The following is a 230,686-nucleotide window of genomic DNA, read 5'->3' as shown; positions in this document are numbered from 1 at the left end:
ACCATCGGGGAACGTTCAGCCTGCTTTGTCGTCTGTGACGGCATTGCGGGCCTGCCGGGCGGCGAGGTGGCCGCTGAGCTGGCCCGCAACAGCATTATTTCCCGCTTTGACGGCGACAAGCACCTGAATGCGCAGCATATTCGTGACTACGTCCAAACGGCGAACCGCACCATCCTCAGCGAACAACAGGCCGTGCAGGACTATCGCCGGATGGGCACCACGCTGGTCAGCCTGTTTATCGACAGGGATTACCGTCTGGCTTACTGGGCGCACGCCGGAGACAGCCGCCTGTACCTGTTTCGCCGCGGCTGGCTGTGGCACGTCACCACCGACCACAGCCTGGTGCAGCAGATGAAAGATGCCGGGCATCAGACCGACGATCTCAACAGCAACCTCCTGTATCTGGCGCTGGGTATTGAGAATGGCGGACCGGAAGCGAGCTACAGCGATGTCGTGCAGGTTGAAGACGGTGATGCGTTTTTACTCTGCACCGACGGTTTCTGGCACGGCGTCAGCGAAGAGCAGATGAAACAGTCGCTGCACATGGTCAATACGCCACAGGAGTGGCTGACCTTGATGAACCAAATCATTCAAAAGAATGCTGAACAGGAGGGCAATGCTCAGGATAACTATACCGCCGTGGCGGTGTGGATGGGCAACCCTCAGGACACCACTTTGCTGCATACGCTCTCTGACGCAGCACAATTTCTTCCCTGCGGAACTGATTAGACACACAAGGATTGATATGAAACTTTGGCTATCGGGTTTGGCTCTTCTGACGGTGGCGACCACCGCACAGGCTGAAAACTTCCGCATCGTGCAGTCTCCTGCGCAGAAGCTGGATATCTGGATCGACAACATTAAAGACAATACGCCGCAAAGCTGGTGTAAGGCGGACGTGGCGCTGCGTATCGTGGCGAACGGCAAGAAAGAGGTTTCGGTGCTGGAAAACTTCGTGCCGCGCCTTGGCTCGCTGCTGGAGCACCAGTGTAGCAAACTGAATACCCTGAACTGGACGCTTAACGATCCGGAAGGCACGACGCTTGCCCGGGGCACAGCGGCTAAAGCGCAGGACTGGGCGCTGGTGGTGAAACAGCAGGAAACGGCGGCGGCAACGACCACCACCACCACCTCAGGCGCGCTGCTACCGCCTGACCAGAATCCGGAGACGCACACCGTGGCGGCAGATCGTACGCCATGGCAGGAGTTCACCCTTCAGGACGGTTGCCACCTGCGCACCTTCTGGGAGGGCGGTTCCTCCGCGCCAGCGCTGTTTATTCCCGATTCCGACACCACTCGCTGCGGTAACGGCAGCTGGCTCAGCGGCCACACCGTGGTGACGCAGAATCGTAACGGGACGCAGAAAGCGATTCCGGTCACCTACATTCACGGCTTCCCGGTGATGGGACTGAACAACGCGGTCGATCCTGAAAAGGCGCTGATCACCTCCGTTAACAAAGAGCGCATGGTCTTCAGCACCCCGAACAGCGACCAGAGCTGGATGATCCTACCGTACGACAGCACCCTGAACGGCTGGAAGAGCAACGGCACGGTGGCGGTGGAAATCACCCGTGAGATCGCCAGCGACGACGCCAGACTCCAGGCGCGTATCGCAGAGGTGAAGAAGATCTGGAGCGCATGGATTACACCGGGCGCGGAGCTGAACGTTGTTCTGATTGACACGCTGCGTCCGCAGCTACGCGATCCGGCTGTGGGCGCCTGGCGCGCGGCGAATTAAGGAGGGGCTATGAATACGCTTTATCAACGTCTGGCGGGTGAGTCGATTAGCGACGCGCTGCTTCGCCTGGAAGCCGAAATCAAAGCTCGTCCGGCGGATGCCGATCTGCGCGCTGCGTTTGTGCAGTTTCTGATCCTCAGCGGCAACTGGGCGCGCGCCCTGACCCAGCTGAAAAGCTGGCTGGCGCTGAAGCCGCAGGCAAAACCAACCGTGACGCTGCTGGAGCAGGCCATTCAGGGTGAACAGCAGCGGGCGCGCGTGTTCGCGGGAGAGGTACGACCGGCAATGCCCGAGGCGCAGTGGCCGTGGCTGACCACGTTAGCCCAGGCGCTGACCGAAAGCGCAGGGCATGCGCAAACGCTGCGCCTGGCGGCACTCGAACAGGCCCCGGCAAGCCGCGGGCAGGTCACGCTGGAGAATGAAGAGAGCCACACCTTTGAATGGCTGATGGACGGCGATGCCCGTCTGGGGCCGGTGTGTGAAACCCTGGTCAATGGCCGTTATTTCTGGGTGCCGTTCTGCGCCATCGACACGATCCGTTTTCAGGCTCCGGCCAGCGTGACCGATCTGGTGTGGCGTCATGCGCTGGTCCGCCTCACGGACGGCACCGAGCAGGTGTGTCAGATCCCGGCGCGCTATCCGTTTGCTGACGGAGCGCCAGACAGCGTTAAGCTGGGGCGCACCACCGAGTGGCTTCCACTCGACGATGACGGCACCCTGTATGAAGGCATGGGGCAGAAAGCCTGGCTGAGTGAGCTAAGCGAAAGCCCGCTGCTCACCCTGAGCCTGGTGACGTTCGCCGCGGATGGCGCGGATGAGTAATCCCGCTGGCGAAGGCGATCTGCTGCGCAGCGGCTGGCAGGCCCGCAGTAGGCAGGAGAAAGTGGGGGCGCGCGACAAAATGCAGCCGTCACTGCTGGATCGCCTGACGGATAACGATCCGGAAAAAAAACGCGAGTCCGCCAACAGTAATCTGATTACCCACGCCGCGCTGCGTCGTAACGTCCTGCGGGATTTACAGTGGTTGTTTAACACCATTAACCACGATGCCTCCAGCGATCTGAGTGGTCTGACGCAGGTGAGCCGTTCTGTCGTTAACTTTGGCGTGGCGCCGCTGGCGGGGAAAAGAATGTCCGATATCGAATGGCACGACATTCAGCGCAAGCTCACCGAAGCGATTATTAACTTTGAACCGCGGATCCTGCCGCAGGGGCTTCAGGTTCGCTGCGTGTCCGATACCTCCTCATTAGATCTGCACAACGTGCTGTCTATCGAAATCAAAGGCCGCCTGTGGTGCGTACCGTATCCGCTGGAGTTTCTCTTTCGCACCGACGTCGATCTTGAGAACGGCCATTTTGAACTGAAGGATGCGGGGTAATTATGGAAAGCAAACTGCTCGAATATTACAACCGTGAACTGGCCTATCTGCGCGAGATGGGCGCGGAGTTCGCCGAACGCTACCCAAAAGTGGCGGGGCGGCTCGGCATGCGCGGCATCGAAGTGGCGGATCCGTACATTGAGCGCCTGATGGAAGGTTTCGCCTTCCTGACCTCCCGCGTGCAGATGAAAATGGACGCCGAATTTCCACGCTTTTCACAGCGTATGCTGGAGATGATTGCGCCAAATTATCTGGCGCCTACGCCGTCGATGGCGATCGCTGAAATTCAGCCCGACAGCAGCCGGGGCGACCTGAGCAAAGGCTTTATTGTGCCGCGCGGCACCATGATGGACAGCCTGGCGCTGAAAAAAACCGGCGTTACGTGCAGCTATACCACGGCGCACGAGGTCAACCTGCTGCCGTTAAAAATTGAGCGGATCGAGCTGGGCGGCGTTCCCGCCGATCTGCCGCTGGCCCAGCTCGGCCTGAGCCAGCGGGGGATCAGCAGCGCCTTACGGATCCGCATTGCCTGCGATGGCCCGCAGCATCTCGGGCATCTGGATTTTGACCGCCTGGAGTTCTTCTTAAGCGGCCCGGACATCGAGGCGCTGAAGCTGCTGGAGCTGGTGATGGAGCACCACGCGGGTATTGTCTGCCAGACGGTCAGCAAGCAGCCCCAGCGCCAGCTGCTGTCGTCTGACGCCCTGCGTCAGGAAGGCTTTGATGCGGATCAGGCGCTGCTCCCGGACGATCTGCGTAACTTCGACGGCTATCGCCTGTTGCAGGAGTACTTTGCGTTCCCGGCGCGTTTTCGCTTCATCAGCCTGAGCGGGCTGGGCAAGCTGATCCAGCGCTGCGAAGACGAAAAAGCGTTTGATATCTTTATTCTGCTCGACAAGAGCGACGATCAGCTGGAGCGCGTGGTGGATGCCAGCCACATGGCGCTGCACTGTACGCCGGTGATCAACCTGTTCCCGAAAGTGGCGGCCCGGCAGAAGCTGAGCGAAAGCCAGCATGAATACCATCTGGTGGTGGATAACATCCGCCCGCTGGATTATGAAATTTATGCTGTGAAAAAAATCTATGCCAGCGCGGATGGTCAGCGGGACGACCAGACGTTTCGTCCGTTCTGGAGTACCTGGAGCCGAGACGCGGGCAACTACGGCGCCTATTTTTCCCTGCGCCGTGAACAGCGCGTCCTCTCTGAACACGCGCTGCGCTACGGCACCCGTACGGGCTATATCGGCTCGGAGGTCTTCGTCTCGCTGGTGGATGCGCAGCACGCGCCGTGGCAGGAGAATTTGCGCTACATTTCCGCCGAGGTGCTGTGTACCAGCCGCGACCTGCCGCTGATGCTCCAGCAGGAGCTTGGGCAGTTTATTATGGCCGACTCCATGCCGGTGAAGGCGTTAACCCTGCGTAAAGGCCCGACGCCGCCGCGTCCGGCGCTGGCGGAAGGGTTCAGTACCTGGCGGCTCATCAGCCAGCTGCAAATGAACTACCTCAGCCTGATGGACAGCGAAAACGAAGAGGGCGCTGCCGCGCTGCGTCAGCTGTTAGGGCTGTACGCTAACCTCGCCGAGACGCCGGTTGCCCGTCAGGTGGATGGCGTTCGTCACTGCGTGCTGGAGTCGGTGCACCGCCGCGTGCCGGAACCCGGCCCGGTGGTGTTCGCCCGCGGGATCGGCATCACCCTGACGGTGGACGAACGCGCCTTTTCCGGTGCCAGCCCGTGGCTTTTCGGCAGCGTGCTGGAACGCCTTTTTGCCCGCCTGGTCTCCATCAACAGCTTTACGGAGTTCACGCTCAAGAGCCAGCAGCGCGGCGAAATCGGCTACTGGGCGCCGCGCATGGGTAAAAGGGCGCTGGTATGAGTGAAGTTGCCCCTGCAACGCTGCGCGTGCATCGCCTGACGCCGCTGCCCGATGCGTTCTGGCGCGGAGTGTGCGAGACGCCGTGGCGCTACGATCTGTTTCAGCTGTTAAGACGTATTGATGCCCAGGGCGGTGAACGTTACCCGCTGGGGCGCGCGCCGCTGCCTAAATTTGAGCCGCTGCGTATTGGTCAGCAGCCTTCAATGGGGTTTGCGCCGTCAACGGTTGCCGAGGTCCGGCAGCGGGAAGAGAACGGACTGCATGAGGTTTCCATTCTGAGCTTCGGCCTGTTTGGTCCTAACGGCCCACTGCCGGTGCACATGACCGAGTATGCCCGCGAGCGTATTCATCATCATCAGGATCACAGCCTCAGCGCGTTTGCCGACCTCTTTCACCACCGCCTGACGCTGCTGTTTTACCGCGCCTGGGCGGACGCGCAGCCTGCCGTTTCACTGGATCGCGACGACAACAGGCGCTTCGAAGGGTATCTTGCATCGCTGATTGGCATGGGTCAGCCCGGCCAGATGTCGAAAGGCAGCCTGAGCCCGCATGCCCGCTTTACTCACGCCGGGCACCTGACCCGCCACGGGCGGGACCCGGAAGGGCTGGAGAAGATCCTGCGCAACTATTTCAACATTCCGGTCAGGTTGGTGGCCAATGTACCGCAGTGGATGCCGCTCTCAACGCGGGAGCAGGCACAGCTGGGTGAGGGGCGTCGCCTGCCGCGCATGGGGGAGTCCGCTTTTCTCGGCATTGCGGTACGTGACGTGCAGCATAAATTTCGTCTTGAGATTGGCCCGTTGAGCGCAGACGAATACAACCGTTTTCTGCCGGGCGAAGGGTGGGTCACCGAGCTACGCGACTGGGTGCGACAGTACGCCGGGGTGGAATTTGAATGGGAAACACGGGTGATCCTGCGCGCCGATGCGGTGCAGGGCGCCACGCTCGGCAGCGCCGGGCGATTAGGGTACAACACCTGGCTGGGCCTTCAGCCTCAGCCTGTTCCGCGTGGCGATCTGGTGTATCGCGCAGAGCGATAATCCTTCCGTATACCGAATCATTGTTAATGGAAACTAACATGTCAGAAATTAGCCGTGCCGTGCTTTTCGGCAAACTGGATACGCTGTTATTTACCTCTCTGGAAAGCGCGACTGCCTTCTGTAAGCTGCGCGGCAACCCGTACGTTGAGCTGGTGCACTGGCTGCATCAGCTGATGCAGCAGCAGGATGGCGATCTGCAACAGGTCATCCGTCACTTCGCCCTTGATGAACAGCAGCTGACGCGCGATATCGTGGCGGTTCTGGATGCCCTGCCGCGTGGCGCGAGTTCCGTCTCTGATCTTTCCGAGCATATCGACAGCGCCGTCGAGCGCGCCTGGGTCTACGGCTCGCTGAAGTTTGGCGTCAGCCGCATCCGCGGCGGCCATTTGTTGATCGGCATACTGAAAACGTGGAATCTGGCTAACGTGCTGAAAAGTATTTCGGCGCAGTTCACCCGTCTTAACGTCGAGGTGCTGATCGAGCAGTTCGACGCTATTTGCGCCAGCAGCAAAGAGAGCCAGCAGGCCGCCGCCGCTGCGGACGCAGCTGCCGGGGCAGTACCGGCTGCGCAGGGCACGCTGGCGCAGTATGGTCAGGATCTGACGGCGCGCGCCCGGGATGGGAAAATTGACCCGGTGGTGGGGCGCGATGAAGAGATCCGCCAGATGGTCGATATTCTGATGCGTCGTCGCCAGAACAACCCCCTGCTGACCGGGGAAGCTGGCGTCGGGAAAACGGCGGTGGTGGAAGGGCTGGCGCTGCGTATCGCTGACGGCGACGTGCCTGAGCCGCTGCAAAACGTTCAGCTGTGGCTGCTGGATATCGGCATGCTTCAGGCCGGAGCGGGCATGAAAGGGGAATTTGAGGCGCGCCTCCAGGCGCTGATTAACGAGGTGCAGTCCAGCGCCACGCCGATTATTCTGTTTATCGATGAGATCCACACCCTGATTGGCGCTGGCGGCCAGCAGGGTACCGGCGATGCCGCTAACCTGCTCAAGCCTGCCCTGGCGCGTGGGCAACTGCGCACCATCGGCGCGACCACCTGGGCGGAATACAAAAAATACATTGAGAAAGATCCGGCGCTGACCCGCCGTTTCCAGACCGTACAGGTTCACGAGCCGGATGAAGCGAAAGCTGTATTGATGCTGCGCAGCACCGTGTCGCCGCTGGAAAATCATCATCAGGTTTTACTCCTCGACGAAGCGGTCAACGCGGCGGTGAAACTGTCGCATCGCTATATTCCTGCGCGTCAGCTGCCGGATAAAGCGGTGGCGCTGCTGGATACCGCCTGCGCGCGCGTGGCCGTCAGCCAGAGCGCGCCGCCTGCCCAGCTGGAAGACTGCCTGCGTCATCTGGCGGCCCTGGACGTGGAGCTGGAGATTGCCGAACGTGAAGCGCGCGTGGGGGCGGGCGATCCGGCGCGCGTGGCGACATTAAGCGCCGAACGTGACGCGTTCGAAACCCAACGCGAGGCCCTGGCTCGTCGCTGGGAAGAAGAGCGCACGCGGGTGCAGGAAATTATCCGTCTGCGTGCCGCACTGTTTGCGGCGAGTGATGAGGATACGGCTGAACTGCGCGGCCAGCTGACAGAACAGCAGCAGGCGCTGAAGACCTTACAGGGTGACGAACCGCTGCTGTTTGCGGCGGTCGATGAAAACGTGGTGGCTGCGGTGGTCTCAGACTGGACCGGGATCCCGCTGGGCCGGATGGTGAAAAATGAGATCGACGCGGTGCTGAACCTGGCTGATACGCTGAACCAGCGGGTTATTGGTCAGCGTCACGGTCTGGATCTGATTGCCCGTCGGGTAAAAACCTCGCGGGCGAAGCTTGACGATCCGAACAAACCGGTCGGCGTATTTATGCTCTGCGGGCCGTCCGGCGTGGGCAAAACCGAAACCGCGCTGGCGCTGGCGGAGTCGCTTTACGGCGGCGAGCAGAACGTCATTACCATCAACATGAGTGAATTCCAGGAAGCGCACACCGTTTCGACGTTAAAAGGTGCGCCTCCGGGCTATGTGGGCTATGGTGAAGGCGGCGTCTTAACCGAGGCCGTGCGCCGCCGTCCCTACAGCGTGGTGCTGCTGGACGAAATTGAAAAAGCGCACCCGGACGTGCACGAGATCTTCTTCCAGGTCTTCGACAAGGGCTGGATGGAGGACGGCGAAGGGCGTCACATTGATTTCCGTAACACCATTATTATTCTGACCTCTAATGTCGGTACCGAGCTGATCGCAGCCATGTGTGCCGACCCGGAACTGATGCCGGATCCTGTCGCGTTAAGCGGCGCCCTGCGCCAGCCGCTGCTGGAGGTGTTCCCACCTGCGCTGCTGGGCCGCCTGCTGGTGGTGCCGTATTACCCTCTGAGCGACGAGATGCTGGGGCAGATTGTGCGTCTTCAGCTCAGGCGCATTCAGCGTCGTCTGGAAGAGAATCACAATATTATTTCTGAATTTGACGACAGCGTGGTCGAACAGATTGTTCAGCGCTGTACCGAGGTTGAGTCGGGCGGGCGTATGGTGGATGCGATTCTGACCAATACGTTGCTGCCTCAGATGAGCCAGATTTTACTTACCGCCAGCCGCAGCGACGAGCAGTACCGACGTCTGCATGTCACCTGCGAGCAGGGCGAGTTCCACTGTCAGTTTGCCGCGTAATAATCATCAAGAGAACTGTAAAAGATGACGGATAATGATAACAATCGGACTGTCCCAAACGCGCTCCCGGTCGGGTACCGTTTCAATGAGTTTGAGATAAAAGAGGTGATTGGCGGCGGCGGATTCGGCATCGTCTATCGCGCCTGGGATCACCAGCTCGAACGCACTATCGCTATCAAAGAGTTTATGCCTTCCTCCCTCGCCGTGCGCGGCGAGGATATGACGCTGGTGCTGCGCAGCGAGCGCTTCGGCAAAGCGTTTTCTGCCGGTCTGAACAGCTTCATCCAGGAAGCCCGCCTGCTGGCGCGCTTTAACCACCCGAACCTGCTGCACGTGCTGCGCTTCTGGGTGCAAAACGACACGGCCTATATGGGGACGCTGTTTTACAGCGGCACCACGCTATCGCGTCTGCGCGAAGAGAAACCGGAGCTGATTAACGAGGCGTGGATCCGCCGCATGCTGCCAATGCTCTTCGGCGCCATCAAAACGATCCACGATGAGGGCTACCTGCACCGCGACATCTCGCTGGATAACATTCAGATTCAGGATAACGGCCTGCCGGTGCTGCTTGATTTCGGATCGGCGCGCCGCACCATCGGTAATCTCTCGGATGAGACGGAAACCATGCTGCGTCCGGGGTTCGCGCCTATCGAGCAGTATACCGACGACAATGAAAGCGAGCAGGGGCCGTGGACGGATATCTACGCGCTCGGCGCCGTATTGCGCACCCTTATCGTCGGCTCTCCGCCGCCGGTCAGCGTGGTGCGTTCGATTCAGGACACTTGCAAACCGCTGGTGGAGCTGATGCCGCAGGGGTATTCCATTCCGCTGCTTCAGGCCATCGACAAGGCGCTGGCGCTGCATATGGAAGACCGTCCGCAATCCATCGAGGAGTTTGCGGCGCTGATCGAGATGCCCGTCGCCGGTATCGACGAGGTGCTGACCGCGAAGAAGACCGGCACGATGCTGGTGCCGGTGGAAGAGGAGACATCTGCTTCCGCGCTGGACTGGCGACGTTACAAGCTTCCGGGGCTGGTGGCCGCGGGCGTGCTGGTTGGGGTGGTTGCCGGTGCGATGCTGTTCGGCGGCGGCAGCCAGGAAACGCCAGCGCAGACGGCGCAAACCCCTGCCGTGAGCCCTCCGGCTGAAACCTCCGCCGCAGCGGAAACCAGACCGGCAACGGCCGACGTGAGCGAGCCGGTAGCGCCACCTGCTACGGCGCAGCAGAGTGCGTCGCCTGTCGACGCCAGCCCGGTCGCGCTGGTCTATATCCGCATGCTTGATGGCGAGACGCTGAAGGTGAATGGCGAGCCGAAAGCGCTGCGTCCGGGGAATAACGGTTACGCATCGCTGAAACTGCCTGCAGGCGAGACCCGCATTGAACTGGAAGGCAATGGAAGAACGCGTACCCAGACGCTGGATATTGCGAAGCCAGGCACCTGGCTGGTGAATCCGTAAGCCTGCGGGTAACAGGACGGAGCGAATGTATAACATCAAGTTTGTCTATCTGTTCCACGAGAACGTCTCGCCAGCGCTGTTTGCGAAAATAATCCGCCCGTCCGTTGCCGGACAGTGGATTATGTCGGTTCCCGACCATTCGCTGCGCTCGCTCTTCACGCGCTACGATCTGCTGCGCACGATCACCGGTGCGAATCCTTATCAGTCCGGGCGCGATACCCGCACGCTGATCGCGCAGGATTTAGAGATGGGCAGAGTGGTTGCCATTGACGAAAGTTTTCGTGACTGGTCATCAGTAACGGAAATTTTTTATATCAACGCCAAAGGGCAACTCCAGGCTGCCTCGCTGGTCGGCCTGGGCTGGTATCCGGTGAGTACGATTGTTGACCGCTACGAAACCATGGTGAGAACGTACGGATCTCGCCCTGCGCCAACGGTACTGCCAAAACAGGTAGTGAAATCTAAAACGGCACAGGTGCCGGATGAACCTACTCCCGGCAAGGACGGTAAAACCTATGCCGGGCAGCTTCAGAATATGACCAAAGCAGAACGCTGGCAGGCGCGTAAGGATCTGATTGCGAAGGGGAGCAATAGCCTTTATCCGGATGCCCAGATCGCCGCGAAACGTCTGGCAGCGAATAATATCGCGGTGGAAAAAGCGAAGCTTGCGGAAAATATTTATAAGACCATGAACCCGCTCGAAACCACACCGGGCGTGCCGGAGGGATGGACAGATATCAGTAATGACGATGCGCTGTTAGGAAAGTTCGGGCTGAACAAATCCATGCTCTTTGACGATGATACGTCCCCCAATTTTCTGGCGCGCGTCTATCAACCGAAGCCGGAAGTGTTTGGTGCAGATATGAACCCCACGCTGGTATTCAGGGGATCGCGCGAGCCTGGTTTCGCCTCTCTGTCTGAGAATGTCTCCTCTCTACTGACCAAAGGGGAACTGGCGCCGGTGGTAAACGGGGCTGACTGGTCGAATAACTTCTCACAGGGCATGGGTATGGCTTCAGATTATTATAAAAAGGCCGTGAGTATCGGTAAGGAGCTGGCAAGGTCAGGGCAGAATATTGATATTGCCGGTCATTCCCTTGGCGGTGGTCTCGCCTCTGCAACCTCTATGGGCAGCGGGAAAGCGGGGTGGACGTTTAACGCCGCCGGCCTCAATGCCGGAACCGTAGAAAAATACGGCGGTAAGATATTAGGCAGTACGGATAATATCCAGGCGTATCGGGTTGAAGGTGAACTGCTGACGAAGATTCAGGAAGTTAACCCCTGGGAAGATCTGAAAACGATGAAAGGGCATGTCCCTTCGTGGATCCTCAAAGAGGAAATCTCTGCGCTGAGCCCTAATGCTGCCGGAATATCCCATGATCTTCCCGGTGGAACCGGAAGCGCGCTGGACCGCCACGGAATTAATCAAGCGATTGATTGCATAGAGCAACAGAAGGATGAGGATATTTCGATAATCGGGAGTCGATTGTGAAAAAAGGGTTGATGGCTTTTGTCGCGTTATGTTTTTTATTCATGATTCAGGGGTGTAAGCAGGATATGGACCTTAATCCACAGGACTACTTCAGCGGCCAGCAGCTTGAACTGGCGAAAGCGATTGAGGAAGGCGACGTCGATGCGGTGAAGACGCTTGCGCCAGACAGCGACCTTAATCAACCAGGAAAGCAGGATATGACCCTGCTTTTCTGGGCCCTTGGCAACGCAATTAATGATAAAAAAACGTCGAGCCATTTAAAGGTGATTACGTTGCTAGTTAAGGATGGCGCAGATCCGCTCCAGCCTCGACCGCAGGGAAAAAGCAGTCCTGCTGAATTTGCCCTAAAGGGAGACAGTGCGGACTGGATCGACGCGATGTTGGACGGTGGCCTCTCACCCAACGTGAAAGATAAGGTTTTCCACGAACCGATCGTCTTCCAGTCGCTTAAAGCGAAAAATACAGAGACGCTGGAAGCCATGCTCGATCGCGGTGCTGACGTCAACTCAACCAACTCACTGGGTAAAACGCTGGTGTTTGATGCGCTGGATAACCAGTCATACGATCATGTCTTGTTGCTGCTCGATCGGGGAGCGGATCCGTCAATTAAGGCCAAAAATGGCTGGTCGATGAGCAATGCGCTCGCGGACGCGCTGAATGGACTTGACCGAGGCAGTGAGCAATACGAGAAATTAAACGAAATAAAAGAGAAGCTCATCCAGAAGGGGGGCGAATGGCCACCTCAGCCCGTTAAGTAATTGCTTAACGGCCATGAACGCCAGAGATAAGGTTTTCGTTTTCTGGGGATGCATGGATGCCCTGGCCGTTGTCTTCTATTGTGCCCAGTCCGTGCGACATGACAGGATCCCTTTTATTTCCGATATACACGCCTTCAGTACGGTTGTGAACACGCTGTCTGCTGGTGGGTATAGCGCTCTGGTTATTCTTTACTTTATTCTCGATTTCTTGTTGTTGGTCTCTTTTATTGCCTCAGCATGGTGCTTCTTCGCCCAGAATTTATACGCGAGAAGACTGGCGCTCTACCAGGAAATACTGCGTCTGGTTGGATTTCGCTACTCAGTTTCCCTTTTTCCCCTGGTGTTAAGTTTCACGGGCGTGATGAATGTCTGGCTAAATGGCTTTTTGTTCTTTTTGTCAGAGTTTCTGAAAATCTATTCCCTGTGGATTTATAAATATGAAGGGGAAAGGCCCCCGGTTAAAGAGTAAGACGGCCAACAACCAGAACATTCACGTTTAAAAAAACCTTGCGTTAAAAATACTCTCAGCATAAACCATTACGGAATAAAGATTATGCTCAACCGAATTACCGTTCAGCTCCCGGTTGAGGGGCTGCTTTTCTGGAAACTCTCCGGCCGCGAGGCGATGTCCGAGTCGTTCGCGCTGACGCTGACCCTGCTCGGCACGGATGCGCGCCTTGACCGCAGCAGGCTGCTGGGTCAGCCGGTCACAGTGACCATCCCCACGCAGAACCTGCTTACCCCCCGCTATATCAACGGCAAGGTGACGCGCGTGGCGGTGAGCGCCGTGGAGCTGACGGGTACCCGCTATGCGGTCTACCAGCTGACGGTGGAGCCGGACCTGTGGCCGATGAAGCGCGACCGTAACCTGCGGATTTTCCAGGGCCAGACGGTACCACAGATTGTCAAAACCCTGCTGGGTGAGCATCAGGTTAACCTTGAAGACAAACTCACCGGCAGCTACCGGGTGTGGGACTATTGCGTGCAGTATCAGGAGTCGAGCCTGGACTTCATCAGCCGCCTGATGGAGCTGGAGGGGATTGCGTATCACTTCAGCCACGAGGCGGACAAGCACACCCTGGTACTGACGGACGCCGCGACGCAGCATCAGCCGTTCAGCGGCTATGAGGTCATTCCTTACCATCAGACGCCGTCCGGCGGCAGTACGGATGAAGAGGGCATCAGCCAGTGGGCGCTGGAGGACAGCGTGACGCCGGGGATTTACAGCCTCGACGACTACGACTTCCGCAAGCCGAACGCGTGGCTGTTCCAGGCGCAGCAGAACCCGGCGTCACCGAAACCGGGAAGCATCGACGTGTACGACTGGCCGGGGCGCTTTGTGGAGACAGGCCATGCGGAGTTCTACGCCCGTATCCGTCAGGAGCGCTGGCAGGTGGAGCATCAGCAGATTCAGGCGACGGCCACGGCGGCGGGCATTGCGCCGGGCCACATCTTTACCCTGACCAACGCGCCATTCTTCAGCGATAACGGCGAGTATCTGGTGACGGCGGCGGGGTATCACTTCGAGGAGAACCGCTACGCCAGCGGCGAAGGTGAAACCATTCACCGCACCGATTTCACCGTTATCCCGGCGTCGGTGTCGTACCGTCCGGCGCAGAGCACGGCGTGGCCGCGGACCTACGGCCCGCAGACGGCGAAAGTCGTGGGGCCGCAGGGGGAGAGTATCTGGACGGACAAATATGGCCGTGTGAAGGTGAAGTTCCACTGGGACCGTCTGGCGAAGGGCGATGACACCAGCTCCTGCTGGGTGCGTGTCTCCAGCGCCTGGGCGGGCCAGGGCTACGGCGGGGTGCAGATCCCGCGCGTGGGCGATGAGGTGGTGGTGGACTTTATCAACGGCGACCCGGACCGTCCGATTATCACCGGCCGCGTGTATAACGAAGCCAGCATGCCGCCGTGGGCGCTGCCGGCTGCGGCAACGCAGATGGGCTTTATGAGCCGTACGAAAGACGGTTCAGTGGACAACGCCAACGCCCTGCGCTTTGAGGACAAGGCGGGAGCAGAGCAGGTGTGGATCCAGGCCGAGCGCAACATGGACACCAGCGTCAAGAATGATGAAACGCACAGCGTTGGCGGCGCGCGCAGCCATTACGTGAAGAAAAATGAGCTGCATCGTGTTGAAGCGAACCAGATCCAGGCCGTGAAAGGCGGAACCGAGATCCTGACGGGAAAAGGCAAGCTGGATGCAGCGGTAGAGCAGTATGTCATTGCTTCCGGGACGAAGCTGCGGCTGGTCTCGGGTGAGAGTGCTATTGAGCTTAACGCTAACGGCAAGATTAACCTGATTGGCAAAGAGTTTAACTTTTTCGTTGAGGGAGATGGGTATATCACCACGGGTGGTAAGCTGCATCTGAATACCTCGGGAACCAAGCCGGGCACAACGGCACCGGGATCGGGGCATAAAGGGGATATTGATGCGGCGGTGCAGGAGAAGTTTTCTCCAAATAAAAGTGCTAAGAATCCGGCTCCCGCAGTTTCAGCGCCAGCAGCATCCAGACCAAAACCAACAACAAAATTTGCAGCAGCTCCACCATTAAAAGGGAGTTACGTTTATCAAAATAATTCCTACAACTCTGATGTGATGCCCTTCAGTGAAGATGTAGTTAAGGAAATCAATAAGTCACCAACGCTTCAGACACAATTAAAAGATCTAAAAGATAAAGGGTGGGCTATCCAGCCGGGAGCCGCAGGAGGGGGGAGTTACGCTGATACTAATAACAAATTGATTGTCATGGACCCTGAACACATGGAGGATACAGCCACAACTGTGCAAACTCTGGCACATGAGGCAGGGCATGCAACTTATCCTGTTGCGGTAGATGCTTCGAGTAAGGAAAACTTCATCAACAGCCAGCTTATGGATGAAGGTGGAGCAACGCTGAATAACATTAAAATACAACGCGAGATCCTTGCAAACGGCGGTATTGATATTGATATAGCGGGAAGTGCCGAAAACCTAAAAGCATATAATTCTGCATATGATAAAATGGTGAGCGGTGAGTTATCTCGCATTGATGCAGCCAAAGCAATAGGAAAAGTGTATGGTAAAGGCGAAATAGCCTCAGGGACTAATTTAAATTATAATGATTACTATGGAGGATTCTATGGAAAGTAGGATGATTAAAGCTACATTCCTCATTGTTCTTCCACTATTTTCAGCATTTACCTATGCAGGGCATAATAAAATGAATCAAGATTCGTTGTGGCAAATGATCAAAGAAATGAAATCAGTGTGGGGTAAACAAGTTGAGGATGTCAGTAAACTGTTTAACCAACCGCTGATTAATAATTCACAGGAGAAGGAAGACCGTTATACTTCAGCTCCCTTTACGTTAACTGATGGCACACGGATCAGCGATGTGGATGTTCGTTTATGGGGAAATGGCGATAACAGCGTATCTTTGATTTCTTTCGTAATTAATCATCCATGTATTACTCTTGAACAAGTCAAATCTCATTTTCCAGATCTGAAATTGTCTAATATCCCTCGCGGAAACACGCCGGGACAATCAGTTGGATATCGCACTCCTACCGATGAACGCGGGCTGGCATGGGCATTTAGCTTTCCAGTTCTGAATCAGGAATGCCTGAGCAGGGTAGTTATGTCACGCTACGAACATTAAGTTGCGAGGCAACTTTACGGGCTGTGAAAGAAGATAATTATCAAACGGCCAATAATATCGCTGCCCCTAAAGTTTTTTCGGAAAAAAAGAAAGTGCTAACGTTGTAATGATCTTGTCCCTCTGAGTCGCTAAGCAGTAATTAATATTGGCTGTATAAACTTTAGCGCTTTTAATCTTATTTTTCTAATGACATCCCGAGTTCACTTATGAAATACACCCTCCAGGAAGGTTCGTTTTCCCTTTTTCCTGCCGCCTGGCAGGATAACAGCATGAACATCATTCGTGATGACGAGAGCGGATTATCCGTGGTGGTCAGCCGCGGCGTTATCCCGGATGGCAGCAATTACGAACAAGAGTTTCACCGCCAGTGGGATGTGCTGCGCCCTCAGATGGGTGAGATCGCCCAGAGCGAATTTCAGCACGTAAAAGCCGGGCCTGACGGAAAAATTAACGGGCTGGAAGTTGAGACCACCTTTGACCGTAACGGCCAGCGCCTGTGGCAAAAACAGCTTGCCGTGCAGACGCCGGACAAACCGGTACTGATGATTTTTACCCTCTCGGCCTTAAAAGCCTTTACGGAAGAGGACGAGGCGCGCTGGAGCGCACTGAAGCAAAGTCTGACGCTAAACGACAACCGGAATGTGTAAGGCATGAGCGATAACAACGCGGCCCGTAAGGGCGACGAGATTATTCACTCCAGCATTTTTGCTGATATAACCAGCATTGTGGCGGAAGGTGCCGCCTATGCGGTGATTGGCGCGGCGGTGGGGGCAGCAGCTACCGTGGCGGCGCCACTGCTGGGAGCCGGGGCGGCAGCCGCAGGCGTGGCGGCGATCGGATCCAGTTGTCTGCTGAGCGGCATTATTGGGGGTGTCCTGGCGAACGTTGCGGGGATCACCGACGATATCAGCAACGCCGCTGAAGGGCTGGGCAACGCGCTTTTCCCGCCGTCGCCTGCGGGTAAGATCACTACCGGTTCCAGCAACGTTCTTACCAATGCGATCCCCGCTGCACGCGCAGCCGGGACCTTGACGCCTGCCGATACTCCTTCCCCTGAGCCGCAGTCTCCGGGCAGCTTTGCCGACTACGCGGGCATGCTGCTTGCCGCTGCCGGACAGTTCGGCAGCGAAATGTGGCAGCCGAGCGTGGCCTCTGCCGCTGCCGGGACCTCGCCGCTGGAAGAAGACAAGGTGGCGTGCGAGAAACACTCCGGGCCGCAGTATCTGGCGGAAGGCTCCAAAAGCGTCTTTATCAACGGGCAGCCCGCGGTGCGTGCGAAAGATCGCACCACCTGCGAAGGCACCGTTTCCGACGACGTCTCCCCGAACGTGATCATCGGCGGCGACACCCTCACGGTTCGCGATATTAAAAGCGGCAAAACGCCGGGCCTGGCGCTGGGGATGATTGCGCTCTCCCTGCTGCGCGGGCGTCCGGGCAAGATCCTGAAAAACATGCCCTGCGCGCTGGCTGCTGCCGGTGGCGGGATGCTGGCCGATATGGCCGTCAACGCCGTGTTCGGCTCCTCGCACCCGGTTCACGCCGCTACCGGTGTGAAGGTGCTGAATGACGACGACGAACTCGATTTCTCGCTGCCGGGGCGCTTCCCGCTGCGCTGGCAGCGCAGCTACAACAGCCTGACCACCCGCGAAGGGCTGTTTGGTCTGGGCTGGGCGACCACCTTTGACAGCTATCTGACGCTGGAAGAAAACAACGCCACCTGGTTCGATGAAACCGGGCGCGAGCTGAGCTTTGAACTGCCGCCGGTCGACCGCGCGTTTTACAGCATCAGCGAAGGCATTATCATCCGCCGCAATGAGAGCGGCGACGTGGCGATTGCCGACGATGACGGCGCGGTGTGGCGTCTGTATAAACCAACCCGGGCGAACTCCTCAATCCTGCGCCTGGCCTCCCTCAGCGACGAATACGGCAACGCACTGCTGACGGCGTGGGATGAACACGGGCGGCTGGTCGGTCTGCACGATGAGCCGCGGGCGATCGACGTCACTCTGCGCTATGAAAATGAACGTTTCCCGCAGCGCGTTACCTCGGCGAGCCATTTCGACGGCAACCAGATATGGCCGCTGATGCAGTGGGGGTACGACGTGCGCGGCCAACTGGCCAGCGCAACGGATGCCTCCGGCGTGGTAACCCGTGAATACCGTTTTAACGATGATGGCCTGATGGTCTGGCACCGTCTGCCGGGCGGTCTGGAGAGTGAATACCGCTGGCAAAAATTCGACCACTGGCGCGTGGTGGAAAACCGCACCAGCACCGGCGACGGCTGTCGCTTTAGCTACGATTTAGCCGCCGGGCTGACGACCGTCGATCACTACGACGGTCAGACGCGAAAGCATTACTGGAACGCGCAAAACCTGATTGTTCGCTACGTTGACGAGCGCGGTGAGAACTGGCGCTACGAGTGGGATGACAACGAACTCCTCACGCGCCGCATCGATCCGCTCGGTAATGCCGTTACCTTCGTCTATGACGACATGGGTAACCGGGTGCAGGAGATCGACGCCGACGGCAATACCCGCACCACCACCTGGCTGGAGCACCGTGCGCTTCCGGCCTCCATCATCGAAGCCGACGGTAGCGCCACCCGTTTCCTGTATGACGAACATCACGGGCTGAAGTGCGTGGTGGATCCGATGGGGCAGACCACGCTGCTTCGTCGGGACGAGTTTGGTCAGGTCGTGGAAGAAGTTGATGCCGCCGGCAACAGCCGCTACCAGGAGTACAACGAGGCCGGGCAGATGGTGCGTGTTACGGACTGTTCGGGCCGTGTGACACAATACCGTTATCATCCGCTGGGCTGGCTGGTGGCTGAGATAAGCGCCGACGGCGAAGAGACGCGTTACCGCTACGACGCCGCAGGGCGTCCGGTACAACTCGATCGCCCGGAAGGCTGGACGGAATCGCTCAAATGGAACGCGCGTGGCCTGCCGGTGAAGCATGCGGGCGCCGACGGGAAAGAGAGCGAGTTCAGATACGACGAGGCAGGGCGCTTAACCGCCACCCGTAATACGCAGGGTGAAGAGGTGCGTCGCCGCTGGGACAGCCGCGGGCGTCTGATTGCCCTGAAAAACGAAAACGGCGAAGCGTATCAGTTCCGCTGGGGTGCGGACTCGCTGCTGCTGGAAGAGGTGGGGCTGGATGGCGTGGCTTCGCAGTATCGCTACGACGCCTGCGGGCGTACTATAGCGCGCACCTTTGCCGCTGGACATCCGGAGGCCATTACCCATGCCTTCGCCTGGAGCGCGAGCGGCCAGCTGGTCGCCCGCACCACGCCGGAAGGGCAGACCCGCTACCATTACACCCCGTCCGGCCTTCTGAGCCGGATTGGGCTGCATCCCGCGCTTTCAGCCGATGCCTGGAGTGCCGAGGCCGAGCAGGAGCTTGTGTTTGAGTATGACGCGCTCGGGCGCGTCACGCGCGAAACGGGCGAGCACGGGGAGCTGGCGTGGGAGTATGACGCGCTGGGTAACCGCACCTCCGTCACGCTGCCCGATGGCCGGGAGCTGAAACAGTTCTACTACGGCAGCGGGCATCTGCTCAGCATCGCGCTTGATAAGCTCTCGGTCTCCGACTTTACCCGCGACGAACTTCACCGTGAAACCAGCCGTACGCAGGGGCTGCTAACCACACGCAGCGAATATGACCGTCTCGGTCGACTGCATCGCCGGGACGTTTTTACCGGCAATGCCCAGCGCCCGTCGCCGCGCCGCTGGTCCCGCCGCTGGGATTACGACTATCGCAATAATCTTGTCCGCGAAGAGCGGGACGATAACCCGTTCAGCTGGTACCGCTGGCAGTACGACAGCGCCGGACGTCTGCTGGTTCAGGACGGCACGCTGCCCGGTCAGGAGCAGTGGCGCTGGGATGCGGCCGGTAACCCGCTTGAGGGGGCTGCTGAGAAAGTCACGCACAACCGTCTGACGCAGCTCAACGGCATTCGCTGGCGCTATGACGTCCACGGACGCACCGTGGAGAAAGATAACGGCCAGACCCGCTGGCACTACCGCTACGACGGCGAGCACCGCCTGACGGAGGTCATCAGCCAGCCGCGGGACCGCAACAGACCGCAGACGCAGGTCAGCTTCCGCTATGACCTACTCGGACGACGCATCAGCAAAACGCGTCGCCAGATGCTGGGCGGCCAGCCAACCGGTAAGCCTGTCATCACGCGGTTTGTCTGGGAAGGGTTCCGCCTGTTGCAGGAAGTGCACGGAGAAGTGCCGCTGACCTACGTCTACAGCGATCAGGACAGCTACGACCCGCTGGCGCGTATTGACGGCGTTGATGCCCCGGAAATCTTCTGGTTCCACTGCCAGCCGAACGGCACGCCGGAGCGGATGACGGATATCGAAGGGCAGGTGCGCTGGGAAGGCGTGAACAGCGCCTGGGGCAAGCTGCTGCGGGAAAGCGAAACGCAGGTATCAGGATATTCTCAGAACCTGCGCATGCAGGGGCAATACCTGGACCGTGAGACAGGGCTGCACTACAATCTGTTCCGGTATTACGACCCAGACTGCGGACGGTTTACGCAGCAGGACCCGATAGGGCTGGCGGGGGGGATAAACCTTTACCAGTATGCGCCGAATGCGCTGGGGTGGGTGGATCCGTGGGGGTTATCGTGCAGAAATAGCTGGAATGATTTCCAGAATAAAACAAAAGGGGTTTTCTCAAGTAGGGCTTGGGCAGCAAAGGCGTATAATTCTTTAAAAGGCACGACGAAGCCCAATCGGCCAAACCCAACGAACTATCTAGACCCTTCTTATGTTAAGCAACATCTTGCTTTATTTAATGATGGTATTTCTAAAATTGCATGGGGAGTGAATAGAGCTGAGATTGGCCCTCCATCTGGTCATTTTGTGATGCCAAAATCAGTTGCTGATAACATTATTAAGAAAGCTGGCGGAGATGTCGGGAAGTTAGAGAAAATGTTAGGATTAGACCCTGGAGATCTTGGCGATTCACCGGTCCGAATAGATATCCTTAAACCTCAAGGGCTTAGGATGCCTTCAGGCAACGAGGGAGGGGCTAATGATTTTTGGGTTCCTGGAGGTAAGACGTCAGGAGGGATCCCTGAAGCCGTAATAGATCAAACGCCTGTCGGTGATGCTTTGATTACACCGATTATAAACAAATAGAGGTACGAAAAATGAGTGAAGTTATTTTTACTGGTTTTGGCATTGACATAATTAAAAGAGATAATGAATATTTTATCCGATATGATGCTGGAACTATTGCTATGATTGATAAAGAGTCGAAAATTACATCCGAAGAAGCATTGAAAGCACAAAGAAGTGAAAGAGATGCTTATGAAGTTATTGTTGCCACTCAGACTAGAGAAGGGAAAAATAAGCCCTTTTTTTCAAAGGATTAATAGTTTTATGCAGGGGGGATATTTTACAGCCAAAAAATCAGGAGTTGTATAATTGATAGCGTTGAAATTGTAGCTTACTATATTCTATAGTTGTAATTAATTAATATTTTAAAATAGTTATTGTTTTATTTTGTACGTAACTATTGTTGTATAGTTAATTTCATTGCTAAACTCGGTGACAAACCGCTCGTTTTTATTTATATAGCATAATTACAACGAATTTTTTACTCAATTAGCATTTGTCAACTTCAGTTATGGGGGCATCCTTGCGTAATAATCGCTATCTTTATGGTCAATCAATCCTCAAAGAGAAGATATGTACATAGCAACAAAAACGATAGAAGAATATGAAAAATAGTCTTTTTTACATAATGAGGCATAGATATAGTCAACATGTTGACCTACTGATTTCACATCGTCAAATATTGCTACGATCACGAGACTATGATGAAAAACTGAGCCAGTGGGGTAAAGGTAATGTATCTCAAGGCGCTGTGATTCATAAAGATTATGTTATTTTTGATCCTTTACCTGAGGACGCATTTGGAGCAAACGTAAATATTAAAATAGAAAATACTTTTAATTTAGATGAAAATGCTCAACGCTGCATTGTAGTGCCATTTTTTATTACAGATAAAAATAAGCTTCAGGTGGCTTCTGCGACAGAGAAATTTGACATAAACATAAATGTAACCAACAAAACGTATTCGCTCTATTATGAGATTTGTGAAGGGGATGAAATTTATTACAATTTCACTCTTGTGCCGGAAAAAGACACTGTCACAGCTAAGTTTTTATTAGACGACCCTTGGGGCGGAAAAAAAGATAATCCACTCAAAGAAGGTGTTTTTTAACGTTAATAATAACTAAATAAGAACGAAAAAAATCCACGCCAAAGCGTGGATTTTTTTAATTCAAAACAAATCAAACATTAAACAAGAAGTTCATCACGTCGCCATCTTTAACGATGTAGTCTTTCCCTTCCGCACGCATCTTGCCAGCTTCTTTCGCGCCTTGCTCACCCTTGTAGGTGATAAAGTCTTCAAACGCGATAGTCTGCGCACGAATGAAGCCCTTCTCGAAGTCGGTGTGGATCTTACCGGCCGCCTGAGGCGCAGTCGCACCCACAGGGATGGTCCACGCACGCACTTCTTTTACGCCAGCGGTGAAGTAGGTTTGCAGGTTCAGCAGCTCATAGCCCGCGCGGATCACGCGGTTCAGGCCCGGCTCTTCCAGACCCAGTTCGGCCATGAACTCTTCACGGTCGGCATCGTCCAGCTCGGCGATATCAGATTCAACGGCCGCGCAAACCGCTACCACCACAGAACCTTCAGCCGCGGCAATTTCACGTACTTTGTCGAGGTACGGGTTGTTCTCGAAACCGTCTTCGTTAACGTTGGCGATGTACATGGTTGGCTTCAGGGTCAGGAAGCTCAGGTATTTGATCGCCGCTTTGTCTTCTTCAGTCAGGTTTTTCAGCGCGCGCAGCATGCCCGCATTTTCCAGCTGTGGCAGACATTTTTCCAGCGCAGCCAGTTCCGCTTTCGCGTCTTTATCGCCGCCTTTGGCTTTCTTCTGCACGCGGTGAATGGCGCGCTCGCAGGTGTCGAGGTCAGAGAGGGCCAGCTCGGTGTTGATGACGTCGATGTCGTCAGCCGGATCCACTTTGTTGTTAACGTGGATGATGTTGTCGTTCTCGAAGCAGCGCACAACGTGGCCGATCGCTTCGGTTTCACGGATGTTGGTCAGGAACTGGTTGCCCAGGCCTTCACCTTTGGATGCGCCTTTTACCAGGCCCGCGATGTCCACGAACTCCATGGTAGTTGGCAGAATGCGCTGCGGCTTCACAATTTCTGCGAGCTGGTCCAGACGCGGATCGGGCATAGGAACAACACCGGTGTTCGGCTCGATGGTACAGAACGGGAAGTTCGCCGCTTCAATACCTGCCTTGGTGAGCGCGTTGAACAGGGTGGATTTGCCCACGTTTGGCAGACCGACGATACCGCATTTGAATCCCATTTCTAAATCACCTTAATATCTTGATAATCAATCCGTTAACGATAACCGATTGAAGAAAAGTAAATAACTACGCCTATTATACACGTAACCCGCGCGACGCGCGGTAAAAAAGCCCCATGGCGCCGATTATTGCGCTTTGAAAGCGTGCAGTCGATTGGTGGCTTTCGTCAGGCCGTCCTGAAGCCAAATCTCGGTGCAGCGGGCCGCTTCGTCCACCGCTTCGTCAATCAACTTCTGCTCAGAAACCGGTGGTTTACCCAGTACGAAACCAACAACTTTGTTTTTATCGCCCGGGTGGCCGATTCCCACGCGCAAACGGTGGAAATTAGGGTTATTACCCAGTTTGCTGATGATGTCTTTAAGGCCGTTGTGGCCGCCATGACCGCCGCCCAGCTTGAACTTCGCCACGCCTGGTGGCAGATCCAGTTCGTCGTGGGCCACCAAGATCTCATCCGGATTGATGCGATAAAATGTTGCCATAGCCGCCACGGCTTTGCCGCTCAGGTTCATAAAGGTGGTTGGCACCAGCAACCGCACGTCAGCACCCGCAAGATTGATGCGTGAGGTATACCCGTAAAACTTGGGTTCTTCACGCAGGGGCGCGCGCAGACGTTCCGCCAGCAGATCAACATACCAGGCGCCGGCGTTATGGCGGGTAGCGGCATACTCTGCGCCCGGATTGGCGAGGCCGACAATCAGTTTAATCGTCACGATTTACTTCCTAATGGGTTCCAGATCTGGCGCGTAGTTTACTGTCTGGCGCGCCGCTTGACAAAGTTCTGCCTGCTGTACACCGAAATGCGAATAATTTCTTCTTTGAACAATTAGAATTTCAAGCTGTTCAATGTCTTATTTGTAAATTTTTGTCCGGGAGTTATCTGTAAATGTGATCATTCACGCAACTCATATAAGTGGCGTTGTCTATACTTTACACACAAGGAGAAGGGGTTTTTCCCCTGACAACCCAAAGTTCCGGAGGTGACATATGAAACGCAAAAACGCTTCAATGCTCGGTAACGTGCTAATGGGGTTGGGACTGTTCGTGATGGTCGCCGGTGTCGGTTATTCAATTTTAAACCAATTACCGCAGCTTGACCTCCCACAATACTTTGCGCATGGCGCGGTGCTGAGTATCTTCCTCGGTGCGGTATTGTGGCTCGCCGGGGCGCGCGTGAGCGGACATGAGGAAGTCTGCGATAAATACTGGTGGGTGCGCCATTACGATAAACGATGCCGCCGCGACCAGCATAAGCACGGCTAGTGCCCCATAAAGAACACCGAAACGACTTCATCTGAAGTCGTTTTTTTTGCATGACGCATTGACCCTCACGTAACGTAAGGCTTCAGAGTGGCGACACTGGCAGAACAAAAGGAGCCGTTATGTTGATTCAGGTGGGTGAACTGGCGAAACGCGCAGGGATCACCGTGCGGACTTTGCATCACTACGAGCAAACAGGGCTGTTGTTACCTTCTGCCAGAAGCGCGGCAGGCTACCGGCTTTACAACCTGGCGGATGTGCAGCGTCTGCATATGATCCAGACGCTGGCAAAAGCCGGGCTGGAGCTTGCCGAAATCAGGGATTTTCTGGAACAGCGTTCGCTGTCATTAGCGGAATTACTCGACGGGCAAATCACTTTGCTGGACAAGCAACTGCGTAGCATCCATACGCTGCGCAACCGGCTGGTGGAATTGCGTACCGGGCTGACCGACGATGCGACGCCGGATCTGGAATCCTGGCTACAGACTCTGGAGTTAATGAATATGTACGATCGCTGGTTTAGCAAAGAAGAGTTGCAGCAACTGCCGTTTGCGGTAGAGAAAGAGGCGCTGGCGGATATCTGGTCGGGTCTGGTGACGGAGGTTAAACACTTGCTGGAACAGAACGTCAGCGTCACGGACGCGCGGGCGACCGATTTGGCTTCACGGTGGATGGAACGCCTGGAACAGGATACCGCAGGCAAACCGGAATTTTTGACCCGTCTGAACGAAATGCACAGCGTGGAGCCGCAGATGCAGGAGCAAACCGGCATTACGCCGGAGATTACGGATTACATCACGCGGGCGTTTGCCGAATCAAAGCTCAGCATCTGGGAGAAATATCTCACTGCCGAAGAGATGGCCTTTACCCGAGCGCACTACTTTGACCGGATGATGGAGTGGCCGCCGCTGGTGGCGAAGCTGCATCAGGCGCAGCGGGATAATCTCAGTCCCGCTTCTGACGATGCGCAAAAGCTGGCAGAAAAGTGGCTGGTTTTATTCCAGTCCTATGCGGGAACAAACCCGCAGACCCAGCAAAAATTTCGTCTTGCCATGCAGCAGGAGCCGCATCTGATGAAAGGCACGTGGTTGACGCCTGCCGTGCTTGAATGGCTCCAGCAGGCGATCGGGGTGATGATGCAAAGACGTATCTCTGCATCAGATGACTCACAGATCCGCTAATGCAGCTTCACGGTTAGGGTAGAATGACAATCGGCCAGGGATCGGCTGCACGCCCGCGCGCGCCATGGTGCGCAGGGGCTGGAATTCGAGGTTACTGATCCGCAGCTCGCAGCCTTCCGGCAGGCGGGCAACAAAGCGCTGGAAGGCATCCAGACCGCCGGCATCCAGCACCGGGACGGCATCCCACTTCAGCACCACAATCCGTTTGCCCGCGATGCGGGACGCCAGATCGCTGAACAAACCTTCCGCCGCGGCGAAGAACAGCGGGCCAATCACGCGCAACACCAGCACATCGTCAGGCACCTCAACGTTAACCGGGGAGAGACGCGTCATCTGCGCGATGCGGCGCATAAACAGCAGCGAGGCCAGCACTATGCCGACGCTGATAGCGATAACCATATCAAACAGCACGGTCAGCGACATGCAGATCAGCATCACGATGATGTCATCTTTCGGCGCACGGCGCAGCAGATTCACCACCTTATGCGCCTCACTCATATTCCAGGCCACCATCAGCAGCAGCGCAGCCATGGCAGAGAGCGGAAGCCATGAAAGCAGTGGGGCAAGGATCAGCAGCGCCATGATCACCAGCAGGGAGTGAATGACCGCGGAAACCGGTGATGTCGCGCCCGCACGTACGTTCGCGGCGGAACGGGCAATCGCAGCCGTAGCCGTAATACCGCCGAAGAACGGTGCAACGATGTTCCCTAAGCCCTGACCGACCAGTTCGCTGTTGGCTTTGTGCTTAGTGCCGGTCATGCCGTCGAGCACGACGGCGCAGAGCAGGGATTCAATCGCGCCCAGCATTGCCATAGAGAACGCGGCAGGCAGCAGAGCGCGAAGGGAATCCCAGCTCAGGGTGAAGCTGGAGCCCGGCATGTCCCACGGCAGAACCAGCTGCGGCAGCAGCTGCGGAATACCGTTACCCTGTGAGCCATCCGCCAGAACATAGTGGAACTGGGAGCCAATGGTGGCGACCTGTCCACCGAGCAGGTTGACGACGCCCATCACCGCGCAGCCCAGCAGCAGAGCGGGGAGATGCCCCGGGAGACGAATGCCTAAGCGAGGCCAGACGATGAGTGTGCCGAGGGTAACGATGCCAATGGCTGCATCGCCCAGGTTGGCCGTCGGCAACGCCATAAACAGCGCGCCCACTTTCTGTAAGTAGTGCTCCGGAACATGGGCCATTTGCAGGCCGAGGAAATCTTTAATCTGCATGGTCCCGATGGTAATCCCAATCCCCGAGGTGAACCCCAGCGTCACGGAAAGGGGAATATATTCAATCAGGCGACCAAAGCGGGCCAGACCGAACAGAATTAAAAAGATGCCGGACATCAGGGTGGCAACCAGCAGGCCTGCCAGACCAAACTGTTGGGAAACCGGGTAGAGGATTACCACAAAGGCGGCAGTTGGGCCGGAGACGCTGAAGCGGGACCCGCCCGTCAGCGCAATCACAATCCCCGCAACGGCTGAGGTGTACAGCCCGTACTGCGGCGCGACGCCGCTACCAATCGCCAGTGCCATCGCCAGCGGGATGGCAATAATCCCGACGGTGATCCCGGCTATCAGGTCACGAACAAAGCGTGACGACGTGTATTTCTCTTTCCAGCAGGCGTCGATGAGGGCGCGAAAGGGCAGAACATGTGAGGAGGTTACGTTTTTCACAATTATCTATCATCCGTGTGCGCATCATCTGTCATATGAATGGCAGGTGAAGGAGGCATAAGTCATACAAATAAATACTATAAACAAAAAAACCCGCCGTAGCGGGTTTTTTGGCCGTGTTCGATCAGTGTTCGAACATTGCAGAGATGGATTCTTCGTTGCTGATACGACGAATCGCTTCGGCCAGCATCCCGGACAGGGTCAACGTACGCACGTTTGGCAGCGCTTTGATCTCGTCACTCAGTGGAATGGTATCGCATACCACAACTTCGTCGATGACGGAGTTACGCAGGTTGTTTACCGCATTGCCGGAGAAGATCGGGTGAGTCGCGTAAGCGAATACGCGTTTCGCACCACGCTCTTTCAGCGCTTCAGCGGCTTTACACAGCGTACCGCCGGTATCGATCATGTCGTCCACCAACACGCAGTCGCGGCCAGCCACGTCACCGATGATGTGCATCACCTGTGAAACGTTAGCACGCGGACGGCGTTTGTCGATGATCGCCATGTCGGTATCGTTCAGCAGCTTCGCGATAGCTCGAGCACGTACCACGCCGCCGATGTCTGGAGAAACCACAATCGGGTTGTCCAGATTCAGTTGCAGCATGTCTTCCAGCAGGATTGGGCTGCCGAAAACGTTATCAACCGGCACGTCGAAGAAGCCCTGGATCTGCTCTGCGTGCAGGTCGACCGTCAGTACGCGGTCAACGCCGACGCTGGACAGGAAGTCTGCGACAACTTTAGCGGTGATTGGCACACGCGCGGAACGGACGCGACGGTCCTGACGTGCATAGCCAAAGTAAGGAATAACAGCAGTGATACGGCCAGCAGAAGCGCGACGCAGCGCGTCGACCATAACAACCAATTCCATCAGGTTGTCGTTCGTTGGAGCACAGGTGGACTGGATGATGAAAATATCACCACCGCGTACATTTTCGTTAATTTGTACGCTGACTTCGCCGTCGCTAAAGCGACCTACAGCGGCGTCGCCGAGGGAAGTGTACAGGCGGTTGGCAATACGTTGTGCTAGTTCCGGGGTGGCGTTACCAGCAAAAAGCTTCATATCAGGCACGAGAAGAACCTCAGGCATGCGTCCAGTGGTGGATAGCGTTCGCCGCAAACTGCGGGGCCTAAGCAAACGCTATCCAGGCGGTGTATTAAAGAGCGCGATGCAACGTCTGGAACAGGGTGACGTTGTCACCGAAACTCAGTCTGCGCCAGAATGGCCTGCTGTAGGGGGGAGGTGTTCATCCCGCGTGCTACAAAACCATGCAGCCAATCCGGCGCTTGCTCAAGCACCTGACGGGCGGCGGATTCGGTGTCAAATTCAGCAAAGACACAGGCCCCTGTACCGGTCAGGCGCGACGGCGCGTATTCTAACAGCCAGGAAAGCACCGCATCAACCTCGCGAAAACGTTTTCTTGCGATATCCTCGCAATCGTTGCTGAATTCACAATTTAATAACGTTTTTATTGACCGTACCGGGGTATTTCTTTTCAGGTCAGGATCTTTAAAGATGACCGGGGTAGGAATGCTCACGCCAGGGTGAACGATCAGATACCATTTTTCCGGCGGATCGACCGGCGTGAGGATTTCGCCCACCCCTTCAGCAAACGCCGCGTGGCCGCGTACAAACACTGGTACATCGGCGCCCAGCGTCAACCCTAACGCTGCCAGCTCGTCCGTTGTCAGACCGCAGCCCCACAGATGGTTAAGCGCCACCAAAACGGTTGCAGCATTTGACGAACCGCCGCCAAGACCGCCGCCCATCGGCAGGCGTTTGTCGATACGGATATCCGCACCGCTTCCCGCTGGCAGACGATCCGACGACGACGCCGTTTTCATCAGCAGGCGGGCAGCGCGCACGATCAGGTTATCGTCATGCGCCACGCCGTCGACTGGCGTCAGCAGGCAAATCTGCCCGTCCTGACGCGGTTCGATTGAGATCGTGTCGCCGTAGTCGACAAACTGAAACAGGGTTTGCAGGGTGTGATAGCCGTCAGCGCGCTGCCCGGTAATGTAGAGAAACAGGTTCAGTTTTGCGGGAGAGGGCCAGTGGGTCATCATTTAACGATCCAGTTATCCATTTTCAGCTTGATACGCTGGCTACCCTGCGTCAGCTCCATATTGGACGGCAGCGATGGTTGCGTCTTGCTGTCATACGCGCTGTACACCACTTTCCAGGTTTTACCGCCCTGGGTGTAGTTAACCTGGCTCAGACGGTATTGGTCATCAAGCGTATAGTCGGTGGCGTCACCCGGCAGGCCAAGGATCCACTGGCGCAGACTATTGAGCGGAATCGGCATCCCGGTCAGTTTGCCAATCATCTCTTCGGCGTCGGTCGCGGTGTAGTGCTGGCCTTTGTTATCGGTGATCTGCGCTTCGCCAGGCTTCGCGTTAAGCTCCAGCTCGGTGCTGCCCAGCGGGTTGAGCAGCAGCAGGCGATAGTTGTCCTGCCCCGTTTGCTGCCAGAAGAAGCGAGCATAAACTTTTTGTTCGTCAGAGAGATATGCAAATGCACCGCGGGTCTGGTACTGGCTTAATTTCAGCACATCCTGCTGGTGCTGACGCCACTGCGGTGAGTCGGGGCTTTTGCCCGGGCCTTTCGGCTGATGAACGGAACAGGCGGTCAGAACCAGGGCCGCCAGAGGCAGCAGGCGAATCATTCGGGTCATAATGATGACAAATCCTTGAGATACGTTGCAGTTATAACTGTTAATGCTAGCGTTGAAGGGTGCCACCGTCTACGTTCAAATTATCTCAAAGCGCGGCGTAAGCTATTACTCCGAAAGGGGGCAGTCTCTTTTATTGATCTCGCGCATCCTGTATGATGCGTCCTGCTAACCTTATTAACGCTGGTACTACTCCCGCTCAACATGACCCTATTAGCACTCGGTATTAACCACAAAACGGCCCCGGTTTCACTGCGAGAACGCGTTACGTTTTCGCCGGATACGCTCGACCTGGCGCTGGATAGCCTGCTTGCACAGCCGATGGTGCAGGGTGGCGTGGTGCTGTCGACGTGCAACCGTACCGAGCTCTATTTAAGCGTGGAAGAGCAGGACAACCTGCACGAGGCGCTGATCCGCTGGCTATGTGACTATCACAACCTCAACGAAGAAGAGCTGCGCAACAGCCTGTACTGGCATCAGGATAACGATGCGGTCAGCCATCTGATGCGTGTGGCCAGCGGTCTGGATTCGCTGGTGCTGGGCGAGCCGCAGATCCTCGGCCAGGTGAAAAAAGCCTTCGCGGATTCCCAGAAAGGGCATCTGAAAGCCAGCGAACTGGAGCGAATGTTCCAGAAGTCATTCTCCGTGGCGAAGCGTGTGCGAACCGAAACCGACATTGGCGCCAGTGCGGTTTCGGTTGCTTTCGCGGCCTGTACTCTTGCCCGTCAAATCTTTGAATCGCTGTCGACCGTCACCGTACTGCTGGTGGGGGCGGGCGAAACCATCGAGCTGGTGGCGCGCCATCTTCGCGAACACAAGGTGAAGAAGATGATCATCGCTAACCGCACCCGCGAACGTGCGCAGGTGCTGGCAGATGAAGTGGGCGCTGAGGTGATTGCGCTGAGCGACATCGATGAACGTCTGAAAGAGGCGGACATTATTATCAGTTCTACCGCCAGCCCGCTGCCGATTATCGGGAAAGGGATGGTCGAGCGTGCGCTGAAATCCCGCCGCAATCAGCCGATGCTGCTGGTGGATATCGCCGTTCCGCGTGATGTCGAACCGGAAGTGGGCAAACTGGCGAACGCCTACCTGTACAGCGTGGATGACCTGCAAAGCATCATTTCGCACAACCTTGCCCAGCGTAAGGCGGCGGCTGTGCAGGCGGAAACCATCGTTGAACAGGAAACCAGCGAATTTATGGCCTGGCTGCGCGCGCAAAGCGTCAGCGAGACCATCCGCGAATACCGCGGTCAGGCGGAGCAGGTGCGTGATGACCTGACGGCCAAAGCGTTAGCGGCCCTTGAACAGGGCGGCGACGCGCAGGCGATTATGCAGGATTTAGCCTGGAAACTGACCAACCGCCTGATCCATGCCCCAACCAAATCTCTTCAGCAGGCTGCCCGTGACGGGGACGATGAACGCCTGACTATTCTGCGCAACAGCCTCGGGCTGGAATAGCGCCCTATACCCATTTTCTAAGACAAGGTGCATTTACGCCTATGAAGCCTTCTATCGTCGCTAAACTGGAAGCTCTGCACGAGCGCCATGAAGAAGTCCAGGCGCTGCTCGGCGATGCCGGGACCATTGCCGACCAGGAACGTTTTCGCGCGCTGTCGCGTGAATACGCGCAGCTAAGTGATGTTTCAAAATGCTTTACCGACTGGCGACAGGTCCAGGAAGATATCGAAACCGCGCAGATGATGCTCGACGATCCTGAAATGCGCGAGATGGCCCAGGAAGAGTTGCAGGACGCTAAAGCACGGTCAGAAGAGATGGAGCAGCAGCTTCAGGTCCTTCTGCTGCCAAAAGATCCGGACGATGAGCGTAACGCTTTTGTGGAAGTCCGCGCCGGTACCGGCGGCGACGAAGCGGCGCTGTTCGCCGGAGATCTGTTCCGTATGTACAGCCGTTATGCGGAATCACGCCGCTGGCGCGTAGAGATCATGAGCGCCAACGAAGGCGAGCATGGCGGCTACAAAGAGGTTATCGCCAAAATCAGCGGCGACGGCGTTTATGGTCGGCTGAAGTTTGAATCCGGTGGTCACCGCGTGCAGCGTGTGCCTGCGACAGAATCTCAGGGACGCATTCACACTTCGGCCTGTACGGTGGCGGTCATGCCCGAGCTGCCGGAAGCGGAACTGCCGGATATCAACCCGGCGGATCTGCGCATCGACACCTTCCGCTCTTCAGGGGCGGGTGGTCAGCACGTTAACACCACCGACTCCGCTATCCGTATTACTCACCTGCCCACCGGGATTGTGGTTGAGTGTCAGGACGAGCGATCCCAGCACAAGAACAAAGCTAAGGCGTTATCCGTGCTGGGTGCCCGTATCCACGCGGCGGAAATGGCGAAACGCCAGCAGGCGGAAGCCTCTACCCGCCGTAACCTGCTGGGCAGCGGCGACCGTAGCGATCGTAACCGCACCTATAACTTCCCGCAGGGGCGCGTAACCGACCACCGCATCAACCTGACGCTCTACCGTCTGGATGAGGCAATGGAAGGCAAGCTCGATATGCTGATTGAGCCTATCGTGCAGGAATACCAGGCCGACCAGCTGGCGGCGCTGTCCGAGCAGGATTAATGGATTTTCAGCGCTGGTTACATGAGGCAGCCCGTGAACTTTCAGAAAGTGAAAGCCCGAAGCGGGACGCCGAAATTCTGCTTGAGCATGTGACGGGTAAAGCCCGCACGTATCTGCTGGCTTTCGGCGAAACCGAACTGACAGCGGAACAGCTATCGCAGCTGGAGGCGCTGCTCGCCCGCCGTAAAACCGGCGAGCCGGTGGCGCATCTGGTTGGCGAGCGCGAGTTCTGGTCACTTCCGCTGTACGTCTCAGCGGCGACGCTGATCCCGCGCCCGGACACAGAGTGTCTGGTGGAGCAGGCGCTGGCGCGGTTACCGGCGCAGTCGTGTCAGATCCTCGATCTGGGTACCGGCACCGGTGCGATTGCGCTGGCGCTTGCCAGCGAGCGGCCGGACTGCACTGTGACGGCGGTAGACGTGATGCCTGATGCGGTCGCCCTCGCGCGGCGCAACGTTGAACGGCTGGGGTTGAACAATGTTTCCGTTCTGCGAAGCAGCTGGTTTGCCGCGCTTGAAAGCCGCACGTTCGAAATGATTGTCAGCAATCCGCCCTACATCGACGAAGACGATCCGCATCTCGCGCAGGGCGACGTGCGTTTCGAACCGTTGACCGCGCTGGTCGCTGCGAATCAGGGACTTGCGGATCTCGATCACATTGTGACAACGTCACGGCAACATTTGCTTCCCGGTGGCTGGCTGCTGGTGGAACATGGGTGGACGCAGGGAGAGGCGGTGCGAGCACTGTTTACGCGTGCCGGATACGCCGCCGTGGAAACCTGCCGGGATTACGGCGGCAATGAACGTCTGACGCTGGGGCAGTGGTCATGAGCCTGTTTGCGCTGCTGATCTCCGTTCATCTGGTTTCCGTTGCCCTGACCATCGGCTTTTTCATTGTCCGCTACTGGTGGCGCTACAGCAATAATCCGCTGATTAACGCCCGCTGGGTACGTATCGCCCCACACGGTATCGACACAGTGCTGTTCCTTTCCGGAGCCGGGTTAATGTGGAAGACCGGCTATCTGCCATTTACTGATAAAGGCCTATGGCTGACTGAAAAGCTGTTTGGCGTTATCATCTACATCGTTTTGGGTTTTATCGCGCTTGGGCGTCATCGTCCGCGCAGCCAGCAGACAGGGTATATCGCTTTTCTGCTGGGTCTGGTGGTGCTGTACATCATCATTAAACTCGCCACCACAAGAATACCGTTACTGGGGTAAGTCATGAGGTCCTTAGCCGATTTCGAATTTAACAAAGTGCCGCTATGCGATGGTATGATCCTGATTTCAGAGATGATCCGCGACGATTTCACATCACAGTACGTTTACGCTGAACTGGAAAATCTGGTCAGCCTGGCGCGCGAAGAGATCAATCAGGCACGTCCGCAAGACTGGCAATTAGAGAAGCTGATTGAGCTTTTCTACGGCGAATGGGGTTTCTGCGACACGCGAGGCGTGTATCGCCTGTCTGACGCACTGTGGCTGGACCAGGTGCTGAAAAATCGACAGGGTAGCGCCGTCGCGTTGGGCGCCATTTTACTGTGGGTTGCGCACCGACTGGATATTCCACTGGTGCCGGTCATTTTCCCCACGCAGATGATTTTGCGGGCGGAGTGGCTGGACGGTGAGATGTGGTTAATCAATCCGTTTAACGGGGACACGCTGGATGAGCATACGCTGGACGTCTGGCTGAAAGGCAACATCAGCCCGATAGCGGAGCTGTTCAATGAAGATCTCGATGAAGCCGATAACGCCGAAGTGATCCGCAAGCTGTTGGATACGCTGAAGTCTGCGCTGATGGAAGAGCGTCAGATGGAGCTGGCCCTGCGCGCAAGCGAAGTGCTGTTGCAGTTCAATCCGGAAGATCCGTACGAAATCCGCGACCGCGGCCTGATTTATGCGCAGCTAGACTGCGAACACGTGGCGCTGAATGATTTGAATTACTTCGTCGAGCAATGTCCGGAAGACCCGATCAGCGAAATGATTCGCGCGCAGATCAACGCGATCGCGCATAAACACATTACACTGCATTAATCTTAATTCCGATTCACACCTGAATAAGGCGATCCTATGAAACAAAAAGTGGTTAGCATTGGTGATATCAACGTGGCAAACGACCTGCCGTTCGTGCTGTTTGGCGGTATGAACGTTCTGGAATCCCGCGATCTCGCTATGCGCATCTGCGAACACTACGTGACCGTGACCCAGAAGCTGGGCATCCCGTACGTGTTTAAAGCCTCTTTTGACAAAGCCAACCGCTCCTCCATTCACTCCTACCGTGGCCCGGGCCTGGAAGAGGGGATGAAGATTTTCCAGGAGCTGAAACAGACGTTTGGCGTGAAAGTGATCACCGACGTGCACGAAGCGTCTCAGGCACAGCCCGTGGCTGATGTGGTAGACGTGATTCAGCTTCCGGCGTTCCTGGCGCGCCAGACTGACCTGGTAGAAGCGATGGCGAAAACCGGTGCCGTGATTAACGTGAAAAAACCGCAGTTCGTGAGCCCTGGCCAGATGGGTAACATCGTCGATAAGTTTATCGAAGGTGGTAACGACCAGGTGATCCTGTGCGACCGTGGTTCAAACTTCGGTTATGACAACCTGGTTGTGGATATGCTGGGCTTCAGCGTAATGAAGAACGTCTCTAACCAGTCTCCGGTGATTTTCGACGTGACCCACTCCCTGCAATGTCGCGACCCGTTTGGCGCCGCGTCTGGCGGGCGTCGTGCGCAGGTGACCGAACTGGCGCGCGCCGGTATGGCAACCGGCCTGGCGGGTCTGTTCATTGAAGCGCACCCGGATCCGGTTAACGCGAAATGCGACGGTCCATCCGCGCTGCCGCTGGATAAGCTGGAGCCATTCCTGAAACAGATTAAAGCGATTGACGATCTGGTGAAGAGCTTCGACGAGCTGGATACCAGCAACTAATAAAAAACCCGCTTCGGCGGGTTTTTCTTTGCCCGGCGGCGCTACGCTTGCGCGGGGCTACGGGTTTCGTAGGCCGGGTAAGCGCAGCGCCACCCGGCAAAAAAATTACGCAAATATCGTCATCAGATACGCAATAAACAGCGCCATATGCGCCGCGCCGTTCAGCACATTGGTGCGGCCGGTGGAGAAGGATATCTGGCACAGCAGCAAGGATGCCACCATCACAATCATCTCTGGTGCACCCAGCGCAAACTGCAATTCATTCCCCGTCATAAAGGCAATAAGCGTTACCACCGGAACGGTAAGGGAGATGGTCGCCAGAACGGAGCCAAAGAACAGATTCATCGCACGCTGCACCTGATTATTGAGCACCGCTTTCAGCGCACCCAGGCCTTCTGGCGACAGGATCAACAGGGCTACCAGGAAACCGGTAAAGGCGACCGGCGCGTTCAGTTCAGTTAACAGCGCCTCCAGCGGGTTCGCATTCATCTTGGTGACCGCAATTACCGCAATCAGATGCACGATCAGCCAAACCGTGTGCCACGCGCTGCTGTGGGCCGACGGCTTACCGTGATGCGGGTCATCATCGTCGCCGTCGTCTTCATGCTCGTAAACAAACAGGCTTTGGTGCGTTTTGGTCTGGATCAGCAAGAACACGCCGTACATTGCCGCGGAAATCAGCGCCACCAGCAGCGCCTGGCCGGTGGTGAAGTTTGCGCCCGGCAATGCCATCGGGAATACCAGCACGATAATCGCCAGCGGGAACAGGGCGATCAGATACTGTTTAATGCCAAAAAGGTTCATGTACTGGGTGGCAAATTTGCGGCCACCTAATAAAAGCGAAAAACCGACCAGGCCGCCGGTAACAATCATAATGATGGAGTAGAGCGTATCGCGCATTAACGTTGGTGCGGCGTCGCCGGTGGCCATTAATGCGGAAATTAGACTGACCTCAAGAATCACAACCGAAAGGCTTAAAATTAATGACCCATACGGCTCTCCAAGACGGTGGGCTAAAACATCCGCATGGCGTACCACGCTAAATGCACTGGTTAAAATACCCACCAGAGCCAGAATATTGATCCCCACAACCACTGGCAATGACTGACTGCTTCCCCAGAAGAGCAGCACAGCCAGTGCCAGAACCGGGAAAATGAGAGAGGTCTCCTTGTGGCGGGTCTTTACCGCCTCGTGTGTTGCTGTCATGTATTTCTCCAACAGTGCAGGTGCTTGTAATTATAGATAGATTTTGAGGGTGTTAAATTAACAGAAAACGGTTAAATACCCTGTATTTTTTACTTAATTTTACCCTTTAATGGGATTTTTCTTCCTGAAGCTTATAATACCTTATTTACACAAAATAATAATTTAATAACAATGGTTTGTGCTATTAAATAGTTCATTTCTTGCTGTCGGCTGGCACCCTGGCGTATCGTCGTCCACACTTATCTTTTAGCCAAAAGAGAGGTTAGCGATGCCATACAAATCGAAAAGCGAATTACCGGATAACGTGCAAAACGTACTGCCTGCCCACGCTCAGGATATCTACAAAGAAGCCTTTAACAGCGCCTGGGATCAGTACAAAGATAAAGAAGATCGCCGGGACGATGCCAGCCGTGAAGAGACGGCGCATAAAGTGGCCTGGGCCGCCGTAAAAAATGACTATGAGAAAGGGGATGATGACAAATGGCACAAAAAGAAATAGCTGCCGAATAATACGCTGCCTCCATTTTGACATTTCAGGCGGTTGAACTGCCGCTGTATTGCATCTGGCCCGCGAATTGCTTATCGTTGCTCAGCTGCTGTTAAAATGAACAGCACAGAATGCCGGGAAGGCGCATTAAAGATGTCGCAAGGAAGCATGCAGTGGCGGAGGTGGAATGTGTTAACGCGTGATTTCTTGATGAAGGCAGATTGTAAGACGGCATTTGGTGCTATTGAGGAATCGCTTCTGTGGTCGGCTGAACAACGTGCGGCGTCGCTTGCGGCAACGCTGGCCTGCCGCCCGGATGATGGCCCGGTCTGGATTTTTGGTTACGGCTCTCTGATGTGGAACCCGGCGCTCGAGTTTGTTGAATCGGCAACCGGAACGCTGCCTGGCTGGCACCGCGCCTTCTGTTTGCGCCTGACCGCCGGACGCGGCAGCGCCTGTCAGCCTGGACGTATGCTTGCACTAAAAGAGGGCGGGCGCACCACGGGCGTGGCATACCGGCTGCCGGATACCACGCTGGAAGATGAGCTGACACTGCTGTGGAAGCGCGAGATGATCACCGGCTGCTATATGCCCAGCTGGTGCAAGCTGGAACTGGACGACGGCCGCACCGTCAACGCGCTGGTGTTCATTATGGATCCGCGCCACCCGCTGTATGAAGCCGACACCCGAACCCAGGTGATTGCCCCGCTGATTGCCGCCGCCAGTGGACCGCTGGGCACTAACGCCCAGTACCTTTTCTCGCTCGATCAGGAGCTGACGCGTCTCGGTATGCAGGACGACTGTCTGAGTGAGCTGGTGGTGAAGGTTAAAGCGCTGCTGGAAGGGAACCCGCTCAGCAATACGCTGCGCCCGGGTTTTGCCTGATAATACGCCCGGCTGGCCGGGCGTTTATGGTTATGCTGCCACGTAACTTACGGAATGTTCGAGCGACTGGCTGTGGCTGTCGATCAGCACATCCCAGGTGCCGGTGTAAGGCACCGTCAGCCAGGCCTTATCATCCTGGACGGTAAGGATATCTGCCTGCGATTGCTTTTGCCCTTTTGTACTCATCAGATGGATGCGGCAACGTTCTGAGCAACGCACCACTACCGTATCCCCGCCAAACAGTTTCAGACTCGTTTTAACTCGTGCCATTTTTTATACCCCGTCGTTTTTGCCCATCCCGAGCGTGATGTTGTTCACAATTTACTCATTGCATAACACCAAAGGGGAAGGTGGGTGATGCTGATTTCGATCAAAAAATGGCGCAACGATTAAACAAAAATGACAAAATTTCTGAAACCTTTCAGCCGACGCGCGTTTTCCCTGCTTAACGCGCGTCCGGGAAAAATTATATGCGGAAATGGCCAGCGGTCTCAGCAAGGTCGCCCGCCTGGCTTTGCAGCGCGCTGGCCGCCGCAGCAGACTGTACAACGAGTTCAGCGTTCTGCTGCACCATGCGATCCAGGTGAGTCACCGCGTGGTTAATTTCATGGATGCCTTTCATCTGCTCGCGGGTGGCAATAGATATTTCACGCATAATGCCAGACACGCTCCCGACGCTGGCGCGGATCTCATCCATGCTGTCGCCCGCAAGGTGCACAAATCGGGAGCCGGTTGCAACGCTTTCGGTAGTGGAGTCAATAAGGGATTTAATCTCTTTCGCCGCCTGAGCGCTGCGGCTGGCCAGATTACGCACTTCCCCCGCAACGACCGCGAACCCACGGCCCTGCTCACCGGCACGAGCCGCTTCGACGGAGGCGTTAAGCGCCAGAATGTTGGTCTGGAAGGCGATGCCGTCAATCACGCTGGTGATATCGCCAATCTTTGCAGAAGCCACTTCGATGGACTGCATGGTGCTGATTGCCTGCGAGACAACTTCGCCGCCGCGCGCTGCGGCCGCAGAGGCCTTACTGGCCTGGTCGTTGGCTTCTTCGGCCGATTCATTCGACTGGGTAACGGAGGCGGTTATCTCTTCCACGGCGCTGGCGGTCTCACGCAGGCTGGACGCGGCCTGCTCGGTTCGTCCGGAGAGATCCTGATTGCCTGCCGCAATCTCCTGCGCGGCGTTTTTCACTGAGGCGCTGGCGTCGCGAAGCTGGACCATCACCACCGAGAGTTTATTGCTGAAGGCGTTAAACGCCTGCGCAATTTGCGCCACTTCGTCATCGCCGCTATCCGGCAGACGCTGGGATAGATCGTTGGTGCCGTTGGCAATGCTGTGCATCGCGTCGCGAATGTCGGACAGGCGCTTAAGCAGGCGGGCTATCAGGAGGTGGACAATGGCGCCGCTCAGAAGCGCCAGAATCACCAGCGAGATTGCCGACGCTTTCAGCAAGGAACGCATGCCGGAGGTAGCGTCGCTGCTGTCGAGGGCGACGACCAGCAGCCAGTTCGTGCCCGGCACGGCTGAGGCTATAAAGGTTTTTTCCTCATCATTCAGCGTCCCGTCGACCGGATTACCGCTCTTCAGCGCCGCAAGGTCGATGCCTTTGATCGTCCCGGTAAACGGCTTCAGCGTCAGGGTTGGCTCGTTGGCGGCAATAACCGTGCCGTCGCTGTTCAGGAGCAACCCGCTGCTGGCAGGCGTTGGGTGGATCCCGCGCACGTTCGCCACCACGCTATCCATGGCGACATCGCCCGCTACCACTGCTTTCAGAGTACCATTCTCCTTCACCGGTACGGCAAACGTCACCACCAGCTTCCCGGTCCCGGCATCAACGTAGGGCGCCGTCACAACCGGGCCATCCGTGCTCACCACCTGCTGATACCAGGGACGAATGGTTGGGTCATAATCCGCCGGGACCCCCGCAGGATCGGAGAATTTCGCCGTCTTGCTGGCGTAGCCTGCGTAGACGTTGGTGAAGCCGCCCGCCTGGGCTAATTGCTTAAACACCGGAACCGGATCGTCAGCCAGCGCGATACTCTGCGCGGAGGCAATCACCGTCATTTTGCTTTTGACCCAGTCGGCAATCGCCATATTGTGGCTGGCGCTGGTGCTGGTCAGTATATCGCGCTGCGACTGCTGATTATCCTGGCGCGTGACCTGAAAGTTGATAATGGTATTAAGAAGAAGGGCGACGACCATACAGCCTGTCGTCGCCGCAATGATGCGGGCGCGAATGGATCTGAACATAAGTGTAATACCTGCTGTGTTGTTTCCATGCCTATCGGCAATGGCGCAGGTAAACTTGATGCTGAAACCGCGTCCATAAGAAAATAATATTTTTAGCGATTTATTATTAAAAAGTTAATACTTTATCAGCGGTAAGAGTCCATTCAGCCAGTTCAACCAGCGTGCCAATTTCCACGCCATCAATCAGGGGCAGCCCGGTAATGCCGCGACCATCGGTACAGGTTTTGCACAGCTTGACCGGAACGTTTTGCGCGGTCAGGATCTCCAGCATGTGTTGTATGTTGTAGCCCTCAGCGGGTTTCTGCCCCTTCAGCGCGGCCGTGACGGCATCGGACATCAAAAAGAGGCGCAGCTCCAGCTCACTCTCCTTATCGCGCAGCGCGATTGCCAGGCGCAGACTGTTAAAAAGGGATTCACTGCCGTAGGCCGCACCGTTGGCGACGATCACAATCTTCTGCATGTTGACTCCTGTTATTTGAAAAGGCACGAATATTGCTTCTCATACCGAAGAATATGTATCGGAGAGAGAAACGATGACGATAGTGGCTGGCAGTTCGCCTGGCGCGACCGAATGGTTCCAGCGTGCAAGAATGCTGCGGGAGGAACAGCTCGGCAGATTAGCGCAGCTGGGCGCACTGGTGAACGGCATCAGTCGACTGGTGCATATGCTACAGTGCGAACGCGGTGCGTCAAATGTCTGGCTCTGCTCGCAGGGTAAATTGTACGGGCCTGAATGCAAGGCCAGCAGGGCTTTGGTGGATGAAAACCTTGCGGCATTGCACCTCCTGTTTAGCGAACCGCTGCCGGGCAGCGCCCTCTGCGAACGTATCGCCAGCGCACTGCACGGCCTTGAAACGCTGACGGTGCTGCGTGATGGCGTTACAGGTCAACGCGTCACCGCGCCGCAGGCGATGGAACACTACAGCCGCATACTGCGTCATCTGCTCAATATCGTACCTCAACTCAGCGACAGCATTGACGATCCGCACATCGCGGGCCGATTTGTGGCCCTTTACAGCCTGATGCAGGGCAAAGAACTTGTGGGACAAGAGCGGGCGTTAGGGGCTATTGGTTTCACCCAGGGATTCTTTGACGATGAAACTCGCCAGCGGCTGGTGGATCGCATTGATGGCCAGCAGGCCTGCTTTGAGGTTTTTATCTCCCATTGCACTCCAGACGTGCAGGAGACGTTTACCCTCAACTGTCAGCCGGGTCTGGAGACTGAAAAACTCAGGCGTGAAGCGTGCACCCGCCAGCCTCCGGCAGATAATGGCGATACCGCTCACAAATGGTTTGCCCTGCAAACCGCGCGTCTTGAACATCTGCGCACGCTGGAGGAGGTGGCCATTGCCGATCTGATGACGGCAGTTGAGGAGCGTCGCTATAGCGAAAACCTGCACATAGACGATGAGTACGACGATATCCTGGCGCGATTTCCGGATAGACCACTGCTGCCGCTGGTGCGCCAGCAGGCGCGTGAAATTGAGCAACTCTCCCGTCAGCTTGCTTCCCTGCGCGACACGCTGGAGGAGCGCAAGACCATCGACAAAGCCAAAAGCGTGCTAATGACGCATCAGAACATGAGCGAGGAGCAGGCGTGGACAGCCCTGCGCAAAATGGCGATGGATAAAAACCAACGCATGGTGGATATCGCCCGTGCGCTCCTTACGGTGAAAAATCTGTGGAATGTACCCCCTGGGGAGTAGTTGCACAGTCAGTGGGCATTTAATGCCTGATTGAGGTGCGTAAAAGAGCGCTCTCCTTGCAGAAACCCCGTAACGCCGGGGTTAAAAAGCTGGCATCACCTTTGCATTAACAGATTAACTATTTTTGACGATGCGCCAACGGCGGTGCATACGTCTTCGGGATAAAGGCGTCCAGCGGTGCTTCAGCACCGTCGGGCGCTTTTTTTTGCCTTTTTTCAGGAGCAATTATGGCGGATTTGTCGAGACGGCGTTTATTGCAGGCCAGCATGCTGGCGAGTGGTGCGATGCTGTTGCCGGGTGTCATGCAGGCCGCATGGGCGGCGGGGTCAGATAAGCCGGAGCAGGATACCGTGCGTATCGGGTTTATCCCCCTGACCGATTGCGCGCCAGTGGTTATCGCGGCCCTGAAAGGGTTCGATAAAAAACACGGCATTACCATTGTACCTACCAAGGAGGCGAGCTGGGCGGCGGTGCGCGACAAGCTGGTGGCGGGGGAGCTGGACGCCGCACACATTCTTTACGGCCTGCTGTACGGACTGGAGCTGGGTATCGCGGGCAAGCCGCAGCAGATGGCGAACCTGATGACTCTCAACCAGAACGGTCAGGCCATTACGCTCTCCAGCGATCTGGCGGAGAAGGGCGTTCGTGATCTCGACGGGCTGAAAAAGCTGATTACACAGCAGGCACCGGGAACCTACACCTTCGCGCATACCTTCCCGACGGGGACACACGCTATGTGGCTCTACTACTGGCTGGCCAGTGCGGGCATTAACCCGTTTGACGACGTGCGCACTGTGGTGGTCCCGCCGCCACAGATGGTGATGAACATGCGCATCGGCAACATGGTCGGGTTCTGCGTCGGCGAGCCGTGGAACGCGCGGGCGATTAACGACCGCATCGGGTTTACCGCCGCCACGTCACAGTCCATCTGGGCCGATCACCCGGAAAAGATCCTCGGCACCCGACGCGACTGGGTGGTGAAAAATCCGCACACCGCACGGGCGCTGGTGAGCGCCGTGATGGAAGCCGCGCGCTGGATCGAGGCGTCAGCGGAAAACAAACGTGAAACCGCGCAGATCCTCTCGCGCCGCGCATGGCTCAACTGCAAGGAACAGTACCTCACCGGACGCATGCTCGGCGAATACGACAACGGGCTCGGTCAGCGCTGGCAGGATGCGCACCCGATCCGTTTCTTCAATGAGGGTGCCGTGAGCTACCCGTATCTCTCCGACGGCATGTGGTTCTTAACCCAGTTCCGCCGCTGGGGTTTGCTCAACGCCGCGCCAGATTATGCGGGCATCGCACAGCGCATTAACCAGACCGCGGTCTGGCAGGATGCCGCGACCGCCGTGGGCGGCATGTCCACACCGTCAGCACCGTATCGCAGCAGTACCCTGATGGACGGCACCGTCTGGAACGGCACCGATCCGGAAGGGTACGCCAACCGCTTCGCCATTCACCGTAAAGGGGCCTGAGTATGCAGCATCTGCAAAATACGCAACCACAAGAGAAGTCAGAGAGCGGGGAAGTGATTGTCCTGCCTCCGCTACAGGTTCGCCGTCGTGCGCCAGCGTTTACGCGTCGGATGAATGAGTTTTTACAGCGCGTCATCCCGGCGCTGCTCGGTCTCGGTCTGCTGGTGGTGCTCTGGCAGCTGGCGGCGATAAACAGTAAAGGTTTCCCGACGCCGCTCAGCACGCTTGATTCGGCCATGACCCTGTTTGCCGATCCGTTTTATCGCGACGGGCCAAATGATATGGGCATTGGCTGGAACGTGCTGGCGTCGTTGCAGCGCGTCGCCATCGGCTTCGGTCTGGCGGCGCTGGCGGGCATTCCGCTGGGCTTTTTGATTGGGCGCTTCACCTTTTTCTCCCGCATGTTCAACCCGCTGATCGCGCTCCTGCGTCCGGTCAGCCCGCTGGCCTGGCTGCCTATCGGCCTGCTGCTGTTCCAGAAAGCGGAGCCCGCGTCGAGCTGGACCATTTTCATCTGCTCCATCTGGCCGATGGTCATTAACACCGCCGAAGGGGTACGCCGTATTCCGCAGGACTACCTCAACGTGGCCCGGGTGCTGCAACTCTCAGAGTGGACCATCATGCGCCGCATTCTTTTCCCCGCCGTGCTGCCTGCGGTGTTGACCGGGGTACGTCTCTCCATTGGCATTGCCTGGCTGGTGATTGTCGCCGCCGAGATGCTCACCGGAGGTTTAGGCATTGGCTTCTGGATCTGGAATGAGTGGAACAACCTCAACGTCGAAAACATTCTCATCGCCATCGTCATCATTGGCGTGGTCGGGTTGCTGCTGGAACAGGGGCTGATGCTGATCGCCCGTCGCTTTAGCTGGCAGGAAAAATAAGGAGTGAAGATGAAACCTTTAATTCAGGTCCAGGCCGTGAGCCAGCGTTTTTCCACCGCCAGCGGCGAGTTTCTGGCACTGCAAAACGTCTCTTTTGATATCCACGAGGGCGAAACCGTCAGTCTGATTGGTCACTCCGGCTGCGGCAAGTCGACCCTGTTAAACCTGATCGCCGGGATCACGCTGCCGACGGAAGGCGGGCTGATTTGCGACAACCGCGAAATCGCCGGACCGGGGCCTGAGCGTGCGGTAGTGTTCCAGAACCATTCGCTGCTGCCGTGGTTAACCTGCTTCGACAACGTGGCGCTGGCGGTGGATCAGGTCTTCCGTCGCACCATGAGTAAGGCCGAGCGCAAAGAGTGGATTGAGCACAATCTCGACCGGGTGCAGATGGGCCACGCGCTGCATAAGCGCCCCGGGGAGATCTCCGGCGGTATGAAGCAGCGCGTCGGTATTGCCCGGGCGCTGGCAATGAAGCCGAAAGTGCTGCTTATGGATGAGCCGTTTGGCGCGCTCGATGCGCTGACGCGTGCCCATCTTCAGGACTCGGTGATGCAGATCCAGCAGGCGCTGAACACCACCATCGTGCTCATCACCCACGATGTGGACGAGGCGGTACTGCTCTCTGACCGCGTACTGATGATGACCAACGGCCCGGCGGCCACCGTGGGTGAGATCCTGCGCGTCGATCTGCCGCGCCCGCGCAACCGGGTGCAGCTGGCGGACGATAGCCGCTATCACCATATGCGCCAGCAGATCCTCCATTTCCTCTACGAAAAACAGCCGAAAGCGGCGTAATGAGGGGGCACGATGCGACTGGTCATTATCGGTAATGGTATGGCGGCAACCCGGCTGATTGCATCGCTCACCGGGCGTGTGCCCGGTCGTTTTGCTATCACCGTCATCGGTGACGAGCCGGAGCAGGCGTACAACCGCATCCAGCTTTCGCCGGTGCTGAGTGGTGAAAAGCAGGCGGAGCACATCTGTCTGCACGATGAAGACTGGTACACGGCACGAGGCGTGACGGTGCTGCGAGGAGAAACGGTGCTCGCAGTAGACGTTAACGCGCGTAAAGTGCGTACCTCTGCTCGCACGCTGGGCTGGGATGCGCTGGTGTTTGCCACCGGGTCTACCCCTGTAGTGCCGCCGATCCACGGCGGCGATGCGCCGCATGTGTTCACCTTTCGCACCCTGGCAGAGACCCGCGCCATCCAGAACCTCTCCGGTCCGGCGGTAGTGCTGGGCGGTGGCGTACTTGGCGTGGAAGCAGCGGCAGCGCTGGCGCGCAACGGTGACAACGTCACGCTTATCCATCGTGGTCCCTGGCTGATGGAACAGCAGCTGGATCAGCAGGCGGGACTGCTGCTTGAAGAGGCGCTGGCGGCGCGGGGCGTTAGCTGTGAACTCGCCTCTGGCATCGCGGCAATTAACGGCAAGAGCGTGACGCTACTCAACGGGCACAGCGTCACCGCCGCGCGCGTGGTGCTGGCCACGGGTGTACAACCCAACGTTGCGCTGGCAAAAGCCAGCGGCATTCACTGCGCGCGCGGCATCGTGGTGGATCACCAGATGCAAACCTCCGTGCCGGATATCTACGCCATCGGCGAGTGCTGTGAAATTGACGGCCAGACATTTGGCCTGGTCGCCCCTTGTCTGGCGCAGGCGGATATTCTCGCCGCGCGGCTGGCCGGGGAGGTCACCGTGCCGTTTACCCGGACCGACAACGGCGTGCGTCTTAAGGTGACCGGCGTGGAGCTGTTCAGCCTCGGACGCGCGACGGCGCAGGCGGACGATGTGGTATGGAGTTCATGGGATCCGCTGACCCGTCACTATCGACGATTACTGATCCATCAGGGGACGCTGGCTGGCGTGCTGCTGCTGGGTGACTGCCGCAGCGCGGCAACCTTTACCGATTTACTGGCAACGGCTGCGCCCGCCCACGCGGACTGGCTGTTCGATCGTTTCACAACGCAACCGCAGGTTGCAGGACAGAACGCTATGACAAAACCTACTCTGGTGGTGGTTGGGCACGGTATGGTCGGCCATCATTTCCTCGAAGACTGCGTTAACCGCAATTTGCATCAGCAGTATCAGATTATTGTTTTTGGCGAAGAGCGCTATGCGGCCTATGACCGCGTGCATCTGTCGGAATATTTTGGCGGACGCAGCGCGGACTCGCTCTCGCTGGTGGCGGGGGAGTTCTTTGCCGATAACGGTATAGAGCTGCGCCTCTCGCAGCAGATCGTCGCTATCGATCGTGATGCACACGTTGTGCGTACCGCCAGCGGCCATGAAACCCACTGGGATAAGCTGGTGCTGGCGACCGGCTCGTACCCGTTCGTACCGCCCGTTCCGGGCAGCGATCTGCCGGGTTGTTTTGTCTACCGCACCCTCGACGATCTGGACAATATTGCGGCCCATGCGGCAGGCTCTCGCCGCGGCGTGGTAATTGGCGGCGGCCTGCTGGGGCTGGAGGCGGCGAATGCGCTTAAGCAGCTAGGGCTGGAAACCCACGTGGTGGAGTTTGCGCCGAACCTGATGGCGGTGCAGCTCGACAGCGACGGTGCGGCAATGCTGCGCAGGAAAATTGAGGCGCTGGGCGTAGGGGTACACACCAGTAAATCGACGACGGAGATTGCCACCGCAGACGACGGGCTGGTGCTGCGTTTTGCCGATGGTGAACAGCTGGAAACGGACATGGTCGTCTTCTCTGCCGGTATTCGTCCGCAGGACGCGCTGGCACGCAGCAGCGGGCTGGCTATTGGCGAGCGCGGCGGGATCTGTATTGACGACGGCTGCCGGACCTCCGATCCGGACGTGCTTGCCATCGGGGAATGCGCGCTGTGGGAGGGGAAAATCTTTGGCCTGGTGGCACCGGGCTACCAGATGGCGCGCGTGGCCGCCGCTGTGCTGGCGGGTGAGGAGAAGCGCTTCACCGGCGCGGATATGAGTACCAAACTCAAGTTGCTGGGTGTGGATGTGGCGTCGTTTGGCGATGCCCACGGGCGCACGCCGGGGGCGCTGAGCTACCAGTGGACGCACGGGCCGCAGCAAATCTATAAAAAAATTGTGGTCAGTCACGACAGCAAAACCCTGCTGGGTGGCGTGCTGGTGGGCGATGCCAGCGAATACGCCACGCTGGTGCAGATGATGCTTAACGGCATCAGTCTGCCAAAAGAGCCGGAAACGCTGATCTTACCCGCGTCGTCAGGCTGCACGCCGAAAGCGCTGGGCGTGGCGGCGCTGCCGGAAAGCGCGCAGATCTGTTCGTGTCATAACGTCAGCAAAGGGGATATCTGCCAGGCGGTAAGCGCGGGCGCAACGGATATCGGCGCCATTAAGCAGTGCACCAAAGCGGCGACCGGCTGCGGAGGCTGTAGCGCGCTGGTGAAGCAGGTGATGGAGTTCCAGCTTGCGGAGCAGGGCGTGGAGGTGAAAAAAGATATCTGTGAGCACTTCCCGTACTCGCGTCAGGAGATATACCACCTGGTGCGCGTCAACCATATCCGGACCTTCGACCAGCTTATCAGCCGTTACGGACAAGGGCACGGCTGTGAGATCTGTAAACCGCTGGTGGGATCAGTGCTGGCCTCCTGCTGGAACGAATACCTGCTGAAACCGGCGCATCTGCCGCTGCAGGACACCAACGACCGCTACTTTGCCAATATTCAGAAGGACGGAACGTATTCCATCGTGCCGCGCATGCCTGCCGGGGAAGTGACGGCCGACGGGCTGATCGCCATCGGCCAGATTGCGAAACGCTATAGCCTTTACAGCAAAATCACCGGCGGACAGCGTATTGACCTGTTTGGCGCCACGCTCGAACAGTTGCCGGAAATCTGGCAGGCGCTGGTGGAGGCCGGATTTGAGACCGGTCATGCGTACGGGAAATCCCTGCGCACGGTGAAATCCTGCGTCGGGTCGACCTGGTGTCGCTATGGCGTGCAGGACTCCACTGGCCTTGCGGTCAAACTGGAGCATCGCTACAAGGGGTTACGTGCGCCGCACAAAATCAAAATGGCGGTCTCCGGCTGTACCCGTGAGTGCGCAGAGGCGCAGAGCAAAGACGTGGGGGTGATTGCCACGGACAAGGGCTGGAACCTTTATCTGTGCGGCAACGGCGGGATGAAGCCGCGCCACGCGGATCTCTTTGCCAGCGATCTGGACGACGAAACGCTGATCCGCACCGTTGACCGTTTCCTGATGTTCTACATTCGCACGGCAGATCGTCTGCAACGCACCAGTACCTGGATGGATAACCTGGAAGGCGGCCTCGACTATCTGCGCGAGGTGATCCTGAACGACAGCCTTGGGATCGCCCACGAGCTGGAGCAGGAGATGGCCCGGGTGGTGGAGACCTATCAGTGCGAATGGCAAACCACCCTCAACGATCCTGATCGCCTGGCGCTGTTCCGCACCGCGGTGAATGTCCCTGCCGCGGCGGAGAGCAAGCGCTGGCAGGAAATTTGCGGCATCAATGATATCCCCGAGCAGGCGGGCATCGGCGCGCGGCTTGGCCGAAAACCGATTGCGCTGTTCCGCTTTGGAACGTCCGTTTATGCCCTGGACGACCTGGAGCCGGGCAGCAGCGCGAACGTGCTTTCGCGCGGCATCCTTGGCGATGCAGCGGGCGAGCCGGTGGTGATTTCCCCGCTTTACAAGCAGCGCATACGTCTGCGCGATGGATGTCAGGTGGAGAACGGCGAACCCGTGGTGCGCGCCTGGCCGGTAAAAATTGAAAACGGCAAGGTTTGGGTTGGAAGCCAAGAGCTGGTGATGCGTGCGGAGGCCTCATGACGGAAACCCGTACAACGTGCCCTTACTGCGGGGTGGGCTGCGGCGTGGTCGCCAGTGTGGAAGATGGCGCGGTAAGCGTTCGTGGGGATGAAACTCATCCGGCGAACTTTGGTCGCCTGTGCGTAAAAGGATCTGCCCTCGGGGAAACGACGGGGTTGCAGGGACGTCTGCTGCGCCCGGTTGTTGACGGCATGGAGGTGGCATGGTCGCAGGCGTTGGGTGAAGCGGGCGAGCGGCTACGGAAGATCATCAACGAATGGGGGCCGCAGGCGGTGGCGTTTTATGCCTCCGGCCAGCTGTTGACCGAGGATTACTATGCGGCCAACAAGCTGATGAAAGGCTTTATCGGGGCGGCGAACATTGATACCAACTCGCGGCTGTGCATGTCGTCGGCGGTGGTGGGCTACAAACGCGCCTTCGGTGAAGACATTGTGCCGTGCAGCTACAAGGACGTGGAAAACAGCGATCTGGTGGTACTCATTGGCTCAAACGCGGCCTGGACGCATCCGGTGCTGTATCAGCGGCTGGTGCAGGCAAAACGCAGCAACCCGCAGATGAAAGTGGTCGTGATCGATCCGCGCAAAACCGCCACCTGCGATGTCGCTGACCTGCATCTGGCGCTTAAGCCCGGCAGCGACGCCGGGCTGTTTGTGGGGTTGCTCAATCTGATTCAGGGGAGCGGCGAGTGGCCGATTCCTCACGTGGCCGCGTTTTGCGATCTGCCTTCAGACGAGATTGGCACCTTCTACGACTGGTTTGTCACTGCGCCACGCGCGATCACGCTCTACACCATGGGGATCAACCAGTCCTCCAGCGGCAGCGACAAGTGTAACGCCATCATTAACGTGCATCTTGCCAGCGGGAAGTTCAACCGTTCGGGCTGCGGCCCGTTTTCGCTGACCGGACAGCCAAACGCCATGGGCGGGCGGGAAGTGGGGGGGCTGGCGAACCAGCTGGCGGCGCACATGAACTTCGAGCCGGACGATCTTTCGCGCGTGGCGCGTTTCTGGGGAACCGAGCGGCTGGCACAAACGCCGGGGCTGATGGCGGTAGAGCTGTTTGACGCGATTGCCCGCGGCGAGGTGAAGGCGGTGTGGATCATGGGCACCAATCCTGCCGTGTCACTTCCCGACAGCCACGCGGTGTGCCAGGCCCTGGCAGCCTGCCCGCTGGTTATAGTATCTGAGGTGATGCATGAGACGGACACCAGCCGGTTTGCTCATATCCGTTTTCCCGCCCTGGGCTGGGGCGAAAAAGACGGAACGGTGACCAATTCCGAGCGGCGTATTTCGCGCCAGCGCGCGTTTCTGCCTGCGCCGGGCGAGGCCAGACCGGACTGGTGGATCATCGCCCGGATCGCAGAGCAGCTCGGTTATGGCGATGCCTTCGCCTGGGAACACCCTCATGAGATATTTTGTGAACATGCGGCGCTGACGGCGTTTGAAAATAACGGCGAACGGGCGCTAAACCTGCGCGAACTGGCGTCGCTGTCGCGAGAGGCGTGGGACGAGCTGGCGCCTTATCAGTGGCATGCCGGTGATTTCCCGCAAAGAAATCTTGTACCGGTTGATCCTTCCTCGCATGGGGCAGGCGTCGACGAATTGTACCCCTTGATACTGAATACCGGGCGGATCCGCGATCAGTGGCACACCATGACGCGCACGGGGTATGTTCCGCGCCTGATGCAGCATATCGATGAGCCTTTTATTGAGATGAACGCAACCGATGCGGCGCGCGCGGGGCTGACTGACGGCCAGCTGGCGCGGATAAGTTCCCCGCGCGGGGTCATGGTTGCCAGAGTACGTATCTCTACCGCACAGCGTGCGGGCGAGCTGTTTGCGCCGATGCACTGGAACGCGCAGTTTGCCCGGCAGGGGAAGGTCAACGCGCTGGTGGAAGGGCGGGTTGATGCCTGGTCCGGCCAGCCGGAGAGTAAACAAACCGCGGTGAGGATCCTGCCCTGGCTACCCGCCTGGCAGGGGGAGCTGTATGCCCGCGAGTTGCCAGCGCTGCCGCCGTCGGTATGCTGGTGGCGTAAAGCCTCACGTCTGACGGTGGCGGGGGAGCAGCCGTTGCTGTCGTGGGTCATGGCGTACGCCAGCGGTCGGGGCTGGCAGTTACAGGTGGCACAGACGGGAGAACGCAGCAGCGTGCTCGCCTGGCATCACGGCGAGCTGATGCTGGGCTACTGGGAGGGCCATACGCTGCCGGCGCTGGCGCATGCGTTTATTGAAGAAGCCTTTGCTGCTGCGCCCGTACAACTTGCTGAACGCCACGCGCTGCTGCACGGACAACGGCCGGGCGAAGATGCCGATCCCGGGCGAATTATCTGTAGCTGCTTTAGCGTGGGTGAAAATACGATACGTAAGGCGATAGCCGGAGGCTGTAATTCTGCCGCAGCGCTGGGCGTGAAGCTGCGTTGCGGTACGAACTGCGGCTCCTGCCTGCCGGAGCTGAAAGGGTTGTTGGGATAATAGTGTAAAGGCGTCAGGTGGCGGCTTCGCACCGGCACGAATTAGTAGGTCGGGTAAGGCGAAGCCGCCACCCGACAATTCTGTTCAGGATATTCCTGAAATTTCTGTTAAGACTGGTTTTCAGGGCTTATGGCGTTAACATAATAAGTGTTTGTTCATAAACACAGGTTCTGATTGACGACGTTGAAGCTTGTATCGTCCCGCATCCGTTTTTTGCTGTTACTCCCCCTTTTTACGGCTGGAGCCGTTCACGGTGCGCCGAAATCCTTCGTGCAGCAGGCGCAAAATCCGTTTGATAACAACGGCGATAGTCTGCCGGATCTCGGTATGGCGCAACCGACTACCGAAGGCGAAAAGCACCTGGCTGAAATGGCAAAGGCCTTCGGTGAAGCCAGTATGATCGATAACGGCCTGACGGCCGGGCAGCAGGCGCGACAGTTCGCGTTTGGCAAGGTGCGGGATGCCGTCAGCGGGGAAGTCAACGAGCAGATTGAATCCTGGCTTTCCCCCTGGGGTAACGCCAATGTCAATGTACTGGTGGATGATGACGGTAACTTTAACGGCAGCAGCGGAAGCTGGTTTATCCCCTGGAGCGACAACACCCGCTATCTGAGCTGGAGCCAGCTTGGCCTGACGCAGCAGACAGACGGGCTGGTGAGCAACGTCGGGATCGGGCAGCGCTGGGTTGCCGGAAACTGGCTTCTGGGCTACAACACCTTTTACGACAACCTGCTGGAAGACAACCTGCAACGTGCCGGACTGGGCGCAGAGGCGTGGGGCGAAAACCTTCGCCTGTCGGCCAATTACTACCAGCCGTTCGCTGGCTGGCAGCCGCGTTCCGACATCCGGGAGCAGCGCATGGCGCGCGGGTACGACGTAACGGCCAAAGCCTGGCTTCCCTGGTTTCATCACCTGAACACCAGCGTCAGCTTTGAACAGTATTTTGGCGATAACGTCGATCTGTTTAACAGCGGTACGGGGTATCACAACCCGGTTGCGGTCAACCTGGGGCTGAACTATACCCCCGTTCCGCTGGTCACCCTGACGGCTGCCCATAAGCAGGGGGAGAGCGGCGTTAGCCAGAATAACCTCGGGCTGAAGCTCAACTATCGCTTTGGCGTGCCGCTGGCGAAACAGCTTTCCGCCGGGGAAGTGGCGGCGACGCGCTCGCTGCGGGGCAGCCGCTATGATTCACCTGAGCGTGATAATCTGCCCGTGATGGAATTCCGTCAGCGTAAAACCCTCTCGGTCTATCTGGCCACGCCGCCGTGGGATCTTAAGCCAGGCGAAACTGTGATGCTGAAGCTGCAAATTCGCAGCACGCACGGTATCCGTCAGATCCACTGGCTGGGTGATACCCAGGCGCTCAGCCTGACCTCACCGGCAAACAGCAACAGCAGCGATGGCTGGAGCATAATCATGCCCGCCTGGAACGACGCGGAAGGGGCGAAAAACGAATGGCGGCTTACGGCCGTGGTGGAAGATAAGGATGGGCAGCGTGTCTCCTCCAATGAGATCACGCTTTCCGTGGTGCAACCGCTCGTCGCAATGCCTGCCGACGATCCACGGTGGAAGTTGCTGCCGGATGAGTAAGTTAAAAAATGCGCTCCTGATGCACCCAGACGGCGGCTTCGACGCGGGATTTTAACTTCATTTTCTTCAGCATGTGTTTGACATGCACTTTGACCGTGCTCTCGGTGATGTCCAGACGGCGGGCGATCATTTTGTTCGGCAGACCCTGAGCAATCAGCTTCAGAATGTCGCGCTCGCGCGGGGTCAACTGGCTGACGTCACGGTCAGACGTTGCGCGGTTCGCACGCAGGCTGGCGGCCAGTACCGGCGTTAACGCTTCACTCAGCACCATCTCGCCTGCGGCAGCCTGTTGCAGCGCCTTGAGCAGATCTTCTGGCTCCATATCTTTCAGCAGATAGCCGTCTGCCCCCCGCTTGAGGGCGGTGACCACGTCTTCTTCATGGTTTGAGACGCTGAAGACCACCACCCGGCCAGAGAGGGATTTCTCCCGCAGCTTGTCGAGGGTTTCCAGGCCATTCATGCCCGGCATGTTGAGATCGAGCAAGATCAAATCAGGATCGAGCGATTCGGCAAGTTCAATACCCTGTTCGCCGTTGCTGGCTTCCCCGACGACGGTGATATCGGGCGCCATGCTGACAAGCTGTTTAACGCCAGTGCGCAGCATCGGATGATCGTCAATCAACAGGATAGATGCCGGTTCCTGATTAGTCATGGTTTTCTCCTTGAGCAGTTATGAGGGGCTTTTCGGGTATAAAGGTGACCACGACTTCGGTGCCACCTGACTCTCCCCGGCGAACCTGGCAATCACCGCGCAGGCTTTGCGCGCGGTCTCGCATGATGATTAAACCATAATGGTTCGTTCGTTCGGCATTTTCCGGCACGCCGCGGCCGTTATCCTGAACCCTGAGCTTCACCTGATTATCCTGGCAGCTGACGGTGACCGTGACGGCCGTCGCCTCGGCATGCTTGAGCACGTTGCTCAGGGCTTCACGGGCAATTTGCAGCACATGGATCGCCTGGTGAGAGGGGACAAAACGCGGTGGCAACTGGTAATCCAGCTTCACCGGGAAGCCCAGCCTGGCACTAAATTCCTGACAGCTGGACTCCAGCGCAGGGCGTAGCCCCGGCTCGGTGAGCTGTAAACGGAAGGTGGTCAGCAGCTCGCGAAGCTGAATCCACGAGGTGTTAAGCTCGTTGCGGATCTGGCTGAGCAGCTGTTTGCTGCTCTCGGGCATGCCTTCGTCCTGCATTTGCAGGCAACTCACCTGCATCTTCATGCAGGAGAGGGACTGGGCGATGGAGTCGTGCAGCTCGCGAGCGATGGTGGCGCGCTCCTCCATCACGATCAGCTGCTGCTGTTTCTCCTGGTGACGGTCGAGCGCCAGCGTGGCCGTGAGCTGCTCTACAAGAGTATCGACCAGCTGCTGCTGGTCGTGGCTCAGATGACGTCCGGCGGGCAGGGTGGCCAGCAAAATACCGTACTGGGTATGGCTGTCCATCAGCCGCCACTTGAGGGTCGTGCCGCTGGTGGTAAGCGGCGGCAAGCCGCGCGGGCAAAGATGACACCCTTTATCGTCGCAGGAGATGTCCGACTGACAGGTAAATTCCTGATGGTTTTCCTCATCTTCAACGTCATAAACCCGTAGCTCAAGATCGTGGAGCAGAGTCAGGTTTTGCAGGCCGTTCAGTACCGGCGAGAGACGCTCGCAAAGCGGTACCTGCATATGCAGGCGACGGTTCGCCTGCCAGAGGAAAGAGAGGATCTCGTTTTTCTGCTCAAGCCCGGCGGTTTTCTCCTGGACGCGTTTTTCCAGTACCGCGTAGCTTTCAGATAGTTCCGCCGACATGGTGTTGAGCGCCTCGCCGAGCATCGCCATTTCGTTGCGCCCGCTGATGTGCGTGCGTTGGGTAAAATCGCGCTGTGTGACGGCGCGGGCCATCGCCAGGAGTTGCTTCCAGGGGTTAAGCAACCGCGCGCGCAGCCAGATAACCGTGAAAATCAGCAGCAAACCCATAAACAGCGCCATTGCGCGGTGAACCATCACTACGCGGTCAATTCGTAACTCTGTGGTGCGATCGAACGAGGAGACGAGATGATCGATGCGTGACACAAACCCGGCGACATCCTGGGCGACCGTTTCCCGGTCTTCCGCCCGCTTTAACCCGGGCTCCAGCTGGGTATGCCAGTAGCCCTGAAGCGCCTTAAGCTGAGATTGCTGGCCGTCACGGATGGCGGCTCTTTCCAGTTCAGGGCTGAATGCGGTACGCTCCATTTCGTCGATAAGCGGTTGGTCAGCCTGCGTCAGCGGCACCGACGCCAGCAGCCGGTAACTCTGCATACGTAGCGAGCCTGCCTCGTTGATGGCATGCGCATTACCCTGCACACCCTGTACCAGCCAGCCAGAAATAGCCATGCCGGTCACACCGATAGCGGTGGACAGCAGAACAATAAGCGCCAGCTGGTTAACCAGCGTCAGCGGAGATAAACATCTTTTTAACATAGAGTTGCCGGGCTCCTGACGTGACCTGATTGCAGGAATGGCGCTATTCTGGTGCATACCCTGGAGTATACCCATACCAATAAAGGATTACCTCTAAATTGCCAGACATGTAACGGTTAGTGGGTGGACGAAGCAGGGATGCGTCAGCACCGTGAAAAACCACACCTTTTTTACGTTTTGCATCTACTCATTAAGAGTGATGGCTTTTTTTTCGCCGCAAAACCTCCCACTTTTCCTTTGATTTATATCAACTTACCGCCGCCCTAAAGCCCTAATGTTTGCAGCATCATTCGAGAATCAGAGGTGTCTATGAGTCACTCTTCCGCTCCCGAAAGGGAAACTGGTGCCGTTATTACAGACTGGCGTCCAGAGGATCCGGCGTTCTGGCAACAGCGCGGCCACCGTATAGCAAGTCGTAATCTGTGGATTTCCGTGCCATGTCTGTTACTGGCGTTTTGCGTCTGGATGTTGTTCAGTGCGGTTGCGGTTAACCTGCCAAAAGTGGGCTTTACCTTTACCACCGATCAGCTGTTTATGTTGACTGCGTTGCCGTCGCTTTCAGGCGCACTGCTGCGCGTTCCTTACGCGTTTATGGTGCCGGTCTTTGGTGGTCGTCGCTGGACGGCTTTCAGTACCGGGATCATGATCGTGCCGTGCGTGTGGCTCGGTTTTGCGGTGCAGGATACCTCTACACCGTTTAGCGTGTTCGTGATTATCTCTCTGCTGTGCGGTTTTGCGGGGGCGAACTTTGCGTCCAGTATGGCAAACATCAGCTTCTTCTTCCCGAAAGCGAAGCAGGGTGGTGCGCTGGGCATTAACGGCGGTCTGGGTAACATGGGCGTGAGCGTGATGCAGCTGATTGCTCCGCTGGCGATCTCGGTCTCCATCTTTGCGGCGTTTGGCGGCGGCGGTGTGACGCAGCCCGACGGTTCAGTGCTGTTCCTGCAAAATGCCTCCTGGATTTGGGTACCGTTCCTGGTGGTCTTTACCCTGGCGGCATGGTTCTTCATGAACGACCTGTCCGCGTCCAAAGCGTCCCTGAGCGAGCAGCTGCCGGTTCTGAAACGTGGCCACCTGTGGGTAATGGCACTGCTGTATCTGGCGACCTTCGGCTCGTTCATCGGTTTCTCCGCAGGCTTTGCCATGCTGTCGAAAACCCAGTTCCCGGACGTACAGATCCTTCAGTTTGCCTTCTTCGGTCCGTTTATTGGCGCGCTGGCACGTTCGCTGGGCGGGATGATCTCCGACCGTCTGGGCGGAACGCGCGTTACGCTGGTGAACTTTGTATTTATGGCCATCTTCTGTGCGCTGCTGTTCCTGACGCTGCCTGCGGGTGGTGAGGGAGGTAACTTCTTTGCCTTCTTCGGCGTCTTCATGGTGCTGTTCCTGACCGCCGGGCTGGGCAGTGCGTCTACTTTCCAGATGATCTCTGTCATCTTCCGCAAGCTGACCATGGACCGCGTGAAAGCGCAGGGCGGGAGCGACGAGCAGGCGATGCGTGAAGCCGCCACCGATACCGCTGCGGCGCTTGGGTTTATCTCTGCGATTGGCGCGATTGGCGGCTTCTTTATTCCAAAAGCGTTCGGTATCTCACTGGATCTGACCGGCTCTCCGGCGGGTGCGATGAAGGTATTCCTCGTCTTCTATATCGCCTGTGTGGTCATCACCTGGCTGGTATATGGCCGTAATACCAAGAAAAACAAGTAAGCTTGATTATCCGTTTGCGCGGCCTGAGTGCCGCGCTTTTTTTAATCGCTTAATAGTTACAACATACTAATAGCGTTTCCCGTTGTCGCACGCAGGTTACGCTGTGATCGCCATCGCTTTACAGGTGTCTCTACCCCTTAATACCTTAGATGTTAAATTTCGCTCCACTTATTGTACGATAAATAAAATATATCCATATAAATCATTAAGTTAAAAAATATTAACAGCTACCGCTTTGGTGGTATTTGATCTAATCCCCCCCTCAGAGACCCCCCTCCGTCTTGATCGTTATCAATTCTCACCATCTTTCATAGCGTTACCTTCGCTGCAAATCAGCAATGTCGATTTAGAGAGCCACAGGCTCCACACAGGAGATACCCGATGAGCAAATTTTTGGACCGGTTTCGCTACTTCAAACAGAAGGGTGAAACTTTTGCCGATGGGCACGGCCAGGTTCTGGATACCAACCGGGACTGGGAAGACGGTTACCGTCAACGCTGGCAGCATGACAAAGTTGTCCGTTCTACCCACGGTGTAAACTGCACTGGCTCATGTAGCTGGAAGATTTTCGTTAAAAACGGTCTGGTGACCTGGGAAATGCAGCAGACCGACTATCCGCGTACCCGTCCGGATATGCCGAACCATGAACCGCGCGGCTGCCCGCGTGGGGCCAGCTACTCCTGGTATCTCTACAGTGCCAACCGTCTGAAATACCCGCTGATGCGTAAACGCCTGATGAAAATGTGGCGTGAAGCGAAAGTGCAGCACAGCGATCCGGTTGATGCCTGGGCATCCATCATCGAGGACGCCGACAAAGCGAAAAGCTTCAAACAGGCGCGTGGTCGCGGTGGTTTCGTTCGTTCTTCCTGGAAAGAGGTGAACGAGCTGATTGCGGCCTCCAACGTCTATACCGTGAAAACTTACGGTCCTGACCGCGTGGCAGGCTTCTCGCCAATCCCGGCAATGTCGATGGTCTCTTACGCCTCCGGCGCGCGCTACCTTTCACTTATCGGCGGTACCTGTCTGAGCTTCTACGACTGGTACTGCGACCTGCCGCCAGCGTCGCCGCAGACCTGGGGCGAACAGACCGACGTGCCGGAGTCCGCTGACTGGTACAACTCCAGCTACATCATCGCCTGGGGCTCTAACGTTCCGCAGACCCGTACCCCTGATGCGCACTTCTTTACCGAAGTACGTTACAAAGGGACCAAAACCGTTGCCGTGACCCCGGACTACGCCGAAATCGCCAAACTGTGCGACCTGTGGCTGGCACCGAAACAGGGTACTGATGCCGCCATGGCGCTGGCGATGGGCCACGTCATGTTGCGTGAATTCCACCTCGACAAGCCAAGCCAGTATTTCACCGATTACGTGCGTCGCTACACCGACATGCCAATGCTGGTGATGCTTGAAGAGCGTGACGGCTATTACGCCGCTGGCCGTATGCTGCGTGCTGCGGATCTTGTGGATGCGCTGGGTCAGGAAAACAACCCGGAGTGGAAAACGGTCGCCTGCAACAGCAACGGCGAGCTGGTGGCGCCAAACGGTTCTATCGGCTTCCGCTGGGGCGAAAAAGGCAAATGGAACCTGGAACAGCGTAACGGCACCACGGGTGAAGAGACAGAACTTCGCCTCAGCATGCTGGGCAGCCAGGACGAAATCGCCGATGTCGGCTTCCCGTACTTTGGTGGTGAAGGTTCCGAGCACTTCAACAAGGTTGAGCTGCAAAACGTTCTGATGCACAAACTGCCGGTTAAGCGCTTGCAACTGGCGGACGGTTCTACCGCTCTGGTCACTACGGTCTACGATCTGACCATGGCGAACTATGGCCTGGAGCGCGGTCTGAACGACGAAAACTGCGCGACCAGCTATGACGACGTGAAGGCTTATACACCAGCCTGGGCGGAGCAGATCACCGGTGTGCCACGCGCCCAAATCACCCGTATCGCCCGCGAATTTGCGGAAAACGCAGACAAAACTCACGGTCGCTCCATGATCATCGTCGGTGCCGGTCTGAACCACTGGTATCACCTCGATATGAACTATCGCGGCCTGATCAACATGCTGATCTTCTGTGGCTGCGTCGGGCAGAGCGGCGGCGGCTGGGCGCACTACGTGGGCCAGGAAAAACTGCGTCCGCAGACCGGCTGGCAGCCGCTGGCGTTTGCCCTTGACTGGCAGCGTCCGGCTCGTCACATGAACAGCACCTCCTACTTCTATAACCACTCCAGCCAGTGGCGCTACGAGACGGTGACCGCGCAGGAGCTGCTGTCGCCGATGGCGGATAAATCCCGCTACAGCGGCCATCTGATTGACTTCAACGTGCGCGCTGAACGCATGGGCTGGCTGCCGTCTGCACCGCAGTTGGGCACTAACCCGCTGCGCATTGCGGAAGCGGCGAAGAAAGCGGGTATGTCACCGGTGGACTACACCGTGAAATCGCTGAAGGATGGCTCAATCCGTTTTGCGGCAGAACAGCCTGAGAACGGCAAAAACCATCCGCGTAACCTGTTCATCTGGCGCTCCAACCTGCTGGGTTCGTCCGGTAAAGGCCATGAGTACATGCTGAAATACCTGCTCGGTACCGAAAACGGTATTCAGGGTAAGGATCTCGGCAAGCAGGGCGGCGTGAAGCCAGAAGAAGTTGAATGGAAAGACAACGGTCTGGACGGCAAGCTGGATCTGGTGGTAACGCTGGACTTCCGTCTGTCCAGTACCTGCCTGTACTCCGATATCGTGCTGCCTACCGCCACCTGGTACGAAAAAGACGACATGAATACGTCGGATATGCATCCGTTTATTCATCCGTTGTCTGCGGCCGTTGACCCGGCGTGGGAATCAAAAAGCGACTGGGAAATCTATAAAGACATCGCGAAGAAATTCTCCGAAGTCTGTGTAGGGCACCTGGGCAAAGAGACCGACGTGGTGACGCTGCCAATCCAGCACGACTCCGCTGCCGAACTGGCGCAGCCGCTTGACGTGAAGGACTGGAAAAAAGGCGAATGCGATCTGATCCCGGGTGTGACCGCGCCGCATATTATTCCGGTTGAACGTGATTACCCGGCAACGTACGAGCGCTTTACCTCTATCGGTCCGCTGATGGAGAAGATCGGTAACGGCGGTAAAGGCATCGCCTGGAACACCCAGAGCGAAATGGACCTGCTGCGCAAGCTCAATTACACCAAAGCAGACGGCCCGGCCAAAGGCCAGCCAATGCTGAACACGGCAATTGATGCAGCGGAAATGATCCTGACCCTGGCACCGGAAACCAATGGCCACGTGGCGGTGAAAGCGTGGGCGGCTCTGAGTGAATTTACCGGCCGTGACCATACGCATCTGGCGAAGAATAAAGAAGAAGAGAAAATCCGCTTCCGCGATATTCAGGCTCAGCCGCGCAAGATTATCTCCAGCCCGACCTGGTCTGGCCTCGAAGATGAACATGTGTCCTATAACGCCGGATACACCAACGTTCACGAGCTGATCCCATGGCGCACGCTCTCTGGCCGTCAGTCTCTGTATCAGGATCACCAGTGGATGCGTGACTTCGGTGAAAGCCTGCTGGTTTACCGGCCGCCAATCGATACCCGCTCCGTGAAAGCGGTGATGGGGGCGAAATCAAACGGTAACCCTGAGAAGGCGCTGAACTTCCTGACGCCGCACCAGAAGTGGGGTATCCACTCCACCTACAGCGACAACCTGCTGATGCTGACGCTGTCACGCGGGGGGCCGATCGTCTGGATGAGCGAAGCGGACGCCAAAGATCTGGGTATCGAAGATAACGACTGGATCGAAGTGTTCAACAGCAACGGTGCCCTGACGGCACGTGCGGTGGTGAGCCAGCGTGTACCAGCCGGGATGACCATGATGTACCACGCGCAGGAACGTATCGTTAACCTGCCGGGTTCAGAGATCACCGAGCAGCGCGGCGGTATTCACAACTCTGTGACCCGTATTACGCCGAAACCGACGCATATGATCGGCGGCTATGCCCAGCTGGCCTACGGCTTTAACTACTACGGCACTGTAGGATCAAACCGCGATGAGTTCGTGGTGGTACGTAAGATGAAGAATATTAACTGGTTAGATGGCGAAGGTAATGACCAGGTACAGGAGAGCGTAAAATGAAAATTCGTTCACAAGTCGGCATGGTGCTGAATCTGGATAAATGCATCGGCTGTCATACCTGCTCAGTCACCTGTAAAAACGTCTGGACCAGCCGTGAAGGTATGGAGTACGCCTGGTTCAACAACGTGGAAAGTAAGCCGGGCACCGGCTTCCCGACCGACTGGGAAAACCAGGAGAAGTGGAAGGGTGGCTGGATCCGTAAAATCAACGGCAAACTGCAACCGCGCATGGGTAACCGTGCGATGCTGCTCGGTAAAATCTTTGCTAACCCGCATCTGCCGGGCATCGACGATTACTACGAGCCGTTTGATTACGACTATCAGAACCTGCACAACGCGCCGGAAAGCAAACACCAGCCGATCGCCCGTCCTCGCTCGCTGATCACCGGTAAGCGCATGGACAAAATTACCAGCGGTCCAAACTGGGAGGAAATTCTGGGCGGCGAGTTCGAAAAACGCGCCAAAGACCAGAACTTCGAGAACATGCAGAAGGCGATGTACGGCCAGTTCGAAAACACTTTCATGATGTATCTGCCGCGCCTGTGCGAACACTGCCTTAACCCGGCGTGCGTGGCGACCTGCCCAAGCGGCGCCATCTACAAGCGTGAAGAAGATGGCATTGTGCTGATCGACCAGGACAAGTGCCGCGGCTGGCGTATGTGCATCACCGGCTGCCCGTACAAAAAAATCTACTTTAACTGGAAGAGCGGTAAGTCTGAGAAGTGTATCTTCTGCTACCCGCGTATCGAAGCCGGTATGCCGACCGTCTGCTCAGAGAGCTGCGTAGGGCGTATCCGCTACCTCGGCGTGCTGCTGTACGACGCGGATGCGATTGAAAATGCCGCAAGCACCGAGAACGAGAAAGATCTGTATCAGCGTCAGCTGGACGTCTTCCTCGATCCGAACGATCCGAAGGTGATCGAGCAGGCGCTGAAAGACGGTATTCCGCAGAGCGTGATTGACGCCGCACAGCAGTCCCCGGTGTACAAAATGGCGATGGACTGGAAGCTGGCGCTGCCGCTGCACCCGGAATACCGCACGTTGCCGATGGTCTGGTACGTGCCGCCGCTGTCTCCGATTCAGTCTGCGGCTGACGCAGGTGAACTGGGCAGCAACGGCATTCTGCCGGACGTGGAAAGCCTGCGTATTCCGGTTCAGTATCTGGCCAACCTGCTCACCGCAGGGGATACCCAGCCGGTGCTGCTGGCGCTGAAACGTATGCTGGCGATGCGTCACTTCAAACGTGCGGAAACCGTTGACGGCGTTAACGATACCCGCGCGCTGGAGGAGGTTGGTCTGACCGAAGCGCAGGCGCAGGAGATGTACCGCTATCTGGCAATCGCTAACTACGAAGATCGTTTCGTGGTGCCGAGCAGCCACCGTGAACTGGCTCGCGAGGCCTTCCCGGAGAAAAGTGGGTGTGGCTTTACCTTTGGCGACGGTTGCCACGGGTCAGACAGCAAATTCAACCTGTTCAACAGCCGCCGCATTGACGCGATGGATGTGACCAGCAAAACGGAGCCGCACCAATGATTGAACTCGTCATTGTTTCGCGTCTGCTCGAGTACCCTGATGCTACGCTTGTGCAGCATCAGCAGGAACTCTTTGATGCACTCGCGTCATCTGAAAACCTGGATAAAGAGGATGCCCAGACGCTGGGCATTTTCCTCCGCGACCTGCTGGCGCGCGATCTTCTTGATGCGCAGGCGGACTACAGCCAGCTGTTTGACCGTGGTCGTGCCACGTCTCTATTGCTGTTCGAACACGTTCACGGTGAATCCCGCGACCGTGGTCAGGCGATGGTGGATCTGATGGCCCAGTACGAGCAGCACGGTTTGCAACTCGACAGCCGCGAGCTGCCGGATCACCTGCCTCTGTACCTGGAATATCTGGCGCAGCTGCCGAAAGAGGAAGCGCTGGGCGGGTTGCAGGACATCGCTCCCATTCTGGCGTTGCTCGGCGCACGTCTCCAGCAACGTGAGAGCAATTATGCAGTCCTGTTCGATCTGCTGGTGAAACTGGCTAACGCCTCGGTTGACAGTCAAAAAGTGGCGGAAAAAATTGCGGATGAAGCCCGTGACGACACCCCACAAGCACTGGATGCCGTCTGGGAAGAAGAACAGGTGAAATTCTTTGCTGACCAGAGCTGTGGCGAATCTGAAATCTCCGCGCATCAACGTCGTTTTGCCGGAGCGGTGGCTCCGCAATATTTGAATATCTCTAACGGAGGACAGCACTAATGCACTTCCTGAATATGTTCTTCTTTGACATTTACCCGTATATCGCGGGCACCGTGTTCCTGGTGGGAAGCTGGCTGCGTTATGACTATGGCCAGTACACCTGGCGTGCTGCCTCCAGCCAGATGCTGGATCGTAAAGGGATGAACCTGGCGTCAAACCTGTTCCACATCGGGATTTTGGGTATTTTTGCCGGTCATTTCCTGGGGATGCTGACGCCGCACTGGATGTACGAAGCGTGGCTGCCGATTGAAGTGAAGCAGAAGATGGCGATGCTCGCCGGTGGCGCCTGCGGCGTGATGACCCTGGTGGGTGGGCTGCTGCTGCTGAAACGCCGTCTGTTCAGCCCACGCGTGCGGGCTACCACGACCGGAGCGGACATCCTGATCCTCTCCCTGCTGATGGTGCAGTGTGCGCTGGGTCTGCTGACCATTCCATTCTCTGCGCAGCATATGGACGGCAGCGAGATGATGAAGCTGGTGGGATGGGCGCAGTCTGTCGTGACCTTCCGCGGTGGTGCCTCTGAGCATCTGGACGGCGTGGCGTTCATCTTCCGCGTTCACCTGGTGCTGGGTATGACCCTGTTTGTGCTGTTCCCGTTCTCTCGCCTGGTGCACATCTGGAGTGCGCCGGTGGAGTACCTGACGCGCAAATATCAGATCGTGCGTGCTCGTCGCTGATTCGCTGTATTGATACAACCCCGCATTTGCGGGGTTTTTTTTGTCCTGGAACCAGGGTTTCGTGCGGATGCCGGGTGGCGGCTGCGCCTTACCCGGCCTACGGAATTCACTATGCTCGGATCGAACCCTGGTCGAAGCTTCTCATCTTTCCCCGCATGGGAGAACCATGGGGCATTGTGCTTTTGGAGAGTGCTAAAGAATCTGGAAGTGATGGTGGTGGGGGAAGGATTCGAACCTTCGAAGTCGATGACGGCAGATTTACAGTCTGCTCCCTTTGGCCGCTCGGGAACCCCACCACGGGGTAATGCTTTTAACTGGCCTGCTTCCTGTTGGAAGCGGGGCGCATCATATCAAATGAGACGCCCCTGTAAAGCATTCCTTTAGGAAAATGAAGCTGTTTGCCTGCTTTTTATCCGTAAAGGCGTAAAGCTAATCAATTCATTTTCCGAGGGATTAAAGAATAATCGTTCTGTTGCCGTACACAAAGACGCGCTGAGCAAGTACCTGATAAAGCGCACGGCTCAGTACGTTCTTCTCAACGTCACGGCCAGCTCGCATCATATCTTCTGCCGTGTAGGTGTGATCCACGTGGATCACGTCCTGCATGATGATTGGGCCTTCGTCCAGATTATCATTCACGTAGTGCGCGGTTGCGCCAATGATCTTCACCCCACGCTCGTATGCCTGGTGGTACGGACGCGCGCCAATAAAGGCTGGCAGGAAGGAGTGGTGGATGTTGATAATTTTGTTCGGGAAGCGCGCCACGAAGGATGGCGTCAGCACGCGCATGTATTTTGCCAGCACCACGTAGTCCGGGTTATGCGCTTCAATCGCAGCAGCCATCAGGTTGTCGTGCTCTTCGCGGGTATGACCTTCATGGCTGACCAGTTCAAACGGAATGTCGAAACGTTCAACCAGCGTACGCAGCGTCTCGTGGTTGCCAATGACGGCGGCAATTTCGACGTCCAGGCCACCGTAGTTGGCTTTCATCAGCAGATCGCCCAGGCAGTGCGCCTCTTTGGTGACCAGAATGACAATGCGGCGACGACCCGCCGGGTTTAGCTCGCGCACCGAGCCTTCCGGCAGGGCGCTGTCCAGATCGGCAAGCAGGGTTGTGTCGTTGAAAATACCTTCCAGCTCGGTACGCATAAAGAAGCGACCGGTACGGTGGTCAACGAACTCGTTGTTCTGCACGATATTCAGTTCATGCTTGTAGCAAATGTTGGTAATTCGTGCGATCAGTCCTTTTTGATCGGGACAGATAGTGCGCAGAACTTTACGTTGTAATGATTGCATCGCCGGGAAATCCTGTTTATGTATTTGCGAAGTCTGAGTTGTCAGGCATTACTGCCGCAACACTTTTTAAATTTTTTTCCTGAACCACAGGGGCAGGGATCGTTACGACCGAATTGCGGACGTGTGCCGTCAATATAATACCATTGCCCGCTGTCCTTTAAGAACCGTGAGCGTTCAATGATGGCGCCGGGTTTGTTTTGTTCGCTAAAGCGGGCAACAAAACTGACATAGCCCTCGTTGGCATCGCGGCCGGGAGCGGCATCAAAGACGGTAAGGCCCAGCCAGACAGTGTTGGCAAATCCGGCTTCAATCTCTTGTCGAAAATCGGCAGCATCGCAGGACGGATGCCAGGTTTTAATCAGGTAGTCTGCGTTTTTGATCACAAAAGCAGTATACCGCGAGCGCATAAGGTGTGACGGGTCTGGTGCAACCTGCTCGCCAGAAAGATATCGCTGGCAACATAGGCTATACTCCAGAGCGCTACCACAGGGGCAGAGTTGAGACACGATTCTCTTCCTGGAACAAAAAATAAGGCGTTAAACGCTTAAGGTAGCAATATGTTAACTGAGCAGGTGCGTTGACGCTATGTCGGGAATCCAGGGGAAGTAAAACAGGGCTAATGAGAAAGGTAAAAATTGGACTGGCGTTGGGTTCAGGTGCAGCCCGGGGTTGGTCACATATTGGCGTTATCAATACCTTAAACCAGATGGGGATTGACGTTGATATTGTTGCAGGATGTTCTATCGGGTCGCTGGTCGGATCCGCGTACGCCTGCGGTAAGCTCCCGCAGCTTGAAAGCTGGGTGCGCTCCTTTAGTTACTGGGATGTACTGCGCCTGATGGATCTCTCCTGGCAGCGTGGCGGCCTGCTGCGCGGCGAACGCGTATTCAATCAGTTTCGTAAGATAATGCCCCTCGCTGACTTCAGCCACTGCCAAATGCCTTTCGGTGCCGTTGCAACCAACCTCAGTACGGGCAGGGAGTTATGGCTCACCGAAGGGGATATTCATCTCGCCGTTCGCGCATCCTGTAGCATGCCTGGGTTAATGGCGCCTGTGCCTCATAATGGCTACTGGCTCGTTGATGGTGGCGTGGTGAATCCTGTCCCCATCTCTCTGACGCGCGCCATGGGGGCAGATATCGTCATTGCAGTGGATTTACAGCACGACGCTCACCTTATGCAGCAGGATTTGATGCCGGTTAATCTTCAGAGCGATGATGCGGAAGAAGAGAAACTTGCCTGGCATGCGCGTTTACGCGGCAGAATAGGGCGCCTGACTGCCCGTCGCACGGTGACCGCGCCGAACGCTATTGAAATCATGACGACCTCCATTCAAATTCTTGAGAATCGCCTGAAGCGAAACCGTATGGCTGGCGATCCTCCGGATATTCTTATTCAGCCCTATTGTCCACAAATCTCTACCCTTGATTTCCACCGGGCTGAGGCCGCCATAGCAGCGGGCTCGTTAGCCGTCGAAAAGAAAATAGATGAACTGTTGCCTTTTGTGCGTACAGCACGTTAAGCACTTTTTTGATTACTTCAGCAAAATCTGACAGGCGATAGTACCAATAGCATGCCACTATTGAGTAACTGTCATCCAGGGGAGGAACCATGACACAGCCATTGGCCGGAAAACATATTTTGATAGTAGAAGACGAGCCCGTTTTCCGATCGCTACTGGATTCGTGGTTATCCTCACTGGGTGCAACCACGTCCCTTGCCGAAGATGGCGTCGAGGCACTGGAAAAAATGGCCAGCATGGCGCCTGATCTGATGATCTGCGATCTCGAGATGCCGCGCATGGACGGATTAATGCTGGTGGAAAACCTGCGTAACGAAGGTTATCAGACACCGATACTGGTGATCTCGGCGACCGAAAATATGGCGGATATTGCTAAGGCGTTGCGTTTGGGTGTGCAGGATATCCTGCTCAAACCGGTTAAAGATTTAAACCGACTGCGTGAAACGGTGTTGGCCTGCCTGTATCCCAATATGTTTAATTCCCGGGTGGAAGAAGAAGAACGTCTTTTCCAGGACTGGGATGCTTTAGTCAGTAATCCGCTCGCGGCCGCGAAGCTGCTTCAGGAACTTCAGCCGCCGGTGCAGCAAAATATCTCTCATTGCAGAGTAAATTATCGCCAGCTGGTAGCGGCTGACCAGCCTGGACTGGTGCTGGATATTGCGCCGCTATCAGATTCCGACCTCGCTTTTTATTGCCTGGATGTTACCCGAGCGGGTGATAACGGCGTTCTGGCGGCCTTATTACTCCGTGCGCTGTTTAATGGATTGCTACAGGAACAATTATCCCATCAAGGGCAACGACTTCCTGAGTTAGGCAGTTTACTAAAACAGGTCAACCAACTTTTTCGCCAGGCCAATTTGCCGGGGCAGTTCCCGCTTCTGGTTGGCTATTATCACAGCGGGTTGAATAACCTTATTCTGGTCTCTGCTGGATTAAATGCCACGCTGAATACCGGCGAACACCATATACAGGTGAGTAACGGTGTGCCGTTGGGAACGTTGGGTAATACTTACCTTAATCAAATTAGCCATCGCTGCACCTCCTGGCAGTGCCAAATTTGGGGTGCCGGTGGGCGGTTACGCTTAATGTTGTCCACGGAGTAAGCAGTCAGATTTTATTTTTCAGATTGCTTTACCTGTGTTTTTGCTGGCAGTGCTACTATCGCTGCAAGTTTCATGCGTATTTGTCTTAATTGATCGGCAACGCGTTCTTTTCAGACCCGTATTAGTGGCTGAGACTGTATACTCAACGCGTTATTCAATGCATAAAAGTTCAAAACTTGAACAGTTCAGGAGAATTTCAATGGCTGCCCTAAATTCGAAAGTCAGAAAGGCCGTTATCCCGGTGGCGGGATTGGGTACCAGGATGTTGCCAGCGACGAAGGCAATCCCAAAAGAGATGCTGCCTCTGGTTGATAAGCCATTAATCCAGTATGTCGTGAATGAGTGTATTGCGGCAGGTATCACCGAAATTGTACTGGTGACGCATTCATCTAAAAACTCTATCGAAAACCATTTCGATACCAGTTTCGAACTCGAAGCAATGCTGGAAAAACGCGTAAAGCGCCAGCTGCTGGAGGAAGTGCAGTCTATTTGCCCTCCACACGTTACCATTATGCAGGTTCGTCAGGGCCTGGCGAAGGGCCTGGGGCACGCAGTATTGTGTGCACATCCGGTAGTGGGTGATGAGCCGGTCGCGGTTATTCTGCCAGACGTGATCCTTGATGAGTATGAGTCCGATCTTTCCCAGGAAAACCTGGCGGAAATGATTAAACGCTTCGACGAAACCGGCAGCAGCCAGATTATGGTTGAGCCAGTCGACGATGTGACTGCTTACGGTGTGGTTGACTGCAAAGGTGTTGCCCTGCAACCTGGTGAAAGCGTACCAATGGTTGGCGTTGTTGAAAAACCTAAAGCGGACGTCGCGCCGTCTAACCTTGCTGTCGTTGGCCGTTACGTACTGAGTGCTGAAATCTGGGCGCTGCTGGCCAAAACGCCTCCGGGTTCGGGCGATGAAATCCAGCTGACGGATGCTATCGATATGCTGATCGAGAAAGAGACCGTGGAAGCCTACCACATGAAAGGTAAGAGCCATGACTGCGGTAATAAGCTCGGTTATATGCAGGCATTCGTCGAATATGGCATTCGCCATAACAGCCTGGGTGAAGAATTTAAAGCCTGGCTCAAAGGTAGCGTGGGTATTAAGTAATAAACTCACGGACCAGTGAACAAGACCGGTGTGGCGATGCCCACCGGTTTTTTTATGCCTGTCGATCCGTAATTGGCTGGAGATTGTCAAGGACGTTAAATAGTGAGCCAGGCAATATGACAGAATGTAAGGAGATGTTTGGGGAATATTATGGGCATAAAAAATCCCGCATTAAGCGGGATTTTTCAGAATCTTTCCAGATTAATCCTTGATCAGGAAGTCATCCAGTTGTTTACCTTGTTCGTCCATAGCTTTCTTGATTACAGCAGGAGTACGACCCTGGCCGGTCCAGGTTTTCTCTTCGCCGTTCTCGTCGATGTAGCTATATTTAGCAGGACGTGCTGCGCGTTTTGCTTTGGTACCGGTTTTAGCCGCAGCCATGCTGTTCAGCAATTCGTTTGGATCGATACCATCGGCAATCAGCATTTCGCGATACTGTTGCAGTTTACGTGTACGTTCTTCGATTTCAGCCGCAGCTGCGCTTTCTTCTTCACGACGTTCGTTAACGACAACTTCTAATTTTTCGAGCATCTCTTCAAGCGTTTCAAGGGTACATTCTCTTGCCTGCGCACGAAGAGTACGGATGTTGTTCAGAATTTTAAGTGCTTCGCTCATTGTAGTAATCTCAAACTTATAATGGGGGTGGGTTTGTTGTCCTAATAATAGAGCGTTAATTTCACTTGTGCAATAGGTTGGAATGTAAGGAATTCAAAAAATACAAAATTAATGACGCTATTATTAATTACGCTAACTTAAATTTCATTGTTTGCTGGGGCGATGAGATATCGTTTCAAACGGCAAAAGCGCGTCATTTGCATGTTTGTTTTGTGACTTTTACCTCAGGAATTATAGTTGCGGTTGATAAATATCAGCCTTTCGTATTACTCCGGCTAAGCGCAGCGAACAGAAGAATAGTTAATAAATAGTGAATTTTAAAGATTGCAGAAGCCACTATAAAAAGAAGTGTTATCTCCGGTGTCGAGCTCGCCTTATTGTCCGTGCTAAAAGCCTTTACTGTCTGTTTTAACGCATTATTTTGCGCTATCAACGAAGAGTTTATTGGTGCAGAACAGCCTGGAGCACGCAGCCCGCCGCTGATGACAATACAAAATATGGTACAATGATCCATCGGGAATATTACACATTGATTAGGGTTCTTCGGCCAATGGCACAACTTTATTTCTACTATTCGGCAATGAATGCAGGGAAATCGACGGCGTTACTGCAATCCTCATACAATTATCAGGAGCGGGGGATGCGTACCGTTGTTTATACCGCCGAAATCGACGATCGCTTTGGGGCAGGGAAGGTAAGCTCAAGAATAGGGCTCTCGTCGCCTGCAAGGCTGTTTAACCCTGAAACGGACCTGCTTGAGGACATTCGTGCCCAGCATGCCTCTAAGCCTGTCCATTGCGTGCTGGTAGATGAAAGCCAGTTCCTGACCCGTGAGCAGGTCCATGCGCTTTCAGAGGTCGTTGATGAGCTGGATATTCCCGTTCTTTGCTATGGATTACGCACTGACTTTCGCGGTGAGTTATTTGCCGGTAGCCAGTATCTGCTCGCCTGGTCGGATAAGCTGGTTGAGCTGAAAACTATCTGCTTTTGTGGCCGCAAGGCAAGTATGGTTCTTCGCCTGGACCAGTCGGGTAAGCCTTATGCTGATGGCGAGCAGGTGGTGATAGGGGGCAATGAACGTTATGTCTCGGTCTGCCGCAAGCATTATAAAGAGGCGCTGGCTGTAGGCTCGCTGACGGCGTTACAGGGCGACAATCGCAAATAAAAAAATGTCTTACGGATCCTCAGATATAAAAAAACCCGCCAGCGGCGGGTTTTTTTCACACTGTCAATCAAGCATTTTTCTTCGCTTTCTTGTCAGCCTTTACAACTGCGGGGATGTCAACTTTTACGGCAGCGACATCGCTTTCAGTGAAGTTACGACCGTAATAGGTATCCAGCAGGATCTGTTTCAGTTCGGAAATCAGTGGGTAGCGCGGGTTAGCACCAGTACACTGGTCATCGAATGCATCTTCAGACAGCTTATCTACGTGAGCGAGGAAGTCAGCTTCCTGAACGCCTGCTTCGCGGATAGATTTAGGAATACCCAGTTCAGCCTTCAGGCTTTCCAGCCATGCCAGCAGTTTCTCGATCTTCGCTGCAGTACGGTCGCCCGGTGCGCTCAGACCCAGGTGGTCTGCGATTTCAGCGTAGCGACGACGAGCTTGCGGACGGTCGTACTGGCTGAATGCAGTCTGCTTGGTTGGGTTGTCGTTGGCGTTATAGCGGATAACGTTGCTGATCAACAGGGCGTTCGCCAGACCGTGAGGAATGTGGAACTGTGAACCCAGCTTGTGCGCCATGGAGTGACAGACACCCAGGAAGGCGTTAGCAAATGCAATGCCCGCGATGGTTGCCGCACTGTGTACACGTTCACGAGCTACAGGGTTTTTCGCACCTTCGTTGTAAGAAGCTGGCAGGTTTTCTTTCAGCAGTTTCAGTGCCTGTAAAGCCTGACCGTCAGAGAACTCAGAAGCCAGTACGGAAACGTAAGCTTCCAGGGCGTGAGTTACCGCATCCAGACCACCGAACGCACACAGTGATTTCGGCATTTCCATGACCAGGTTGGCGTCAACGATAGCCATATCTGGCGTCAGTGCGTAGTCAGCCAGCGGATATTTCTGACCCGTTGCGTCATCAGTCACAACAGCAAATGGCGTCACTTCTGAACCGGTACCGGAAGTGGTGGTGACGGCGATCATTTTCGCTTTCACGCCCATTTTCGGGAACTTGTAGATACGTTTACGGATATCCATAAAGCGCAGCGCCAGTTCTTCGAAGTGGGTTTCCGGATGCTCGTACATGACCCACATAATTTTCGCGGCGTCCATTGGGGAACCGCCACCCAGTGCGATGATCACATCAGGTTTGAAGGAGTTAGCCAGTTCAGCGCCTTTACGTACAACGCTCAGGGTTGGGTCAGCTTCAACTTCAAAGAAGACTTCAGTTTCGACGCCAGACGCTTTCAGAACAGAGGTGATCTGGTCTGCATAGCCATTGTTGAACAGGAAACGGTCAGTCACGATGAGCGCACGTTTGTGGCCATCAGTAATCACTTCGTCCAGCGCGATTGGCAGAGAGCCGCGGCGGAAGTAGATAGATTTCGGAAGTTTGTGCCACAACATGTTTTCAGCTCGCTTAGCAACGGTTTTCTTGTTGATCAGGTGTTTTGGACCAACGTTTTCAGAGATGGAGTTACCACCCCAGGAACCACAACCCAGAGTCAGGGAAGGTGCGAGTTTGAAGTTATACAGGTCACCGATACCACCCTGAGAAGCAGGGGTGTTGATCAGGATACGTGCCGTCTTCATCTTCTGACCGAAGTAAGCAACACGCTCTGGCTGGTTATCCTGGTCGGTGTACAGGCAAGAGGTGTGGCCGATACCGCCCATCGCCACCAGCTTCTCTGCTTTTTCTACCGCGTCATCGAAATCTTTCGCACGGTACATTGCCAGTGTCGGGGACAGTTTTTCGTGAGCAAACGGCTCACTTTCATCAACGACTTTCACTTCACCAATCAGAATCTTGGTGGTAGCAGGGACGCTAAAGCCGGCGAGTTCAGCGATTTTATACGCTGGCTGACCTACGATAGCTGCGTTCAGTGCACCATTTTTCAGAATCACGTCCTGAACGGCTTTCAGTTCTTTACCTTGCAACAGGTAGCCGCCGTGGCTGGCGAAACGTTCACGAACGGCGTCGTATACCGAATCAACCACGACAACAGACTGTTCAGATGCACAGATAACGCCGTTATCGAAGGTTTTCGACATCAGCACAGAGGCAACTGCACGCTTGATATCTGCCGTTTCGTCGATCACAACAGGAGTATTACCTGCGCCTACGCCGATGGCTGGTTTACCGGAGCTGTATGCTGCTTTAACCATACCAGGACCGCCGGTCGCCAGGATTAGGTTAATGTCCGGGTGATGCATCAGGGCATTGGACAGTTCAACAGAAGGTTGGTCGATCCAACCGATCAGATCTTTTGGCGCACCCGCAGCAATGGCAGCCTGAAGCACGATATCCGCTGCTTTGTTGGTGGCGTCTTTCGCACGTGGATGCGGGGAGAAAATGATTGCGTTACGTGTTTTCAGACTGATAAGAGATTTGAAGATGGCGGTAGAGGTTGGGTTAGTGGTTGGAACGATACCGCAAATAATGCCGATGGGTTCAGCGATAGTGATGGTGCCAAAAGTGTCGTCTTCTGACAGCACACCGCAGGTTTTCTCATCTTTATAGGCGTTGTAGATATACTCTGAAGCAAAGTGGTTTTTGATCACTTTATCTTCAACGATACCCATACCGGATTCGGCAACGGCCATTTTAGCGAGAGGGATTCGAGCATCTGCAGCAGCCAGAGCGGCCGCGCGGAAGATTTTATCAACCTGTTCTTGGGTGAAATTGGCATATTCACGCTGGGCTTTTTTCACGCGCTCGACGAGGGCGTTCAGTTCAGCGATATTGGTAACAGCCATAATGCTCTCCTGATAATGTTTAAACTCTTTTAGTAAACCAGCGCTCGATACGTCTGACAGTATAGTCAGAGCCGATCCCACTTGCGTAACACACAGTAAAACAAAGGATTACTCACTGCTTCCGCTCACTAATTTACTAAAAGAGCCTTACCTTAGCATCATACCTTTTTGATAGGTGATCTCCCTGGCGGCGTAATCAAGATTACTCACTTCTGAGTACGAAAATTATGATCAAGATCAATTTTGTCCTAAGCTGATACCTTTCAGCAGGGTTATTTTGTGCTAATTATTCCAGTGTTAAATAATTAAGTAACTATTGGAAGTGGCGCTATCATTGATTATACAAATGTTTAACATCATGAATTGATAACGTTTTAGAACAGATTTCTGGTGAAGTGTGCGGCTAAAAAGCGTATCTTCAGCGCGGATTTATCATTACACGCTGTCTCTCCCTGACCATGCTCAATTGCGGAGCTTAATGTGATTCAAACGCTCTTTGATTTCCCTACATATTTCAAGTTTTTTATTGGCTTGTTTGCCCTGGTCAACCCGGTAGGGATTATCCCTGTCTTCATCAGTATGACCAGTTATCAGACAGCTGCCGCGCGAAATAAAACCAACCTGACGGCAAACCTGTCGGTGGCGATTATCTTGCTTACGTCTCTTTATCTGGGGGATGCCATTCTTCAGGTCTTCGGCATCTCGATTGATTCGTTCCGAATAGCAGGCGGGATCCTGGTGGTGACGATTGCCATGTCGATGATCAGCGGCAAGTTGGGGGAGGATAAACAGAACAAGCAGGAAAAATCAGAGACAGCTATCCGCGAGAGCATCGGCGTGGTGCCACTGGCACTGCCGCTGATGGCGGGCCCGGGGGCAATCAGCTCTACCATTGTATGGGGAACACGCTATCACAGCCTGATGCACCTGATTGGCTTCTCTGTCGCCATTGCCCTGTTCGCACTTTGCTGCTGGGGCGTATTTCGTATGGCGCCATGGCTGGTTCGCTTGCTGGGACAAACGGGCATCAACGTGATTACCCGTATCATGGGTCTGTTGTTAATGGCGTTAGGCATCGAATTTATCGTTACCGGTATAAAAAGTATATTCCCCGGATTAGTACACTGACTTTCGTTTGAAAGAGCGGAGCCAGCGGCTCCGTTTTTTTACGTGAATATCAGCAAATCATATAAATAAAGTTGAAATACGCACCAGCCATAATAAGTTCTACTAATAACCCTCTTTTGTTGATTTTCAAGAGGTTGTTTATTTTCAGTTTGCTTCTCTGCCCATAAATCCTTCAAACGCTCTGTTATTTTACTCACATGATACTCTGGGGCTTGCTGACAGATAACCGAAATGATATTAGTAATTTCGACGCTGACCCAGACGAATGTGCTAAATAATAACCAGATGTTAAATTTTCGTGAAAAATCGTTCGAATTTGTCATGTCATCGCACCAGTCACGAGAGAACTCTACAACTGAATGTATTGTAAGGGTTTTACTTGTTTTTGGCGTGAAAGGTGGTCGGCGGCATAGCTACGCCTGACTCCGTAAAAGAGAAATGCTTAACAAATTTGCAAAATGTATTGGCGAGAGTTGGCACCATTTGGTACTTTCCGGCCTTATATTTTGCGGCATTAAACAAGTTGATGAGAACTATTTTCATATAGACCTCACTTAAGCTTTCCAGCACACCTCACTTACAGGGGAGAGGTGTAAAGAATCGACGCAAGATCGCCGTACGAGCGGTCAGTAATAATGAAGTCGATGATAGCAAGAAGTAAAAAAAGAACCTGACAGCAGCAAAAAAAACTCCTGCGCTGTACAGGCCCCAACAGGGGATTACACAACTGGCGAAGGCCAGTCATAATAATGAGTGGAGTATCAACACAATGTCCATCATCACAAAAAAAAGTCTGGTAGCGGCGGGGATTTTAACTGCGCTAATCGCGGGCAACGCTGCAATGGCTGCGGACGTTCCTGCTGGTGTTCAGCTGGCTGAGAAGCAAACGCTGGTACGTAATAACGGTGCGGAAGTGCAGTCTCTTGATCCGCACAAAATTGAAGGTGTTCCAGAGTCTAACGTTAACCGCGATCTGTTTGAAGGTCTGCTGGTGACTGACGTAGACGGCCACCCGGCTCCGGGCGTGGCGGAAAAATGGGACAACAAAGATTTTAAAGTCTGGACCTTCCATCTGCGTAAAGATGCCAAATGGTCTGACGGTACGCCGGTTACCGCCGAAGATTTCGTCTATAGCTGGCAGCGTCTGGCGGATCCGAATACCGCCTCCCCGTACGCGAGTTACCTCCAGTATGGCCATATCGCCAATATTGATGACATCATCACGGGTAAAAAGCCAGTAACCGACCTGGGCGTAAAAGCCATCGATGCCAACACTTTTGAAGTGACGTTGAGCGAACCTGTTCCGTACTTCTATAAGTTGCTGGTTCACCCGTCCGTTTCTCCGGTACCAAAATCCGCGGTAGAAAAATTTGGTGAAAAATGGACGCAGCCTGCGAATATCGTGACCAACGGTGCATATAAGCTGAAGGACTGGGTCGTTAACGAGCGTATGGTGCTGGAGCGCAACCCGCAGTATTGGGATAATGCCAAGACGGTTATCAATCAGGTCACCTACCTGCCAATCTCTTCTGAGGTAACGGACGTAAACCGCTACCGCAGCGGCGAAATCGACATGACCTATAACAACATGCCGATTGAACTGTTCCAGAAGCTGAAAAAAGAGATCCCGAAAGAAGTGCACGTCGATCCGTATCTGTGCACCTACTATTATGAAATTAACAACCAGAAAGCACCGTTCACCGACGTACGTGTTCGTACCGCACTGAAGCTGGCTCTGGATCGCGACATTATCGTGAATAAAGTGAAGAATCAGGGCGACCTGCCGGCTTACAGCTACACCCCGCCTTACACCGACGGTATGAAGCTGGTTGAACCTGAATGGTTCAAATGGTCCCAGGAAAAACGTAATGAAGAAGCGAAAAAGCTGCTGGCTGAAGCGGGCTATACCGCCGACAAGCCGCTGACGTTTAGTCTGCTGTACAACACCTCCGATCTGCATAAAAAACTGGCTATTGCCGTAGCGTCAATCTGGAAGAAAAATCTCGGCGTGAACGTGAAGCTGGAAAATCAGGAATGGAAAACCTTCCTCGATACGCGCCATCAGGGAACCTTTGACGTGGCACGTGCAGGATGGTGTGCGGACTATAACGAACCGACCTCATTCCTGAACACCATGCTCAGCGACAGTTCGAACAATACCGCACACTATAAGAGCCCGGCGTTTGATAAGCTGATTGGCGATACCCTGAAAGTGGCAGATGACGCCCAGCGCGCCGATCTGTACGCGAAATCAGAACAACAGCTCGATAAAGACTCTGCGATCGTTCCGGTTTACTACTACGTTAACGCCCGCCTGGTGAAACCATGGGTAGGGGGTTATACCGGTAAAGACCCGTTGGATAATATTTCCGTTAAGAATCTTTATATTATCAAGCATTAATGGCAATACGTGGGGCGAGCGAGCTTGCCCCACTGTGTCTATTTTGTAACATTCATCAGGCACACGCCAGAAGGTACGGGCAATGTTGAAATTTATCCTGCGTCGCTGTCTTGAAGCGATTCCAACGTTATTTATTCTAATTACAATTTCCTTCTTTATGATGCGTCTTGCGCCGGGCAGTCCTTTTACCGGTGAACGCACGCTTCCGCCAGAAGTTATGGCCAACATCGAAGCGAAATATCATTTAAACGATCCTATCACCACGCAGTACTTCAACTATCTGAAGCAACTTGCACACGGTGATTTTGGTCCGTCATTCAAATATAAAGACTATTCCGTTAACGACCTGGTGGCGTCCAGCTTCCCGGTATCGGCTAAATTAGGGGCTGCTGCATTTATCCTGGCCGTTGTTCTCGGTGTCACTGCGGGCGTTATCGCCGCACTAAAACAAAATACCCGATGGGATTACGCCGTAATGGGGGTCGCAATGACCGGGGTGGTTATCCCCAGCTTCGTTGTCGCGCCGTTGCTGGTCATGATATTCGCGATAACCCTTAAATGGCTGCCCGGGGGCGGCTGGAATGGCGGGGCGCTGAAGTTCATGATATTGCCGATGGTGGCATTATCTCTGGCCTACATTGCCAGTATCGCCCGTATTACGCGTGGTTCAATGATTGAAGTCCTGCACTCGAACTTTATCCGTACCGCCCGAGCGAAAGGGTTGCCGATGCGCCGGATTATTTTCCGTCACGCTCTCAAGCCTGCACTGTTACCGGTGCTCTCCTATATGGGTCCTGCATTCGTCGGCATTATTACGGGTTCAATGGTGATTGAAACCATTTATGGCCTGCCGGGCATCGGGCAGTTGTTTGTTAACGGGGCGCTTAACCGTGACTATTCGCTGGTGCTGAGCCTGACGATCCTCGTGGGCGCGCTGACCATTCTGTTTAATGCCGTTGTCGATGTGCTGTATGCCGTTATCGATCCGAAAATCCGTTACTAACTGGAGCACGCCATGATGTTGAGTAAGAAAAACAGCGAGGCGCTGGAAAACTTCAGTGAAAAGCTGGAGGTCGAAGGTCGTAGCCTTTGGCAAGACGCCCGCCGTCGTTTTATGCATAACCGTGCCGCCGTTGCCAGCCTGGTCGTGCTGGTGCTTATCGCGCTGTTCGTAACCCTGGCACCAATGCTCTCTCAGTTCACCTATTTCGATACGGACTGGGGCATGATGTCCAGCGCGCCGGATATGGAATCCGGGCACTATTTCGGTACCGACTCCTCCGGGCGTGATTTGCTGGTGCGTGTGGCGATTGGCGGCCGTATCTCCCTGATGGTTGGCATCGCGGCGGCGCTGGTGGCGGTGATCGTCGGCACGCTTTACGGTTCGCTTTCCGGTTACCTCGGCGGGAAAGTGGACTCCGTGATGATGCGTCTGCTAGAAATCCTGAACTCCTTCCCGTTCATGTTCTTCGTCATTCTGCTGGTGACCTTCTTTGGTCAAAATATCCTGCTGATCTTCGTGGCGATCGGGATGGTGTCCTGGCTGGATATGGCGCGTATTGTGCGCGGCCAGACGCTGAGCCTCAAACGTAAGGAGTTTATCGAAGCCGCACAGGTTGGTGGCGTTTCTACCGCCAATATTGTGGTGCGTCATATCGTTCCTAACGTGCTGGGCGTGGTGGTGGTATACGCCTCCCTGCTGGTGCCAAGTATGATCTTGTTTGAATCTTTCCTGAGCTTCCTGGGATTAGGTACGCAAGAGCCGTTGAGTAGCTGGGGCGCTCTGTTAAGTGACGGCGCAAACTCCATGGAAGTGTCACCGTGGTTACTGCTGTATCCGGCGGGCTTCCTGGTCGTCACCCTGTTCTGTTTCAACTTTATCGGCGATGGCCTGCGTGATGCCCTCGACCCGAAAGACCGTTAAGGAGCGCCGTCATGACCATTATTGAAACGGCAACCGCGCCACAGGCGCAACAGCGGACCAGCGCACTGCTGGACGTTAAAGACCTCCGCGTGACGTTTAAAACCCCCGACGGTGATGTGACTGCCGTTAACGATCTCAACTTCGACTTGCGTGCCGGTGAAACGCTGGGCATTGTGGGCGAATCCGGTTCCGGTAAATCCCAGACCGCATTCGCGCTGATGGGCCTGCTGGCGTCAAACGGCGTGATAGGGGGTTCGGCGACGTTTAACGGGAAAGAGATCCTGAATTTGCCGGAACATGAGCTGAACAAACTGCGCGCCGAGCAGATTTCAATGATTTTCCAGGATCCGATGACCTCCCTGAACCCCTATATGCGGGTGGGTGAACAGCTGATGGAAGTGCTGATGCTCCACAAGGGGCTGGGCAAAGCCGAAGCGTTTGAAGAGTCCGTCAAAATGCTGGATGCGGTGAAAATGCCTGAAGCACGCAAGCGCATGCGCATGTATCCGCACGAGTTCTCCGGCGGTATGCGTCAGCGCGTCATGATCGCGATGGCATTGCTTTGCCGGCCAAAACTGCTGATCGCTGATGAACCAACCACCGCCCTTGACGTGACCGTCCAGGCGCAGATCATGACGTTGCTGAACGAGCTGAAGCGTGAGTTCAACACCGCCATCATCATGATCACCCACGATTTAGGCGTCGTTGCCGGGATCTGCGACAAAGTGTTAGTCATGTATGCAGGCCGCACGATGGAATACGGTAATGCCCGCGATGTGTTCTACCAGCCAGCCCACCCGTACTCTATCGGGCTGCTGAATGCCGTACCGCGCCTCGATGCGGAAGGGGAGTCGCTGCTGACTATCCCGGGCAACCCGCCAAACCTGCTGCGTTTGCCAAAAGGCTGCCCGTTCCAGCCACGCTGTCCGCATGCGATGGAAATCTGTAACAGCGCACCGCCGCTGGAAGCGTTTGCCCCAGGCCGTCTACGCGCCTGCTTTAAGCCGCTGGAGGAGCTGGTATGAACGCAATCGACGAAAAAAGAAATGTGCTGCTCGAAATCGCTGACCTGAAGGTCCATTTCGATATCAAAGACGGTAAACAGTGGTTCTGGCAGCCAGCCAAAACCCTGAAAGCGGTGGATGGCGTCACGCTACGCCTGTACGAAGGGGAGACTCTGGGCGTGGTGGGCGAATCCGGCTGCGGCAAGTCGACGTTTGCGCGAGCGATCATCGGCCTGGTGAAAGCCACCGACGGGAAAGTGGCCTGGCTTGGCAAAGATCTGCTGGGGATGAAGCCGGATGAATGGCGCAATGTGCGCAGTGATATCCAGATGATTTTCCAGGATCCTCTGGCGTCCCTGAACCCGCGTATGACCATTGGCGAAATCATTGCCGAGCCGCTGCGCACCTATCATCCGAAGATGCCGCGCCAGGAAGTTCGCGATCGGGTGAAAGCGATGATGCTGAAGGTGGGTCTGTTGCCTAACCTCATCAACCGCTACCCTCACGAGTTTTCCGGCGGTCAGTGCCAGCGTATCGGTATCGCACGCGCGTTGATCCTTGAACCGAAACTGATTATCTGTGATGAGCCGGTTTCGGCGCTGGACGTTTCCATCCAGGCCCAGGTGGTTAACCTGCTACAGAAACTGCAACGGGAAATGGGGCTGTCGCTGATCTTCATCGCCCACGATCTGGCGGTGGTAAAACACATTTCAGACCGTGTGCTGGTCATGTATCTGGGCCACGCCGTGGAACTGGGCACGTATGATGAGGTGTACCATAATCCGCTGCACCCTTATACCAAAGCGCTGATGTCTGCGGTTCCCGTTCCGGATCCCGATCTGGAAAAAAATAAAACCATTCAGCTTCTGGAAGGTGAACTGCCTTCGCCAATCAACCCGCCTTCAGGCTGCGTATTCCGTACGCGATGCCCAATAGCCGGGCCGGAATGTGCAAAAACACGGCCGGTTCTGGAGGGCAGTTTCCGACATGCGGTTTCCTGCCTGAAAGTAGACCCGTTATAATCGCAAGGGCTGACATGATGTCAGCCCTTATTTTTTCGAGGTTAATGTGTCGCGATTATTCACGTCGGCCCGTCAGCGGCTTTATCACCTTTTATTTGATCCAGAAACGGTTTCCGGTCGCCGTTTCGAGGGTCTGTGTGGCTTATTTGCGCTGATTAGCGTCATTATTATCTTTATCGAATCCGGTGCCGGAACGCAGTACCACATGACGTATGAGGAGTGGCATGTTTTTGTCTGGCTGGAATTGATCGTCACGCTGGTGTTTACCGCAGAGTATGTGCTGAGGGTCATTAGCTGGCCAAATCCGGCGAAATACGTTTTCAGCTTCTGGGGATTTATTGATTTAGCCACTATCCTGCCGCTGTATGTCATGTGGCTGTGGCCTGAGATCAGCCTGAATTATGTGTTTGCCTGGCGCGCAATGCGGGCGATTCGTGTGTTACGAATTCTGAAGCTGCTGCGCTTTATGCCGTCGCTGAGGGTTTTTTGGGTCGCCATTGTCAGCGCCCGCCACCAGCTTATTCTCTTCTATTCGTTTATTGCTATCGTGATGATCGTTTTTGGCTCCCTGATGTATTTAATCGAAGGGCCAAAATACGGGTTTACCACGCTTAATGCGTCGGTTTACTGGGCTATCGTCACGGTGACCACCGTGGGCTATGGCGATATTACACCGCATACGCCGCTCGGGCGTATTGTGGCATCGATTCTTATTCTGATCGGTTATTCGGTAATAGCGATACCGACTGGGCTAATTACCACCCATATGAGCAGCGCCTTCCAGAACAGCAAGCAGCAACGCAAATGTCCGAATTGTCAGCAGGGAAATCATGAACCCGGGGCGCGGTTTTGTCACCGCTGTGGAAATGCCTTGCCGGATTAAATAAAAAAGGCTGCGCGGGCAGCCTTTTTTATTATTCGCGCCAGAGAATATGGCACAGCTTATGGTCTTTCTCGCGGCACAGCAGGACGCGGGCAAAGATGTCGTTAATTTCTCCGCCGTCTTCATCTGCCAGGCCAATTACCACCTCAGCGAAGAAGTCCGGGTTGAGATCAAAATCGACGTGTTCGGCCCAGTCTTCAGACGGATCGAACAGCTCAGCACCGCCACGCTCTTCAAATTGCAGGTTGAAAAGAATGACGTCAGCAGGGTCGAGATTATCGACCGCCAGCTCGAGAAAAATATCGTAGGCCTGTTCGAGCGTTTCGTCTTCGGTCAGGCGATTGTTCAGATCCATTTCCATGATGACTACCTGTTAAACATCGTTGGGCACGTTTTACAGCAACGGACTAAAGAAGTAAAACAGTCGTTCGGCAATTCGCTGCCACAGCGGACGTTTCGCCCACAGTCCGGCGTCCAGCAGGCGTGAGCGGGAGATATAATCATCCTGAACCGCCGCCAGATCGCCGCCGAAACCGGCGTCATCAATGACCAGCGTAATTTCAAAATTCAGCCACAGACTGCGCATATCGAGGTTGACGGTACCCACCAGGCTCAGCTCTCCGTCTACCAGCACGCTCTTGGTGTGTAACAGACCGCCTTCGAACTGATAGATTTTAACGCCCGCGGCCAGCAGCTCACTAAAGAACGCGCGACTTGCCCACCCGACCAGCAGCGAATCGTTCTTGCGCGGCATAATAATGCTCACATCCACTCCGCGCTGTGCCGCTGTACAGATGGCGTGCAGAAGGTCGTCGCTGGGGACGAAATAGGGCGTGGTCATGATCAGATATTCCCGCGCTGAGTACGCGGCGGTAAGCAGTGCCTGGTGGATCAGATCTTCCGGGAAGCCAGGACCGGAGGCGATAGTGTGGATAGTGTGCCCGCTGGCTTCCTCAAACGGCATGATATTGCCATCCGGCGGCGGGGGAAGAATGCGTTTACCGGTTTCAATTTCCCAGTCGCACGAATAGACGATGCCCATAGAGGTTGCCACCGGGCCTTCCATGCGAGCCATCAAATCGATCCATTGCCCCACGCCGGAATCCTGTTTAAAGAAGCGGGGGTCGACCATGTTCATGCTGCCGGTGTAGGCGATATAGTTATCGATCAGAACCATTTTCCGGTGCTGACGAAGATCCATGCGGCGCAGAAAGACGCGCATAAGATTCACTTTCAGCGCCTCGACCACCTCGATACCGGCGTTGCGCATCATGCCTGCCCACGGGCTACGGAAAAAGGCCACGCTGCCGGCGGAGTCCAGCATCAGGCGGCAGTGGATACCGCGACGTGCAGCGGCCATCAACGATTCGGCGACCTGGTCCGCCATACCGCCCGGCTGCCAGATATAAAACACCATCTCGATATTATGCCGGGCGAGCTGGATATCACGGATCAGCGCCTGCATCACGTCATCGGAAGAGGTCATCAGTTGCAGCTGATTGCCTTTTACCCCAGCAATGCCCTGGCGGCGTTCGCACAGCTTGAACAAAGATGCGGCCACGCTGCTGTTCTCTTCGGCGAAGATATGCTTGCAGGCTTTAAGGTCGGCAAGCCATTTTGCCGTGGAGGGCCACATGGCACGGGCGCGTTCGGCCCGGCGTTTACCCAGATGAAGTTCACCGAAAGAGAGGTAGGCGATGATGCCCACCAGCGGCAGAATGTAGATAATCAGAAGCCAGGCCATGGCGGAAGGTACCGCTCTGCGTTTCATCAGAATGCGCAACGTCACCCCGGCAATTAACAGCCAGTATCCTAAAATGACCAGCCAACTCACCACGGTGTAGAAGGTTGTCATAAATAAAAAATCCTTTTGAAAGCGTATTGTTATGAGTTTACGCATCAGGATTCATCTGGCAAATAAAAACGGCAGATAAAAGCGCTGGTTTGCCGCCTGCTTAGGCATATAATGGCATCTCTGTTAGAGAAAGAGTTGTAGACATGAAGCGCAGTAGAACTGAAGTAGGGCGCTGGCGCATGTTGCGACAGGTGAGTCGTCGTAAGGCTCGTTGGCTGGAAGCACAATCCCGCCGCAATATGCGTATCCACGCCATCAGAAAATGTGGCCTGAACAGACACCGTAACGCGCTGCTGTTCGCGGTCCAGGATATCTGAAAAGCATGAGGGGCACCGTAAAGGTGCCCATTAAACATCCAGACTATCAATTTTTGCAGTCTCCTTCCGTCTGCTTTCCACGATATACTACGTCCCCATAACGTCATGATATTAAAAGATGAATCCTTATCTCTGGATTTTTATTGCACTTTTGGCGCTGGATGTGCTCAGGGAAGGTTTAGGACTTTCGTCATTTTCCTCATTGGCAGATTATGTTTTTGCATGGGGAATACATTGGCTTTATTAAAGGAAAAAAGGATGAACGTAAAAGTGTTGGCAGCACTCTTCGGGATTGCAGTATTAAGCGGTTGTGCCAGTAGCAAAACCTCACCCGAACGGCACGCGTTTTATTTCGTGTCGCATCAGTCCAGCTTTACTGGCGGCAATTACACCTCCAGCGTGCAGAAAAATTATCACCTGAACGTAGCGCAATTCCGCGAGCTTTATGCCCGGGGCAAAGCTGACCGTGCGGAAGGGCGGTCTCAGGCTGAAGCCAGTGAATACGCGCAAAGCATTCGCGATCAGCTGAAAGAAAATGCGAAGTCGCAGGAATTGTACGCAGGCAACGCGAAGGATAAATGGTCTTCGGACATGGACAGTAAAGACGCCATATTATTTGGTAACGAACTGGCCGCGACTTATCTTGATGGCTATAACGGCGTACAATAGCGCAACTGATTCAGGGGATACCGTAAATACCGGTATCCCCGCTGTTTTTGAGCAAAAGGAGTGAGACGTGTTTGCGGAGTTTGGTGTACTGAATTTCTGGACCTATGTTGTCGGCGCATTTTTTATCGTGCTGGTTCCAGGACCGAACACCTTGTTTGTGCTGAAAACAGGGATTGGCCACGGCGTTAAGAAAGGCTATCTGGCAGCCACCGGTGTGTTTATTGGTGATGCCGTGCTGATGTTTCTGGCCTGGGCGGGCGTTGCCGCGTTGATCCAGACCACTCCGGTATTATTTAATATTGTCCGCTATCTTGGGGCGTTTTATCTGCTGTGGCTCGGCGGAAGAATGCTCTGGTCCGTTATGACACGTCAAAAAAATGCGCACGAAAGTAGCGCCGAACCGGCAAGCGCGATCCTTAAGCGTTCGCTGGTGCTGAGCCTGACGAACCCGAAAGCGATTCTCTTTTACGTATCGTTCTTCGTGCAGTTCATTGATGTCAATGCGAAGAATACCGGCACGTCGTTCCTGATCCTCGCCACAACGCTTGAGCTGATCAGCTTCATGTACATGAGCTTCCTGATTTTCTCAGGCGCGTTTGTCACGCGTTATCTGAAAACCAAAAAGAAACTGGCGAAGCTGGGGAATGGGTTGATAGGCCTGCTGTTTGTTGGATTTGCGGCGAGGCTGGCGACGCTGCACTGAATGAAGAAAAGGCTCCCGAGGGAGCCTTTCATTTCAGAACACTTTTTTATACGGGCGAACTGTGACTTTCTCGTACACGCCGGCTGCGACGTACGGGTCTGCTTCTGCCCAGGCCTGCGCGGCTTCCAGAGATTCAAACTCGGCAATCACCGTGGAGCCGGTAAAACCCGCCGCGCCCGGATCGTTGCTGTCAACGGCAGGCATCGGGCCTGCGGTCAGCAACCGACCTTCATCCTGTAGCAGCTGTAAACGCGCCAGATGGGCAGGGCGAACGGAAAGACGTTTTTCCAGAGAATCAGGTACATCTTCAGCGTAAATCACATAAAGCACGGCATAGCTCCTTAACCGGTAAAAGTGACATTTACGTTATGTGAAAGCACAAATGACTGCAATGTAAAGATAATAACAATGTTAAAACCCTGATCTGGATGCCCCTTTTTTGCCCTCTTATACGCTTAAATTGCGCCAGGACAAAGTGTCTTATTGAATATGATTGCTATTTGCATTTAAAATCGAGGTTCGGTTTTTTAACGTTGATGATTATGACTTCGATGACCCTTGATTTACCTCGCCGCTTTCCATGGCCGACGCTGCTTTCCGTCGTTATTCACGGTGCTGTCGTGGCGGGTCTGCTCTATACCTCGGTTCATCAGGTTATTGAAATGCCAGCGCCAGCGCAGCCAATTTCTGTGACCATGGTATCGCCCGCGGATCTTGAACCGCCGCAGGTTGCGCCGCCGCCGCCACAGCCCGTTGTTGAACCCGAGCCGGAACCCGAGCCGATTCCTGAACCGCCAAAAGAAGCGCCGGTGGTGATCCATAAGCCAGAGCCGAAACCTAAGCCGAAGCCAAAACCCAAGCCGGTCAAAAAGGTGGAAGAGCGTCCGAAACGCGAAGTGCGTCCGGTTGAGCCACGCACCACGCAGCCGGTTGAAAATGCCGCCCCGTCACGTCCGCTGATGAGTAACACCACGACCGCGACAAAACCGACGGTAACGGCGCCAGCGGGCCCGCGCGCGCTGAGCCGTAACCAGCCGCAGTATCCGGCACGTGCTCAGGCGTTACGTATTGAAGGGCGTGTACGGGTAAAATTCGACGTTACGGCTGATGGACGTGTGGATAACGTGGAAATCCTGTCCGCACAGCCGGCGAATATGTTTGAACGCGAAGTTAAATCGGCCATGCGCAGGTGGCGTTATGAAGCCGGTAAACCCGGCAATGGGTTGATTGTAAATATTGTCTTCCGCCTGAACGGCGGGGCACAGATGGAATAAAAGAAGCCTCCGCAAGGAGGCTTTTTTTTACCTGAGGATCAGTTCCGTGGGAGCTGGCGGGGCTTACCGTCGCTATCCACTGCCACGTAGATGAACAGGGCCTCCGTCGCCTTATAGCGCTGACCAATCGGTTCAGAAGAGACTTTTTTCACCCATACTTCAATGTTAATGGAGATAGACGTATTGCCGCGTTTTACGCAGCGTGCGTAACAGCACACCACGTCCCCCACCGCGACAGGGCGCAGGAAGGTCATGCCATCGACCCGGACGGTTACCACGCGCCCGTGTGCAATCTCTTTTGCCAGGATTGCACCGCCCATATCCATCTGCGACATTAACCAGCCGCCAAAAATATCGCCATTGGCATTCGTATCCGCAGGCATTGCCAGTGTGCGTAAAACCAGTTCGCCCTGTGGGGCGTCATTTGTTGTCATTGTTTTTAAACTCGTAACTGAAGACTTCAGGCGGGATGCTACTATGATTTCTGGCTGGAGAGAATAGGGTTAGCGCCCGCAGCGCGGGCGCCAGAAGGTCAGAAGGACATGGTTACGCCAGCGTAATAGGCGCGGCCCGGTTCGTTATAGGTAGATGCACCGTCATTTTCACGGTAAATCTGCTTGTCAAAGATGTTGCTGATGCCGGCATTCAGGCGCAGGTTTTTGGTCAGCTGATAGTTACTGCCGATACCCACGATGGAATACGCGCCGATCTCTCTGTTGGACATCGCATTTTCCTCTTTGCGGATTTCAGCGTTTTCTCTGGGCTTCTGGCGGCCGTACATCGTCCAGCTTACGTTGGCTGAAAGCTTGCTGTTAACCTCCCAGTCCAGCATGGTGTTGACGGTATATTTGGGGATAATCGACAACGGATTACCGGTGTCTTTACTTTCAGACTGAATCATATACGTCGCATTAGTACGCCAGGTTAGCGTGTCGCGAATAACAGGAACGGTGAGGTTGCCTTCCAGCCCTTCAACAACGGCCTTACCGCCGTTCTCCCATTGCAGGATATTTGCGCCGCTGCTTGTCTGCCCCAGCACGTCCGTTCCTGAAACGATCTTGTTTTTGTAATCATTGCGGAACCAGGTAATTCCAGCCTCGTAGCCTTCCAGGGCAAAGGCCAGGCCGATCTCTTTGTTCACGCTGATTTCCGGATCCAGATCCGGGTTACCTAACAGGTAACAGCTTCCTTCGGAAACGTTATTCGGGCAGCCATTACCGCGGGTGGAAAGCAGATAGCCTTCGCTGGATTGATACAAGTTTGGCGCTTTAAATACCCGAGCGATACCCGCTTTAACCTTGAACATGTCACCCAAATCCTGAGAGAGGTTCAGGCTCGGACTCCAGTTGCTGCCAAATTGATTGTGATAATCAAAGCGGAGCCCTGGGATCAGGTTGGTGCCCTGACGCGCTTCAATATTGTCCTCAAGATAGATGCCGGTGAGGTCAGCGCTGTTTTTGCTGTTGCGCTCAGAAGCCGTGCCGGGAACGCCGTTAATCACTTCTCCCGACACATTTGTCGACTGCATTGAGGCCGGATCGTTCAGTTCATCACGGTTCCATTCTGCACCCACGGTTAGCGTCTGTTCGACCAGCCAGAAGAAAGGAATGTTCAGTTCACCCGTTGAACGGTATGATTCCAGCCGGCTGGTATCGTATTTATCGCTATTGATCATCCCTTCAACTTTGCCCGTAGAGCCTTCTTCCAGTCGGGTGTTGTTGGTCTTTTCATAATAAACCCCGAACTTTGACTGACCCCAGTCCCAGATGCCGTTGTGCGTAATGCCATAAGACTGGCGGTACATTCGGTTGGTTTCGTGTCCATACAGGGACGACACCAGACCGTCAGGGCTGACGTTGCTGTTGCTGTATTGAGTATCACCCGCGTAGATATTGCCCTGGCGGCTGTAGCTGTAGTCGAAATCGATAATCTGCTGTGGTGTGAGTTTCCAGGAGAGCAGGGCATTAATGTCCTTGTTACGTACGCCCTCTCGCCCGGCGGCGTAAGAGCCGTTTTGCGCGGTGTTGATGTCCTGAGCATCTGCGTCGGTTTTGTTGATGTTCCCGTACAGGCGCATCGTTAACGCATCGCCCGCGAGGGGGCCGCTCAGATCAAAATTAGCGCGTTTCGTCGCCCCCTCTTTATCATTTTCAGGCTGGTTAGTGTACAGGGAGAGGGAGCCGTGCCAGTCGTTGGACGGGCGTTTGGTAATGATGTTGACGACGCCGCCGGCAGCCCCCGAACCATAGCGGGCGGCAGCTGGTCCCCGGAGCACTTCAATACGCTCAACCATCTCTGGCGGAACCCAGTTGGTGTCCCCGCGGGTGTCGCGCTCCCCGCGCCAGCTGTAGCGCACCGAGTTACGTGACGTCACCGGCACACCGTCAATCAGAATCAGCGTGTTCTCTGGCCCCATACCGCGGATGTCGATCTGACGGTTGTTACCACGACTGCCTGTCGCGCTGTTTCCGGTGAGGTTAACCCCGGGCATTTTGCGAATAATTTCCGAAAGATCGTTAACCGGTGGATCCTTTTCTATGTCCTTTGCCGTGATGATGGAAACCCCCGGCTGTTGCTTTAGGGCCTCTTCAGCGGTTGCCTGAACGACCATTGTTTCACCATCGGCGAGAGGATCTTCCGCTGCGTGCGCGCTCTGGTATAGCGTTGAAAAAATGGCGAGTGTAAGTGTAGCCGGGGCAAATCTTATTATGTTATTCATCAACTCATTTCCATTTGTTAAAAATGCGATGAAGAATATTAATGATAGTGATTCTCATTACAATAAAGCGACAGCAATCTCCATAAAATCTTCATGATTCAGACATTTTCGCAGGAAGATTGCGGAGAAAAGAGAAGGCGGGAAAAGAGGCCAGACCGCGTGACGATCTGGCCAGAAGGATCAGTGCTTGTCATCCTGCGGCATGTGGCGATAAATATAAACGCCGCTGAGCAGGGTGAAGATAAGGGTCAGCGCCGTCAGGCCAAACACCTTGAAGTTGACCCAGATATTCTGCGGCAGCCAGAATGCGATATAGATATTCGCCAGACCACACAGAATAAAAAATAGCGCCCAGGCGATATTCAGACGCCCCCACACAGCCTGCGGCAGCGTCAGTTCTTTCCCCAGCATGCGCTGGATCAGCGGCTTCTTCATCACCCACTGGCTGATGAGCAGCGCGCCCGCAAACAGGCCGTAAATCACTGTGACCTTCCATTTGATAAATTCATCATTGTGGAAGAACAACGTCAGACCACCAAACACCGCCACCATCAGGAAAGTGATGAGCGCCATCTTTTCAACTTTGCGATAGCGAACCCAGCTGTAAATCAGCACCACAGCCGTTGCCACAATCAGCGCCAGCGTGCCGGCATAGATGTCGTACAGCTTATAAAAAGCGAAAAATACGATCAGCGGTAAAAAATCAAGAAACTGCTTCATTCTGCGATCCCGGTTACTGACGAATTAACATGTACAGGCGGAACAAATAGACCAGCAGTACAGCTGAAATCAGATTGCTCAGCGTATTGGCGACAACCGCGCCGACGTTTGGCGTTAATACCGCAAAATTCGGCGCAAACAGCAACAGTAGAGTCTTGGCCAGCAACCAGCTGATAACGGCCGGGGCGACCAGACGCATATTCGCCCACGCGAGCCTTATACTGCTGCGCATGGCGGTGAAAATACCCATTTTGTCTTGCACAACCATTACTGGCGCAAATGAAAGCACGATAGCCAGCAGCACGCCCGGAACGACAACCAACATTATCCCCATCTGGACCAGCAGCGTAGTCAGGAAGATAAGGATAAACAGTTTCGGCAGCACCGGAGCACTGGCCCCGATGGCACGTAACGCGCTGACGCGTTGGCCGGCAGACACCAGCTGGATCATCAGCAACACGCCACCCGCCAGAATGGCGTTGCCGATTAGCCCCGAGAAGGTAGATGCCGCAGATGCACGCAGCAAGATTTGCTGTTGCTCTGGCGTCATATTCTGCACAAGGTCAAATAACCCTGCGCTGCCTGCAAGATGATCCCCCTGGCTCAGCGAGGCAATCTGTTCATCACTGGGTGAGAACGCATGACCCAGCACCACCGTAATAAAGGCGCACAACAACGCGATCAGTAAAAAAGTAACGAACTGATTGCGGAAAAAATTTCCCGTGTCACGGTAGACAGACTTCGCCGTGATAGACATGCACTCTCCTTGAGTATTGCAGGTGTTAATTAGCCGGCAATTGTACACCGGATAACACGCTGGTGGCAGCATCAAGGCTTGTATGGAAAAGCATATCTTTGTAAAGCGGCGGTAATCCATAGCGGGCGCGGGCGCGATTGCATGCCTCATTGACCTGTCCATCCTCTCCCGACATCGCGAAAGTGCGGCACGGGCTGGGGCGATCCGCGTAAATGGAACAGCGGGTGGATACCCCAGGTTCACCTTGCAGTGCCACACAGCGGCTCTGTTTTTGGTTGGTGCCGCGCATGCAACGCAGGAAAGGGGTCAAGGGTTCAGTGAGATCAACCGGAACGGTGCCGCCGCCATCGCTGGCTTCAGCCCAGTAGAAAGAGACTCGAAAATACGCACAACAGGCTCCGCACGTCATGCACGGGTTATGATCACTCATGGCACACCTGCAAAAGTAGAACGCATCAAATCGAATTGTGAGAGCGATAAATTATCCAGCCGCTACAGGAAGCGCAAGAGAGGAAAAACAGAAAATTTTGTAACTATGAAATGCCAAAAATTGACGCGGTAACAACTTATTGCTTTATGAGGCGTCACCAAAAATTAACCTAGATCAATGAATGTTAACTTACTGGTTTTAATGTGATCTGTGTTAGATCACTTATTACTCATTTGTGAGTATATTCTCCTCCGCAATTAAAACCACAACGATGGAGCGGATATGAAAAAATTAGCGGTGGCAGCCCTTATCTTAAGCAGTCTCTCTGGCGGCGCGTACGCGCATGAAGCAGGTGAATTCTTTATTCGTGCCGGTTCGGCAACGGTGCGTCCAACGGAAGGTTCCGACAATGTACTGGGTATGGGCGGGTTTAACGTTAGCAATAACACCCAGTTAGGCCTGACATTCACGTATATGGCTACGGATAACATTGGCGTTGAGCTTCTGGCCGCCACGCCATTCCGTCACCGCGTCGGTTTAGGGCCGACCGGGGACATTGCTACGGTGCACCATTTACCACCAACCCTGATGGCGCAGTGGTACTTCGGCGATTCCAGCAGCAAATTACGCCCTTATATTGGTGCAGGCGTTAACTACACCACCTTCTTTGATGAGAAATTTAACGATACCGGTAAAGAGGCCGGGCTCTCCGATCTCAGCCTGAAAGACTCGTGGGGCATGGCGGGACAGGTTGGTCTGGATTATCTGATTAACCGTGACTGGCTGATCAACGCCTCTGTCTGGTATATGGACATTGATACGGACGTGCGCTTTAAAGCTGGCGGCCAGCAGCAAAGTATCAATACCCGTCTGGATCCGTGGGTATTTATGTTCTCAGCGGGTTATCGTTTCTGACAGAAGATATATCCCCGGTCAGCCGGGGATTGCTGTATGGTGGTTGTTCCACATACCTGGCTGGAGGGGATATCCCCAACATCAAATTTGAATGTCCGGTTTGTGCAGGTAAACAGTTTCAGTTCACGACGTTCAGCCCAGCACATAGCCTACCTCACGGTGCTATCTGTTCCGTTTGCGGAACACGTCTCACCACTCATTCATGCCTGCCGAAACTCAGACGACGACGGTGGCCAAAGCCAGTAAACTAGATAAGGCCTCTGAGAGGCCTTTTTCGATCGTGAAATCACTTCTGAATTAAATAACGAATCGTTGGTCCGTCCTGCTGGATATCCAGCACGGTATAGCCGTGATTTTTGGCATCAAGCGGAATGTTATTGATCGACTGGGGGCAATCGCTCACCACTTCCAGAATTTCACCTTTCTTAAGCTGCGGTAACGCCTCAAGCGTGGCGACGGCCGGGTAAGGGCAAGGTTCACCCACCATATCGAGACGATAATCAGGCACGATCTCTTTCATGCGGCATTCTCCTGAGTTTCAGTTTTGACGGTGGCACGCCGGAAGAAGCGCTTTTCTTGCGCAATAACCAGTAAGAAGGCGATAAGCAGCAGGGCGTAGGTCACCATGAGCCCCCCGAGTGGACCAAAGGTATTCAGCAAATTGACCTTGTCCCAGTTGGTTGCCAGTACTGGAGAGACGTCATCCCAGTAGTACGCCAGGAGGGTTGAGCCAATCACGTTACCCAGACCAACCCACCAGTAATGCACCTGGCCTTCCACGGCGCGATACATCCAGCCAGTTTCGCACCCGCCCGCCAGTACGATGCCAAAACCAAACAGCAGCCCGCCAATGACCGCATTAGGACCGGCCCACATGATTTTCGGCTCAACGCCGAGCTGAACATAGCTAAAGATCCCGATCGCGCTCACGGCCATCCCGGCAATAATGGCTTTCGCCATCATGGTACGTCCGGTGATCCACATATCGCGAAACGCGGAGGTAAAGCAGATCTGCGCGCGTTCAATCAGCAGACCAAAGCCGACGCCGAACAGCATGGCCAGACCGAGTTTGGGCTGATTCATTGCCGTGCAAATCGCCCAGGCAACCATAGCAAAAAAGACCAGCATACCGAGGCGGAAACGACGACGCGCCTGATCGGGTTTTTGCGTTAACGGAGAGGCAGCGCTAACTTTCGTCATTTTCACCGGAATGCGGAACAGCGGCAGCAGGGTGAATTTAGCACCGAAGTAGGAGCCGATGGCGGTGGCGACGGCAAAGAACCAGGCATGCAGCGAGAACTGCGGAATACCGGTAAAGAACGCGGCCAGATTACAGCCCATCGCCAGGCGGGCGCCAAACCCGGCAATGATACCGCCGACCACGGCCTGCATAATGCGGATGCGGCTTTTCGGCATGCGCAACTTAACGTTGTTGGCCCACAGCGCGGCCGCAAAACAGCCGCCGAACATGCCAATGATCATCATCCCGTCGATGCGGGTCAGCGGTGTGCCCTCAAGATGGATCAGTTTGAAGTAGCCCCACTCTTCGGCATGGACGCCTGCCAGCTGTAATAGCTGCCCACCCCAGCGGGTAAACTCGCCCGTAACAGCCCAGAAGGTGCCAGTAATACCGAAATAATAGGTAGAGAGAATGCCTGCCGCGATAACGGCCGGAACAGGTGACCAGAACTTAACCAGGTAAGTCTGTTTGAAGGAATGCCAGGACATGAATAACCTCTGAACTCAGAAGGGTAACGCTAAAAAGAGCCCAGATCATACGCTTACGCGAAAGTTTGAAAAGTCATTCACACCGAAAATATCGACAGGATCAATTTTGACCTGCTTCTTTCAGGAAGAGAGAAGGGAAAACCGCCTGACGCCGGGGCCAGACGGTGTTAACGGTTACGCCTTGTGTGTGGCCGCTTTCATGGATGTGACGAATGCGTGTAACTCAGCCAGCATCTGCTCTGGCTTATCCACATTCTTCTCGATGATTTTCACGATAGCCGAACCGGAAATGGCCCCGGCGGCTTTCGCGTCAATCGCCGCAGTAACCTGATCCGGAGAGGAAATCCCAAAGCCCTGAAGCGGCGGCGCAGCATGGTATTCTGCCAGCTTCTCCACCAGATGATGCAGCGGAAGCGCGGCTTTGTTTTCCGCACCGGTGACGCCCGCACGGGAGAGCAGGTAGGTGTAACCCCGTCCGTAAGAGGCAATCTGGCGCAACAGAGCGTCATCGGCATTCGGTGGACAGATGAAAATCGGCGCGACGTTGTGGCGCATCGCCGCCTGACGGAACGGCGCAGACTCTTCAACGGGCACGTCAGCCACCAGCACGGAGTCAACGCCCACGCGGGCGCACTCTGCGTAAAACGCATCAATACCGCGGCTGAACACCAGGTTGGCGTACATCAGCAGGCCGATCGGAATGGTCGGGTGCTTCTGGCGGATCGCCGCCAGCATTTCGAAGCACTGGCCCGGCGTCACGCCCGCAGCAAACGCGCGAAGCGTCGCGTTCTGGATGGTCGGGCCATCCGCCAGCGGATCGGAGAACGGAATCCCCAATTCCAGCGCGTCGGCACCGGCGTCAATCAGGGTATCGATAATCTTCAGCGACAGCTCCGGACCGGGGTCGCCCAGCGTCACGAAGGGAACGAAAGCGCCTTCCTGGCGGGCTTTCAGTTGTGCAAATGCGTTGTCGTAGCGTTCCATCAGATTTCCCCTCGTGCTTTCAGAATATCGTGAACGGTGAAAATATCTTTGTCACCGCGACCGGAAAGGTTTACCACCAGCAGCTGCTCTTTTTCCGGGTTTTCCTTCATCATTTTCAGCGCGTGTGCCAGCGCGTGGGAAGACTCCAGCGCCGGGATGATCCCTTCATTGCGACACAGCGTTTTGAAGGCCTCCAGCGCTTCGTCATCAGTGATGGAGACATAATCCGCGCGGCCGGTGCTGTTGAGGAACGCGTGCTGCGGCCCTACGGACGGGAAATCCAGCCCGGCTGAAATTGAGTAAGACTCCTCAATCTGCCCTTCATCGGTCTGCATCATCGGGGCCTTCATGCCGAAATAGATCCCCACGCGGCCATGCTTCAGCGGCGCACCGTGCTCACCCGTTTCAATGCCGTGGCCGGCAGGCTCAACGCCAATCAGCCCAACGCTGGTTTCGTCGATAAAATCGGCAAACATGCCGATGGCGTTAGATCCGCCGCCAACGCAGGCGATCACCGCATCCGGCAGGCGACCCTCTTTTTCGAGGATCTGCGCTTTAGTCTCTTCACCGATCATGCGCTGGAATTCACGCACGATGGTCGGGAACGGGTGTGGGCCTGCCGCGGTACCGAGCATATAGTGGGCGGTTTCGTAGCTGCCAGACCAGTCGCGCAGCGCTTCATTACAGGCATCCTTCAGCGTGGCAGAACCGCTGTGCACAGGGATCACTTCCGCCCCCATCAGACGCATACGGAACACGTTAGGCGACTGGCGTTCAACGTCTTTCGCCCCCATATAGATGCGGCACTTCAGGCCGAGCAGGGCGCTGGCGAGGGCAGAGGCCACGCCGTGCTGGCCCGCGCCGGTTTCGGCGATAATTTCGGTTTTACCCATACGTTTGGCGAGCAGAGCCTGGCCAAGCACCTGATTAGTTTTATGCGCGCCGCCGTGCAGCAGATCTTCACGTTTAAGGTAGAGCGTGGTTCTGGTGCCTTCGGTCAGGTTGCGGCATTTGGTCAGTGCCGTCGGACGACCGGCGTAGTTTTTCAGCAGGTCAGTAAACTCCGCCTGAAACGCCGGATCTTTCTGCGCGCTCACGAACGCTTCTTCAAGCTGGCGCAGCGCGGGCATCAGGATTTGTGGGACGTACATCCCACCAAACTCACCAAAATACGGGTTAAGTAATGTCGTCATCTTCTCTTCCTTAATATGCACGCAGAGTTTTAAATACCGATGCCAGCTTGCTGGCGTCTTTTATGCCCGGTTGGGACTCTACGCCTGAATTGAAATCGAGGCCGGCGCAGCCGGTTTTGGCTGCTTCCACACAGTTATCGGGGCTTAATCCCCCCGCCAGCAGGACATTGTCCAGCACTTCGCCACGCAGCAGTGACCAGTCGAAACGCTGCCCCGTGCCGCCCTGGCCGTTGTCGAGCACGTATTTATCAACATGCGTAAGGTTACGCGCGGGCAGTATGGCGCCAACGCTTTGCGCTTTCCAGATCTGAACCTGAGGTGCCAGAACATGTCGCAGAGCATCGATGTATGTCTGATCTTCATCGCCATGTAGCTGAACCGCGCTCAGGGATAACGCGTCCGCTTTCGCCGCAACGTCGTTAATATCCGCATTGCGGAACACGCCCACGTAGCTCAGTGGCGCAGCCGCAATCACCTTGCGCGCCTGTTCTTCATTAACGGCGCGAGGAGAGGACTCAACAAAGATCAGACCACCATAGATTGCGCCCGCCTCATACGCGGCCTGCGCATCCTGTTCACGGGTCAGGCCGCAAACTTTGTTCTCACCCAGCAGCACGCGGCGCACGGCCGCATTAAGATCGTCGTGTTCCATCATCGCGGAACCGATCAGGAAACCGTTGGCAAAGTGGCTGAGTTCGCGCACCTGAGCGTAGCTGTTGATTCCGGATTCGCTGATCACCGTGACGCCCGCACCCAGACGCGGCGCAAGCTGGCGCGTACGGTTGAGGTCAATCGACAGGTCGCGCAGGTCGCGGTTGTTAATGCCGACCACTTTGGCTTCCAGCGCGATGGCGCGCTCCAGCTCCTCTTCGTTGCTCACTTCGGTAAGCACGCCCATATTCAGGCTGTGCGCGACGGCGGAGAGCTGGCGGTACTGTTCGTCATCCAGCACGGAGAGCATCAGCAGGCAGGCATCGGCCTGGTAAAAGCGCGCCAGCCAGATCTGATACGGGTCGATAATAAAGTCTTTGCACAGAATCGGCTGCGGCGCGATGCCGCTGACTACGGGCAGAAAATCGAAGCTGCCCTGGAAATATTTCTCATCCGTCAGCACAGAAATGGCAGACGCATGATGCTTGTAGATACCGGCAATACGCGCCGGGTCGAAATCGTCACGGATCACGCCTTTGGACGGAGACGCTTTTTTACACTCCAGAATAAACGCGGTACGCGCGCCCTGGAGGGCATCATAGAAACGACGGCTGCTGGGAACGACGTCATTCTGAAAACTGGCGAGCGGCTGCTGTTGCTTACGGGCTTCCACCCAGATGGCCTTATCGGCGACGATTTTCGCTAAAACGGTCTGCATTATTTACCCTCTTGCCGCAAGTGCGGTAACGCGATCGTAAGCTGCACCGGAGCGCAGTACGTCCAGAACTTTTTGGGCGTTGGCTTTCAGATCTTCCTCGCCATGTAAACGCATCAGCATGGCTACGTTGGCCGCCACGGCGGCCTCATGGGCGGCCTCACCTTTACCTTGTAATAAGCGCGTGAGAATGTCACGGTTTTCTTCCGGCGTGCCGCCCGCCAGGGCGTCCTGATGGTACGGGGTCAACCCGAAATCAGCGGCCTCAAGCTGATAGTTCAGCACTTCGCCGTTATTCAGTTCGGCCACCAGCGTGGGCGCATGCAGGGAAACTTCATCCATCCCGCCGCTGTGTACCACGGCGGCGCGTTGGTAACCGAGGACGCGCAGCGTCTCCGCAATCGGCAGGACCAGCTCCGGACTGTAAACGCCAATCAGCGCCAGCGGCGGGTGCGCCGGGTTAATGAGTGGACCGAGCACATTAAACAACGTCCGGGTTTTAAGCTGCTGGCGAACGGGCATCGCGTGGCGGAAACCGGTGTGATACTTCGGCGCAAACAGGAAACAGACGCCCAGGTCATCCAGCGCTTCACGGGAACGCTCGGCGTTCATGTCCAGGTTGATACCGAAAGCCGCCAGCAGGTCGGACGATCCGGAACGGCTGGACACGCTGCGGTTGCCGTGCTTCGCCACTTTCAGTCCGCATGCCGCCGCCACAAAGGCGCTGGCGGTCGAAATATTGATGCTGTTGCTGCCGTCGCCACCGGTCCCAACGATATCGGCAAACGGATAATCCGGGCGCGGGAACGGGGCGGCATTTTCCAGCAGCGCGGTTGCCGCACCGGCGATCTCCTGCGGGCTTTCGCCGCGCACTTTCATGCTCACCAGCGCAGCGGCCAGCTGCTCAGGCTTCAGCTCGCCGCGCACGACGGCGGAGAAAAGCTGGTGGCTCTCCTGCTGGCTCAGGGTCTGGGCCTGATACAGTTTTTCCAGAATCGGTTGCAGGGTGTTGGTCTGCTCCAGCTTTTGCAACGCCCAGTTGAGCGTTTGCTCCAGCAGGCGCGCGCCGTTAGACGTCAGGATAGATTCCGGGTGGAACTGCATCCCGCAGACGCGATCCGCATCGTGACGCACCGCCATCACCATCCCTTCAAACGAGGCGTTAATCGTCAGCCCGGCCGGAATATTGCTGCCGACCAGTGAGTGGTAACGCGCCACCGGAAGCGGGTTCGGCAGACCGGCAAACATCGCCTGACCGTCATGTTCAATGCTTGACGCTTTACCATGCAGGATCTCCCCCGCCTGACCCACGTAACCACCGTAGGCTTCGACAATCGCCTGGTGGCCGAGGCAGATGCCGATAATCGGCAGCTTGCCGCGCATACGGGTCAACAGCTCAGGCATACAGCCCGCTTCGCTCGGTGCGCCTGGCCCCGGGGAGAGCATCAGCACCGGGTTTTGCATGGTCGCCAGACGGTCAATCAGCGTCTGGGCCGGAACGTGGTTGCGATAGATAACGACGTTGTGCCCATTCGCACGCAGCTGATCTGCCAGGTTGTAGGTAAAGGAGTCGATATTATCGAGCAGCAGAATGTCAGCCATCAGAAAATCTCCTGTGCATGGTGTGCGGTAGCAATGGCGCGCAGTACCGCGCGCGCTTTACTGCGGGTTTCGTCGGCTTCCGACTGCGGAACAGAATCCAGCACAATCCCGGCCCCGGCCTGGACGGTAGCAATGCCGTCCTCAACGTAGGCGGAGCGAATCACGATGCAGGTATCGAGGTCACCGTGAGCGGTGAAATAGCCCACCGCGCCACCGTAGCTGCCGCGACGGCGGCCTTCAGCTTCGGCAATCAGCTGCATGGCGCGGACTTTCGGCGCGCCGCTCAACGTGCCCATGTTCATGCAGGCGCGGTAGGCGTGCAGGACGTCGAGGTCGTGGCGCAGCTCACCCACCACGCGGGATACCAGATGCATGACGAAGGAGTAGCGGTCGACTTTGGTCAGGTCTGCCACATAGCGGCTGCCCGGCGTACAAATACGCGCCAGGTCGTTACGTGCCAGGTCAACCAGCATCAGGTGTTCGGAGAGCTCTTTGTGGTCGGTACGCATTTCCAGTTCGATGCGGCTGTCGAGATCGCGGTCCAGGGAGCCATCGGCACGACGGCCGCGTGGACGGGTTCCCGCTATCGGGTAGATCTCAATCTGGCGGCTGGTGGCGTCGTACTTGAGGGAGCTTTCCGGTGACGCGCCGAACAGAGTGAAATCATTGTCCTGCATAAAGAACATGTACGGGCTTGGGTTGCTCTTTTTCAGCACATCGTAAGCCGCCAGCGGCGACGGGCAGGGCAGTGAAAAGCGACGGGACGGCACCACCTGGAAAATCTCCCCGGCACGAATCGCTTTTTGCATCTGACGCACCACCGCGCCGTACTGATCGTCGGTCTGACTCACCTCGCAGGTCATCTTTTCAACACGCTGCACCGGGAGCGCGGGCGGTGCTTCTGACATCTGCTGTTGCAGTTGGCCGATGCGCTGCGCGAGGCGATTTTTCTCAGACACAGATGGCGTGAACAGGCTGGCCTGAATGCGGGTGTATTTTTTCTGATGGTCGATCACCAGCAGGGTTTCGGCCAGGTAGAAGCAGTAGTCCGGGCAGCGGTTACCCTGCTCGGTTTCCGGTAAATCTTCAAAGCCAGCAACCAGGTCGTAAGCAAACAGCCCGCCAAAGAACATTGCTTCGCGCTCATCTTCCGGCACAATGACCAGATTTTGCAGCAGGCGGAAGGCGTCGAAAACGGAGAGTGAGCAGAGGCGGGCATCTTCATCCAGCAACTGGCTTACCGGCGGGAAATGCAGAATTCGCAGGTCCGGATGACGCTCATTTTCAATGCCTGAAGGCAGAGCCGCATCCAGCAGCGGCAGCAGCGACGCACCATTCTCGGATAACGCCTTAATAGTGACAGTGTCACCCGCTGCGGTAATGCGCAGCGCGCTGTCAACCAGCAGCAGGCTTTTGAGATCGTCCTTGCTGTCGATATCAGCAGATTCCAGCAGCAGCGTCGCAGGACGTGCACCGCACACCTGATGAAAGAGCGCGGTAGGGTTATGGCGATAGGCCGCCTCGCAGGTCAGCAGTTCGAGGTGGGGTTTGGCTGTTTGCATGTTGTTATTCTCATATTCTGTTCAAAAAAAAGCCCGCTTGGGAGCGGGCCGGGTATCTGTTTGCTTTTCGCAGACGCGTGACACTGCCCGAAGATCAGGAAGTACGCCACCAACCGTGCAGAGCGAAATGTGCTGTCATTTTCAGATACCTTTCTCGTGTGAACTTGCGTACTAGTTAACTAGTTCGATGGCGTGTTGTCAACCCCTGATTTCAGTATTTCGCGGTAAGTCGGTATCATAGGTGCTTCGGATGTCTCCAGACTGTTATGGGAAGTGCTTTGAGCGATACCACCTACGCCGTAATTTATGATTTACACAGCCATACGCAGGCTTCAGATGGCCTGCTGACGCCCGAAGCCCTGGTCCATCGCGCCGTTGAAATGCGTGTCGGCACGCTGGCAATAACCGATCACGACACAACAGACGCCATCCCCGCCGCGCGCGCCGAGATTGCCCGAAGCGGGCTGGCGCTAAATCTGGTGCCCGGGGTCGAGATCTCCACGCTCTGGGAAAACCACGAAATTCATATCGTTGGCCTGAATATTGATACAGAACATCCGGCAATGTGCGCATTTTTGCAAGAACAAAAAGCACGACGCAATCAACGCGCGGAGTTGATAGGCGAACGTCTTGAGAAGGCGCATATCCCCGGTGCGCTGGAAGGTGCGCGCAAGCTGGCGAACGGTGGGGCGGTCACGCGCGGCCATTTCGCCCGTTTTCTGGTTGACGCCGGTAAAGCGACGACCATGGCGAATGTGTTTAAAAAGTATCTGGCCCGCGGGAAAACCGGATACGTTCCTCCCCAGTGGTGTACAATAAAACAAGCTATTGATGTGATTCATCATTCTGGTGGTAAGGCCGTACTGGCCCATCCGGGGCGGTATAATCTTTCTGCTAAATGGCTGAAAAGGCTGCTGGCCCACTTTGCCGAATCCGGCGGTGAGGCGATGGAAGTTGCCCAGTGTCAGCAGGCACCCAATGAGCGTTCGCAGCTCGCGACCTACGCCCGTCAGTTTGGTCTGCTTGGGTCACAGGGTTCAGATTTCCATCAGCCCTGCGCGTGGATTGAACTGGGGCGCAAGCTCTGGTTACCCGCTGGCGTTGAGCCCGTCTGGCAGCTCTGGGAACAGCCACAGCAAATTGAAGAGAGGGAAGTATGAGTCAGTTTTTCTATATCCATCCGGATAACCCACAGCCACGTCTGATTAATCAGGCTGTGGAAATCGTCCGTAAAGGTGGCGTTATTGTCTACCCAACCGATTCTGGCTACGCGCTGGGCTGTAAAATCGAGGATAAAGGGGCGATGGAGCGCATCTGTCGCATCCGCCAGCTGCCGGACGGCCACAACTTCACCCTAATGTGTCGCGATCTCTCTGAGCTGTCGACCTATGCGTATGTCGACAACGTGGCCTTTCGCCTGATCAAAAACAACACGCCGGGTAACTACACCTTCATTCTGAAAGGGACAAAAGAGGTGCCGCGTCGTCTGTTGCAGGAAAAACGTAAAACCATCGGCATGCGCGTGCCGTCGAACCCGATTGCCCAGGCGCTGCTGGAAACCCTCGGCGAGCCGATGCTGTCTACCTCGCTGATGCTGCCGGGCAGTGAGTTTACCGAGTCCGACCCGGAAGAGATCAAAGATCGTCTGGAGAAAGTGGTGGAGCTGATTATTCATGGCGGCTATCTAGGCCAGCAACCTACCACCGTGGTGGATCTCACCGAAGACGCGCCAGAAGTGATTCGTGAAGGCGTGGGCGATGTTAAGCCTTTCTTGTAAGGGTGTAAGCAGATATACTACGCGGCCATCAAAGCAGGGCGTTGCCCTGTTTTTGACCTGATTCGACGCCTGTGAAGGCGACACCTGAGGAAGCTCAATGAGCGAGAAGTTACAGAAAGTGCTGGCGCGTGCCGGCCACGGTTCGCGCCGTGAAATCGAAGCCATTATTGAAGCAGGTCGCGTGAGTGTGGACGGTAAAATCGCCACACTCGGTGACCGCGTTGAAATCGTACCGGGGCTGAAGATCCGCATTGACGGCCATCTTATCTCCGTGAAAGAGTCCGCTGAACAGATCTGCCGCGTGCTGGCTTACTACAAGCCGGAAGGCGAACTGTGTACCCGCAACGATCCGGAAGGCCGCCCGACGGTGTTCGACCGTCTGCCAAAACTGCGTGGCGCCCGCTGGATTGCCGTAGGGCGTCTGGACGTGAATACCTGTGGCCTGCTGCTGTTCACCACCGATGGTGAACTGGCAAACCGCCTGATGCACCCGAGTCGTGAAGTGGAGCGTGAATACGCCGTTCGTGTTTTCGGCCAGGTTGATGAGAACAAACTGCGCGATCTGTCGCGTGGCGTTCAGCTGGAAGACGGCCCAGCGGCGTTCAAAACCATCAAGTTTACCGGTGGTGAAGGCATTAACCAGTGGTACAACGTTACCCTGACAGAGGGACGTAACCGCGAGGTGCGTCGTCTGTGGGAAGCGGTCGGTGTCCAGGTAAGCCGTTTGATTCGTGTCCGCTATGGCGACATCCTGCTGCCGAAAGGCCTGCCACGTGGCGGCTATACCGAGCTGGATCTGACGCAAACTAACTACCTGCGCGATCTGGTTGGCCTGACGCCAGAAACCACATCGAAAGTGGCGGTAGAGAAAGATCGTCGTCGTATGAAGGCGAACCAGATCCGCCGTGCGGTTAAACGTCACAGCCAGGTTAGCAGCAATCGCCGCTCTGGCAGCCGTAATAACAACGGTTAATCTAAAAGCCCGGTGAATATACCGGGCTTTTTTCTTCAGTAATCAATCCCTATTTGCGCTTTGATACCCGCATCGAACGCATGCTTAACCGGACGCAGCTCGCTGATGGTATCGGCCAGCTCCAGAATGTCCCGATGACACCCGCGCCCCGTGACGATCGCCGTCTGGTGTGCAGGGCGGTTCCTGAGGGCCTCCAGCACGGCTTCCAGCGGCAGGTAGTCATAGGCCACCATATAGGTGATCTCATCCAGCAACACCATGTTCAGCGACGGGTCAGAGAGCATTCTTTTGGCATGCTCCCAGACGGCGAGGCAGGCTGCGGTATCTGTTTCCCGGTTCTGGGTATCCCAGGTAAAACCGGTCGCCATCACCTGAAACTCAACGCCATGCGGTTCGAGCAGATTACGCTCGCCGTTGGGCCATTCACCCTTGATAAACTGGATCACGCCCACTTTCTGACCGTGCCCGACTGCGCGGGTGGCGGTCCCAAATGCGGCGGTGGTTTTGCCTTTGCCGTTGCCGGTGAACACGATGAGGATCCCGCGCTCGTCCTGAGCGGCCGCCACGCGTGCATCAACCTGTTCTTTGAGACGCTGCTGGCGCTGCTGATGACGGTCTTCACTCATTGCGATATCCCCGGTTTGCGGCCTGGCTGAGCATCGAATGTCATTCCGGTTTTACGACGGCTGTCGTCACCCATTAGCCACAGGTAAAGAGGCATAATATCGGCCGGGGTTTTAAGCTTTTGCGGATCTTCTGTCGGGAACGCGCTGGCACGCATTTTAGTGCGCGTACCGCCAGGGTTAATACAGTTAACCCGCAGATGGCGGTTTTGATACTCTTCGGCCAGCACCTGCATCATTCCTTCGGTGGCAAATTTTGAGGCGGCGTAAGCCCCCCAGTTCGCACGACCCTGACGCCCCACGCTGGAGGAGGTAAACACCAGCGAACCGGAATCTGAGTTAAGTAATAAAGGAAGCAAGGCCTGGGTCAGGAAAAACGTCCCGTTGACGTTAACCTGCATCACTTGCTGCCAAATCTCCGGATCCTGTTCATCCATCGGGCGCACTTCGCCCAGTAACCCCGCGTTGTGCAGTACGCCGTCCAGACGCGAATAATGCGTACTAATGCGCTGGGCAAGGGCCTGACATGACGCTGACGTACAGGTCAGCAGATCGAGCGTATACCAGGGCGTGGGGGTACCGCCGGCGTTTTCGATTTCACGGGCAACGGCTTTGAGCTTTTCTTCATTACGTCCCAGCAGAATAAGGCTCGCACCGTATTCAGAATAAGTCAGCGCCGCTTCGCGACCAATCCCGTCGCTGGCACCGGTAACCAGAATGATGCGGTTCTGTAGAAGGTTTTTTTGTGGCTGATAATGCACGGTGGCTCCTCAGGCGCATTGGGCGTGACTTGCACCTTTATTTATGACTTTTCGGCTTTATGCCCGAAACCGCGTCAGAATTCAATCAGTCTACAGGACAGAACGCTGGGAAATTAACAATTTGCAAAGATTTAAACCAGAAACGGGGGATTCCTGAAGCCGCCTCGCAGAGCTAATGTCCAGAGCGAGACGCCTGCGCAGGGCTGTTGTACACTGGCGTGAAAGATTCGTGGTTAAATCAAGGTGGAACGCGTGGAATTACTTTCTCAGTATGGGTTGTTTTTGGCCAAAATCGCGACGGTGGTTATTGCTGTCGCGGTGATTGCCGTCCTGATTGTCAACCTGACGCAGCGTAAGCGTCAGCGTGGTGAGTTACGCATTACCCGCCTGAGCGAGCAGTATAAAGAGATGCGGGAAGAGATGTCTCTGGCGCTGCTTGACGATCATCAACAGAAGCTGTGGCTAAAAGCCCAGAAGAAAAAACATAAGCAGGACGCCAAAGCCGCGAAGGCGAAAGCTAAGCTCGCCACGCCACAGGCTGACGCAAAACCGCGCGTCTATGTGCTCGATTTTAAAGGTAGCATGGATGCGCATGAAGTCTCCTCTCTGCGTGAGGAAGTGACCGCGGTGCTGGCCGTGGCGACAGCCCAGGATCAGGTGGTGGTACGCCTTGAAAGCCCGGGCGGCGTAGTGCATGGGTATGGACTGGCGGCTTCGCAGTTACAACGTCTGCGGGATAAACAGATCCCGCTCACCGTGGCGGTAGATAAGGTCGCGGCGAGTGGCGGCTATATGATGGCGTGCGTGGCGGATAAAATCGTCGCAGCACCGTTCTCCATTATCGGCTCGATTGGGGTGGTGGCGCAGATCCCTAACTTCAATCGTTTCCTGAAAAATAAAGAGATCGACATCGAATTGCATACGGCGGGTCAGTACAAACGTACGCTAACGCTGCTCGGCGAAAATACCGAAGAGGGACGGCAGAAGTTCCGGGAAGATCTGAACGAAACCCACCATTTGTTCAAGGATTTCGTGCACCGCATGCGCCCAACGCTGGACATTGAGCAGGTGGCTACGGGCGAACACTGGTACGGCACGCAGGCGCAGGAGAAAGGGCTGGTGGATGAAGTGGGTACCAGCGACGACCTCCTGCTCAACCTGATGGAAGGCCGTGAGCTGGTGGGGGTGCGCTTCACCCGACGTAAGCGCCTGCTTGACCGTTTTACCAATAGTGCGGCAGAAAGCGCGGATCGCCTGCTGCTACGCTGGTTGCAGCGCGGACAAAAGCCGCTGCTGTAAAGAAAAACGCGAGGCAGATGCCTCGCGTTTTCGTTTTAATCGACCAGGTGGTACTTCTCTGAGAGGGTATGCGCCAGGTATTTAAACATGTTAAACACGGCGGTGCTTTTCGGGGTTGGTAACCCTTGTTCATCAAGGAAGTATTCACCGCTGAACACCAGCACGCCATTACGTTGTTCCACGCCAGTCGCTTCAATACCCGCCAGGGTGTCTTCATGGTCGCGAATGAGTTTGTTTGCTTCGATAAGCAGTGAAGCTCGGTCAATGGGTTGGGTCGTATTCTGCATATTCCACTCCTTAAACAGTGACAATAGTCTACGCCTGGGTCGCTTCGGGGGCAAATTTTCCCTGCTATTCGCGGGTATAAGGAACAGGGGCTGGCTGGCGGGATTTGCTTTTGCATGCTAATAAAGTTGCGTAACGAATTTTATCAGGTACAGTGTGCGCTTTCGTCATTCTGGCAACAGAATTGCTTGACATTCGACCGGGAATTCGTCACGAATGAACTTTGATGTGAGAAAAATACCCGAAAACTCAATGACCTGGATGTCGCCATACTGACGTTCGGTAAGACAAAGGGGTTGATATCCCCTGACGACGTCGCAATATCAATGGCTCGTCGTCAGCGGAAGGGAAATCAACGTGCGGCGTATTCCTGGAAGAATTAAATTAGGTAAAGGTGAATATGGGTAAAGCTCTCGTCATCGTTGAGTCCCCGGCAAAAGCCAAAACGATCAATAAATATCTGGGCAATGACTACGTGGTTAAGTCCAGCGTTGGTCACATTCGCGATTTGCCGACAAGTGGCTCAGCCAGCAAAAAGAGCGCAGACTCTACCTCCACCAAAGGGGCTAAAAAGCCTAAAAAGGATGAACGTAGCGCGCTTGTCAACCGCATGGGTGTTAACCCATGGCACAACTGGGATGCACAATACGAAGTGCTGCCAGGCAAAGAAAAAGTCGTTAACGAGCTGAAACAGCTTGCTGAAAAAGCAGACCACATTTATCTCGCAACCGACCTTGACCGCGAAGGGGAGGCCATCGCATGGCACCTGCGGGAAGTGATTGGGGGTGATGACAAACGCTACAGCCGTGTAGTGTTTAACGAAATTACAAAGAATGCGATTCGTCAGGCGTTTGAAAAGCCGGGTGAACTGAATATCGACCGTGTTAACGCTCAGCAGGCGCGTCGCTTTATGGACCGCGTTGTAGGCTACATGGTTTCGCCGTTGCTGTGGAAAAAGGTCGCTCGCGGCCTGTCTGCGGGGCGTGTGCAGTCTGTGGCTGTTCGTCTTGTTGTCGAACGTGAACGCGAGATCAAAGCGTTTGTTCCGGAAGAGTTCTGGGAAGTGGATGCGAATGTCACCACGCCGGGCGGCGATGCGCTGCCGTTGCAGGTGAGCCACCACAACGACAAACCGTTCCGTCCTGAAAATCGCGATCAGACCATGGCCGCCGTAGCGCTGCTGGAAAAAGCGCGTTATCAGGTGCTGGATCGTGAAGACAAACCGACCAGCAGCAAGCCTGGCGCACCGTTTATCACGTCAACGCTTCAGCAGGCGGCAAGTACGCGTCTGGGTTACGGCGTGAAGAAAACCATGATGATGGCCCAGCGTTTGTATGAAGCGGGTTACATCACCTACATGCGTACTGACTCCACCAACCTGAGCCTGGACGCTGTCAGCATGGTGCGTGGCTATATCGAGGACAACTTCGGTAAGAAATACCTGCCGGACAGTCCTAATCAGTACGCCAGCAAAGAGAATTCTCAGGAAGCGCACGAAGCGATCCGTCCTTCTGACGTTTCCGTTCTGGCGGAATCTCTTAAAGATATGGAAGCGGACGCCCAGAAGCTGTATCAGCTGATCTGGCGCCAGTTCGTGGCCTGCCAAATGACGCCAGCGAAATACGACTCCACTACGCTGACCGTTGGCGCGGGTGATTTCCGCCTGAAAGCGCGCGGCCGCATTCTGCGTTTCGACGGCTGGACAAAAGTGATGCCTGCGCTGCGTAAAGGTGATGAAGACAGAACGCTGCCTTCCGTCAACAAAGGCGACGAGCTGTCGCTGGTTGATCTGGTACCGGCCCAGCACTTCACCAAGCCGCCTGCGCGTTTCAGCGAAGCGTCGCTGGTAAAAGAGCTGGAAAAACGCGGCATCGGTCGCCCGTCTACCTATGCATCAATCATTTCGACCATTCAGGATCGTGGATATGTTCGCGTTGAGAACCGTCGATTCTATGCTGAAAAAATGGGTGAGATTGTTACCGACCGTCTGGAAGCTAACTTCCGTGAGTTGATGAACTATGACTTCACCGCGCAGATGGAGGACAGTCTCGATGAGGTTGCCAGCCATAAGGCCGAGTGGAAGAAAGTTCTCGACAGCTTCTTCAGCGATTTTACCAACCAGCTTGAGAAAGCTGAGAAAGATCCTGAAGAAGGCGGCATGCTGCCTAACCAGATGGTACTGACCAGCATCGACTGCCCAACCTGTGGCCGTAAAATGGGGATCCGTACCGCAACCACGGGCGTGTTCCTCGGCTGTTCTGGTTATGCGCTGTCGCCGAAAGAGCGTTGCAAAACCACTATCAACCTCGTGCCGGAGAACGAAGTTCTCAACGTGCTGGAAGGTGACGATGCGGAGACCAACGCACTGCGCGCCAAGCGCCGCTGTAAGAAATGCGGCACGGCGATGGACAGCTACCTGATCGATCCAAAACGTAAACTGCACGTTTGCGGTAATAACCCAACCTGCGACGGTTATGAGATTGAAGAAGGTGAGTTCCGCATTAAGGGCTATGACGGTCCGATCGTTGAGTGTGAGAAATGTGGTTCCGAAATGCACCTGAAAATGGGACGCTTCGGTAAGTACATGGCATGTACCAACGACGACTGTAAAAACACGCGTAAGATCCTGCGTAACGGTGAAGTTGCGCCGCCGAAGGAAGATCCGGTTCCGCTTCCTGAGCTGCCGTGCGAGAAGTCAGACGCGTATTTCGTGCTGCGTGACGGCGCTGCCGGGGTATTCCTGGCGGCCAACACCTTCCCGAAATCGCGCGAAACCCGTGCGCCGCTGGTAGAAGAGCTGTACCGCTTCCGCGACCGTCTGCCGGAGAAACTGCGTTACCTGGCCGATGCGCCACAGCAGGATCCGGAAGGCAACAAAACCGTGGTGCGCTTCAGCCGTAAAACGAAGCAGCAGTACGTGGCGGCAGAGAAAGAGGGTAAAGCGACCGGATGGTCAGCCTTCTTTGTCGACGGGAAATGGGTTGAAGGCAAGAAATAATCTTCCCTTACCGTAACTTACCTGTAAAAGGGCCGGACTTCCGGCCCTTTTTTATTACGTAGTTATTATTTTTTGTTCCGTACTATACAGCCTGGCTATAAATGATATAGTGGTTATAGTTAACCCGTTTCTTATTATCAAATCGTATTAAGCGATTGACGCATGCGCTAAATCGGATGGTCTGGCATGAAATTACAGCAGCTTCGCTATATCGTTGAGGTCGTCAATCATAACCTCAATGTCTCTTCCACCGCAGAAGGTCTTTATACCTCTCAGCCCGGCATCAGTAAGCAGGTGCGTATGCTGGAGGATGAGTTAGGTATTCAGATATTTGCCCGCAGCGGTAAGCACCTGACTCAGGTCACCCCGGCAGGACAGGAAATCATACGCATCGCACGGGAAGTGCTCTCCAAAGTCGACGCCATTAAATCCGTCGCCGGGGAACATACCTGGCCGGATAAAGGCTCTCTGTATATTGCCACCACGCATACACAGGCGCGTTATGCGCTTCCCGGGGTGATCAAAGGCTTCATAGAACGCTATCCCCGCGTTTCCCTGCATATGCATCAGGGCTCACCGACGCAAATCGCAGAGGCCGTGTCTAAAGGCAATGCCGATTTTGCCATCGCGACGGAAGCTCTTCATCTGTACGATGATCTGGTCATGCTCCCGTGCTACCACTGGAACCGCTCTATTGTCGTGACCCCCGATCATCCGCTGGCGGGGAAGGGCGAAGTGACAATCGAAGAGCTGGCGCAATACCCGCTGGTTACCTATACGTTCGGATTTACGGGCCGTTCTGAGCTAGACACCGCCTTTAACCGCGCCGGATTAACGCCACGGATCGTCTTCACTGCAACGGATGCGGACGTCATTAAAACGTACGTGCGTCTGGGTCTGGGCGTAGGCGTTATTGCCAGCATGGCGGTGGATCCTGTATCAGACCCGGATCTTGTGCGCCTGGACGCGCATGATATCTTCAGCCACAGCACCACCAAGATAGGTTTTCGTCGCAGCACGTTCCTTCGCAGCTATATGTATGATTTTATTCAGCGCTTCGCACCGCATTTAACGCGTGACGTGGTCGACACGGCCGTGGCGTTACGCTCCAATGAAGACATCGAAGAGATGTTTAAAGACATCAAACTTCCTGCCAAATAATTACACCCGGTATCTTTCTCTTCTGGAAAGATACCGGTTTCCCCCCTTTAAATCTAAATTAGAATTAACCTCATCTGCGCCTACTGTCATATATCGTCATAACCCATTTGATGAATAGGGTTTTACTGTCGCAAATTTGCGACAAAAGTAGAAACTAATTTACAGGTGTGCAAATTATTCTTTTCAATTATTTATTTCTGGTCAAAAGATTGAATTTTCCCAGGCTCAGATTCGTAAATTCACTGGCTTTTCGGCTAAAGTTTCTTTAGGATTTATCTCATCAGATGATTACTTGTGCCAATTGTTTGGTCTCTAAATGATAAGCGATATCGATTGTATGAGGTTAGCAATGCCGTCAGGAAGTGAAGAACCGCAAAGGGATCCCGCGCTTAAGCGTAAAGCCTGGCTGGCGGTCTTTCTCGGCTCTGCCCTGTTCTGGGTGGTTGTTGCTCTTCTCGTCTGGAAATATTGGGGTTGAATATGGTCATGACGGTGCGTACTGACGCGAGAAAAGAGATGTGTCAGCTTCGTGACAATGCTCACAAAGCGCGTAAGGCGCCAGGAACCAGCGTGCCAGCCTCCTGGCAACTGACGCCACAGCAGCAGGCCTTTATTGATGTGTTCGCAGAAGACGAACCCAAAAAACAATAATTTTGATTTTTGCGTAATGATGCAAATAGTCTGAATAAAGACTGTGCACTTTTGTACTCCTTAATAAATACACATCAGCAATATAGAACGAGGGCAGACCTCGCATCCTTAAATAATTAAAGTCTGGTGTCCCTATGATGAATAACATGACAACCGTAAAATACTGGTCATGGCTCGGCGTATTCTCAGCGTCGATCCTCTTCTGGTGTCAGCTCCTCTGGCTGGCCTTACACTAAATCGTAAAACCTCGCCACGGCGGGGTTTTTTGTTTAATCCCTCGCGTTGGACCATTCCTAAATTTATCAATTTGGGTTGTTATCAAAACGTTACGACATCTTTGTGTTATCTTTAATTACAGCCCTGATGATTGTCAGGACATCCCTGTTTTTAAGGAGGAGCTTATGTCGTTAACCCTACGCGAAGCCAGTAAGGACACATTACAGGCGGAAAATAAAACCTGGCGCTACTACAGCTTACCGCTGGCTGCCAGGACGCTTGGGGACATTTCGCGGTTACCCAAGTCGTTGAAAGTACTACTGGAAAACCTCTTGCGCTGGCAAGATGGCGACTCGGTTACCGAGGAGGATATCCAGGCTCTGGCAGGGTGGCTGAAAAATGCTCACGCAGACAAAGAAATAGCCTACCGCCCGGCCAGGGTATTGATGCAGGATTTCACCGGCGTGCCGGCGGTTGTGGACTTGGCCGCCATGCGTGAAGCTGTTAAGCGTCTCGGGGGCGATACGGCTAAGGTGAACCCGCTCTCACCGGTAGACCTCGTCATCGACCACTCCGTCACCGTCGACCACTTCGGCGACGACGATGCTTTCGGTGAAAACGTCCGTCTGGAGATGGAACGTAACCATGAACGCTATGTCTTCCTCAAATGGGGTCAGCAGGCGTTCAGCCGCTTCAGCGTTGTTCCACCAGGCACCGGCATTTGTCACCAGGTCAACCTGGAATATCTCGGCAAAGCCGTCTGGAGTGAATTGCAGGATAAAGAGTGGGTGGCTTACCCGGATACGCTGGTGGGCACCGATTCACACACGACCATGATTAACGGCCTTGGCGTTCTGGGCTGGGGCGTCGGTGGTATTGAAGCGGAAGCGGCCATGCTCGGCCAGCCGGTATCGATGCTCATTCCCGATGTGGTGGGCTTTAAGCTGACCGGTAAATTGTCCGAAGGCATTACCGCCACGGACCTGGTTCTGACGGTCACCCAGATGCTGCGTAAGCATGGCGTGGTGGGTAAATTCGTTGAATTTTATGGTGATGGTCTGGATTCACTGCCGCTGGCGGACCGGGCCACCATCGCCAACATGGCGCCGGAATATGGTGCGACCTGCGGCTTTTTCCCGATTGATAGCGTTACGCTTGAGTATATGCGCCTCAGTGGTCGCAGCGAGGAGCAGGTGGCGCTCGTAGAGGCCTACACCAAAGCGCAGGGCATGTGGCGTAACCCGGGTGACGAGCCGGTATTTACCAGCACGCTGGAACTGGATATGGGCACCGTTGAGGCAAGCCTCGCAGGGCCGAAACGACCGCAGGACCGCGTCGCCCTGAGCAACGTTCCGAAAGCCTTTGCCGCCAGCAATGAGCTGGAGGTTAACGCCGCGCAAAAAGATCACCGTCCTGTGGACTATGTTCTGAACGGGCATCAGTATCAGCTCCCTGACGGCGCCGTGGTGATCGCCGCTATCACTTCCTGTACCAACACGTCCAACCCGAGTGTGTTAATGGCTGCCGGGCTGCTGGCAAAAAAAGCGGTAGAACTGGGACTCAAGCCACAGCCGTGGGTTAAGGCGTCCCTGGCGCCTGGTTCGAAAGTGGTTTCCGATTACCTGGCGCAGGCCAGACTCACGCCGTACCTCGACGAGCTGGGCTTTAACCTGGTGGGCTACGGCTGTACGACCTGCATCGGTAACTCTGGTCCACTGCCTGAGCCTATTGAAGTGGCGATCAAGCAGGGTGATTTGACCGTTGGCGCGGTACTTTCCGGTAACCGAAACTTTGAGGGGCGTATTCATCCGCTGGTGAAAACCAACTGGCTGGCCTCGCCGCCGTTGGTTGTAGCCTATGCTCTGGCCGGAAACATGAACATTAACCTGGCGACCGATCCGATTGGTCACGATCGCAAAAATGAACCTGTCTATCTGAAAGACATCTGGCCATCATCGCGTGAAATTGCGCGCGCGGTAGAGAAAGTTTCCACCGAGATGTTCCGCAAAGAGTATGCGGAAGTGTTCGAAGGTACAGCGGAATGGAAAGCGATCGACGTGGTGGGTTCCGATACCTATGACTGGCAGGATGATTCCACCTATATTCGCCTGTCGCCCTTCTTCGATGAGATGCTGGCGGAGCCTGCACCGCTGAAAGATATACACGGCGCGCGCATTCTGGCGATGCTGGGCGATTCCGTCACCACTGACCATATCTCACCAGCGGGGAGCATCAAAGCGGACAGTCCGGCAGGTCGGTATCTGCAAAGCCGTGGCGTGGAACGTCGCGATTTTAACTCCTACGGTTCGCGCCGCGGTAACCACGAAGTGATGATGCGCGGGACATTTGCCAACATCCGCATTCGTAATGAAATGGTCCCGGGCGTGGAAGGGGGCATGACGCGCCACCTGCCAGATACAGAGGTCATTTCAATTTATGACGCAGCCATGAAGTATCAGCAGGAGGGTACGCCACTGGCCGTTATTGCCGGTAAAGAGTACGGCTCTGGTTCCAGTCGCGACTGGGCGGCTAAAGGTCCACGTCTGCTCGGGGTTCGCGTGGTGATTGCCGAATCCTTTGAACGTATCCACCGCTCAAACCTGATCGGGATGGGGATCCTGCCGCTGGAGTTCCCGCAGGGCATAACGCGTAAAACGCTGGGTCTGACCGGGGAAGAGCAGATTGATATCAGCGGTCTGCAAAATCTGCAACCGGGTAAAACCGTTCCGGTGAAGTTAACGCGGGCAGATGGTACAACAGAAGTGCTGGATTGTCGGTGTCGAATTGATACGGCAACAGAGCTAACCTATTACCAGAACGACGGCATTTTACATTATGTGATTCGAAAGATGCTGGACTGATAAAACTCGCCCGGCAGAAGTGCCGGGCGTTTTGCGTTTACTCGCTCAGCAGGTGCCCCATCTTTGCAGCTTTGGTATCGAGGTAGTGCGCGTTTTTCGGATTGCGGCCAACAATCAGCGGCACGCGTTCAACGATATTGATGCCCGCTTCAGTGAGGATCTCCACTTTTTTCGGGTTATTGGTCAACAGACGCACTTCGTCCACGCCCAGCAGCTTGAACATATCTGCGCAGAGGGTGAAATCGCGCTCGTCAGCAGCAAAGCCGAGCTGATGGTTTGCTTCGACGGTATCATAGCCCTGATCCTGCAACGCGTAGGCACGGATTTTATTCAGCAGACCGATATTGCGTCCTTCCTGGCGGTGATACAGCAGCACGCCACGTCCTTCCTCTGCGATATGAGAAAGAGCGGCTTCGAGCTGGAAACCGCAGTCACAGCGCAGGCTGAAGAGCGCGTCACCGGTCAGACACTCAGAATGAACGCGGGACAGTACCGGCGTCTGCCCCGAAATGTCACCGTATACCAGGGCGACGTGATCTTGTCCGGTTGCCAGTTCTTCAAAACCCACCATCAGGAAATCGCCCCATGGGGTTGGCAGTTTGGCTTCTGCCACACGTTTAAGCTGCATGTGATTCTCCATACCAGGCTGACACGTTTCGTGCCTTTGCCCCATTTTGCTTTCTGTATTGGACTATTTTGCCACAAGCCCGGCTACTTCACCTAATCACCACCACGCTATACGGACGTTAAACGCACGATCCGACATATCCACCAGAAGGTGGAAATTCAGTTATGATTGTGGTGCTTAGTGAAAAAGGAGAGGACATGCTTTCAATTGCCAGACGCACGGCCGCAGGCGCCGCCGTATTGCTTGTTATACCCCTGATCGTTTGGTTCTCCGGCTGGATGTGGAAGCCCGGACAAAACGAGACGTGGCTGAAAGCCTTATACTGGATAACTGAGACGGTCACCCAGCCCTGGGGGATTATTACGCACGTGCTGCTCTGTGCCTGGTTCCTGTGGTGCCTGCGCTTTCGTCTTCGCGCGGCGCTGGTATTATTTGCCATTCTCGGAGGTGCCATTCTTGTCGGGCAGGGGGTGAAGTCGTGGGTGAAAGATCGCGTGCAGGAACCCCGTCCCTTTGTTATCTGGCTGGAAAAAACGCACCATATTCCGGTAGATGAGTTCTACACTTTAAAGCGTAAGGATCGCGGGGCGTTGGTGAAAGAACAGCTTGCGGAACAGCAGGATATCCCGACATTTTTACGCAAACACTGGCAAAAAGAGACCGGCTTTGCGTTTCCTTCCGGACATACGATGTTTGCTGCCAGCTGGGCGCTACTCGGCGTGGGGCTGCTTTGGCCACGTCGACGTACCCTCACGATTGCGATTTTGCTGGTCTGGGCGACAGGCGTAATGGGCAGCCGGATGCTGCTGGGTATGCACTGGCCGCGTGATTTGGTGGTGGCTACGCTGATTTCGTGGGTACTGGTGACGCTGGCGACCTGGCTTGCACAACGTTTCTGTGGGCCTCTGACGCCACCGCAGGAAGAGAAGGAAGAAATAGCCGAAAGGGAGTCAGGCGGAACCTGAAGCTTGATATTCCGCATTTTGACCATAAATCCATGAAGGGCGCATTACTTTTTCCGTTTCGCGCCCGCCACTAAAATGGTAGCTTATAAGGCTGATTGCAGTGAGTTGAACACGCTTTATACGCTCGAACCACATAACGGGAAGTCATGTGAAATATTTACTCATTTTCTTACTGGTGTTGGCGATTTTTGTCATTTCAGTCACATTGGGCGCGCAAAACGATCAACAGGTAAGTTTCAACTATCTGCTGGCGCAGGGCGAGTACCGGGTGTCGAGCCTGCTGGCTGTGTTATTCGCAGCGGGTTTTGTCATCGGCTGGCTTGTATGCGGCCTGTTCTGGCTTAAGGTTCGTGTTTCTCTTGTTCGCGCTGAACGTAAAATTAAACGACTTGAACATCAACTTACGCCTGCGTCTGACATTCCGGCGAGCTCTGGTGTGCCGGTAGTCAAGGAATAATCGAATATGCTGGAGTTGTTGTTTCTGCTTTTGCCTGTCGCCGCAGCCTATGGCTGGTATATGGGCCGCAGAAGCGCGCAACAAACAAAACAGGATGAAGCAAACCGACTCTCCCGTGACTACGTTGCGGGGGTGAACTTCCTGCTGAGCAATCAGCAGGATAAAGCGGTCGATCTGTTCCTCGACATGCTCAAAGAGGATACCGGCACCGTAGAGGCGCATCTCACCCTGGGAAACCTGTTCCGCTCGCGCGGAGAGGTTGACCGTGCCATCCGTATCCACCAGACCCTGATGGAAAGCGCATCGTTGACCTATGAGCAACGGTTGCTGGCCGTGCAGCAGTTGGGCAGAGATTACATGGCGGCGGGCCTGTACGATCGCGCAGAAGATATGTTCTCTCAGCTGGTGGATGAGACCGATTTCCGTATCGGTGCGCTTCAGCAACTTCTGCAAATCTACCAGGCAACCAGCGACTGGCAAAAAGCGATTGATACCGCCGAACGGCTGGTCAAACTCGGCAAAGATAAACAGCGCGTCGAAATTGCCCATTTTTACTGCGAGCTGGCCCTTCAGCAAATGGGTAGCGATGACATGGATAAGGCCATGGCATTGCTAAAAAAAGGCGCCGCGGCCGATCGCAACAGCGCCCGCATCTCGATAATGATGGGGCGGGTCTTTATGGCTAATGGTGATTACGCCAAAGCCGTGGAAAGCCTGCTTCGCGTTATCGATCAGGACAAAGAGCTGGTCAGCGAAACACTGGAAATGCTGCAAACCTGCTATCAGCAGTTAGGTAAGCAGGACGAGTGGGTTGCATTCCTGCGCCGCTGTGTTGAAGAAAACACCGGTGCCACAGCCGAGCTGATGCTGTCGGATGTCGTCGAAGAGCACGAAGGGAGTGATACCGCCCAGGTATACATTACCCGTCAGTTGCAGCGCCATCCGACGATGCGCGTCTTCCACAAGCTGATGGATTATCATCTTAACGATGCAGAAGAAGGGCGCGCTAAAGAGAGCCTGATGGTGCTGCGAGACATGGTCGGTGAACAGGTGCGGAGCAAGCCGCGCTATCGCTGCCAGAAATGCGGCTTCACCGCCTATTCGCTCTACTGGCATTGCCCTTCCTGCCGGGCCTGGTCTACCATCAAGCCAATTCGTGGTCTGGACGGGCAGTGATTTTTTAAAACACCCTATTTTAGTTACAACATACTAAAGTATGCATTATTTCTTTCAGCACCGTGCGGTCTGTGGTTCAGCAGGAAAAGCATTCGATTCTGTTCATTTACCCCGAGGGCAGGTAGAATGCACGCCGTTTATCTGTTCCGCGCCGCTGCGCGCCCATAGACGAAAAGGGCTGGTCATGACGTCTGTTACTTCCTCCACTTCCCGCGTAGTTACCGATTCTCCTGTAGTTGTTGCTCTGGATTACAATAACCGTGACGCCGCACTGGCCTTTGTTGATGGTATTGATCCCCGGGATTGCCGTCTTAAAGTAGGAAAAGAGATGTTTACGCTGTTCGGTCCGCAAATCGTCCGCGATCTGCACCAGCGTGGTTTCGACGTTTTCCTCGACCTGAAATTCCACGATATTCCGAATACCACTGCCCACGCCGTTGCTGCGGCGGCTGAACTGGGTGTGTGGATGGTTAACGTTCATGCCTCCGGTGGGGCACGTATGATGACGGCTGCGCGCGAAGCGCTGGTGCCGTTTGGCAATGACGCTCCGCTTCTTATCGCCGTCACCGTGCTGACCAGTATGGATGAATCTGACCTTCGTGACCTGGGTGTGACGTTGTCACCTGCCGAACATGCGGAGCGTCTGGCGCGCCTCACACAACAGTGTGGGCTTGATGGCGTGGTCTGTTCAGCTCAGGAGGCGGTTCGCTTCAAATCTGAGTTAGGCCGCGAATTTAAACTGGTGACGCCAGGTATCCGTCCGGCAGGCAGCGAGTCAGGGGATCAGCGACGCATCATGACGCCAGAGCAGGCGCTGAGCGCGGGGGTAGACTATATGGTAATTGGTCGCCCGGTGACGCAATCCGCTCATCCGGCAGAGACTCTGAAAGCGATTAATGCATCACTGAAAAAGGGGGCATAATGCGTGATGCCAACACTCGTCTGGTCTATTCAACAGATACCGGGCGCATTGAAGAGCCAAAAGAGAAAGCTGAACGTCCGAAAGGCGATGGAATCGTACGTATTCAGCGCCAGACCAGTGGCAGAAAAGGGAAAGGCGTTTGCCTTATCACCGGCATTGATCTGGATGATGCAGAGCTGGTAAAGCTCGCCGCTGAGCTTAAAAAGAAGTGCGGATGCGGTGGGGCAGTAAAAGACGGCATAATTGAGATTCAGGGCGATAAGCGGGATTTAATTAAAACGCTCCTGGAAGCCAAAGGTATGAAAGTCAAACTGGCGGGCGGTTAAAATAAATGAGCCACGGACATTGCCGTGGCTCTTTTTTTTACGTGCGTAAGTCAGACCTGAAAATACAAAATATATTATTATACCGGTGAGAGCCGTTATGGTGATTATTTGCCCACCTGGTGACCGATAATACCACCTACGGCAGCACCACCTAATGTACCCAGCGTACTACCATCCGTTAATACTGCACCACCAAGCGCACCAGCACCGGCACCAATCGCGGTGTTACGGTCACGTTTAGACCAGTTAGAGCAAGCGCTCAGAGACATTGCTACAGTGATTGCCAGAACAGCGGCGGCTAATTTTTTGCTGGTAAAGGTCATAATACTTTCTCCTGAATTATCGATTCACGGAAAGGAATGCACTTTAAGTATAGACAATATCCATACTTAAATTCTGTTCCCGTGAAAGCTGGTCGCGCAGGCGTTACATCATCACGCAGGTGATAGTCACTTCCTGTTATATCGCTAATATTAATTTTACGTGTTTAGAACAGTTTCAACAGGTAAAAACTCTTAAAGGAAGGGTCGGAATACTCTCAGAGAAAGGTTTAAGTGCGCCCATTATTCGGGCGCTGCAGGATAATCAGGCCGTTTTTTTCACAATATCGACAGTCAGGCCGTCTTGTTCTAATTGCTGGCGATATTCATCGCGTAAACGCTCATCCGTGATCACACGGCTGAAGCGCGAAGCCGGACCCATCGTATAAGGGTGTACGGCGCCAAACTTAGAGCTATCGGTCAGCACAATCGCTTCACACTCTTTGACGAGTACGGCGTTCACCACGTCTGAACGCATCATGTCGCGACCGGTAAAGCCGGTGTCGGGCTGCCAGCCGTCAATGCCAATGAATGCCTTACTGAAGTGAACCTGCTGAACATACTGACGCGTTAATGGCCCCACCATGCTTTCGCTTTTCTTCTGGTAAATGCCGCCCAGCAGAATGACCTCGCAGCGAGTTTCCTTCAACAGATGGGCGATATAGCTGCTTACGGTAATGATGGTAACGTCTTTTTGATCGGCAAGCGTGCGCGCCAGAAGGGCGTTACTGCTGCCATTTTCAATAAAGACGGTCTCACCGTTATTCACTAAGGATGCAGCAAACTCCGCCAGTTCCCGCTTGAGCGCAAAATTGTTCATCATGCGGGTTTCAACGTCGTCGCTGTCCAGTGGAACGGCATATCCGTGCGCACGCCGCAGGTAGCTCTGTTTTTCCAGAAGATTCAGATCCTGACGAATGGTGACTTCAGAAACGCCGGTAGCTTTAGCGAGATCGACTACGCTTACGCGTCCCTGATCGATCACCATCTGCAAAATGATTTGTTGTCGGGAATTCATAGCATCCATTTAAAAGGCAAGGGCGAAAACGACGTGGTTACACTTCCCACGGGGCTTTTGGTTGAGTGGATTCTGATGCGTTATCAGTGCCGTTCTCAGCCAGCAGTTCAGACTTGAGGATCTCAAGATTACGGATAGCAGAGTGATAATCGCCCGCGACAAGAATATCCAGCACAGTATCAATACGCTGTGCCACGGCTGTTGCATCAATGTTAGACATAAGCTCACCCTGAAGCGAAAAGTTAATATTATCAATGATGCAGAAAATTGATTCAAAAGAGAAGGTAAAAAATGCAATAACCAAAGTTCATAAATGAAAGTGACAAATTTAACCCCCGTATGCTGCGGGTTGTAGGGGTAGATTAGTCTAAAACTGCGCGCAACGCGCTTTTTTATAAGAGGAATTCGACTATGACAGTTATCAACCAGACAACCTGCACATTGTTTACTGATGCTGAACGATTCACTCAACTGGCGGCTTATTATGAGGCCGAACGGCGCACGGTGTGGATGATGTTACGTGCCACGCCACGGCCTTGCTTCAATCATGCGCTGATCGAGGAGATCATGAATCTCTCCTGGCTGGTTCGCCAGTCCGGATATGTCGTTGATTTTTGGGTCACCGGATCGCTGGTCCCTGACATCTACAATACCGGCGGTGATTTACAATTCTTCGTTGAGTGCATCAAAAACAACCGACGCGAAGCGTTACGCGCCTATGCCCGGGCCTGTGTGGACTGCGTTCATGCCGCCTCACGAGGGTTCGATACCGGTGCTGTCACGCTGACGATGGTGGAAGGAAGCGCGTTAGGGGGCGGGTTTGAAGCCGCGCTCGCGCATCATTTCATTCTGGCCCAGCGCGATGCCCGATTAGGCTTTCCGGAAATCGCGTTCAATCTGTTCCCGGGCATGGGCGGTTATTCACTGGTGGCGCGTCGTGCCGGCATGAAAATGGCAGAGGCGCTGATTTATAAAGGTGAGTCGCATACGGCGGAATGGTATGAACAACACGGTCTTGTGGATCTCTTATTCGAGCCGTTACAGAGCTATGTTTCGGTACGGACGTTTATCGACACGCTACAGCCGAAGCTGAACGGCGTAAGGGCCATGCTGCGCGCGCGTACGCGTGTTCTGCCACTTCCGCGAAGCGAGTTGATGGACATTACAGAGGATTGGGTGGATGCCGCCTTCTGCCTTGAACCGAAGGATATCGCCTACATGGAGCGGCTGGTTATGCTGCAAAATCGCCATCAGGCGACGGGCTTACGCAAAGCCAGCTAACGGACATTCCTGGCCTGATAGCGCTTTAGCCATCGCTCGAATGCGGCTGCGGGCATGGGCTTAGCAAAAAGAAAACCCTGCCGTTCGTTGACGCCATTCTTCGTCAGAAAGGCGTCTTCTTTTGCACTCTCTACCCCTTCAGCAATGACCTGCAGATTCAACGCCTGTGCCACGGCGACTATCGCGCGCACGAGCGACTGTGAAATGGACTGCTTATGGATATCCCGGACGAAGGACTGGTCAAGCTTGATGGCGTCGATAGGGAAGCGCGCCAGCTGCGACAGGGAAGAGTACCCCGTACCAAAGTCATCAAGGTGAATTTGCGCCCCCAGGCGGCTAAATTGCTGGATCACTGACAGGGCCAGCTCTTCATTTTCGATGAGACAGCTTTCGGTCAATTCCACGTCAATCGGGCAGTATTCAAAATTCAGGTCTTTCAGCGCCTGCTTCAGGTCACTGAAGATGGTCTGGTCCGCCAGCTGACGGGCGGAAACGTTGACCGCGACGCGCAGGTTGATCCCTTTGTCGCGCCATTTTGCCACCTGGCGCACCACATCGAGCATAACCCAGCGGCCAAGGGGCACTATCAGCCCTGACTCTTCCGCATAGGAGATAAATTCCATCGGCGGGATCAGGCCACGCTCTGGTGACTGCCAGCGCACCAGCGCCTCCAGACTTCTGACTTCGCCGCGCCAGGTCATTTTTGGCTGGTAGTGAATTAACAGCTGATCGTTATCCAGCGCTTTACGCAGGTTGGTATCCAGCCACAGATATTCAAATACGCGCTGGTTCATCTCTGGCGAGAAGACGCAGAATTTACCCCGGCCATTTTCCTTGGCGGTGTACATGGCGGTGTCGGCATTGCGAATGACGCTTTCCCGATCGTTACCGTGCTGGGGCGCAAGCGCGATACCAAGCGAGCAGCCGGTGTAAACCTCAATCAGCCCGATGCGGAAAGGCTGCCGCAGTCGGGTCAGAATGCGCGACGCCATAGCTTCCAGCGCGCCCTGCGAGGTATCGGTGGCCATCACGATAAACTCATCCCCACCCAGGCGCGCCAGGGTTTGTCCGTCGTCCAGGCAACTCAGGATCGCCAGCGCAACGGCCTGTAGCAGCTGGTCGCCAAACATATGCCCATAGGCATCGTTCACTTTTTTAAAGTTATCCAGATCGAGATAAACCACGCCCACCTGCGTTTCACCCCGGGAGGTGATGGCGTCGGAGATCAGCTCATGGATGGCATTTCGGTTAGGCAAACCGGTAATCGTATCCGTATTGGCGAGAACGCGCAGGCGCTCCTGGGCCCGACGCTCTTCCGTGATGTCGGTACCCGAACAGATGAGGAAAATTTCATTTTTCCCGCTGCCGCTGTGAACGAATTTATTTCTGAAGAGAAACAGGCGTTGCCCCTTGCGGGTCTTGATCCAGCGTTCGACTTCGTAGGAGCTGCCGTTACGAAAAAAACCGGTGATGTTGCGTTTTGAGGCCGCGGCTTCGCTGCGGCTCATGAACAGTTTAAACACGTTTTGCCCGATGACTTCCTGTTCCTTCAGGCCCGTATATTCTTCACTTAAACGGTTGAAGCGCTGAATATTCCCGTTCTGGTCGAGGATGACAATTACGGAGTTAGCTTCGGACACCACCTGTTCGGCGAAGGAGAGTCCCTGCGCCAGATCGCGCGCCACGGAAGGCGTGTCGTTCCATGCTGATGCCGTTCCCGCCCACTCATTTTTGTTAATTTTACGACCGACAAGATGGACGGGAACGTCCAAACCATACAAGGGAAGGGTCATGGCAATGCTGGCGGTGATAACGGTGAGCTGGCGAATCAGAGCGGCCTGCTCATCGTCCAGCGCAACCACCTGAACGATGTCAGCGCTTTCACTGGCAGCAAGATGCAGAGCATTGCTGTCTGCTGTTAGTCGCCACCAGGGGCTATGCGTACCCATGTAACGAAACAGCAAATTCTGCTCCAGATCGTCCATCCCGTTTTCTCCCGCGGCTGCTGAGTAGCGCACAAATTATTCATTTGCAGTCGACTATGACGGCTCTTTTTAATGTAGATAATTCTGGCGAAATGTGGCGGTGGGAAACAGAAAAGTGTGAGAAAAAACGATGATTTTGCGAGAGATAATACTGGGGAGAACTCCCGGCCATCCCTGAACGGAACGGCCGGGAGTCTACGGGGTTATCAGGCGACAGGGCGCGCGATAATGCTGCGGGTTTCCATGCGGACTTCAGCGATGTTTACATCAATCACGTCAGTGACTTTGTAAACCGTTTCGCCTTTAATTTGCACCGTCCCGTTTTCCTGGCTACAAACCAGTTCGTCGCGAACGGCATGCAGGAACGGGGCAGGAATAAAGGCAACGGCGCCATTATCCACCAGACGCACGCGCATACCGCCGCGGCTGATGTCAATGATTTCAGCCGGGAAACGGGTGTCAGTCCCTGCCTTATCATTCAGGAAACGCGCGTACAACCAGTCGCCGACATCACGCTCCGCCATACGGTTCAGACGGCGACGCTCTGCCATCTGCAACGTAGTCTCATCCTGTGGCCGGGCAACAGATTCCCCTTTGATGATCGCTTTCAGCAGACGATGGTTAACCATGTCGCCGTACTTACGGATCGGGGAGGTCCAGGTGGCATATGCCTCAAGACCGAGACCGAAGTGCGGGCCTGGCTCCGTGCTGATTTCCGCAAAGGACTGGAAGCGGCGAATGCGGCTGTCAAGGAAACCTGACGGCTGTGCGTCCAGCTCGCGGCGCAGCTTGCAGAAGCCTGGCAGGGTCAGCACCTCTTCCGGATCGACGTGGACGTCATGGGTTTTGAGCAGGGCGGCCAGCGCTTCGGTGTTAGCCGGGTCAAAGCCGGTGTGCACGTTGTAAATGCCAAAGCCTAACTTGTCGCGCAGCACGCGTGCGGCGCAAATGTTGGCGGAGATCATCGCTTCTTCAACGATACGGTTGGCAATACGGCGTGGCTCGGCGACGATGTTGAGCACTTCGCCTTTTTCCCCCAGCACAAAGCGGTAGTCCGGGCGGTCCTTAAATACCAGGGCGTGGGTCTGGCGCCACTCACTGCGGCTCTGGCAGACGCGATGCAGCAGACGAATTTGCGCAGCGATATTATCGGATTCAGGCTTCCAGCTGCCGGTATTTTCCAGCCAGTCGGACACGTTGTCATAAGCCAGTTTGGCTTTGGATTCGATGGTGGCGGCGAAGAATTCGATATCTTCTTCAATGGTACCGTCAGCCGCGATGGTCATGCGGCAGGCCAGTACCTGACGCACTTCATGGGGACGCAGGGAGCAGAGATCGTCGGAAAGCTCGCGCGGCAGCATCGGGATGTTGAAGCCCGGCAGGTAGTTGGTGAACGAACGCACTTTGGCCATTTCGTCCAGCTTGCTGCCTTCGACAATCCATGCGGTAGGGTCGGCGATGGCGACGGTCAGATGCATTTTGCCATCCGCTGCCTCTTCGGCATACAGCGCATCGTCCATATCCTCGGTGCTGGCGCTGTCGATGGTGACAAAGTCCAGCGCTGTCAGATCGCGACGCTCAAGACCTTCGTCCTGCATTTTGGTCGCGACGCCATCCGGCGCTTCTTTTTCGAGGTTGTGGCGCGCCAGCGTCACCCACCATGGGACGAAATGGTCGTCGCCAAAGGTGATGAACTGGGTCAGCTCGGCGTAGAAACCGCGATCGCCTTTTAAAGGATGACGGCGCATTTCGGCAACCGCCCAGTCACCCTCGACAAAGTCATGCTCAACGCCACGCGCAGCGCGGCAAGGGATGGCATCTTTCAGGAGAGGATGATCCGGTACGATAGAAAGACGATCGTCTTTTTTATGCACTTTCCCGACAAAGCGGGTCAGGAAAGGTTCGATCAGTGCTTCCGGCTCGGCAGACTCTCGTTCCTTTTCGGTATGAATAACGGCCGAAATGCGGTCGCCATGCATCACTTTCTTCATCTGAGGAGGCGGAATGAAGTAGCTCTTCTGTCCGTCAACTTCAAGAAAGCCAAAGCCCTTTTCCGTGGCTTTTACGACCCCTTCTGCACGGGGCGTCTGGGAATGTAGTTGCTGTTTAAGCTGCGCTAGCAGCGGGTTGTCCTGAAACATAATGTTCTATTTTCGTAGCCATTGAGCGGCTGACAGTTTTACGCGATTCTCACTGCTACAGCAAGCGCTCTTTAGGTAAAGCGTGTGGTTATTCCTCTTTGCCAAGCGCCACGCGAAGACGGTCCAGCCAGCCATTAAAAGCGCCGTGGGTTAACAGGTTAATTGCCTTGCCCGGTGGGATACCGGCCTCCGTGAGAGGCGTTAACTGGGCGGCGCTAAAACGATCGGGAGACGTAAGCAGCAGCGTATGGGCGGCTGAGAGCGATGCAGATGGCTGGGCTTCGCTTTGTGGGTGGTTAACCAGTATCTCGCCCGTCAGATTCAGCAGCATCGGCTCATGGCAGAGAACCGGCGTGAGCGCTGAAAGCGCAGGTTCGGCCTGCCAGCGTGAGAGCGCCTCAAGTTGAATCGCACTGGCATATTTTAGTTCGACTACGGGCTGTGTGGCTGTCCATCGGGTAAAGCTCAGCGGTAGTGTATGGGGCTGAATGTGGTGTCCCGGTAGCCAGCGTACCGGATGGCCAAGCAGCGCCTGAAACACTGCAACCGCCCGCGCCTGAAAACCAGTAAAGCCGATGATCTGGTTGATAAGCACAATGTCATACGTTGTCAGTCCCACCTCATCAAGCTGAGTTTGCGCTTTATCGTCAATGACGTCCGGAGAGCTCGCCAGCTGGCGGGCATACTGAGTGATTTCTGCAAGGCGTCGATTGCTTTCCCGGGAAGAGTCGGGGCCCGGAAGGGGGGCGAGGAGCGCCGCGTAGTGGTTACAGAGCCGCTGGACGCCACACGCCTGGGAAACCGTCAACGCCGTGCTCAGTCTGTCGTAGGCGCTAAGCGTGTGCAGACGGTTTACGGGAGTATCGAGCGGGAATAAGAGGCGGCACAACGTTCGGGCTGGCGTAAGCCACCCACAACAACTTGCGGCAATGTCGTCAGGCAGGGCTAAATCGAGCAAAAAACGATCGTCGACGTTAGCGGCTTCAGGCACCAGCGGCAGAACGTCCGTCTGCGAATGATTCGACTGGGTTTCGTGATACCAGTGGCCTTTGCCGGAAAAACGGCGTTGTTCCATGGGCGTTCCTTGATCTCAAAATGGCGATCAATATCCTGGCGTAAGGCGGATGAGGGGAAAAATATTGTTAGGTGATAACAAATAGCAGAACGGAATAACGAAGTGCGGGGAGGGGAGAAAACTCTCTTCCCAGGCGGGAAGAGAGTAACAGACTTATTTGATTTCCAGCTCGTTCATGGCAGCGATGTTGAAGCCGCCGTCCACGTGAACCACTTCGCCGGAGATACCTGCGGAAAGGTCAGAGCACAGGAATGCCGCAGAGTTACCCACATCTTCGATGGTAACGGTACGACGAATCGGGGTAACCGCTTCGCAATGTGCCAGCATTTTACGGAAATCTTTGATCCCGGAAGCGGCCAGAGTACGGATTGGACCCGCAGAAATTGCGTTAACACGCACGCCTTCAGGACCCATTGCGTTCGCCATATAGCGCACGTTGGCTTCCAGAGACGCTTTCGCCAGACCCATAACGTTGTAGTTAGGGATAGCGCGTTCTGCGCCCAGGTAGGACAGGGTCAGCAGGGCTGCGCCCGGGTTCAGCATCGCGCGGCAGGATTTTGCCATCGCAACGAAGCTGTAGGAGCTGATGTCATGAGCGATTTTGAAGCCATCACGGGTAACCGCGTTCACGTAGTCGCCGTCCAGCTGATCGCCCGGAGCGAAGCCGATGGAGTGAACGAAACCGTCGAATTTCGGCCATGCTTTTGCCAGTTCAGCAAACATGCCATCAATGCTTTCGTCTTGTGCAACGTCACATTCCAGAACAATGCTGGAACCCAGCTGCGCGGCAAATTCTTCAACACGGCCTTTCAGCTTGTCGTTCTGGTAGGTGAACGCCAGCTCAGCGCCTTCGCGATGCATAGCCTGTGCGATGCCGTATGCGATGGACAGTTTGCTGGCAACGCCAGTTACCAGAATGCGCTTACCGGAAAGAAAACCCATAGCTTTAATCCTTATATTCATTGCTTATTTTGCCTTGTAATTCATAGCGTTACAGGCAGTATTTCAAAATCATTCGAAATTAGCTCGAAATTATAGCCCACTCACAGCCCCTTGTGTCACGATATTTCTCGCTCACGTGCCGTGACTGGGCGCACGAAAGACGTTGAACTGACTCTTTATCAGGCTATTTCGTGTGTATTCCAGCAGTATATCACCAGGTGCTGGGTTCGCCTCATCCAACCAGAGGTTGGCCAGAAGCTTCACGCTAAGACGGCCGGATATTAATTCGCTGGCGAGGGGATTCGGGCAATAACCTTAATTTCAAAATCAAATCCGGCCAGCCAGTTAACGCCGATAGCCGTCCAGTTTGGGTAAGGTGGCTGTGGAAACACCAGTTTCTTCACCTCCATGATGACGGGGAACTGGTTTTCTGGATCGGTATGAAACGTCGTGACATCAATTAGATCGTCAAAAGTGCATCCTGCGGCGGCCAAAGTCGCCTGTAAATTATCGAATGCCAACTGCACCTGAGCGGCGAAATCAGGTTCAGGCGTGCCATCGCTGCGGCTGCCGACCTGACCGGAAACAAATAACAGATCGCCAGAGCGAATAGCAGCCGAATAGCCATGCTCCTCATAAAGGGCATGTCGATTGGCAGGGAAGACAGGATTACGTGGATGCATGGCATTTCCTTTTCTGTCAGAGACGTTGTTGTGGTTACTTAAGAGAAGTAACATACGCAATGTATGTGAAAAAATGTAATTCACATACGCCTCGTATGTCAAATTAAAAATATCGCTTTTATAGGAAGTTCTATGGCTACAAAACGTCGTGCTGAAACAGCTCAGGAAAATCGCGAAAAATTGATTCATGCGGCGCGAAAGGCGTTTGCTGAGAAAGGCTTTGCTGCAGCGTCGATGGATGAACTGACGGCAAGCGTGGGGTTAACGCGCGGTGCGCTGTATCATAATTTCAGAGATAAGAAAGGGTTACTGGCGGCGGTGGTCGCGCAGATAGACAGCGAAATGGCGGGCAACGCGAAAGCCGTTGCAGCGGCCACAGACGATGATTGGGAGCGACTGCTGGCGGAAGGTATCGCCTACATCAACATGGCGCTCGTTCCGGAAGTTCAGCGTATCGTGCTTCTTGACGGTCCGGCCGTTCTGGGCGATCCGGCGCAATGGCCCAGCCAGAACAGCTGTCTTGAGTCGACCCGCCAGACCATCGAAAAATTAATCGAACGCAACGTGCTTAAAAAAATGGATGCGAAAGTCGCAGCCCATCTGTTGAACGGCGTTGCGCTGAATGCTGCCTTGATGATTGCCGCGAGTGATGAGCCGCAGAAGACGCTGCCGCATGCCATTAAGGTGTTTACTCTGCTGGCAAGCGGGTTACGCAACGGCTAACGATCTTTCCGCCACGCATCGGCCGTCAATGCTTCACCAAAGTGTCCGGCAATCAGGCGTTTTGTCAGGTCGTGGAGCGGGGAGGCCAGCACGTCAGCGGTACTGCCGCGCTCAACGACTTCACCCTGGTGCATCACCAGCACCTGATCGCTGATGTGCTTCATCATGCCCAGGTGCTGAGTCACGTAGATATACGAGATCCCCTGCTTTTCCTGTAACTCCAGCATCAGGTTAATGAGCTGCGAACGCATCGACATATCCAGCGACGCCAGCGCTTCGTCGGCGATGATGACCTTCGGGCGCAGGATCAGCGCGCGGGCCAGACCGAGACGCTGTTTTTGGCCCGGGGCCAGCATGTGCGGGTAATAGCTGACATGGTCGGGCAGGAGGCCTACCAGACGCAGGGTTTCGACAATCCGTTTGCGACGCGCTTCCGGCTCCAGGTCGGTATTCAACCGCAGCGGGAAATCCAGGATCTGGGAAATACGCTGGCGCGGGTTGAGGGACGTTGACGGATCCTGAAAAATCATCCGAATGCGCTGGCTGCGGAAAGAGTAGTCACCAAATTCCAGAGGATGATCGTCAATCAGTATTTCACCGCCGCTCGGCTCGACCATACCCGCGAGCATTTTTGCCAGGGTCGATTTGCCCGAGCCGTTTTCACCGATAATCGCCAGCGTCTGCTTTTCGCGCAGCGTAAAGCTCAGGGGTTTAACAGCCTCGACGGTCTGACGGTGAAACAGGCCGGTGCGATAGCGAAAGGTCTTACTCAGGTTACGTACTTCCAGTAAGGTTTCGACCATTTCACTCTCTCTCCATGTTCAGCGGGAAATGACAGGCAAACAGATGATTTTTCGGCCCTGTCAGGCGCGGTGTTTCAATGCATTTACGCTGAGCATACGGGCAACGCGGACCCAGACGGCAGCCAATGGGCAGCGATTCCAGCAGCGGTATCGCGCCAGGCAGAGTATTCAGACGGCTCTTGTGTGGCATTGCGCTGCCGAAATCAGGGATCGCCCTGATCAGCGCCTGCGTGTAGGGATGATGCGGCGTCGTCACCAGGTCTTCACTTGGCGCGGTTTCTACCGTTTGTCCGCAATACATCACGTCAATTTTATCCGCCCACTTGCTCAACATTTGCAGGTCATGGCTGATCAGCAAAATGGTGGTGTTGTTATTCTGGTTCAGACGCGTGAGCAGGCGGAAAATCTGCGCCTGAGTCGTTGGCTCCATCGCGTTCGTCGGTTCGTCCGCAATCAGCAGACGCGGCTGATTGGCCAGGGCGATAGCAATCATCACTTTCTGGCATTCACCGTCGGTCAGTTCGTAGGGGAAACTGCGCATCGCGTCTTTATGGTCTTTGATTCCGACACGGTGCAACAGCTCAATGGCACGGCGTTTACGCCAGCCGAAACGCTGCCACCAGCGGCCTTTATAGGTCCAGCCGGGGATATTCTGCATCAGCTGTTTCCCGACGCGCTCGGACGGATCGAGACAGGATTGCGGCTCCTGAAAAATCATCGAGACGTTATGGCCCACCAGTTTACGGCGTTCGCGCGGGGAGAGACGCAACAGATCGATGTCGTCGAAACGCATACGGTCGGCGGTCACCCGCCAGTTGTCCTTCGCCACGCCGCAAATGGCTTTGGCGATTAGACTCTTACCGGAACCCGATTCGCCCACCAGCCCGCGTATTTCGCCCTCTGCGAGCGTAATACTGATGCGATCCACCGCTTTAACCCAGCCTTCGCCCGTTTTAATTTCGATCGTGAGGTTGCGGATATCAAGTAACGGCATTATTGCACCCCCGCATTGATTGCGCGGCGGATCCCGTCGCCAAGCAGGTTAACGAGCAGAACGCTCACCATGATGGCCGCGCCCGGCAGCATGACCGTCCACGGCGCAACGTAAATCAGCTCCAGCGCATCGCCGAGCATTGCGCCCCATTCCGGGGAGGGGAGCTGTGCGCCCAGGTCCAGGAAGCCCAGCGCTGCGATATCCAGAATCGCCATCGACAGGGCGCGGGTGATCTCCGTCACCAGCCCGGCGGCAATGTTAGGCAGCACGGCAAACCACAAAATATTAAACGTGGTGGCACCGTCCAGACGGGCGGCGACGACATACTCTTTCTCCAGTTCGTCGTGAACCAGGCTGTAAACCGATCGCACCATGCGCGGCAGAATGGCCAGCCAGACGGCGAACATCGCATGTGTGAGGTGCGGCCCCGCGAAGGCCACGACGATAATCGCCAGCAGCAGAGAAGGAATAGAGAGCAAGGTATCAAGAATATGGTTAAGCACGGCAGACCGCAGCCCGTGGGTAGAGCCGGCAAAAATGCCCAGCGCAAGGCCGCATATCGCGGCGGCCAGGGTGACCACGAACGCGCCGCCTACCGTAGGTGCGGCGCCGCTCAGTAAACGACTTAGCACGTCGCGTCCGAGATCATCAGTCCCCAGGAAGAACGAAACCTCCCCGTAACGCGACCACGATGGCGGTAAAAGCTGATAACCAAGGAACTGCTGATCGATGCCATACGGCGCAAACCACGAACCCAAAACACACAGCAACACGAGGCCAATGCAGCCGTAAAAGCCGATCATCGCCGTGGTGTCGCCGTAGAAATTACGCCACACGGTGCGTAGCGCACCAGGCGTGCGCTTTTCGCTGTAGACGTTATCGTAAGGCATACCATTCCTTATGCTTCAACGGGTTGGCCATGGCACCCAAAATATCGGAAACAACGTTAACAATAATAACCAGCGAGCCAATCACCATCACTCCGGCGGAGATCGCAGCGTAATCCTGCTGGCGAATGGCGTTGATCATCCAGCGTCCAAGGCCCGGCCAGCTGAAAACCATCTCGGTGATCATCGCCAGCGTCAGCATGGTTGAGAATTGCAGCCCAAGCCGTGGGATTACCGGCGGCAACGCATTGTGCAGCACATGGCGACGTAGAATCGTCAGGCGAGACAGTCCGCGTGTGGCGGCGGCTTTCACATAGTTTTGATCGAAGACTTCGATAGTGCTGATGCGCATCAGGCGGATCACTTCGGTCGTCGGTGCGACGGCCAGCGTGAGCACTGGCAGCACCATATGGCGCAGGGCGCTCACGATCATTTCGTCGCGCCAGACTGAATCGGAAAGCCAGGCGTCAACGATGGCGAAGCCGCTCACCGTTTGCACGTTATACAGCAGGTCGAAACGGCCAGACACCGGAAGCCAGCCTAACGTCAGTGAGAAGAAGAGGGTAAGCAGCAGCGCCAGCCAGAAAACAGGGATGGAAAAGCCAATTAAGGCAAGCGCGCTGATGAATTTATCCTGCCATTTATTGCGATAAATTCCCGCCAGCATCCCCACCGGGATCCCCACCATGAGGGCAAAGCCAAAGGCGAGTATACACAGCTCCATGGTGGCCGGGAAAACCATCTTCAGCTGCTCAGAGATGAGCTGTCCGTTGATGCTGGACACGCCAAAATCCCAGTGCAACAGGCCGTTAAACCAGAACAGCCAGGCGTCCCAGAGGGATGAGCCCTGAAGCGGGGCGTGCGGCGTAAAGTAGCTAAGGCTAAAGCCGACAAAGGTCAGGAAGAACAGGGTGACCAGCAGTAACAGCAGCCGCCGCAAGGTAAATATAATCATGGTTTTTTCACCTCTTGTTCTTTCTCACGAGTCACGCCCGCGAAGGAGGCGTTACCAAACGGGCTGAGTACCAGCCCTTTTATATCGTAACGGTAGGCCTGAAGGCGCAGGGAAGAGGCAAGCGGCAACACGGGAAGCTCTCTGGCCAGAATATTTTGCGCTTCATCGTAGGCCTCAATGCGTGAAGCAAGCTGTTGAGATGAGAGGGCTTTTTGCAGCACAGCATCAAATTCCCGGTTACACCAGTGCGCGTAGTTGGTCTGGGAGTTGATCGCCGCACAGCTCAGCAGCGGACGGAAGAAGCTGTCCGGGTCGTTACTGTCGGTAGACCAGCCAGCCAGCGTTAAGTCGTGATTCATGTCCATCAGACGCGCCTCCTGGAAACGGCCTTCGACAGGAACGATGATCACCTTCACGCCCACCTGGGCCATATCTGCCTGCAACAGTTCGGCGGTTTTCAGCGGGCTGGGGTTCCACGCCTGAGAGCTGGTGGGTACCCACAGCTGAAGCGTCAGGTTTTCTGCCCCCAGTGCTTTAAGCTGTTCGCGCGCTTTCGCCGGATTATATTCCGTGATCTTCGCCTCGCCGTCATAGGCCCAGGAGGCGCGGGGCAGAATAGAGGCGGCGGTTTCCGCGGTGCCGTAATAAATCGACTGCATCAGACGCTGATTGTTGATCGCTAACGCCAGCGCATGGCGCACGGCCGGATTATTCAGCGGTGGCTTATCGGTGTTAAACGCCAGATAGGCGATGTTCATTCCCGGGCGTAGGGTCAGGCGCAGGCGGGGGTCGTCGCGCAAAATAGTCAACTGGCTGGCCGCAGGCCACGCAAGGACGTCGCACTCACCGGTCAGCAGTTTGGAGAGGCGGCCTGTTCCACCTGAACCCAGATCAACAATAACCTGCGGCATCAGCGGTTTGCCGCGCCAGAAATGATCGTGTCGTTGCAGGCGAATGTATTGTCCGGCGCGGTACTCAGCTAACTGGAAGGGTCCTGTGCCCACAGGCTCACGATCGAGACGTTCCTGACGATCCTTTTTCGTCAGCTGATCCGCGTATTCGGCTGACATGACGGACGCGTAGTGCGTCGCCAGGTGCCAGAGGAATGAGGCGTCCGGGCGCGTCAGGCGAAACTCAACCGTGCGGTTATCCAGCTTACGAACGCTTTTGACCGTGTCCGCGAATTGCAGACTGTCGAAGTAGGGGAAGTTTCCGCCGTTGACGTTATGCCACGGATGGTTGCGGTTAAAGATGCGCTGGAAGGTGAAAACCACGTCATCCGCGTTGAGCTTGCGGGTTGGGGTAAACCACGGGGTGTGCTGAAAAGCCACATCATCGCGTAGACGGAAGCGGTACGTGGCGCCGTTATCAAGCACTTCCCAACTTTCAGCAAGCTCCGGAACCAGCCGATAGGTATAAGGATCGACGTCGAGCAGGCGATCGTAAATCTGTGCGGCCAGCGTATCAACAATCACGCCGCTCCCCGCCTTTTGCGGGTTAAAGGTATCAACTTGCCCGCTGACGCAATAGACGAAACCACTATCACGAATATCAGGAGGCGCAGTACGATCGGGCGCAGCAAAGGCCAGATTGCTGAACAGACCGAGTGCAAACAGGGATGATAAAACCAGGCGCATAGTTTTTAAGGTTTTTAGATTCGATCTGCAAAGTGTATCGCACTTACGCCTGCTTCGTAAAAATGTCTGGGGGTAAGTGCTGATAATGTCAGCGCATTTGATGTTTTTTGAGCAATGCCCTTAACTGATGGTAGGTCAGACCCAGCAGTTCAGCTGCCCGTTTCTGGTTATATTTCGCCTCTTTCAGGCTCCGTTCCAGCAGTTGCTGCTCCTGCTGATGCTGGAACTGGCGTAAATCGAGCGGCAACGCCGGATCATGCTGGCGCGCCGCCGGAGCAAGGGGCTGTTTAACCTCGCGCCGAAACGGATCGAGAATAATGTTGTCCAGTTCGGTCTCGCTGCTGCCATGACGGTAAACAGACCGTTCCACCACGTTTTTCAGTTCACGGATATTCCCCGGCCAGTGGTAACCGAGCAGGGTCTCGGTGGCCTGTTCGCTGAAGCCCGGAAAGAGCGGCAGGCCCAGTTCCCGACACATCTGAATGGCAAATTGATCGGCCAGCAGCATGATATCGCTGCGTCGCTCACGCAGCGGCGGCAACTGGACGACATCGAAAGCCAGCCGGTCCAGCAGGTCGGCGCGGAATTTATCTTCTGCAACCATCGCGGGCAGATCGGCGTTAGTGGCGCACACCAGGCGAACGTTTACCTGAAGCGGCTGACTTCCGCCAACGCGTTCCAGTTCGCCATACTCAATGACGCGCAACAGCTTTTCTTGCACCAGCATTGGCGCGGTCGCCAGCTCGTCGAGAAAGAGCGTTCCGCCGTCGGCACGTTCAAAACGACCGGGGTGCCGTTTTTGTGCGCCAGTAAACGCGCCGGCTTCATGACCGAAAAGCTCCGTGTCGAGCAGATTTTCATTCAGCGCCGCGCAGTTAAGCGAAATAAAAGGCCCGTCCCAGCGGCCAGACAGAAAGTGCAGACGGTTAGCGATAAGTTCTTTACCCGTTCCGCGCTCACCGATAATGAGCACCGGTTTATTCAGCGGCGCCAGGCGCGATACCTGCTCAAGCACTTCCAGGAAGCTGTTTGCCTCGCCAAGCAAATTGTCTTTATATTCAGCCATGATGAAATTAACCACTCCTTAGTGATATTCACCAGGTGAGAATAGCCGCTGGATGGATAAATATCAATGACACCCAGTAAAATCAATAAGATAAAAAGTTGGCATGGGATTTGTATTAACTACTCAGCAGGGCATCGCCCGATAACAGAACTATGAGGATTGAATTATGGGTATTTTTTCTCGTTTTGCCGACATCGTGAACGCCAACATCAACTCGCTGCTGGAGAAAGCAGAAGATCCGCAGAAGCTGGTGCGCCTGATGATTCAGGAGATGGAAGACACGCTGGTTGAAGTACGCTCCACCTCCGCCCGCGCGCTGGCAGAGAAGAAGCAGTTAACGCGTCGTATCGAGCAGGCGACTGCCCAGCTTAACGAGTGGCAGGAAAAAGCTGAACTGGCGCTGCGCAAAGATAAAGAAGATCTGGCCCGCGCTGCGCTGATTGAGAAGCAGAAGCTGACCGACATGGTGGCCACGCTGGAACATGAAGTGACGCTGGTGGATGATACTCTGACGCGTATGAAGAAAGAGATTGGTGAGCTTGAAAATAAACTCAGCGAAACCCGTGCACGTCAACAGGCGCTGGCGCTGCGCCACCAGGCTGCAAGTTCGTCCCGCGACGTGCGTCGCCAGCTGGACAGCGGCAAACTGGATGAAGCGATGGCGCGTTTCGAATCGTTCGAACGTCGTATCGACCACATGGAAGCGGAAGCCGAAAGCCACAGCATCGGTAAGCAGAAAACCCTGGATCAGCAGTTTGCTGACCTGAAAGCCGATGATGAAATTAGCGAGCAGCTGGCGGCGCTGAAAGCCAAAATGAAGCAAGACAACCAATAATAAATCCTGCGGCACCTGAGCGTGCCGCATCGCAAGACAAGGAGTACACATGAGCGCGCTTTTTCTGGCAATACCCCTGACAATTTTCGTGCTGTTTGTTCTGCCCATCTGGTTATGGCTGCACTACAGCAACCGCTCTTCTCGCGGGGAGCTGTCGCAAAGCGAGCAACAGCGGCTGGCGCAGCTCTCTTCTGAGGCAAACAAAATGCGCGAACGTATTCAGGCGCTGGAAGCCATCCTGGATGCGGAACACCCGAACTGGAGGGAGCGTTAATGGCTGGACTAAATCTGAATAAAAAACTGTGGCGCATCCCGCAGCAGGGCATGGTTCGGGGCGTTTGCGCCGGGCTGGCACACTATCTGGATGTCCCGGTAAAACTGGTACGTGTGGTCACCGTATTGTCGATTTTCTTTGGCCTGGCCTTTATTACACTGGTGGCTTACATCATTCTGTCGTTTGTACTTGATCCGATGCCGGAAGGTGAGCTGGATGCGGAAAACACGCCAACCAGCAGCGATCTTCTTAACGCGGTGGATGAACAGCTGAGCGCAGGGGAGAAGCGATTGCGCGAGATGGAACGTTATGTCACCTCCGATACCTTTACGCTGAGAAGTCGTTTCCGTCAGCTTTAAGAGAGAACTTACATGAAACAAAACTGGCAACAGGCCGGTCAGAAGGTAAAACCCGGCCTGAAAATCGCAGGTAAACTGGTTCTGATGACGGCGTTACGTTATGGTCCGGCTGGTGTGGCGGGCTGGGCGATCAAGTCTGTTGCCCGTAAGCCGGTCAGAATGTTGCTGGCGGTCGCCCTGGAGCCGCTGTTACAAAAACTGGCAAAACGCGTTTCACGTCGCTACTTTTCACGCTAATCCCGCTCATATAAGCCCTTTCTCGCGCTGAGAGAGGGCATGAATTCCCCCTCTGCTTTTTCTCTTTCTTTGCGGCAGCTCACATTACTGCATTGCGCTGCTTTGAGAATGCCTTTTTCAGCCCCCAGGTCCGTTGACAGATATTTTTCATGGGAGTAGATTGCCACTCCGTGGGACCGCTACCATGGAAAATAATGTGAACGCAAAAATTAAATACCTTATCAATCATATTTACGGTGAATCATTTTCAGATGCACACCTGGACGTGTTATTAACTAAGCTTCAACTGGCGGCGGTTAATATTACGGAGAAGCGTAAGTCAGGCTGGGATGAAAAAGATGTTGTTCTGATTACCTATGCCGATCAGATCTCCGCGAAAGGGGAGAAAGCATTGCCGGTATTTACCCGGTTCTATAATGAGTGGCTTTCTCGTACTTTTTCTCATGTCCATCTTTTACCTTTCTATCCGTGGTCATCAGATGATGGTTTTTCCGTTATTGATTATCATATCGTTGCACCTGAAACGGGAAACTGGCGCGATGTCGCGGAATTAAAACAGTCAGCCAGCTTAATGTTTGATTTCGTTTGCAATCATATGTCAGCGAAAAGCGAATGGTTTGCTAATTATCTGGCGCAGAAGCCTGGTTATGAAGATTTCTTTATTTCTGTCGACCCGGAAACCGATTTATCCGCGGTGACGCGCCCACGCGCTTTACCGCTGTTGACGCCGTTTACGCTTAATGATGGCAGCGTTCGTCATTTATGGACTACATTCAGCGATGACCAGATCGATCTCAATTTCGCCTCGCCGCAGGTGCTGATTGCAATGGTTGACGTTCTGCTCCATTACCTCATGGAAGGGGCGCGTTATATTCGTCTGGATGCGGTCGGGTTTATGTGGAAAATCCCGGGAACAACCTGCATCCATCTGGAACAAACCCATTGCCTTATCCAGCTGTTCCGCGCCATTACGGACGCCGTGGCACCTGGAACGGTGATCATTACTGAGACAAATGTTCCGCACAAAGACAACATCTCTTACTTCGGTGATGGTGAAAACGAAGCCCAGATGGTCTATCAGTTTTCCTTACCTCCGCTGGTGCTGCATGCCGTTCATCGTCAGGATGTGAAAGCACTTTGCCAATGGGCGGGGTCGCTGGCACTGCCTTCTTCACACACTACATGGTTTAATTTCCTGGCCTCGCATGATGGTATCGGTTTGAATCCGCTGCGCGGCATTCTTCCGGAATCAGAGATCCTCTCGTTGGTCGAAAATCTTCAGCAGGAAGGCGCGCTGGTCAACTGGAAAAATAATCCTGACGGAACGCGAAGCCCTTATGAAATTAATGTCACCTATCTTGATGCGTTAAGTTTACAAGACAGTTCAGATGAGGAACGTATTGCACGGTTCCTCCTCGCGCATGCTGTGTTGTTAAGTTTCCCAGGCGTCCCGGCTGTTTATATTCAGAGCATTCTTGGTTCGCGGAACGATTATGAAGGCGTCGAACGCCTCGGATATAACCGCGCGATTAACCGGAAAAAATACACGGCGGGGCAGCTTGGTAGCGAACTGAATAATAAGAAGAGTATTCGTTATCAAATTTATTCTCGTTTGAGTGAGTTTATCGCTATTCGTCGCGGCGAGAGGGCGTTCCATCCGGATAGTCAGGCTGCTTTCGACGCAGTGGGTAAACAAATTCTTAAAATTATTCGTGTTGCTGAAAATGGCGAGCGAATTACAGCATTATTTAATTTTAGCAATAAAATGCAGACCGTTTATGAACAAACGCTTTCTGGTAAGGAGTTATTATCAGGACAGGATATTAGCGGTACGGAGCTGATCCTCAATCCATGGCAGGTAATGTGGATTAAAGAAAACTAAAAAGGACCCTAAAATGAAAATGCCAAAAATTGTGCTGTTATCAGCACTGGTTTCGTGCGCCCTGTTATCAGGCTGTAAGGACGATAAAGCATCTCAGGTCACCATTGAGTTTATGCACTCGTCGGTAGAACAGGAGCGTCAGGCCGTTATCACGAAATTGATTGAAAAATTCGAACAAGAGAACCCGACTATAACGGTGAAACAGGTACCCGTTGAGGAAGATGCCTATAACACCAAGGTTATTACTCTGGCACGTACCGGTGCGCTACCGGAGGTGATAGAGATCAGTCATGACTACGCCAAAGTCATGGATAAAGAGCAGTTGCTGGATCGTGACGCCATCGGCCGCGCCGTCAAGGCGGTGGGCGAGGAGACATTTTACGACGGTATTTTACGCGTGGTTCGCACGGAAGATGGCAACGCATGGACGGGGGTGCCGGTTAGCGCCTGGCTGTCCGGCGTCTGGTATCACAAAGATGCGCTCGCGGCAGCGGGGATCGAGGAACCGCACAACTGGGAACAACTGCTGAAAGCCAGTCAGGCGCTCAACGATCCGGCGAAAAAACATTACGGCATCGCGCTTCCAACCGCAGAAAGCGTCATGACGGAGCAGGCTTTCTCGCAGTTTGCTTTGTCTGGAGGGGCTAACGTCTTTGATGCAAACGGCAGCGTGAAAATCGATACCCCTGAGATGTCGAAAGCGCTGGAGTTTTATAGGGCGCTGGCCGCGAACACCATGCCGGGCTCGAATGATGTCATGGAGATCAAAGACGCCTTCATGAACGGTTCTGCGCCTATGGCCGTTTACTCTACCTATATCCTGCCCGCGGTCTTCAAAGATGGCAATCCGGCCAACCTGGGGTTCGTGGTCCCGACGGAAAAATCATCAGCCGTGTACGGCATGATCACTTCGTTGACGATCACTACCGGCCAGACCGAAGAGGAAACGCAGGCCGCCGAGAAATTTGTCACCTGGATGGAGCAGGCTCAGAACGCCTCTGATTGGGTCATGATGTCTCCGGGCGCCGCGCTACCGGTCAATAAACTCGTAGTGGGCACAGATTCCTGGAAAAACAACGACGTTATCAAGGCCTTTGGTCAACTGCCTTACGAGCTGATTGCGCAGTTCCCGAACGTCCAGGTGTTTGGTGCCGTGGGCGACAAGAACTTTACCCGCATGGGAGATGTTACCGGGTCCGGCATTATCAGTTCCATGGTGCATAACGTGACGGTGGGACAAAAAGATCTCAGTGCGACGTTAAGCAACAGCCAGAAGAAGCTGACTGACCTGATATCACAACGATAGGAGCGCTTTGCGAAGGGAATTATGAAGACGTTGTTTTCTGGTCGTTCAGATATGCCTTTCGCCATGCTGCTGTTGGCCCCCAGCCTGATTTTGCTGGGGGGCCTGGTGGCCTGGCCAATGATTTCTAACATTGAAATCAGTTTTTTACGTTTACCGCTGAATCCGCGTATTGATGCGGTGTTCGTCGGTCTGGATAACTACATTCGCATCCTGGGCGATGCTGCGTTCTGGCACTCCCTGTGGATGACGTTCTGGTATACGGCGCTGGTGGTGATCGGCAGCACCGGACTGGGGCTGGCCGTAGCGATCTTCTTTAACCGTGAATTCCGCATGCGGAAAACGGCACGTTCACTGGTGATACTGTCCTATGTGACGCCGTCTATTTCACTGGTATTTGCCTGGAAATACATGTTCAACAACGGCTACGGAATTGTGAACTATCTTGGCGTTGATCTGCTGCATCTCTACGATCAGGCGCCGCTGTGGTTCGATAACCCTGGCAGCAGTTTTGTCCTGGTCGTGCTGTTCGCCATCTGGCGTTACTTCCCATACGCCTTTATCTCGTTCCTCGCGATTCTACAGACCATTGATAAATCCTTGTACGAAGCGGCAGAGATGGACGGGGCGAATGCCTGGCAGCGTTTTCGTATCGTGACGTTGCCCGCCATCATGCCGGTGCTGGCCACGGTGGTCACGCTGCGCACCATCTGGATGTTCTACATGTTTGCGGATGTTTATCTGCTCACCACCAAGGTCGACATTCTGGGCGTATATCTCTACAAAACCGCCTTTGCGTTCAATGACCTGGGTAAAGCAGCCGCCATTTCCGTTGTGCTGTTTGTGATCATATTCGCTGTCATTCTGCTGACCAGAAAAAGGGTAAACCTCAATGGCAACAAATAAACGCGTTCTGGGCCGTATCGGTTTTTATCTGGGACTGGCGGTATTCCTGATTATCACGCTGTTTCCGTTTTTTGTGATGCTGATGACATCGTTCAAAAGCGCGAAAGAGGCGATCTCACTGCACCCGACTATCCTGCCGCAGGAGTGGACGTTACAGCACTACATCGACATCTTTAACCCGCTGATTTTCCCGTTTGTGGATTATTTCCGTAACAGCATGGTGGTGTCGCTGACCTCCTCGGTCATTGCGGTGTTTCTCGGTACGCTGGGCGCTTATGCGTTATCCAAACTGCGCTTTAAAGGGCGCACGACGATCAATGCGAGCTTCTACACCGTCTATATGTTCTCCGGGATCCTGCTGGTAGTGCCGCTGTTCAAAATCATCACCGCGCTCGGCATTTATGACACCGAGCTGGCGCTGATCATCACCATGGTGACGCAGACGTTGCCGACTGCGGTCTTTATGCTGCGCAGCTATTTCGACACTATCCCGGATGAGATAGAAGAAGCCGCGATGATGGACGGCCTGAACCGCCTGCAAATCATCTTCCGCATCACCGTGCCGCTGGCGATCTCGGGTCTGGTGTCAGTCTTCGTTTACTGCTTCATGGTGGCGTGGAATGACTACCTGTTCGCCTCCATTTTCCTGTCCAGCGTCAGCAACTTCACGTTGCCGGTGGGGCTGAACACGCTCTTCAGTACGCCAGATTACATCTGGGGTCGCATGATGGCGGCATCGCTGGTGACGGCACTGCCCGTTGTCATTATGTATGCCCTGTCTGAACGTTTTATTAAAAGTGGTTTGACCGCCGGCGGCGTAAAGGGCTGAGGCGGCCGATTTTAACAAGGAGTGAGTCATGAAAAAATTAGTTGCGACAGCGCCTCGTGTAGCGGCGCTGGTGGAATACGAAGATCGTCCTGTTGCAGCACATGAAGTGAAGATTCGTGCCCGTTATGGCGCCCCGAAACACGGCACCGAAGTTGTGGATTTCCGCGCGGCAAGCCCGTTCATTGATGAAGAGTTTAACGCCGAGTGGCAGATGTTTACCCCACGTGAAGAGGGGGCAGCACGCGGCATCGAATTTGGTAAATTCCAGCTGGGAAACATGATCGTCGGCGACATCATCGAATGTGGTGCGGACGTAACGGAATACCAGATCGGCGACAGCGTTTGCTGCTACGGTCCATTGCAGGAAACGGTCATCGTCAACGCGGTGAACAACTATAAGCTGCGCAAAATGCCGCAGGGCGCATCCTGGAAAAACGCTGTTTGTTACGATCCGGCTCAGTTCGCCATGAGCGGCGTGCGTGATGCTAACGTCCGCGTAGGGGATTTCGTTGTAGTTGTCGGGCTGGGCGCTATTGGCCAGATTGCGATTCAGCTGGCGAAAAAAGCTGGCGCGTCAGTGGTTATTGGTGTCGATCCTATTGAACATCGCTGTGAGATCGCCCGCCGTCACGGTGCAGACCACTGCTTGAACCCAATCGGTACCGATGTCGGTCTTGAAATTAAGAAACTGACCGGCAAGCAGGGCGCGGATGTGATCATCGAAACCAGCGGCTTTGCAGATGCGCTGCAATCTGCGCTGCGCGGACTCGCCTACGGCGGCACGATCTCTTACGTGGCTTTCGCCAAACCTTTTGCGGCAGGCTTCAACCTGGGCCGCGAAGCACACTTCAACAACGCGAAGATTGTCTTCTCCCGCGCATGCAGTGAACCCAACCCGGATTATCCACGCTGGAGTCGCAAGCGTATTGAAGAGACCTGCTGGGAATTGCTGATGAACGGTTATCTCAATTGTGAAGATCTGATCGACCCGGTCGTCACCTTCACCACCAGCCCGGAAAGCTACATGAAGTATGTCGATCAGCACCCGGAACTCAGTATCAAAATGGGCGTTACTTTTTAAGCTAAGGACAGCAAATCATGAAAATCGCAACACAAAACCAGGCCTTTTTCCCGACCACTATCATGGAAAAATTCAAATACATCAAAGCGATGGGATTTGATGGCTACGAAATAGATGGCCGGCTGCTGGTTGAACATCTCGACGAAGTGAAAGCCGCTATCAAAGCCACCGGTCTGCCGGTTACGACGGCGTGTGGCGGATACGATGGCTGGATCGGGGATTTCATCGAAGAACGCCGCCTGAACGGTCTCCAGCAGATTGAACGCATTCTGGAAGCGCTGGCAGAAGTGGGCGGCAAAGGGATTATCGTCCCGGCTGCCTGGGGGATGTTTACCTTCCGTCTGCCGCCAATGACTTCGCCACGTAGCCTGGATGGCGATCGCAAAGCGGTCAGCGCTTCCCTGCGCTGGCTGGATGAGGTAGCAGCGCGCACCGGTACTACCGTCTACCTGGAGCCGCTGAACCGCTATCAGGATCATATGATCAACACCCTGGCCGACGCGCGTCGTTACATCGAAGAGAACGGCCTGAAGCACGTGCAGATCATCGGTGATTTCTACCACATGAACATTGAAGAAGACTCACTGACGGAAGCGCTGCATCACAACCGCGACCTGCTGGGTCATGTGCATATTGCTGATAACCACCGCTATCAGCCGGGCAGCGGCAGCCTTGATTTCGCCAGCCTGTTCGGTCAGCTGCGTGCTGATAACTATCAGGGTTATGTGGTGTACGAGTGCCGGGTTCGTGCCGACGATCCGGCTCAAGCCTATCAGGACTCACTCAATTACCTGCGTGAATGCTAAGGATGACGAGCGTGATGAGTGCTTCTACACCTTTGCCTCTGCGCGTCGCCATCATTGGCGCCGGGCAGGTTGCAGACAAAGTGCATGCCTCGTATTACGCCACGCGCAGTGATGTTCAAATGGTGGCTGTCATGGACAGCCGCCTTGAGCAGGCACAGGCGTTCGCGGAACGTTATGCCATTCCAACGGCATGGCAGGACGCTCACGAGATGTTGCAGAAAGTAAAACCGGATGTGGTGAGCATCTGTTCGCCTAACCGATTCCATTTTGAACATGTGATGGCGGCTCTCGAAGCGGGTTGCCATGTGATGTGTGAAAAGCCGCCGGCAATGACGCCGGAACAGGCCGACCAGATGCGCATCGCGGCGCGCAAGGCAGGAAAAGTCCTTGCGTATGATTTTCATCATCGCTTTGCCCTGGACACCCAGCTCCTGCGCGATGCGGTAATGAACGGCACACTCGGTGAAATTTACTTCACTTCCGCGCAGGCGCTGCGTCGCTGCGGTGTGCCGGGGTGGGGCGTTTTCACCAATAAATCGCTCCAGGGTGGCGGGCCGCTTATCGATATCGGCATTCATATGCTGGATGCTGCGATGTACGTGTTGGGCTTCCCGGCTGTGAAGCGGGTAACCGCGCACAGCTTCCAGAGACTGGGGAACCGGAAACACAACGGTCAGTTTGGCGAATGGGATCCTACGCAGTTTACCGTGGAAGATGCCCTGTTTGGCACGATTGAATTCTGCAACGGCGGCGTTCTGCGTCTGGACACCTCCTTTGCGCTTAACATCCGCGAGCAGTCCATCATGAACGTCTCTTTCTGCGGTGAAAATGCAGGCGCAACGCTGTTCCCGGCGCATATCTATAACGACGAAGCCGGTGTTTTAGAAACCCTTTTCCATCGTGAAGAGGCGGACGATCAGCGCCATCTGCGCAGTATGGATGCCTTCGTGCGTCATGTGCTGGGAGAGCACGTTATGATCGCTGACGCAGAACAGGGTCTGGTTATACAACAGCTTGTTGCCGCGCTTTATGAATCAGCAGAAACAGGGGAAAGCGTGACATTATGCTGAACGTGTCTGTATTAAACGATCCGGGCTTTTGTCCTCACAGCCTGAACAAATATGCCTCTGTCATGACATGCGGGAATGGATACATGGGCATTCGCGCTACGCATGAAGAAGATTACACCCAGCAGACCAGAGGCATGTATCTCGCGGGGCTTTATCATTGCGCGGGTCGCAACGAGACTACTGAGCTGGTCAATCTGCCGGATATCACCGGTATTGATGTTGAGCTTGATGGCGTCAATTTCACGCTCCTGTCAGGCGAAATTCTTGAATGGCAGCGCGAGCTGGCCTTTGCTAACGGCGAACTGCATCGCAACGTTGTCTGGCGTGCACCCGACGGGAAACGTTATCGGCTGGAGAGCCGTCGTTTTGTTTCGCTGGACCAGTTGCCCTTAGTGGCAATGCAGTTCTCGATCACACCGCTTGATGGCGACGCTCAGGCCGTGCTGAAAACCGGCATAGATGCGACACAAACGAACAGCGGCAGACAGCATCTGGATGAAATCTCGGTCAGGATCTTTGACCAGCACTACATGCAGGGCGTGTATGAAACGCAGGACCGTGCATCTGAGGTTGTGGTTTCGGCGTATTGCCAGCTCTCGACGAAAAGCGACAGCTGTTTCACCGCCAAAAACCGCCGTCTCAGCGTGCATCATTCGCTGACGATTGCTCGGGGTGACACTGTCACGCTTGAGAAGATCGTCTGGGTGGCTCATCGTAGCGAGAAAGCGCTGTCGCAGGAGTCATTCGCGCGCAACGCGCTGGCCGATCTTAAAGTCTGTGCGGCAAGAGGTTATGAGGCGTTGCTTGAAAGCTCAGCGTATGCCTGGAAAGATGTCTGGCGCGACGCACATGTGGAAGTGACTTCCACAGAGCAACAGGATCAGCTGGCGCTGGATTACGCCGTCTGGCATCTGACGACAATGACGCCTGCTCATGATGAGCGAAGCAGTATTGCGGCGAAAGGGCTGACGGGTGAGGGGTACAAGGGGCACGTCTTCTGGGATACCGAAATTTTCCTGCTGCCGTTCCATCTGTTTACCCGCCCGCAGATTGCCCGCAGCCTGCTACGCTATCGTTGGCTTAATCTGGCAGGCGCACGGGAAAAAGCGCGCCGTAACGGTTGGCCGGGTGCATTGTTCCCGTGGGAAAGTGCGGCCAGCGGACAGGAAGAGACGCCAGAATTCGCGGCAATCAACATCCGCACCGGGGTTCGCCAGAAGGTGGCTTCCGCACTCGCTGAACATCACATCGTGGCTGATATCGCCTGGGCCGTGGTCGCTTACTGGCAGGCAACACACGACGATGCCTTTATGCGGAATGAGGGTCTGACGCTACTGATGGAAACCGCTTCGTTCTGGATGGGACGCGCGACGGAAATCAATGGTCGTCTTGAGATCCATGACGTGATCGGACCGGATGAATACACCGAGCATGTCAACAACAACGCCTACACCAACTATCTGGCCTGGCACAACGTTGCCTGCGCGCGTCAGTTTATGGCGATGTTTGGCCGTGAAGATGCGCGTTTTACGGAGAATGCCGGGAAGTTCCTGGCGCGCCTGTGGCTGCCAGAGGCCGACGCAGACGGTGTGATCCCGCAGGATGATACCTTCATGGCAAAACCTGCCCTCGATCTGAGCCGCTATAAAGCCAAAGCGGGTAAGCAAACCATTCTGCTTGATTACTCTCGCGCGGAAGTGAACGAGATGCAGATCCTGAAGCAGGCCGATGTGGTGATGCTTAACTACCTGCTGCCGGAACGGTTTACGCCGCAGCAATGTGCCGCCAATCTGGCGTTCTACGAGCCACGCACGATTCATGATTCATCCCTGAGTAAAGCCATTCACGGCATTGTGCTCGCACGCTGCGGTGACACCGAGGGGGCGTATGCCTTCTGGCGTGACGGTATCGCCATCGATCTGGGGGACGACCCACACAGCAGTGATGACGGTATTCATGCCGCCGCCACCGGTGCGATCTGGTTGGGCGCTATTCAGGGGTTTGCTGGCCTGCACATTAGCGAAGGGGAGCTGCATCTTGCACCGAAATTGCCTGTTCACTGGCAGAAACTCGCCTTCCCGCTGCGGTGGCGGGACGCAACAATGCACATTACCTGTGAAGATGACCAGTTAACCATTGAGACTACCGCACCTGTCACGTTGACGCTGTGGGGTAAAACGCTGCATGTATCAGGGCGAAAAGTCTGCGCGCATAAGGACTTTCTTGCACCTGTTAATGGGACCGCTACCACGGAGGGGCGCCATGACGCTTAACGCTGTTGTATTCGATCTGGACGGGGTGATCACCGATACCGCGCATCTTCACTTTCTGGCCTGGCGCGCCGTGGCGGAGGAGATTGGTATTACCTTCGATGAAGTATTTAACGAACAGCTGAAGGGAATAAGCCGAATGGACTCCCTCCAGCGTATTCTGAAACATGGCGGGAAAGAGGGGATGTTCAGTGACGAGCAGCGCCTGGCGCTGGCAACGAAAAAAAACGCGCTTTACGTCCAGTCGCTGGCATCACTGACGCAGGATTCGCTGCTCCCGGGTATTCGCGACGTGCTGGCGGATATTCGCGCCGCGAAGGTCAAAATTGGGCTGGCATCCGTATCGCTTAATGCCCCTGGGATTTTGCACGCGTTGGGTATTCATCAGGCTTTCGATTTTTGCGCCGATGCTTCGCGCATTTGCCGCTCAAAGCCGGACCCGGAGATCTTCCTTGCAGCCTGTAAAGGACTGAACGTGCGTCCTGAAGAGGCCATTGGTATCGAAGATGCCGCCGCAGGGGTAGATGCGATCAACGCCGCAGGAATGCTGTCGGTCGGGATTGGGCCTGGCCTGAACCATGCGGGATTACAACTTCATTCAACGCAGGAACTGACCTGGGAACGCCTGACGGCGTTCTGGGCATCCCGGGCGTATTGATAAGGAATTAATAATGGCTCAACTGTCTCTGAAACACATTCAGAAAATCTATGATAACCAGGTCCACGTGGTTAAGGATTTCAATCTCGAGATTGAAGATAAAGAATTTATCGTCTTCGTCGGTCCATCGGGCTGTGGGAAATCCACGACGCTGCGAATGATTGCCGGCCTTGAGGAGATCAGCGCAGGTGAACTGATTATTGACGGGGTTTGTATGAATGATGTTCCCGCCAAGTCCCGTGATATCGCAATGGTCTTCCAGAACTATGCGCTCTATCCGCATATGACGGTCTACGACAACATGGCGTTTGGCCTGAAGATGCAAAAAATAGCACCTTCCATCATCGAAGAACGTGTTAGCTGGGCGGCCCAGATCCTGGGTTTACGCGACTATCTCCAGCGTAAACCTGGTGCATTGTCAGGTGGTCAGCGTCAGCGCGTGGCGTTAGGCAGGGCGATAGTGCGTGAAGCCGGGGTTTTCCTGATGGATGAACCGCTGTCAAACCTTGATGCCAAGCTTCGTGTGCAGATGCGCGCTGAAATCAGCAAGCTGCACCAGAAGCTCAACACCACCATGATTTACGTGACGCACGATCAGACGGAAGCCATGACGATGGCGACCCGTATTGTGATTTTAAAAGACGGCATCATTCAGCAGGTGGGCGCGCCGAAGCAGGTTTACAACGAGCCGGCGAATATGTTCGTTGCAGGCTTTATTGGTTCACCTGCGATGAACTTCATTCGTGGCGCGATCGACGACCGATATTTCGTGACGGAAACGCTGCGTCTGGAGATCCCGGAGGAGAAGCTGGCCGTACTGAATGCGCAAGGTTACCAGCGCAAAGCGGTCGTCTTTGGGATCCGTCCGGAAGACATTCTCACGCTACAGCGCAGCGGTGAAAACATCGCGGCGAAGATCAGCGTCGCTGAGCTGACTGGAGCAGAATTTATGCTTTATGCCAACGTGGGCGGGCATGAACTGGTTGTCCGTGCGGGAGCGGCGGATGATTACGTTGCAGGAGATAATATCGGCATCCAGTTCGATATGAGTAAGTGCCATTTCTTCGATGCTGATACTGAAGCAGCTATTAGATAAGAAAGGTATTCGCCGGAAATGAAAGTTTCCGGTTTTTTTGTATGTTAATTATAAAGGAATATTTTAATGAGTACTCTACTAAGAAGTGCTGCGCTCGTTCTGTGCGCAGGGGTAAGCTGCGCGCAAGCAACAGAGTCAACCAAACAGTGGGAATTTAATATTGGTGCCATGTATGAAATTGAAAACGTCGAAGGTCAGGGCGACGATAAAGATGGATTATATGAACCTTCCGTGTGGTTTAACGCCACGTATGATGCGTGGACAATTTCACTGGCGATGTATCAGGAAGGCCCGGTTGATTACAGCAGCATGACGCGCGGCACCTATTTCGATCGTCCTGAATTTGAATTACGGTATCGCTTCATTGGCACAGAGGATTTTACGCTGGGTCTTACGGGCGGTTTCCGTAATTATGGATATCATTTTAAAGATGAGCACGGTGCGAAAGACGGTAGTGCTAATATGCAGCGTTATAAAATTCAGCCTGACTGGGATGTGAAATTAACAGATGACTGGCGTTTTGGCGGTTGGTTTGCCATGTACCAGTTTGCGAATGACCTGGGAAAAACCGGTTATTCTGACAGCCGCGTCGAAACGGAAACCGGATTTACCTGGACAATAAACGAAACCGTCTCTGCAAAAGTTAACTACTATTTAGAGCGTGGCTTCAATATGGACAGTTCACGTAATAACGGTGAATTCTCCACCCAGGAGATTCGTGCCTACCTGCCTGTTTCATTAGGCCAGACAACGCTTACACCTTACACCCGTCTGGGGCTCGATCGCTGGTCAAACTGGGACTGGCAGGACGATCCAACTCGTGAAGGGCATGACTTCAACCGACTGGGTCTGCTCTATGCTTATGACTTTGCGAATGGCCTTTCAATGACGCTTGAGTATGCCTACGAATGGGAAAATCATGACGAAGGCGAGAGCGACCGCTTCCACTATGCGGGTGTCGGCGTCAATTACGCGTTCTGATGACGTTATACCAGGGGCGTTTGCCCCTGGTTTTTAGCGTAACGAAGCTGCATCTGAAAAATGTGTTTCAACCAATACCTTATGCGGCGCAGGTTTATCCGCAATGCACCTGAACAACAAATCGCAGCTCTCTTCGCCCAGCTTTTTCGTGGGGATATCAAAGCCGCCTGGTGCAGGGGTTAAAATGAGAGATAGCATCGGGTCGCTGTATCCTGCCATTGCGACCTGTTCCGGGATCGCCAGATTTAGCGCATCCGCGGCACGATAAAGACTCAGCAATTTCATGCTGTCAGTCGCAAAAACCGCATCGGGCGGGTTGTCTGAGGAGAGTAGCTGGCAGGCCGCCTGAAGCGCGCTTTCATGGGTATAGCCGCCATCGATAACCCAGGTCGGGTTAATTTCGATGCCGTGTTTCTCAAGGCTGAATTTATAACCCGCCAGGCGATCGATAGAGACGTGATAATCGAGCGGGGCATGCAGGCAGGCAATTTTGGTGCGGCCATGCGTGATAAACGAGTCTGTTAATATGGCGCTGTCGCGGAAATTATCCGTGTCGACAGAATAGATATTCTGGTAATTTCCTTCCACTTTACCAATGACGACCACAGGCACACCGTATTCATCCAGCGTCGAGAAAAACGACTCGTTCGCCGGCGAGCTTAGCATGATGATGCCTTTGATCATCTTCTGCTTTATTTTACCCACGCATTTTTGCAGATCATCTTCACTGCTTTTGGACGTTTGTAAAATAACATCAAAACCTTCTTCTTCTGCTTTTGCCGTTATGGCATGCAGTACATCTGAGAAAAAGGGATTTCCTGCAGTGGTCTTGGTTGAGCGGGTCGAAATAACCATAATGGCGTCGAAGCCAGAAGAGGTGAGTGCGCGGGCAAGTTTATTAGGTTGGTAATTTAACTCATCTATCGCCTTCAACACCTTTTCACGCGCTTCAGGAGAAATATTCGTTTGTTTATTCAGAACGCGTGACACGGTTGATTTCGAAACGCCAGCAACGCGGGCAATATCATAGATGGTGGGTGACATACACCTTACTCACTCCAGACGGACAGCAATTGCGTCCATCTTACTGGAGAGAAAACGGCAATAGCAATAATTAAGAATTGATAATCAACGATCTGCCCCAATTTACTGTATTCTGAAGTGACTTTGTTCAGGGTTCCAGACAATGAAGGACGGCGATGAAGCGACTTAAAAACGAATTCAATTCTCTGGTGAACCGTGGCGTTGATCGCCATCTGCGTCTTGCCGTTACCGGGCTGAGCCGCAGCGGTAAGACGGCATTCATTACGGCGATGGTCAATCAGCTGTTGAACCTGCATGCTGGGGCGCGCCTGCCACTGCTTAGCGCGGTGCGCGAGGAGCGATTGTTAGGCGTAAAACGCGTACCGCAACGTGATTTTGGCATCCCCCGTTTCACCTATGATGAAGGTCTGGCACAGTTATACGGGGAGCCTCCCGCCTGGCCCACCCCGACGCGTGGCGTGAGCGAAATTCGCCTTGCGCTTCGTTTTCGCTCGAATGAATCCCTGATGCGTCACTTTAAAGAAACGTCCACGCTGTATCTTGAAATTGTGGATTATCCGGGAGAATGGCTGCTCGATTTACCGATGCTGGCGCAGGATTACCTGAGCTGGTCCCGACAGATGACCGGTCTGTTGCAGGGGCAGCGGGCAGAGTGGTCGACCAAATGGCGCCAGCTTTGCGAAGGGCTGGATCCGCTGGCGCCGGCGGATGAAAACCGTCTGGCCGTGATAGCCCAGGCCTGGACGGATTACCTGCATCAGTGCAAGCAGGAAGGGCTGCATTTTATTCAGCCTGGCCGTTTTGTTCTGCCGGGAGATCTAGCCGGTGCTCCCGCGCTACAGTTTTTCCCGTGGCCGGACGTTGACCGCATCGGCGAATCGAAGCTGGCACAGGCAGACAAGACCACTAACGCCGGTATGCTCCGCGAGCGATACAATTATTACTGTGAGAAGGTGGTTAAGGGTTTTTATAAAAATCATTTTTTACGCTTTGACCGCCAGATCGTGCTGGTGGACTGCCTGCAACCCCTCAACAGCGGGCCGCAGGCGTTCAATGATATGCGGCTGGCGCTGACGCAGCTGATGCAAAGTTTTCATTATGGCCAGCGTACGCTGTTTCGCCGTTTATTCTCGCCGGTCATCGACAAGCTGCTGTTTGCCGCCACAAAAGCTGATCATGTGACGGTCGATCAGCACGCCAACATGGTATCCCTGCTGCAACAGCTGGTGCAGGATGCCTGGCAGAACGCGGCGTTCGAAGGGATTAGTATGGATTGTCTGGGTCTGGCGTCCGTACAGGCTACGCAGAGTGGGTTGATTGACGTGAATGGCGAGAAAATTCCGGCCCTGCGGGGCAACCGACTCAGCGACGGTGAGCCGCTCACGGTCTATCCGGGCGAAGTTCCCCCACGTCTGCCGGGCCAGGCTTTCTGGCAAAGCCAGGGTTTTCAGTTCGAAGACTTCCGTCCGCAGAGCATGAACGTTGACCAGCCATTGTCGCATATCCGTCTGGATGCCGCGCTGGAGTTTTTAATTGGAGATAAATTGCGATGACGGAACCGTTAAAACCCCGCATTGATTTTACCGGCCAGCTTGAGCAGTCCCCGCATGAGGCGTTTAAAACAGCGCAAACCTTCAGCGGTCCGCAGGCCGACAAATTTGCTCCCGTGCTGGCAGAGGAGCCGTTGGTTGAAGAGGGGCAGGCGGAAGCGGTCGTTGATGCGGCACTGCGCCCGAAACGCAGCCTGTGGCGTAAGATGGTGACCGCCGGGTTAGCCCTTTTTGGTGTGAGCGTAATTGGTCAGGGCGTGCAGTGGGGCGTCAATGCCTGGCAAACCCAGGACTGGGTAGCGCTGGGGGGATGCGCCGCTGGGGCGTTGATCGTTGGTGCGGGCGTCGGCTCGGTCGTGACCGAGTGGCGTCGCCTCTGGCGTCTGCGTCAGCGTGCGCACGAACGCGATGAAGCGCGGGATCTGCTGCACAGCCACGGCACCGGAAAAGGGCGTGCTTTTTGTGAAAAGCTTGCGGCTCAGGCCGGGATAGATCACTCTCACCCGGCGCTTCAGCGCTGGTATGCGGCGATCCACGAAACCCAGAATGACCAGGAAGTGGTCACGCTCTATGCGCACATTGTTCAGCCGGTACTGGATGCGCAGGCTCGTCGTGAGATCAGCCGCTCGGCGGCGGAATCCACCCTGATGATTGCCGTCAGTCCGCTGGCGATGGTGGACATAGCCTTTATCGCCTGGCGCAACCTGCGCCTGATCAACCGCATCGCCAGACTGTATGGCATTGAGCTTGGCTATTACAGCCGACTGCGCCTGTTCAAACTGGTGTTGCTGAATATCGCCTTCGCCGGGGCAAGCGAACTGGTGCGGGAGGTCGGGATGGACTGGATGTCGCAGGATCTTGCGGCGCGTCTCTCTGCCCGGGCGGCGCAGGGGATTGGTGCCGGTCTGCTGACGGCACGCTTAGGAATCAAAGCGATGGAGGTTTGTCGTCCACTCCCCTGGATCGATGGCGATAAGCCGCGGCTGGGGGATTTCCGTCGCGAATTGATTGGTCAGCTTAAAGAGACGCTCAATAAAAAACCTGCTCAGTGAGGTTTCGTTTACTAATCGTGCGGGCTGTCAATATTTGTTGACAGCCACCTTCCCGAATACCGTGATCTGACATATCATTTTACTGTTATTGGCTTAAACGGTGAATTTCCCATGCGTCTGGAAGTCTTTTGTGAGGACCGTCTCGGTCTGACCCGCGAGTTACTCGATCTTCTTGTTTTACGTAGCATTGATTTACGTGGCATAGAGATCGACCCTGTCGGGCGAATTTACCTCAATTTTGCCGAAATTGAATTTAATACCTTCAGTAGCCTGATGGCCGAAATCCGCCGTATCGCTGGCGTTACGGATGTACGCACCATCCCCTGGATGCCATCCGAGCGGGAACACCTTGCGCTGAGCGCACTGCTGGAAGCAATGCCGGAGCCGTTTCTCTCTCTCGATTTGAAAAACAAAGTCGAGCGCGTTAACCAGGCCAGTTGCCAGCTGTTTGCGCAGACTCAGGAAAAGCTTATCGGTCATCACGCCACGCAATTGATCCCAGGTTTTAATTTCCAGCGCTGGCTGGACAGCAACCCGCAAAATACCCATAGCGAGCACGTCGTCATCAATGGACAGAATTTCCTGATGGAGATCACGCCGGTCTACCTGAAAGGGGAAAATGCCGCGCTGGTGCTCACCGGCGCGGTAATCATGCTGCGCTCCACGGTGCGCATGGGACGCCAGTTACAGAACCTTTCCAGCCAGGACGTCGGCGCATTCAGCCAGATTATTGCGGTGAGCCCGAAGATGCGTCACGTGCTCGACCAGGCGCGCAAGCTGGCAAATCTTACGGCACCGCTGCTGATTACCGGGGATACCGGTACGGGGAAAGATCTGCTGGCGCATGCTGTGCACATGGCCAGCCCGCGTGCGGCAAAACCGTATTTGGCGCTGAACTGCGCGTCTATTCCTGAAGATGCGGTGGAAAGTGAACTGTTCGGGCATGCGCCGGAAGGCAAAAAAGGCTTCTTTGAACAGGCGAATGGCGGCTCGGTGTTGCTGGACGAGATTGGTGAAATGTCGCCACGCATGCAGGCGAAACTGCTGCGTTTTCTCAATGACGGTACGTTCCGCCGCGTGGGGGAAGATCATGAAGTGCACGTGGATGTACGCGTCATCTGCGCCACCCAGAAAAACCTGGTGGAGCTGGTGCAGAAAGGAGTATTCCGCGAAGATCTCTACTATCGTCTCAACGTTCTGACGCTCAATATTCCGCCGCTGCGCGATTGCCCGCAGGACATCATGCCGTTGACGGAACTGTTCGTCGCCCGTTTTGCCGACGAGCAGGGCGTGCCGCGTCCGAAGCTCTCTGCCGACCTGGGTACCGTGCTGACGCGTTACGGCTGGCCGGGCAATATTCGTCAGCTAAAAAATGCGGTCTATCGCGCATTAACTCAGCTTGAAGGGTATGAACTGCGTCCTCAGGATATTCTGTTGCCGGATTACGATGCCGGGACGGTCTCGGTAGGCGAAGAGGCAATGGAAGGCTCGCTGGATGACATCACCAGTCGTTTCGAGCGTTCGGTGTTAACGCAGCTTTATCGCAGCTATCCGAGCACGCGCAAGCTGGCTAAACGTCTTGGGGTGTCACATACCGCGATTGCGAATAAGCTGCGCGAGTATGGGTTAAATCAGAAGAAGGGTGACGAATAAATAAAAAAGCCTCTTTGCAGAGGCTTTTTTACGTTTAGGCTTTAAGCGCCTCAAGTGCAGCGGTGTAATCCGGTTCGGTAGTGATTTCGTTAACCAGCTCACTGAAAACAACGTTGTCGTTTTCGTCGATCACCAGCACCGCACGAGCAGCCAGACCTTTCAGCGCGCCTTCGGAAATGGCAACACCGTATTTTTCCAGGAAATCCGGGCTGCGCAGAGTGGAAAGGGTGATGACGTTGCTCAGGCCTTCAGCGCCGCAGAAGCGGGACTGGGCAAACGGCAGGTCAGCAGAAATGCACAGCACCACGGTGTTGTCCATTTCGGTCGCCAGCTGGTTGAATTTACGCACTGATGCAGCACAAACGCCAGTATCGATGCTTGGGAAAATGTTCAGGACTTTACGTTTGCCAGCAAACTGGCTCAGCGTGACGTCAGACAGATCTTTAGCCACCAGAGTAAAAGGCTGTGCTTTGCTGCCAGACTGTGGGATGGAACCTGCAACAGCAACCGGGTTGCCCTGGAAATGAACGAGTTGTGACATAGATATCTTCCTGTTTACAAATAGTTAACGTCGTGGCTAGTGTATGTCATCCACAGTTAGCACGGCAAACCAATTTTCTGCCTTTCCGGCCTGCAAGGAGTCAGTGATGAGAAGCGTTAAGGTCTATGAAGAAGCCTGGCCATTGCACACCCCGTTTGTGATCTCGCGCGGCAGCCGTAATGAGGCCTGCGTGGTCGTGGTTGAATGTGAAGAGGACGGCGTAAAAGGCGTCGGGGAATGTACCCCTTATCCTCGCTACGGAGAAAGCCTGGCGTCAGTCATGGCGCAAATTATGACGGCGGTGCCCGAGTTGCAGGCGGGCCTGACGCGTGAGGCTCTTCAGCAGAGGTTGCCGGCCGGAGCGGCACGTAACGCGATTGACTGCGCACTCTGGAGTCTGGAAGCGGCGAAACAACAAAAACCGCTACCTTCGCTGCTGGACGTTACGCTGCCGCAATCGATCGTCACCGCGCAAACGGTGGTCATCGGTGAACCAGAGCAAATGGCGGCCAGCGCCCAGGCGCTATATGCAACCGGTGCAACCTTATTAAAGGTGAAGCTCGACGATCGTCTGATTAGCGAACGCATGGTCGCCATTCGTGCGGCGGTACCTGATGCCACCCTTATCGTCGATGCGAACGAATCATGGCACAGCGAAGGGCTGGCAGCCCGTTGTCAGCTGCTTGCCGATCTGGGCGTTGCCATGCTGGAGCAGCCCCTCCCGGCAGAAGACGATGCCGCGCTGGCGAATTTTATTCATCCGCTTCCCGTCTGTGCAGACGAAAGCTGTCATACCCGTGAGAGCCTGTCAGCCCTCAAGGGCCGCTACGAGATGGTGAACATCAAGCTGGATAAAACGGGTGGGTTAACCGAGGCCCTGGCACTGGCACAAGATGCCCAGGCGCAAGGCTTTTCCCTGATGCTGGGCTGTATGTTGTGTACGTCCAGAGCGATCGGTGCTGCACTCCCGCTGGTGAACAGCGTGCGTTTTGCCGATCTGGATGGCCCAACCTGGCTGGCGGTTGACGTTTCACCCGCCCTGAGTTTTACCTCCGGCGTACTTCATCTTTGAGGCTGCCAGCGCAGAAGATCTGTCATCGCTCTGAGGTATTTTTCACTCGCTTCATCCGAGGAAATAGGCGGAAACTCTGCGGTGATACAGTGAAGACTGAGGTCCGCGCACCAGCTGCCAAACGACCCGGGCGTTTCATACCCGACGCTGGTTACCAGAGGTAGAGCAAACGCATCCGCCAGCCACTGCCCGAGCGCCGTATGACGAGGATCTTCAATACAGGCGAGGGGATCGTGGAAAGAGACAACCCAGGCCGGGTGGATCTTATGAATAAGCTGACACAGCGCCTGGGTTTCGGGCTCGGAACCCGGTTTTTCTCCCGTAAGCAGGACCACATCTCGTTCCTGCGCCGAACTGTTCCAGCGATACACCGTTTCACCGGCACGCCAGTTTGCTGCCGGAAAGTTCCTGTTAAGGTCAACGCCTCGTGCATTCGCCCGTAATCCAAGCTGGCATCCGTCCGGGTTGACGGTCAAAATCACATGATGTCGTCGTAAATCGGGGGCCAGCGTACGTAGCGCGCACGAAAGCGTCACGATGGACGAGTTTTCATCGCCATGTGTGCCCGCAATGATTAAGCCGCTAGTGCGATCGGGCTCGGGAGCCGGAAACCAGATCAGTGGAGCGCCTAAAAATGAGCGGCCATAATGTTCAGTCCCGGGCGGGAAGGCGCCGCGTTCCGTTCTTGGTCGGGTGGTTGCCATAATAAACCCTGATGATGAAGTCGCTTCTGGCAGTGTTGTGCAAAACCCGCGCTTAATCAAATAGTTTCCGTCTGTGTGTAAAATTGCCTGACATCAACTTTCCTGAGGAAGCATTTGCATTTCTCCGTTTCGAAACAAATAATTACGCATCTGCCTGTTACCTGACATCATTAAGGGGATCGTATGAAGCATCCTGTTTCGCTTCTTTGTACTGCGCTGTGGCTGTGCGGGTTTTCTTCACTTTCATATGCCGCGGAGGTTCCCAGGGGAACGGTGCTGGCGCAAAAGCAGGAGCTGGTTCGACACATTAAAGATGAACCCGCCTCGCTCGATCCGGCAAAAGCGGTGGGTTTACCCGAGATACAGGTGATCCGCGACCTTTATGAAGGGCTGGTGAATCAGAACGAAAAAGGGGAGCTGGTTCCCGGCGTGGCGACGCGCTGGCAGAGCAACGATAACCGTGTCTGGACGTTTACGTTGCGGGATAACGCGAAGTGGTCTGACGGTACCCCGGTGACGGCACAAGATTTTGTCTACAGCTGGCGTCGTCTGGTTGATCCTAAAACTACGTCACCTTTCGCCTGGTTTGCAGCGCTGGCGGGTATTAATAATGCGCAGGCCATTATCGATGGTAAAGCTGCACCGGAAACGCTCGGCGTGACGGCAGTCGATGCTAAAACGCTGCGCGTGCAGCTGGATAAACCGCTGCCATGGTTCAGCAACCTCACGGCTAGCTTTGCGTTCTATCCTGTTCAAAAGGCAAACGTGGAAAGCGGTAAAGAATGGACGCGCCCTGGCGCGCTCATCGGCAACGGTGCGTATGTGCTGAAAGATCGCGTGGTGAATGAAAAACTGGTGGTTGAGCCGAATACTCACTACTGGGATAACGCCAACACGGTGCTTAAAAAAGTCACCTTTGTGCCAATCAACCAGGAGTCCTCAGCGACCAAACGCTACCTGGCGGGCGATATCGATATTACAGAATCGTTTCCGAAAAACATGTACCAGAAGCTGCTTAAAGATATTCCGGGACAGGTTTATACACCGCCACAGCTTGGGACCTATTACTACGCGTTTAACACACAAAAAGGCCCAACTGCGGATGCCCGCGTACGTCTGGCGCTCAGCATGACTATCGACAGACGTATTATGGCTGAAAAAGTCCTGGGAACCGGTGAGAAACCGGCCTGGCATTTCACTCCCGATGTCACTGCCGGTTTTACACCGGAAATCTCGCCATTTGAGCAGATGTCGCAGCAGGAGCTAAATGCTCAGGCGAAAACGTTATTACAGGCGGCAGGCTATGGTCCCCAGCGCCCGCTGAAATTAACGCTGCTGTACAACACGTCTGAAAACCACCAGAAAATCGCCATTGCCGTCGCATCTATGTGGAAGAAAAATCTGGGTGTTGACGTTAAGTTGCAGAATCAGGAATGGAAGACCTACATCGACAGCCGCAATACCGGGAATTTCGACGTGATCCGTGCGTCGTGGGTAGGGGATTACAATGAGCCGTCGACATTCCTGTCGCTGCTGACGTCCTCTCACACCGGCAACATCTCACGGTTCAACGACCCTGCTTACGATAAGATTATTCATCAGGCGACGCTCGAAACCACTGAAAAAGCGCGTAATGCAGACTACAACATGGCCGAGAAGATCCTCGCCGAGAAAGCGCCGATAGCCCCTATTTATCAATACACCAATGGCCGCCTCATTAAGCCCTGGGTTAAAGGGTATCCGATAAATAACCCAGAGGATGTTGCGTACAGTCGTACAATGTATATTGAAAAGCATTAAAAAACAGGAAAGGCGCTTAAGTGGTTTTGGCAAATAGCTATACATCGCTTAAGCGCCTGAACACACGGTTCATGGTACCTACAGGCTAGTTATTATCAAAATTCCTTTCATAAAAAATCATTTATTCTTTTGATGAATGCTTCGAACGACATCTCTTTTCCAGTTTATTGAAAAGCGTGCAAGCATTTATACATCCTCCATGTAATAGCTTAATTCCTGCTATTTAAAACCTGACTTTTGTCCGATATAGGATTTTTCCATATTCAGGAGGTTTATTGAATAAGATGATATGTCTCTGCGATTTTGCAGCTGATGCTTAGATCAGCATTGATATAAATCAATTATTCAACGACAGGTGGCAATGAATTCAATATTCTCTATCAAGGCAGACGTTCCTGCTAATCTATTGTGAATAAATGGTTAATACTTTCTGCGTGCCACTTATATCTGGAATTTATAAATACTAGTGATTAGTGGAAAATTCTTAAGAAAAATCCATATGCAGATCTTTGATCTGAAAAGTTGATCATGAATGGGCTTTTGCTCTAATATGGTTCTGTAAAGACCCGTCACTCACTTAACTCGTATTTCTTGCAAAGAAAGGGACTGCTATGGCCGATTCATTTCAGAATGAGGTGCCCAAGGCACGCATAAATTTAAAACTGGCGCTGCATACAGGCGGCGCGCAGAAGAAAGTTGAACTGCCGCTTAAACTTCTCACTGTCGGTGATTTCAGTAATGGAAAAGAGAATCGTCCATTGTCCGAAAGGAAGAAAATCAACGTCAACAAAAATAACTTTAATAGCGTACTTTCGGAATTTAACCCGGAGGTTAATCTGACGGTGCCTAACACCATGGCTGTCGATGGTTCGGAGGAAAGTATAAAACTGAATTTCTCCGATATTAAGGATTTCGAACCTGAACAGGTTGCCCGCCAGATCCCCCAGCTCCGCGCCATGCTGGCCATGCGTAATTTATTACGCGACCTCAAATCCAATCTTCTTGATAACGCCACTTTCAGAAAAGAACTCGAGAAAATTCTTAAGGACCCGGCGCTGTCTCAGGAATTACGCGACGAAATGAGTGCACTGGCCCCGAAATAAGCGGCATGTGTAATTTAATGGATTAACCGGGAATATGCTGATGTCTGTGAATAGTGAAACCGCCTCCGCGCAGGGGCAGACCATCGTACTGGAAAAAGAGGGCGTTTACGCCTCCCTGTTTGAAAAAATCAACCTGACTCCGGCCTCGAGCCTGGGTGATATCAATGCGTTTCTGGATGATGCCGCGCTTTCTGACGCGCCGGCGGGTGAACGCCTGACGGCGGCGATGCAGGTGTTTATGGACTGCATCCGCAAATCCGGTCAGCCCGTGGAGAAGCTCGACAAAACGCTGATTGACCACCATATCGCCGAACTGGATTTCCAGATTAGCCGTCAGCTGGATGCCGTAATGCATCACCAGGCGTTCCAGAAAGTGGAATCCCTCTGGCGCGGCCTGAAGCAGCTGGTGGACAACACCGACTACCGCCAGAATGTGAAAACCGAGATTCTGGACGTCTCCAAGGACGACCTGCGCCAGGATTTTGAGGATGCACCGGAACTGATCCAGAGCGGCCTCTACTGGCACACCTATACCGCCGAATACGACACCCCGGGCGGCGAGCCGATTGGTTCCGTGATTTCATCCTATGAATTTGACGCCAGTCCGCAGGATGTGGCGCTGCTGCGCAATATCTCGAAAGTGTCTGCCGCCGCACACATGCCGTTTATTGGCTCTGTCGGCCCGAAATTCTTCCTGAAAGACTCTATGGAAGAGGTTGCTGCGATTAAGGATATCGGCAACTACTTCGACCGCGCTGAATACATCAAGTGGAAATCCTTCCGCGATACTGACGACGCCCGCTACATCGGTCTCGTGATGCCGCGCGTGCTGGGGCGTCTGCCGTATGGCCCGGACACCGTACCGGTGCGCAGCTTTAACTACGTTGAGCAGGTGAAAGGCCCGGATCACGAGAAATACCTGTGGACCAGCGCGTCGTTCTCCTTCGCGTCAAACATGGTGAAGAGCTTCATCAATAACGGCTGGTGCGTGCAGATCCGTGGCCCGCAGGCGGGCGGGGCGGTGAAAGATCTGCCTATTCATCTGTACGATTTGGGTACCGGCAACCAGGTGAAAATCCCGTCTGAGGTGATGATCCCGGAGACCCGCGAGTTTGAGTTTGCCAACCTCGGCTTTATTCCGCTCTCGTATTACAAAAACCGCGACTATGCCTGCTTCTTCTCGGCGAACTCCGCGCAGAAACCGGCGCTGTACGACACCGCAGATGCCACGGCCAACAGCCGCATCAACGCCCGTCTGCCATACATCTTCCTGCTGTCGCGTATTGCGCACTATCTGAAGCTCATCCAGCGCGAGAACATCGGCACCACCAAGGACCGCCGTCTGCTGGAGCTGGAGCTGAATACCTGGGTGCGTAGTCTGGTGACGGAAATGACCGATCCGGGCGATGAGTTGCAGGCTTCTCATCCGCTGCGTGACGCGAAGGTGGTGGTGGAAGATATCGAAGACAACCCGGGCTTCTTCCGCGTGAAGCTGTTTGCGGTGCCGCACTTCCAGGTGGAAGGCATGGATGTGAATCTGTCTCTGGTGAGCCAGATGCCGAAAGCGAAAGCGTAACGTAAGGCAGGAAGCATGAAAACGGAACAACCGTTATGGGGCAGGGGCCAGATGGTCTCTCCCCAGCACTTCCAGCAACAGGCCGCGTATGCGGCCTGGTCTGCGGAATGCATCGCCCGGTTAGGCCTCTCCCATCCCTGGGGAGTGATTGAAGCCACTTTCGAACCGGATGCACTGAAACTGGGCCGCCTGCAGGCCCGCCATCTGCACATCCGTTTCCCCGACGGGACGCTTATCGACACGGATAATGCTGACGATCTGCCACCGGTTCTCGCGCTGGAGAGTGAATCAAATGAGGTGGTAGTGATGCTCGCGCTTCCGCTGCTGCGCGCGAATGGTGGCAACTGTCTTAAGCCCGATGAGGTAGCCGGGCGTCCTGTTCGCTATCGCCAGCGTTGGCAGGATATCCGCAATACCTTCGGGGACGATACCCGCCAGATTGCGGTAATGCGTCCTGAGCTGACGCTGCGGTTTGCACATCAGAACAACAGCGATTACCTGACCTGTCCGGTTGCCCGCCTGCAGCAGGATCTGCAGGGGGCGTGGCAGCCTGATGAGACGTTTCTCCCCCCGCTCCTGGCCATCGAGGGCAGCCGCTGGCTGTTAACCCAGCTCGAACAGCTGATGATCCAGCTACGTGTACGCCTGAGCCGACTGATGGCCATGCGACGGGAAAGTAATGAGCGCATGGCAGACTTTGCCGTGGCCGACGTGTCGCTGTTCTGGTTGCTGAATGCCCTCAACAGCGCTGAGCCCGTGCTGGGGCAGTTTCAGCGCCATCCGCAAAGTCCGCCTGAACGCCTGTATCCGGAGCTGGCCCGCCTGGCGGGCAGCCTGCTGACCTTCTCGCTGGAGCACCAGGTGAGTGCGATCCCGGTCTGGCAGCACGAGCAACTGAATAACGTATTTCCGCCGCTGTTTGATTTACTGGGGGACCTTCTGGAAGCCAGTCTGCCATCGCGGGTGGTGGCGATTGAGCTTGAGCACGATGCCCGGCTGCACTTCTGGCAGGCCCGTCTGCATGATCCGCGTCTGCGTGAAGGGGCGGATTACTACCTCTCCGTGCGTTCAATGGTGCCGGTAGCTCAGCTGCAGGAGCAGTTCCCGCGCCAGTGCAAGGTTGGCAGCCCCGATCATGTCAGAAGTATCGTCAATTCATCGCGGGTGGGCGTGCCGCTGACCCCGCTGCGCCATGTGCCGGCAGCCATTCCGTTACGTCTGGAAAATCAGTATTTCAGTCTTGATGTCTCTCATCCTCAGGCCACTGAAATGCTCCAGGGCGGCACCTGCATGTTTTACGTTCCGGGCATGCTCGGCGAGCCTGAACTCGAACTCTTTGCGGTGCTGAGAACATGAGTGAGCGTAAACGCGGCGCTGCCGCGGCCATTGATATTGATGCCCTGCTGCAGGATACCTGGCTGCAGGTGATCAGCCTGCGTCACGGTCCGAAATTTCAGGATGGAGAAGGGCGCACGCTGTGGGAGCGTTGCATTGCTGATGTCGAACGTGTGCAGCGTGAGTTGAAAGCGGGCGAACTTGATGAAGCCAGCTGCCGGCATATTCTCACCGCACAATGTGCGCTGCTGGATGAGGCGGTTAAGAGTCGCGGTGTGGAGGATGATGCCTGCGTGCAGTGGTATGACATTCCCCTGCAGGGGCACTTCCTTGGCACCATGGACGCCGGTGACACGCTGTGCGATCGGATGCGCGATGTGCTGCGTGAACCGGCTCCTGACCACGCTGTCGTGACCTGCTTCCAGCGGGTCATGATGCTCGGGTTCCTCGGCAACTTCCGCTCCCTGAACGATCCTGAGCGGCAGAAACTCATGAATGCACTTAATGAACATGTTGCGCCGTTCAGCTATTCACAACCCCATCCCGTTCTGGCGGAAAGCCATGCCGGACGGGGGATAGGGGGTTGGCTTGCATCATGGCCCATGCGCATTGGCCTGAGTGTGGTGGTGGTCACCGCATTATGGTGGGGACTGGATTGCTGGCTGGATCAGACACTGCTTACCCTGCTGCCGGGAGCCGTGAAATGAGCACTGCACAACAGCGCGGGCTTGCGCTCTGGGCTGCCCTGCTGAGTGCAGTGGTCTGCCTGTGGTTTCTGCCAGCATCCCGGCTGGTTTCCGTTCTCGTCCTGCTGGCGGTACTGGGGCTAATCATGGCGTTCTGGGCTGTCGCCTGCCGTCGCGTGCAGCACGATTTCACCCTGTGTCTGGAGGACCTGCCTGAAACCAGTTATTGCCAGCCCGTGGTACTGGTCTGTGGCGATCTGCCGCTTGCCTGGCCGCATCAGTCACCGGTACTTACTGTCACGCAGGGCTGCTGGATCCGTGTGGAGGATCATCTGGAACTGGAGCAGGCCGCCCGTCAGGTACTGTGGTTGCGCCCCGACTGGGGACGTCAGCTGTCAGTGATGGTCAGTGTTTGTCCGCAGCAGCACCCTGACAGTGAACGCCTTACCAGTCGTTTGCTTGCCCTGCGCTGGCAGATTAGTCGGTTGCGTAAAGCAACCGGCCATTCTGTGCCACTGGTTCTGAATGGACAGGTCGGCAGTGCGATGATGAATGACATGCTCTGGCAGACGGCGATCCTGGGGGAAGGGGTAAAGGTCTGGAGTGGGACTTCAGCGCCTGGCTCAGTTGCTGAATGGGTTAATACTGGCGGAACGCCTGCGATGCATCAACAGGTGCTTATGAACAGCCTGATGAGCTGGTTCCAACAGCACGTCCACGCTGTCCTTATGGATGAAAACCCCGATATTCCTGTCATTGAACCTGTGGCGGTTCTGTGGGGATTGGGCCCGATCCTGGCCGGAAGCATGGCCACCTCTGTCTGGACAGCGTGGTTGTCCCGCCATACTGCGATGCAGCAGGTGTCTGGCTGGCAGCCGGCGGGAACGGACAGTACGGTTATTTCCCTGTTCCCGAATTTTGTCCTCCCTTTACTGCCAGAAGGACGAGGCCTGACACCGCATGGACGAACCTGGCGCGGTGCGCTCGGAATCGTCACGCTGGCGACCATTGCTGCACTGCTCAGCAGTGGCTGGAACAACCGTCAGCTGCTGCAACGCGTTAGCTTCGATATTGTCCGTTACAACAGCATCGCCATGGATGATTACGGTCCTAAAGCCAGCGCCGTACAGGTGCTGCGCGAGGATGCGGCGCTGCTGGATGAGCATGCACGCAATGGTGTACCGGCCCGGCTGGGTCTGGGGCTTTATCGGGGGGAACGTCTGCGAATACCGGTGCTGGAAGCGATCCGCTCATATGTGCCACCACCTCCTCCACCAAAGCCTGTGGAAAAGGTCGCGCCGAAAATCATCCGCCTCGACAGCATGTCGCTGTTCGATACCGGAAAGTGGGCGCTGAAACCCGCCTCAACAAAGCTGCTGGTGAACTCACTGGTGGGCATTAAGGCGAAGCCCGGCTGGCTGATTGTAGTGGCGGGCCATACCGATAGCACCGGGGATGACCAGTCCAACCAGGTCCTGTCGCTGAAGCGTGCGGAGTCCGTGCGCGACTGGATGCGCGATACCGGCGATGTGCCGGAGAGCTGTTTTGCGGTGCAGGGCTACGGTGAAAGCCGACCTGTCGCCACCAACGACACGGCGGAAGGCCGGGCGCTGAACCGCCGTGTCGAAATCAGTCTGGTGCCGCAGGCGAACGCCTGCCAGCTGCCGGGCAACACCCCCGCGTCATCGCAGGATGATGGCGCTGATAACAACTTAACGGAGTAATTAACATGGCAATACCAGTCTATCTGTGGCTGAAGGACGACGGCGGCGCGGACATCAAAGGGTCTGTGGACGTTCAGGATCGTGAAGGCAGCATCGAGGTGGTGGCCCAGGAGCACAACCTGTACATCCCGACCGACAATAATACCGGCAAGCTGACCGGTACCCGTATCCACACCCCGTTCCTGTTCACCAAGGAAATCGACTCCTCCAGCCCGTACCTGTACAAGGCGGTGACCACCGGCCAGACCCTGAAATCTGCGGAATTTAAGTGGTACAGAATCAATGACGCGGGCCAGGAAGTGGAGTACTTCAACACGAAGCTTGAGAACGTGAAGCTGGTGAAAGTGAATCCGAAGATGCACGACATCAAGGATCCGGCGTTCGAGAAGCACAACCACCTCGAGCAGATTGAACTGCGCTACGAAAAAATCACCTGGACCTACAAGGACGGCAACATCATTCATTCCGATTCCTGGAACGAACGCGCCACCGCGTAAGTCGCATGCGGACAGGGCCCTGTCCGCAGTTTTTTGCACAGCGTCTGTATGCACGGATGCTGTGCAAAGAAAAACACAATCTGCCTGCCCGACCTGATGCGCTTTGGGTTCCTGAATAACAGGGAACAGCGACGGGCGGTAGCGTGTCCGGAACTGATAAAGAGAGAGTCTCATGGAAAATCCAGCCATCCTGTTACGCCGTCTTAACCCTTACTGTGCCCGCGCGATGGAAGGGGCCGCTTCCCTGTGCCAGACCCGCGCCCATGCGGAAATCCTGCCCGAGCACTGGTTGCTGAAGCTGCTGGAGCAGGGTGAGGGCGACCTGACGGTGCTGGCGCGGCGCTACGAATGGGATATGGATACGATATGGCAGGATATGCTGGGTTTTCTGGACAGCCTGCCACGTTCGGTGCGCAGCCGTCCGCAGCTGTCGGACAGTGTCCGGGCTCTGATGCAGGAGGCCTGGCTGCACGCCTCGCTGGCGGGGGAAGAGCACATCCGCAGCATTCACCTCCTGATGGCCCTGGTGGACAAACCGGACCTGGTGCGCTGCGACGGCCTGTGGCCGCTGCTGACGCTGGCGCAGAGCCAGCTTGAGCGCCTGCGGGGGCTTCTGGATGCGCAGTCGGATGAACGCCCGGAGGTGCAGCAGGAAGCGGAGCTTACGCAGGGCGATGAGGTGGAGTTTGTCGGCCGTCCGGTGAATGCGGATATAAAAGGAGAGCTGAACCCGGCGTTACAGAATGCGCTGGACAGGTTCACCCTCGACGTCACCGCCCGCGCCCGTGAGGGCAGAATCGACCCGGTCTATGGCCGCGACAATGAAATCCGCCAGATGGTGGACATTCTTTCCCGGCGCCGCAAGAACAACCCGATTCTGGTCGGCGAACCGGGAGTCGGCAAGACCGCGCTCGTGGAAGGACTGGCGCTGCGCATCGCCGAAGGCAATGTGCCGGACGCGCTGAAGCCGGTCTCCGTGCGCACCCTTGACCTCGGCCTGTTACAGGCGGGTGCAGGCGTGAAGGGTGAGTTTGAACAGCGCCTGAAAAACATCATCGACGCGGTGCAGCAGTCACCCCTGCCAGTTCTGCTCTTCATTGACGAGGCGCACACCATTATCGGTGCGGGCAACCAGGCGGGGGGCGCCGATGCGGCCAACCTGCTGAAACCGGCGCTCGCCCGCGGTGAGCTCAGAACCATCGCCGCCACCACCTGGAGTGAGTACAAACAGTACTTTGAGCGCGACGCCGCGCTGGAGCGTCGTTTCCAGATGGTGAAGGTGGACGAACCGGACGACGACACCGCCTGCCTGATGCTGCGCGGTCTCAAGTCACGCTACGCGGAGCATCATGGCGTGCATATTACCGATGAAGCGGTTAAAGCCGCCGTCACGCTCTCCAGACGCTATCTGACCGGACGCCAGCTTCCGGACAAGGCGGTGGATTTGCTGGATACCGCCTCTGCCCGTATCCGTATGAGCCTCGACACTATTCCGGAGCCGCTGACCCGCATGAAGGCGCAGCTCACGGCCCTTGCTATGGAGAAGCAGGCGCTGCTGGAGGATATCGCGGTGGGCAATACCGCCCACGGCGAACGTCTGGCCGCCATCGGAGAGGAAGAAGTCGCCATCATTTTGCAGCTCGACGAACGGGAAACCCGGTACGGCCAGGAGCTGAAACTCACGGAAGAACTGCTTGCCTGCCGCACGGATATCTCCCGTCAGGGAGAGATTGCGGACCTTCAGAGGCAGCTTACTGCCGTGCAGCAGAATACCCCGCTGCTGGGGCTGGATGTGGACGCGCGTACCGTCGCCACCGTTATCGCCGACTGGACGGGCGTACCGCTCTCTTCCCTGATGAAGGACGAGCAGACGGAACTGCTGAGCCTTGAGCACAGTCTGGCGAAACGCGTTGTCGGTCAGGACAGTGCGCTGAATGCCATTGCGCAGCGCCTGCGCGCCAGCAAAACCGGTCTGGCGCCGGAGAACGGCCCGCAGGGCGTGTTCCTGCTGGTTGGTCCGAGCGGCACCGGCAAAACCGAAACCGCCCTGGCGCTGGCCGATGAACTGTTCGGCGGCGAGAAGTCCCTTATCACCATCAACCTCTCGGAATACCAGGAGCCACACACCGTCTCGCAGCTCAAGGGCTCACCTCCGGGCTACGTGGGTTACGGTCAGGGCGGCATTCTGACCGAAGCTGTCCGTAAGCGCCCGTACAGCGTGGTGCTGCTGGATGAAGTGGAAAAGGCGCACCGGGACGTGATGAACCTGTTCTACCAGGTGTTTGACCGGGGCTTCATGCGCGACGGCGAGGGGCGGGAAATCGACTTCCGCAACACGGTGATACTGATGACCTCGAACCTTGGCAGCGACCTTATCATGCAGATGCTGGATGAAAATCCGGTCGCCACCGAAGGCGACCTGCATGAACTGCTGCGTCCTGTCTTGCGGGACCACTTCCAGCCCGCGCTGCTGGCGCGCTTCCAGACGGTGATTTACCGTCAGCTGGCACAGGCAGCGATGCGTACGATTGTCGGCATGAAGCTCGGCCAGGTGAGTCAGCGCCTGGCCCGGCATTACGGCATGAAAACCGCTATAGCAGACAGCCTGTCTGATGCGCTGACCGATGCCTGCCTGCTGCCGGACACCGGGGCGCGCAATATCGACAGCCTGCTGAACCAGCAGATTCTGCCGGTCCTGAGCCAGCAGCTGCTGAGCCAGATGGCGGCGGGAAGGAAGCCGCATACCCTGACGCTTGGCTGGGATGAGGAAGAGGGCATAGTGCTCGAGTTTGACCGGACAGAAGGTGAGCATGCATGAGCAGTAATCTTCCCTTACGATTCAGCCACAGCCATCACCTGCTTTCGGTGAAGGGCTGCGATGCAGGGCTTGATGTGCTGGCTTTTGAGGGCGATGAAGCCCTGAGCACACCGTTCAGCTACCGTACTGAATTCACCAGCGCGGATCATGCCATCAGCAAAGAGATGATGCTGATGAAAGCGGCTTCCCTGACGCTTCAGGCCCCGGTAGACCAGGGTTACGGTATCAAAATACAGCAGCCGGTGCGGGTGATTCAGGGCGTGGTGACCGGTTTTGAACGCCTCAGCACGTCAAAAGATGAAACCCGCTACGCCCTGACGCTTGAGCCGCGTCTGGCGCTGCTCGACCGCTCGCACCAGAACGCGATTTACCAGGACATGTCGGTTCCGCAAATCGTGGAAAAAATCCTGCGCGAACGTCACGGCATGCGCGGCCAGGACTTCCTGTTCTCACTGAGTAAAGAGTATCCACGCCGTGAGCAGGTGATGCAGTACGCTGAGGACGACCTGCACTTTATCACCCGCCTGCTGGGTGAGGTCGGTATATGGTTCCGCTTCACCACCGACACGCGCCTCAGCATTGACGTGGTGGAGTTTTATGACAGCCAGCAGGGGTATGAGAAAGGCCTGACGCTGCCGTCTGTACCGCCATCGGGCCAGCATTCAAAAGGCGTGGATTCAGTCTGGGGAATGGAATGCCATCACAATGTGGTGCAGAAGCAGGTCAGCACCCGGGACTACAACTACCGTCAGGCCACGGAGGACATGAACAACCGGGTTGACGCGACCGGCGGGGATGTCACCACGTACGGTGATGCCTACCACTGGGCGGATAACTACCTGACGCCGGGCAGCGCGTATGACCGCAACCCGGCAGCGGAGTCCGGGGCGTTTTACGCCCGCATCCGTCATGAGCGCTACCTGAATGGCCAGACGCAGACCGTTGCCTTCACCAGCTGCCCGGCCCTTTCACCGGGTATGCGGCTGAAAGTCACCGGCGGGTACGAAGTGGCGGAGGTGTTTACCCAGGGCGTGGTGGTCACGGCGATGCACAGCCATGCCCGGCGTGATGCAGACTTTTGCGTCAGGTTTGACGGCATCCCGGACAGCGCGGATTTTTGCTTTCGCCCGGAACCCGGCAGCCGCCCGGTAATGGCCGGTACCTTACCGGCACGCGTCACCAGCACCACCGAAAATGACACCTACGGGCATATCGACAAGGACGGCCGCTACCGCGTTAACATGCTGTTTGACCGTGAGAACTGGGAGACCGGGTTCGAGAGCCTGTGGGTCCGTCAGTCCCGCCCGTATGCGGGGGACACCTACGGCCTGCACCTGCCGCTTCTGGCGGGCACCGAAGTGGCGATTGGCTTTGAAGACGGCAACCCGGACCGGCCGTACATTGCCGGTGTGCTGCACGACTCGGCGCACGGCGACCACGTCACCATCCGGAACTACAAACGTAACGTCCTGCGCACCCCGGCGAACAACAAAATCCGCCTCGACGACGAGCGCGGGAAAGAGCACATCAAGGTCAGCACGGAGTACGGCGGCAAGAGCCAACTGAACCTCGGCCATCTGGTCGACAGCGAAAAACAACAGCGGGGGGAGGGTTTTGAACTCAGAACCGACAGCTGGGGTGCCATCCGGGCGCAGAAAGGACTATTCATCTCGGCGGACGGGCAGGCGAAAGCGCAAGGACTGCAGCGTGAAATGCAAGCTGCGCTCAAAGAACTTGACGCTGCCAGAGAGGTGACTTCTGGATTACGTCACGCTGCTCAAGCAGCCCAGGCGGAATTAGCCGATCTTGAGAAACAAACAACATTAATGAATCAGACGCTTAGCGATCTTAAGCAGCAAGCATTACTTCTGTCTGCCCCTTCAGGAATTGCGCAGGTCACCCCCGCGAGCGTACAAGTTTCGGCGGGGGAAAATCTAATTGTTACTGCTGGTCAACATGCAGACATTAGCATTGCCAAAAAATTAACTCTGGCGGTGGGCGATATTCTGAGCTTATTTGCACACAAACTGGGAATAAAAATGTATGCCTCGGAGGGCAAAGTAGATATTCAGGCACAGTCGGACGCGCTGAATTTATTTGCTAAAGAAAAGCTTTCGGTCGCCAGTTCAGACAACAGCGTTGTCATATCAGCCAAAAAAGAAATCCTTTTGGTTTGTGGGGGGACATTTATACGGTTAAGTGATGCGGGGGTTGAAGTTGGTACTGGCAAAAACGTCACGTTGAAATGTATTGCGGTTCAACAGCAGTCTGCGGCGACGTTAAATTCAACGCTTTCGCTACCTTCTGGCTGCAAACCTGGGGTAATTTCTGCAGCCCAACAGCAAGGGGCTGTGGTGATGCTTAGCTAATACTTGAGGAAAAAGATGACTACAAAATTAGCCGTTTTAGGTGACAGGACGAGTAATGGGAAAATAATTTCTGCAACTGCGAATTATTTTAGTGATGGAAAACAGGTGGCACAAAATAATGACAAAGCCATCTGTACTGTCTGTAAGGGAACATTTCCCATCCTGGCCACTGCAATTGGTATCGTCAGTAATGGCATACTTCTGGTACAGGATCAGGACCGTGTGCTTTGTCTATGTCCCGGCCATAAAGTGATCGCAGGCTCTAATTTTTTCACTGGCTAAATAAGAATTTTTTATTTACAGGCTTAATTAAAAAAAGGATGTGAATATGGCATGCCAGGGGTTATGCACAACGAAAGGCCTGACAGTACTGCCCGTGCGCTATGCTGTTGTGCCAGAAAATATTAATGCCAGTTTACCGGGATGGGCGAATGATCCGCACATCACAGGGGTAACGCTCGCCAGTAATGAAAAGTACACACTCCGCGCGCTTCGCCAGGGCTACCTTTACGTTTTTTATGAAAAAGGAAAACATGGCATCAATTACTGGCAGTGCTACAGCGTTGCGCCAGACGGCTCACTGTGGCTGCAACAGGTGGCGTCTAATCCTGTACCGGTGGATAAAGCGCTGTGCGAAACGGGCGAGCATATCGCGCAAAACGTCGAGTTCATGAGCATTGAATCCCCGGATAAGTGCGGCAATGTGTGGTTTGCGTTCAGTCAGTATCCGTGGGAGCAGGAAACGCTCGATCGGTATCGCATCAGGCCAGAAGAGCGCAGTGAGAGAATGCAGAAAGTGATGCCTTCGGTGGCGGGAGCTCAGCGCACAAAAACAGGGACCGACGTTAACGGGGTAAGCCTGAATCAGGTACTGGACTATCAGGTGCCTTCTGTTTCTGGTCTTCTGCCTGGTCCGGATGAGGCGAAAGTGGTAAACATCAGCCGTGCATCGTCACTCTGGGATCCGACAGTGGATGATCCCTGGCGGGTCAATAATGATGTGGTGAAACTGCAGTCCAGTCTGTATCCGTGGGCAAAAAACCGCAGTGGCATGGCAGCCGCGACGGTCACGGCCATGGAAAACCGAAGTGAGGGGATGACGCCGTTGCTGCTTCCACTCTGGGATCCGGTGGGGATTGTTCATGAGCTTAACGGCTGGAGCCAGGATGTGCTGGGGCGCCAGGCGCAGTTCCTGCAGGAGCGTGAGCTTGAGTTCGCCACCAAAACAAACCTCGATGCAGTCAGAACGCTGCTGGAAAGCAATGCCGAATCTCTGGAGGACGCGATGCGGAGACGAAGAACTGATGGTCCCATGCTGACAGACGAATATCTGGATTCGCGTCTGCAGGCGCTTGAGAAAAGGTATCAGGGTAAGCCTGATGTGCTGGCACAAATCAGGGCTGATGACAGGTTAGTGAGAAATTGGCATGCGCAGAACGTGACGGCATCATACCCGGAGAGTGTGCTGATGAGTCCACCCGAACCGCTGGCTGCTCACCAGCGACGGGTTGCCGCGATACAGGCTCAGGTCGATAAGGAACTGGCGTTAAATCTGCCTGAACCCTCGCAGGATTTCAGTGGAGTCCGGGCCCGGAGCTGGGCTCCCTATCAGAAAAAGCTCAACGCAACCCGACAGGCGAACTTTGATACCTGCTACACGAGCCTGGTTGATTCGGTTAATGCTATCTTCCAGAAGCGTATCGTCAGCGTGGTGAACTGGCTCAGTGCACCGGTACTGCTGGCAACGCTGGATGATTTCCACTGCGAGGCACAGCGGGCAGGGCTGTTCTACCAGTCAGCGGTGGGGATGTCCATGCACGGGATCAACAGCTGTCCGGCAGGGGCGGCAAAGATAGACGGCTGGTGGAATGAGTACAGCACTAAAAATCGCGGGAATCTGCTGTGGCGGCATGTGGCGGCCAATAACCCGCAGCTAATCAGTGAGCTGGAGCCGTATCTGGCGACGGTGAAAGGGAAAAAGGACGAGGACGTGACGCCTCTGACGGCGACCGCCATGACGGCAGCCCTGATGCAGCAGGTCAGCAATATGAAAAAGCTGGAGGGGTATTACCAGAAATCGATGAACAGTGTCGTGAAGGGGCTGAGGGAAAATGCCAGCAAACTGGAAGTACAGCTCTTCAACACGGATGCGTTTATCGTCACGGTGGGAGACAGGGTAAGCCGAATTCTGCGGGTGGATAAGGCAGGCGAGAAGCTGGCGACCACGGCGTTCAGGCTGATATTTATGATAAGGGCGGGAATACCTTCAGAAAAAGTTCACTCGGTAGTGAATGCGTATCTGAAAGATGCCCCGGTGTTACGTCAGACGGTGCTGGCAGGTATACGGCGCAGCGGACGTTTTATGGCGAGCGGGAATGAAGTCGCCGAGATTAAACAGAGAATGAGCAGCAGGCTGGAAGAGCACTTTGCATCAGAAAAGGGCAAGGCCGAATATCGGCTGGCGGGAATAAACAGTCTGTTGCTGGTGCTGAATGCGATGGATTTTATCTACCTGTGCGGACAGGTATGGGATGAGAAGAAGCCGCTGGCGAGCCTGCTGGCCAGCGGGCTGGCGATGGTGAGTCAGGGGACGTCGGTTATTTTGCCGGCAATAGAAAAAGGTCTGGAAGCGCGTGAGCTTACGGTGGCCTGGGTCAAGGGGGTTGGGGCGGCAGCGGGTGGAACTGCGTCTTTAATTTCGGTGTTTGCTGATGGTGCAAGTACTTACGAAGAGTTGCAAAGCAATCGTTTTTTACTTTCCTCTGTATTGCTTATTAAAACAACAGTTGATGTCCTGGCAGTCACAAAATCAGTCGGTCTTCTGCTGGAACAGTTTAGTCAACCGATAGTTAAAAAAGTAGCTGGGAAAATTACAGGTTTTTTGGCTTGGGAAATTTTAGGGATCCGAATACTTGCAGTACTGATGACCTGGGAAGTGATGGTAGCGATAACTTTGTTACAGGTGGTTGTGACCTGGATATCGGACGATGAGCTTCAGATATGGTGCAGGAAATGTGTATTTGGAACAGCACCGTTCAACCGCAGTGTGGCAGACCAGAATAAAGCCTTGGAAGGGGCGATAAAGGATATTTCATGAATTCAAAAGAGCAGCATCAGATATGCTCCCGTTTTGTTGAGCCAGAAAAATTAGCAGACCTGCGTACAAAGCGAGAGATTGAGATGATGAACGGCAGGCCGTGGACACGTGAGCTTCCGCCGCCGCCGGTATTGCCGCCTTATGGTCCTCTGGAGAAAATATCAGGGAAACTGCAGTCTTTCCGTAGCGAATATCTTCGGGAGTATTTTGATGCAGTTGCCTACCGGACCAGCACGTTGCCGGAGATATCAGATGGCCAGCGCGGAGCTGCCGCCGCTGCAGCGATAGTTGCAGGGAGCCCGGGTGTCGGGGCTGTAATGATGGCTGAAAGCGAGTCTTCGAATGATTCGGCGGAATATGTGCAGGGGATGATTAATGGCCAGCCGTTTCGCGGCTGGGTGGGTGTCACCCGGCTTCAGACTGGCGATGATGTGGACATGATTGTTGAGTGGCAGCATGACCATTATGAGGTCTATGCCATTGCGTTACCGGAAGAGCGGATAGTGTCAGTATGTCCGAAATGTGATATGGGGCATATTGCGCATATGCTGTGGCGCATTAAAAATATGTTCATTCTAATCACCATATTGATGGTGGCTTTTGTTTCTGTATGTGTATTTATCTCTATCTCAAAAGGAAATCCAAATGGTGTCTCTTTATTTGAGAGGTTTTATCTTTTCCTGGTAATGGCTTTTGTGGTGTCCTCTGTAATTTCGGGGTTGATTGCATTCTTTGCATATAAAGCCTGTGCGCCAACACGCTGCAAACTGGCGGAGGAGATATTTCAGTTGCTGGGGATGAGAAGAGTTGCAACAATCAATCTCAATAAAATAACAAAAAAACGTGAGCAACAACTAAAAGATAATGGGAAGTGGTATGAGCCGGGTGATAAAAGTAAACCTGCCTGTCCCAGTGGGAAATTCATTTATTCAGATGAAGGCTGGTTTTACTACTAGACAGAAAAAGACAGTGTTATTTTGGTTACCCCCGACAGGAAACAAGGTAAGCCAGCATGCCCAAGTTTGAAATTTACCTATTCAGGAGAAAATTGTTATCGCTACTGAGAGGGGGAGCGGCTAAATATGAATAAGATAATGATGTTTTATGAAAATCATAAATACAAATTAATTGAAATGTGTTTCTAATATTATTCTGGCAGGGTTGATTATGGATGATAAATTTTTTAACGATATACATGAAGAAATTACCAATGCTGCTTTTGGGAAAAATGGGAAATGTTTTCTGCTGATAGATGCATCTTTAGAACAGTATCATTCAGAACTTTTTTTGCCCGGTATTCTTAGAGAATATAAATCTTATCCTGTTACATTCCGCCAGGAAGAACTTCAGGGGGCTTTACCACTTTACCTTTTCCCTCTTAGTGCCTCCAGCGAGAGAGATGGTCAATTGTTTAAGAATAGTATTTACCATTCATTGAATGAGTTGAAAATAGAAAAACTTGAGTCCGGGGAAGGGCGCAGCGTCTGTGCGTGGATTTCGACGGATTTAACTGGGGAGCAGCTTGCTGAACAGGTCGCTTTGTCCGCCGTACAGTCGATTCAATCAGTTGGTAATATATTACTTCGCTATTACGACCCATCAGTATTTGGTTTGTTAATGAATACGCTAGATAAATGGCAAAAACAACAGCTATTAAGCAATATTAATACATGGTCTTATATTGATGGAGGCGGAATAGCTCAGGTGGTGAATGGTGATGGTAAATGCAAAAAAAAATTAAACTACTCACTTGGATTAACAGAGCAAAATGCATTAGAAATGGGCCGAATTTTAGTTGTTAATTATATTTTGCGAGCATATCGGAAAATGAGAATGCCGCATAAATTTAGTGAGCGTGATGTTATGGGATTATTGCATCCTGCGCTGGATTATTATTATTCAACTTTCTCAACATCCGATAAGGATGTTATTGATTTTGGGCTTGATGTGTTGAGCGCGCAGCGGCTATTTTATCAGGATGAGGTATTTAAGAAGATCTTATTTAGTAATCGCAGTAAAGACCTTCAGTCATACTCAGATATTAAATCCATAATTGACAGTATGGCATGTTAAGAAGTTTTTTCTCTTAAAGAAAATGTGCTGTTAATAATGATGGAGAATGATATGAATTGGCCTGTGCAAATAATCCCTCCAGTCGATAAGATTCCTGGAATTAAATGGAGTAAATGGTTTTTTTCTTTCATAAGTATTTTGTTGATTGTGGTGGTTAGTTGGGTTGGGGCTAAAATTATTTTGCCTGCTGAAGATGATGAGCTTTTGAAATTGCTTACCCTGTTGTTTTTTTCGGTGCCCCTAGCTTTTTCTGTCATAATTTCCGTTAGAATCTATTACCATGGTTTGTGTTTGTCGGCATTCGAAGCAAGAGAGCGCGAAGCAGCATTGGTCAGGAAAGACTGGACTGAATGGGCAAGTAAAAAGTTTTATGTTTCCGCTTATAAACTATTTCTCCCTTCTGCAATATCGCAAACCGATATAGCAATGTCTCATTCGGTTGAAATATATAATAACCAGCGATTGAAACTACGGGGCCATAACGATGATTTATATACTGAAGAACAACTGATTTACGAACTGTTGTCGTCTGTCAGAACAAGGCTGTTACGGTTGAGTGAATCATGTATATTTGATGTTATATTTACCTATGATAGTAATTATATTACTTTCTCAATATTTCAAGAGTGTTGGGCTGCGATCGGGTTTGATGAAAATTGCTTGCGTAATTATTACTGTTGGAGTAGAGCATTAGGACAGGGATTTGATACATTATCCAACATCTCAAAAAATCGGGTGTCAATAATAATATCTGCAAACATTGAAACTTTTGTAAAATACCCCCCTGACTCAACAGAGTTCGCTTCAATATTGCTGGTGACTCATCGAGAACAACTCCCTGAAAAAAACAATAATGGTGTGGCTTTGCGACCAATGGTATGCAACAAAAATCTCACCAAACAAGAGGTCATCCACATGATGACTTACCAGTCAGATATTCTTAAAACGACAAGAGTACTTTTTAGCAATATGAGTGCAGAGGAAGCTTCAGAAGTTTCGGAGATATTAAGACTCTCATCTTTATCTATGAATGTTGAATGGGAGTGTGAGATAATGCATTTAAATTTGATGCTGGGTAATTTAAATGAGCACCATTTTTGGTTGGTGTTTACTCTGGCGCTTTTCATATCAGAAAAAAATAATGAGCCGGTTTTAATGGTCACTGGCGTTGGTGATGAATACCTTTTAAATGTCATTAAGCCATTTGATAATCGCAAGGAGCATTAAATTGAACACCTCGGCAAAATGGAGAGTGATTGGCCTTGTATCCTGTCTCATTATCTTTGGTGTGCTGACTTTTATAGGATGTTACTACTATGGGGATATCTTTGGATGGGTATCCTCAAAAGAAAAAGTGAGCCTTTGGTTCTTATGCATGTTTTTAATTTCTGTGTTCCTGATGTTGATGAACTTCGGTGTGTGGTTCCATCAAAAAGAGTATCGCTTTCAGCATATCGCGGGAGGGAAGTCCGTCACAGCTAATGTTCTTAATAACTATAAAAAGTCCAGTAAAAAGGATCCTGTAAAAGCTCATTTACGCCGACGCTATAGCTTCTTGTGGCAAAACAAGATCCGCCTGCTGTTGATCACCGGCGATGAAGCCGCGATTGAGCAACTGGTACCCGGCCTGCAACAGCAGCAGTGGCTTGAAGGCAACCGCACCGTGCTGATTTATGGCGGCAGCCTGGCATCGGAGCCTGACCGCGAAAAATACACAGCGCTGCGTAAACTACGCCGCGGGCGCCCGCTGGACGGGATTGTCCGTGTACTGCCTGAGTCACTTAATCTGACCCCACAAATCAGTGACAACGATTTACGCGGCCTGGAAAAAATCAGCGAACTGCTGCGTTATTCCGCTCCGGTCTGGCTGTGGCAACTGTGCAGCAGTCACTGGTCGCAGGGTACGCGTCCTGAGCAGGCGGTAGGCGCAAGCTTTCCACCACGCGCAAAAGAAGATGATGTAATCCGCCAGCTGGAACTGATGCTGCCGGCCCTGCGGGCGCAGGGGATGAGTCAGGTCGCGGAAAACAGCAGCCACGACTTCCTGCTGCGCCTGAGCCAGCACCTGAACGACGGTGCTATTGCCCGCTGGGCTCAGCAGTTGCAGCCATGGTTCTTTGTTTCTCAGCAGCGCGTCCCGCTGCGTGGTCTGATGTTCAGCCTGTCGGAGAAGAAACCTGCCGGAATGTCAGCGGGGACAGCCGATGCTGAGAATTATGGATCACAGCGTCATGCCCTGACTCTGCCAGCAACCTGGCAGGGTATTGTTGACGACTGCACCCGCGTACGTGGCCGTCGTGTCGGTATGCCGTGGGAACGAGCGCTGGCCTGGGCACTGATGGCCATCATCAGTGTCTGGGGGGGAGGGATGCTGCTGTCGTTTGCGGTCAACCGCTCACAAATAGTTTCTGTTGCACAGCAGGCTCATGCTCTGGTGGAGCACCCTTCTGTATCGGATTACCAGCTGACGGCCCTGCATGCTTTGCGTAATGATGCCGGTCGCCTGCTGCACCATATTCAGGACGGCGCGCCATGGTATCAGCGCTTTGGTCTTAACCATGATCAGCAGTTGCTTGACGCATTGCTGCCCTGGTACGGGGTGGCGAACAACCGTCTGATACGTGATCCGGCAAATGAAGCGCTTAAGCAGAAGCTCATTGCGCTGGTCAATTCGGCACCCAACAGCGACCAGCGGACACAGATGGCGAAACCAGGTTATGACCAGCTGAAAGCCTGGCTGATGATGTCCCGTCCGGATAAAGCTGATGGTGCATTCTACGCGCAAACCATGAAAACTGTGCAGCCGACGCGTTTAGGTATCTCAGCTGGCCTGTGGCAAAGCCTGTCACCGGATTTGTGGGCCTTCTACATCACCGAACTGCCAGCGCAGCCACAGTGGAAAATCACGCCGGATGCGCAACTGGTCAGCCAGAGCCGCCAGGTGTTGTTGCAGCAGATAGGACGGCGCAACGCGGAAAGTACGCTGTACGAGAACATGCTCAAATCCGTACGTCGTAACTTTGCCGATGTGTCTCTGGAGGACATGACTGGCGGTACCGATGCCCGTCGCCTGTTTACCACCGATGAGGTGGTGCCGGGCATGTTCACCCGTCAGGCCTGGGAGGGAGGGATTCAGCAGGCCATTGAGAAAGCGGCAAACTCCCGCCGCGATGAAATCGACTGGGTACTGAGCGACAGCCGGAAAACCGTTTCCTCAGACCTGTCGCCGGAAGCACTGAAAGCACGTCTGACGGAACGCTACTTCACCGACTTTGCCGGTAGCTGGCTGAGCTTCCTCAACAGCCTGCAACTTAATCCGGCAAACAATATTGCAGACGTCACCGACCAGCTGACGCTGATGAGTGATGTTCGTCAGTCACCGCTGATTGCCCTGATGAACACCCTCGCCTGGCAGGGGCAGACCGGCCAGAAGAGTGAAGGCCTGTCGGACTCCATCATCAAATCGGCTAAAGACCTGGTAGGCGGGAAGGACAAACCGGTAATTGACCAGTCAGCCTCAGGCCCGCAGGGCCCACTGGATGAAACCTTTGGACCGTTGCTGACACTTATGGGTAAAAACAAAGGCAGCAACGTTATGTCGGCTGACAATTCACTGAGCCTGCAAACGTATCTTACCCGTATCACCCGTGTGCGTCTGCGTCTGCAACAGGTCGCCAGCGCCTCTGACCCTCAGGAAATGATGCAGAGCCTGGCGCAGACCGTATTCCAGGGCAAAAGCGTGGACCTGACCGACACCCAGCAGTACGGCAGCCTGATTGCTGCAAGCCTGGGCGAAGAGTGGAGTGGTTTTGGCAGCACCATGTTTGTGCAGCCGCTGACCCAGGCCTGGGAAACTGTGCTTCAGCCATCGGCAGCGAGCCTGAATGACAAATGGAGTCGTTCCGTGGTGGCGAACTGGCATACGGCATTTGACGGACGTTTCCCATTTGCTGTCAGCAAGAGTGATTCCTCTCTGCCAATGCTGGCTGAGTTTGTGCGTAAGGACAGCGGACGCATTGAGCGCTTCCTGACCACGGAACTCGGCGGTGTGCTGCATAAGGAGGGCAGCCAGTGGGTACGGGATAAGGTCAACAGCCAGGGACTGAACTTTAACCCAGCCTTCCTGCGGGCGATTAATCAGCTCAGCCAGCTATCGGATATCTTGTTTACCGACGGCAGTCAGGGCATCAGCTTTGAACTACAGGCGCGTCCGGTACCGCAGGTGGTAGAAACGCAACTAACTATTGATGGACAAAAGCTACACTACTTCAACCAGATGGCAGACTGGCAGAGCTTCCGCTGGCCTGGTGACACCTACAAGCCCGGAACCATGCTGACATGGACCACCGTCAATGCGGGTGCACGTCTGTTTGGTGATTACAGCGGAACCTGGGGCTTTATTCGCTGGCTGGATGAGAGTAAACGAGAGCAGCTTGACCGCAGTCAGTGGATGATGAGTTTTACCGCCCCGGATGGTCGTACCCTACAGTGGGTACTGCGTTCACAACTGGGCAGTGGGCCGCTGGCGTTACTGGCACTGCGGGGCTTCACGCTGCCAGATCAAATATTTAGCGTAGATAGCGCGGCTATGGCGCAGGCGCTGATGACCAATACAGAAAACAGTGACATGGACGGAGTCGAATAATGGACGCTTTGCAGAATCTGGTTGTTGCCTGCCAGGCAGATGAAACCCTGCTGCGACAGCAGGCGCAGTCACATTCCGAAAGCTGGCAGCGCTGGCTTACCCCGATCAGTGAGAACAGTCCTACAGGAGAAGACCCGGGTTATGACGATGATTTCCAGCGTATCCGGGAGGAGGTCAATAAACTTTCCAGTATTGATACCGGGCTGATTTGCCAGCTGGCTGAAAAGGTGTTGAACACTGTGGCCAAAGATGTCCGGGTTGCTACTTACTATTGTTGGGCGCGCTTGCACCAGGACGGTGAAACCGGGTTTGCTGAAGGGCTTGAGCTACTTGCGGGATTACTAACGCGCTATGGAAAGCAGCTTCACCCACAGCGAGAGCGAAGCCGTAAACCAGCACTGGAGTGGCTCGCAGGCTCTCGTCTGCTTGACAGCCTGTTACTATGGCCAGAAGTGGTACGCGACGATGCCCAGCGTACGACCGGTGCGTTGCTTCTCATCCGAGACAGTCTTGAAACTGAGCCTGAAGCGTCACGTCCAGATCTGAATGCCCTGTACAGCGCGCTGGGTTCCCGCCTGATGAAAGCCGGTGGCGTGGATGCGGTAATACCCCAGAACGCCAGCAGTAAAACACGCGCGCAGTGGGCATCTCACGCGGCAGAACAGGACGCGCCAGTGCTGAGCCACATCACGTCAGGTCAGGATTTGCTGGCTCAGGCCCGAACCCTGACGGGATATCTACGTGAGCAACCCGATGGCTGGCTTGCCGCACACCGACTGATGAAAAGTCTGCGTCACGACACGCTGAGAGCGATCCCGGCACCGGATGCCGAAGGGAAAACGCGCATCGAACCGCCGCGGGCTGACCAGCGGGCAATGCTCAAACGGCTGTATTTGCAACAGAGCTGGCTGGAGATACTGGAACAAGCGGACAGCACTTTCTCGCGTGGCGCCAATCATCTCTGGCTGGATTTGCAGTGGTACATCCATCAGGCCCTGATTAAATCAGACCAGGATGTGCTGGCCGATATCATTATCGCTGACCTGAAAGGGCTGCTGCGGCGCCTTCCCGGACTTGAAACGCTGGCCTTCAATGACGGCACACCCTTTGCTGATGAGGTCACGCTGAACTGGATAAACCAGAGCGTGCAGGACGAGATGTCCAACTGGCGGGATGAGCCTGTCAATGCCTTGAGTGAAACTGGCAACGATATTCTGGCCCTTGAACCGGAAGCTTTGGAGAAAGCTGACACGGATGGTCTGGATGCCACACTCCACTGGCTGCAAACGCGCCCGGGCACCGACACCACAAAAGACAAATGGTTGGTGCGTCTGCTGATGGCACGTGTGGCGGAGCAGAAGGGTAAGAATGAGCTGGCTCTGCATCTGCTGGGTGAGCTTGACGGTGCAGCACAGGCCATCACCCTCACGCAATGGACGCCAGCATTGTTGTTTGAAGTGAAATCGCGCCGCCTCAGGCTGCTGCGCATGAAAGCCGCCCGCAGCGAAACCGATAAGTCACGGCTTCAGCCAGAGATGGACCAGCTTCTGGCGGGCCTGATTGCGCTTGACCCGGCAGGCTGTGCGGTGCTTTGCGGGTAAAGCGACTGACATACCTTTAAAACACATTTATTCAGGTTCTTATGGATGATTTAACCCTGCGTTATTACGACGCTGAAATGCGCTACCTGCTGGAAGCCGGCGAAGAATTTGCCCGCGCTCACCCTGAGCAGGCAGCAATGCTCAATCTCGATAAGGCGGGCGCGCGCGACCCGTACGTGGAGCGCCTGTTCGAGGGCTTTGCCTTCCTGATGGGCCGCCTGCGCGAGAAGCTTGACGACGACCTGCCGGAACTGACCGAAGGGCTGGTCAGCCTGTTGTGGCCGCATTACCTGCGCACCATTCCCTCGATGTCGGTGGTGGAGTTCACTCCTGTCTGGCGTGAGATGAAAGAACCGATGCGTATCGCCAGAGGTTTCGAGGTCAATTCGCGGCCGATCGGTGAAAAAGGCACGCGTTGTCGCTACACCACAACTAAAGAGATAACCCTTCAGCCACTGGCGTTGGAGCATGCCCGCCTGTCGACTGATCCTGACGGGCGCTCTGTCATCAGCCTGCGCTTCAGTTGTAGCCATCTTGCTGACTGGAGCCGTGTCGATCTCAGCCAGATCCCGTTCTATTTCAATGCTGACGCACCGCTGGCCTGCGCTATGCATGAAGCTTTTACCATGAATACGGCGCGTCTGTGGCTGCGCATGCCAGGTGACGTAGACAGAAGGCCGATGGACGGATATTTCACCGCACTGGGGTTTGGTGATGATGACAGGCTGTGGCCGAAGGGGGACAGCAGTTTCAGCGGTTACCAGTTGCTGCTGGAGTACTTCACCTTCCGCGAGAAATTTATGTTCATGGGGCTGCGCGGGCTGGAGGCCGTGATCTTTCCTTCTGAGCTTCCTTGGTTTGAAATCGACGTGGTGCTGGCGGAACGCTGGGAGCATGACTTCAGCTTTACCGAAAAGCACCTGCGCCTGAATTGCGTGCCGGTCATTAACCTTTTCCCGCTGGAATCCGATCCGCTGACGCTCAATTCTCTGCAAACCGAATACATGCTGCGCCCGATGCGCGTGCAGGATGGCCATACCGAGATATATACCGTGGATTCGGTGATGTCGTCGAGTCAGCATACCTACGTGCCGTTTTCGAGCTTCCGTCATAAGGGAGGAATGATGCGTCATGAAGCACCGGAATATTACTACCACACCCGCGTGCGCCGCGGTCCGTCCGGCCTGCATAACACCTGGCTCATTCTTGGCGGCGAAGCATTTGATAATCATACCGTCCCGGAAGACGAAAGCCTGTCGCTGACGCTCACCGGCACAAACGGTCAACTGCCACGACGTGCGCTGCAAAGCACCGTGCTTGATACGGTGATGAAAACCACTTCGGTCAGCATTGCCGTGCGCAACCTGTGCGCGCCGACGCTACCTTGTTACCCACCGGCGCAGGACCGTTTCCACTGGCGCGTGCTGAGTCACCTTGGCAGCGGATTTCTGTCGATGATGGATAATGCCGACGTGCTGCGCGGTACCCTGGCGCTGTATGAATGGACCGACAGCGAGATGAACCGTCGCCGCCTGGAAGCCATCATTGACGTGAAGCACAGTGAAACCGAACGCTTTGAGCAGGGCTATCTGGTGCGCGGCGTGCAGATTGAGGTGACCCTGGACAGCCATGGCTTTGCCGGGCGCGGTGACATCTGCCTGTTTGGCGAGATGCTGAGTCGTTTCTTTGCGCTCTACACCGACATTTATCTGTTTAACCGACTGATTATCATCCTGCAACCTACCGGAGAGCGCCTGGAATGGGAAGAGAAGCACAATCGCCGTATTCCCGGCTGAGCCCACGGCTGGAAGCCGACCTGCATCGCATTAACTTTTACCGTTTATGCCAGTTACTGGAGAAGCGTAACCCGGGCAGGCCGCTGATGGGCTCGACCAGTCACCCGGGGGATGATCCGGTACGCTTTGCCCCACATCCGGGGATGGGATTTCCGGCCAGTGAGATGAAAGCCGTGGAATATGATGAGGAGGATGACAGCCGGCCACCACTCATCCGCACGACCTTTATGGGAATGTACGGTGTCGACTCACCCTTGCCGACGGCGTATCTCGATGACATCGCTCAGCGTCGGGAAGGGCATTATGCACTACAGGGTTTTCTGGATATCTTCAGTCATCGCATTCTGACGCAGTTTTACCGTATCTGGCGTAAATACTCTTATCCTGCCACCTTTGAACCCGGTGGTACGGACAGCATCTCGCAGTCACTGCTGGGCCTGGTGGGGCTGGGTATTCCCGGCACAGCAGACCACATTGCCACACCGGTATCCCGTTTTCTGGCTTTGCTGGGTGTCCTACAGCAACCGGGCAAAACGCAGGAGGGGATGCAGGCGCTGGTGACTTTGCTGGCCCCGGAAACCACCGTGAAGGTTAGCCCGTACTGCCTGCGGCCGGTGGAAATTGGTCAGCCACTGGGCTTTTACGGTGATGACGATTTTCTGTTGGACGGCAACACGCCACTGGGTGACGAAGCGATGGATGCGGGTAGCCAACTGCTGGTTGCGCTTAGGACGGATAATGAACAGGAGGCACAGGGCTGGAAGCCGGACGGTCTGCTGTATCAGGACTTTATGTTGATGCTTCGTGTCTGGCTCGGTTGGCGTTTTAAGGCAAAACTCACCCTGACCACCCGGACCCGACTTCTTGCCGTTCCGCCGCTTGGTGAAGGCCCTTTCTGGCTCGGGATGAACGGCGTGCTGGGGGCTGATGAGGGGGAGTTTACAGACGATATCCCACCGACCTTTACGACGGAACTGGGCTATTACACCGGCCTGAAGCCGGCAATATCACAACAAGGAAACCGACGTGTTACGTACAAGTTCAATTAAACATGCGAGCTTGCTGCCTGCTCTGCTGGCATTCAGCCTGACGGGGTGCGGGGTGACGCAGGGCATCACTGATGGCACCAAATCGGCATTTAACTCCATGTTCTACAAAAAAATTAAGATGCTGCACCTGGATTTCACGGCGCGTGAAGCGTTAAACACCGATTCCCGCGAAAATAACTCACTCTCCGAGCCGGTGGTAGTCCGCGTCTATCAACTGAAAGACCGTAAAATCTTCGATAAAACGGTTTACCAGCAACTCCTGAAAGATGGCGAAACCATCCTGAAAGCCGACCTGCTGGCGACCCGAGATGTGGTCGTAAAACCGGGTGGTGATACAAATCTTGATATGCCAATGGAAGAAGAAACGCAGTTTGTCGCGGTAGTCGGCCTGTTTCGTCACCCGGACCTGGACAACAATACCTGGAAGCAGGTTCTAAAACGTGAAGATCTCGATCCGGATAAGCCGCGCATTCTGGAGGCCGGGAATAACCACCTGACGTTACAGCCATTGAAGGATGACTGATGCCAAAGGGACATAATACGCCATCGCTGTATGAAATGCTGAGCGGCAATTTCTCAGGTGGCCTGAACCTCAACCAGGTCAGCGAACAGAATCAGGTGATTTTATCAGTACTCGATAACATGCAGCGCATCCTCAACTGCCGCGCTGGTACGCTGGCTCACCTGCCAGACTACGGCCTGCCGGATATGACAAAAATCCTCCAGGGGATGCCCGGTACCGCCCATCAGCTGATCACCACACTGTCGGCCGTGTTGCTGAAATATGAGCCGCGCCTGAATCGAATTAACGTGGTGATGCAGGAACAGATTCAGGCCGGTGAGCTTCGCTACGCCATTGACGCGGAGCTGAAGGGGGTCGGGTTAGTTCGATATGGTACGGAATTTATGCCGGAGGGCAGGGTATTAATCCGTCATCTGAAACAACAGCAATACCTCGATGCACGAGCCGCCATCTAGTTATTACTCAGGTTAAAACAGTTATGACAATAAATTCTGAACGCCAACTTAAAACCGGCGGGGATCCGCGCACGCTTGCGGATTACGCTGCCTTGCGCGAAGAAATGAACAAGCTCACCCATCCGGCACGCCCGGATGTGAACTGGCAACACGCGGAAACGCTCTGTCTGTCACTGTTCGGGCATAACGGTGTGGAGCTACAAACGGCTGCCTGGTATACGCTCGCCCGTACGCATCTGGCCGGATTGTACGGTATGAATGAGGGGCTTGCGGTACTTGCTGCACTGGTAGCCCGCCAGTGGGGAAACCTCTGGCCACAGCCTGTCCATGCGCGAATCGAAATCCTCAGTGCACTCAGCAAGCGCCTGCAACAGGTGGTACGAACGCTATCGCTGACGTACGCCGACTTAGGGCAGCTGTATCAGTCTGAAGAGCATCTGAACGCTTTGGGGGACGTCTTGCAGCGTCTGGAACTCAAGCATGCTACTCAGCTTGATGCTCTGCGCACGATGATGCAGAACGCAGCAGTGCGTCTGGAAAACAGCGAAAATACGGACATGAGTCTGCACGGTGACGCATTGGGTGCTACGGAAATTCACCTCGTCGAACCGACTGAGCGTAGTAAATGGGTTTATGTGGTTGAGCCCGAGCCGGTGCTGAACGTTGGGGTGGTTAAAGAACCTCCGGTGTCGATGAAACCCTGGAAGCCATTTGCTGCTGGTATGTTGACCATGCTGGTGGCAGCCAGTGTCGTCGCAGGAGGATGGCAGATGTTGCATGCGCCAGATTCGGCACAAGCGCAGCTAGCCGCGGCTCTGGCTCCTCTACCTCAAGGGCTATCTACAGGGCAATTAGAGGCGCTGCAACAAACGTCACCGTCACCGGAACCGGGGATTGGCAGGACACAACAGCTGTTAGCGCAGCTTTTACAGTTGAAACCAGACTGGGCTGTGAGCTTCGGCGACCGTCTGGTGCAGCAGGCGCTGACGCTGTGGCCGGAAGAAGCCAAACCCCTGGCGCAATATTGGCAGAAACAGATGAGTATCGCTGCGCTAGCAGATTTAGATCTGAATGGATGGCATCAGGGTATGGCGCAGTTGCAGCAGTTGACGAACAAGCTGAACGCACTGGATGAACAGAAGGGGAAGTACATGACGGTGAGTGAACTAAAATCAGACGTGTTTGCCATGTCGCAGTCATTTAGCCAAACCCTACCGCTTGAGGAGCAGCTTCGTCTGCTTTCCACTCTACCTGCCGGGCAACCCCGGTCAGCAGCGCAGCAAAACAAGGTCGAACAACATCTTCAGCAGTTGATTGTTAGCTACGCCCTGCTGAAGCACAAAAAAGAACAATAAGACTGGCGAAAAACACGGAGTTAACATGTCAGTAAGAGAGCGTTTTTTTAAGAAAGTGCAGCAGAATAACGTAAATAAACCGATTCATATTAATACTGCTGAAGCCGAAGTCAGGGCTTTTTGTCAGCGGATGGATGATCTTGCGCAACAAATTATTGTTTGGTTTGAGGGTTCTGGTATTGAAGTCCTGTTATCCCAAAAGCATATCACCGATTTGAGTATGGTCTGACCTGCTCCCCGTTGATTAGTACACCCCGATGTTAGTAATGTCTTCATAAGCCACATGAGGACATCCCCATGAAGAAGCGTTTTTCCGACGAACAGATCATCAGTATTCTCCGCGAAGCCGAAGCTGGGGTACCCGCCCGTGAACTCTGCCGCAAGCATGCCATTTCCGATGCCACGTTTTACACCTGGCGTAAGAAGTATGGCGGTATGGAGGTGCCTGAAGTTAAGCGCCTGAAGTCGCTTGAGGAAGAGAACACCAGACTCAAGAAGCTGCTTGCCGAAGCCATGCTGGATAAAGAGGCGCTTCAGGTGGCTCTTGGGCGAAAGTACTGACGACAGACCAGAAGCGGGAAGCCGTGATGTTGATGTGTGATGCGACCGGTCTGTCGCAACGTCGTGCCTGCAGGCTTACAGGTTTATCCCTGTCGACCTGCCGCTATGAGGCTCACCGTCCGGCTGCTGATGCGCATTTATCAGGGCGCATCACTGAGCTGGCACTGGAGCGCAGGCGTTTTGGCTACCGTCGTATTTGGCAGTTGCTGCGCCGTGAAGGGCTTCATGTTAATCATAAGCGCGTGTACCGGCTTTATCACCTCAGTGGCCTGGGCGTAAAACGCAGAAGACGTCGTAAAGGGCTGGCAACAGAACGTCTGCCGCTGCTCCGTCCGGCGGCGCCCAATCTGACCTGGTCGATGGATTTCGTCATGGACGCACTTTCCACCGGTCGCAGGATCAAGTGTCTTACCTGCGTCGATGATTTCACAAAGGAATGCCTGACGGTCACTGTTGCCTTTGGGATTTCAGGCGTTCAGGTCACGCGTATTCTGGACAGCATTGCACTGTTTCGAGGCTATCCGGCGACGATAAGAACTGACCAGGGGCCGGAGTTCACTTGCCGTGCACTGGATCAATGGGCCTTTGAGCATGGTGTTGAGTTGCGCTTAATCCAGCCGGGCAAGCCAACGCAGAACGGATTTATTGAGAGCTTTAACGGACGATTTCGCGATGAATGTTTGAATGAGCACTGGTTCAGCGATATCGTTCATGCCAGGAAAATTATTAATGACTGGCGGCAGGATTATAACGAATGCCGCCCGCACTCCACGCTGAATTATCAGACACCGTCTGAATTTGCAGCGGGCTGGAGAAAGGGTCATTCTGAGAATGAAGATTCCGACGTTACTAACTGAGTGTTGTATCTAATCGTGGGGGCAGGTCAGGTCGGCTACAGCCTCAGTAGCAGTATATGTCGTTATGTCATCACGACTGTCATTCTGCGAAATGGAGATCGCAGCGTCAGCATTATGCCAGAACAGATCATCAGGGGATCAGAGAAGGGGTGTATGACAATGTGCATTAATGCCCCCGGCAGTATATCGGGGGAGAGGATATACCATTTAAGCATGGCGCCTGAAACAGGCTGGTATATTCGTCGCGGACATCAAAGTGTGAAAGAGAATGTCCTCATGACGGAGGACTATTTTTTCCAGTCAGTCGACTGTCTGGCCTGAACGTAAGCCAGCCTGGTGGGAGGTCACGGTAACGTAGTTGATATATATTAACTACGTTAACTTATTAAGCATGACTAAACAATGTTGCCCTACGGTACTCCTTCTTAAATAGGTAAGCGCTAATATTTAAGGGGGGGCGGTAACCAAACTACAAGCTGGATATTTACCGTATATCATGCTTTTTATCTGCCTTAAGCGAAACTGCTCAAATCAAACTGCAAAACAACAAACCAACGACGAACGTGAGGACAAAATACTGTGGCAATGCTATAAACCTTAGAGCCCACAAAAATATAAAGTCGTAGGAAAAACTATGCTAAGAAATATTAGTGTCAGAACCTTCATTGTCTATTTCCTTTTATGTGTGTTTTTGGTAAGTGATGGAGTTATAGCGCTATTTTCAGGGAGTTTTTCGCTTTTTATTGCAGTCATTATCGTACAATGTATCGCCTTAATTTTACTCTGGGCGTATATGACAAAATATCTTGTGACGCCGATCAATACTGTGAAAAAAAGTATTGAAGAAGTGACGTCAGGCAATCTCGGCGTGTCGATCCCTGAATTCGGCAACAACTGTGCCGGACGACTGATCCCGGGCATTAATAGTCTCTCCAGCAACATTGCAACGCTGGTCCGTGAGATCCGCGCCTCCTCGCAAACCGCGATGACCCTGTCAGATCAGCTTTCTTCACGCAGCGCGCAGCTTTCCGTTAAAACAGAACAGCAGTCAGCTTCGCTGGTGCAAACGGCAGCCAGCATGGAAGAGATGGCTGCAAGTACAAAAAATAATGCCGACAATACCCGTTTAGCCAGCGAACAGGCGAATATCGCGACGTTGCAGGCGCGTAAAGGCGGAGAGTTAATGGGGCAGGTCGCGAACAATATGCAATCAATTACCGACTGCGCCCAGCAAATGACAGAGATTATCTCGCTGATTGACGGTATCGCTTTTCAGACCAATATTCTGGCGCTTAACGCCGCCGTTGAAGCGGCAAGGGCGGGCGACCATGGAAAAGGATTTTCAGTGGTCGCTGGTGAGGTCAGAAGCCTGGCGCATCGTAGCGCCGAAGCGGCAAAAAATATTAAGTCATTGATTGAAGTCACCAGCCATAACGTGACGCAGGGCGTTAACGTAGTCTCTGAAGCTGAAAAAAACATGCACGACATCGTTACCGGCTCGGGCAACGTGAGCCGACTGATGGATGAAATTTCCGCCTCAACATCGGAACAAGAAAAAGGGATTTCACAAATCACGCTGGCATTGTCAGAGCTGGAACGCGTAACACAGAGCAATGTGTCGATGGTTGAAGAACTGAACGGTTCGTCAGATGTGTTGCGCAATCAGGTGATTGAACTTCAGACACGAACACGTAATTTCCGTCTGAAGAACGAGTACCAGGCTGATAATGCGTTAATAAGCCGCGAATGGGTGGTGAATTCCTGAGCATATTCAGGATGATGCCTCACATAATTATTGCTTAACCCTCGACGAAAGCTAGACTGACACCGAAAGAGATAAATCGGTGGAGGCGCTGTGGAGAGCATTAAAGGGTCTGAAGTTAACGTACCTGACGCGGTTTTTGCATGGGTACTTGATGGGCGCGGGGGCGCAAGGCCGCTTGAAGATCAGGATCACATCGACAACGAACACCCATGCTGGCTGCACCTCAACTACACGCACCCGGACAGCGCCGAGTGGCTCGCGTCCACGCCGCTATTGCCCAACAACGTTCGGGATGCGCTGGCGGGAGAAAGTCTCAGACCTCGCGTCAGCCGGATGGGTGAGGGGACGTTAATAACACTGCGTTGCATAAACGGCAGTACGGATGAGCGTCCGGATCAGCTGGTGGCAATGCGTGTCTATATGAATGAACGATTGATTGTTTCCACCCGTCAGCGAAAAGTGCTGGCGCTGGATGACGTCATTAACGATCTGAAAGAGGGCACGGGGCCTACGGATTGCGGAAGCTGGCTGGTGGATGTATGTGATGCGCTGACCGATCATGCCAGCGAGTTTATTGAAGAACTCCACGATAAAATCATCGATCTGGAAGACAACCTGCTCGATCAGCAAATTCCCCCACGTGGTTTTCTGGCGTTGTTGCGAAAACAGCTTATTGTTATGCGCCGCTATATGACCCCGCAGCGCGACGTCTATGCGAGACTGGCCAGCGAACGCATGAGCTGGATGAATGACGATCAGCGTCGCAGAATGCAGGATATTGCTGACCGGCTGGGACGTGGTCTGGACGAAATTGATTCGTGTATCGCCAGAACGGCGGTCATGGCGGATGAGATAGCACAGGTAATGCAGGAGTCATTAGCCAGGAGAACCTATACCATGTCGCTGATGGCGATGGTCTTTTTGCCAAGTACGTTCTTAACCGGGTTGTTTGGCGTCAATCTTGGGGGGATCCCCGGCGGTGAATATCACTATGGCTTCACCACGTTTTGCGTCATGTTAGTGGTTTTGATTGGGGGTGTTGCATGGTGGTTGCATCGTAGTAAATGGCTGTAAATTTACGCATTTTCTAATGCTGCGACTGCTTCAAAACGACATTTTAATTGAGCGAAGTCAATAAACTTAGACCATGTTAGGTGCAATATTACTCCCGCAGGTGAATGCAACGTCAAGCGATGGGCGTTGCGCTCCATATTGTCTTACTTCCTTTTTTTGAATTACTGCATAGCACAATTGATTCGTACGACGCCGACTTCATAGTCGGCTTTTTTTTGTCTCCTGTTTATCTGCGTCTACCCTTTAGGGGTAAGCACCCAAATCTGGAGGAAAAGATGAGTATGCTACTTGCCCTGCAACGCCTGAACACATGGCAGTCCGATCCGGTGCCCACCGATCCGACCCCAATTCCCGATCCCATCCCGCGTCCGCAGCCGATGCCGGATCCGCCACCGGACGAAGAACCGATTAAATTGTCGCATCGTTAGCGGAGATCTGCGAGGATACGCGCCATCTGACTGCAATCATTACCATGAGAGTATATTGTGACCGCTTTTTCCACGCTGAACGTTCTGCCTGAAGCCCAACTGACTAACCTGAATGAGTTGGGCTACCTCACTATGACCCCTGTCCAGGCCGCCGCGCTGCCAGCTATCCTTGAAGGCCGGGACGTGCGCGTGCAGGCGAAAACCGGTAGTGGAAAAACGGCTGCATTTGGACTCGGCCTGTTGCAGCATATTGATGCAACCCTGTTTCAGACCCAGTCCCTGATACTCTGCCCGACGCGCGAGCTGGCCGACCAGGTCGCGGGTGAGTTGCGTCGTCTGGCGCGTTTTTTGCCTAACACTAAAATTTTAACGCTCTGCGGCGGGCAACCGTTCGGTGCGCAGCGCGATTCCCTTCAGCACGCCCCGCATATCATTGTGGCAACGCCGGGCCGTCTGCTCGATCACCTGCAAAAAGGCACCGTTTCACTCGATGCACTGCAAACGCTGGTGATGGATGAAGCTGACCGCATGCTGGATATGGGCTTCAGCGATGCGATTGACGAAGTGATTCGCTTTGCGCCAGCCACGCGTCAGACGCTGCTTTTTTCTGCCACCTGGCCAGAGGCGATTGCGGCGATCAGCGGGCGCGTGCAGAAGAACCCGCTGACCATTGAAATCGATACTGTCGATGCATTGCCAGCGATTGAGCAGCAGTTCTTCGAGACGTCGCAGCAGGGCAAAATTCCACTGCTGCAAAAATTGCTTAGCCAACACCAGCCAGCGTCCTGCGTGGTGTTCTGTAATACCAAAAAAGATTGTCAGGCGGTGTGCGATGCCCTGAATGATGCCGGACAGAGCGCATTATCGCTGCATGGCGATCTGGAGCAGCGCGATCGCGATCAGACGCTGGTGCGTTTCGCTAACGGCAGCGCTCGCGTGCTGGTTGCAACGGATGTGGCGGCTCGTGGCCTGGATATTAAATCGCTTGAACTGGTGGTGAATTTCGAACTGGCATGGGATCCGGAAGTGCATGTCCACCGCATCGGGCGTACCGCGCGTGCGGGTAACAGCGGTCTCGCGATCAGCTTCTGCGCGCCTGAAGAGGCGCAGCGCGCTAATATTCTTGCGGAAATGCTGCAACTGAAACTCAACTGGGTGAATGCCCCCGGTAATATCGGCATCGCTCCGCTGGCGGCGGAAATGGCCACCCTGTGCATCGACGGCGGAAAAAAAGCCAAAATGCGTCCCGGTGACGTTCTGGGGGCGTTAACAGGGGATATCGGTCTCGACGGGGCAGATATTGGCAAGATCACGGTCCATCCTGCACATGTCTATGTAGCGGTTCGCCAGTCGGTTGCGCATAAGGCCTGGAAACAGTTGCAGGGCGGGAAGATTAAAGGGAAAACCTGCCGCGTTCGGCTGCTGAAGTAAGGGAAAAAAGCGTCTCAGAAGCACTGTCTGAGACGCAGTCAGGTTATTTCACTTCCACCACGTTCAGGCGCAGTTCATCGAATTGCGCATCCTCTTCCTCTGGCTGCCAGCCAGCAGGCTGCATCGAGATCTCTTCGCGGTCAAACGCCAGATCCCCGCCGTTCACCACCTCTGAACCGTGGTTAATCCCTTTGAAATCGAACAGTTCAACATCGGCGAGGTGCGAAGGCACCACGTTCTGCATGGCGCTGAACATGGTTTCAATGCGACCCGGATAGCGTTTATCCCAGTCACGCAGCATGTCGCCAATGACCTGACGTTGCAGGTTCGGCTGTGAGCCGCACAGATTGCACGGAATGATAGGGAAGGCTTTGGCCTGAGAGAAACGCTCAATGTCTTTCTCGCGACAGTAGGCGAGTGGGCGGATCACGATGTGTTTGCCGTCGTCACTCATCAGCTTCGGTGGCATTCCCTTCATTTTGCCGCCGTAAAACATATTCAGAAACAGTGTTTGAAGAATGTCGTCCCGGTGATGACCAAGCGCAATCTTAGTGGCGCCCAGTTCGGTTGCGGTGCGGTACAGAATGCCGCGACGCAAACGTGAGCAAAGCGAGCAGGTCGTTTTGCCCTCCGGGATCTTCTCTTTAACAATGCCGTAGGTATTCTCTTCTACGATTTTGTACTCAACGCCCAGGTTCTCAAGGTACTCCGGCAGGATATGCTCCGGGAATCCTGGCTGTTTCTGATCGAGGTTAACCGCGACCAGGGAAAAGTTCACCGGTGCGCTTTGCTGTAGATTGCGCAGGATCTCCAGCATGGTGTAGCTGTCTTTACCGCCCGACAGGCAGACCATGATGCGATCGCCTTCTTCAATCATGTTGAAGTCTGCAATGGCTTCGCCCACGTTACGGCGCAGTCGCTTTTGCAGTTTATTCAGGTTGTACTGTTCTTTCTTGTTAATCTCTTGATTTTGTTGCATCTATTCGTTACTCAGATCTCAAATGGGGCACAGGGTGAGAAAACGATTTCAAAGCGTCAGCTTCGTGTTCATCTCTTCTATCCATGTAGCATAGATTTCATACACCATCTGCGCATTTACGTGCCCCATCTGGTTAGCGATAAAAGACGGGTTTGCGGCTACCGGTAAAAACCAGCATGCGAAAGTGTGTCGTGTATGGTACGGATTGCAGCGCCGAATGCCAGCACGATTTACAAATGAGCCCCTCAAAGAAGTTTGGTTAAGACTAACGGGTTGTCTACACTTACAGCTTACGCAGTAAAAACGGAGGTGAAAATGTCCGACCGTCCCGTTAATGGTGACCATCCTGATTATAATCCCAGCCCGGATAACCCGGAAAAGGATGGAAGAAAACCGAAAGATGATCCTGGCTCAGCGCCTGAATCAGGCGATAAAGATCCAGAGTAATGACCAGCCGCCTTTACGAAGGCGGTTTTAAAACCCATTACGGCCTCGCTATGCGCAACGCTATTCACGATATTCCGATACCCGCTCAGAACCCCCTGTTTTGCCGGACGAGAAGGTGAGATAAAGCACCGATCTCATCCCCGCGTTCCAGCACGTTTTACAGTTCTCCTGCTACGCTTTTGAGGGGGACAAGGGAGCGCTTCTATGAAAAATAAAGACGAACAGACAGGATTAGTTGGGCTGGCGATTGGTGCCGCCGTTATCGGGCTGGTTTCAGCGCAGAAGATCATCAACCGTGAAAGTATTGTCGATGAGCTGGTGAGGCTCGGCAGGCAGAAGGGGGATGGTGTCGAAGATGAGGTCTTTTTAAAAGCGGCTGAGTTAGTGAGAAAAGGGGTATAAGCGATGGCTGAAATTCGTCATGCACAGTGTCATTGTGGGGCGGTGAAATTTACTGTTGAGCTGACGGACGGCCTGAATACCGCACGGCGATGTAGCTGCTCGTTTTGCAGGATGCGCGGGGCAGTAGTGGTTTCCGCGCCGTTGACGGGTATTAAGGTGACGCAGGGCGCGGACACGCTCACAGAGTACCGTTTCAACACCGGCACGGCGCGCCATTTCTTCTGCTCGGTTTGCGGTATTTACACGTTCCATCAACGACGTTCCAATCCCAATGAATATGGTGTGAATGTCGCCTGTCTGGAAAATGTTACGCCATTCGACTTCCCGGAAGTGGCGGTAATGGATGGGATAAATCACCCTATGGATGGCGACAGCGGGGTAATTGGCTATCTCTCTTTTCGCAAAGAACAGGCGAAACAGAGATAAAATTAGCCCGCAGATCGCTGCGGGCTAACGGGATTAGAACTGGTAAACCAGACCTAACGCTACGATGTCATCCGTACCGATGCCATTGTTTTTGTAGAATGAATCATCTTCATCCAGCAGGTTGATTTTATAATCAACATAGGTGGACATGTTTTTGTTGAAATAGTAGGTAGCACCGACGTCAGCGTATTTCACCAGGTCTTTATCGTCCTGTCCATTGCCCAGATCTTTACCTTTGGACTGTAAATAGGAAACAGCCGGACGAAGGCCGAAGTCAAACTGATATTGTGCGGTCACTTCAAAGTTCTGGGTTTTATTTGCAACCGCATCTGCATTGTCGCCGTACGGCGTCATATTGCGGGTTTCGGAATACATTGCAGCCAGGTAAATGTTGTTGGCATCGTATTTGAGGCCTGCGGTCCATGCATCCGCAGTATCACCGCCCGCAGTAGTGTAATTTACCTGATCGTTAGTACGGTCAGATGAAGCATATGCCGCGCCTGCGCTGAAGCCCATGCCGAAATCGTAGGTTGCGGAGATACCGTAACCGTCACCATTTTCATGACGTGTATCACGACCGTTGTTGGTCCCTTCATTGGTAGAGCAGAAATTCTCATCGCAGTTATTACCTTCATTATTACCCTGATACTGCACCGCGAAGTTCAGACCCTGCACCAGACCAAAGAAGTCGGTGTTACGGTAGGTCGCCACGCCGTTTGCACGACCGGTCATAAAGTTATCGGCATAAGTATAAGAGTCGCCACCAAATTCTGGCAGCATATCGGTCCAGCCTTCTACGTCGTACAGGACGCCATAGTTACGGCCGTAATCGAAGGATCCGTAGTCGCCTACCTTCACACCCGCGAAGGCCAGACGCGTCCAGGACTGATTGTCAGAGCCTTCGGTGTTGTTTGCCTGAATGTTGTATTCCCACTGCGCGTAACCGGTCATCATGTCGTTGATTTGGGTTTCACCTTTGAAACCCAGACGCATATAGGTTTGGTCGCCATCTTTTGACGCATCGTCAGAGAAATAATGCAGACCATCTACTTTGCCATACAGATCCAGTTTATTGCCGTCTTTATTATAAATTTCAGCTGCGTGAGCGGCTCCAGCCATTAACAAAGCGGGGATCATCAGTGCCAGTACTTTTCTTTGCATTTTGATTATTCCTTTGCAGTTATTTTTTTATTGCTTAGTGAACTTTCCGGGCTGGAAAGCTGTCCCATGCTAAATCACACAGAGGGCTGATGAATAAAATATAATTGTTACGGGTTGAGTAAAATCTAAAGCAAATGATGCGTTTGAAATAACAATTGATGCCGTGAATTAATCGTTATAATCGATACAAAATAAAAATTATTAATTAAGTGGTAAAGAAGGTATTCTCCATGGCGTTATATGCCTTTAAGATTTTTTCATCCATAATTCACGTGAATATTGTTCAGAACGTTGAGGCAATTTTCACCGAACTTCTGGATTAGCCCGGTGCACGTGCATCGGGCTTTTTTATGGCAAAAAAATGCCCGGACAAGCCGGGCATAACGGTTATTCGCTGGTTGATTTTTCCGCTTTCCCCGCCAGCTGTGCAAGGAAGTCATAACGCTTCTGAAGATCCGCTGCCGCGTCCCTCCATAGCTGCTCTGCTACTTCTGGTTGTTGAGCGTTCAGCCTGCGGAAACGCTGCTCCTGAAGTAAGGTTTCGGCAAGGGCGTCTGAAGGCGGACGGGAATCCAGCGCCAGCGGTAATTTTCCTTCATCGGCACGGCGCGGGTCAAAGCGGTACAGCGGCCAGAAGCCGGTTGCGGTAAGCTGACGCATCTGGTCGTGGCTAAGCGCCAGATCGTAGCCATGCTCCTCACACGGGCTATAGGCGATGATCAGCGACGGGCCAGGATACGCTTCCGCTTCCTGAATGGCTTTCACCGTCTGGTTAAGCTGCGCGCCCAGCGAAATCTGAGCGACGTAGACGTGTCCATACATCATCATGCTGACGCCCAAATCTTTACGCGCCTTACGTTTGCCATGCTCACCAAATTTCGTGACCGCACCCAGTGGCGTTGCTTTCGAGGCCTGTCCGCCGGTGTTGGAATAACACTGAGTATCAAGCACCAGAATGTTAACGTTTTCGGTGAGGCTCAGGACGTGATCAAGACCACCGAAACCAATATCGTAGGCCCATCCGTCGCCACCGATCAGCCAGATAGATTTTTCAACCAGCGCGTCAGCATCGGTCAGCAGTTGTTCAGCCCCTTCAACACCCTGAAGCGCGTGGCGCAGTTCAGCAACCTGTGCGCGACGAACGTCAGGCGTGGCCTCCGCATGCAGGGCGTCATTCAGCTCTGCCGGGATTTTATCGGCAAACTGTTCCAGCAGACGCATTACGCGGGCGCGGTGCTGATCGACCGTCAGGCGGAATCCCAGACCAAATTCTGCGTTATCCTCAAATAACGAGTTTGCCCAAGCCGGGCCGCGGCCATACGCGTCGGTGGTATAAGGCGTGGACGGCAAGTTCCCCCCATAGATTGACGAGCAGCCCGTCGCGTTGGCAATCAGCATCCGGTCGCCGTAAAGCTGGGTAAGCAGTTTGATGTACGGCGTTTCACCGCATCCGGAACACGCCCCGGAGTACTCGAAGAGGGGGGTGATGAGCTGCGAGGTACGAATGTCAATACGTTCCAGCTTGTTGCGATCGATTTCGGGCAGGTCGAGGAAGAAGTCATAATTCACTTTCTCTTCTTCAACATGTTCCAGACGCGACATCATATTAATGGCTTTGATTGAGGGATCCTGACGATCTTTCGCCGGGCACACCTCGACGCACAGGTTACAGCCGGTACAGTCCTCTGGTGCCACCTGAAGAACATATTTCTGGCCACGCATATCACGGGATTTTACATCCAGCGAGTGCAGACTTTCCGGTGCGTCCGCCATCGCTTCTGGCGACACCACTTTGGCGCGAATGGCCGAGTGCGGGCAGGCCGCCACGCAGTGGTTGCACTGGGTGCACAGCTCTTCTTTCCAGATAGGGATCGCTTCGGCAATGTTGCGTTTTTCCCAGCGGGTCGTGCCCATCGGCCAGGTGCCATCAGGCGGAAGCGCAGAGACGGGAAGAGTGTCGCCCAACCCGGCAAGCATCGCCGCCGTAACGGTTTTGACGAAATCCGGGGCAGCGTCAGACACCACTGGCGGCCGGTTCGGGCTGCTGGTATTGACCGGCTGCAACGGCACCTCGAACAGCGACTCGCGGGCCAGCGCCAGCGCCTGCCAGTTGCGCTCAACCAGCTCCTGACCTTTGCTGCTGTAGCTTTTGGCTATCGCCCCCTGGAGCTCCATCAGCGCGCTGTCGCCCGGCAGAATATTGGTCAGGTGGAAGAACGCCATCTGCATAACCGTATTGATACGCGCGGCCAGGCCGCACTCGCGGGCGATCTTCGCGGCGTTAATGACATACAGGCGCGCCTGTTTCTGGTTTAGCACCGCCTGGACTTCCTGGGGCAGTCGTGCCCAGACCTCATCGGTGCTATACGGAGTGTTGATCAGGAAAATACCGCCGGGCTTCAGGCGCTCGGCCATCTGGTATTTATCGATAAACTGGAGCTGATGACAGCCAACAAAATCCGCCTGAGAAATCAGGTATGCCGAGCGGATTGGATGTTCGCTGACGCGCAGGTGCGAGACGGTCAACCCGCCCGCTTTTTTGGAATCGTAGACGAAATACCCTTGCGCATACCACGGCGTGGAGTTACCGATAATTTTGATGTTGTTCTTGGTCGCCGAGACGCTGCCGTCGCTGCCCAGACCGTAGAACAGCGCTTCCAGTTTCGCATTCGAGGGCAGGGTGTTTTCCGGCAAAGGGAGAGAAAGGTTAGTCACGTCATCATAAATGCCGACCGTAAAGCGCGGCTTCGGTTTTGCCTCGCGCAGTTCAGCAAATACGGCCAGGACGCACTCCGGCCCGAACTCTTTGGAAGACAAACCATAACGCCCGCCAATGACGCGCGGCAGCGTTTCGCGTTCACCGTGATTAAACGCCTCAGCCAGAGCGGTCATAACATCAAGGTAAAGGGGTTCAGCCTGCGCGCCAGGCTCTTTGGTGCGGTCAAGTACCGCCACGGCACGCGCGCTTTCCGGCAGGGCAGCGAGCAGATGTTTCGCAGAGAATGGACGGTAGAGGCGAACTTTTAGTACGCCAACTTTTTCACCACGCGTAAGAAGCTCATCGACCACCTCTTCACAGGTGCCGATGGCGGAGCCCATCAGGACGATCACGCGCTCGGCCTGCGGATGACCGTAATATTCAAATGGCTTATATGCGCGACCCGTCGCAGCGGCAAAATCGTCCATCGCCTGTTCGACGTGCTCATATACCGCGTTGTACCACGGGTTTGTCGCCTCGCGGGACTGGAAATAGGTATCCGGGTTGGCAGAGGTACCCCGGATCACCGGATGTTCCGGATTGAGGGCCCGAGCGCGATGGGCATCAATGTCAGCCTGCGGCAGCAGGTTCAGTATGGTGTCATCCGGCAGCGGAACGATTTTATTGATCTCGTGAGAGGTGCGAAAACCATCGAAGAAATGAATAAATGGCACTCGACTTTTCAGCGTGGCGATATGCGAAATCAGCGCGAAGTCCTGTGCTTCCTGCACGCTGCTGGCGCAGAGCATAGCGCAGCCGGTCTGACGCACGGCCATCACGTCTGAGTGGTCGCCAAAAATAGAGAGCGCGTGTGTGGCTACAGTACGTGCGGCGACGTGCAGGACAAACGGCGTTAATTGTCCTGCCAGCTTGTAAAGCGTGGGGATCATCAACAGCAGCCCCTGAGACGAGGTGAACGAGGTCGACAGGGCACCGGTCTGCAACGCACCATGCACGGTGGCAATGGCGCCGGCTTCGGACTGCATCTCAACAACCCGCGGGACATCGCCCCAGACGTTTTTAACCCCATTACCAGCCCAGGCGTCAGCCTGTTCAGCCATCGTGGAGCTTGGGGTGATGGGGTAGATGGCGATAACTTCGCTGGTGCGAAACGCAACAGACGCGACTGCACCATTGCCGTCAATAGTTTGCATAGGACAACACCCTTACATTGCGCAAAAATGAAGGGCCTGTAAAACGATGACAGACCCTGAATATTATCTGTGTATTTTAGCAAAGCTCAGGTTTTACGATTTTCGCTTTTGTGTCCTTGGGATGCGCTGTATCAATGACTGGATGGCTATTCGCGATAAAAAATTGCGAGAAATTGTTACCAGAGCGCATAAATACGCACATCCACTCTCGACGATGCGGCGCGTGATGCCTATTATGCATAGGTTTCGCTTTAACTATGGGGAGGAAGGTATGCGTTCTGCATTTTGGGTCGGATGTGCCGCGTTACTGTTGTCGGCATGCAGCAATGAACCTGTACAGCAGGCGACAGCGGCACACGTTACGCCAGGTATGCGAGCGGCTATGTCCAGTTCAGGCCAGGCCAACTGCGCAATGATCGGAGGGTCACTCTCCGTTGCCCGTCAGCTCGACGGCTCCGCTATCGGCATGTGCGCGTTGCCAAACGGCAAACGCTGTAGTGAGCAGTCGCTTGCCGTAGGATCGTGCGGAAGTTACTGAGTTATTCAACTCGCTTAAACATTAAAGACTTATTGGCTGTCGCCAGCGTTAACTGGTCTTCGGTCAGGTCTACCTGAGCGCCTGTGCGTAGCATATCGGCGAGGGTCTGATCCAGTTCATTAAGCTGCGGCTCGGTGCAGAGTTTCCGCGTCATTGCCAGCGTTTTGACCGTCAACTCTCCTTCGGACAATTTTCCCTGGCCGTTGAAGCCGTTGCACATTGTGCCGGAGACGGCAATGTTGTTAATCAGGCTGATACTGGGCTGCGCGCTGAACCGAATTTCAGGCTGCGTTTTCAGGCCCTTAACCGCTTTGCCATCAACGTTTTCCAGCACGAAACGGTGATTCTCTAACTGATCGGTCTGAACGGAGGCTTTACCGGGATTAACGCATCCAGCCAGTGCGAGGCTGATTAAACTTACTGCCGCGAGCTTTTTCATTTTTCTTCTCAAACTATCAATGCTGTAAATATTTTTTCAGTGTAACCATACCCTCCAGGGTGTTAATGGGGTTTATCTGAAAGTGCGAGATAAGGACCGGGCGGCAACGCACCCGGTGAGTGTATTAGTGCGATTTAAATCCGGCTGCGGCCATCAGCATTTTAAAGAGCATACTTACGCAGGCCAGTGCCAGGACGCTGCCGCCCCAGATGATGGCAAGCCACATCAAACGTTTCCATACTGGTTGTTGCATCAGTGATAACCCTCCCCATGCTGTACTTTTCCGCGAAAAACGTAATAACTCCAGAAGGTGTAGACCAGAATCACAGGAATGATCAACAGTGCGCCCACCAGCATGAAGCCCTGGCTTTGGGCTGGCGCAGCGGCCTGCCAGAGGGTAATGTCCGGCGGGATGATATGCGGCCAGATGCTGATCCCAAGCCCGCTAAAGCCAAGAAAAACCAGCCCTAACGTCATGATAAACGGCAGAGTATGGCTCGCAGGATCGTTCAGGCAGCGCCACTGGCACAGACTCAGGATCGCAACCAGCGCAGGAACGGGCAGCAGATAAAACAGATTCGGCAGCGTAAACCAGCGCGCAGCAATGGCTGGTTGGGCGAGAGGGGTCCATATACTGATTACCGCAATGAATACCTGAAGCAGGAGCAGAAGCACTTTCGATACCTGACGCATCCGCTGTTGCAGGGCATTTTCACTTTTCATTACCAGCCACGTTGATCCTAACAGTGCGTAAGCCACCACAAGACCCGCACCGCAGAAAAGATTGAACGCGGTAAACCAGTCAAACGGACCACCGCTGTAAGCGCGACCGGTGACGCTGAATCCGTGGATGACCGCGCCGACGGTGATGCCCTGGCTGAAGGCCGCCACAATTGACCCGCCAATAAAAGCCTTATCCCAGAACGGGCGGTGCGCCGGAGTCGCTTTGAAGCGAAATTCGAAGGCGACGCCACGAAATATAAGCCCGATCAGCATTATTGTCAGTGGAATGGTTAGCGCGTCGATGATCACCGCATAGGCGAGAGGAAAGGCGCCAAACAGGGCCGCACCGCCAAGCACCAGCCAGGTTTCGTTGCCGTCCCAGACGGGAGCCACGCTGTTGACCATTACGTCGCGATCGTCCGCATTCGGCGTTACCGGAAACAGTATGCCTATCCCCAGATCAAAACCGTCCATCACGATATACATCAACGTGGCGAAAACGATAATCACGAACCAGATAATGGAAAGATCGATACCCATTACGGTTACTCCTTGAATTCAGTGGTGACGGCAGAAAGCGGACGAGCAGGGCGGCCATCGGATTCAGACGCGAAGGATTCATAAGGCTGCGGCCCTTTTTTAATCAGACGCACCATATAGCTGTAACCCACGCCGAACACCGCGGTATAAACCATGAAGAAGGCCAGCAAGCTGATGCTCATGTGCAGATCGCCATGTGCGGAAACCGCATCCTTCGTACGCTGTAGCCCATAGACGACCCAGGGCTGGCGGCCGACCTCCGTTGTTACCCATCCGGCGAGGATCGCGATCAGCCCGGACGGCCCCATCAGCAGGGCAAACCACAGGAAGGAACGTGAGGTGTAGAGGCGCTGTTTGTAACGCAGCCAGACCGCCACCATGCCCAGGAAGAGCATCAACATCCCTAAACCGGCCATGATTCGGAAAGACCAAAAGACAATGGTGGCGTTCGGGCGATCGTCTTTTGGGAACTCCTTCAATGCCGGAACCTGTTTATCGAAACTGTGGGTCAGGATAAGGCTGCCGAGAGCGGGAATTTCAAGGCTAAAACGGGTCCGTTCCTGATCCATATCCGGCCAGCCAAACAGCAGCAGTGGAGTAGGCTCACCCGGCGAATTCTCCCAGTGGCCTTCAATGGCGGCTATTTTCGCGGGCTGGTGTTTTAAGGTATTAAGCCCGTGCATATCACCCACCAGTGCCTGAACAGGGGCTACGATCAACGTCATCCACAACGCCATGGAGAACATGGTGCGAATGGCAGGCGTGTTGTTTCCGCGCAGCAAATGCCAGGCCGCGGAGGCTCCGACAAACAGTGCACTGCTGAGAAATGCCGCTATCGACATGTGCAGCAGGCGGTAAGGGAAGGAGGGGTTAAACACCACGGCAAACCAGTCCACCGGAACGACCTGACCGTTGATGATTTCATACCCTTGCGGTGTATGCATCCAGCTGTTTGACGAGAGGATCCAGAACGTAGACATGAGGGTCCCCAGTGCCACCATGCAGGTCGAAAAGAAGTGCAGCCCCGGCCCGACCTTATTCCAGCCAAACAACATTACTCCGAGAAACCCCGCCTCAAGGAAGAACGCGGTAAGCACTTCATAGGTCAGCAGAGGGCCGGTAATGCTGCCCGCAAACTGCGAAAACCCGCTCCAGTTGGTGCCAAACTGATAAGCCATCACCAGGCCGGAGACCACGCCCATCCCAAAGTTGACGGCGAAGATCTTCGACCAGAAATGGTACAGCGAACGCCAGACGGGGTTTTTTGTTTTCAGCCACAGCCCTTCCAGCACGGCGAGATAGCTCGCCAGGCCAATGGTTATCGCCGGAAAAATAATATGAAAGGATACGGTAAAGGCGAACTGTATTCGCGCAAGATGAAACGCATCGAAACCAAACATGCAAAACTCCGCAGTGCAAAAAATTCGATGCCATTCTAAGCTTTGCCAGGTCTGGGTTGCAGAGACAGACCGATGTTATTTATCTATAACAGTTTTCTTGACGGTCTATGTGAAACTTGTATCGGGCGGTAATATTACCGCCCATGTTAACGCTCACTTTCGTAACGCCCAAAGGTAGATCAATACGGCGTTAAGCAGAAAGGAAAAAATAAAAAGTAATAATGTGTAGCTTTCACTCCATTCAAGTTCAGTTACAAATCCAAAATGTCTGGTGTAGAGGTGATAAAGTAAAACATCCGGCATGATGTAGCATACCAGCGAATAAATAATGAAAAGCATCAATGTTTCGACCACCCACGTAAGGGCATGTTTTCTTGCATTCATCAATATACCTGTATGGTGCCAAGTGCATTTAATCCAGCAGCGACTTTTATTGTGCCGGACGCCAGTAGTCCATGCATTAATATTCTGAAGTGAGCATGGTTTGGTAATGTGATGCATCCATTACTAATACCGGACTGTCCCGCAGGGTGTAGACGAAAAGATCCTCGCTCAACTCTGTTGATAAAGGTTGTATCGTCAATGTGATTATCATGACGATAAAGAGCAAACCAAAAATCACGGTTCGATCCGCTTTCAAACTCTTTGATAACATCATGCCAGTGGGTAGCTAACCCACCTCGAGGACGTGTAACGATATAATAGAGTCCGGGTGGTAATGGCCCTACCTCAGGCGTTGAAACGGCATCAGGATTGTTTCTGTTGTGACCTGAGTTTCCTGAATATGCGGGGAAAAAACCCAGGCCAGGACAGCTCAGCGTTGAAAGTTGTCCCCCGTTTAAATGAAAAGTACATCGAATCATCTGTCTTTCCATTCATCAGAGAAGAGAATATTCCCGTCGCAATGCTTCCAGGTAATCTTTTCGTAGCGAAGTGCGATACTTTCGAGATGGTTATGTTTTTCAGTCGCGGGATTTTTTATATCATGCATGAGTGGGCAGATAGAGACAACTTTCACGTTCTCCAGTAGCATGTTGAAGTATTCGACCTCCTGGCCTGCATTATTGATATAATACCACTTAAACTCAGCGCTTTTTAAGGTTTGTCCTTTTGCTACTGCTTTGTACAAATAGGGGCTTGAGCTGTCGAACTCTTTTTCAAAATTAAGTGGGCTATGAATACGGGTACCTGTGATCTTACCGGTCATGTTGTCGGTAGGGAGATACAGGCCGTGCCCAAAACTCAAAATTTCGATACTTCCCTCACGATTTACAACGTCGACAGAGCCCTTAATATTCGCGCCACCGTCATCTTTTAGCCAGAGGTATGCTGGAATTGCCATCCTATAGTTCCTTTTTTCTGAGTGAATCTGAAAAGTTAATACCTCTGTTGAACCAACCAGATAGGCATAAAATGCCATATAAAACAATTATATTTCAATGTGTTATATGTTGGTGCTTCGAAATCGGTTTCTTGAATAATCAATGAAGCTGTAGACAATCTTGAATAAAAAATTTCTTTTTATGATTTTTACGCATTAAACAGCTTGCTTTGTCGCCAGCAACATGCGTTAATGGATTTCTGGTTTTGAATCCAAATAAATATCTGACGTAGTTTTATAAAGCAGTTCTCATCACGTTGTGCCTCTCCGCAGCCTCTCTTGGGTCTTTATCTACATTCCGATTAGTTTTGTATCGAACCAACTTTTGCCTGATCGGCTCATGAGTAATTTACGTTTTTACGTTTACAGGAGAATCCTATGACTTCTTATATCCATTTCCGCTGCCCATGCTGTCATGGCTCGCAGTACCGCACCTCAGCTTTTGATGTGTCTGACAAAAATCCGTTCGGCGCAAAATGCATTTTCTGCAAATCGTCGATGATCACGCTCGACCACCTGGCCGCAGCGCGTTCTGCTCAGAATCACATTACTGAGTACCGCAAGTAATCTACCGCGTTTCCCATAACAGTTAGCAAATTCTTCTCTTTTTCTCCTGCTGATATACACTGTCAGCAATAAGGAGAATCTGATGAAAAAATACCAGCGTCTGGCGCAACAAATTATCTCGCAGATTGAGCTTGGCGTATGGTTGCCGGGCGATAAGCTGCCTTCTCTGCGAGAGCAGGTGGCAAGCAGCGGCATGAGTTTCATGACCGTGGGCCACGCGTATCAGATGCTGGAAAGTCAGGGGCGCATTGTTGCCAGACCGCAGTCAGGCTATTACGTTGCCGCCCGTCCGACCACACACCAGCCAGCACCGCCCGCGCAGGTGATGCGCGATGAAGTAGTTGACATCAACACCTATATCTTCGACGTGCTACAGGCCAGCCGCGACCCCTCCGTTGTTCCTTTTGCCTCGGCATTTCCCGATCCGCGCCTGTTCCCGCTTCAGCAACTCAACCGCTCGCTGGCTAATGTCAGTAAAACGGCCACGGCCATGAGCGTGATTGAAAACCTGCCGCCGGGTAACGTCGACTTACGTCATGCCATTGCCCGTCGCTACGCTCAGCAGGGGATGAATATCTCCCCGGATGAAATTGTGATCACCGCGGGCGCGCTCGAAGCACTCAACCTTAGTTTGCAGGCTGTCACTGAACCAGGTGACTGGGTTATCGTTGAAAACCCCTGTTTTTATGGCGCACTCCAGGCACTTGAACGTCTGAAACTGAAAGCGCTGTCGGTTGCTACTGACGTGCGTGAGGGCATCGATCTCAGTGCCCTTGAGCAGGCGTTAAATGATTATCCGGTGAAAGCCTGCTGGCTGATGACCAACAGTCAGAACCCGCTCGGCTTCACGCTGAGTGCAGAGAAGAAAGCTCAGCTGGTGGCCTTATTAACCCGGCATAACGTCACGCTGATTGAAGACGATGTTTACAGCGAACTCTACTTTGGCCGCGAAAAGCCGCTTCCGGCAAAGGCCTGGGATAAGCAGGATATGACGTTGCACTGCTCCTCATTCTCCAAGTGTCTGGTGGCCGGTTTCCGTATTGGCTGGGTGGCGGCGGGAAAACATGCGCGCCGTATTCAGCAGTTACAGCTGATGAGTACGTTATCCACCAGCTCCCCCATGCAGCTGGCGCTGGTGGATTACCTGGCGACCAAACGTTACGACGCCCACCTTCGTCGCCTGCGGCGCACGCTTGCTGAACGCAAACAGCAGGCCTGGCAATCGCTTTTGCGCCATATGCCTGCTGGCGTCAAAATCCATCATAACGACAGCGGCTACTTTTTATGGCTGGAACTGCCTGAACAGCTGGATGCGGGGCAGTTGAGTGAAAAGGCATTAATTCATCAAATCAGCATTGCGCCCGGCAAAATGTTTTCCACCTCCAATATCTGGACACCGTTTTTCCGTTTCAATACCTCATGGGGATGGGGCGAGCGGGAGGAGCAGGCGGTCGTCCAGCTGGCGGCGTTAATTCGCGAAATGATGCTGCCCCCAGTCACACCTTGATGAAAATTCCTGAAGCGACATGATGCGCGGTCTACCTTTAGTAAGGGAGTGCGGATTGGTGACGTGACGTTGTCACTCATCGACCCGCCAGAACGTGTGCTGACAGCGAAAACTATGTCGATTTCAACAGGACGATGCTATGCAAAATCAACTGCTGATTAATGGTGAACTGGTGACCGGCGAGGGTGAGAAGCAGGCGGTTTACAATCCTGCCACGGGTGAAGTATTGCTGGAGATTGCTGAAGCGTCGGCAGCACAGGTGGACGCTGCCGTCCAGGCTGCCGATCGCGCGTTCACTGAGTGGGGGCAAACGACGCCCAAAACGCGCGCCGAAAGTTTGTTGAAACTGGCTGATGTGATAGAAGCCAACGCTGACGCGTTCGCACAACTGGAGTCGCTAAATTGCGGGAAACCGCTGCACTGTGTCCAGGGAGATGAGATCCCGGCCGTGGTCGATGTGTTTCGCTTCTTTGCCGGGGCCGCCCGCTGCCTGAATGGGCTGGCTGCTGGAGAATACCTCGAAGGACATACCTCGATGATCCGCCGCGACCCGGTTGGCGTTGTCGCCTCTATCGCGCCCTGGAACTATCCTCTGATGATGGCGGCGTGGAAGCTGGCGCCCGCGCTGGCGGCGGGAAACTGCGTCGTCATCAAGCCATCTGAAATCACCCCGTTGACGGCGCTGAAGCTGGCGGAACTGGCGAAAGATATCTTCCCGCCAGGCGTGCTCAACGTGCTTTTTGGTCGCGGCAAAACCGTAGGAGATCCGCTGACCGGGCATGAAAAAGTCCGTATGGTTTCTCTCACCGGCTCTATTGCTACCGGAGAACATATTATCGGGCATACCGCATCTTCAGTTAAACGTACCCATATGGAATTGGGCGGAAAAGCGCCGGTCATTGTCTTTGACGATGCAGATTTGGATGCCGTGGTTGAAGGCGTGCGTACGTTTGGTTTCTACAATGCTGGTCAGGATTGTACCGCAGCTTGTCGTATCTATGCCCAGAAGGGGATTTACCCCGCGCTGGTCGAAAAGCTGGGCGCAGCCGTTGCCAGCCTGAAAATGGGCGCGCCGGACGATGCTTCAACCGAGCTGGGCCCGCTCAGCTCCGCAGCGCATCTTTCCCGCGTTTGTGCTGCCGTGGACGAAGCCAAAACCCTTGGACATATCCGCGTCGTCACCGGTGGCAGTAAAAAAGAGGGGGCAGGATATTACTTCCAGCCAACGCTGCTGGCCGGGGCGAAGCAGGAAGATGCGATCGTCCAGCGAGAAGTGTTTGGCCCGGTGGTCAGCGTGACAGAATTTGAGGATGAAGCGCAGGTGCTGAGCTGGGCTAACGATTCGCAATACGGCCTGGCCTCGTCCGTCTGGACAAAAGACGTCGGACGCGCCCATCGACTCAGCGCACGGTTGCAGTATGGCTGCACCTGGGTCAATACCCATTTTATGCTGGTGAGCGAAATGCCGCACGGCGGAATGAAATTATCCGGTTACGGCAAAGATATGTCGGTCTACGGACTTGAGGATTACACGGTAGTCCGACATGTGATGATCAAACACTAAACCCTCATGCCCGGCGCAGTGCCGGGCGATTCAGCTTACCAGCCACATACCTCGTGTTCATTTTCCGTATCGTAGGCGCGAACGGTATTCACCAGATCCTTCACGACATCTGCCGCGACGTCCGGGATCAGCAGCTCCATTGGCGCTTCTGTTTCATAATCCACCGACACGCCGTTGCTGTTGTTGGTGACGGTCACGGTATAGGTAGCCTTACCCATTATTTACTCCTTATGCGTGTTGACCACTTTACCGATACCCGCACCGCTGAGCGTGACGGCAGGATCCGCGAAAAAGTCGATATTAAAATACGTGTCGTCAGTCAGTAGCTCAATGCGGTGCCATTTTTGCGGTGGCGAGATGCCAAAAGAACCGGCCTCAATGATCACTTCCAGATCGGGTTCGGTGGCATCGCCATCGGCAAAGCCAAAGTAACGCACCGCACCCTGCATGACGGACAACCGACCGTACACGCCGGCTTTGGTGTTGTGATGGGTAAAAAGCGCTTTTGGGGCGCTCTCTTTATTCCAGAACGGCGTCGAGCGGGTATGAACAAAGTTTTCAGGAATACGTAACATAATAGTTTCCTTCATGTTGTCGGACGCTTAAAGGGACTTAAGCACCTCAGGTTCAACAAAGAATTCAATATTGAACAAGGTATCGTCGGTCATCACCTCAATGTGGTGCCATCTCTCTGGCGGGAAAACGCCGAAACGACCCGCTTCAATGACGAGCTCGCTGTCAGGCTCAGGTGTAAATTCATCAGCATAGCCCAGATAACGCACTGCGCCACGCATCACCGACAGGCGAGGGTAAACGCCCGGACGCGTGCCCGTATCCAGGTGACGTTTAAAAATGCCGGCTGGGGCCGTTTCTTTGTTCCAGAAAGGCGTGGAACGGGTGTGAATGCAACTCTGCGGAATGCGTAGCATGTTTCCTCCCTTAAAAGCCTGCTGTTATTAGACTGCTTTCTGAGGGGATGGATTTATCAAAAAGTGCATTTAATTTGCATGTTATCAATAATAACCGTTTTGCTTTACCCGGCGTTGTTACACAAGGTACTCAGTTGTTATTATCATTAATAATTAAGTGGTTATTGTGTAACGAAAAAACTTGATCTGTGTCAACATATGACGCATATTGCGTGCGGTTATTTTTCGGCTCAGGTAAACAGAATGACGTTGTATCAAAAGATGTTGGTTTTCTACGCAATCATGGCCTCCATCTGCGCATTAATTACCTGGTTCCTGTCTAAAGATCGTAAACGTATTCGCCTGTTGAGCGCATTCCTGGTGGGATCTACCTGGCCGATGAGCTTTCCTGTTGCCCTGTTAATCTCTCTTTTCTGAAGCACGCTTCAAGAATCGGCATCCAGACATAGCATTCCATACATTGAGGCTGTATAAATATACAGTCCGTCATACATGGAGTGCTTATGAACAGTTTATATTCACAGCAAGCAGGCTGCAAGGTGCGCTGGCAGTATCTTCCCGGTTTCGGTGACCCGGTTGTGTTTATCCACGGGTTGGGCTGTGCATCGTCGTATGAATATCCTCGTATTGTCTGTGATACCCGTTTCGGGGGGCGCAGAGCCATTCTGATCGATCTTCCCGGTAGCGGTTACAGTGACAAACCTGACAACTACCGTTATCGCACAAGTGAACAGGCGCAGGTGGTGGTTGAACTGTTAGACCATCTCGGCCTGGATAGTCTTTGGCTCTATGGTCATAGCATGGGGGGGAGTATCGCGATCGAAACGGCAACGCTGCTAAAGTCACGCGTTAAAGGCCTGATAGTGTCTGAACCCAATTTTCATGCGGGTGGCGGGATGTTCAGCCGGGCAATTGTGGCCCAAACGGAACAACATTTTCTGGAACAGGGCTATGATGACATGCTGCGGGCGGAAACGACGGCGTGGTCTGGAAGCCTTCAAAGCAATGCCCCCTGGGCCGTCTGGCGCGGCGCAACGAGCCTGGTCAAGGGCGTTAAACCCGACTGGGAACACCTGTTTTTGTCATTGAGCTGCCCGGTCATGTTAGTTTTTGGTGAGTGGTCCCTGCCTGATGAAGATTTTAATCGCCTGCAACAAAAAGGCGTTGCTGTAAAAATTATCCCTGATGCGGGCCATTCAATGTCCTGGGAAAACCCGTCAGCGTTGGCTCAGGCTTTGTCTGGCTTCATAAACGGATCATGAAGGGGTAGCCCGCATTGCTGCGGGCTGCAATGATTAAGACAGCAAGGCAGACAAGGCTTTCCGCGCAGCAGGCTTAATGTCATACGGGCACTGATAATCCACATTCTCAATCGCGCGGGTGTAGAGCGCAACCAGCCAGTCATAAACATAGGCTGTCGCCGCATGAACAGGCTGCTCGCCAAGTCGGGTAAGACGGGGTGAAGCATTGCTCACAACTGGCGTCACAAAAATTGGCTGACCTTTGCGGATCCGGCTTGCAGGCCGTTCAGAAACGGGCGTCAGTTCATAGCCAAGCCAACTAATGAAATTGCCTGTCGCGGCATGCAGCTGCGCAGCACTGCTTTTATCTGTTTCTGCAATGCGTTGCAGTTGCAGCGGCAGATCCAGCCGGTAGCTGGTAACGATTAACACATCCGCAATCTGCTGTAATACCTCTGGGTCCAGGCCCAGACGGGCGGCGGCCGCGTCGTTGCGACTCCACTGACGAAGATGGTTAACCCACACGTTATGGGCCAGTCGCGCCTTGTCTTTGGTCTGCAACGTGCCTGGATATTCCGGCGTCTCTTCCGCAAACAGATCGATAACGTCGTTAAACAGGCCGTTGACCTTTTCCTCACGGGGCTGGTGAACCGTCAGCAGCGTCTCAAACGCGTTTAACGGCGGCAGAAGCCCCTCAAGCAGTTCACCATGACGAGCGGCGCTGCCTTGCAGCGTTCGGACCATTTTTTCGGCCTCTGCCCGCCCTGTGCCTGGCTCCTGAGTGAGTGGGGCGACGTATGCGCGCATCAGCGTGGTCAGAGACTGTTGCAACAGCCTTTTCAGCGCGTGGAGACGCTTCTGGCGCTGTGCTGGAAGGGTAGCCTGCGACAGCCATTCAATTACCCGCTGCATGCTGTGGGTATCGAGCGCCTGGAGCGTGCCCCAGCGCAGACCCGGCTGGCCCAGCAACTGTTGCACCGCTTCGTCCAGATTCTGCTTGGTGGTAAACCGCGCATCGTGAGGGGTAATGGCCCAGACCAGGCCCGGCAACGCGGACTCTTCCACCGGCTGCGTCTCTTTGACCCAGTTTTGCAGGAGTCTGGCCGTTTTTGCCGTCTGCTGGTGGTGGGCCGTCGCATTGCAGATAACCAGGACATCAGGCTGTATGTGCTGACGATAATGCTCCAGCAACCACAGGCATTTTGCCTGCGTCATCAGCGGCGTGTTTTCCTCAGAAATGGCCGGAATATCAATAATATCTACGTTATCCAGAACGCAGTTTTCAACGGGCAGCACCACTTCGCGGGTCAGGCAGGCCAGCACATCGACGGGCAGGCTAATGGCATTAAGCAACTCGCCGTTATTTACCGGATGAAGCAATGTTTCCTGCGCTTCCGGCACGGTAAAGGCCCCGTGAGTAAGGAAACCTTCACACGGCAGACCAAAACTGTCCACCAGCAGACTCAACGGCGCCGCAAGCGCGCTGGCATGGCTGGTTTGATGCAGCACCTGGGCGAGTTTAAGCCACTGCTGGGTTAACTCCTGCTGCTCACCCCACAGCAGAGACCAGACGCTGGCGCGGGTGCTGAGATCAAGCGACGGAACCAGCAGGGCAAACTGGTGCCACAGGGCATCATCAATATGCTGCTTAGCGCCGGGTACTACGGTTTGCCAGAACCGGGCAACGGTCGCGACTTCCTGCGCCGTTATTCCCGGCACGCTGTGCGGCTGACGCAGCGTACGCCACTTCTCAAGCCGGGCTTCAATCACCGATTTATCCACCGCGCGGATCTGCGGATCCAACGTGGTGCGGGCGATAAACAGCTGTACCAGCTCGGCCTCCGTTACCAGGCTCAGGCGCAGGGGAAACGCGTCGTCTGCGGCCTCGCGGGTCGCTCTGGTGAAACGCACGGCCATATTGGTCGGCGCATGCCCGGGGTTAATATGCGAGAAGTAATCAAACGTGCGTTGACCCGGCGTAACGTTCAGCCGTTCGTCGCCGCTGCCGCACAGGGAGGCCAGCAGATGCGCTTTCGCGGCCTGCGAGTGGCCGTATAAGCCGATGCTGCCCTGGCAGACAAGGGCACGTTCGAGGGCCTCTTCACGCGCGCGCGCGGCGTTAAGGCGGGCAAGCAGGGCGTCAGCTTCGTTATCCAGCATCGGGGCGTGCTGTCGCGTCTCGTTGATCCACCCGATTAAGGCCTGAGTGGTGGCAGTCGTCGCAGTCATTTGAGGTATACGCTCCCGCTGTCGATCCAGTAGTGGCTGCCGCTGTGTCGGCGATCGGCCAGAGTATTCAGTTTAAATGTCAGGGCGTCCGGCGGCACTGGCGTGCCGTCCTGTAGCCAGGCATCACTCAGCTCGAAAGATTCCGGCCCCTCCTGCTTATTGCCGCCACGCAGCTTCAGGCGCACGTTCAGTACGCCGTCGCCCGCAATGGCTTTCGCCAGCTCGGCAGAGTTGATGCTCAGGGTATAGAGCGGCGTCGCGGGCCAGCGGGCATTGGCCAGTTGCCGGAAGCCGAGCGTAACGTTGCCGCGCAGCGGGAAGTGCAGACGGGCGTCCAGTTTCGCGCCGGGTTTATCGAGGTCGATATCGTGATACCAGACGTTCTCGTCCCGCAGGGTATTGATGGTGTTATCCAGCACGCCCAGATAGCGCACCGTAGAGTACGCGCCAATATCTGCTGCTTTAAAGTTAAAGCGCGGCAGACGAAGATCCAGCGCCAGACTACAGAGCATCGCACCCACGGCGGCGGTGGATTTCGGGTTGCCGATCCGTCCTTGCTGGCTGAACGGATACCATTCATGAACCTGGTATTTATCCAGCCAGACGATGCGGTTGACGGGCACCGGTTGCAGGTGGCGAATCAAGGCCTGAACGCCTGGCAGACAGCCCGGCCGTCCCGTGATCAGCAGAATATCGCAGCTGTAGTGAGAGATCGCCTCACATACCGCATGCAGCGGGGCGGCAAGCGTGAACTGACCCGCCAGCATCGCGTCCTGCATCTCGCGGAAACTGACGTGCAGCGGGACGCTGAACAGATCAAAGTGTTCTGAGCCGGCAGGCAACGCATGGTCGATCGCCTGCTGGAGATAGTTCATCACGTTGCGGGTCGGTTTTTGCGCAAGCAGATCGCCAAAGGTGGCATGCAGCCCGGCCAGCGGATCGTCAACATCGCTCGATTCCCACGCCGCCAGGATCGCGTGGCCGATCGGCATAAAGAGCTGAAGTGCCGTCTGCTGGCGCAGGACCGCCTGGGTATCGATCCGCCCGGAGTCGCCGAACAGGGATGCCATCAGCTGGGAGGCATCGGCAATGCCGGATTTCTGAAGCTGGGTTTGCAGGGCGGGCAGAACGTAGCGCTGGATCACGTCCAGCAGTGTGTCGTCGCCAGCGACCTTGAACCCTTCGCGGAACAGCAGTTGCGGGGTGATTTTGACGTTATTACCGGTACCATCGTCTAGCTGATAGTGCGTGATGGCCATATCCGTCGTGCCGCCGCCGATATCAATCGAGGCCACGCGCAGAGCGCGCCCCGGCTGGACGCCAGGCTCAGGCGCGCGATCCGGACGGGCAAGGGAGGCGAAAAAGGCCTCGGTCTGGCCACCGAAGTGGGAAATGGCTTCGTTATACAGCCACACCAGCTGGCCGCAGCTGGCCTCGTCCCACTCCATCTGGATCTCAGGGACCGGCACCACGCTTTTTTCCTGCTGCTTGCGGCTGGCAAAATCTTCATCCTGCGGGTGCCAGCCCATCGCTTTCCAGACGATGGCGATGGCTTCGAACATGCGGCGACGGAAAATCTCGCGCTCCTGTTTCGGCATTGCCGAAGGCAGGGTGAGGATCAGCGTCCGCAGCTGGCGGGGAGAGGCCGGGAAGCCGAGCCGCAGGCGGGTGGCTACGCTGTTAATCTGGCCAAGCGCCTGAGCCAGCAGCTCGCAGAGCATGTGCGTCATCAGGGTGCTGCGGCTGTACTGCGGCGAGAACACCGGCAGGCGCTCATCCTGCGGCAGCGTAAAGAGCGGTTCCCCGTCGTCGTTCATCAGGTTCATCAGCGGAAACGCGGTTGCCAGCGGTTCGCGCTGAGTTTTGCTGTTCATCTGGCTAAAACGCCAGTCCTGCACCACCGGCGTCTCGTCCCACAGATAGCGACGCGGGCTGGAGATACCGCTGTTGCCTTCCGTGCCTAGACGCTGCATCGCCAGCTTACGCGCTTCATCACCCACGCGGACAATGGATGGCCAGACGAACGCATCCTCCCGGCCGCTTTCCACCGAGAAGTGCTGCTTGCCAAAACGCGCTTCGGAAAATTCAAGACGGCTGGTAAAAAGCGGCTCATTCAGGAACTGCGGCTCACTCAGGGAACGCACCTGGAGTTCAGCTGTCTGGCGCAGGCCGTCGTTGGCATCACCATGATCTTCAATAATCACGCCGCAGGTGTGGGTGTTGCCTACGTCAAGGATCAGATCGACAGGAATAGCAGGGGTGCTCAGGGTATGGGTGACAAACTTCACTTCCGGCACGGTGAGTTGTTCACCGAGCATGGAGAGCAGGTTGAGCCAGTGCGCCTGATATTCAAAGCTGCGCATGGCCTGATGCAGCTCGCGCTCGGCGCGTTTTTCAACCCCGTCAGCATATTGTGTGAAGGCTTCACGCAGCCAGCCGTCAATCCAGGTCTGGTCGAGGAAACTCTCAACCTCACTGTCGCGCCAGGCGAGGGCGAAACGCGTGCCGTTAAGAATGTCGTTTTCAACCGGCGACAGGGCAGACGTCGCATGCTCCGCAATCTGGCTGTCGAGCGCGACGGTGACCCGGTGCGTATTGCCTGCCGCGTCGGGCGTGGACAGCTTCCGTACCTGGACGCGCGCCCAGTTATCCGGGCCATCAACAAACGTCCGCGGCGGGTTAAAGCGCAGGAAAGGGAGCGGCAGCCAGACACCGTCCAGCACGGTCAGGGAGTCATGCAGTGGAATGGTGCTTTCAGGCTTGACCACTTCCGGCTTCCCGCCATCGGTGGCAGGCAGCGTGTACCGGCCGTTGACCAGGTCAAAATCCAGGCGCAGCAGCGGGCCATTTGCCGTTTTACGCACGAAACGCCCGTTGCTGGCGGTGTCCTGCGGAGTCAGGCCAAAATCGAGAAACTGTACGCCGCTGTTAGCAATCAGCGTCACGCTCTGTTTATAGTCGCAAAGATTAACCAGCATAGGATCAGACACCTGCTTTCTTGAACGTCAGAGGAACGACGGTGTTGGCATCGTAACGTGCGGTGCATTCCGCCACGTCGCTGGCACCTGCCTTACAGGTCACTTCCGGCATCGGATAGCGTGAACCGTCGGTGCAACGAGCGTTTCCGCGCGTTTTGATCAACAGCTCGCCGTTGCTGTGTAATCCGGAAAAGACGTCTACCCGGCAGACAATGTTGTCGCCATGCACGACCCGGGCGAAACCTTTATTGTTCTGGATCTGGTAGCGCAGAGACGGCGGTTTGCCGGTGAGCGGATCCTGCACATCGAGAAACGCGCGCCAGGTGCCGTTCAGGAAGCGCGTTAACCCCGCTTTGACCTGGTTTGCCTCCATCACCATCGCATCTTTCGGGATAGCGGTAATGACCACCGGTTCGGCTGCCGGGGCAGGCGTCTTCACCTTCGGCTCTACCACTTCTGCCTGGTGCAGCGGGAGTTTCAGCTCAAGCGGCTCAACCGTCTTCACGGGGGCCGGAGCAATGGCGACAGGTGCTGGCGCTGGTGAGGTAACTGGCGCTGCGGTCGGGGCCTGTTTTGGCCAGAGCAGCGGCGTGGCAATGGCTGCAATAATGACGGCGGCAACCGGCAGCAACCACAGGGGGGAGCGACGTTTTTTCTGCACCACCGCTGGTGCGGGCTCTGACGGCACGGTGTTCATGCGCACCGGCTCTGGCGTATACAGCTCATTTTCGGTGATACGCACGGTAGCCACAGGCGTGATAAGCGGCGCGTCGGCCTGCTCGAAGGTCACCACCGGGGCCGGTTCTGGCTCAGGTTCAGGTTCAGGTTCGTTAATCATCACGGGTTCAGGTTCAGGGACCAACGATTCGCGCAGGCAGTCCAGCACGTCGTCGCGCGCGTTTTCGTTAAGATTGACGAAACCCCAGAAGCAGATCACCGGTTTGCCATCCACCAGGAAAACAAAGTTTTCACCGGGAAACTGGAACGCTTTAGAGAGCAGAGATCCAAACAGTTGCTGCGCCGTTTTCGGTGACTGAAGGCATTTTTTACTCAGCGACTCCATGCTGGCGAGCGTGTTTTCCAGATAGCGCAGGGCGCGAAAACGATCGTCTTCATCCGCCGCCTTCCAGCTGGAGACGGTTCCCTCAACCGGGGAGTACCAGTCAACGCGATCGCCGCCTTCATTGACCTGTGGAATGGCCAGGCAATCGACGATAGCCTGCTGTTTGCGCAACCGAAGCGCTTCGCGGATTTGCAGCGCTGATTCAAAAACGGCCTGTCCGCCGCCGCCAACGGCCTGAAAATCATCCAGATTACCGCTGCGTAAAAGTGTTTTTGCCACGATTTGGTCCTGTAGACTTCTTCACGCCATTACTTTAGCGAATCAGGTAAGCAAGCAAACGGCGGAGGAGACGACAAAAGGGACGATTTCTTGCGGCATTGATCGTAACGGTTGTGCTTGACGAATAATGGACCTTAAGGCAAATCGGTTTCTGCGGGCTGATGCTAAAACCAGCGAAATGTACGGCTTTAGAATAACCTGATAGTGATTCGTTATTTGTCAGGCCAAAACGTCTGTGCTGTTATTACTGTTCACTATAATAAAACCGAAAGGGTAATAACCATGTTTACAGGGAAAACCGTGCTCGCCCTCGCGCTGAGCGCGCTGCTACCGGCAAGCGCCGCATGGGCGGCAAACAAAGACACCATTATCTACTGCTCCGAGGCGTCGCCGGAGTCGTTTAACCCGCAGATCGCCAGCTCTGGCCCCTCGTTTGTTGCCAGCTCGCAAACGCTGTATAACCGTCTGATTAACTTCGACCCGGTAAAAAACACGCCGGTGCCTTCTCTTGCGGAGTCGTGGACCATTTCGCCAGACGGCAAAACATACACGTTTACCCTGCGTAAAGGGGTGAAATTCAACAGCAATAAATACTTCAAACCGACCCGTGATTTTAACGCTGATGACGTTATTTTCTCCGTTATGCGTCAGAAAGACCCTAAGCATCCCTATCACAATGTTTCCCAGGGTAATTACGAATACTTTAATGACGTGGGTCTCGACAAGCTCATTCAGGATGTGAAAAAGATCGACGATTATCACGTTCAGTTCACGCTGAGCGAACCCAACGCGGCTTTCCTGGCCGACTGGGGAATGGACTTCGCCTCGATCCTCTCTGCCGAGTACGCGGACGCGATGCTGAAAAAGGGCACGCCTGAAAATGTGGACACCTGGCCAATCGGCACCGGGCCGTATGTGCTTCAGCAGTACAAGGTGGATTCGCTGATCCGCTACGTCGCCAATCCGAACTACTGGGACGGTGAGGTGCCGACCAAACACCTGATCTTCTCCATCACGCCAAACGTTGAGACGCGTCTGGCGAAGCTGCAAACGAACGAGTGTCAGATCATTCCTGCGCCGTCGCCGGTGCAGTTTGAAGCGATCAAGAAAAACAAAGACCTGACGCTGCACTCGGTGGATGCGCTGAACGTGGGGTACCTGGCGTTCAACACGGAGAAAAAACCGTTTGATAACGTGCTGGTGCGCCAGGCTCTGAATTACGCGACGGACAAAAAGGCCATTGTGAACGCGGTCTTTATGGGGTCTGGTACGGTCGCTAAATCGCCGATCCCGCCGAACATGCTCGGCTTTAACAAAGATCTGAAGGATTACGGCTACGATCCGGAAAAAGCAAAAGCGCTGCTGAAGCAGGCGGGTCTGGAGAAAGGCGCGGAAGTGACCCTCTGGTCCATGCCGGTTCAGCGTCCGTACAACCCGAACTCCCGACGCATTGCAGAGATGATCCAGGCTGACTGGGCGAAGGTGGGCGTGAAGGCGAAAATCGTCTCTTACGAGTGGGGGGAATATCTCTCCGGCATGCGCAAAGGCGAGCATGATTCCGCGCTGTTCGGCTGGATGTCTGATAACGGCGATCCGGACAACTTCGCCGATGTGCTGCTGGGTTGTAACAGCATCAAAACCGGATCTAACGCCGCGCGCTGGTGTGATAAGGGGTATGATGAGCTGGTGCAAAAGGCCAAACTGACCAGCAACCCGGACGAACGTGCGAAGCTGTATGGCCAGGCACAGGAGATTTTCTACCAGCAGGCACCGTGGATTGCGTTAGCTAACGGTAAAACGTTCTACGCGACCCGCAGCAATGTGACCGGGTACAGCGTAAGCCTGATGGGCAGCGATTTCTCGAAAGCGAAGCTGAACTGATCGTATTTTGCCGGGTGGCGGCTATGCCTTACCCGGTCTACGGGTGTCAAATGTAGGCCCGGTAAGCGTAGCGCCACCGGGCACGTGAAAAGGAGTGACAATGTCACATTTAAATGATGTTATCGCCCGCGTCGATGCCACCATCGAAGAGAGCGTAATTACTCACATGAACGAACTGCTGATCGAATTAAGCGATGATGCAGAGCTCAGCCGTGAAGATCGCTATACCCAGCAGCAGCGTCTGCGCACCGCGATTGCGCATCATGGTAAGCAGCATAAAGAAGAGGCGGAGGCACGCCATGCCCACCTCACCCAGGGCGGGACTATCCTGTAAGGGTTAAAACTGGCGCCGCGCCACCAGCCAGGCACCGACCACCAGCATCACTGCGCCGCAGACCGGGCCAACCAGCGCGCGCAGGGGAACGCCGTTGCTCTTGAGGATGTCCATCACCAGGCCGCCAATCAGCTGGCTTGCCACCAGGACGGCAATGGTCGTTGCCGCGCCCACATTCTGATAGCCGCTAATACTGGCAAAGACAAAAAAAGACCCCAGCAGGCCGGGGATCAACGTCCACCAGCGCACCGTTGACGCCAGTTCGTTAAACCCCGCCAGGCCATTTTTCACCAGCAAGATGCTGACAAACAGCACAATCCCCACCAGCGAGTTCAGCAGCATGGCGATAAGAATGGTGGAGGAAGATTGCGTAATGCGCACCATCAGGGTGTTTTGCACCACCAGCCCAATCCCGGCGGCTACCAGAAACGCTAACGTCAACGATTGATTCATGGCAGAGCATCCGGATCGCTGCGCTCATCAAGCTGGAGCTGCATAAAGGTTAAGTCCAGCCAGCGACCGAATTTGGTTCCCACCTGCGGCATATTGCCGGTGGTAATAAAGCCAAGGGTTTCGTGCAGATGAATTGACGCCTGGTTCTGCGCCTCAATACCGGCAACCATCACGTGTTTACCGATCTGGCGGGCTTCCTTGATTAACTCCGTCATCAGCAGCCGGCCAATGCCTTTGCCCTGATGTTCGGGATGAACGTACACCGAGTGCTCCACCGTGTGGCGAAATCCGTCGAACGCTCTCCAGTCGCCAAATGAGGCGTATCCCGTCACCACTCCGTCTTCTTCACTGACCAGCACTGGATAACCCGACAGAGTACGCGCCTCAAACCATGCGATACGGTTATCGGTGTCGACAGTTTTATCATTCCAGATGGCGGCGGTGTGCAGCACCGCATGGTTATAAATTTCACCGATAGCGGCACAATCTTCTTTGCAGGCATGACGAACAATCATGGGTAACCTCTGGCTGTGTTGTTCACTATAGTAGTACGATTTACTCACAATATTACACAGTTCTTATATTGCATCGCTACGACAAAATCCCTATTTTTTTGTCACAAAACTGCCCCGAAAAACCATCCGTACACTATAGTATGACGTCATGAATACAATGACAGACAATATGAATCAACGCATTAGCGCCCGCATACGCCTTGAACGCGAGTCGCGGGGCTGGTCATTAAGCGAACTGGCCGAACGGGCAGGTATCTCACGCGCCATGATCCATAAGATTGAACGGGGTGACAGTAGCCCAACGGCGACGCTGCTTGCGCGGTTATCCGGTGCCTTCGGTATTAGCATGTCTACGCTTATTGCGCGCGCGGAAATGCAGGAGGGCAAACTGTTACGTCTGGCGAACCAGCCCGTCTGGCGCGATCCGCAAACCCACTATTTGCGTCGCCATGTGTCGCCGCGCAGCGATATGCCTATCGACCTCGTCCAGGTGGAGCTACCCGCAGGTAGCGATGTGCCGATGCCCGCCTCCTCTTATGCGCTGGCACGACAGCTGATTTGGTTGCAGGCAGGTGAACTGGTCTTTCTGGAGGGGGATACTCGCCATGAAATGAAGGCCGGAGATTGTCTGGAACTCGGGCCGCCGAACGACTGCCGGTTTATCAACGAAACGGATGAATCGTGCCTTTATCTGGTCGTGCGGCTTAATCAGTCCGGCTCATAATGCACAGGCGATCCGCAGGATAACGTGCCAGACTTGAATGACATTTTCAGCAGTAAGGAGCGATGAATGAGTCAATCTACTACGCAAAACCGACGCTGGGTACTGGCTTCCCGTCCACACGGCGCGCCGGTTGCCGACAATTTCCGCCTGGAAGAGCAGCCGATCCCCGCGCCCGCAGAGGGGCAGGTGTTATTACGCACCGTATGGCTCTCGCTTGATCCGTACATGCGAGGCCGTATGAGCGATGCGCCATCCTATTCACCTCCGGTCGAGATTGGCGCGGTGATGGTGGGCGGCACGGTAAGCCGCGTCGAGACCTCCCGTCATCCGGATTATAAAGAGGGTGAATGGGTTCTGGGTTACAGCGGCTGGCAGGAGTATGAACTATCCGACGGGCAGGGGCTGGTTAAGTTGGGTGAAAACCCGTCGCATCCTTCATGGGCACTCGGCGTGCTGGGGATGCCGGGCTTCACCGCGTATATGGGGCTGCTCGATATCGGCCAGCCTCAGGCAGGGGAAACCCTTGTCGTGGCGGCGGCCACGGGGCCGGTCGGCGCAACGGTGGGGCAGATCGGTAAAATCAAAGGATGCCGGGTCATCGGCGTGGCTGGCGGGGAGGAGAAATGCCGTCATGCGGTCGACGTGCTCGGTTTCGATGCCTGTCTGGATCACCATGCGGATGATTTTGACGAACAACTGGCTAAAGCCTGCCCGCAGGGCATTGATGTGTATTACGAAAACGTCGGCGGTAAAGTCTTTGACGCCGTGCTGCCGCTCTTGAATACCTCCGCGCGCGTGCCGGTTTGCGGACTGGTCAGCGGCTACAATGCGACCAACCTGCCGGAGGGTCCGGACCGCTTACCGCTACTGATGGGGACCATCCTGAAAAAACGCATCCGTATGCAGGGTTTTATTATCGCGCAGGACTATGGTCATCGTATTGACGAGTTCCAGCAGGAAATGGGCCGCTGGGTGCAGGAAGGCAAAATTCACTATCGCGAGCAGGTTACGGAAGGGCTGGACGCGGCGCCGGACGCCCTGATTGGCCTGCTTGAGGGGAAAAACTTCGGCAAGGTTGTGATCCGCGTGGCGGCCGACTAAACAGAGCATCGGTTATGGCGGGCAGTGTCCGCCATAATTATTTGTGAAGATACGATATATTGTCTTTAATTAATCCATAAGCTTTGCGCGCCTCGGCCCAGCTGAGCCAGAAGTGAAAAATGCAATATTATTTGAACGATTTTAATATTACGCGCGCCCCTCATACCAGGCATGACGATACAGGATATATCTAACCGGCGATGTTTTTTTAAACAGACGCTGAAAATGGCATTTTGTTTGGCTACGGGAATTAAACATGCTTGATTTGGAACATATGGAAAAAGCACAAAGAATCAGTCTGACTTTGCAAGTAGAGAACAGTTTAAAGGGAGCATTAATTACGGGCTCATTAAAACCTGGGGCTCGACTCGTTACAAAAGAGATTGCGGATAAATTGGGCACCAGTATCACACCGGTGCGCGAAGCCCTGCTGCGCCTGGTGTCGGCGGGGGCATTACAGGCCACGCCAGCGCAGGCGTTTTTGGTGCCAGAAGTGACGCTGGAACGCTATAACGAAATTAACGCCATCAGAAAGCAGCTTGAACCGATGGCCGTTGCGGCGGCGTGCCAGAATATGACCGAGACCAAACTGGATGCGTTACGCGCGCTGTCAGATAACTTCAGTGCCGCCATGCATCAGGGCGATGTACAGAAAGCGATCCATGCCAACCGCGTGTTCCGGTTCACGCTCTATCAGTATGCCGAGATGCCGACCCTTCACTCGCTGATTGAGCAGCTCTGGGTACGGATTGGTCCGTGCATTCACTATCTGCATGAAGAGTTAAGCGAGGTTCCCGCAGCGACCTATCATTATGACGATCTGCTTTCTGCGCTTGAGCAAAGGGATGTGACGGCCAGCCGGGAAGCGATCGACAAAGCCATTGATGAAGCCAATATTCTTCTGCAACGGCAATACTACAGTTAAGGATCCCTCTGGCGCACTTATTTGTTTATTTGTATCAAACGTCCTTGATAATATTCCCGGCGCATCAGGCAACCGGGAATGATGTTATTTTGCTTATTTTTTTACCGGCAACGTGCGCTGCCGGAGAATGGTTTACTCAAAACGATAAGAGACCGACAGGCCCACGCCATAGTTACGACCAGGGGCAGGTTCGTAATAGCGGTTGTAGCCAGCGTTAACAATCTCTGAACCGGCGTACTCTTTATCGAACAGGTTATCGACGCGACCAAAGACGTCCATTCCCCATTTGCCGTAGTTGAGTTTATAGCCGGTATTCAGGCCCACTACGGTATAAGAGGGCGCTTTAGCGGTGTTGGTATCGTTGGCCATGACATCGCTCATGTAGCGGGCATCTGCCCCTGCGTACCAGCCTTCCTCAGGCTCCCAGCCAAACGACACATATCCCATGTTACGGGCGATCCCCGGCATCCGGTTGCCGCTACAGTCTGCATTGCTACAGACGTTGGTGCGGTAGGTGGCATCAAGATAGGTCCACGCCATCTTCAGCTTCCAGTTCTCGGCAAACTGCTGGTCGAGCGCAATTTCCACACCCTGACGGCGCGTTTTCCCCGCGTTTTTATAAGTCGTGCGACCATCCTTGCTTTCGTCCACCACGATCTCATTGTCGGTATCCGTGCGGAACAGCGCCGCCGTCAGGATGCCATTGCCGATGCGGGTTTTGCTGCCAATCTCATAGGTGTTGTTGGTGGACGGTTGCAGGTTCATATTGAGGCCACCTTTGCCATCAGAACGGTAGGAAAGTTCGTTGATGGTCGGCGTCTCAAATCCCCGTCCTGCCGCGGCATACAGGTTCCATGCGTCGGTCACGGCGTATTTCACCGCACCTGCCGGGAGCCATTTGTGGTAGCTGGCGTCGCCGCTGTCATCACCGTTTTGCGGGGTAATGTAACGATCGTTGGAGTCAAACCAGACGGAGCTATAACGTACGCCCGCCTCTAAGGACAGTTTTTGCGTTAGCTGCCACTGGGTTTGCAGGTAGGGATCCAGGTTCCACATCAGATTGCGTTCGTCACGGCGTTTATTACCCTTCACGCCATAATCTGGCACGCCGTTGCCCATCACGAAGTTCTCATACCCGCGACGATTTTCGCTCATGTTTTCGTAGTTCAACCCGGTGGTAAATGTCACCGGAACCAGCAGTTCGCCGCGGTGGGTCCAGCGCGTATCAATACCCTGATAGTGACGCTGCATATCAATCACACCGCCCGAATGCGCAGGATTCTCGCGCTGAGTGGACGCCGGAATGGACTGGTACTGAGTCATTTCACGCTCACCGGCATACATCATCACGCTGAGGTCGTCCTGTTCGCTCAGCTGACGGTCGTAGCGGATCCCGGCCTGGGTCTGCTTAATGGTCTTACGCGTGTTGTACTGATCGCCACGTGGTGACTGGCGCGGGTTATTCTGCCACTCCTGATAGCTCAGTCCGCCCGGATCGTTGGCTTTCATGTCCACGCTGTTAAAAATCAGCGTCAGCTTGCTGACATCATCAATGCGCACGCCCAGTTTCGCGTTGGCGAGGTTTTTGCGCGCGCCGCTGTGGTCGCGATAGCCATGGGTGGTAAAACGGGTAGTGGATACGGCGTAATCCACATCGCCCGCCTGAGTACCATCACCCACCGCCCCGGTGGCCTTCATACCGTAACGCCAGGTGCCGTAGCTGCCGTAATAGCTGCTGGCTTCAATGGTGGCTGGCTGTTGTCCGGTCTGGGTGTTGATGTTGATCACGCCGCCGGAGGCATTACCGTACAGGGCAGAGAAGGGGCCGCGCAGCACGTCGACGCTCTCTATGCTGTTGAGGTCAATGTTTGATGTCTGCCCCTGGCCATCGGGCATGGTTGCCGGAATGCCGTCCACGTACATTCGGATCCCGCGTACGCCGAAGGTTGAGCGTGCGCCGAATCCGCGAACGGAAAGTTGCAGATCCTGAGCATAGTTCTGGCGGTTCTGGATTTGCAGGCCAGGTACGCTCCCAAGGGATTCAGAAAGGTTGATGCGCGGTGTGGCATGTCGCATATCCTCGCCGCTCACCACGCTGACTGCGGCCGGGGTGTCCAGTTCTGAGACGGTTTGCGGCGTGGCGCTGACGATCAGGGTCTGTTCATCCGCGGCCATCGCACTCAGCGGGCCAAAAATGACGGGAACGAACAACAGGGGTAGTGATGCCTTATGGGCAGTAATAATTTTCATGGAGTAAGCCGGTTAAGAAAAATTTCGAACCAAATCAACTGGAACCTGTGTATATATGTTAAATCCTTTGTAAATGTTATGAAAACTATAACCGCACATTTCGTGAATGTAAGGTTTTGCAGGAAAGAAAGACTCCACATTCAACTCATTAATGATTACTATTCTCATTAAAATAACGGCAAAGCGATGACTTTGCCCGCCGGAAGCGATGTCAGCGGTAAATCTCCTCATTTAAAAAGGAATTGTTATGTCTTTACGTCATCTGTGCTCGCCGCGCCTGCGTGGGTCTCTGCTGTTGGGCTCTTTACTGTTTGCCGGTACGTTCCAGGTTCATGCCGCTGAAGAGATGCTGCGCAAAGCGGTCGGCAAGGGCGCGTATGAAATGGCCGTCAGCCAGCAGGAAAACGCGCTGTGGGTTGCGACGTCACAAAGTCGCAAAACCGATAAGGGCGGCGTGGTCTATCGTCTGGATCCGGTCACGCTGGAAGTGACGCAGGCGATTCATAACGATCTCAAGCCGTTTGGCGCCACGATCGATAACGCCACCCAGACGCTGTGGTTCGGTAACACCGTCAACAGCGCCGTGACGGCGATTGACGCCAAAACGAGCGAGGTGAAAGGGCGCCTGGTGCTGGACGATCGCAAACGTAGCGACACGGTGAAGCCGCTTCAGCCGCGCCAGCTGGTGGCCGATGACACGACCAATACGGTATACATTACCGGCATCGGCAAGGAGAGCGTGATCTGGGTTGTTGATGGCGCAACGCTGAAGCTGAAGGACACCATCACGAACACCGGCACGTTCAGCACCGGACTGGCGCTGGATGCGAAGGCAAAACGCCTGTATACCACCAATGCGGACGGTGAGCTGGTGACCATTGATACCGCGACCAACAAAATCCTCAGCCGTAAGAAAGTACAGGAAGACGGAAAAGAGCACTTCTACCTGAACCTGAGCCTGGACACTGCCGGCCAGCGTGCGTTTGTGACGGATTCAAAACAGCCAGAAGTGCTGGTGGTGAATTTGAAAGATGGCAGCGTAATGCAGAAAATCGCCGCGCCAGAATCGCTGGCCGTGCTGTTTAACCCGGCGCGTAACGAAGCCTATGTGACGCACCGCGAGGCGGGCAAGGTGAGCGTGATTGACGCCAAAACTTACAAAGTGACCAAAACCTTCGATACGCCGGTTTACCCGAACAGCCTGGCGCTGTCTGCGGACGGTAAAACGCTGTACGTGACGGTGAAACAGAAGTCTACCCGTCAGCAGGAAGCCACTCAGCCTGATGATGTGATTCGTATCGCGCTTTAAGGTGGGAATTGCCCGGTGGCGCTGCGCTTACCGGGCCTGGAAAACAATGAAATGCAGGCCGGGTAAGGCGTAGCCGCCACCCGGCTTTTTTATTAACGCGACGTCTCTTCCACCAGCGGACCATCCTGTTTGTCATCTCCAGGATGAACCGGGGCGGTACTGTGGATTTCATTCACGCGTTTACGCACGCCAAACCAGCCAGCAATCAACAGCACCGCCAGCAGCGGGATTGTGGCGATGGTGTAAGTACCGTTCGGGTAGTCGAAGGCCATCAGCACCAGCACACTCAACAAGAACAGCAGGGTAAGCCAGGAGGTCACCGGCGCGCCCGGCAGCTTGAAGCTGACGTCAGCCGCTTTCCCTTCTTTAATTGCTTTGCGCAGACGCATCTGACACACCACGATAAAGGCCCAGGAGGCGATGATGCCCAGCGCAGCGACGTTCAGCACGATCTCAAACACCTGAGACGGCACGAGATAGTTCAGGAACACGCCAAAGATATACACCACCAGCGTAGCCAGAATACCCGCGTAAGGCACCTGCTGCTTGCTCATCTTCGACATAAACTTCGGCGCAGAGCCCCCCATCGACATGGAGCGCAGGATACGGCCCGTCGAATAGAGCCCGGAGTTCAGGCTGGAGAGCGCGGCAGTCAGTACCACGATGTTCATGATGCTGCCCACGTACGGCACGCCCAGCTTAGAGAAGAAGGTCACAAACGGACTTTGCCCCGCCTGGTATGCATTCCACGGCAGCAGCAGTACCAGCAATACCACGGAGCCCACATAGAACAGACCGATACGCCAGATCACGCTGTTGATGGCTTTTGGCACCATCGTCTGTGGATCTTTACATTCACCTGCCGCCGTACCGACCAGTTCGATGGAGGCAAAGGCGAACACCACACCCTGAACCAGAACCAGCGCTGGCAGCAGGCCGTGCGGGAAGAAACCACCGTTATCGGTAATCAGGTGGAAGCCGGTGGCGTTGCCGTCCAGCGGTTTACCGGTGCCGAGGAATACGGTCCCGACCACCAGGAAGATCACAATGGCCAGCACCTTCACCAGCGCGAACCAGAACTCCATCTCGGCGAACCATTTCACGCCGATCATGTTCATGGTCCCGACGATTGCCAGCGCCCCGAGGGCGAACACCCACTGCGGCACATCGCCAAACGCGCCCCAGTAGTGCATGTACAGCGCAACGGCGGTGATATCGACGATACCGGTCATTGCCCAGTTAACGAAGTACATCCAGCCCGCGACATACGCGGCCTTTTCACCGAGAAATTCACGGGCGTAAGAGACAAAGCTGCCGCTGGAAGGGCGGTGGAGCACCAGCTCGCCGAGGGCGCGAAGAATGAAGAAAGAGAAGATACCGCACACCAGATAGACCAGGGCGAGAGCGGGGCCAGCCATTTGCAGACGTGCGCCTGCACCTAAAAAAAGACCTGTACCGATAGCGCCGCCGATGGCGATCATCTGCACCTGACGGTTGCCCATCGCCTTGTGATAGCCCTCTTCATGAGAGTTCAACCAGCGACGTTTAGCAGCATGATGATCGGCTGCGCTTTTATTGCTTGTTTTCATTGAGTTACCTGTTTGCCTGTCTGAACCATTAACGTGATAGTCCTGCCTGGCAGAAGCCGAAACAAACGATTGCTTCTGCGCAGACACATGCTGCCTTTCCAGTCATT

205 protein-coding genes, 1 tRNA gene, 3 pseudogenes and 1 other annotated feature (1 of these 210 running past the window's edge) are annotated in these 230,686 nt (G+C 54.7%); of the genes and pseudogenes, 135 read left to right on the top strand and 74 right to left on the bottom strand.

Annotated elements, in window-relative coordinates; all coding sequences use genetic code 11:
- The 17 genes from ACQG03_RS12595 to comJ form a co-directional block, all read left to right on the top strand.
- On the top strand, window positions 1-729 hold the 3' portion of the coding sequence (locus ACQG03_RS12595; protein WP_003859969.1) for a PP2C family protein-serine/threonine phosphatase. Its footprint begins 69 nt before the window's first position; only the last 729 of its 798 coding nucleotides appear in the window; its start codon lies beyond the left edge, outside the window; it ends in the stop codon at window positions 727-729.
- A 16-nt stretch (window positions 730-745) separates the two neighbouring features.
- Entirely contained in the window at window positions 746-1,738 is a 993-nt protein-coding gene (locus tag ACQG03_RS12590) for a hypothetical protein (RefSeq protein WP_045621074.1), read from the top strand.
- A 9-nt stretch (window positions 1,739-1,747) separates the two neighbouring features.
- Window positions 1,748-2,560 carry a type VI secretion system accessory protein TagJ gene (locus ACQG03_RS12585; protein WP_048966900.1) on the top strand — a complete coding sequence of 271 codons (813 nt, stop codon included), beginning with the start codon at window positions 1,748-1,750 and terminating at the stop codon, window positions 2,558-2,560.
- Window positions 2,553-3,116: a type VI secretion system baseplate subunit TssE gene (gene tssE, locus ACQG03_RS12580; protein WP_015570336.1), complete on the top strand. Its 564-nt coding sequence runs from the start codon at window positions 2,553-2,555 to the stop codon at window positions 3,114-3,116. Before ACQG03_RS12585 ends, tssE (ACQG03_RS12580) begins: the two co-directional genes overlap by 8 nt.
- A 2-nt stretch (window positions 3,117-3,118) precedes the next feature.
- Window positions 3,119-4,990 (top strand): type VI secretion system baseplate subunit TssF, encoded by a 1,872-nt coding sequence (gene tssF, locus ACQG03_RS12575; RefSeq protein WP_063162955.1) that lies wholly within the window; start codon window positions 3,119-3,121, stop codon window positions 4,988-4,990.
- Window positions 4,987-6,030, top strand: a complete 1,044-nt coding sequence (gene tssG / locus ACQG03_RS12570) for a type VI secretion system baseplate subunit TssG (RefSeq protein WP_063151978.1) — start codon at window positions 4,987-4,989, stop codon at window positions 6,028-6,030. Before tssF (ACQG03_RS12575) ends, tssG (ACQG03_RS12570) begins: the two co-directional genes overlap by 4 nt.
- 38 nt (window positions 6,031-6,068) lie before the next feature.
- Window positions 6,069-8,684 (top strand): type VI secretion system ATPase TssH, encoded by a 2,616-nt coding sequence (tssH, locus tag ACQG03_RS12565; RefSeq protein ID WP_063162956.1) that lies wholly within the window; start codon window positions 6,069-6,071, stop codon window positions 8,682-8,684.
- A 24-nt stretch (window positions 8,685-8,708) separates the two neighbouring features.
- Complete coding sequence (locus tag ACQG03_RS12560; protein WP_023306450.1) at window positions 8,709-10,142, top strand: serine/threonine protein kinase; 1,434 nt, start codon at window positions 8,709-8,711, stop codon at window positions 10,140-10,142.
- Window positions 10,143-10,167: 25 nt separating this feature from the next.
- Window positions 10,168-11,634: a hypothetical protein gene (locus tag ACQG03_RS12555; protein WP_063162957.1), complete on the top strand. Its 1,467-nt coding sequence runs from the start codon at window positions 10,168-10,170 to the stop codon at window positions 11,632-11,634.
- Window positions 11,631-12,392 carry an ankyrin repeat domain-containing protein gene (locus ACQG03_RS12550; protein WP_074148339.1) on the top strand — a complete coding sequence of 254 codons (762 nt, stop codon included), beginning with the start codon at window positions 11,631-11,633 and terminating at the stop codon, window positions 12,390-12,392. Before ACQG03_RS12555 ends, ACQG03_RS12550 begins: the two co-directional genes overlap by 4 nt.
- 13 nt (window positions 12,393-12,405) lie before the next feature.
- Window positions 12,406-12,861: a hypothetical protein gene (locus ACQG03_RS12545; protein WP_063162958.1), complete on the top strand. Its 456-nt coding sequence runs from the start codon at window positions 12,406-12,408 to the stop codon at window positions 12,859-12,861.
- Between the two features lie 84 nt (window positions 12,862-12,945).
- Complete coding sequence (locus ACQG03_RS12540; RefSeq protein ID WP_063162959.1) at window positions 12,946-15,528, top strand: type VI secretion system Vgr family protein; 2,583 nt, start codon at window positions 12,946-12,948, stop codon at window positions 15,526-15,528.
- A gap of 1 nt (window position 15,529) precedes the next feature.
- Window positions 15,530-16,036, top strand: coding sequence for a hypothetical protein (locus ACQG03_RS12535; RefSeq protein WP_237765587.1), 507 nt, complete (start codon window positions 15,530-15,532; stop codon window positions 16,034-16,036).
- A gap of 206 nt (window positions 16,037-16,242) precedes the next feature.
- On the top strand, window positions 16,243-16,683 hold the full coding sequence (locus ACQG03_RS12530; RefSeq protein WP_045308288.1) for a DcrB-related protein: 441 nt from the start codon (window positions 16,243-16,245) through the stop codon (window positions 16,681-16,683).
- A gap of 3 nt (window positions 16,684-16,686) precedes the next feature.
- The gene (locus ACQG03_RS12525; protein ID WP_063162961.1) at window positions 16,687-21,189 is read left to right on the top strand and encodes an RHS repeat-associated core domain-containing protein; all 4,503 of its coding nucleotides are present in this window, start codon (window positions 16,687-16,689) and stop codon (window positions 21,187-21,189) included.
- Window positions 21,190-21,200: 11 nt separating this feature from the next.
- Window positions 21,201-21,425, top strand: coding sequence for a hypothetical protein (locus ACQG03_RS12520; protein WP_023330151.1), 225 nt, complete (start codon window positions 21,201-21,203; stop codon window positions 21,423-21,425).
- A 347-nt stretch (window positions 21,426-21,772) separates the two neighbouring features.
- Window positions 21,773-22,279, top strand: a complete 507-nt coding sequence (gene comJ, locus ACQG03_RS12515) for a competence protein ComJ (protein ID WP_223861993.1) — start codon at window positions 21,773-21,775, stop codon at window positions 22,277-22,279.
- A 70-nt stretch (window positions 22,280-22,349) separates the two neighbouring features.
- Here comJ and ychF read toward each other — a convergent pair whose 3' ends face one another.
- Window positions 22,350-23,444 carry a redox-regulated ATPase YchF gene (ychF, locus tag ACQG03_RS12510; protein ID WP_010432886.1) on the bottom strand — a complete coding sequence of 365 codons (1,095 nt, stop codon included), beginning with the start codon at window positions 23,442-23,444 and terminating at the stop codon, window positions 22,350-22,352.
- Window positions 23,445-23,570: 126 nt separating this feature from the next.
- On the bottom strand, window positions 23,571-24,155 hold the full coding sequence (gene pth / locus ACQG03_RS12505; RefSeq protein WP_006810922.1) for an aminoacyl-tRNA hydrolase: 585 nt from the start codon (window positions 24,153-24,155) through the stop codon (window positions 23,571-23,573).
- A gap of 274 nt (window positions 24,156-24,429) precedes the next feature.
- On the opposite strand from pth, the gene ychH reads away from it, so the two are divergent.
- Together ychH and ACQG03_RS12495 are read left to right on the top strand one after the other, a co-directional pair.
- Window positions 24,430-24,705, top strand: coding sequence for a stress-induced protein YchH (gene ychH, locus ACQG03_RS12500; RefSeq protein WP_022648382.1), 276 nt, complete (start codon window positions 24,430-24,432; stop codon window positions 24,703-24,705).
- 119 nt (window positions 24,706-24,824) lie between these two features.
- Entirely contained in the window at window positions 24,825-25,883 is a 1,059-nt protein-coding gene (locus ACQG03_RS12495; RefSeq protein WP_063162962.1) for a MerR family transcriptional regulator, read from the top strand.
- On the opposite strand, the gene dauA is transcribed toward ACQG03_RS12495, so the two are convergent.
- The 4 genes from dauA to lolB form a co-directional block, all read right to left on the bottom strand.
- Window positions 25,869-27,548, bottom strand: a complete 1,680-nt coding sequence (gene dauA, locus ACQG03_RS12490) for a C4-dicarboxylic acid transporter DauA (protein ID WP_045308283.1) — start codon at window positions 27,546-27,548, stop codon at window positions 25,869-25,871. The two genes, ACQG03_RS12495 and dauA, sit on opposite strands and share 15 nt — an antisense overlap.
- Window positions 27,549-27,672: 124 nt before the next feature.
- The gene (prs, locus tag ACQG03_RS12485) at window positions 27,673-28,620 is read right to left on the bottom strand and encodes a ribose-phosphate diphosphokinase (protein ID WP_003856663.1); all 948 of its coding nucleotides are present in this window, start codon (window positions 28,618-28,620) and stop codon (window positions 27,673-27,675) included.
- 125 nt (window positions 28,621-28,745) lie between these two features.
- The gene (gene ispE / locus ACQG03_RS12480; protein WP_023300294.1) at window positions 28,746-29,615 is read right to left on the bottom strand and encodes a 4-(cytidine 5'-diphospho)-2-C-methyl-D-erythritol kinase; all 870 of its coding nucleotides are present in this window, start codon (window positions 29,613-29,615) and stop codon (window positions 28,746-28,748) included.
- Window positions 29,612-30,223, bottom strand: coding sequence for a lipoprotein insertase outer membrane protein LolB (lolB, locus tag ACQG03_RS12475; protein ID WP_003856665.1), 612 nt, complete (start codon window positions 30,221-30,223; stop codon window positions 29,612-29,614). Before lolB ends, ispE begins: the two co-directional genes overlap by 4 nt.
- Before the next feature lie 201 nt (window positions 30,224-30,424).
- Between lolB and hemA the strand changes: the two genes are divergently transcribed.
- The 6 genes from hemA to kdsA are packed head-to-tail and all read left to right on the top strand — an operon-like array spanning window position 30,425 to window position 35,728.
- Complete coding sequence (gene hemA, locus ACQG03_RS12470; RefSeq protein ID WP_003856666.1) at window positions 30,425-31,681, top strand: glutamyl-tRNA reductase; 1,257 nt, start codon at window positions 30,425-30,427, stop codon at window positions 31,679-31,681.
- Window positions 31,682-31,722: 41 nt separating this feature from the next.
- Window positions 31,723-32,805, top strand: a complete 1,083-nt coding sequence (gene prfA / locus ACQG03_RS12465; RefSeq protein ID WP_003856667.1) for a peptide chain release factor 1 — start codon at window positions 31,723-31,725, stop codon at window positions 32,803-32,805.
- The gene (gene prmC / locus ACQG03_RS12460; RefSeq protein ID WP_063162963.1) at window positions 32,805-33,635 is read left to right on the top strand and encodes a peptide chain release factor N(5)-glutamine methyltransferase; all 831 of its coding nucleotides are present in this window, start codon (window positions 32,805-32,807) and stop codon (window positions 33,633-33,635) included. Before prfA ends, prmC begins: the two co-directional genes overlap by 1 nt.
- Complete coding sequence (gene sirB2, locus ACQG03_RS12455) at window positions 33,632-34,024, top strand: invasion regulator SirB2 (RefSeq protein ID WP_063162964.1); 393 nt, start codon at window positions 33,632-33,634, stop codon at window positions 34,022-34,024. The genes prmC and sirB2 overlap by 4 nt, the downstream gene beginning before the upstream one ends.
- A 3-nt stretch (window positions 34,025-34,027) precedes the next feature.
- Entirely contained in the window at window positions 34,028-34,837 is an 810-nt protein-coding gene (gene sirB1 / locus ACQG03_RS12450; RefSeq protein ID WP_022648376.1) for an invasion regulator SirB1, read from the top strand.
- 36 nt (window positions 34,838-34,873) lie between these two features.
- Window positions 34,874-35,728, top strand: coding sequence for a 3-deoxy-8-phosphooctulonate synthase (gene kdsA / locus ACQG03_RS12445; protein ID WP_022648375.1), 855 nt, complete (start codon window positions 34,874-34,876; stop codon window positions 35,726-35,728).
- Between the two features lie 105 nt (window positions 35,729-35,833).
- Here the strand turns inward: kdsA and chaA are convergent, their stop codons facing one another.
- Window positions 35,834-36,934: a sodium-potassium/proton antiporter ChaA gene (chaA, locus tag ACQG03_RS12440; RefSeq protein ID WP_003856672.1), complete on the bottom strand. Its 1,101-nt coding sequence runs from the start codon at window positions 36,932-36,934 to the stop codon at window positions 35,834-35,836.
- Window positions 36,935-37,202: 268 nt separating this feature from the next.
- Here chaA and chaB point away from each other — a divergent pair, with 268 nt between their 5' ends.
- Complete coding sequence (gene chaB, locus ACQG03_RS12435; RefSeq protein WP_003856674.1) at window positions 37,203-37,433, top strand: putative cation transport regulator ChaB; 231 nt, start codon at window positions 37,203-37,205, stop codon at window positions 37,431-37,433.
- A gap of 177 nt (window positions 37,434-37,610) precedes the next feature.
- The gene (locus ACQG03_RS12430) at window positions 37,611-38,306 is read left to right on the top strand and encodes a gamma-glutamylcyclotransferase (RefSeq protein ID WP_017384255.1); all 696 of its coding nucleotides are present in this window, start codon (window positions 37,611-37,613) and stop codon (window positions 38,304-38,306) included.
- A 30-nt stretch (window positions 38,307-38,336) separates the two neighbouring features.
- Here ACQG03_RS12430 and ACQG03_RS12425 read toward each other — a convergent pair whose 3' ends face one another.
- The 3 genes from ACQG03_RS12425 to ACQG03_RS12415 form a co-directional block, all read right to left on the bottom strand.
- Window positions 38,337-38,576 (bottom strand): hypothetical protein, encoded by a 240-nt coding sequence (locus ACQG03_RS12425; protein WP_015570352.1) that lies wholly within the window; start codon window positions 38,574-38,576, stop codon window positions 38,337-38,339.
- Window positions 38,577-38,772: 196 nt separating this feature from the next.
- Window positions 38,773-40,557 carry a methyl-accepting chemotaxis protein gene (locus ACQG03_RS12420; protein WP_023306429.1) on the bottom strand — a complete coding sequence of 595 codons (1,785 nt, stop codon included), beginning with the start codon at window positions 40,555-40,557 and terminating at the stop codon, window positions 38,773-38,775.
- Window positions 40,558-40,663: 106 nt separating this feature from the next.
- Complete coding sequence (locus tag ACQG03_RS12415; RefSeq protein WP_023300288.1) at window positions 40,664-41,017, bottom strand: DsrE/DsrF/TusD sulfur relay family protein; 354 nt, start codon at window positions 41,015-41,017, stop codon at window positions 40,664-40,666.
- Between the two features lie 73 nt (window positions 41,018-41,090).
- Between ACQG03_RS12415 and nasR the strand changes: the two genes are divergently transcribed.
- The 7 genes from nasR (at window position 41,091) to ACQG03_RS12380 (ending at window position 53,483) form a co-directional block, all read left to right on the top strand.
- Window positions 41,091-42,263 (top strand): nitrate regulatory protein NasR, encoded by a 1,173-nt coding sequence (nasR, locus tag ACQG03_RS12410; RefSeq protein ID WP_063162965.1) that lies wholly within the window; start codon window positions 41,091-41,093, stop codon window positions 42,261-42,263.
- Between the two features lie 227 nt (window positions 42,264-42,490).
- Complete coding sequence (locus ACQG03_RS12405; protein ID WP_063162966.1) at window positions 42,491-43,738, top strand: CmpA/NrtA family ABC transporter substrate-binding protein; 1,248 nt, start codon at window positions 42,491-42,493, stop codon at window positions 43,736-43,738.
- Window positions 43,739-43,740: 2 nt separating this feature from the next.
- Window positions 43,741-44,619 (top strand): nitrate ABC transporter permease, encoded by an 879-nt coding sequence (gene ntrB, locus ACQG03_RS12400; RefSeq protein WP_022648369.1) that lies wholly within the window; start codon window positions 43,741-43,743, stop codon window positions 44,617-44,619.
- A gap of 9 nt (window positions 44,620-44,628) precedes the next feature.
- Entirely contained in the window at window positions 44,629-45,417 is a 789-nt protein-coding gene (locus tag ACQG03_RS12395) for an ABC transporter ATP-binding protein (protein WP_042715167.1), read from the top strand.
- Window positions 45,418-45,429: 12 nt separating this feature from the next.
- Complete coding sequence (nirB, locus tag ACQG03_RS12390; RefSeq protein ID WP_074148340.1) at window positions 45,430-49,416, top strand: nitrite reductase large subunit NirB; 3,987 nt, start codon at window positions 45,430-45,432, stop codon at window positions 49,414-49,416.
- Complete coding sequence (locus ACQG03_RS12385) at window positions 49,413-51,890, top strand: nitrate reductase (RefSeq protein ID WP_063162967.1); 2,478 nt, start codon at window positions 49,413-49,415, stop codon at window positions 51,888-51,890. Before nirB ends, ACQG03_RS12385 begins: the two co-directional genes overlap by 4 nt.
- 174 nt (window positions 51,891-52,064) lie before the next feature.
- The gene (locus ACQG03_RS12380; RefSeq protein WP_063162968.1) at window positions 52,065-53,483 is read left to right on the top strand and encodes a YchO/YchP family invasin; all 1,419 of its coding nucleotides are present in this window, start codon (window positions 52,065-52,067) and stop codon (window positions 53,481-53,483) included.
- 1 nt (window position 53,484) lies between these two features.
- Here the strand turns inward: ACQG03_RS12380 and narL are convergent, their stop codons facing one another.
- Window positions 53,485-54,135 carry a two-component system response regulator NarL gene (gene narL, locus ACQG03_RS12375; RefSeq protein ID WP_003856701.1) on the bottom strand — a complete coding sequence of 217 codons (651 nt, stop codon included), beginning with the start codon at window positions 54,133-54,135 and terminating at the stop codon, window positions 53,485-53,487.
- The gene (narX, locus tag ACQG03_RS12370; RefSeq protein WP_022648364.1) at window positions 54,128-55,924 is read right to left on the bottom strand and encodes a nitrate/nitrite two-component system sensor histidine kinase NarX; all 1,797 of its coding nucleotides are present in this window, start codon (window positions 55,922-55,924) and stop codon (window positions 54,128-54,130) included. The genes narL and narX overlap by 8 nt, the downstream gene beginning before the upstream one ends.
- Before the next feature lie 309 nt (window positions 55,925-56,233).
- Between narX and ACQG03_RS12365 the strand changes: the two genes are divergently transcribed.
- From ACQG03_RS12365 to narI, 5 genes are all read left to right on the top strand, one after another.
- On the top strand, window positions 56,234-57,631 hold the full coding sequence (locus ACQG03_RS12365; protein WP_063162969.1) for a NarK family nitrate/nitrite MFS transporter: 1,398 nt from the start codon (window positions 56,234-56,236) through the stop codon (window positions 57,629-57,631).
- 381 nt (window positions 57,632-58,012) lie between these two features.
- Complete coding sequence (locus ACQG03_RS12360) at window positions 58,013-61,756, top strand: nitrate reductase subunit alpha (protein ID WP_023300281.1); 3,744 nt, start codon at window positions 58,013-58,015, stop codon at window positions 61,754-61,756.
- On the top strand, window positions 61,753-63,288 hold the full coding sequence (gene narH, locus ACQG03_RS12355) for a nitrate reductase subunit beta (RefSeq protein ID WP_032624103.1): 1,536 nt from the start codon (window positions 61,753-61,755) through the stop codon (window positions 63,286-63,288). Before ACQG03_RS12360 ends, narH begins: the two co-directional genes overlap by 4 nt.
- Window positions 63,285-63,995 (top strand): nitrate reductase molybdenum cofactor assembly chaperone, encoded by a 711-nt coding sequence (gene narJ / locus ACQG03_RS12350; RefSeq protein ID WP_063152563.1) that lies wholly within the window; start codon window positions 63,285-63,287, stop codon window positions 63,993-63,995. The genes narH and narJ overlap by 4 nt, the downstream gene beginning before the upstream one ends.
- Window positions 63,995-64,672, top strand: a complete 678-nt coding sequence (narI, locus tag ACQG03_RS12345) for a respiratory nitrate reductase subunit gamma (protein ID WP_022648359.1) — start codon at window positions 63,995-63,997, stop codon at window positions 64,670-64,672. Before narJ ends, narI begins: the two co-directional genes overlap by 1 nt.
- Before the next feature lie 211 nt (window positions 64,673-64,883).
- Here the strand turns inward: narI and ACQG03_RS12340 are convergent.
- From ACQG03_RS12340 to ACQG03_RS12330, 3 genes are all read right to left on the bottom strand, one after another.
- Window positions 64,884-64,968, bottom strand: a tRNA-Tyr gene (locus ACQG03_RS12340).
- Between the two features lie 157 nt (window positions 64,969-65,125).
- Window positions 65,126-65,968, bottom strand: a complete 843-nt coding sequence (purU, locus tag ACQG03_RS12335; protein ID WP_003856715.1) for a formyltetrahydrofolate deformylase — start codon at window positions 65,966-65,968, stop codon at window positions 65,126-65,128.
- A 41-nt stretch (window positions 65,969-66,009) separates the two neighbouring features.
- Complete coding sequence (locus ACQG03_RS12330) at window positions 66,010-66,474, bottom strand: YchJ family protein (RefSeq protein WP_022648358.1); 465 nt, start codon at window positions 66,472-66,474, stop codon at window positions 66,010-66,012.
- A 113-nt stretch (window positions 66,475-66,587) separates the two neighbouring features.
- On the opposite strand from ACQG03_RS12330, the gene rssA reads away from it, so the two are divergent.
- The 3 genes from rssA (at window position 66,588) to galU (ending at window position 69,698) form a co-directional block, all read left to right on the top strand.
- On the top strand, window positions 66,588-67,490 hold the full coding sequence (gene rssA / locus ACQG03_RS12325) for a patatin-like phospholipase RssA (RefSeq protein WP_022648357.1): 903 nt from the start codon (window positions 66,588-66,590) through the stop codon (window positions 67,488-67,490).
- An 89-nt stretch (window positions 67,491-67,579) separates the two neighbouring features.
- Complete coding sequence (gene rssB, locus ACQG03_RS12320) at window positions 67,580-68,593, top strand: two-component system response regulator RssB (protein ID WP_003856721.1); 1,014 nt, start codon at window positions 67,580-67,582, stop codon at window positions 68,591-68,593.
- 199 nt (window positions 68,594-68,792) lie between these two features.
- Window positions 68,793-69,698, top strand: coding sequence for a UTP--glucose-1-phosphate uridylyltransferase GalU (gene galU, locus ACQG03_RS12315; protein WP_063162970.1), 906 nt, complete (start codon window positions 68,793-68,795; stop codon window positions 69,696-69,698).
- Window positions 69,699-69,899: 201 nt separating this feature from the next.
- Here galU and hns read toward each other — a convergent pair whose 3' ends face one another.
- Window positions 69,900-70,313 carry a histone-like nucleoid-structuring protein H-NS gene (gene hns, locus ACQG03_RS12310; RefSeq protein WP_003856724.1) on the bottom strand — a complete coding sequence of 138 codons (414 nt, stop codon included), beginning with the start codon at window positions 70,311-70,313 and terminating at the stop codon, window positions 69,900-69,902.
- Between the two features lie 550 nt (window positions 70,314-70,863).
- Here hns and tdk point away from each other — a divergent pair.
- Window positions 70,864-71,478, top strand: coding sequence for a thymidine kinase (tdk, locus tag ACQG03_RS12305; protein ID WP_032622434.1), 615 nt, complete (start codon window positions 70,864-70,866; stop codon window positions 71,476-71,478).
- 67 nt (window positions 71,479-71,545) lie between these two features.
- On the opposite strand, the gene adhE is transcribed toward tdk, so the two are convergent.
- Window positions 71,546-74,227, bottom strand: coding sequence for a bifunctional acetaldehyde-CoA/alcohol dehydrogenase (gene adhE, locus ACQG03_RS12300; protein WP_022648353.1), 2,682 nt, complete (start codon window positions 74,225-74,227; stop codon window positions 71,546-71,548).
- 480 nt (window positions 74,228-74,707) lie between these two features.
- On the opposite strand from adhE, the gene ACQG03_RS12295 reads away from it, so the two are divergent.
- From ACQG03_RS12295 to ACQG03_RS12265, 7 genes are all read left to right on the top strand, one after another.
- Window positions 74,708-75,355: a YchE family NAAT transporter gene (locus ACQG03_RS12295; protein ID WP_017384236.1), complete on the top strand. Its 648-nt coding sequence runs from the start codon at window positions 74,708-74,710 to the stop codon at window positions 75,353-75,355.
- 769 nt (window positions 75,356-76,124) lie between these two features.
- A complete protein-coding gene (oppA, locus tag ACQG03_RS12290; protein ID WP_023300277.1) occupies window positions 76,125-77,756 on the top strand; it encodes an oligopeptide ABC transporter substrate-binding protein OppA in 1,632 nt (543 codons plus the stop codon).
- Between the two features lie 82 nt (window positions 77,757-77,838).
- Window positions 77,839-78,759 (top strand): oligopeptide ABC transporter permease OppB, encoded by a 921-nt coding sequence (gene oppB / locus ACQG03_RS12285; protein WP_003856738.1) that lies wholly within the window; start codon window positions 77,839-77,841, stop codon window positions 78,757-78,759.
- A 12-nt stretch (window positions 78,760-78,771) separates the two neighbouring features.
- Window positions 78,772-79,680, top strand: a complete 909-nt coding sequence (oppC, locus tag ACQG03_RS12280) for an oligopeptide ABC transporter permease OppC (RefSeq protein ID WP_003856740.1) — start codon at window positions 78,772-78,774, stop codon at window positions 79,678-79,680.
- A gap of 11 nt (window positions 79,681-79,691) precedes the next feature.
- A complete protein-coding gene (locus ACQG03_RS12275) occupies window positions 79,692-80,705 on the top strand; it encodes an ABC transporter ATP-binding protein (RefSeq protein ID WP_017384234.1) in 1,014 nt (337 codons plus the stop codon).
- Window positions 80,702-81,706: a murein tripeptide/oligopeptide ABC transporter ATP-binding protein OppF gene (oppF, locus tag ACQG03_RS12270; protein ID WP_022648351.1), complete on the top strand. Its 1,005-nt coding sequence runs from the start codon at window positions 80,702-80,704 to the stop codon at window positions 81,704-81,706. The genes ACQG03_RS12275 and oppF overlap by 4 nt, the downstream gene beginning before the upstream one ends.
- A gap of 46 nt (window positions 81,707-81,752) precedes the next feature.
- Window positions 81,753-82,589, top strand: a complete 837-nt coding sequence (locus ACQG03_RS12265; RefSeq protein ID WP_022648350.1) for an ion transporter — start codon at window positions 81,753-81,755, stop codon at window positions 82,587-82,589.
- 31 nt (window positions 82,590-82,620) lie between these two features.
- On the opposite strand, the gene ACQG03_RS12260 is transcribed toward ACQG03_RS12265, so the two are convergent.
- Window positions 82,621-82,950 carry an HI1450 family dsDNA-mimic protein gene (locus tag ACQG03_RS12260; protein ID WP_006810881.1) on the bottom strand — a complete coding sequence of 110 codons (330 nt, stop codon included), beginning with the start codon at window positions 82,948-82,950 and terminating at the stop codon, window positions 82,621-82,623.
- Between the two features lie 33 nt (window positions 82,951-82,983).
- Window positions 82,984-84,444, bottom strand: coding sequence for a cardiolipin synthase (gene cls / locus ACQG03_RS12255; protein WP_063162971.1), 1,461 nt, complete (start codon window positions 84,442-84,444; stop codon window positions 82,984-82,986).
- A gap of 143 nt (window positions 84,445-84,587) precedes the next feature.
- On the opposite strand from cls, the gene ACQG03_RS12250 reads away from it, so the two are divergent.
- From ACQG03_RS12250 to leuE, 4 genes are all read left to right on the top strand, one after another.
- Entirely contained in the window at window positions 84,588-84,761 is a 174-nt protein-coding gene (locus ACQG03_RS12250; protein ID WP_017384232.1) for a YciY family protein, read from the top strand.
- 118 nt (window positions 84,762-84,879) lie between these two features.
- Entirely contained in the window at window positions 84,880-85,008 is a 129-nt protein-coding gene (locus tag ACQG03_RS12245) for a KPN_01571 family protein (protein ID WP_400168871.1), read from the top strand.
- A gap of 11 nt (window positions 85,009-85,019) precedes the next feature.
- Entirely contained in the window at window positions 85,020-85,430 is a 411-nt protein-coding gene (locus ACQG03_RS12240) for an Exc2 family lipoprotein (protein ID WP_063162972.1), read from the top strand.
- 67 nt (window positions 85,431-85,497) lie between these two features.
- Window positions 85,498-86,133, top strand: a complete 636-nt coding sequence (gene leuE, locus ACQG03_RS12235) for a leucine efflux protein LeuE (protein WP_063162973.1) — start codon at window positions 85,498-85,500, stop codon at window positions 86,131-86,133.
- A gap of 33 nt (window positions 86,134-86,166) precedes the next feature.
- Here the strand turns inward: leuE and ACQG03_RS12230 are convergent, their stop codons facing one another.
- A complete protein-coding gene (locus ACQG03_RS12230; RefSeq protein WP_003856755.1) occupies window positions 86,167-86,463 on the bottom strand; it encodes a YciI family protein in 297 nt (98 codons plus the stop codon).
- Window positions 86,464-86,684: 221 nt separating this feature from the next.
- Here ACQG03_RS12230 and tonB point away from each other — a divergent pair, with 221 nt between their 5' ends.
- The gene (gene tonB / locus ACQG03_RS12225; RefSeq protein WP_032622462.1) at window positions 86,685-87,407 is read left to right on the top strand and encodes a TonB system transport protein TonB; all 723 of its coding nucleotides are present in this window, start codon (window positions 86,685-86,687) and stop codon (window positions 87,405-87,407) included.
- 38 nt (window positions 87,408-87,445) lie between these two features.
- On the opposite strand, the gene yciA is transcribed toward tonB, so the two are convergent.
- The 5 genes from yciA to ACQG03_RS12200 form a co-directional block, all read right to left on the bottom strand.
- The gene (gene yciA / locus ACQG03_RS12220) at window positions 87,446-87,841 is read right to left on the bottom strand and encodes an acyl-CoA thioester hydrolase YciA (protein WP_032624113.1); all 396 of its coding nucleotides are present in this window, start codon (window positions 87,839-87,841) and stop codon (window positions 87,446-87,448) included.
- A 98-nt stretch (window positions 87,842-87,939) separates the two neighbouring features.
- A complete protein-coding gene (locus tag ACQG03_RS12215) occupies window positions 87,940-90,126 on the bottom strand; it encodes a TonB-dependent siderophore receptor (RefSeq protein ID WP_063162974.1) in 2,187 nt (728 codons plus the stop codon).
- 180 nt (window positions 90,127-90,306) lie between these two features.
- Window positions 90,307-90,846, bottom strand: a complete 540-nt coding sequence (locus tag ACQG03_RS12210; RefSeq protein WP_003856762.1) for a septation protein A — start codon at window positions 90,844-90,846, stop codon at window positions 90,307-90,309.
- Window positions 90,847-90,859: 13 nt separating this feature from the next.
- Window positions 90,860-91,603 carry a YciC family protein gene (locus ACQG03_RS12205; RefSeq protein WP_023300270.1) on the bottom strand — a complete coding sequence of 248 codons (744 nt, stop codon included), beginning with the start codon at window positions 91,601-91,603 and terminating at the stop codon, window positions 90,860-90,862.
- A 25-nt stretch (window positions 91,604-91,628) separates the two neighbouring features.
- Complete coding sequence (locus ACQG03_RS12200; protein ID WP_017384228.1) at window positions 91,629-92,033, bottom strand: YkgJ family cysteine cluster protein; 405 nt, start codon at window positions 92,031-92,033, stop codon at window positions 91,629-91,631.
- Window positions 92,034-92,315: 282 nt separating this feature from the next.
- Between ACQG03_RS12200 and ompW the strand changes: the two genes are divergently transcribed.
- Entirely contained in the window at window positions 92,316-92,948 is a 633-nt protein-coding gene (gene ompW / locus ACQG03_RS12195) for an outer membrane protein OmpW (protein WP_023306411.1), read from the top strand.
- Window positions 92,949-93,234: 286 nt separating this feature from the next.
- On the opposite strand, the gene yedF is transcribed toward ompW, so the two are convergent.
- From yedF to trpL, 8 genes are all read right to left on the bottom strand, one after another.
- Window positions 93,235-93,468 carry a sulfurtransferase-like selenium metabolism protein YedF gene (gene yedF / locus ACQG03_RS12190; RefSeq protein WP_003856774.1) on the bottom strand — a complete coding sequence of 78 codons (234 nt, stop codon included), beginning with the start codon at window positions 93,466-93,468 and terminating at the stop codon, window positions 93,235-93,237.
- Window positions 93,465-94,676 carry a selenium metabolism membrane protein YedE/FdhT gene (gene yedE, locus ACQG03_RS12185; protein ID WP_063162975.1) on the bottom strand — a complete coding sequence of 404 codons (1,212 nt, stop codon included), beginning with the start codon at window positions 94,674-94,676 and terminating at the stop codon, window positions 93,465-93,467. Before yedE ends, yedF begins: the two co-directional genes overlap by 4 nt.
- 174 nt (window positions 94,677-94,850) lie before the next feature.
- Window positions 94,851-95,660 (bottom strand): tryptophan synthase subunit alpha, encoded by an 810-nt coding sequence (gene trpA / locus ACQG03_RS12180; RefSeq protein ID WP_063162976.1) that lies wholly within the window; start codon window positions 95,658-95,660, stop codon window positions 94,851-94,853.
- A complete protein-coding gene (gene trpB / locus ACQG03_RS12175; RefSeq protein ID WP_022648334.1) occupies window positions 95,660-96,853 on the bottom strand; it encodes a tryptophan synthase subunit beta in 1,194 nt (397 codons plus the stop codon). The genes trpA and trpB overlap by 1 nt, the downstream gene beginning before the upstream one ends.
- A 10-nt stretch (window positions 96,854-96,863) precedes the next feature.
- A complete protein-coding gene (gene trpCF / locus ACQG03_RS12170) occupies window positions 96,864-98,222 on the bottom strand; it encodes a bifunctional indole-3-glycerol-phosphate synthase TrpC/phosphoribosylanthranilate isomerase TrpF (RefSeq protein ID WP_032624116.1) in 1,359 nt (452 codons plus the stop codon).
- A 3-nt stretch (window positions 98,223-98,225) separates the two neighbouring features.
- A complete protein-coding gene (gene trpD / locus ACQG03_RS12165; RefSeq protein ID WP_022648332.1) occupies window positions 98,226-99,821 on the bottom strand; it encodes a bifunctional anthranilate synthase glutamate amidotransferase component TrpG/anthranilate phosphoribosyltransferase TrpD in 1,596 nt (531 codons plus the stop codon).
- Window positions 99,821-101,383, bottom strand: coding sequence for an anthranilate synthase component 1 (locus ACQG03_RS12160; RefSeq protein ID WP_063162977.1), 1,563 nt, complete (start codon window positions 101,381-101,383; stop codon window positions 99,821-99,823). Before ACQG03_RS12160 ends, trpD begins: the two co-directional genes overlap by 1 nt.
- Before the next feature lie 23 nt (window positions 101,384-101,406).
- Window positions 101,407-101,501 (bottom strand) — a sequence feature (Trp leader region).
- Window positions 101,478-101,522: a trp operon leader peptide gene (gene trpL, locus ACQG03_RS12155; RefSeq protein WP_071524153.1), complete on the bottom strand. Its 45-nt coding sequence runs from the start codon at window positions 101,520-101,522 to the stop codon at window positions 101,478-101,480. (Overlaps the previous feature by 24 nt.)
- Window positions 101,523-101,661: 139 nt before the next feature.
- Between trpL and rnm the strand changes: the two genes are divergently transcribed.
- From rnm to rluB, 3 genes are all read left to right on the top strand, one after another.
- On the top strand, window positions 101,662-102,543 hold the full coding sequence (rnm, locus tag ACQG03_RS12150; RefSeq protein WP_032622438.1) for an RNase RNM: 882 nt from the start codon (window positions 101,662-101,664) through the stop codon (window positions 102,541-102,543).
- Window positions 102,540-103,160, top strand: coding sequence for an L-threonylcarbamoyladenylate synthase (locus ACQG03_RS12145; RefSeq protein WP_003856793.1), 621 nt, complete (start codon window positions 102,540-102,542; stop codon window positions 103,158-103,160). Before rnm ends, ACQG03_RS12145 begins: the two co-directional genes overlap by 4 nt.
- Before the next feature lie 97 nt (window positions 103,161-103,257).
- Complete coding sequence (gene rluB / locus ACQG03_RS12140) at window positions 103,258-104,133, top strand: 23S rRNA pseudouridine(2605) synthase RluB (RefSeq protein ID WP_003856794.1); 876 nt, start codon at window positions 103,258-103,260, stop codon at window positions 104,131-104,133.
- Between the two features lie 35 nt (window positions 104,134-104,168).
- Here rluB and cobO read toward each other — a convergent pair whose 3' ends face one another.
- Entirely contained in the window at window positions 104,169-104,759 is a 591-nt protein-coding gene (gene cobO, locus ACQG03_RS12135) for a cob(I)yrinic acid a,c-diamide adenosyltransferase (RefSeq protein ID WP_023300262.1), read from the bottom strand.
- The gene (locus tag ACQG03_RS12130; protein WP_022648324.1) at window positions 104,756-105,517 is read right to left on the bottom strand and encodes a YciK family oxidoreductase; all 762 of its coding nucleotides are present in this window, start codon (window positions 105,515-105,517) and stop codon (window positions 104,756-104,758) included. Before ACQG03_RS12130 ends, cobO begins: the two co-directional genes overlap by 4 nt.
- Window positions 105,518-105,769: 252 nt before the next feature.
- On the opposite strand from ACQG03_RS12130, the gene sohB reads away from it, so the two are divergent.
- On the top strand, window positions 105,770-106,816 hold the full coding sequence (sohB, locus tag ACQG03_RS12125; RefSeq protein WP_032624125.1) for a protease SohB: 1,047 nt from the start codon (window positions 105,770-105,772) through the stop codon (window positions 106,814-106,816).
- Window positions 106,817-106,851: 35 nt separating this feature from the next.
- Here sohB and ACQG03_RS12120 read toward each other — a convergent pair whose 3' ends face one another.
- The gene (locus ACQG03_RS12120) at window positions 106,852-107,103 is read right to left on the bottom strand and encodes a YciN family protein (protein ID WP_003856804.1); all 252 of its coding nucleotides are present in this window, start codon (window positions 107,101-107,103) and stop codon (window positions 106,852-106,854) included.
- Window positions 107,104-107,501: 398 nt separating this feature from the next.
- Between ACQG03_RS12120 and topA the strand changes: the two genes are divergently transcribed.
- The 6 genes from topA (at window position 107,502) to acnA (ending at window position 114,988) form a co-directional block, all read left to right on the top strand.
- A complete protein-coding gene (gene topA, locus ACQG03_RS12115) occupies window positions 107,502-110,099 on the top strand; it encodes a type I DNA topoisomerase (protein ID WP_063162978.1) in 2,598 nt (865 codons plus the stop codon).
- A 186-nt stretch (window positions 110,100-110,285) separates the two neighbouring features.
- Window positions 110,286-111,260, top strand: coding sequence for an HTH-type transcriptional regulator CysB (gene cysB / locus ACQG03_RS12110; RefSeq protein WP_006810844.1), 975 nt, complete (start codon window positions 110,286-110,288; stop codon window positions 111,258-111,260).
- A gap of 337 nt (window positions 111,261-111,597) precedes the next feature.
- Window positions 111,598-111,738: a YmiA family putative membrane protein gene (locus ACQG03_RS12105; protein ID WP_096168876.1), complete on the top strand. Its 141-nt coding sequence runs from the start codon at window positions 111,598-111,600 to the stop codon at window positions 111,736-111,738.
- 8 nt (window positions 111,739-111,746) lie between these two features.
- On the top strand, window positions 111,747-111,911 hold the full coding sequence (locus ACQG03_RS12100) for a hypothetical protein (protein ID WP_162200559.1): 165 nt from the start codon (window positions 111,747-111,749) through the stop codon (window positions 111,909-111,911).
- Between the two features lie 137 nt (window positions 111,912-112,048).
- A complete protein-coding gene (gene ymiC / locus ACQG03_RS12095) occupies window positions 112,049-112,147 on the top strand; it encodes a small membrane protein YmiC (protein WP_032103392.1) in 99 nt (32 codons plus the stop codon).
- Between the two features lie 165 nt (window positions 112,148-112,312).
- On the top strand, window positions 112,313-114,988 hold the full coding sequence (gene acnA / locus ACQG03_RS12090) for an aconitate hydratase AcnA (protein WP_023306390.1): 2,676 nt from the start codon (window positions 112,313-112,315) through the stop codon (window positions 114,986-114,988).
- Between the two features lie 37 nt (window positions 114,989-115,025).
- Here acnA and ribA read toward each other — a convergent pair whose 3' ends face one another.
- The gene (ribA, locus tag ACQG03_RS12085; RefSeq protein ID WP_013096372.1) at window positions 115,026-115,616 is read right to left on the bottom strand and encodes a GTP cyclohydrolase II; all 591 of its coding nucleotides are present in this window, start codon (window positions 115,614-115,616) and stop codon (window positions 115,026-115,028) included.
- A 197-nt stretch (window positions 115,617-115,813) separates the two neighbouring features.
- On the opposite strand from ribA, the gene pgpB reads away from it, so the two are divergent.
- The 5 genes from pgpB to yciH all read left to right on the top strand — a co-directional run bounded on the left by pgpB (window position 115,814) and on the right by yciH (window position 119,462).
- Window positions 115,814-116,581 carry a phosphatidylglycerophosphatase B gene (pgpB, locus tag ACQG03_RS12080; RefSeq protein ID WP_032622464.1) on the top strand — a complete coding sequence of 256 codons (768 nt, stop codon included), beginning with the start codon at window positions 115,814-115,816 and terminating at the stop codon, window positions 116,579-116,581.
- Window positions 116,582-116,729: 148 nt separating this feature from the next.
- On the top strand, window positions 116,730-117,038 hold the full coding sequence (locus ACQG03_RS12075) for a LapA family protein (protein ID WP_003856817.1): 309 nt from the start codon (window positions 116,730-116,732) through the stop codon (window positions 117,036-117,038).
- 6 nt (window positions 117,039-117,044) lie between these two features.
- Entirely contained in the window at window positions 117,045-118,214 is a 1,170-nt protein-coding gene (lapB, locus tag ACQG03_RS12070) for a lipopolysaccharide assembly protein LapB (protein ID WP_003856819.1), read from the top strand.
- 184 nt (window positions 118,215-118,398) lie between these two features.
- Window positions 118,399-119,136: an orotidine-5'-phosphate decarboxylase gene (pyrF, locus tag ACQG03_RS12065; RefSeq protein WP_022648318.1), complete on the top strand. Its 738-nt coding sequence runs from the start codon at window positions 118,399-118,401 to the stop codon at window positions 119,134-119,136.
- Complete coding sequence (gene yciH, locus ACQG03_RS12060; protein WP_046619721.1) at window positions 119,136-119,462, top strand: stress response translation initiation inhibitor YciH; 327 nt, start codon at window positions 119,136-119,138, stop codon at window positions 119,460-119,462. Before pyrF ends, yciH begins: the two co-directional genes overlap by 1 nt.
- Before the next feature lie 104 nt (window positions 119,463-119,566).
- Here the strand turns inward: yciH and osmB are convergent, their stop codons facing one another.
- The 3 genes from osmB to ACQG03_RS12045 form a co-directional block, all read right to left on the bottom strand.
- A complete protein-coding gene (gene osmB, locus ACQG03_RS12055) occupies window positions 119,567-119,785 on the bottom strand; it encodes an osmotically-inducible lipoprotein OsmB (protein ID WP_003856823.1) in 219 nt (72 codons plus the stop codon).
- 262 nt (window positions 119,786-120,047) lie between these two features.
- A complete protein-coding gene (locus ACQG03_RS12050) occupies window positions 120,048-120,800 on the bottom strand; it encodes a DNA-binding transcriptional regulator YciT (RefSeq protein ID WP_063162979.1) in 753 nt (250 codons plus the stop codon).
- Between the two features lie 37 nt (window positions 120,801-120,837).
- Window positions 120,838-121,020, bottom strand: a complete 183-nt coding sequence (locus tag ACQG03_RS12045; RefSeq protein ID WP_022648315.1) for a hypothetical protein — start codon at window positions 121,018-121,020, stop codon at window positions 120,838-120,840.
- Between the two features lie 191 nt (window positions 121,021-121,211).
- Here ACQG03_RS12045 and ACQG03_RS12040 point away from each other — a divergent pair, with 191 nt between their 5' ends.
- Window positions 121,212-122,081, top strand: a complete 870-nt coding sequence (locus ACQG03_RS12040) for a crotonase/enoyl-CoA hydratase family protein (protein WP_426726127.1) — start codon at window positions 121,212-121,214, stop codon at window positions 122,079-122,081.
- On the opposite strand, the gene pdeR is transcribed toward ACQG03_RS12040, so the two are convergent.
- From pdeR to ACQG03_RS12015, 5 genes are all read right to left on the bottom strand, one after another.
- The gene (pdeR, locus tag ACQG03_RS12035; protein ID WP_023300252.1) at window positions 122,078-124,066 is read right to left on the bottom strand and encodes a cyclic di-GMP phosphodiesterase; all 1,989 of its coding nucleotides are present in this window, start codon (window positions 124,064-124,066) and stop codon (window positions 122,078-122,080) included. The two genes, ACQG03_RS12040 and pdeR, sit on opposite strands and share 4 nt — an antisense overlap.
- Before the next feature lie 206 nt (window positions 124,067-124,272).
- A complete protein-coding gene (locus tag ACQG03_RS12030) occupies window positions 124,273-126,207 on the bottom strand; it encodes an exoribonuclease II (RefSeq protein ID WP_022648312.1) in 1,935 nt (644 codons plus the stop codon).
- A gap of 88 nt (window positions 126,208-126,295) precedes the next feature.
- The gene (locus tag ACQG03_RS12025; RefSeq protein ID WP_022648311.1) at window positions 126,296-127,282 is read right to left on the bottom strand and encodes an oxidoreductase; all 987 of its coding nucleotides are present in this window, start codon (window positions 127,280-127,282) and stop codon (window positions 126,296-126,298) included.
- A gap of 153 nt (window positions 127,283-127,435) precedes the next feature.
- Window positions 127,436-128,224, bottom strand: a complete 789-nt coding sequence (fabI, locus tag ACQG03_RS12020; protein WP_003856831.1) for an enoyl-ACP reductase FabI — start codon at window positions 128,222-128,224, stop codon at window positions 127,436-127,438.
- Window positions 128,225-128,505: 281 nt separating this feature from the next.
- Window positions 128,506-128,907: a RidA family protein gene (locus ACQG03_RS12015; protein ID WP_045308900.1), complete on the bottom strand. Its 402-nt coding sequence runs from the start codon at window positions 128,905-128,907 to the stop codon at window positions 128,506-128,508.
- Between the two features lie 132 nt (window positions 128,908-129,039).
- Between ACQG03_RS12015 and ACQG03_RS12010 the strand changes: the two genes are divergently transcribed.
- Complete coding sequence (locus ACQG03_RS12010) at window positions 129,040-129,630, top strand: TetR/AcrR family transcriptional regulator (protein ID WP_063162980.1); 591 nt, start codon at window positions 129,040-129,042, stop codon at window positions 129,628-129,630.
- Here ACQG03_RS12010 and sapF read toward each other — a convergent pair.
- The 6 genes from sapF to pspF form a co-directional block, all read right to left on the bottom strand.
- Window positions 129,627-130,433 carry a putrescine export ABC transporter ATP-binding protein SapF gene (sapF, locus tag ACQG03_RS12005; RefSeq protein WP_003856838.1) on the bottom strand — a complete coding sequence of 269 codons (807 nt, stop codon included), beginning with the start codon at window positions 130,431-130,433 and terminating at the stop codon, window positions 129,627-129,629. The two genes, ACQG03_RS12010 and sapF, sit on opposite strands and share 4 nt — an antisense overlap.
- 1 nt (window position 130,434) lies before the next feature.
- Window positions 130,435-131,427: a putrescine export ABC transporter ATP-binding protein SapD gene (gene sapD, locus ACQG03_RS12000; protein WP_003856840.1), complete on the bottom strand. Its 993-nt coding sequence runs from the start codon at window positions 131,425-131,427 to the stop codon at window positions 130,435-130,437.
- Entirely contained in the window at window positions 131,427-132,317 is an 891-nt protein-coding gene (gene sapC, locus ACQG03_RS11995) for a putrescine export ABC transporter permease SapC (protein WP_003856843.1), read from the bottom strand. The genes sapD and sapC overlap by 1 nt, the downstream gene beginning before the upstream one ends.
- A complete protein-coding gene (sapB, locus tag ACQG03_RS11990; protein WP_022648308.1) occupies window positions 132,304-133,269 on the bottom strand; it encodes a putrescine export ABC transporter permease SapB in 966 nt (321 codons plus the stop codon). The genes sapC and sapB overlap by 14 nt, the downstream gene beginning before the upstream one ends.
- Window positions 133,266-134,906 (bottom strand): ABC transporter substrate-binding protein SapA, encoded by a 1,641-nt coding sequence (gene sapA / locus ACQG03_RS11985; RefSeq protein ID WP_022648307.1) that lies wholly within the window; start codon window positions 134,904-134,906, stop codon window positions 133,266-133,268. Before sapA ends, sapB begins: the two co-directional genes overlap by 4 nt.
- Before the next feature lie 88 nt (window positions 134,907-134,994).
- Window positions 134,995-135,987, bottom strand: coding sequence for a phage shock protein operon transcriptional activator (gene pspF / locus ACQG03_RS11980; protein ID WP_162882544.1), 993 nt, complete (start codon window positions 135,985-135,987; stop codon window positions 134,995-134,997).
- A gap of 151 nt (window positions 135,988-136,138) precedes the next feature.
- On the opposite strand from pspF, the gene pspA reads away from it, so the two are divergent.
- The 15 genes from pspA (at window position 136,139) to ACQG03_RS11905 (ending at window position 150,559) form a co-directional block, all read left to right on the top strand.
- Window positions 136,139-136,807 carry a phage shock protein PspA gene (pspA, locus tag ACQG03_RS11975; RefSeq protein WP_022651342.1) on the top strand — a complete coding sequence of 223 codons (669 nt, stop codon included), beginning with the start codon at window positions 136,139-136,141 and terminating at the stop codon, window positions 136,805-136,807.
- Between the two features lie 49 nt (window positions 136,808-136,856).
- The gene (gene pspB / locus ACQG03_RS11970; protein ID WP_022648304.1) at window positions 136,857-137,081 is read left to right on the top strand and encodes an envelope stress response membrane protein PspB; all 225 of its coding nucleotides are present in this window, start codon (window positions 136,857-136,859) and stop codon (window positions 137,079-137,081) included.
- Window positions 137,081-137,440 (top strand): envelope stress response membrane protein PspC, encoded by a 360-nt coding sequence (gene pspC / locus ACQG03_RS11965; RefSeq protein WP_006810819.1) that lies wholly within the window; start codon window positions 137,081-137,083, stop codon window positions 137,438-137,440. The genes pspB and pspC overlap by 1 nt, the downstream gene beginning before the upstream one ends.
- Before the next feature lie 12 nt (window positions 137,441-137,452).
- Window positions 137,453-137,677 carry a phage shock protein PspD gene (gene pspD, locus ACQG03_RS11960; RefSeq protein WP_006810818.1) on the top strand — a complete coding sequence of 75 codons (225 nt, stop codon included), beginning with the start codon at window positions 137,453-137,455 and terminating at the stop codon, window positions 137,675-137,677.
- A gap of 184 nt (window positions 137,678-137,861) precedes the next feature.
- Window positions 137,862-139,559 carry a sugar phosphorylase gene (locus ACQG03_RS11955; RefSeq protein WP_063162981.1) on the top strand — a complete coding sequence of 566 codons (1,698 nt, stop codon included), beginning with the start codon at window positions 137,862-137,864 and terminating at the stop codon, window positions 139,557-139,559.
- 13 nt (window positions 139,560-139,572) lie between these two features.
- Window positions 139,573-140,865 (top strand): ABC transporter substrate-binding protein, encoded by a 1,293-nt coding sequence (locus ACQG03_RS11950; RefSeq protein ID WP_063152573.1) that lies wholly within the window; start codon window positions 139,573-139,575, stop codon window positions 140,863-140,865.
- Between the two features lie 21 nt (window positions 140,866-140,886).
- Complete coding sequence (locus tag ACQG03_RS11945; protein ID WP_022648300.1) at window positions 140,887-141,768, top strand: carbohydrate ABC transporter permease; 882 nt, start codon at window positions 140,887-140,889, stop codon at window positions 141,766-141,768.
- Entirely contained in the window at window positions 141,755-142,597 is an 843-nt protein-coding gene (locus ACQG03_RS11940; protein WP_063162982.1) for a carbohydrate ABC transporter permease, read from the top strand. The genes ACQG03_RS11945 and ACQG03_RS11940 overlap by 14 nt, the downstream gene beginning before the upstream one ends.
- A gap of 28 nt (window positions 142,598-142,625) precedes the next feature.
- Window positions 142,626-143,678: a zinc-dependent alcohol dehydrogenase gene (locus tag ACQG03_RS11935; RefSeq protein WP_015570403.1), complete on the top strand. Its 1,053-nt coding sequence runs from the start codon at window positions 142,626-142,628 to the stop codon at window positions 143,676-143,678.
- 17 nt (window positions 143,679-143,695) lie between these two features.
- Window positions 143,696-144,484 carry a sugar phosphate isomerase/epimerase family protein gene (locus ACQG03_RS11930; RefSeq protein WP_023300245.1) on the top strand — a complete coding sequence of 263 codons (789 nt, stop codon included), beginning with the start codon at window positions 143,696-143,698 and terminating at the stop codon, window positions 144,482-144,484.
- Window positions 144,485-144,495: 11 nt separating this feature from the next.
- Complete coding sequence (locus ACQG03_RS11925) at window positions 144,496-145,554, top strand: Gfo/Idh/MocA family protein (RefSeq protein ID WP_063146378.1); 1,059 nt, start codon at window positions 144,496-144,498, stop codon at window positions 145,552-145,554.
- Entirely contained in the window at window positions 145,548-147,827 is a 2,280-nt protein-coding gene (locus ACQG03_RS11920) for a glycoside hydrolase family 65 protein (RefSeq protein ID WP_063162983.1), read from the top strand. Before ACQG03_RS11925 ends, ACQG03_RS11920 begins: the two co-directional genes overlap by 7 nt.
- A complete protein-coding gene (pgmB, locus tag ACQG03_RS11915) occupies window positions 147,817-148,482 on the top strand; it encodes a beta-phosphoglucomutase (protein WP_022648295.1) in 666 nt (221 codons plus the stop codon). Before ACQG03_RS11920 ends, pgmB begins: the two co-directional genes overlap by 11 nt.
- 13 nt (window positions 148,483-148,495) lie before the next feature.
- On the top strand, window positions 148,496-149,578 hold the full coding sequence (locus ACQG03_RS11910) for an ABC transporter ATP-binding protein (RefSeq protein ID WP_022648294.1): 1,083 nt from the start codon (window positions 148,496-148,498) through the stop codon (window positions 149,576-149,578).
- A 66-nt stretch (window positions 149,579-149,644) separates the two neighbouring features.
- A complete protein-coding gene (locus tag ACQG03_RS11905) occupies window positions 149,645-150,559 on the top strand; it encodes an OmpG family monomeric porin (RefSeq protein WP_023300241.1) in 915 nt (304 codons plus the stop codon).
- A gap of 33 nt (window positions 150,560-150,592) precedes the next feature.
- On the opposite strand, the gene ACQG03_RS11900 is transcribed toward ACQG03_RS11905, so the two are convergent.
- Window positions 150,593-151,603, bottom strand: coding sequence for a LacI family DNA-binding transcriptional regulator (locus tag ACQG03_RS11900; RefSeq protein ID WP_022648292.1), 1,011 nt, complete (start codon window positions 151,601-151,603; stop codon window positions 150,593-150,595).
- A gap of 155 nt (window positions 151,604-151,758) precedes the next feature.
- Here ACQG03_RS11900 and ACQG03_RS11895 point away from each other — a divergent pair, with 155 nt between their 5' ends.
- The 3 genes from ACQG03_RS11895 (at window position 151,759) to tyrR (ending at window position 155,858) form a co-directional block, all read left to right on the top strand.
- Window positions 151,759-153,156 carry a YcjX family protein gene (locus tag ACQG03_RS11895; RefSeq protein WP_063162984.1) on the top strand — a complete coding sequence of 466 codons (1,398 nt, stop codon included), beginning with the start codon at window positions 151,759-151,761 and terminating at the stop codon, window positions 153,154-153,156.
- A complete protein-coding gene (locus tag ACQG03_RS11890; RefSeq protein WP_063162985.1) occupies window positions 153,153-154,205 on the top strand; it encodes a YcjF family protein in 1,053 nt (350 codons plus the stop codon). Before ACQG03_RS11895 ends, ACQG03_RS11890 begins: the two co-directional genes overlap by 4 nt.
- 111 nt (window positions 154,206-154,316) lie before the next feature.
- A complete protein-coding gene (gene tyrR, locus ACQG03_RS11885; protein WP_063162986.1) occupies window positions 154,317-155,858 on the top strand; it encodes a transcriptional regulator TyrR in 1,542 nt (513 codons plus the stop codon).
- A 34-nt stretch (window positions 155,859-155,892) separates the two neighbouring features.
- Here tyrR and tpx read toward each other — a convergent pair whose 3' ends face one another.
- Window positions 155,893-156,399: a thiol peroxidase gene (gene tpx, locus ACQG03_RS11880; RefSeq protein WP_003856889.1), complete on the bottom strand. Its 507-nt coding sequence runs from the start codon at window positions 156,397-156,399 to the stop codon at window positions 155,893-155,895.
- 106 nt (window positions 156,400-156,505) lie between these two features.
- Between tpx and ycjG the strand changes: the two genes are divergently transcribed.
- Window positions 156,506-157,471 (top strand): L-Ala-D/L-Glu epimerase, encoded by a 966-nt coding sequence (ycjG, locus tag ACQG03_RS11875; protein ID WP_063162987.1) that lies wholly within the window; start codon window positions 156,506-156,508, stop codon window positions 157,469-157,471.
- Here ycjG and mpaA read toward each other — a convergent pair.
- The gene (gene mpaA, locus ACQG03_RS11870) at window positions 157,462-158,175 is read right to left on the bottom strand and encodes a murein tripeptide amidase MpaA (RefSeq protein WP_022648287.1); all 714 of its coding nucleotides are present in this window, start codon (window positions 158,173-158,175) and stop codon (window positions 157,462-157,464) included. The two genes, ycjG and mpaA, sit on opposite strands and share 10 nt — an antisense overlap.
- 183 nt (window positions 158,176-158,358) lie before the next feature.
- Between mpaA and ACQG03_RS11865 the strand changes: the two genes are divergently transcribed.
- The 28 genes and pseudogenes from ACQG03_RS11865 (at window position 158,359) to dbpA (ending at window position 194,793) form a co-directional block, all read left to right on the top strand.
- On the top strand, window positions 158,359-159,975 hold the full coding sequence (locus tag ACQG03_RS11865; protein ID WP_023300237.1) for a peptide ABC transporter substrate-binding protein: 1,617 nt from the start codon (window positions 158,359-158,361) through the stop codon (window positions 159,973-159,975).
- Between the two features lie 611 nt (window positions 159,976-160,586).
- Window positions 160,587-161,078, top strand: a complete 492-nt coding sequence (gene tssB, locus ACQG03_RS11860) for a type VI secretion system contractile sheath small subunit (RefSeq protein ID WP_023300236.1) — start codon at window positions 160,587-160,589, stop codon at window positions 161,076-161,078.
- Between the two features lie 34 nt (window positions 161,079-161,112).
- On the top strand, window positions 161,113-162,654 hold the full coding sequence (gene tssC, locus ACQG03_RS11855) for a type VI secretion system contractile sheath large subunit (RefSeq protein WP_072202206.1): 1,542 nt from the start codon (window positions 161,113-161,115) through the stop codon (window positions 162,652-162,654).
- Window positions 162,655-162,669: 15 nt separating this feature from the next.
- Window positions 162,670-164,010, top strand: a complete 1,341-nt coding sequence (gene tssK, locus ACQG03_RS11850) for a type VI secretion system baseplate subunit TssK (RefSeq protein WP_022648283.1) — start codon at window positions 162,670-162,672, stop codon at window positions 164,008-164,010.
- Window positions 164,007-164,696 (top strand): type VI secretion system protein TssL, short form, encoded by a 690-nt coding sequence (gene tssL / locus ACQG03_RS11845; RefSeq protein ID WP_023300235.1) that lies wholly within the window; start codon window positions 164,007-164,009, stop codon window positions 164,694-164,696. The genes tssK and tssL overlap by 4 nt, the downstream gene beginning before the upstream one ends.
- Entirely contained in the window at window positions 164,693-166,399 is a 1,707-nt protein-coding gene (locus ACQG03_RS11840; protein ID WP_063162988.1) for an OmpA family protein, read from the top strand. Before tssL ends, ACQG03_RS11840 begins: the two co-directional genes overlap by 4 nt.
- 5 nt (window positions 166,400-166,404) lie before the next feature.
- Complete coding sequence (gene hcp, locus ACQG03_RS11835) at window positions 166,405-166,896, top strand: type VI secretion system effector Hcp (RefSeq protein ID WP_009653685.1); 492 nt, start codon at window positions 166,405-166,407, stop codon at window positions 166,894-166,896.
- 172 nt (window positions 166,897-167,068) lie between these two features.
- Window positions 167,069-169,714, top strand: a complete 2,646-nt coding sequence (gene tssH / locus ACQG03_RS11830; protein ID WP_048966780.1) for a type VI secretion system ATPase TssH — start codon at window positions 167,069-167,071, stop codon at window positions 169,712-169,714.
- Entirely contained in the window at window positions 169,711-172,083 is a 2,373-nt protein-coding gene (locus ACQG03_RS11825; RefSeq protein WP_063162989.1) for a type VI secretion system Vgr family protein, read from the top strand. The genes tssH (ACQG03_RS11830) and ACQG03_RS11825 overlap by 4 nt, the downstream gene beginning before the upstream one ends.
- 15 nt (window positions 172,084-172,098) lie before the next feature.
- Window positions 172,099-172,365: a PAAR domain-containing protein gene (locus ACQG03_RS11820; RefSeq protein ID WP_022648278.1), complete on the top strand. Its 267-nt coding sequence runs from the start codon at window positions 172,099-172,101 to the stop codon at window positions 172,363-172,365.
- Between the two features lie 46 nt (window positions 172,366-172,411).
- Entirely contained in the window at window positions 172,412-175,180 is a 2,769-nt protein-coding gene (locus ACQG03_RS11815; RefSeq protein ID WP_063162990.1) for a T6SS effector BTH_I2691 family protein, read from the top strand.
- Complete coding sequence (locus tag ACQG03_RS11810) at window positions 175,177-176,136, top strand: putative type VI secretion system effector (RefSeq protein WP_063162991.1); 960 nt, start codon at window positions 175,177-175,179, stop codon at window positions 176,134-176,136. The genes ACQG03_RS11815 and ACQG03_RS11810 overlap by 4 nt, the downstream gene beginning before the upstream one ends.
- A gap of 211 nt (window positions 176,137-176,347) precedes the next feature.
- Window positions 176,348-177,253: a DUF4123 domain-containing protein gene (locus tag ACQG03_RS11805; protein WP_063162992.1), complete on the top strand. Its 906-nt coding sequence runs from the start codon at window positions 176,348-176,350 to the stop codon at window positions 177,251-177,253.
- 36 nt (window positions 177,254-177,289) lie between these two features.
- A complete protein-coding gene (locus ACQG03_RS11800; protein WP_088445544.1) occupies window positions 177,290-178,480 on the top strand; it encodes a hypothetical protein in 1,191 nt (396 codons plus the stop codon).
- On the top strand, window positions 178,443-181,898 hold the full coding sequence (locus ACQG03_RS11795; RefSeq protein ID WP_400168885.1) for an ImcF-related family protein: 3,456 nt from the start codon (window positions 178,443-178,445) through the stop codon (window positions 181,896-181,898). The genes ACQG03_RS11800 and ACQG03_RS11795 overlap by 38 nt, the downstream gene beginning before the upstream one ends.
- On the top strand, window positions 181,898-183,499 hold the full coding sequence (tssA, locus tag ACQG03_RS11790; RefSeq protein WP_063162994.1) for a type VI secretion system protein TssA: 1,602 nt from the start codon (window positions 181,898-181,900) through the stop codon (window positions 183,497-183,499). The genes ACQG03_RS11795 and tssA overlap by 1 nt, the downstream gene beginning before the upstream one ends.
- 41 nt (window positions 183,500-183,540) lie before the next feature.
- Complete coding sequence (gene tssF / locus ACQG03_RS11785; protein WP_045622577.1) at window positions 183,541-185,295, top strand: type VI secretion system baseplate subunit TssF; 1,755 nt, start codon at window positions 183,541-183,543, stop codon at window positions 185,293-185,295.
- Complete coding sequence (gene tssG / locus ACQG03_RS11780) at window positions 185,259-186,344, top strand: type VI secretion system baseplate subunit TssG (RefSeq protein WP_063162995.1); 1,086 nt, start codon at window positions 185,259-185,261, stop codon at window positions 186,342-186,344. Before tssF (ACQG03_RS11785) ends, tssG (ACQG03_RS11780) begins: the two co-directional genes overlap by 37 nt.
- A complete protein-coding gene (tssJ, locus tag ACQG03_RS11775; RefSeq protein ID WP_063162996.1) occupies window positions 186,322-186,867 on the top strand; it encodes a type VI secretion system lipoprotein TssJ in 546 nt (181 codons plus the stop codon). Before tssG (ACQG03_RS11780) ends, tssJ begins: the two co-directional genes overlap by 23 nt.
- On the top strand, window positions 186,867-187,322 hold the full coding sequence (tssE, locus tag ACQG03_RS11770) for a type VI secretion system baseplate subunit TssE (RefSeq protein WP_022648267.1): 456 nt from the start codon (window positions 186,867-186,869) through the stop codon (window positions 187,320-187,322). The genes tssJ and tssE (ACQG03_RS11770) overlap by 1 nt, the downstream gene beginning before the upstream one ends.
- 23 nt (window positions 187,323-187,345) lie before the next feature.
- A complete protein-coding gene (locus tag ACQG03_RS11765) occupies window positions 187,346-188,677 on the top strand; it encodes a VasL domain-containing protein (protein WP_063162997.1) in 1,332 nt (443 codons plus the stop codon).
- A gap of 25 nt (window positions 188,678-188,702) precedes the next feature.
- A pseudogene (locus ACQG03_RS11760) lies at window positions 188,703-188,903 on the top strand (hypothetical protein); the annotation flags it as partial.
- A 71-nt stretch (window positions 188,904-188,974) separates the two neighbouring features.
- A protein-coding gene (locus tag ACQG03_RS11755; protein ID WP_085950818.1) for an IS3-like element ISSen4 family transposase occupies window positions 188,975-190,095 on the top strand; the annotation gives its coding sequence in 2 pieces (ribosomal slippage) (window positions 188,975-189,233 and window positions 189,233-190,095; 1,122 coding nt in all).
- A 27-nt stretch (window positions 190,096-190,122) separates the two neighbouring features.
- Window positions 190,123-190,416 (top strand): annotated as a pseudogene (locus ACQG03_RS11750) (hypothetical protein); the annotation flags it as partial.
- Window positions 190,417-190,729: 313 nt separating this feature from the next.
- The gene (locus ACQG03_RS11745) at window positions 190,730-191,860 is read left to right on the top strand and encodes a methyl-accepting chemotaxis protein (RefSeq protein ID WP_022648264.1); all 1,131 of its coding nucleotides are present in this window, start codon (window positions 190,730-190,732) and stop codon (window positions 191,858-191,860) included.
- Window positions 191,861-191,950: 90 nt separating this feature from the next.
- Window positions 191,951-192,934 (top strand): zinc transporter ZntB, encoded by a 984-nt coding sequence (zntB, locus tag ACQG03_RS11740; protein ID WP_032624170.1) that lies wholly within the window; start codon window positions 191,951-191,953, stop codon window positions 192,932-192,934.
- A 281-nt stretch (window positions 192,935-193,215) separates the two neighbouring features.
- Window positions 193,216-193,362 (top strand): hypothetical protein, encoded by a 147-nt coding sequence (locus ACQG03_RS11735; RefSeq protein ID WP_369702450.1) that lies wholly within the window; start codon window positions 193,216-193,218, stop codon window positions 193,360-193,362.
- Between the two features lie 57 nt (window positions 193,363-193,419).
- Window positions 193,420-194,793: an ATP-dependent RNA helicase DbpA gene (gene dbpA, locus ACQG03_RS11730; protein ID WP_063162999.1), complete on the top strand. Its 1,374-nt coding sequence runs from the start codon at window positions 193,420-193,422 to the stop codon at window positions 194,791-194,793.
- 43 nt (window positions 194,794-194,836) lie between these two features.
- On the opposite strand, the gene ttcA is transcribed toward dbpA, so the two are convergent.
- Together ttcA and ACQG03_RS11720 are read right to left on the bottom strand one after the other, a co-directional pair.
- Complete coding sequence (gene ttcA / locus ACQG03_RS11725; protein ID WP_063163000.1) at window positions 194,837-195,772, bottom strand: tRNA 2-thiocytidine(32) synthetase TtcA; 936 nt, start codon at window positions 195,770-195,772, stop codon at window positions 194,837-194,839.
- 48 nt (window positions 195,773-195,820) lie between these two features.
- A pseudogene (locus ACQG03_RS11720) lies at window positions 195,821-196,006 on the bottom strand (tyrosine-type recombinase/integrase); the annotation flags it as partial.
- An 81-nt stretch (window positions 196,007-196,087) separates the two neighbouring features.
- Between ACQG03_RS11720 and ACQG03_RS11715 the strand changes: the two are divergent.
- From ACQG03_RS11715 to ACQG03_RS11705, 3 genes are all read left to right on the top strand, one after another.
- Complete coding sequence (locus ACQG03_RS11715; RefSeq protein ID WP_255248590.1) at window positions 196,088-196,219, top strand: hypothetical protein; 132 nt, start codon at window positions 196,088-196,090, stop codon at window positions 196,217-196,219.
- A 204-nt stretch (window positions 196,220-196,423) separates the two neighbouring features.
- The gene (locus ACQG03_RS11710; RefSeq protein ID WP_022648260.1) at window positions 196,424-196,621 is read left to right on the top strand and encodes a hypothetical protein; all 198 of its coding nucleotides are present in this window, start codon (window positions 196,424-196,426) and stop codon (window positions 196,619-196,621) included.
- Window positions 196,622-196,624: 3 nt separating this feature from the next.
- The gene (locus ACQG03_RS11705; protein ID WP_023300213.1) at window positions 196,625-197,047 is read left to right on the top strand and encodes a GFA family protein; all 423 of its coding nucleotides are present in this window, start codon (window positions 196,625-196,627) and stop codon (window positions 197,045-197,047) included.
- Between the two features lie 33 nt (window positions 197,048-197,080).
- Here ACQG03_RS11705 and ompC read toward each other — a convergent pair whose 3' ends face one another.
- Together ompC and nifJ are read right to left on the bottom strand one after the other, a co-directional pair.
- Entirely contained in the window at window positions 197,081-198,208 is a 1,128-nt protein-coding gene (ompC, locus tag ACQG03_RS11700; protein ID WP_022648258.1) for a porin OmpC, read from the bottom strand.
- Window positions 198,209-198,595: 387 nt separating this feature from the next.
- Complete coding sequence (gene nifJ, locus ACQG03_RS11695; protein WP_063163001.1) at window positions 198,596-202,120, bottom strand: pyruvate:ferredoxin (flavodoxin) oxidoreductase; 3,525 nt, start codon at window positions 202,118-202,120, stop codon at window positions 198,596-198,598.
- Between the two features lie 271 nt (window positions 202,121-202,391).
- Between nifJ and ACQG03_RS11690 the strand changes: the two genes are divergently transcribed.
- Window positions 202,392-202,658, top strand: coding sequence for a putative hemolysin (locus ACQG03_RS11690; protein WP_003856935.1), 267 nt, complete (start codon window positions 202,392-202,394; stop codon window positions 202,656-202,658).
- A 1-nt stretch (window position 202,659) separates the two neighbouring features.
- Here ACQG03_RS11690 and hslJ read toward each other — a convergent pair whose 3' ends face one another.
- The 6 genes from hslJ to ACQG03_RS11660 form a co-directional block, all read right to left on the bottom strand.
- On the bottom strand, window positions 202,660-203,097 hold the full coding sequence (gene hslJ / locus ACQG03_RS11685; protein WP_023300211.1) for a heat shock protein HslJ: 438 nt from the start codon (window positions 203,095-203,097) through the stop codon (window positions 202,660-202,662).
- Between the two features lie 124 nt (window positions 203,098-203,221).
- Window positions 203,222-203,350, bottom strand: a complete 129-nt coding sequence (locus ACQG03_RS11680; protein WP_017693358.1) for a DUF2474 domain-containing protein — start codon at window positions 203,348-203,350, stop codon at window positions 203,222-203,224.
- Window positions 203,350-204,360 (bottom strand): cytochrome d ubiquinol oxidase subunit II, encoded by a 1,011-nt coding sequence (gene cydB / locus ACQG03_RS11675; RefSeq protein WP_023306358.1) that lies wholly within the window; start codon window positions 204,358-204,360, stop codon window positions 203,350-203,352. Before cydB ends, ACQG03_RS11680 begins: the two co-directional genes overlap by 1 nt.
- Before the next feature lie 5 nt (window positions 204,361-204,365).
- Complete coding sequence (locus ACQG03_RS11670) at window positions 204,366-205,760, bottom strand: cytochrome ubiquinol oxidase subunit I (RefSeq protein WP_063163002.1); 1,395 nt, start codon at window positions 205,758-205,760, stop codon at window positions 204,366-204,368.
- 383 nt (window positions 205,761-206,143) lie between these two features.
- The gene (locus ACQG03_RS11665) at window positions 206,144-206,623 is read right to left on the bottom strand and encodes a DUF2778 domain-containing protein (protein WP_072053791.1); all 480 of its coding nucleotides are present in this window, start codon (window positions 206,621-206,623) and stop codon (window positions 206,144-206,146) included.
- Window positions 206,620-207,102: an Hcp family type VI secretion system effector gene (locus ACQG03_RS11660; RefSeq protein ID WP_063163003.1), complete on the bottom strand. Its 483-nt coding sequence runs from the start codon at window positions 207,100-207,102 to the stop codon at window positions 206,620-206,622. Before ACQG03_RS11660 ends, ACQG03_RS11665 begins: the two co-directional genes overlap by 4 nt.
- A 417-nt stretch (window positions 207,103-207,519) precedes the next feature.
- Here ACQG03_RS11660 and ACQG03_RS11655 point away from each other — a divergent pair, with 417 nt between their 5' ends.
- The 3 genes from ACQG03_RS11655 to patD all read left to right on the top strand — a co-directional run bounded on the left by ACQG03_RS11655 (window position 207,520) and on the right by patD (window position 210,779).
- A complete protein-coding gene (locus ACQG03_RS11655; protein ID WP_017693360.1) occupies window positions 207,520-207,708 on the top strand; it encodes a hypothetical protein in 189 nt (62 codons plus the stop codon).
- A gap of 82 nt (window positions 207,709-207,790) precedes the next feature.
- A complete protein-coding gene (locus ACQG03_RS11650) occupies window positions 207,791-209,215 on the top strand; it encodes a PLP-dependent aminotransferase family protein (RefSeq protein ID WP_063163004.1) in 1,425 nt (474 codons plus the stop codon).
- Between the two features lie 139 nt (window positions 209,216-209,354).
- Window positions 209,355-210,779, top strand: coding sequence for an aminobutyraldehyde dehydrogenase (gene patD, locus ACQG03_RS11645; RefSeq protein ID WP_063163005.1), 1,425 nt, complete (start codon window positions 209,355-209,357; stop codon window positions 210,777-210,779).
- 35 nt (window positions 210,780-210,814) lie between these two features.
- On the opposite strand, the gene ACQG03_RS11640 is transcribed toward patD, so the two are convergent.
- Genes ACQG03_RS11640 through ACQG03_RS11630 form a run of 3 tightly spaced genes read right to left on the bottom strand, consistent with a single transcriptional unit; the run spans window position 210,815 to window position 211,708 of the window.
- Window positions 210,815-210,997, bottom strand: a complete 183-nt coding sequence (locus ACQG03_RS11640) for a DUF1869 domain-containing protein (protein ID WP_003856955.1) — start codon at window positions 210,995-210,997, stop codon at window positions 210,815-210,817.
- A gap of 3 nt (window positions 210,998-211,000) precedes the next feature.
- Entirely contained in the window at window positions 211,001-211,354 is a 354-nt protein-coding gene (locus ACQG03_RS11635) for a DUF1971 domain-containing protein (protein WP_022648250.1), read from the bottom strand.
- A 27-nt stretch (window positions 211,355-211,381) separates the two neighbouring features.
- The gene (locus ACQG03_RS11630) at window positions 211,382-211,708 is read right to left on the bottom strand and encodes a DUF1971 domain-containing protein (RefSeq protein WP_015570441.1); all 327 of its coding nucleotides are present in this window, start codon (window positions 211,706-211,708) and stop codon (window positions 211,382-211,384) included.
- Window positions 211,709-211,951: 243 nt separating this feature from the next.
- On the opposite strand from ACQG03_RS11630, the gene ACQG03_RS11625 reads away from it, so the two are divergent.
- Window positions 211,952-212,125: a GhoT/OrtT family toxin gene (locus ACQG03_RS11625; protein ID WP_003856960.1), complete on the top strand. Its 174-nt coding sequence runs from the start codon at window positions 211,952-211,954 to the stop codon at window positions 212,123-212,125.
- 86 nt (window positions 212,126-212,211) lie between these two features.
- Window positions 212,212-212,970, top strand: a complete 759-nt coding sequence (locus ACQG03_RS11620; RefSeq protein WP_063163006.1) for an alpha/beta fold hydrolase — start codon at window positions 212,212-212,214, stop codon at window positions 212,968-212,970.
- A gap of 33 nt (window positions 212,971-213,003) precedes the next feature.
- Here the strand turns inward: ACQG03_RS11620 and ACQG03_RS11615 are convergent, their stop codons facing one another.
- From ACQG03_RS11615 to ACQG03_RS11605, 3 genes are read right to left on the bottom strand one after another with little or no spacing between them, the layout of a single operon-like run.
- The gene (locus tag ACQG03_RS11615) at window positions 213,004-215,178 is read right to left on the bottom strand and encodes a virulence factor SrfC family protein (RefSeq protein ID WP_063163007.1); all 2,175 of its coding nucleotides are present in this window, start codon (window positions 215,176-215,178) and stop codon (window positions 213,004-213,006) included.
- On the bottom strand, window positions 215,175-218,156 hold the full coding sequence (locus ACQG03_RS11610) for a virulence factor SrfB (RefSeq protein ID WP_063152239.1): 2,982 nt from the start codon (window positions 218,154-218,156) through the stop codon (window positions 215,175-215,177). The genes ACQG03_RS11615 and ACQG03_RS11610 overlap by 4 nt, the downstream gene beginning before the upstream one ends.
- A gap of 4 nt (window positions 218,157-218,160) precedes the next feature.
- On the bottom strand, window positions 218,161-219,498 hold the full coding sequence (locus ACQG03_RS11605) for an SrfA family protein (RefSeq protein ID WP_063163008.1): 1,338 nt from the start codon (window positions 219,496-219,498) through the stop codon (window positions 218,161-218,163).
- A 282-nt stretch (window positions 219,499-219,780) separates the two neighbouring features.
- Here ACQG03_RS11605 and ACQG03_RS11600 point away from each other — a divergent pair, with 282 nt between their 5' ends.
- Entirely contained in the window at window positions 219,781-221,379 is a 1,599-nt protein-coding gene (locus ACQG03_RS11600) for an ABC transporter substrate-binding protein (RefSeq protein WP_045308173.1), read from the top strand.
- Between the two features lie 100 nt (window positions 221,380-221,479).
- Window positions 221,480-221,713 carry a YdcY family protein gene (locus tag ACQG03_RS11595; RefSeq protein WP_022648243.1) on the top strand — a complete coding sequence of 78 codons (234 nt, stop codon included), beginning with the start codon at window positions 221,480-221,482 and terminating at the stop codon, window positions 221,711-221,713.
- 3 nt (window positions 221,714-221,716) lie between these two features.
- Here ACQG03_RS11595 and ACQG03_RS11590 read toward each other — a convergent pair whose 3' ends face one another.
- Both ACQG03_RS11590 and ACQG03_RS11585 read right to left on the bottom strand, forming a co-directional pair.
- The gene (locus tag ACQG03_RS11590) at window positions 221,717-222,166 is read right to left on the bottom strand and encodes a DMT family transporter (RefSeq protein WP_022648242.1); all 450 of its coding nucleotides are present in this window, start codon (window positions 222,164-222,166) and stop codon (window positions 221,717-221,719) included.
- Window positions 222,163-222,681, bottom strand: coding sequence for a GNAT family N-acetyltransferase (locus ACQG03_RS11585; RefSeq protein WP_023306282.1), 519 nt, complete (start codon window positions 222,679-222,681; stop codon window positions 222,163-222,165). The genes ACQG03_RS11590 and ACQG03_RS11585 overlap by 4 nt, the downstream gene beginning before the upstream one ends.
- 148 nt (window positions 222,682-222,829) lie before the next feature.
- Here ACQG03_RS11585 and ACQG03_RS11580 point away from each other — a divergent pair, with 148 nt between their 5' ends.
- The 3 genes from ACQG03_RS11580 to ACQG03_RS11570 all read left to right on the top strand — a co-directional run bounded on the left by ACQG03_RS11580 (window position 222,830) and on the right by ACQG03_RS11570 (window position 225,431).
- Window positions 222,830-223,405, top strand: a complete 576-nt coding sequence (locus tag ACQG03_RS11580) for a helix-turn-helix domain-containing protein (RefSeq protein ID WP_017382277.1) — start codon at window positions 222,830-222,832, stop codon at window positions 223,403-223,405.
- A 66-nt stretch (window positions 223,406-223,471) separates the two neighbouring features.
- Window positions 223,472-224,506, top strand: coding sequence for an NADP-dependent oxidoreductase (locus ACQG03_RS11575; RefSeq protein WP_022648239.1), 1,035 nt, complete (start codon window positions 223,472-223,474; stop codon window positions 224,504-224,506).
- Window positions 224,507-224,762: 256 nt separating this feature from the next.
- Window positions 224,763-225,431: a GntR family transcriptional regulator gene (locus tag ACQG03_RS11570; protein WP_022648238.1), complete on the top strand. Its 669-nt coding sequence runs from the start codon at window positions 224,763-224,765 to the stop codon at window positions 225,429-225,431.
- A 132-nt stretch (window positions 225,432-225,563) separates the two neighbouring features.
- On the opposite strand, the gene pqqU is transcribed toward ACQG03_RS11570, so the two are convergent.
- Entirely contained in the window at window positions 225,564-227,681 is a 2,118-nt protein-coding gene (gene pqqU / locus ACQG03_RS11565) for a TonB-dependent receptor PqqU (RefSeq protein WP_063163009.1), read from the bottom strand.
- Between the two features lie 247 nt (window positions 227,682-227,928).
- On the opposite strand from pqqU, the gene ACQG03_RS11560 reads away from it, so the two are divergent.
- Window positions 227,929-228,990 (top strand): YncE family protein, encoded by a 1,062-nt coding sequence (locus ACQG03_RS11560; protein ID WP_022648236.1) that lies wholly within the window; start codon window positions 227,929-227,931, stop codon window positions 228,988-228,990.
- 92 nt (window positions 228,991-229,082) lie between these two features.
- On the opposite strand, the gene ansP is transcribed toward ACQG03_RS11560, so the two are convergent.
- Window positions 229,083-230,579, bottom strand: coding sequence for an L-asparagine permease (gene ansP / locus ACQG03_RS11555; RefSeq protein ID WP_022648235.1), 1,497 nt, complete (start codon window positions 230,577-230,579; stop codon window positions 229,083-229,085).
- Window positions 230,580-230,686 lie beyond the last annotated feature (107 nt).

The organism is Enterobacter cloacae complex sp. 342H5 (assembly GCF_050030905.1).
Lineage (GTDB): Bacteria > Pseudomonadota > Gammaproteobacteria > Enterobacterales > Enterobacteriaceae > Enterobacter > Enterobacter intestinihominis.
The sequence above is the reverse complement of the archived record's forward strand: the minus strand, read 5'-3'. Positions and strand labels throughout refer to the sequence as shown.

Coding starts and splice junctions, on each gene's coding strand:
- ACQG03_RS12590 (WP_045621074.1), top strand. CDS start 746: ATGAAACTTTGGCTATCGGGTTTGGCTCTTCTGACGGTGGCGACCACC.
- ACQG03_RS12585 (WP_048966900.1), top strand. CDS start 1,748: ATGAATACGCTTTATCAACGTCTGGCGGGTGAGTCGATTAGCGACGCG.
- tssE (WP_015570336.1), top strand. CDS start 2,553: ATGAGTAATCCCGCTGGCGAAGGCGATCTGCTGCGCAGCGGCTGGCAG.
- tssF (WP_063162955.1), top strand. CDS start 3,119: ATGGAAAGCAAACTGCTCGAATATTACAACCGTGAACTGGCCTATCTG.
- tssG (WP_063151978.1), top strand. CDS start 4,987: ATGAGTGAAGTTGCCCCTGCAACGCTGCGCGTGCATCGCCTGACGCCG.
- tssH (WP_063162956.1), top strand. CDS start 6,069: ATGTCAGAAATTAGCCGTGCCGTGCTTTTCGGCAAACTGGATACGCTG.
- ACQG03_RS12560 (WP_023306450.1), top strand. CDS start 8,709: ATGACGGATAATGATAACAATCGGACTGTCCCAAACGCGCTCCCGGTC.
- ACQG03_RS12555 (WP_063162957.1), top strand. CDS start 10,168: ATGTATAACATCAAGTTTGTCTATCTGTTCCACGAGAACGTCTCGCCA.
- ACQG03_RS12545 (WP_063162958.1), top strand. CDS start 12,406: ATGAACGCCAGAGATAAGGTTTTCGTTTTCTGGGGATGCATGGATGCC.
- ACQG03_RS12540 (WP_063162959.1), top strand. CDS start 12,946: ATGCTCAACCGAATTACCGTTCAGCTCCCGGTTGAGGGGCTGCTTTTC.
- ACQG03_RS12535 (WP_237765587.1), top strand. CDS start 15,530: ATGATTAAAGCTACATTCCTCATTGTTCTTCCACTATTTTCAGCATTT.
- ACQG03_RS12530 (WP_045308288.1), top strand. CDS start 16,243: ATGAAATACACCCTCCAGGAAGGTTCGTTTTCCCTTTTTCCTGCCGCC.
- ACQG03_RS12525 (WP_063162961.1), top strand. CDS start 16,687: ATGAGCGATAACAACGCGGCCCGTAAGGGCGACGAGATTATTCACTCC.
- ACQG03_RS12520 (WP_023330151.1), top strand. CDS start 21,201: ATGAGTGAAGTTATTTTTACTGGTTTTGGCATTGACATAATTAAAAGA.
- comJ (WP_223861993.1), top strand. CDS start 21,773: ATGAAAAATAGTCTTTTTTACATAATGAGGCATAGATATAGTCAACAT.
- ychF (WP_010432886.1), bottom strand. CDS start 23,444: ATGGGATTCAAATGCGGTATCGTCGGTCTGCCAAACGTGGGCAAATCC.
- ychH (WP_022648382.1), top strand. CDS start 24,430: ATGAAACGCAAAAACGCTTCAATGCTCGGTAACGTGCTAATGGGGTTG.
- ACQG03_RS12495 (WP_063162962.1), top strand. CDS start 24,825: ATGTTGATTCAGGTGGGTGAACTGGCGAAACGCGCAGGGATCACCGTG.
- ispE (WP_023300294.1), bottom strand. CDS start 29,615: ATGATGACCCACTGGCCCTCTCCCGCAAAACTGAACCTGTTTCTCTAC.
- lolB (WP_003856665.1), bottom strand. CDS start 30,223: ATGACCCGAATGATTCGCCTGCTGCCTCTGGCGGCCCTGGTTCTGACC.
- hemA (WP_003856666.1), top strand. CDS start 30,425: ATGACCCTATTAGCACTCGGTATTAACCACAAAACGGCCCCGGTTTCA.
- prfA (WP_003856667.1), top strand. CDS start 31,723: ATGAAGCCTTCTATCGTCGCTAAACTGGAAGCTCTGCACGAGCGCCAT.
- prmC (WP_063162963.1), top strand. CDS start 32,805: ATGGATTTTCAGCGCTGGTTACATGAGGCAGCCCGTGAACTTTCAGAA.
- sirB2 (WP_063162964.1), top strand. CDS start 33,632: ATGAGCCTGTTTGCGCTGCTGATCTCCGTTCATCTGGTTTCCGTTGCC.
- sirB1 (WP_022648376.1), top strand. CDS start 34,028: ATGAGGTCCTTAGCCGATTTCGAATTTAACAAAGTGCCGCTATGCGAT.
- kdsA (WP_022648375.1), top strand. CDS start 34,874: ATGAAACAAAAAGTGGTTAGCATTGGTGATATCAACGTGGCAAACGAC.
- chaA (WP_003856672.1), bottom strand. CDS start 36,934: ATGACAGCAACACACGAGGCGGTAAAGACCCGCCACAAGGAGACCTCT.
- chaB (WP_003856674.1), top strand. CDS start 37,203: ATGCCATACAAATCGAAAAGCGAATTACCGGATAACGTGCAAAACGTA.
- ACQG03_RS12425 (WP_015570352.1), bottom strand. CDS start 38,576: ATGGCACGAGTTAAAACGAGTCTGAAACTGTTTGGCGGGGATACGGTA.
- ACQG03_RS12420 (WP_023306429.1), bottom strand. CDS start 40,557: ATGTTCAGATCCATTCGCGCCCGCATCATTGCGGCGACGACAGGCTGT.
- ACQG03_RS12415 (WP_023300288.1), bottom strand. CDS start 41,017: ATGCAGAAGATTGTGATCGTCGCCAACGGTGCGGCCTACGGCAGTGAA.
- nasR (WP_063162965.1), top strand. CDS start 41,091: ATGACGATAGTGGCTGGCAGTTCGCCTGGCGCGACCGAATGGTTCCAG.
- ACQG03_RS12405 (WP_063162966.1), top strand. CDS start 42,491: ATGGCGGATTTGTCGAGACGGCGTTTATTGCAGGCCAGCATGCTGGCG.
- ntrB (WP_022648369.1), top strand. CDS start 43,741: ATGCAGCATCTGCAAAATACGCAACCACAAGAGAAGTCAGAGAGCGGG.
- ACQG03_RS12395 (WP_042715167.1), top strand. CDS start 44,629: ATGAAACCTTTAATTCAGGTCCAGGCCGTGAGCCAGCGTTTTTCCACC.
- nirB (WP_074148340.1), top strand. CDS start 45,430: ATGCGACTGGTCATTATCGGTAATGGTATGGCGGCAACCCGGCTGATT.
- ACQG03_RS12385 (WP_063162967.1), top strand. CDS start 49,413: ATGACGGAAACCCGTACAACGTGCCCTTACTGCGGGGTGGGCTGCGGC.
- narL (WP_003856701.1), bottom strand. CDS start 54,135: ATGACTAATCAGGAACCGGCATCTATCCTGTTGATTGACGATCATCCG.
- narX (WP_022648364.1), bottom strand. CDS start 55,924: ATGTTAAAAAGATGTTTATCTCCGCTGACGCTGGTTAACCAGCTGGCG.
- ACQG03_RS12365 (WP_063162969.1), top strand. CDS start 56,234: ATGAGTCACTCTTCCGCTCCCGAAAGGGAAACTGGTGCCGTTATTACA.
- ACQG03_RS12360 (WP_023300281.1), top strand. CDS start 58,013: ATGAGCAAATTTTTGGACCGGTTTCGCTACTTCAAACAGAAGGGTGAA.
- narH (WP_032624103.1), top strand. CDS start 61,753: ATGAAAATTCGTTCACAAGTCGGCATGGTGCTGAATCTGGATAAATGC.
- narJ (WP_063152563.1), top strand. CDS start 63,285: ATGATTGAACTCGTCATTGTTTCGCGTCTGCTCGAGTACCCTGATGCT.
- narI (WP_022648359.1), top strand. CDS start 63,995: ATGCACTTCCTGAATATGTTCTTCTTTGACATTTACCCGTATATCGCG.
- purU (WP_003856715.1), bottom strand. CDS start 65,968: ATGCAATCATTACAACGTAAAGTTCTGCGCACTATCTGTCCCGATCAA.
- rssA (WP_022648357.1), top strand. CDS start 66,588: ATGAGAAAGGTAAAAATTGGACTGGCGTTGGGTTCAGGTGCAGCCCGG.
- rssB (WP_003856721.1), top strand. CDS start 67,580: ATGACACAGCCATTGGCCGGAAAACATATTTTGATAGTAGAAGACGAG.
- galU (WP_063162970.1), top strand. CDS start 68,793: ATGGCTGCCCTAAATTCGAAAGTCAGAAAGGCCGTTATCCCGGTGGCG.
- hns (WP_003856724.1), bottom strand. CDS start 70,313: ATGAGCGAAGCACTTAAAATTCTGAACAACATCCGTACTCTTCGTGCG.
- tdk (WP_032622434.1), top strand. CDS start 70,864: ATGGCACAACTTTATTTCTACTATTCGGCAATGAATGCAGGGAAATCG.
- adhE (WP_022648353.1), bottom strand. CDS start 74,227: ATGGCTGTTACCAATATCGCTGAACTGAACGCCCTCGTCGAGCGCGTG.
- oppA (WP_023300277.1), top strand. CDS start 76,125: ATGTCCATCATCACAAAAAAAAGTCTGGTAGCGGCGGGGATTTTAACT.
- oppB (WP_003856738.1), top strand. CDS start 77,839: ATGTTGAAATTTATCCTGCGTCGCTGTCTTGAAGCGATTCCAACGTTA.
- oppC (WP_003856740.1), top strand. CDS start 78,772: ATGATGTTGAGTAAGAAAAACAGCGAGGCGCTGGAAAACTTCAGTGAA.
- ACQG03_RS12275 (WP_017384234.1), top strand. CDS start 79,692: ATGACCATTATTGAAACGGCAACCGCGCCACAGGCGCAACAGCGGACC.
- oppF (WP_022648351.1), top strand. CDS start 80,702: ATGAACGCAATCGACGAAAAAAGAAATGTGCTGCTCGAAATCGCTGAC.
- ACQG03_RS12260 (WP_006810881.1), bottom strand. CDS start 82,950: ATGGAAATGGATCTGAACAATCGCCTGACCGAAGACGAAACGCTCGAA.
- cls (WP_063162971.1), bottom strand. CDS start 84,444: ATGACAACCTTCTACACCGTGGTGAGTTGGCTGGTCATTTTAGGATAC.
- ACQG03_RS12250 (WP_017384232.1), top strand. CDS start 84,588: ATGAAGCGCAGTAGAACTGAAGTAGGGCGCTGGCGCATGTTGCGACAG.
- ACQG03_RS12245 (WP_400168871.1), top strand. CDS start 84,880: ATGAATCCTTATCTCTGGATTTTTATTGCACTTTTGGCGCTGGATGTG.
- ACQG03_RS12240 (WP_063162972.1), top strand. CDS start 85,020: ATGAACGTAAAAGTGTTGGCAGCACTCTTCGGGATTGCAGTATTAAGC.
- tonB (WP_032622462.1), top strand. CDS start 86,685: ATGACCCTTGATTTACCTCGCCGCTTTCCATGGCCGACGCTGCTTTCC.
- yciA (WP_032624113.1), bottom strand. CDS start 87,841: ATGACAACAAATGACGCCCCACAGGGCGAACTGGTTTTACGCACACTG.
- ACQG03_RS12215 (WP_063162974.1), bottom strand. CDS start 90,126: ATGAATAACATAATAAGATTTGCCCCGGCTACACTTACACTCGCCATT.
- ACQG03_RS12210 (WP_003856762.1), bottom strand. CDS start 90,846: ATGAAGCAGTTTCTTGATTTTTTACCGCTGATCGTATTTTTCGCTTTT.
- ACQG03_RS12205 (WP_023300270.1), bottom strand. CDS start 91,603: ATGTCTATCACGGCGAAGTCTGTCTACCGTGACACGGGAAATTTTTTC.
- ACQG03_RS12200 (WP_017384228.1), bottom strand. CDS start 92,033: ATGAGTGATCATAACCCGTGCATGACGTGCGGAGCCTGTTGTGCGTAT.
- ompW (WP_023306411.1), top strand. CDS start 92,316: ATGAAAAAATTAGCGGTGGCAGCCCTTATCTTAAGCAGTCTCTCTGGC.
- yedF (WP_003856774.1), bottom strand. CDS start 93,468: ATGAAAGAGATCGTGCCTGATTATCGTCTCGATATGGTGGGTGAACCT.
- yedE (WP_063162975.1), bottom strand. CDS start 94,676: ATGTCCTGGCATTCCTTCAAACAGACTTACCTGGTTAAGTTCTGGTCA.
- trpA (WP_063162976.1), bottom strand. CDS start 95,660: ATGGAACGCTACGACAACGCATTTGCACAACTGAAAGCCCGCCAGGAA.
- trpB (WP_022648334.1), bottom strand. CDS start 96,853: ATGACGACATTACTTAACCCGTATTTTGGTGAGTTTGGTGGGATGTAC.
- trpCF (WP_032624116.1), bottom strand. CDS start 98,222: ATGCAGACCGTTTTAGCGAAAATCGTCGCCGATAAGGCCATCTGGGTG.
- trpD (WP_022648332.1), bottom strand. CDS start 99,821: ATGGCTGACATTCTGCTGCTCGATAATATCGACTCCTTTACCTACAAC.
- ACQG03_RS12160 (WP_063162977.1), bottom strand. CDS start 101,383: ATGCAAACAGCCAAACCCCACCTCGAACTGCTGACCTGCGAGGCGGCC.
- ACQG03_RS12145 (WP_003856793.1), top strand. CDS start 102,540: ATGAGTCAGTTTTTCTATATCCATCCGGATAACCCACAGCCACGTCTG.
- rluB (WP_003856794.1), top strand. CDS start 103,258: ATGAGCGAGAAGTTACAGAAAGTGCTGGCGCGTGCCGGCCACGGTTCG.
- cobO (WP_023300262.1), bottom strand. CDS start 104,759: ATGAGTGAAGACCGTCATCAGCAGCGCCAGCAGCGTCTCAAAGAACAG.
- ACQG03_RS12120 (WP_003856804.1), bottom strand. CDS start 107,103: ATGCAGAATACGACCCAACCCATTGACCGAGCTTCACTGCTTATCGAA.
- topA (WP_063162978.1), top strand. CDS start 107,502: ATGGGTAAAGCTCTCGTCATCGTTGAGTCCCCGGCAAAAGCCAAAACG.
- cysB (WP_006810844.1), top strand. CDS start 110,286: ATGAAATTACAGCAGCTTCGCTATATCGTTGAGGTCGTCAATCATAAC.
- ACQG03_RS12105 (WP_096168876.1), top strand. CDS start 111,598: ATGAGGTTAGCAATGCCGTCAGGAAGTGAAGAACCGCAAAGGGATCCC.
- ACQG03_RS12100 (WP_162200559.1), top strand. CDS start 111,747: ATGACGGTGCGTACTGACGCGAGAAAAGAGATGTGTCAGCTTCGTGAC.
- ymiC (WP_032103392.1), top strand. CDS start 112,049: ATGAATAACATGACAACCGTAAAATACTGGTCATGGCTCGGCGTATTC.
- acnA (WP_023306390.1), top strand. CDS start 112,313: ATGTCGTTAACCCTACGCGAAGCCAGTAAGGACACATTACAGGCGGAA.
- ribA (WP_013096372.1), bottom strand. CDS start 115,616: ATGCAGCTTAAACGTGTGGCAGAAGCCAAACTGCCAACCCCATGGGGC.
- pgpB (WP_032622464.1), top strand. CDS start 115,814: ATGCTTTCAATTGCCAGACGCACGGCCGCAGGCGCCGCCGTATTGCTT.
- lapB (WP_003856819.1), top strand. CDS start 117,045: ATGCTGGAGTTGTTGTTTCTGCTTTTGCCTGTCGCCGCAGCCTATGGC.
- pyrF (WP_022648318.1), top strand. CDS start 118,399: ATGACGTCTGTTACTTCCTCCACTTCCCGCGTAGTTACCGATTCTCCT.
- yciH (WP_046619721.1), top strand. CDS start 119,136: ATGCGTGATGCCAACACTCGTCTGGTCTATTCAACAGATACCGGGCGC.
- osmB (WP_003856823.1), bottom strand. CDS start 119,785: ATGACCTTTACCAGCAAAAAATTAGCCGCCGCTGTTCTGGCAATCACT.
- ACQG03_RS12050 (WP_063162979.1), bottom strand. CDS start 120,800: ATGAATTCCCGACAACAAATCATTTTGCAGATGGTGATCGATCAGGGA.
- ACQG03_RS12045 (WP_022648315.1), bottom strand. CDS start 121,020: ATGTCTAACATTGATGCAACAGCCGTGGCACAGCGTATTGATACTGTG.
- ACQG03_RS12040 (WP_426726127.1), top strand. CDS start 121,212: ATGACAGTTATCAACCAGACAACCTGCACATTGTTTACTGATGCTGAA.
- pdeR (WP_023300252.1), bottom strand. CDS start 124,066: ATGGACGATCTGGAGCAGAATTTGCTGTTTCGTTACATGGGTACGCAT.
- ACQG03_RS12030 (WP_022648312.1), bottom strand. CDS start 126,207: ATGTTTCAGGACAACCCGCTGCTAGCGCAGCTTAAACAGCAACTACAT.
- ACQG03_RS12025 (WP_022648311.1), bottom strand. CDS start 127,282: ATGGAACAACGCCGTTTTTCCGGCAAAGGCCACTGGTATCACGAAACC.
- fabI (WP_003856831.1), bottom strand. CDS start 128,224: ATGGGTTTTCTTTCCGGTAAGCGCATTCTGGTAACTGGCGTTGCCAGC.
- ACQG03_RS12015 (WP_045308900.1), bottom strand. CDS start 128,907: ATGCATCCACGTAATCCTGTCTTCCCTGCCAATCGACATGCCCTTTAT.
- ACQG03_RS12010 (WP_063162980.1), top strand. CDS start 129,040: ATGGCTACAAAACGTCGTGCTGAAACAGCTCAGGAAAATCGCGAAAAA.
- sapF (WP_003856838.1), bottom strand. CDS start 130,433: ATGGTCGAAACCTTACTGGAAGTACGTAACCTGAGTAAGACCTTTCGC.
- sapD (WP_003856840.1), bottom strand. CDS start 131,427: ATGCCGTTACTTGATATCCGCAACCTCACGATCGAAATTAAAACGGGC.
- sapC (WP_003856843.1), bottom strand. CDS start 132,317: ATGCCTTACGATAACGTCTACAGCGAAAAGCGCACGCCTGGTGCGCTA.
- sapB (WP_022648308.1), bottom strand. CDS start 133,269: ATGATTATATTTACCTTGCGGCGGCTGCTGTTACTGCTGGTCACCCTG.
- sapA (WP_022648307.1), bottom strand. CDS start 134,906: ATGCGCCTGGTTTTATCATCCCTGTTTGCACTCGGTCTGTTCAGCAAT.
- pspA (WP_022651342.1), top strand. CDS start 136,139: ATGGGTATTTTTTCTCGTTTTGCCGACATCGTGAACGCCAACATCAAC.
- pspB (WP_022648304.1), top strand. CDS start 136,857: ATGAGCGCGCTTTTTCTGGCAATACCCCTGACAATTTTCGTGCTGTTT.
- pspC (WP_006810819.1), top strand. CDS start 137,081: ATGGCTGGACTAAATCTGAATAAAAAACTGTGGCGCATCCCGCAGCAG.
- pspD (WP_006810818.1), top strand. CDS start 137,453: ATGAAACAAAACTGGCAACAGGCCGGTCAGAAGGTAAAACCCGGCCTG.
- ACQG03_RS11955 (WP_063162981.1), top strand. CDS start 137,862: ATGGAAAATAATGTGAACGCAAAAATTAAATACCTTATCAATCATATT.
- ACQG03_RS11950 (WP_063152573.1), top strand. CDS start 139,573: ATGAAAATGCCAAAAATTGTGCTGTTATCAGCACTGGTTTCGTGCGCC.
- ACQG03_RS11945 (WP_022648300.1), top strand. CDS start 140,887: ATGAAGACGTTGTTTTCTGGTCGTTCAGATATGCCTTTCGCCATGCTG.
- ACQG03_RS11940 (WP_063162982.1), top strand. CDS start 141,755: ATGGCAACAAATAAACGCGTTCTGGGCCGTATCGGTTTTTATCTGGGA.
- ACQG03_RS11935 (WP_015570403.1), top strand. CDS start 142,626: ATGAAAAAATTAGTTGCGACAGCGCCTCGTGTAGCGGCGCTGGTGGAA.
- ACQG03_RS11930 (WP_023300245.1), top strand. CDS start 143,696: ATGAAAATCGCAACACAAAACCAGGCCTTTTTCCCGACCACTATCATG.
- ACQG03_RS11920 (WP_063162983.1), top strand. CDS start 145,548: ATGCTGAACGTGTCTGTATTAAACGATCCGGGCTTTTGTCCTCACAGC.
- pgmB (WP_022648295.1), top strand. CDS start 147,817: ATGACGCTTAACGCTGTTGTATTCGATCTGGACGGGGTGATCACCGAT.
- ACQG03_RS11910 (WP_022648294.1), top strand. CDS start 148,496: ATGGCTCAACTGTCTCTGAAACACATTCAGAAAATCTATGATAACCAG.
- ACQG03_RS11905 (WP_023300241.1), top strand. CDS start 149,645: ATGAGTACTCTACTAAGAAGTGCTGCGCTCGTTCTGTGCGCAGGGGTA.
- ACQG03_RS11900 (WP_022648292.1), bottom strand. CDS start 151,603: ATGTCACCCACCATCTATGATATTGCCCGCGTTGCTGGCGTTTCGAAA.
- ACQG03_RS11895 (WP_063162984.1), top strand. CDS start 151,759: ATGAAGCGACTTAAAAACGAATTCAATTCTCTGGTGAACCGTGGCGTT.
- ACQG03_RS11890 (WP_063162985.1), top strand. CDS start 153,153: ATGACGGAACCGTTAAAACCCCGCATTGATTTTACCGGCCAGCTTGAG.
- tyrR (WP_063162986.1), top strand. CDS start 154,317: ATGCGTCTGGAAGTCTTTTGTGAGGACCGTCTCGGTCTGACCCGCGAG.
- tpx (WP_003856889.1), bottom strand. CDS start 156,399: ATGTCACAACTCGTTCATTTCCAGGGCAACCCGGTTGCTGTTGCAGGT.
- ycjG (WP_063162987.1), top strand. CDS start 156,506: ATGAGAAGCGTTAAGGTCTATGAAGAAGCCTGGCCATTGCACACCCCG.
- mpaA (WP_022648287.1), bottom strand. CDS start 158,175: ATGGCAACCACCCGACCAAGAACGGAACGCGGCGCCTTCCCGCCCGGG.
- ACQG03_RS11865 (WP_023300237.1), top strand. CDS start 158,359: ATGAAGCATCCTGTTTCGCTTCTTTGTACTGCGCTGTGGCTGTGCGGG.
- tssB (WP_023300236.1), top strand. CDS start 160,587: ATGGCCGATTCATTTCAGAATGAGGTGCCCAAGGCACGCATAAATTTA.
- tssC (WP_072202206.1), top strand. CDS start 161,113: ATGCTGATGTCTGTGAATAGTGAAACCGCCTCCGCGCAGGGGCAGACC.
- tssK (WP_022648283.1), top strand. CDS start 162,670: ATGAAAACGGAACAACCGTTATGGGGCAGGGGCCAGATGGTCTCTCCC.
- tssL (WP_023300235.1), top strand. CDS start 164,007: ATGAGTGAGCGTAAACGCGGCGCTGCCGCGGCCATTGATATTGATGCC.
- ACQG03_RS11840 (WP_063162988.1), top strand. CDS start 164,693: ATGAGCACTGCACAACAGCGCGGGCTTGCGCTCTGGGCTGCCCTGCTG.
- hcp (WP_009653685.1), top strand. CDS start 166,405: ATGGCAATACCAGTCTATCTGTGGCTGAAGGACGACGGCGGCGCGGAC.
- tssH (WP_048966780.1), top strand. CDS start 167,069: ATGGAAAATCCAGCCATCCTGTTACGCCGTCTTAACCCTTACTGTGCC.
- ACQG03_RS11825 (WP_063162989.1), top strand. CDS start 169,711: ATGAGCAGTAATCTTCCCTTACGATTCAGCCACAGCCATCACCTGCTT.
- ACQG03_RS11820 (WP_022648278.1), top strand. CDS start 172,099: ATGACTACAAAATTAGCCGTTTTAGGTGACAGGACGAGTAATGGGAAA.
- ACQG03_RS11815 (WP_063162990.1), top strand. CDS start 172,412: ATGGCATGCCAGGGGTTATGCACAACGAAAGGCCTGACAGTACTGCCC.
- ACQG03_RS11810 (WP_063162991.1), top strand. CDS start 175,177: ATGAATTCAAAAGAGCAGCATCAGATATGCTCCCGTTTTGTTGAGCCA.
- ACQG03_RS11805 (WP_063162992.1), top strand. CDS start 176,348: ATGGATGATAAATTTTTTAACGATATACATGAAGAAATTACCAATGCT.
- ACQG03_RS11800 (WP_088445544.1), top strand. CDS start 177,290: ATGATGGAGAATGATATGAATTGGCCTGTGCAAATAATCCCTCCAGTC.
- ACQG03_RS11795 (WP_400168885.1), top strand. CDS start 178,443: ATGTCATTAAGCCATTTGATAATCGCAAGGAGCATTAAATTGAACACC.
- tssA (WP_063162994.1), top strand. CDS start 181,898: ATGGACGCTTTGCAGAATCTGGTTGTTGCCTGCCAGGCAGATGAAACC.
- tssF (WP_045622577.1), top strand. CDS start 183,541: ATGGATGATTTAACCCTGCGTTATTACGACGCTGAAATGCGCTACCTG.
- tssG (WP_063162995.1), top strand. CDS start 185,259: ATGGGAAGAGAAGCACAATCGCCGTATTCCCGGCTGAGCCCACGGCTG.
- tssE (WP_022648267.1), top strand. CDS start 186,867: ATGCCAAAGGGACATAATACGCCATCGCTGTATGAAATGCTGAGCGGC.
- ACQG03_RS11765 (WP_063162997.1), top strand. CDS start 187,346: ATGACAATAAATTCTGAACGCCAACTTAAAACCGGCGGGGATCCGCGC.
- ACQG03_RS11745 (WP_022648264.1), top strand. CDS start 190,730: ATGCTAAGAAATATTAGTGTCAGAACCTTCATTGTCTATTTCCTTTTA.
- ACQG03_RS11735 (WP_369702450.1), top strand. CDS start 193,216: ATGCTACTTGCCCTGCAACGCCTGAACACATGGCAGTCCGATCCGGTG.
- ttcA (WP_063163000.1), bottom strand. CDS start 195,772: ATGCAACAAAATCAAGAGATTAACAAGAAAGAACAGTACAACCTGAAT.
- ACQG03_RS11715 (WP_255248590.1), top strand. CDS start 196,088: ATGTCCGACCGTCCCGTTAATGGTGACCATCCTGATTATAATCCCAGC.
- ACQG03_RS11710 (WP_022648260.1), top strand. CDS start 196,424: ATGAAAAATAAAGACGAACAGACAGGATTAGTTGGGCTGGCGATTGGT.
- ACQG03_RS11705 (WP_023300213.1), top strand. CDS start 196,625: ATGGCTGAAATTCGTCATGCACAGTGTCATTGTGGGGCGGTGAAATTT.
- ompC (WP_022648258.1), bottom strand. CDS start 198,208: ATGCAAAGAAAAGTACTGGCACTGATGATCCCCGCTTTGTTAATGGCT.
- nifJ (WP_063163001.1), bottom strand. CDS start 202,120: ATGCAAACTATTGACGGCAATGGTGCAGTCGCGTCTGTTGCGTTTCGC.
- ACQG03_RS11690 (WP_003856935.1), top strand. CDS start 202,392: ATGCGTTCTGCATTTTGGGTCGGATGTGCCGCGTTACTGTTGTCGGCA.
- hslJ (WP_023300211.1), bottom strand. CDS start 203,097: ATGAAAAAGCTCGCGGCAGTAAGTTTAATCAGCCTCGCACTGGCTGGA.
- ACQG03_RS11680 (WP_017693358.1), bottom strand. CDS start 203,350: ATGCAACAACCAGTATGGAAACGTTTGATGTGGCTTGCCATCATCTGG.
- cydB (WP_023306358.1), bottom strand. CDS start 204,360: ATGGGTATCGATCTTTCCATTATCTGGTTCGTGATTATCGTTTTCGCC.
- ACQG03_RS11670 (WP_063163002.1), bottom strand. CDS start 205,760: ATGTTTGGTTTCGATGCGTTTCATCTTGCGCGAATACAGTTCGCCTTT.
- ACQG03_RS11665 (WP_072053791.1), bottom strand. CDS start 206,623: ATGATTCGATGTACTTTTCATTTAAACGGGGGACAACTTTCAACGCTG.
- ACQG03_RS11660 (WP_063163003.1), bottom strand. CDS start 207,102: ATGGCAATTCCAGCATACCTCTGGCTAAAAGATGACGGTGGCGCGAAT.
- ACQG03_RS11655 (WP_017693360.1), top strand. CDS start 207,520: ATGACTTCTTATATCCATTTCCGCTGCCCATGCTGTCATGGCTCGCAG.
- ACQG03_RS11650 (WP_063163004.1), top strand. CDS start 207,791: ATGAAAAAATACCAGCGTCTGGCGCAACAAATTATCTCGCAGATTGAG.
- patD (WP_063163005.1), top strand. CDS start 209,355: ATGCAAAATCAACTGCTGATTAATGGTGAACTGGTGACCGGCGAGGGT.
- ACQG03_RS11640 (WP_003856955.1), bottom strand. CDS start 210,997: ATGGGTAAGGCTACCTATACCGTGACCGTCACCAACAACAGCAACGGC.
- ACQG03_RS11635 (WP_022648250.1), bottom strand. CDS start 211,354: ATGTTACGTATTCCTGAAAACTTTGTTCATACCCGCTCGACGCCGTTC.
- ACQG03_RS11630 (WP_015570441.1), bottom strand. CDS start 211,708: ATGCTACGCATTCCGCAGAGTTGCATTCACACCCGTTCCACGCCTTTC.
- ACQG03_RS11625 (WP_003856960.1), top strand. CDS start 211,952: ATGACGTTGTATCAAAAGATGTTGGTTTTCTACGCAATCATGGCCTCC.
- ACQG03_RS11620 (WP_063163006.1), top strand. CDS start 212,212: ATGAACAGTTTATATTCACAGCAAGCAGGCTGCAAGGTGCGCTGGCAG.
- ACQG03_RS11615 (WP_063163007.1), bottom strand. CDS start 215,178: ATGACTGCGACGACTGCCACCACTCAGGCCTTAATCGGGTGGATCAAC.
- ACQG03_RS11610 (WP_063152239.1), bottom strand. CDS start 218,156: ATGCTGGTTAATCTTTGCGACTATAAACAGAGCGTGACGCTGATTGCT.
- ACQG03_RS11600 (WP_045308173.1), top strand. CDS start 219,781: ATGTTTACAGGGAAAACCGTGCTCGCCCTCGCGCTGAGCGCGCTGCTA.
- ACQG03_RS11595 (WP_022648243.1), top strand. CDS start 221,480: ATGTCACATTTAAATGATGTTATCGCCCGCGTCGATGCCACCATCGAA.
- ACQG03_RS11590 (WP_022648242.1), bottom strand. CDS start 222,166: ATGAATCAATCGTTGACGTTAGCGTTTCTGGTAGCCGCCGGGATTGGG.
- ACQG03_RS11585 (WP_023306282.1), bottom strand. CDS start 222,681: ATGATTGTTCGTCATGCCTGCAAAGAAGATTGTGCCGCTATCGGTGAA.
- ACQG03_RS11580 (WP_017382277.1), top strand. CDS start 222,830: ATGAATACAATGACAGACAATATGAATCAACGCATTAGCGCCCGCATA.
- ACQG03_RS11575 (WP_022648239.1), top strand. CDS start 223,472: ATGAGTCAATCTACTACGCAAAACCGACGCTGGGTACTGGCTTCCCGT.
- ACQG03_RS11570 (WP_022648238.1), top strand. CDS start 224,763: ATGCTTGATTTGGAACATATGGAAAAAGCACAAAGAATCAGTCTGACT.
- pqqU (WP_063163009.1), bottom strand. CDS start 227,681: ATGAAAATTATTACTGCCCATAAGGCATCACTACCCCTGTTGTTCGTT.
- ACQG03_RS11560 (WP_022648236.1), top strand. CDS start 227,929: ATGTCTTTACGTCATCTGTGCTCGCCGCGCCTGCGTGGGTCTCTGCTG.
- ansP (WP_022648235.1), bottom strand. CDS start 230,579: ATGAAAACAAGCAATAAAAGCGCAGCCGATCATCATGCTGCTAAACGT.